The organism is Paraferrimonas sp. SM1919 (genome assembly GCF_010993985.1).
GTDB lineage: Bacteria > Pseudomonadota > Gammaproteobacteria > Enterobacterales > Shewanellaceae > SM1919.
Genome location: NZ_WINH01000002.1, coordinates 1 through 230,686, shown reverse-complemented (window position 1 = coordinate 230,686; position 230,686 = coordinate 1). Strand labels below are relative to the sequence as shown.

The 230,686-nt window shown below is 42.5% G+C and carries 187 protein-coding genes, 12 tRNA genes, 1 other RNA gene and 2 riboswitches (1 of these 202 cut by a window edge); of the genes, 75 read left to right on the top strand and 125 right to left on the bottom strand.

Annotation, left to right across the window (positions count from 1 at the left end; genetic code table 11):
- Together GFB48_RS02155 and GFB48_RS02150 are read left to right on the top strand one after the other, a co-directional pair.
- Positions 1-382, top strand: the 3' portion of a protein-coding gene (locus tag GFB48_RS02155; protein ID WP_163930681.1) for a peptidylprolyl isomerase. 209 nt of this gene lie to the left of the window's left edge; the window shows 382 of its 591 coding nt (coding positions 210-591); its start codon lies off the left edge, out of view; it ends in the stop codon at positions 380-382.
- On the top strand, positions 379-1,662 hold the full coding sequence (locus GFB48_RS02150) for an MFS transporter (RefSeq protein WP_163930678.1): 1,284 nt from the start codon (positions 379-381) through the stop codon (positions 1,660-1,662). The genes GFB48_RS02155 and GFB48_RS02150 overlap by 4 nt, the downstream gene beginning before the upstream one ends.
- Before the next feature lie 32 nt (positions 1,663-1,694).
- On the opposite strand, the gene GFB48_RS02145 is transcribed toward GFB48_RS02150, so the two are convergent.
- The 3 genes from GFB48_RS02145 to GFB48_RS02135 form a co-directional block, all read right to left on the bottom strand.
- Positions 1,695-2,525, bottom strand: coding sequence for a DUF2797 domain-containing protein (locus tag GFB48_RS02145; protein ID WP_163930677.1), 831 nt, complete (start codon positions 2,523-2,525; stop codon positions 1,695-1,697).
- A 195-nt stretch (positions 2,526-2,720) separates the two neighbouring features.
- The gene (locus tag GFB48_RS02140) at positions 2,721-4,031 is read right to left on the bottom strand and encodes an NCS2 family permease (protein WP_163930675.1); all 1,311 of its coding nucleotides are present in this window, start codon (positions 4,029-4,031) and stop codon (positions 2,721-2,723) included.
- A 292-nt stretch (positions 4,032-4,323) separates the two neighbouring features.
- Positions 4,324-4,770: a hypothetical protein gene (locus GFB48_RS02135; protein ID WP_163930673.1), complete on the bottom strand. Its 447-nt coding sequence runs from the start codon at positions 4,768-4,770 to the stop codon at positions 4,324-4,326.
- Positions 4,771-4,922: 152 nt separating this feature from the next.
- On the opposite strand from GFB48_RS02135, the gene GFB48_RS02130 reads away from it, so the two are divergent.
- The 3 genes from GFB48_RS02130 to GFB48_RS02120 are packed head-to-tail and all read left to right on the top strand — an operon-like array spanning position 4,923 to position 8,536.
- Positions 4,923-5,384 (top strand): nuclear transport factor 2 family protein, encoded by a 462-nt coding sequence (locus tag GFB48_RS02130; RefSeq protein ID WP_163930671.1) that lies wholly within the window; start codon positions 4,923-4,925, stop codon positions 5,382-5,384.
- A gap of 5 nt (positions 5,385-5,389) precedes the next feature.
- The gene (locus GFB48_RS02125; RefSeq protein WP_163930669.1) at positions 5,390-6,637 is read left to right on the top strand and encodes a valine--pyruvate transaminase; all 1,248 of its coding nucleotides are present in this window, start codon (positions 5,390-5,392) and stop codon (positions 6,635-6,637) included.
- Positions 6,638-6,682: 45 nt separating this feature from the next.
- Positions 6,683-8,536, top strand: coding sequence for a glycoside hydrolase family 13 protein (locus tag GFB48_RS02120; protein ID WP_163930667.1), 1,854 nt, complete (start codon positions 6,683-6,685; stop codon positions 8,534-8,536).
- Positions 8,537-8,563: 27 nt separating this feature from the next.
- Here GFB48_RS02120 and GFB48_RS02115 read toward each other — a convergent pair whose 3' ends face one another.
- Complete coding sequence (locus tag GFB48_RS02115) at positions 8,564-9,445, bottom strand: LysR family transcriptional regulator (protein WP_163930665.1); 882 nt, start codon at positions 9,443-9,445, stop codon at positions 8,564-8,566.
- Between the two features lie 135 nt (positions 9,446-9,580).
- On the opposite strand from GFB48_RS02115, the gene GFB48_RS02110 reads away from it, so the two are divergent.
- The 3 genes from GFB48_RS02110 to GFB48_RS02100 are packed head-to-tail and all read left to right on the top strand — an operon-like array spanning position 9,581 to position 11,781.
- A complete protein-coding gene (locus GFB48_RS02110) occupies positions 9,581-9,961 on the top strand; it encodes a DoxX family protein (RefSeq protein ID WP_163930663.1) in 381 nt (126 codons plus the stop codon).
- A gap of 34 nt (positions 9,962-9,995) precedes the next feature.
- On the top strand, positions 9,996-10,814 hold the full coding sequence (locus GFB48_RS02105; RefSeq protein WP_163930662.1) for a pirin family protein: 819 nt from the start codon (positions 9,996-9,998) through the stop codon (positions 10,812-10,814).
- A gap of 10 nt (positions 10,815-10,824) precedes the next feature.
- A complete protein-coding gene (locus tag GFB48_RS02100; protein WP_163930660.1) occupies positions 10,825-11,781 on the top strand; it encodes a glutathione S-transferase family protein in 957 nt (318 codons plus the stop codon).
- A 187-nt stretch (positions 11,782-11,968) separates the two neighbouring features.
- On the opposite strand, the gene GFB48_RS02095 is transcribed toward GFB48_RS02100, so the two are convergent.
- Genes GFB48_RS02095 through GFB48_RS02075 form a run of 5 tightly spaced genes read right to left on the bottom strand, consistent with a single transcriptional unit; the run spans position 11,969 to position 18,546 of the window.
- Complete coding sequence (locus tag GFB48_RS02095; RefSeq protein ID WP_163930658.1) at positions 11,969-13,120, bottom strand: CaiB/BaiF CoA-transferase family protein; 1,152 nt, start codon at positions 13,118-13,120, stop codon at positions 11,969-11,971.
- A 10-nt stretch (positions 13,121-13,130) separates the two neighbouring features.
- Positions 13,131-14,426 carry an amidase gene (locus GFB48_RS02090; RefSeq protein WP_163930656.1) on the bottom strand — a complete coding sequence of 432 codons (1,296 nt, stop codon included), beginning with the start codon at positions 14,424-14,426 and terminating at the stop codon, positions 13,131-13,133.
- The gene (locus GFB48_RS02085; protein ID WP_163930654.1) at positions 14,426-15,817 is read right to left on the bottom strand and encodes a phenylacetate--CoA ligase family protein; all 1,392 of its coding nucleotides are present in this window, start codon (positions 15,815-15,817) and stop codon (positions 14,426-14,428) included. The genes GFB48_RS02090 and GFB48_RS02085 overlap by 1 nt, the downstream gene beginning before the upstream one ends.
- A 3-nt stretch (positions 15,818-15,820) precedes the next feature.
- Positions 15,821-17,191, bottom strand: a complete 1,371-nt coding sequence (locus GFB48_RS02080) for an MmgE/PrpD family protein (RefSeq protein ID WP_163930652.1) — start codon at positions 17,189-17,191, stop codon at positions 15,821-15,823.
- The gene (locus GFB48_RS02075; RefSeq protein WP_163930650.1) at positions 17,191-18,546 is read right to left on the bottom strand and encodes an MmgE/PrpD family protein; all 1,356 of its coding nucleotides are present in this window, start codon (positions 18,544-18,546) and stop codon (positions 17,191-17,193) included. The genes GFB48_RS02080 and GFB48_RS02075 overlap by 1 nt, the downstream gene beginning before the upstream one ends.
- Before the next feature lie 136 nt (positions 18,547-18,682).
- Here GFB48_RS02075 and GFB48_RS02070 point away from each other — a divergent pair, with 136 nt between their 5' ends.
- A complete protein-coding gene (locus tag GFB48_RS02070) occupies positions 18,683-19,384 on the top strand; it encodes a Crp/Fnr family transcriptional regulator (RefSeq protein ID WP_163930648.1) in 702 nt (233 codons plus the stop codon).
- 61 nt (positions 19,385-19,445) lie between these two features.
- Here GFB48_RS02070 and ribA read toward each other — a convergent pair whose 3' ends face one another.
- The gene (gene ribA, locus GFB48_RS02065; RefSeq protein ID WP_163930645.1) at positions 19,446-20,066 is read right to left on the bottom strand and encodes a GTP cyclohydrolase II; all 621 of its coding nucleotides are present in this window, start codon (positions 20,064-20,066) and stop codon (positions 19,446-19,448) included.
- A 136-nt stretch (positions 20,067-20,202) separates the two neighbouring features.
- The gene (locus GFB48_RS02060; protein WP_163930643.1) at positions 20,203-22,122 is read right to left on the bottom strand and encodes a TonB-dependent receptor; all 1,920 of its coding nucleotides are present in this window, start codon (positions 22,120-22,122) and stop codon (positions 20,203-20,205) included.
- A 72-nt stretch (positions 22,123-22,194) separates the two neighbouring features.
- Positions 22,195-22,385: riboswitch (cobalamin riboswitch) on the bottom strand.
- Positions 22,386-22,512: 127 nt separating this feature from the next.
- Between GFB48_RS02060 and rluA the strand changes: the two genes are divergently transcribed.
- On the top strand, positions 22,513-23,190 hold the full coding sequence (rluA, locus tag GFB48_RS02055; RefSeq protein ID WP_163930641.1) for a bifunctional tRNA pseudouridine(32) synthase/23S rRNA pseudouridine(746) synthase RluA: 678 nt from the start codon (positions 22,513-22,515) through the stop codon (positions 23,188-23,190).
- 3 nt (positions 23,191-23,193) lie between these two features.
- Here the strand turns inward: rluA and lysC are convergent, their stop codons facing one another.
- Positions 23,194-24,543 (bottom strand): lysine-sensitive aspartokinase 3, encoded by a 1,350-nt coding sequence (gene lysC, locus GFB48_RS02050; RefSeq protein ID WP_163930639.1) that lies wholly within the window; start codon positions 24,541-24,543, stop codon positions 23,194-23,196.
- A gap of 51 nt (positions 24,544-24,594) precedes the next feature.
- A riboswitch (Lysine riboswitch) is annotated at positions 24,595-24,791 on the bottom strand.
- Positions 24,792-25,303: 512 nt separating this feature from the next.
- On the opposite strand from lysC, the gene arcA reads away from it, so the two are divergent.
- On the top strand, positions 25,304-26,026 hold the full coding sequence (arcA, locus tag GFB48_RS02045; protein WP_163930638.1) for a two-component system response regulator ArcA: 723 nt from the start codon (positions 25,304-25,306) through the stop codon (positions 26,024-26,026).
- An 82-nt stretch (positions 26,027-26,108) separates the two neighbouring features.
- Here the strand turns inward: arcA and GFB48_RS02040 are convergent, their stop codons facing one another.
- The 5 genes from GFB48_RS02040 to nagK all read right to left on the bottom strand — a co-directional run bounded on the left by GFB48_RS02040 (position 26,109) and on the right by nagK (position 31,987).
- On the bottom strand, positions 26,109-27,056 hold the full coding sequence (locus tag GFB48_RS02040; protein WP_163930636.1) for a porin: 948 nt from the start codon (positions 27,054-27,056) through the stop codon (positions 26,109-26,111).
- A 237-nt stretch (positions 27,057-27,293) separates the two neighbouring features.
- Entirely contained in the window at positions 27,294-28,277 is a 984-nt protein-coding gene (locus GFB48_RS02035) for a porin (RefSeq protein WP_163930634.1), read from the bottom strand.
- A 216-nt stretch (positions 28,278-28,493) separates the two neighbouring features.
- Positions 28,494-29,804, bottom strand: coding sequence for a sugar MFS transporter (locus GFB48_RS02030; protein ID WP_163930632.1), 1,311 nt, complete (start codon positions 29,802-29,804; stop codon positions 28,494-28,496).
- Positions 29,805-29,971: 167 nt separating this feature from the next.
- Positions 29,972-31,087 (bottom strand): N-acetylglucosamine-6-phosphate deacetylase, encoded by a 1,116-nt coding sequence (gene nagA / locus GFB48_RS02025; RefSeq protein ID WP_163930630.1) that lies wholly within the window; start codon positions 31,085-31,087, stop codon positions 29,972-29,974.
- Positions 31,088-31,099: 12 nt separating this feature from the next.
- Entirely contained in the window at positions 31,100-31,987 is an 888-nt protein-coding gene (gene nagK, locus GFB48_RS02020) for an N-acetylglucosamine kinase (protein ID WP_163930628.1), read from the bottom strand.
- A gap of 238 nt (positions 31,988-32,225) precedes the next feature.
- Here nagK and GFB48_RS02015 point away from each other — a divergent pair, with 238 nt between their 5' ends.
- Positions 32,226-33,242 carry a LacI family DNA-binding transcriptional regulator gene (locus tag GFB48_RS02015; RefSeq protein ID WP_163930626.1) on the top strand — a complete coding sequence of 339 codons (1,017 nt, stop codon included), beginning with the start codon at positions 32,226-32,228 and terminating at the stop codon, positions 33,240-33,242.
- Positions 33,243-33,265: 23 nt separating this feature from the next.
- On the top strand, positions 33,266-34,048 hold the full coding sequence (gene nagB, locus GFB48_RS02010; protein ID WP_163930624.1) for a glucosamine-6-phosphate deaminase: 783 nt from the start codon (positions 33,266-33,268) through the stop codon (positions 34,046-34,048).
- Between the two features lie 202 nt (positions 34,049-34,250).
- Here the strand turns inward: nagB and secF are convergent, their stop codons facing one another.
- The 5 genes from secF to queA form a co-directional block, all read right to left on the bottom strand.
- The gene (secF, locus tag GFB48_RS02005) at positions 34,251-35,198 is read right to left on the bottom strand and encodes a protein translocase subunit SecF (RefSeq protein WP_163930622.1); all 948 of its coding nucleotides are present in this window, start codon (positions 35,196-35,198) and stop codon (positions 34,251-34,253) included.
- A gap of 9 nt (positions 35,199-35,207) precedes the next feature.
- Positions 35,208-37,052 carry a protein translocase subunit SecD gene (gene secD / locus GFB48_RS02000; protein ID WP_163930620.1) on the bottom strand — a complete coding sequence of 615 codons (1,845 nt, stop codon included), beginning with the start codon at positions 37,050-37,052 and terminating at the stop codon, positions 35,208-35,210.
- A 17-nt stretch (positions 37,053-37,069) separates the two neighbouring features.
- The gene (yajC, locus tag GFB48_RS01995) at positions 37,070-37,402 is read right to left on the bottom strand and encodes a preprotein translocase subunit YajC (protein ID WP_163930618.1); all 333 of its coding nucleotides are present in this window, start codon (positions 37,400-37,402) and stop codon (positions 37,070-37,072) included.
- 146 nt (positions 37,403-37,548) lie between these two features.
- Positions 37,549-38,673 (bottom strand): tRNA guanosine(34) transglycosylase Tgt, encoded by a 1,125-nt coding sequence (gene tgt, locus GFB48_RS01990; RefSeq protein WP_163930616.1) that lies wholly within the window; start codon positions 38,671-38,673, stop codon positions 37,549-37,551.
- A gap of 87 nt (positions 38,674-38,760) precedes the next feature.
- Positions 38,761-39,801 (bottom strand): tRNA preQ1(34) S-adenosylmethionine ribosyltransferase-isomerase QueA, encoded by a 1,041-nt coding sequence (gene queA / locus GFB48_RS01985; RefSeq protein ID WP_163930613.1) that lies wholly within the window; start codon positions 39,799-39,801, stop codon positions 38,761-38,763.
- A gap of 139 nt (positions 39,802-39,940) precedes the next feature.
- Here queA and GFB48_RS01980 point away from each other — a divergent pair, with 139 nt between their 5' ends.
- Entirely contained in the window at positions 39,941-40,519 is a 579-nt protein-coding gene (locus GFB48_RS01980; protein WP_163930611.1) for an ACP phosphodiesterase, read from the top strand.
- Positions 40,520-40,565: 46 nt separating this feature from the next.
- Here GFB48_RS01980 and GFB48_RS01975 read toward each other — a convergent pair whose 3' ends face one another.
- Positions 40,566-41,252 (bottom strand): hypothetical protein, encoded by a 687-nt coding sequence (locus GFB48_RS01975; RefSeq protein WP_163930609.1) that lies wholly within the window; start codon positions 41,250-41,252, stop codon positions 40,566-40,568.
- Between the two features lie 156 nt (positions 41,253-41,408).
- Between GFB48_RS01975 and GFB48_RS01970 the strand changes: the two genes are divergently transcribed.
- On the top strand, positions 41,409-42,518 hold the full coding sequence (locus GFB48_RS01970; protein WP_163930607.1) for an alpha/beta hydrolase: 1,110 nt from the start codon (positions 41,409-41,411) through the stop codon (positions 42,516-42,518).
- 88 nt (positions 42,519-42,606) lie between these two features.
- Here the strand turns inward: GFB48_RS01970 and GFB48_RS01965 are convergent, their stop codons facing one another.
- The 3 genes from GFB48_RS01965 to GFB48_RS01955 all read right to left on the bottom strand — a co-directional run bounded on the left by GFB48_RS01965 (position 42,607) and on the right by GFB48_RS01955 (position 45,217).
- Positions 42,607-43,038 (bottom strand): hypothetical protein, encoded by a 432-nt coding sequence (locus GFB48_RS01965; protein WP_163930605.1) that lies wholly within the window; start codon positions 43,036-43,038, stop codon positions 42,607-42,609.
- A 71-nt stretch (positions 43,039-43,109) separates the two neighbouring features.
- A complete protein-coding gene (locus GFB48_RS01960) occupies positions 43,110-44,177 on the bottom strand; it encodes an NHL repeat-containing protein (protein WP_163930604.1) in 1,068 nt (355 codons plus the stop codon).
- A gap of 110 nt (positions 44,178-44,287) precedes the next feature.
- On the bottom strand, positions 44,288-45,217 hold the full coding sequence (locus GFB48_RS01955; protein WP_163930602.1) for a hypothetical protein: 930 nt from the start codon (positions 45,215-45,217) through the stop codon (positions 44,288-44,290).
- A gap of 105 nt (positions 45,218-45,322) precedes the next feature.
- On the opposite strand from GFB48_RS01955, the gene GFB48_RS01950 reads away from it, so the two are divergent.
- A complete protein-coding gene (locus GFB48_RS01950) occupies positions 45,323-46,219 on the top strand; it encodes a LysR family transcriptional regulator (RefSeq protein ID WP_163930600.1) in 897 nt (298 codons plus the stop codon).
- Between the two features lie 12 nt (positions 46,220-46,231).
- Here the strand turns inward: GFB48_RS01950 and GFB48_RS01945 are convergent, their stop codons facing one another.
- From GFB48_RS01945 to GFB48_RS01875, 15 genes are all read right to left on the bottom strand, one after another.
- Entirely contained in the window at positions 46,232-46,732 is a 501-nt protein-coding gene (locus GFB48_RS01945; protein WP_163930598.1) for a hypothetical protein, read from the bottom strand.
- A 172-nt stretch (positions 46,733-46,904) separates the two neighbouring features.
- On the bottom strand, positions 46,905-47,522 hold the full coding sequence (locus tag GFB48_RS01940) for a porin family protein (protein WP_163930596.1): 618 nt from the start codon (positions 47,520-47,522) through the stop codon (positions 46,905-46,907).
- A gap of 85 nt (positions 47,523-47,607) precedes the next feature.
- Entirely contained in the window at positions 47,608-50,253 is a 2,646-nt protein-coding gene (locus tag GFB48_RS01935) for an Ig-like domain-containing protein (RefSeq protein ID WP_163930594.1), read from the bottom strand.
- 610 nt (positions 50,254-50,863) lie between these two features.
- A complete protein-coding gene (locus tag GFB48_RS01930) occupies positions 50,864-52,039 on the bottom strand; it encodes an acyl-CoA dehydrogenase family protein (protein ID WP_163930592.1) in 1,176 nt (391 codons plus the stop codon).
- A 30-nt stretch (positions 52,040-52,069) separates the two neighbouring features.
- Complete coding sequence (locus GFB48_RS01925) at positions 52,070-52,588, bottom strand: MaoC family dehydratase (RefSeq protein WP_163930590.1); 519 nt, start codon at positions 52,586-52,588, stop codon at positions 52,070-52,072.
- Positions 52,589-52,593: 5 nt separating this feature from the next.
- Positions 52,594-53,430 carry a CoA ester lyase gene (locus tag GFB48_RS01920; RefSeq protein ID WP_163930588.1) on the bottom strand — a complete coding sequence of 279 codons (837 nt, stop codon included), beginning with the start codon at positions 53,428-53,430 and terminating at the stop codon, positions 52,594-52,596.
- A 1-nt stretch (position 53,431) separates the two neighbouring features.
- Complete coding sequence (locus tag GFB48_RS01915; RefSeq protein ID WP_163930586.1) at positions 53,432-54,295, bottom strand: polysaccharide deacetylase family protein; 864 nt, start codon at positions 54,293-54,295, stop codon at positions 53,432-53,434.
- Positions 54,296-54,584: 289 nt separating this feature from the next.
- A complete protein-coding gene (gene ung, locus GFB48_RS01910) occupies positions 54,585-55,247 on the bottom strand; it encodes a uracil-DNA glycosylase (RefSeq protein ID WP_163930584.1) in 663 nt (220 codons plus the stop codon).
- The gene (locus GFB48_RS01905; RefSeq protein WP_163930582.1) at positions 55,240-55,851 is read right to left on the bottom strand and encodes an FKBP-type peptidyl-prolyl cis-trans isomerase N-terminal domain-containing protein; all 612 of its coding nucleotides are present in this window, start codon (positions 55,849-55,851) and stop codon (positions 55,240-55,242) included. The genes ung and GFB48_RS01905 overlap by 8 nt, the downstream gene beginning before the upstream one ends.
- A gap of 189 nt (positions 55,852-56,040) precedes the next feature.
- Positions 56,041-57,300 carry a dicarboxylate/amino acid:cation symporter gene (locus tag GFB48_RS01900; RefSeq protein ID WP_163930580.1) on the bottom strand — a complete coding sequence of 420 codons (1,260 nt, stop codon included), beginning with the start codon at positions 57,298-57,300 and terminating at the stop codon, positions 56,041-56,043.
- Between the two features lie 312 nt (positions 57,301-57,612).
- Entirely contained in the window at positions 57,613-58,455 is an 843-nt protein-coding gene (locus GFB48_RS01895; protein ID WP_163930578.1) for an SDR family NAD(P)-dependent oxidoreductase, read from the bottom strand.
- A 9-nt stretch (positions 58,456-58,464) separates the two neighbouring features.
- Positions 58,465-58,773 carry an REDY-like protein HapK gene (locus tag GFB48_RS01890; protein WP_163930576.1) on the bottom strand — a complete coding sequence of 103 codons (309 nt, stop codon included), beginning with the start codon at positions 58,771-58,773 and terminating at the stop codon, positions 58,465-58,467.
- Positions 58,774-58,847: 74 nt separating this feature from the next.
- Positions 58,848-59,519 carry a hypothetical protein gene (locus GFB48_RS01885; RefSeq protein ID WP_163930574.1) on the bottom strand — a complete coding sequence of 224 codons (672 nt, stop codon included), beginning with the start codon at positions 59,517-59,519 and terminating at the stop codon, positions 58,848-58,850.
- Positions 59,506-59,973, bottom strand: a complete 468-nt coding sequence (locus tag GFB48_RS01880; protein ID WP_163930573.1) for a VOC family protein — start codon at positions 59,971-59,973, stop codon at positions 59,506-59,508. The genes GFB48_RS01885 and GFB48_RS01880 overlap by 14 nt, the downstream gene beginning before the upstream one ends.
- Entirely contained in the window at positions 59,970-61,610 is a 1,641-nt protein-coding gene (locus GFB48_RS01875) for a nitrilase-related carbon-nitrogen hydrolase (protein ID WP_163930570.1), read from the bottom strand. Before GFB48_RS01875 ends, GFB48_RS01880 begins: the two co-directional genes overlap by 4 nt.
- A 114-nt stretch (positions 61,611-61,724) precedes the next feature.
- Here GFB48_RS01875 and GFB48_RS01870 point away from each other — a divergent pair, with 114 nt between their 5' ends.
- From GFB48_RS01870 to GFB48_RS01850, 5 genes are read left to right on the top strand one after another with little or no spacing between them, the layout of a single operon-like run.
- Positions 61,725-62,585: an NAD-dependent epimerase/dehydratase family protein gene (locus GFB48_RS01870; RefSeq protein ID WP_163930568.1), complete on the top strand. Its 861-nt coding sequence runs from the start codon at positions 61,725-61,727 to the stop codon at positions 62,583-62,585.
- Entirely contained in the window at positions 62,582-63,373 is a 792-nt protein-coding gene (locus tag GFB48_RS01865) for an SDR family oxidoreductase (RefSeq protein WP_163930566.1), read from the top strand. The genes GFB48_RS01870 and GFB48_RS01865 overlap by 4 nt, the downstream gene beginning before the upstream one ends.
- A 15-nt stretch (positions 63,374-63,388) precedes the next feature.
- Complete coding sequence (locus GFB48_RS01860) at positions 63,389-64,204, top strand: hypothetical protein (RefSeq protein WP_163930565.1); 816 nt, start codon at positions 63,389-63,391, stop codon at positions 64,202-64,204.
- 10 nt (positions 64,205-64,214) lie between these two features.
- A complete protein-coding gene (locus GFB48_RS01855; protein WP_205597660.1) occupies positions 64,215-65,504 on the top strand; it encodes an MFS transporter in 1,290 nt (429 codons plus the stop codon).
- The gene (locus GFB48_RS01850) at positions 65,497-66,216 is read left to right on the top strand and encodes an alpha/beta hydrolase (RefSeq protein ID WP_163930563.1); all 720 of its coding nucleotides are present in this window, start codon (positions 65,497-65,499) and stop codon (positions 66,214-66,216) included. The genes GFB48_RS01855 and GFB48_RS01850 overlap by 8 nt, the downstream gene beginning before the upstream one ends.
- A 69-nt stretch (positions 66,217-66,285) precedes the next feature.
- Here the strand turns inward: GFB48_RS01850 and phoU are convergent, their stop codons facing one another.
- The 4 genes from phoU to GFB48_RS01830 all read right to left on the bottom strand — a co-directional run bounded on the left by phoU (position 66,286) and on the right by GFB48_RS01830 (position 71,839).
- Positions 66,286-66,996 (bottom strand): phosphate signaling complex protein PhoU, encoded by a 711-nt coding sequence (gene phoU, locus GFB48_RS01845; RefSeq protein ID WP_163930561.1) that lies wholly within the window; start codon positions 66,994-66,996, stop codon positions 66,286-66,288.
- A 12-nt stretch (positions 66,997-67,008) separates the two neighbouring features.
- A complete protein-coding gene (pstB, locus tag GFB48_RS01840; protein ID WP_163930559.1) occupies positions 67,009-67,827 on the bottom strand; it encodes a phosphate ABC transporter ATP-binding protein PstB in 819 nt (272 codons plus the stop codon).
- 71 nt (positions 67,828-67,898) lie between these two features.
- A complete protein-coding gene (gene pstA, locus GFB48_RS01835) occupies positions 67,899-69,551 on the bottom strand; it encodes a phosphate ABC transporter permease PstA (RefSeq protein WP_163930557.1) in 1,653 nt (550 codons plus the stop codon).
- A 20-nt stretch (positions 69,552-69,571) separates the two neighbouring features.
- Positions 69,572-71,839, bottom strand: a complete 2,268-nt coding sequence (locus GFB48_RS01830; protein ID WP_163930555.1) for an ABC transporter permease subunit — start codon at positions 71,837-71,839, stop codon at positions 69,572-69,574.
- A gap of 92 nt (positions 71,840-71,931) precedes the next feature.
- Between GFB48_RS01830 and GFB48_RS01825 the strand changes: the two genes are divergently transcribed.
- Positions 71,932-72,420 (top strand): glycine cleavage system protein R, encoded by a 489-nt coding sequence (locus tag GFB48_RS01825; RefSeq protein ID WP_163930553.1) that lies wholly within the window; start codon positions 71,932-71,934, stop codon positions 72,418-72,420.
- Positions 72,421-72,498: 78 nt separating this feature from the next.
- On the opposite strand, the gene GFB48_RS01820 is transcribed toward GFB48_RS01825, so the two are convergent.
- The 12 genes from GFB48_RS01820 to GFB48_RS01765 form a co-directional block, all read right to left on the bottom strand.
- Positions 72,499-73,470 (bottom strand): PstS family phosphate ABC transporter substrate-binding protein, encoded by a 972-nt coding sequence (locus tag GFB48_RS01820; RefSeq protein WP_163930551.1) that lies wholly within the window; start codon positions 73,468-73,470, stop codon positions 72,499-72,501.
- Between the two features lie 375 nt (positions 73,471-73,845).
- Positions 73,846-75,126 carry a phosphate regulon sensor histidine kinase PhoR gene (gene phoR, locus GFB48_RS01815; RefSeq protein WP_163930549.1) on the bottom strand — a complete coding sequence of 427 codons (1,281 nt, stop codon included), beginning with the start codon at positions 75,124-75,126 and terminating at the stop codon, positions 73,846-73,848.
- 5 nt (positions 75,127-75,131) lie between these two features.
- Complete coding sequence (phoB, locus tag GFB48_RS01810) at positions 75,132-75,821, bottom strand: phosphate regulon transcriptional regulator PhoB (RefSeq protein WP_163930547.1); 690 nt, start codon at positions 75,819-75,821, stop codon at positions 75,132-75,134.
- A 201-nt stretch (positions 75,822-76,022) separates the two neighbouring features.
- Positions 76,023-76,099: transfer RNA gene (locus tag GFB48_RS01805), tRNA-Arg, on the bottom strand.
- A gap of 44 nt (positions 76,100-76,143) precedes the next feature.
- Positions 76,144-76,220: transfer RNA gene (locus tag GFB48_RS01800), tRNA-Arg, on the bottom strand.
- Between the two features lie 88 nt (positions 76,221-76,308).
- Positions 76,309-76,385 (bottom strand) — tRNA-Arg (locus tag GFB48_RS01795).
- A 21-nt stretch (positions 76,386-76,406) separates the two neighbouring features.
- Positions 76,407-76,499, bottom strand: a tRNA-Ser gene (locus GFB48_RS01790).
- A 156-nt stretch (positions 76,500-76,655) separates the two neighbouring features.
- Complete coding sequence (csrA, locus tag GFB48_RS01785) at positions 76,656-76,853, bottom strand: carbon storage regulator CsrA (protein WP_163930545.1); 198 nt, start codon at positions 76,851-76,853, stop codon at positions 76,656-76,658.
- A 257-nt stretch (positions 76,854-77,110) separates the two neighbouring features.
- On the bottom strand, positions 77,111-79,729 hold the full coding sequence (gene alaS, locus GFB48_RS01780; RefSeq protein ID WP_205597662.1) for an alanine--tRNA ligase: 2,619 nt from the start codon (positions 79,727-79,729) through the stop codon (positions 77,111-77,113).
- A 157-nt stretch (positions 79,730-79,886) separates the two neighbouring features.
- Positions 79,887-80,870: a glycoside hydrolase family 5 protein gene (locus tag GFB48_RS01775; protein ID WP_163930541.1), complete on the bottom strand. Its 984-nt coding sequence runs from the start codon at positions 80,868-80,870 to the stop codon at positions 79,887-79,889.
- Between the two features lie 37 nt (positions 80,871-80,907).
- On the bottom strand, positions 80,908-81,396 hold the full coding sequence (locus tag GFB48_RS01770; RefSeq protein WP_163930700.1) for a M48 family metallopeptidase: 489 nt from the start codon (positions 81,394-81,396) through the stop codon (positions 80,908-80,910).
- Between the two features lie 62 nt (positions 81,397-81,458).
- Positions 81,459-81,905: a DUF3010 family protein gene (locus GFB48_RS01765; RefSeq protein WP_163930539.1), complete on the bottom strand. Its 447-nt coding sequence runs from the start codon at positions 81,903-81,905 to the stop codon at positions 81,459-81,461.
- Between the two features lie 118 nt (positions 81,906-82,023).
- Between GFB48_RS01765 and GFB48_RS01760 the strand changes: the two genes are divergently transcribed.
- Positions 82,024-82,581, top strand: a complete 558-nt coding sequence (locus GFB48_RS01760) for a chalcone isomerase family protein (RefSeq protein WP_163930537.1) — start codon at positions 82,024-82,026, stop codon at positions 82,579-82,581.
- 47 nt (positions 82,582-82,628) lie between these two features.
- On the opposite strand, the gene GFB48_RS01755 is transcribed toward GFB48_RS01760, so the two are convergent.
- The 5 genes from GFB48_RS01755 to GFB48_RS01735 form a co-directional block, all read right to left on the bottom strand.
- Positions 82,629-83,519 carry a DUF6268 family outer membrane beta-barrel protein gene (locus tag GFB48_RS01755; protein ID WP_163930535.1) on the bottom strand — a complete coding sequence of 297 codons (891 nt, stop codon included), beginning with the start codon at positions 83,517-83,519 and terminating at the stop codon, positions 82,629-82,631.
- Positions 83,520-83,792: 273 nt separating this feature from the next.
- Positions 83,793-86,480, bottom strand: a complete 2,688-nt coding sequence (locus GFB48_RS01750) for a DUF4962 domain-containing protein (RefSeq protein ID WP_163930533.1) — start codon at positions 86,478-86,480, stop codon at positions 83,793-83,795.
- Positions 86,481-86,540: 60 nt separating this feature from the next.
- Positions 86,541-89,717: a hypothetical protein gene (locus GFB48_RS01745; protein ID WP_163930531.1), complete on the bottom strand. Its 3,177-nt coding sequence runs from the start codon at positions 89,715-89,717 to the stop codon at positions 86,541-86,543.
- Positions 89,718-89,910: 193 nt separating this feature from the next.
- A complete protein-coding gene (locus GFB48_RS01740) occupies positions 89,911-93,222 on the bottom strand; it encodes a TonB-dependent receptor (RefSeq protein ID WP_163930529.1) in 3,312 nt (1,103 codons plus the stop codon).
- A 17-nt stretch (positions 93,223-93,239) separates the two neighbouring features.
- A complete protein-coding gene (locus GFB48_RS01735) occupies positions 93,240-96,233 on the bottom strand; it encodes a hypothetical protein (protein ID WP_163930527.1) in 2,994 nt (997 codons plus the stop codon).
- Positions 96,234-96,770: 537 nt separating this feature from the next.
- Here GFB48_RS01735 and GFB48_RS01730 point away from each other — a divergent pair.
- Together GFB48_RS01730 and GFB48_RS01725 are read left to right on the top strand one after the other, a co-directional pair.
- Entirely contained in the window at positions 96,771-99,845 is a 3,075-nt protein-coding gene (locus GFB48_RS01730) for a hypothetical protein (RefSeq protein ID WP_163930525.1), read from the top strand.
- A gap of 125 nt (positions 99,846-99,970) precedes the next feature.
- Positions 99,971-102,163 carry a BNR-4 repeat-containing protein gene (locus tag GFB48_RS01725; protein ID WP_163930523.1) on the top strand — a complete coding sequence of 731 codons (2,193 nt, stop codon included), beginning with the start codon at positions 99,971-99,973 and terminating at the stop codon, positions 102,161-102,163.
- 65 nt (positions 102,164-102,228) lie between these two features.
- Here GFB48_RS01725 and GFB48_RS01720 read toward each other — a convergent pair whose 3' ends face one another.
- Positions 102,229-102,471, bottom strand: a complete 243-nt coding sequence (locus GFB48_RS01720) for a YdcH family protein (RefSeq protein ID WP_240464811.1) — start codon at positions 102,469-102,471, stop codon at positions 102,229-102,231.
- Positions 102,472-102,655: 184 nt separating this feature from the next.
- On the opposite strand from GFB48_RS01720, the gene asd reads away from it, so the two are divergent.
- Complete coding sequence (asd, locus tag GFB48_RS01715) at positions 102,656-103,762, top strand: aspartate-semialdehyde dehydrogenase (RefSeq protein WP_163930521.1); 1,107 nt, start codon at positions 102,656-102,658, stop codon at positions 103,760-103,762.
- A gap of 502 nt (positions 103,763-104,264) precedes the next feature.
- Here the strand turns inward: asd and GFB48_RS01710 are convergent.
- From GFB48_RS01710 to GFB48_RS01700, 3 genes are all read right to left on the bottom strand, one after another.
- The gene (locus tag GFB48_RS01710; protein WP_163930519.1) at positions 104,265-104,717 is read right to left on the bottom strand and encodes a nuclear transport factor 2 family protein; all 453 of its coding nucleotides are present in this window, start codon (positions 104,715-104,717) and stop codon (positions 104,265-104,267) included.
- Between the two features lie 260 nt (positions 104,718-104,977).
- Complete coding sequence (locus tag GFB48_RS01705; RefSeq protein ID WP_163930517.1) at positions 104,978-107,185, bottom strand: carbohydrate binding family 9 domain-containing protein; 2,208 nt, start codon at positions 107,183-107,185, stop codon at positions 104,978-104,980.
- 109 nt (positions 107,186-107,294) lie between these two features.
- The gene (locus GFB48_RS01700) at positions 107,295-108,500 is read right to left on the bottom strand and encodes an NAD/NADP octopine/nopaline dehydrogenase family protein (protein WP_163930515.1); all 1,206 of its coding nucleotides are present in this window, start codon (positions 108,498-108,500) and stop codon (positions 107,295-107,297) included.
- Between the two features lie 174 nt (positions 108,501-108,674).
- Here GFB48_RS01700 and GFB48_RS01695 point away from each other — a divergent pair, with 174 nt between their 5' ends.
- The 5 genes from GFB48_RS01695 to GFB48_RS01675 all read left to right on the top strand — a co-directional run bounded on the left by GFB48_RS01695 (position 108,675) and on the right by GFB48_RS01675 (position 113,475).
- Positions 108,675-109,019, top strand: coding sequence for a metalloregulator ArsR/SmtB family transcription factor (locus GFB48_RS01695; protein ID WP_163930513.1), 345 nt, complete (start codon positions 108,675-108,677; stop codon positions 109,017-109,019).
- 10 nt (positions 109,020-109,029) lie between these two features.
- Positions 109,030-110,040, top strand: a complete 1,011-nt coding sequence (locus tag GFB48_RS01690) for an ArsJ-associated glyceraldehyde-3-phosphate dehydrogenase (protein WP_163930511.1) — start codon at positions 109,030-109,032, stop codon at positions 110,038-110,040.
- 5 nt (positions 110,041-110,045) lie between these two features.
- Entirely contained in the window at positions 110,046-111,248 is a 1,203-nt protein-coding gene (arsJ, locus tag GFB48_RS01685; protein ID WP_163930509.1) for an organoarsenical effux MFS transporter ArsJ, read from the top strand.
- A gap of 135 nt (positions 111,249-111,383) precedes the next feature.
- Positions 111,384-111,932: a PH domain-containing protein gene (locus tag GFB48_RS01680; protein ID WP_163930508.1), complete on the top strand. Its 549-nt coding sequence runs from the start codon at positions 111,384-111,386 to the stop codon at positions 111,930-111,932.
- Positions 111,925-113,475, top strand: a complete 1,551-nt coding sequence (locus GFB48_RS01675; RefSeq protein WP_163930506.1) for a PH domain-containing protein — start codon at positions 111,925-111,927, stop codon at positions 113,473-113,475. The genes GFB48_RS01680 and GFB48_RS01675 overlap by 8 nt, the downstream gene beginning before the upstream one ends.
- Positions 113,476-113,539: 64 nt before the next feature.
- On the opposite strand, the gene GFB48_RS01670 is transcribed toward GFB48_RS01675, so the two are convergent.
- From GFB48_RS01670 to GFB48_RS01645, 6 genes are all read right to left on the bottom strand, one after another.
- The gene (locus GFB48_RS01670) at positions 113,540-113,947 is read right to left on the bottom strand and encodes a DUF1761 domain-containing protein (RefSeq protein ID WP_163930504.1); all 408 of its coding nucleotides are present in this window, start codon (positions 113,945-113,947) and stop codon (positions 113,540-113,542) included.
- Positions 113,948-114,029: 82 nt separating this feature from the next.
- On the bottom strand, positions 114,030-114,302 hold the full coding sequence (locus tag GFB48_RS01665) for a nitrogen fixation protein NifW (RefSeq protein WP_163930502.1): 273 nt from the start codon (positions 114,300-114,302) through the stop codon (positions 114,030-114,032).
- A gap of 69 nt (positions 114,303-114,371) precedes the next feature.
- Positions 114,372-114,797 (bottom strand): hypothetical protein, encoded by a 426-nt coding sequence (locus tag GFB48_RS01660; protein WP_163930500.1) that lies wholly within the window; start codon positions 114,795-114,797, stop codon positions 114,372-114,374.
- 1 nt (position 114,798) lies between these two features.
- Positions 114,799-115,215: an MAPEG family protein gene (locus GFB48_RS01655; RefSeq protein ID WP_163930498.1), complete on the bottom strand. Its 417-nt coding sequence runs from the start codon at positions 115,213-115,215 to the stop codon at positions 114,799-114,801.
- 84 nt (positions 115,216-115,299) lie between these two features.
- Positions 115,300-117,066 carry an ABC transporter ATP-binding protein/permease gene (locus GFB48_RS01650; RefSeq protein WP_163930496.1) on the bottom strand — a complete coding sequence of 589 codons (1,767 nt, stop codon included), beginning with the start codon at positions 117,064-117,066 and terminating at the stop codon, positions 115,300-115,302.
- A gap of 69 nt (positions 117,067-117,135) precedes the next feature.
- Positions 117,136-118,284: an acyl-CoA dehydrogenase family protein gene (locus GFB48_RS01645; RefSeq protein WP_163930494.1), complete on the bottom strand. Its 1,149-nt coding sequence runs from the start codon at positions 118,282-118,284 to the stop codon at positions 117,136-117,138.
- Between the two features lie 168 nt (positions 118,285-118,452).
- On the opposite strand from GFB48_RS01645, the gene GFB48_RS01640 reads away from it, so the two are divergent.
- The 6 genes from GFB48_RS01640 to GFB48_RS01615 all read left to right on the top strand — a co-directional run bounded on the left by GFB48_RS01640 (position 118,453) and on the right by GFB48_RS01615 (position 123,580).
- Positions 118,453-118,950, top strand: a complete 498-nt coding sequence (locus GFB48_RS01640) for an Lrp/AsnC family transcriptional regulator (RefSeq protein WP_163930492.1) — start codon at positions 118,453-118,455, stop codon at positions 118,948-118,950.
- A gap of 128 nt (positions 118,951-119,078) precedes the next feature.
- Positions 119,079-120,317, top strand: coding sequence for a thiamine pyrophosphate-dependent enzyme (locus GFB48_RS01635; protein ID WP_163930490.1), 1,239 nt, complete (start codon positions 119,079-119,081; stop codon positions 120,315-120,317).
- The gene (locus tag GFB48_RS01630; protein ID WP_205597659.1) at positions 120,317-121,357 is read left to right on the top strand and encodes an alpha-ketoacid dehydrogenase subunit beta; all 1,041 of its coding nucleotides are present in this window, start codon (positions 120,317-120,319) and stop codon (positions 121,355-121,357) included. Before GFB48_RS01635 ends, GFB48_RS01630 begins: the two co-directional genes overlap by 1 nt.
- The gene (locus GFB48_RS01625; RefSeq protein ID WP_163930488.1) at positions 121,350-122,576 is read left to right on the top strand and encodes a dihydrolipoamide acetyltransferase family protein; all 1,227 of its coding nucleotides are present in this window, start codon (positions 121,350-121,352) and stop codon (positions 122,574-122,576) included. Before GFB48_RS01630 ends, GFB48_RS01625 begins: the two co-directional genes overlap by 8 nt.
- A 125-nt stretch (positions 122,577-122,701) precedes the next feature.
- A complete protein-coding gene (locus tag GFB48_RS01620; protein WP_163930486.1) occupies positions 122,702-123,187 on the top strand; it encodes a GNAT family N-acetyltransferase in 486 nt (161 codons plus the stop codon).
- Between the two features lie 114 nt (positions 123,188-123,301).
- Positions 123,302-123,580 (top strand): putative quinol monooxygenase, encoded by a 279-nt coding sequence (locus tag GFB48_RS01615; protein WP_163930484.1) that lies wholly within the window; start codon positions 123,302-123,304, stop codon positions 123,578-123,580.
- A 171-nt stretch (positions 123,581-123,751) separates the two neighbouring features.
- Here the strand turns inward: GFB48_RS01615 and ltaE are convergent, their stop codons facing one another.
- Genes ltaE through GFB48_RS01595 form a run of 4 tightly spaced genes read right to left on the bottom strand, consistent with a single transcriptional unit; the run spans position 123,752 to position 126,617 of the window.
- Positions 123,752-124,765 carry a low-specificity L-threonine aldolase gene (gene ltaE / locus GFB48_RS01610; protein ID WP_163930482.1) on the bottom strand — a complete coding sequence of 338 codons (1,014 nt, stop codon included), beginning with the start codon at positions 124,763-124,765 and terminating at the stop codon, positions 123,752-123,754.
- An 8-nt stretch (positions 124,766-124,773) separates the two neighbouring features.
- Entirely contained in the window at positions 124,774-125,850 is a 1,077-nt protein-coding gene (locus tag GFB48_RS01605) for a phosphotransferase enzyme family protein (RefSeq protein WP_163930480.1), read from the bottom strand.
- A 16-nt stretch (positions 125,851-125,866) separates the two neighbouring features.
- Positions 125,867-126,193, bottom strand: coding sequence for an RnfH family protein (locus tag GFB48_RS01600; protein ID WP_163930478.1), 327 nt, complete (start codon positions 126,191-126,193; stop codon positions 125,867-125,869).
- On the bottom strand, positions 126,183-126,617 hold the full coding sequence (locus GFB48_RS01595) for a type II toxin-antitoxin system RatA family toxin (RefSeq protein WP_163930476.1): 435 nt from the start codon (positions 126,615-126,617) through the stop codon (positions 126,183-126,185). The genes GFB48_RS01600 and GFB48_RS01595 overlap by 11 nt, the downstream gene beginning before the upstream one ends.
- A 111-nt stretch (positions 126,618-126,728) precedes the next feature.
- Here GFB48_RS01595 and smpB point away from each other — a divergent pair, with 111 nt between their 5' ends.
- Together smpB and ssrA are read left to right on the top strand one after the other, a co-directional pair.
- The gene (gene smpB, locus GFB48_RS01590) at positions 126,729-127,217 is read left to right on the top strand and encodes an SsrA-binding protein SmpB (RefSeq protein WP_163930474.1); all 489 of its coding nucleotides are present in this window, start codon (positions 126,729-126,731) and stop codon (positions 127,215-127,217) included.
- A gap of 87 nt (positions 127,218-127,304) precedes the next feature.
- Positions 127,305-127,659, top strand: a transfer-messenger RNA (tmRNA) gene (gene ssrA, locus GFB48_RS01585).
- Between the two features lie 49 nt (positions 127,660-127,708).
- On the opposite strand, the gene GFB48_RS01580 is transcribed toward ssrA, so the two are convergent.
- Both GFB48_RS01580 and GFB48_RS17655 read right to left on the bottom strand, forming a co-directional pair.
- A complete protein-coding gene (locus GFB48_RS01580) occupies positions 127,709-132,634 on the bottom strand; it encodes a tandem-95 repeat protein (RefSeq protein ID WP_240464812.1) in 4,926 nt (1,641 codons plus the stop codon).
- Positions 132,594-133,853: a cadherin-like domain-containing protein gene (locus tag GFB48_RS17655; protein ID WP_240464810.1), complete on the bottom strand. Its 1,260-nt coding sequence runs from the start codon at positions 133,851-133,853 to the stop codon at positions 132,594-132,596. The genes GFB48_RS01580 and GFB48_RS17655 overlap by 41 nt, the downstream gene beginning before the upstream one ends.
- Positions 133,854-134,189: 336 nt before the next feature.
- Here GFB48_RS17655 and GFB48_RS01575 point away from each other — a divergent pair, with 336 nt between their 5' ends.
- From GFB48_RS01575 to GFB48_RS01535, 9 genes are all read left to right on the top strand, one after another.
- Complete coding sequence (locus GFB48_RS01575; RefSeq protein ID WP_163930472.1) at positions 134,190-135,536, top strand: HlyD family type I secretion periplasmic adaptor subunit; 1,347 nt, start codon at positions 134,190-134,192, stop codon at positions 135,534-135,536.
- Positions 135,537-135,539: 3 nt separating this feature from the next.
- A complete protein-coding gene (locus GFB48_RS01570) occupies positions 135,540-137,756 on the top strand; it encodes a response regulator (protein ID WP_163930470.1) in 2,217 nt (738 codons plus the stop codon).
- Positions 137,731-139,095 carry a TolC family protein gene (locus GFB48_RS01565; RefSeq protein WP_163930468.1) on the top strand — a complete coding sequence of 455 codons (1,365 nt, stop codon included), beginning with the start codon at positions 137,731-137,733 and terminating at the stop codon, positions 139,093-139,095. Before GFB48_RS01570 ends, GFB48_RS01565 begins: the two co-directional genes overlap by 26 nt.
- On the top strand, positions 139,095-140,711 hold the full coding sequence (locus GFB48_RS01560; protein ID WP_163930466.1) for an ABC transporter transmembrane domain-containing protein: 1,617 nt from the start codon (positions 139,095-139,097) through the stop codon (positions 140,709-140,711). Before GFB48_RS01565 ends, GFB48_RS01560 begins: the two co-directional genes overlap by 1 nt.
- A complete protein-coding gene (locus tag GFB48_RS01555; protein ID WP_163930464.1) occupies positions 140,708-142,852 on the top strand; it encodes an ATP-binding cassette domain-containing protein in 2,145 nt (714 codons plus the stop codon). Before GFB48_RS01560 ends, GFB48_RS01555 begins: the two co-directional genes overlap by 4 nt.
- A 97-nt stretch (positions 142,853-142,949) precedes the next feature.
- Positions 142,950-143,489 carry a heme NO-binding domain-containing protein gene (locus tag GFB48_RS01550; RefSeq protein WP_163930463.1) on the top strand — a complete coding sequence of 180 codons (540 nt, stop codon included), beginning with the start codon at positions 142,950-142,952 and terminating at the stop codon, positions 143,487-143,489.
- An 8-nt stretch (positions 143,490-143,497) separates the two neighbouring features.
- Positions 143,498-145,180, top strand: a complete 1,683-nt coding sequence (locus GFB48_RS01545; protein ID WP_163930461.1) for an ATP-binding protein — start codon at positions 143,498-143,500, stop codon at positions 145,178-145,180.
- Between the two features lie 48 nt (positions 145,181-145,228).
- The gene (locus GFB48_RS01540) at positions 145,229-145,555 is read left to right on the top strand and encodes an Hpt domain-containing protein (RefSeq protein ID WP_163930459.1); all 327 of its coding nucleotides are present in this window, start codon (positions 145,229-145,231) and stop codon (positions 145,553-145,555) included.
- 325 nt (positions 145,556-145,880) lie between these two features.
- Positions 145,881-146,216 carry a DUF3718 domain-containing protein gene (locus GFB48_RS01535; protein ID WP_163930457.1) on the top strand — a complete coding sequence of 112 codons (336 nt, stop codon included), beginning with the start codon at positions 145,881-145,883 and terminating at the stop codon, positions 146,214-146,216.
- Positions 146,217-146,391: 175 nt separating this feature from the next.
- On the opposite strand, the gene GFB48_RS01530 is transcribed toward GFB48_RS01535, so the two are convergent.
- The 3 genes from GFB48_RS01530 to GFB48_RS01520 all read right to left on the bottom strand — a co-directional run bounded on the left by GFB48_RS01530 (position 146,392) and on the right by GFB48_RS01520 (position 149,352).
- Positions 146,392-147,774 carry a sodium/proline symporter gene (locus GFB48_RS01530; RefSeq protein ID WP_163930455.1) on the bottom strand — a complete coding sequence of 461 codons (1,383 nt, stop codon included), beginning with the start codon at positions 147,772-147,774 and terminating at the stop codon, positions 146,392-146,394.
- Complete coding sequence (locus GFB48_RS01525; RefSeq protein ID WP_163930453.1) at positions 147,767-148,942, bottom strand: CaiB/BaiF CoA-transferase family protein; 1,176 nt, start codon at positions 148,940-148,942, stop codon at positions 147,767-147,769. Before GFB48_RS01525 ends, GFB48_RS01530 begins: the two co-directional genes overlap by 8 nt.
- A 128-nt stretch (positions 148,943-149,070) precedes the next feature.
- A complete protein-coding gene (locus GFB48_RS01520; RefSeq protein WP_163930451.1) occupies positions 149,071-149,352 on the bottom strand; it encodes a hypothetical protein in 282 nt (93 codons plus the stop codon).
- A gap of 216 nt (positions 149,353-149,568) precedes the next feature.
- Here GFB48_RS01520 and GFB48_RS01515 point away from each other — a divergent pair, with 216 nt between their 5' ends.
- Positions 149,569-149,964: a hypothetical protein gene (locus tag GFB48_RS01515; RefSeq protein ID WP_163930450.1), complete on the top strand. Its 396-nt coding sequence runs from the start codon at positions 149,569-149,571 to the stop codon at positions 149,962-149,964.
- Positions 149,965-150,010: 46 nt separating this feature from the next.
- Here the strand turns inward: GFB48_RS01515 and der are convergent, their stop codons facing one another.
- From der to GFB48_RS01475, 8 genes are all read right to left on the bottom strand, one after another.
- The gene (gene der / locus GFB48_RS01510) at positions 150,011-151,471 is read right to left on the bottom strand and encodes a ribosome biogenesis GTPase Der (protein WP_163930448.1); all 1,461 of its coding nucleotides are present in this window, start codon (positions 151,469-151,471) and stop codon (positions 150,011-150,013) included.
- Positions 151,472-151,565: 94 nt separating this feature from the next.
- Positions 151,566-152,762, bottom strand: a complete 1,197-nt coding sequence (gene bamB, locus GFB48_RS01505) for an outer membrane protein assembly factor BamB (RefSeq protein WP_163930446.1) — start codon at positions 152,760-152,762, stop codon at positions 151,566-151,568.
- 9 nt (positions 152,763-152,771) lie between these two features.
- On the bottom strand, positions 152,772-153,386 hold the full coding sequence (locus GFB48_RS01500) for a tetratricopeptide repeat protein (protein WP_163930444.1): 615 nt from the start codon (positions 153,384-153,386) through the stop codon (positions 152,772-152,774).
- 17 nt (positions 153,387-153,403) lie between these two features.
- Positions 153,404-154,678, bottom strand: coding sequence for a histidine--tRNA ligase (gene hisS / locus GFB48_RS01495; protein WP_163930442.1), 1,275 nt, complete (start codon positions 154,676-154,678; stop codon positions 153,404-153,406).
- A gap of 23 nt (positions 154,679-154,701) precedes the next feature.
- Entirely contained in the window at positions 154,702-155,817 is a 1,116-nt protein-coding gene (gene ispG / locus GFB48_RS01490; RefSeq protein ID WP_163930440.1) for a flavodoxin-dependent (E)-4-hydroxy-3-methylbut-2-enyl-diphosphate synthase, read from the bottom strand.
- A gap of 8 nt (positions 155,818-155,825) precedes the next feature.
- Positions 155,826-156,761: a RodZ domain-containing protein gene (locus tag GFB48_RS01485; protein WP_163930438.1), complete on the bottom strand. Its 936-nt coding sequence runs from the start codon at positions 156,759-156,761 to the stop codon at positions 155,826-155,828.
- The gene (pilW, locus tag GFB48_RS01480; RefSeq protein WP_163930437.1) at positions 156,758-157,534 is read right to left on the bottom strand and encodes a type IV pilus biogenesis/stability protein PilW; all 777 of its coding nucleotides are present in this window, start codon (positions 157,532-157,534) and stop codon (positions 156,758-156,760) included. The genes GFB48_RS01485 and pilW overlap by 4 nt, the downstream gene beginning before the upstream one ends.
- A 21-nt stretch (positions 157,535-157,555) precedes the next feature.
- On the bottom strand, positions 157,556-158,677 hold the full coding sequence (locus tag GFB48_RS01475; protein ID WP_163930435.1) for a bifunctional tRNA (adenosine(37)-C2)-methyltransferase TrmG/ribosomal RNA large subunit methyltransferase RlmN: 1,122 nt from the start codon (positions 158,675-158,677) through the stop codon (positions 157,556-157,558).
- A 138-nt stretch (positions 158,678-158,815) separates the two neighbouring features.
- Between GFB48_RS01475 and GFB48_RS01470 the strand changes: the two genes are divergently transcribed.
- From GFB48_RS01470 to GFB48_RS01460, 3 genes are read left to right on the top strand one after another with little or no spacing between them, the layout of a single operon-like run.
- Entirely contained in the window at positions 158,816-159,904 is a 1,089-nt protein-coding gene (locus tag GFB48_RS01470; RefSeq protein ID WP_163930433.1) for a CNNM domain-containing protein, read from the top strand.
- Positions 159,888-160,595 carry a DUF3108 domain-containing protein gene (locus GFB48_RS01465; RefSeq protein ID WP_163930431.1) on the top strand — a complete coding sequence of 236 codons (708 nt, stop codon included), beginning with the start codon at positions 159,888-159,890 and terminating at the stop codon, positions 160,593-160,595. Before GFB48_RS01470 ends, GFB48_RS01465 begins: the two co-directional genes overlap by 17 nt.
- Positions 160,596-160,646: 51 nt before the next feature.
- On the top strand, positions 160,647-160,901 hold the full coding sequence (locus tag GFB48_RS01460) for a DUF2999 family protein (protein ID WP_163930429.1): 255 nt from the start codon (positions 160,647-160,649) through the stop codon (positions 160,899-160,901).
- A 28-nt stretch (positions 160,902-160,929) separates the two neighbouring features.
- Here GFB48_RS01460 and GFB48_RS01455 read toward each other — a convergent pair whose 3' ends face one another.
- Both GFB48_RS01455 and gshB read right to left on the bottom strand, forming a co-directional pair.
- Complete coding sequence (locus GFB48_RS01455; RefSeq protein WP_240464809.1) at positions 160,930-162,942, bottom strand: flavohemoglobin expression-modulating QEGLA motif protein; 2,013 nt, start codon at positions 162,940-162,942, stop codon at positions 160,930-160,932.
- Positions 162,902-163,948: a glutathione synthase gene (gene gshB, locus GFB48_RS01450; RefSeq protein ID WP_163930425.1), complete on the bottom strand. Its 1,047-nt coding sequence runs from the start codon at positions 163,946-163,948 to the stop codon at positions 162,902-162,904. The genes GFB48_RS01455 and gshB overlap by 41 nt, the downstream gene beginning before the upstream one ends.
- Before the next feature lie 182 nt (positions 163,949-164,130).
- On the opposite strand from gshB, the gene GFB48_RS01445 reads away from it, so the two are divergent.
- Positions 164,131-164,961, top strand: coding sequence for a LysR family transcriptional regulator (locus GFB48_RS01445; RefSeq protein WP_163930424.1), 831 nt, complete (start codon positions 164,131-164,133; stop codon positions 164,959-164,961).
- A 1-nt stretch (position 164,962) separates the two neighbouring features.
- Here the strand turns inward: GFB48_RS01445 and GFB48_RS01440 are convergent, their stop codons facing one another.
- From GFB48_RS01440 to GFB48_RS01430, 3 genes are read right to left on the bottom strand one after another with little or no spacing between them, the layout of a single operon-like run.
- Positions 164,963-165,181 (bottom strand): TIGR02450 family Trp-rich protein, encoded by a 219-nt coding sequence (locus GFB48_RS01440; RefSeq protein WP_163930423.1) that lies wholly within the window; start codon positions 165,179-165,181, stop codon positions 164,963-164,965.
- Between the two features lie 50 nt (positions 165,182-165,231).
- Positions 165,232-165,540, bottom strand: a complete 309-nt coding sequence (locus tag GFB48_RS01435; protein WP_163930422.1) for a hypothetical protein — start codon at positions 165,538-165,540, stop codon at positions 165,232-165,234.
- Between the two features lie 12 nt (positions 165,541-165,552).
- Entirely contained in the window at positions 165,553-169,293 is a 3,741-nt protein-coding gene (locus GFB48_RS01430; RefSeq protein WP_163930421.1) for a polysaccharide lyase family 8 super-sandwich domain-containing protein, read from the bottom strand.
- Between the two features lie 281 nt (positions 169,294-169,574).
- On the opposite strand from GFB48_RS01430, the gene GFB48_RS01425 reads away from it, so the two are divergent.
- Entirely contained in the window at positions 169,575-169,877 is a 303-nt protein-coding gene (locus GFB48_RS01425; protein WP_163930420.1) for a DsbA family protein, read from the top strand.
- Positions 169,878-169,917: 40 nt separating this feature from the next.
- On the opposite strand, the gene GFB48_RS01420 is transcribed toward GFB48_RS01425, so the two are convergent.
- Both GFB48_RS01420 and GFB48_RS01415 read right to left on the bottom strand, forming a co-directional pair.
- Positions 169,918-170,841: a sugar kinase gene (locus GFB48_RS01420; RefSeq protein ID WP_163930419.1), complete on the bottom strand. Its 924-nt coding sequence runs from the start codon at positions 170,839-170,841 to the stop codon at positions 169,918-169,920.
- Positions 170,842-170,850: 9 nt separating this feature from the next.
- On the bottom strand, positions 170,851-171,855 hold the full coding sequence (locus tag GFB48_RS01415) for an SPFH domain-containing protein (RefSeq protein WP_163930418.1): 1,005 nt from the start codon (positions 171,853-171,855) through the stop codon (positions 170,851-170,853).
- Positions 171,856-171,989: 134 nt separating this feature from the next.
- Between GFB48_RS01415 and GFB48_RS01410 the strand changes: the two genes are divergently transcribed.
- Complete coding sequence (locus GFB48_RS01410; protein ID WP_163930417.1) at positions 171,990-172,670, top strand: NUDIX domain-containing protein; 681 nt, start codon at positions 171,990-171,992, stop codon at positions 172,668-172,670.
- A gap of 4 nt (positions 172,671-172,674) precedes the next feature.
- Here GFB48_RS01410 and GFB48_RS01405 read toward each other — a convergent pair whose 3' ends face one another.
- The 3 genes from GFB48_RS01405 to purL form a co-directional block, all read right to left on the bottom strand.
- Positions 172,675-173,418: an SDR family oxidoreductase gene (locus tag GFB48_RS01405; RefSeq protein WP_163930416.1), complete on the bottom strand. Its 744-nt coding sequence runs from the start codon at positions 173,416-173,418 to the stop codon at positions 172,675-172,677.
- 36 nt (positions 173,419-173,454) lie between these two features.
- Entirely contained in the window at positions 173,455-174,984 is a 1,530-nt protein-coding gene (locus GFB48_RS01400) for a hypothetical protein (RefSeq protein ID WP_163930415.1), read from the bottom strand.
- A 353-nt stretch (positions 174,985-175,337) separates the two neighbouring features.
- Entirely contained in the window at positions 175,338-179,219 is a 3,882-nt protein-coding gene (gene purL / locus GFB48_RS01395) for a phosphoribosylformylglycinamidine synthase (RefSeq protein ID WP_163930414.1), read from the bottom strand.
- Between the two features lie 278 nt (positions 179,220-179,497).
- On the opposite strand from purL, the gene mltF reads away from it, so the two are divergent.
- Positions 179,498-180,883 (top strand): membrane-bound lytic murein transglycosylase MltF, encoded by a 1,386-nt coding sequence (gene mltF, locus GFB48_RS01390; protein ID WP_163930412.1) that lies wholly within the window; start codon positions 179,498-179,500, stop codon positions 180,881-180,883.
- Between the two features lie 152 nt (positions 180,884-181,035).
- Here mltF and tadA read toward each other — a convergent pair whose 3' ends face one another.
- Positions 181,036-181,539: a tRNA adenosine(34) deaminase TadA gene (tadA, locus tag GFB48_RS01385; RefSeq protein ID WP_163930410.1), complete on the bottom strand. Its 504-nt coding sequence runs from the start codon at positions 181,537-181,539 to the stop codon at positions 181,036-181,038.
- 111 nt (positions 181,540-181,650) lie between these two features.
- On the opposite strand from tadA, the gene GFB48_RS01380 reads away from it, so the two are divergent.
- Positions 181,651-182,754, top strand: a complete 1,104-nt coding sequence (locus GFB48_RS01380; RefSeq protein ID WP_163930408.1) for a PQQ-dependent sugar dehydrogenase — start codon at positions 181,651-181,653, stop codon at positions 182,752-182,754.
- Positions 182,755-182,819: 65 nt separating this feature from the next.
- Here GFB48_RS01380 and GFB48_RS01375 read toward each other — a convergent pair whose 3' ends face one another.
- Positions 182,820-184,151, bottom strand: a complete 1,332-nt coding sequence (locus tag GFB48_RS01375) for an MATE family efflux transporter (protein ID WP_163930406.1) — start codon at positions 184,149-184,151, stop codon at positions 182,820-182,822.
- 125 nt (positions 184,152-184,276) lie between these two features.
- Between GFB48_RS01375 and GFB48_RS01370 the strand changes: the two genes are divergently transcribed.
- The gene (locus GFB48_RS01370; RefSeq protein ID WP_163930405.1) at positions 184,277-185,344 is read left to right on the top strand and encodes an MBL fold metallo-hydrolase; all 1,068 of its coding nucleotides are present in this window, start codon (positions 184,277-184,279) and stop codon (positions 185,342-185,344) included.
- 68 nt (positions 185,345-185,412) lie between these two features.
- Here GFB48_RS01370 and GFB48_RS01365 read toward each other — a convergent pair whose 3' ends face one another.
- The 6 genes from GFB48_RS01365 to gltX form a co-directional block, all read right to left on the bottom strand.
- Positions 185,413-185,847 (bottom strand): acyltransferase, encoded by a 435-nt coding sequence (locus tag GFB48_RS01365; protein WP_163930403.1) that lies wholly within the window; start codon positions 185,845-185,847, stop codon positions 185,413-185,415.
- A 676-nt stretch (positions 185,848-186,523) separates the two neighbouring features.
- A tRNA-Ala gene (locus GFB48_RS01360) sits at positions 186,524-186,599 on the bottom strand.
- 25 nt (positions 186,600-186,624) lie between these two features.
- A tRNA-Glu gene (locus GFB48_RS01355) sits at positions 186,625-186,700 on the bottom strand.
- A gap of 50 nt (positions 186,701-186,750) precedes the next feature.
- Positions 186,751-186,826 (bottom strand) — tRNA-Glu (locus GFB48_RS01350).
- 23 nt (positions 186,827-186,849) lie between these two features.
- A tRNA-Ala gene (locus GFB48_RS01345) sits at positions 186,850-186,925 on the bottom strand.
- A 97-nt stretch (positions 186,926-187,022) separates the two neighbouring features.
- On the bottom strand, positions 187,023-188,432 hold the full coding sequence (gltX, locus tag GFB48_RS01340) for a glutamate--tRNA ligase (RefSeq protein ID WP_163930401.1): 1,410 nt from the start codon (positions 188,430-188,432) through the stop codon (positions 187,023-187,025).
- Between the two features lie 377 nt (positions 188,433-188,809).
- Here gltX and GFB48_RS01335 point away from each other — a divergent pair.
- The 4 genes from GFB48_RS01335 (at position 188,810) to GFB48_RS01320 (ending at position 189,196) form a co-directional block, all read left to right on the top strand.
- Positions 188,810-188,885, top strand: a tRNA-Val gene (locus GFB48_RS01335).
- 20 nt (positions 188,886-188,905) lie between these two features.
- Positions 188,906-188,981, top strand: a tRNA-Val gene (locus GFB48_RS01330).
- A gap of 43 nt (positions 188,982-189,024) precedes the next feature.
- Positions 189,025-189,100, top strand: a tRNA-Val gene (locus tag GFB48_RS01325).
- A gap of 20 nt (positions 189,101-189,120) precedes the next feature.
- Positions 189,121-189,196 (top strand) — tRNA-Val (locus GFB48_RS01320).
- 218 nt (positions 189,197-189,414) lie between these two features.
- On the opposite strand, the gene GFB48_RS01315 is transcribed toward GFB48_RS01320, so the two are convergent.
- Genes GFB48_RS01315 through pspA form a run of 5 tightly spaced genes read right to left on the bottom strand, consistent with a single transcriptional unit; the run spans position 189,415 to position 193,140 of the window.
- Positions 189,415-190,392, bottom strand: a complete 978-nt coding sequence (locus GFB48_RS01315) for a YcjF family protein (RefSeq protein ID WP_163930399.1) — start codon at positions 190,390-190,392, stop codon at positions 189,415-189,417.
- Entirely contained in the window at positions 190,389-191,828 is a 1,440-nt protein-coding gene (locus tag GFB48_RS01310; protein WP_163930397.1) for a YcjX family protein, read from the bottom strand. Before GFB48_RS01310 ends, GFB48_RS01315 begins: the two co-directional genes overlap by 4 nt.
- Before the next feature lie 9 nt (positions 191,829-191,837).
- Positions 191,838-192,227, bottom strand: coding sequence for an envelope stress response membrane protein PspC (pspC, locus tag GFB48_RS01305; RefSeq protein WP_163930395.1), 390 nt, complete (start codon positions 192,225-192,227; stop codon positions 191,838-191,840).
- The gene (gene pspB, locus GFB48_RS01300; protein ID WP_163930393.1) at positions 192,217-192,453 is read right to left on the bottom strand and encodes an envelope stress response membrane protein PspB; all 237 of its coding nucleotides are present in this window, start codon (positions 192,451-192,453) and stop codon (positions 192,217-192,219) included. The genes pspC and pspB overlap by 11 nt, the downstream gene beginning before the upstream one ends.
- Before the next feature lie 18 nt (positions 192,454-192,471).
- Positions 192,472-193,140: a phage shock protein PspA gene (pspA, locus tag GFB48_RS01295; protein ID WP_163930391.1), complete on the bottom strand. Its 669-nt coding sequence runs from the start codon at positions 193,138-193,140 to the stop codon at positions 192,472-192,474.
- Positions 193,141-193,311: 171 nt separating this feature from the next.
- Between pspA and pspF the strand changes: the two genes are divergently transcribed.
- From pspF to fabV, 7 genes are all read left to right on the top strand, one after another.
- A complete protein-coding gene (pspF, locus tag GFB48_RS01290; protein ID WP_163930389.1) occupies positions 193,312-194,385 on the top strand; it encodes a phage shock protein operon transcriptional activator in 1,074 nt (357 codons plus the stop codon).
- A 108-nt stretch (positions 194,386-194,493) separates the two neighbouring features.
- On the top strand, positions 194,494-196,098 hold the full coding sequence (locus tag GFB48_RS01285) for an ABC transporter substrate-binding protein (RefSeq protein ID WP_163930387.1): 1,605 nt from the start codon (positions 194,494-194,496) through the stop codon (positions 196,096-196,098).
- 3 nt (positions 196,099-196,101) lie between these two features.
- Positions 196,102-197,133: an ABC transporter permease gene (locus GFB48_RS01280; protein WP_163930385.1), complete on the top strand. Its 1,032-nt coding sequence runs from the start codon at positions 196,102-196,104 to the stop codon at positions 197,131-197,133.
- Positions 197,120-198,013, top strand: a complete 894-nt coding sequence (locus GFB48_RS01275; protein ID WP_163930383.1) for an ABC transporter permease subunit — start codon at positions 197,120-197,122, stop codon at positions 198,011-198,013. Before GFB48_RS01280 ends, GFB48_RS01275 begins: the two co-directional genes overlap by 14 nt.
- Entirely contained in the window at positions 198,013-199,002 is a 990-nt protein-coding gene (locus GFB48_RS01270; RefSeq protein ID WP_163930381.1) for an oligopeptide/dipeptide ABC transporter ATP-binding protein, read from the top strand. Before GFB48_RS01275 ends, GFB48_RS01270 begins: the two co-directional genes overlap by 1 nt.
- Positions 199,002-199,790, top strand: a complete 789-nt coding sequence (locus tag GFB48_RS01265; protein WP_163930379.1) for an ATP-binding cassette domain-containing protein — start codon at positions 199,002-199,004, stop codon at positions 199,788-199,790. The genes GFB48_RS01270 and GFB48_RS01265 overlap by 1 nt, the downstream gene beginning before the upstream one ends.
- 111 nt (positions 199,791-199,901) lie before the next feature.
- Positions 199,902-201,104, top strand: coding sequence for an enoyl-ACP reductase FabV (fabV, locus tag GFB48_RS01260; protein ID WP_163930377.1), 1,203 nt, complete (start codon positions 199,902-199,904; stop codon positions 201,102-201,104).
- A 107-nt stretch (positions 201,105-201,211) separates the two neighbouring features.
- Here fabV and cysK read toward each other — a convergent pair whose 3' ends face one another.
- Positions 201,212-202,189, bottom strand: coding sequence for a cysteine synthase A (gene cysK, locus GFB48_RS01255; RefSeq protein ID WP_163930376.1), 978 nt, complete (start codon positions 202,187-202,189; stop codon positions 201,212-201,214).
- A 171-nt stretch (positions 202,190-202,360) separates the two neighbouring features.
- On the opposite strand from cysK, the gene GFB48_RS01250 reads away from it, so the two are divergent.
- A complete protein-coding gene (locus GFB48_RS01250; RefSeq protein ID WP_163930374.1) occupies positions 202,361-202,819 on the top strand; it encodes an Lrp/AsnC family transcriptional regulator in 459 nt (152 codons plus the stop codon).
- A 17-nt stretch (positions 202,820-202,836) separates the two neighbouring features.
- Here GFB48_RS01250 and GFB48_RS01245 read toward each other — a convergent pair whose 3' ends face one another.
- From GFB48_RS01245 to GFB48_RS01220, 6 genes are all read right to left on the bottom strand, one after another.
- Positions 202,837-203,364: a VF530 family DNA-binding protein gene (locus tag GFB48_RS01245; protein ID WP_163930372.1), complete on the bottom strand. Its 528-nt coding sequence runs from the start codon at positions 203,362-203,364 to the stop codon at positions 202,837-202,839.
- A gap of 75 nt (positions 203,365-203,439) precedes the next feature.
- The gene (locus GFB48_RS01240; RefSeq protein ID WP_163930370.1) at positions 203,440-203,985 is read right to left on the bottom strand and encodes an NADPH-dependent FMN reductase; all 546 of its coding nucleotides are present in this window, start codon (positions 203,983-203,985) and stop codon (positions 203,440-203,442) included.
- Between the two features lie 143 nt (positions 203,986-204,128).
- Positions 204,129-207,701, bottom strand: a complete 3,573-nt coding sequence (locus GFB48_RS01235; protein WP_163930368.1) for a cellulose synthase subunit BcsC-related outer membrane protein — start codon at positions 207,699-207,701, stop codon at positions 204,129-204,131.
- A gap of 67 nt (positions 207,702-207,768) precedes the next feature.
- Complete coding sequence (locus tag GFB48_RS01230) at positions 207,769-209,925, bottom strand: cellulose biosynthesis cyclic di-GMP-binding regulatory protein BcsB (protein ID WP_163930367.1); 2,157 nt, start codon at positions 209,923-209,925, stop codon at positions 207,769-207,771.
- Positions 209,926-209,933: 8 nt separating this feature from the next.
- Positions 209,934-212,477 carry a UDP-forming cellulose synthase catalytic subunit gene (gene bcsA, locus GFB48_RS01225; protein ID WP_163930365.1) on the bottom strand — a complete coding sequence of 848 codons (2,544 nt, stop codon included), beginning with the start codon at positions 212,475-212,477 and terminating at the stop codon, positions 209,934-209,936.
- Positions 212,474-213,205 (bottom strand): cellulose synthase operon protein YhjQ/BcsQ, encoded by a 732-nt coding sequence (locus GFB48_RS01220; protein WP_163930363.1) that lies wholly within the window; start codon positions 213,203-213,205, stop codon positions 212,474-212,476. The genes bcsA and GFB48_RS01220 overlap by 4 nt, the downstream gene beginning before the upstream one ends.
- A 284-nt stretch (positions 213,206-213,489) precedes the next feature.
- Here GFB48_RS01220 and GFB48_RS01215 point away from each other — a divergent pair, with 284 nt between their 5' ends.
- The 3 genes from GFB48_RS01215 (at position 213,490) to GFB48_RS01205 (ending at position 219,325) form a co-directional block, all read left to right on the top strand.
- Positions 213,490-214,896, top strand: coding sequence for a BcsE family c-di-GMP-binding protein (locus tag GFB48_RS01215; RefSeq protein WP_163930361.1), 1,407 nt, complete (start codon positions 213,490-213,492; stop codon positions 214,894-214,896).
- A gap of 151 nt (positions 214,897-215,047) precedes the next feature.
- The gene (gene bcsG, locus GFB48_RS01210; RefSeq protein WP_163930359.1) at positions 215,048-216,679 is read left to right on the top strand and encodes a cellulose biosynthesis protein BcsG; all 1,632 of its coding nucleotides are present in this window, start codon (positions 215,048-215,050) and stop codon (positions 216,677-216,679) included.
- 420 nt (positions 216,680-217,099) lie between these two features.
- A complete protein-coding gene (locus tag GFB48_RS01205; RefSeq protein WP_163930357.1) occupies positions 217,100-219,325 on the top strand; it encodes a TonB-dependent receptor in 2,226 nt (741 codons plus the stop codon).
- 325 nt (positions 219,326-219,650) lie between these two features.
- Here GFB48_RS01205 and GFB48_RS01200 read toward each other — a convergent pair whose 3' ends face one another.
- From GFB48_RS01200 to GFB48_RS01190, 3 genes are all read right to left on the bottom strand, one after another.
- Positions 219,651-220,271 (bottom strand): uracil-DNA glycosylase, encoded by a 621-nt coding sequence (locus GFB48_RS01200; RefSeq protein ID WP_163930355.1) that lies wholly within the window; start codon positions 220,269-220,271, stop codon positions 219,651-219,653.
- 293 nt (positions 220,272-220,564) lie between these two features.
- Positions 220,565-222,382: a DUF3413 domain-containing protein gene (locus tag GFB48_RS01195; RefSeq protein ID WP_163930353.1), complete on the bottom strand. Its 1,818-nt coding sequence runs from the start codon at positions 222,380-222,382 to the stop codon at positions 220,565-220,567.
- Between the two features lie 391 nt (positions 222,383-222,773).
- Entirely contained in the window at positions 222,774-223,361 is a 588-nt protein-coding gene (locus GFB48_RS01190) for a TetR/AcrR family transcriptional regulator (protein WP_163930351.1), read from the bottom strand.
- A 132-nt stretch (positions 223,362-223,493) separates the two neighbouring features.
- On the opposite strand from GFB48_RS01190, the gene GFB48_RS01185 reads away from it, so the two are divergent.
- Entirely contained in the window at positions 223,494-224,534 is a 1,041-nt protein-coding gene (locus tag GFB48_RS01185; RefSeq protein ID WP_163930349.1) for an alkene reductase, read from the top strand.
- 286 nt (positions 224,535-224,820) lie between these two features.
- On the opposite strand, the gene GFB48_RS01180 is transcribed toward GFB48_RS01185, so the two are convergent.
- The 3 genes from GFB48_RS01180 to GFB48_RS01170 all read right to left on the bottom strand — a co-directional run bounded on the left by GFB48_RS01180 (position 224,821) and on the right by GFB48_RS01170 (position 229,456).
- Positions 224,821-226,998 carry a S46 family peptidase gene (locus GFB48_RS01180; RefSeq protein WP_163930347.1) on the bottom strand — a complete coding sequence of 726 codons (2,178 nt, stop codon included), beginning with the start codon at positions 226,996-226,998 and terminating at the stop codon, positions 224,821-224,823.
- 351 nt (positions 226,999-227,349) lie between these two features.
- Positions 227,350-228,585: a hypothetical protein gene (locus tag GFB48_RS01175; protein ID WP_163930345.1), complete on the bottom strand. Its 1,236-nt coding sequence runs from the start codon at positions 228,583-228,585 to the stop codon at positions 227,350-227,352.
- A 58-nt stretch (positions 228,586-228,643) separates the two neighbouring features.
- Entirely contained in the window at positions 228,644-229,456 is an 813-nt protein-coding gene (locus tag GFB48_RS01170) for a lipase family protein (protein ID WP_163930343.1), read from the bottom strand.
- 455 nt (positions 229,457-229,911) lie between these two features.
- Here GFB48_RS01170 and GFB48_RS01165 point away from each other — a divergent pair, with 455 nt between their 5' ends.
- Entirely contained in the window at positions 229,912-230,625 is a 714-nt protein-coding gene (locus tag GFB48_RS01165; protein ID WP_163930341.1) for a hypothetical protein, read from the top strand.
- The last annotated feature ends 61 nt before the right edge of the window (positions 230,626-230,686 follow it).

Sequence of the window (230,686 nt, the reverse complement as noted above, 5' to 3'; positions counted from 1 at the left end):
CACCATGTTCCACAGAATCATTGCAGGATTTGTAGTGCAAGGTGGTGGCATGGATGTCAACTTCCAAGAACGCCCAATTAAAGGCACTATTGCCAACGAATCAGGTAATGGCTTAAGCAATAAAGCCTATACTATTGCGATGGCAAGGGACAACGATCCCCACAGTGCGACCCGCCAATTTTATTTCAATGTCGCTGACAATCAGGGGTTAGACCCTAGCCCAAAACGCTGGGGCTATGCCGTATTTGGTGAGGTAGTGGAAGGCCAAGAAGTATTATTAAAAATGTCGCAAGTAGCAACAGGTATCGATAGCCGCACCAAATGGGACGATGTACCGATGCAACCAGTAACCTTAATTAAAGCGACATTATTAAAAATATGAGTGCTTTATCGGGATTTAAAGTATACGGACATAGAAAAGTCATCAGTTTATTACTGTTAGGCTTTGCCGCTGGTTTGCCACTAATGCTGGTATTTTCCACCCTATCTTTTTGGTTAAGAGAGGCAGGAGTCAGTCGTAGTGAGATTGGCTATTTCAGTTGGATTGCTGCCATTTATGGCTTTAAATTTCTATGGGCTCCCTTAGTTGACCGCATTAAACTGCCTATCCTAAATCGTTTATTAGGGCAAAGGCGAAGCTGGATGTTGCTTGCGCAACTTGTGGTTATTATCGCCATTTTAATTATGAGCCAGCAAGATCCCCAATTGCAATTGCAGACAATGGCATTGGCAGCATTGTTGTTAGCGTTTGCTTCGGCCACCCAAGATATTGTCATTGACGGTTTTAGAATCGAATCCGCTGAGAACAAATTACAAGGTGCCATGGCAGCCGCCTACCAAGCGGGTTATCGTACCGCGATGATCATAGCCACCGCTGGTGCCCTGACCTTTGCTGCCTGGGTTAGCCCTGACAATGATGACTATAACTTAATTGCTTGGCAACAAAGCTATATTGGTATGGCCGCATTAATGTTGATTGGCATTATAACAACGCTGTTTGTTAGTGAGCCGAAACATAAAAATGTAGTTAGCCGTTCTGATTTACCATGGCTAGTGCGCATATTTGTCGAGCCCTTCCAATTATTTTGGCAACGCTTTGGTAAGCAGGCGCTATGGATCCTATTGCTGATTTGTACTTACCGTATTTCTGACATTGTGATGGGCATTATGGCCAATGTATTTTACGTTGACATGGGCTTTAGCAAGCAGGAAATTGCTACCTTATCTAAAGTCTTTGGGGTAATCATGACCCTAGTCGGTGGTGCTGCTGGCGGAGTATTAGTATTAAGGTATGGCACTCACAAGATTTTATATTTAGGGGCATTATTAGTTGCCATTACTAATCTATTATTTGCGCTGCAGGCCCATGTTGGCTATCAAATGCAGTTATTAGCACTGATCATCAGTGTTGATAACTTTTCGGCAGGGGTCGCCACCGCTGCTTTTATTGCCTATTTATCTAGCTTAACCTCTGAGGGCTACAGTGCCAGTCAGTACGCCATCTTGTCGTCTATCATGTTGCTGTTTCCTAAATTTGTCGCCGGTTTCTCGGGGGAGTTTGTCGATGCTTACGGTTACATTTGGTTCTTTAGTGGCGCGGCCATAATTGGCTTTCCTGTACTCTGGTTTGTCAGCAAAGCTAATCAGCAATCTACTCAGTAATAAAAAAGGAGGCTTCGCCTCCTTTTTAGTCGTTAAATCAAGCTCGCCTCTGGCTCAGAAACAGTAATCTCATACGAACCAAACTTACGAATATTAATCACCCCAGTATCAAAGATAAGGTATTGACCTTTAATGCCTAGCAACGTCCCTGTGACTTCAGGGTTCTTATCAAAGTTGTGCGAAGCAATCTTAGTCGGCCACTGCAGTACCGGGTAGTCAATGGTTTGAATGTCACTGTCTAGCACCTCGTAAGCATCTTCCCCATGGGTCAGCTTAAGGTGGCTGAGCGTCTGCTCAATCTTAGGTAATAATTCAGCAGCGATGGCTTTGAGATCCATGTCTTGGTTATTACCCTTTAACATGGCACGCCAATTGGTTTTGTCATTAATGTATTCCCCTAGGGCGACTTCTACCAAGCCTGAAATTAGCCGGCTTTTAACTTTAATTATGGTCAAACCTTGGGTCGCCCCTTGGTCAATCCAGCGGGTTGGAATTTGGGTCGCGCGGGTAATGCCCACTTTCAAACCAGAGGTATTAGAAAGATAGACATAATGGGGCACCATACAGTGACTTTCACCCCACTGCGGCTCTCGACAGGTGCCTTTATCATAATGACAAGTTTCAGGCTTCATAATGCACATGTCGCACTGGGCGAGCTTCTGCATACAAGGATAACAGAAACCTTGGGAATAACTTTTCTTGGTCTTTTTACCACAGTTACAGCAGTTAATATTGCCCGTATGGGTTAGGGTAATTTGTTTGCCAATATATGGATTTAAGTCGATAACTTGATCGCCCACAGGCAATTGATATTGCACCTGCTCAGCCAGCTGAGCGCGCATTTTAGACAGATGTCCCTGCATTATAATTCTCTGAAATGGTTTTACTGCAGTGTAACTGAAATGAAGGAAGGTCGGAAGTTTAAGGTCGAAAATCGAACGATAATAAAAAGGGCTGCTATGAAGCAACCCTTAAATTAGAAAACAGAGCACAGATTGTAGATTACAGATCTTCCGTACACGGTAGTAGGTATTCTGTATTCCGTATTTCGCTAGCGATTAGCCCCAGATAAATTTAGCAGCAAATGCCAGCGCAATGACAACGACACCTAAATTTAGATCTTTAGTTTTACCGCTTAGTAGTTTAATCATAGCGTAAGCAATAAAGCCAAGGCCAATACCGCTAGCGATAGAGAAAGTAAAGGGAGTTAATAAACAAACTACACCAACTGGTGCCGCTTCAGTTATATCTTTCCAATCTACATCTTTTAGGCTGCTCATCATTAAAATAGCAACGTAGAAGAGTGCACCTGCTGTTGCATAGGCTGGAATAGTACCGGCCAGTGGAGCAAAGAATAAAGCGACTAAAAACAACACACCAACCGTTACCGCAGTTAGACCAGTACGACCACCCTCGGCAACACCAGCACCACTTTCAATGTATGAAGTGGTAGTAGATGTACCTAGCATAGACCCAGCAACTGTTGCTGTAGAGTCAGCCATAAGCGCTTTTTTGATGCGAGGCAGTTTACCGTCTTTATCAAGCAGGTTACCACGTTGTGCAACCGCAACTAGGGTGCCAGAGGTGTCAAATAGATCCACAAATAAGAAAGCAAACACCACACTGATCATACTTACTTCTAGCGCTGCAGCAAAATCCAATTGCATAAAGGTCGGTGCAATTGATGGTGGCATAGAAACCATACCGCCATAGTTTTGCTGACCCGCAATCACTGAAATTGCAGTTACCGCTAGAATTGAAATAATTACCGCGCCTTTAATACCACGGTTAACCAAGCCTATAATTAGGAAGAACCCTAAAGCCGCCATCACCACTGGCCATGAAGTTAGATCGCCCATGCCAACAATAGTTGCCGGGTTAGAAACCAAAAGGCCCGAATTTTTAAGACCGATAACCGCTAGGAATAAACCAATACCTGCGCCAATACCTAGGCGTAGTGACATCGGAATCGAGTTAACAATCCACTCACGAATTTTAACCAGCGATAAAATCATAAAAGCGATACCCGATAGGAATACCGCAGCCAATGCTGTTTGCCAATCATAGCCCATGCTGCCAACAACCACATAAGCAAAGAAGGCATTTAGACCCATGCCTGGTGCCATCGCAATTGGGTAATTCGCAACAAAACCCATAATAAAACAGCCAATTGCTGCAGCAAGACAGGTCGCAACAAATACTGCACCTTGATCCATACCGGCGTCGGCCAGCATCGCTGGGTTAACAAAAATAATGTAGGCCATGGTTAGGAAGGTAGTGATACCTGCCATCACTTCTTGACGAATTGACGAACCATGTTCAGACAGTTTAAAAAGGCGCTCGAAAGCTGAAGGTGTCGTGTTAGACATTTAATTTACCTTGTTTGATCTCTTAATTTGGAAGGCTGCAGTAGATGAGAGCCCCGCATCTTGCGAGTGAGAGATCCACGCTGTCATCAACCTGTTGATTAACGTGATCTACTAATTCATTACTGGGTAAAAAATTAACGGACGACCTATAGTCGTAGCGATACAGCCCAAGTCGCAGCAATCGTACATGAGTAAAATTTGAGATACCAGTCACAATTAGCACATAACACTACAAACCACACCAACTGTTCAAAAAACACACTAAAGGTTGCTAGATTATTCTAAAAAAAAGCTAAATGTTGAAGTTTTGTATCATTTTTCTAGCGATTTCAATATCTTTATTTGGGAACTGTCGGTAATCTAGATAAGGCAACACGATCACATTCGCTAAATAGTGTACTTTCGGGCTTGAAGTCTTGTTAGGGGTTTGCCTTATATTTAATTTTTGATAACTCTGTTGCCCACAAACGAAGTGCAAACTTGCAGCATTAGTTAACTTTTCTGAAGCAAATCGCATTTGCTCATTGCTCGTGAACAAAAAGTTATCTCTGTAATCTTTCCAGTTTTCATTGGGAGCACACAACTTAGCCGCTATGGTTAAAATTTTACGCCAGTGATTACCACCATTTTGAATTAATTGCTCAGACAATAAAGGCTGTGATAATCCCTCATAATGGCCAATCGGTTTGCTAGGTAAATAAAAGCAAATAGGGGCATGAACTGGACCTAGTTGTGACATTTTTAACTCTTTTAAATATTTATTGTTCAACTTAGCTTCATCTTCAATAAGTTCTAATAGCGGCTCATAAATCGTTTTTATACTTTACAAGTTAGCCATCATGTTCACATAATAAGTAAAAATAAAAACTATAATTATCAAGGATTAAGACTATGAAACTGTTAACGAATAAAGCAATCTTTTTGCTGATGTTATTGTATAGTACATTGACTCAAGCTGATACTCCTGAGCAAATTCTAGACCAGCTCCACATCAGTGCTGCCAATGCCCAATGGAACAGCTATTTTAATTTGTTCGATAAAGACGGCATATTTTTAGGTACTGATGCGACAGAACATTGGACTAAACAGGAGTTTGAAGTTTTCTCACGAAAGACTCAAGGTTGGAAATATCGCGTGTTAGACCGAACTCTTAATCGCTTTAATGACACCATCACCTTTGATGAATTACTTGAGAACGATACCTATGGCCTCAGCCGTGGCACAGGAACCATAATTAAAACAACAAAAGGTTGGAAGATCGCCCAATACCATTTAAGCTTCCCTATACCCAATAAGATTGCCAAAAATATTACCGAGCAAATCAAGCAACACCGAGTCAAAAAGGACAAGTAGTTACCATGCAGTTTTCTAGCTTTGGAGAAAAATTTAACCGTTATTCGGGAATAACCCAATTAATGGACGATCTAAATGATGGCCTACAAACCCCTGGCGCCATCATGTTAGGTGGTGGTAACCCTGCCCCAATTCCAGCCATGCTGGATTATTTTTCCGAGGCCAGCCAACAATTGCTGAAAAATGGTGAGTTAGTTAAGGCGATGGCCAATTATGACTCGCCCCAGGGTAAAGATGCGTTTATTAGTGCTTTAGCCACTTTACTTAAAGACACTTATGGCTGGGATATCAGCGAAAAGAATATCTCGCTAACCAATGGCAGCCAAAGTGGTTTTTTCTATCTGTTTAACCTCTTAGCAGGTAAACAACCCGATGGCAGCCATAAAAAAATTCTATTGCCATTAGCTCCAGAGTACATAGGTTATGGTGATGCTGGGCTAGATGATGATATTTTTAAATCCTACCCTGCAGAAATTGAACTACTAGACAACCGTCAATTTAAATATCATGTCGATTTTTCCAAGCTAGAAATTGATGAGTCTATTGGCGCGATTTGTGTCTCCAGACCGACCAATCCAACCGGCAATGTGTTAACCGATGAAGAGATTCAAAAGTTAGATAAGCTAGCTAAAGAGAACAACATCCCGCTGATCATTGATAATGCCTACGGCACGCCGTTCCCAAATATTATTTTTGAAGAAGTACAGCCCCACTTTAATGACAACACTATTTTATGTATGAGTCTGTCGAAACTGGGTTTGCCAGGCCTGCGCTGCGGCATTGTGGTTGCCAATGAAGCCATTACCTCGGCGTTGACGAATTTAAATGGTATTATCTCTTTAGCGCCAAGCGGTGTCGGCCCAACCATGGCAAAATACATGATTGAACAGGGTGATCTATTGCGTCTAAGTAACGATGTAATCAAGCCTTTTTATCAGCAAAAATCCCAGCGAGCCATGGAGCTATTGTTTGCCGCCATTGACGATCCTCGCTTTAGGGTACATAAGCCTGAGGGAGCCATGTTCCTGTGGTTATGGTTTGATGAACTACCAATTAGCACCGAAACCCTGTATCAAAGGCTAAAACAGCGCGGCGTATTAATTGTCCCCGGAGAATATTTCTTTATTGGCCAGCAAAATACTCGCCACTCGCACCAGTGTTTACGCATGAACTATGTGCAAGACGATGACATGATGCAAAAAGGCATTCAAATCATCAGTGAGGAAGTCGCCAAGGCTTATCAACAAAATTAACCACTAGCCCAGTCAATTGACTGGGCTTTTTACAAAGGAATGAATATGCGTTTTATTACCATTATCTTAGCCCTTTTCAGCATTAACTTATGGGCTGGTAGTGATGGCCTTAGAGTAGAGCCTCAATACTGGTGGGTGGGTATGCAAAGCCCTAAACTGCAACTTATGATTCACGGCGATAATATTGGCCAATATCAGGTTAAAGTTGAGCAGAGTAAGCTTGAATTAGTCGCGGTTCATCGGGTCGACAACCCCAACTATTTATTCTTAGATTTACTGATAAAGCCAGATGCTGACACCGGCGAATCTACGATGTATTTTAGCCACGATACTCTTCCAGATAAACATTACCGTTACCATTTGCGAAAGCGACAACCAGATTCTGCCAAGCGGGTTGGTTTTAATAACAGCGATGTCATTTACCTTATCACTCCAGATAGATTTGCCAATGGTGATGCCAGTAATGATCATATCGAAGGGATGCACCCAGATACCGATATTACTGAGCTAGGCATGCGCCACGGTGGCGATATTCAAGGGATCATCGATAACTTAGATTACATCAAAAAGATGGGCTTTAGCGCTATCTGGATTTGCCCAATGCTTGAGAGTAATCAGGTTAACTACTCCTACCACGGTTACGCCATTACCGATTATTACAAAATCGATCCCCGCTATGGCCATAATCGTGATTATCACTCGCTAGTCTGGCACGCCAAACAAAAAGGCATCAAAGTGATTATGGATCAGGTGGCCAACCATGCCGGTAAAAACCATTGGTGGAGCAACGATTTACCTAGCCCAGATTGGTATCACCATAGTGATAAAGCCAATAAACCCATTACTAACCATAAACGCACCGTACTGGCTGATCCTTACACCACAGCGTCAGAGAAGCGCGCCTTTAGTGACGGCTGGTTTGTTGAACGCATGCCAGACCTTAATCAACAGAATCCATTTTTAGCCAATTACCTCATTCAAAATTCCATCTGGTGGATTGAATACTCAGGCATTCAAGGTATTCGTCAAGACACCCTATCCTACCCAGATCCTAAGTTTATGAATGAATGGTCGAAACGCATTATGGCCGAGTACCCTAATTTTAATCTGGTAGGGGAAGAGTGGTCAGTAAATCCTGCGATTACCTCGCGCTGGCAAAGGGGCAAACATAATCTAGATGGTTTTGAATCTCACTTTCCCTCAGTAATGGATTTCCCCAACCAGCAAGCCTTTATTGAGGCGTTAAATAAGCCAAAACCGGCTTGGGGCTCAAGCTTTGATGGCAGCTATGAAATGCTGGCCAATGATTTTCTGTATCCTGATCCCTTTAATTTGGTTACCTTTATGGATAACCATGATATGCCAAGAATTTATGATCAGCTAAAGGGCGATGATGGCCTGTTTAAAATGGCCATGGTTTACCTGTATACCCTAAGGGGGATCCCACAGGTCTACTATGGTACTGAGATCAATTTAGCTTACCCAGAGAATCCCCATGACCATGGCGGCCTTCGAATTGATATGCCAGGGGGGTGGCCTGAGCATAAACAAAATGCTTTTACTGGCGAGGGGTTAACAGCTAAGCAAAATCAAGCCAAAACCCTGATTAAAACCTTAAACCACTATCGCACCAGCACTCCTGCACTGCAAAACGGTAAGCTTTACCATTTTGCTCCGCAGAACGAAATCTATGTAATGTTCAGGCAAGATCAACACACCACAGTGATGTCGATATTCAATAAAAATGAGCAAGCAACCGAACTGGATTTAAGCCGTTTCTATGAAATTATTGGCGATAAGCAAAGCGCTATAGATATTATCAGCGCTAAGCCGTTTGATTTCACTAAGGGCAAACTAACCTTACCGGCCAAGGATGCTTTGATGCTGGAAATAAACTAATTAAAGCAGTGCGCGCTTAGATTGACTTTATTGGTAATTATCAACCATATAATCAATAAAGGCGCGTAATCGTTTCGAGGTAAATTTTTGGTCAGGGTAAACGACATAGATATCACTAACAGCACAAGGGTAATCAGGCAGCAACTGGACTAACTCGCCTGATTCAATGCCTTTATCGGCAATAAAATCCGGTAAGCGACTTATGCCCTTGCCCCTTTTGCACATTTCCACTAAAAAATCGCCGTTGTTCGCCTGTAAACTAGGGCTGTAATGCAGCTCTACCTGTTGTTTGTCAGGGGTTTGCAAAACATGCTTAGTGAATGCTTGGTTAGAATAGTGGATAAACTGCTTATTCTGCATATCCTTATGGGTCTTAATCGGCCCGACTTGCTCTAGATAACTTGGCGCACAACAAAATACTGAACGGGCCACCCCAAGCTTGCGCGCCCTTAAATTGGAGTCAGTTAATGTCCCAATACGAATGGCTGCATCTAATCCCTCTTCAATTAATTGCTGGCGGGAATCTGAAAAACTAAGATTCAGCTTTAATTGTGGGTTGGCCTCAGTAAAGCCATCAATAACATCCACCAACTTAGTCATACCATAGGAAATGGGCGCAGCAATATTGAGGGTGCCTTTTAATTGCTGGGCATTACCCGACACGCTCGATTCTAACTCATCCAGTTCTGCCAAAATGCCGCTCGAGCGTTGGTAAAACTCTTTACCCGCTTCCGTCAGTTTCATACTGCGGGTGGTGCGGGTTAATAAACTCACCCCTAGCCTTTGTTCTAGGCCACTTAAACGGCGACTGACAAGTGATTTCATCACCCCCAGTTGTTTCGCCGCTTCTGAAATACTGCCCGCTTCTACAATTCTGATAAACACCTGCATTTGTTCTAACTGTGACATTCACTTAAACCTTTGTTCACTTTAATAGGACAATTATTTGCATTATTGCGGGTTTATTGCAAGTAATTACTAAGATATTATCAACTCAAGTTAAACCAAACACTGATTTCAATCATTTACTTTGAGGATAAGACAATGAACAAACTACAACAATTAGCCAGCCCACTAGCCCGTTTCCTACTAGGTTCAATCTTCTTAATGGCCGGTCTCTCTAAGATTGGTAACTACGAAGGCACCGCCGGTTATATGGAGGCCATGGGCGTACCAGGTGGACTGTTACCCCTAGTTATTTTGGTAGAAGCACTATCGGGTTTATTGGTGATTATCGGCTTTAAAACCCGTATCAATGCTTTCTTATTAGGTGGCTTTTCAGCACTATCTGGCTTGCTATTTCACTTCGATCCTAGCAATCAAATGGAAATGACCATGTTAATGAAAAACTTTGCTATTGCCGGTGGTATGTTATTACTAGTGATTAATGGCGGTGGTCATTATTCACTAGACAACCGTAAATAGGCTAAAAGTCGAAACAATTAAAGAGGATAATGCGATGCGTAGTATAGATAAAATTGCCGCGGGTCGCCCCACATCAGATGGGGCGGGCGTAAAACTCACCCGAATTATTGGCACCCCAGAATTAGATGTGGTTAACCCATTTTTAATGTTGGACTGCTTTGAAACCACTAACCCTGATGACTATATTGGCGGTTTTCCATCGCACCCACACAGGGGCTTTCAAACAGTAACCTATATGTTGGCAGGACGTATGCGCCACCAAGATAACCAAGGTAACGAAGGCCTAATTGAAGCGGGCGATGTGCAGTGGATGAACGCCGGTCGTGGCATCATTCACTCGGAAATGCCTGAGCAACGTGATGGCCTAATGAAAGGCTTCCAGCTTTGGCTAAACTTACCTAGTCATTTAAAAATGAGTACACCTGGCTACCAAGAAGTGAAGAGTGCCGATTTTCCAGTAATCGAAGATGACAGTGGCAATACCATTAAGCTAATCGCCGGTAAGCAAAATGGTTACACAGGTAAAATCAGCGGCTACCAAGATCCACACTTTATGGACATCAGTATTAAAGGCGCTAGCAGCATCAATATTGATTTACCCGACAGTCATGGTGGCTTTGTTTACGTAATAGAAGGCGAAGCCAATATTGCAGGCGCTGTGGTACGCCCCTATCAGTTAGGGCGACTGCAGGGTACAGGTGAATTAGCAATTACCGCAGCAACTGATACTCAGCTATTAGTGGTTAGCGCTGAAGCCATTAATGAACCGATTGCTCGTCATGGCCCATTTGTGATGAACACCAAGCAAGAGCTATATCAAGCATTTGAAGACTATCAAAACGGTAAATTTTAAGGAATAAGGTATGGGATTATTAGTAGAAGGCAATTGGGTCGATAAGTGGTACGACACCAAAGCGAGTAAAGGGCGCTTTGTAAGAAGCGAAGCCCAGCTACGCAACTGGATCACTAAAGATGGCACTGCCGGACCTTCAGGCAAAGCGGGTTTTCAGGCGGAAAAAGGCCGCTATCATCTGTATATATCCCATGCCTGCCCTTGGGCCAACCGTACCATGATTATGCGCAGTCTGAAGGGCTTAGAAGATTATATTAGTGTCTCGGTGGTGCACTGGTTAATGCAGGAAAATGGCTGGACGTTCGCCGAGGGTGAAGGTGTGATTGGCGACCCCATCCATAACGCTAAATTTATGCACCAGATCTATACCGCCCATGATAATCAGTATTCTGGGCGAGTGACGGTGCCGGTATTGTGGGATAAGCACACTGGGCAAATTGTCTCTAATGAGTCTTCTGAAATCATCCGAATGCTCAACACCGCCTTTGATGATATTGGTGCTAAAGCAGGGAATTATTACCCCCAAGCGCTGCAAACGGAGATCGATGCCATTAACGAACGCGTGTATAACACGGTCAATAACGGTGTCTATCGTTGTGGCTTTGCCACCAGCCAAGGGGCCTATGAAGAAGCTCTTAAACCACTATTTGCATCTTTAGATTGGTTAGAGGGCATATTGGCTAATCAGGACTATCTAGTAGGCAACCAGTTAACCGAGGCCGATATCAGATTGTTTACCACCTTGGTTCGCTTTGATGCCGTGTATGTGGGCCACTTTAAGTGTAATTTAAAGCGCATTGCCGATTACCCAGGGCTATCGGCCTTTGTAAAACGCTTATACGCTATGCCAGAGATAGCCCGCACCATTAATATGGAACATATTAAGAAGCACTACTACCAATCCCACACCATGATCAACCCAACCGGTGTGGTGCCAGTAGGGCCGGAATTGGATTTTCTTAGCTAGAGCAAAGCTCTAGAGGGCGATTCGTTTCGAGGGCGGCTGCGCCTTCGAGAATGCAGGAAAAAAGAATGAAGAAAGTCGAACGTACAAAGTCGAAAGCTTATATGCGTTCGACTTTAGGCGTTTGACCTTCGCCTTCAGCTGTAGCCACAAAGTGGCGTTCTGTGAGCAGTAGGTGTCAAGTATCGTGCTAATTGCTAATTAGCCCGTTATCTTCCCCAAGCATTGGCGGGGCTTTAGGGTACTCAAGTGGTGTGCCCGAAAATTTAACTGGGTTGGCCACTAATGGCACCTTACCTAGCTCGGCATGCTCAAGTTCTAACAGCATACTGCGCGACTGCAATTGCTTATCACTAAACACCCTATCAAGGGTATTAATGGGGCCGCAAGGCACATCGTTCTGGCTTAAATCCGTTAACCATTGATCTAAGTTTTTGCTTAAAAACTGTGGCTGCATAATGGCGATTAAGCGGTCGCGATTCGCCACCCGCTTATCGTTAGTCACATAATCTGGGTGCTGGGCCAGACTGTCTAAGCCCATGACCTCACAACAGCGGCCAAACTGAGCGTCATTGCCTACGGCTAACAGAATATGGCCATTTTTCACCGCAAAGCTTTGATAAGGCACAATATTGGGGTGACTATTGCCCATAGGTTTAGGGGCATTCCCAGAGACCAAATAGTTAGATCCTTGGTTAGCTAACATTGCCGCCTGACAATCTAACAATGCTAAATCAATTTGCTGGCCTTGGCCGGTTTGGGTTTTATGGTGCAGCGCCGCTATAATGGCTGTCGCGGCGTACATGCCGGTCATTAAATCGGTCACCGCCACCCCTACCTTTTGTGGGCCGGTTTGTGGACTGCCAGTAATACTCATTAAGCCACCACGGGCTTGGATCATGGCATCATACCCTGCCTGCGCAGCATCAGGACCAGTTTGTCCAAAACCGGTAATAGAACAATAAATTAAACTTGGGAATTGTTGCTTTAATGAGTCGTAATCAAGGCCGTATTTTTTTAGCCCACCTACTTTATAGTTTTCTACTAAAATGTCGGCACCGTTCAGTAACTCAAACAACACTTGTTTACCTGCATCGTTGGTAAAGTCAAGCTCTACCGAGGACTTACCACGGTTAGCCGCTAAAAAGTAAGCCGAAATCTCAGCCCCCGTTTGCTCATTTTTAAAGTACGGTGGCCCCCAGCGGCGAGTATCATCCCCCAGCTGTGGTCGCTCAATTTTAATTACTTCAGCGCCAAAATCCGCTAACACCTGGGTAGCCCAAGGGCCCGCTAAAATGCGGCTTAAATCAACGACTTTTATCCCTGTTAATGGCCCTGCCATAATGTTTTCCTTATAATGTTGGCGGCTTAAATGTAAAACCCGATTGCTGCTGCCACTGCTCGGTTAAGGTTAATAATTGGCGATCACTGCCGATACGGCCAATTAACTGCATACCCACAGGTAGATGCTCGGTTATCATCGGCATGGATACCGCAGGTAAGCCACAAATATTGGCCATTGAGGTCAGATCCGCTTGCCCTGCGGGTACCTCACCATCAAGACTGAACGCCCTTTGCGGGGTGGTCGGCAGCAATAACATATCAGCGCCCTCTAACCACTGATTTACATGCACATTAACCTGCTCAAGTTGACGCATGGCTTTGACAGCTGAAACCCCATTTTTAGTTTCGCCAAACTCAAGTAATGCGCGCAAATCATCGGAAAAGCTGGCTTTGTTGTTTTGCCATAAGGCTTGGTGGGTTAGTAGCATATTAAACTCACACAGAATTAACCCTGCACGGCGGTTGGCACCAAAGTTTACCCCTGAAAAGTCTTTATAAATCAGATCACAACCCAGTTCTTTGAACACTTTAATATTGGCATTAAAGTCTTCAATAATGGTTTTATCATCGACCAGTTGTTCTAGGTTACTTGGCACCACTAACTTGGCACCACGATAAAGATTAGGCCTTAAAGGTAGGTTAACACTGTCCCCTTGGTTCTTATCGAAGCCCCACATACTGCTTGCCAATAACGTAAGATCTCGGGCGCTTTTAGTGATAGGACCTATGCTATCAAGCTCAGGTAAACACGGTACACTGCCGCCATTTGATATAAGCCCACGACTTGGCTTGTAACCGAATAAACCACAATAACTGGCCGGAATACGCACCGAGCCCATGGTGTCAGAGCCCAATGCCGCCGGGGCCATTTGCGCCGCAACGGCCGCAGCGCTGCCACCGGATGAGCCACCTGGGGTAAAGCCAAGCTGCCAGGGGTTGTGACAATGGCCATAATGAACATTATGGTTGGACGCCCCCAAGGCACCCTCATGCATATTAAGCTTGGCATTAACACCAATGCCCTTAGCCTTTAGTTGCTTGATCACAAAGGCATCATCGCTGACAAGGTTATCCCGATAACCCGCCATACCAACGGTAGTAACTGCTCCTGCGACATTGATATTATCTTTAATGCCAATACCAATATGCTGTTCATCCTCAACTTGGCTTAATACGGCGTTAACACTCGGGTTTACAGCAGTAATACGCTCACGAAAAGCGTGATTTACCTGCGAGGTAGTCAGTTGTTTCGATTCAACCAAACTAAGCAGCTCGGTTAAATCTTTGGCAATGATGTTTTGCATTAACGCTCATCCAATAAACGAATCGGTTTTTGACGAACATCCACCTGTGTCAGCGGTGTAAGCTCGCCCTCAGATACCAGCTCTACCCCCACATTAATACCAATTTTACGGCTTAAGATATCGGCGAATGCGGTTTGTCTTGCTGCGGTTTTCGACGCTTCTGCCACTTCTAGGTAAACCGTCATTTCATCACGGCCGTTGGCGTCACGTACTGCTTTACAAATAAACTCACCTAAAAAGTCGCTTTCTTCTTCAACCATAGGGCCAACACCCTGCGGATAAATATTAATACCACGCAGTTTCACCATGTTATCAGAGCGTCCCATAAAGCCGCGAATACGCTTAAATGGCAAACCAAGCTGGTTTTCACCAGTCACTTCTTGGGTAATATCATGGGTGTTAAAACGAATAAGCGGGTAAACATCGTCCTTATAAATACAGGTCACTACCATATTGCCGGTTTCACCTTGGGCCACAGGTTCATTGGTGTCGACATCTAATAGCTCTAGAATATGGGCATCTTCCCAAACGTGCATGCCGTCATGATCTGGCCCTTCTGCGGCAATGGCACCCGTGTCCCCTACGCCATACCAGTCAAATAGCTCTTTTGCCCCCCAAGCCTGTGCAATGGTTTCTCGACTTTCCATTCCAAAGTGACCAATAATCCTATCAATGTTAATGTCTTTACCCGGTTCTAAGCCTTCTGCTCGCGCGACATCCGCCAATCGCTTAATATAATCAACAAACCCTACTAACACATTGGTGCCAAAGGCCTTCATTAAACCGACCTGTTTGACCGATGGGGTTTCCACCCCGGTACCCGCCGACAAAAACATGGCATTGGTGTAATGAGTAAAGGCCTCACGGATATAATGACCACCATTAATCATGCCATGGCCATAGCATGACTGAACCACTGATGCTGGTTTTAGCCCCATCAATCTAAAGCCACGGGCAGCTAATATCGCTTGCACTTCTCGGCTTTTAGGGCCAAAAATCAATGGTTGTGGTGTGCCGGTAGTGCCCGATGTGGTATGGAAAATAATCGGGCTGCGGTTTGCTGGATCGTTCTCTTCTAAACCATGAAAATCACCAATTGGCGGAAAACGCTCAACACTGTCCATAATGTCTGATTTTGAAATAATAGGCAGTTTTTCAATATCCGCGAGCGACTGAATATCTGCAGCTGTTACCCCGGCCTCGCCCCAAATCCGTTGATAAAAAGGAATTTGCCAAGCACGTTTAACCACTGTCATAAAGCGTTGGTTCTGTAGTCGCTTTAGTTCATCCCTCGACATGCCTACAAACGTCCTCAGAAGATCATCACCTAACGGGTAGTCGGCCATTAATGCTTTCGGGTCAACACGATCATAATAGCTAGGCTGGTTCATTTTCTATCCTTGAGTATGGGTCATCAACGCTAGCATTGGCGCTAGGCTGGGTTGCTGTTCTAGTTGTAAAATGAGTTGTGCTAATTCATCTGACTGTTGTTTATTCAGCGGCTTGCTGGCACTGGCACAGGCACGGCTAAATTTATCCAGTTGAGCCGGCAAATCTAAGGGTGATTCAGGATGCCCTAAAACCTTGGTCAGATGCTGCACTAGGGTGTCGCCATTAGTCAGCGTCACAGTTACCGTAACCGGTGCAAGGGCATTAACATCATCGCAGTCATTTAATGAGGTGGTCACTTTTCGGCCTAATGCCAAACGAGTTTTACAAGATAGTTTATCTTGGTCGAAATCACTCACATCCACATTGCCATTAAGCAAAGTACAGGCGGCAATATAGCCATTACACAGTTTGGCATACCCCACATCCATATTATCCTTAATGGGGCGCCCCACTAAACGGTTGATCAGTGGCGTACCTTGTACATGAATATGTTCAACCTCATCAGCACTAAACCCATGTTGTTGCTGCAATCTTTGCAAAGCATCAACCGTACCATGACTCGCGCGGCCACTGGGAAAAGGTTTATGGCTAACCAATGGCATTTGATATTCTTTGCCAAGCTGGGATAACGGCGCTAAGTCATGCCCCTCTTCAAACAGTCGAAAAAAACCAAATTCCCCCGTTAAAATATCATGAGGTCCACTAATTCCAGCTTTAACCATATCTATCGCCACAACAGCTGAGCGGGCATTAGTGGCGATTTGCAAAGCCAGCATCATTGAACCTTCCACATGGGCTTGCATGGTGCCGCTTATTTGCGAATACACCACCCCAAGAGCATCTTTTATTTGCTCACGGTTAAAACCTGCCATTTTAGCGATCCCCGCAGTTGCCCCAAGAGCACCACATACCGATGGCCTGAAAAAGGTCAACCCCGAGGTAGCACAACGGCCAATTAAGGTGGCAATATCGACGGCAATGCTTAATCCCAGCATTAACGGTTTGGGCTCTACTTGATGGGCTTGAGCATAACTAAGTAGTGCCGCTAAAATAGTTGCCATAGGATGCACCACTGCAGGTTCGTGAACGCAGTCCCATTCTTGATTATGAATTTGATAAGCATTGATAAAAGCAGCGGATGGCACCGGTAACCATTGACCTGAGCCCCAAACTTGAGCTTGATCTTCACTGTTACCGCCCCAACTCAAAGTAACCTCAGTTACCGCTGCTAGCATCGCCATTCTTGAGCCACTCAGACCTACTCCGACGCTATCAAGAGTAAACGCCTTAATGGCGCTGACACACTCTGGAGTTAAGGTCTCAAAGCTTTGTTGCTCGATATAGTCAACCAGCTGCTCAGTGGTCTGCATCATTACTTCCTTGTTGAAATTTGATTGATTAATTCAACCCAAGTGGTAACGGTTTCATTTAAGTCAAAATCCACTAATGGCTTAATGCCTTGCCAACCCGCTGCTGCGGTTAAGTGGCCAACCTTATGTTGTATTTGAGTCATCGTCATCGGTTTTTGAGGATCACCCAAAGTATCAACAATGTCTAATTGAGCAATGACATGCTGTTGTTTATATAAACTGATTTTGGCACCGTAATGTTGTGGGTATCTAGCTTGTTGAGACTTACCTAAACGGATACTTATGCTATTCATTAGTGGTTGCAGTTGCTTAGATTCAATCATAGCTGACTCAAAATGTTGCAGCTTTAGCTCTCCCCATGTCATTAACGCCGCTAAGCAGTATTGAATAGAGAATTTAGCCTCAAAGGTAGTTGTCACTATGGGCCGGTCACAGAAAGTTAGCGCGTCCTGATAGGTTTCAACTTCAATACGATCAAAATCATAATGGTGATGATGCAACTGCATAAAAGCGTCAATGGCAGGATGACAATGGCGACATGACGGCCATGGTTTAAAGCTGCAATCGTGCAGTTTCCAATTGCTATCAATCGCCAAAATATTTTCAATTTGGCTGTCCGAAGAGGTTGCCGCAAATAAGCCTTGGGGGCCCTCTAAAATAGTGCTCACCCCTGTCACTCCGGTCTTGGCAAGTTGAGCACATAGCTGACCATTTAGTGCCGCTTGAGCATTATGCCATTGTTTAGTCATTACATTTTCATGACGCATTTGCCACAATCCCCCTGTACTACTAGCGGCATTAGCAATAGCACTTAGCAACTGCTGCTGATCTAAGTCTAACAACTTTCCGCAGGCTGCGGCGGCCCCTAAAACGCCACAAGTAGAGGTATTATGGTATTTTTGATAATGACTTACGCCAATAGCCATACCTACCCTGATGGTGATTTCATAGCCATAAACAATCGCTTCAAGTAAAGACTGCAAACTATGCTTTTTTGCCATAGCCAAAGAAAATGCACTCGCAATAATGACTGGACCGGGATGTAAAATGGAACTTCGATGAATATCATCCATCTCCAAAATATTTCCTAGAGCCCCATTATATAAAGTCGCTTGGGCCAAAGCATAATTACCCTTGGCAATCGCATAGCTGTCACCGTCATCGGTTAAAATTCCACCAAACGCCCTTGCTGGCTCAGAATCTGCGGCAACAGCAACACATGCTAACCAATCTAATAGGTGCAAATAAGCACGCTGCCTATCCGTTGCCTTTATTGTTTTGGTCTCACAATATTGGACCAATTGTGCCAGCCTAGCAGTCATGATTTTCTCTTTTAATAACATAGCGAATATCATCATGGAATTTCTGCCTGCAGATACAAATGATCAAAATCAAAAGGTATTTGCCAGCATGGTGATAAATAGGTAAAGTGGTTAAATAAATGTTAAAAATTATAACCAAAGAAAAATTATAATTTGCGGTAGGACAACGGATATGACCTTAGATATTACCAAAGTATCAACCAAAACTTCTTTAAACCACTGTTTTGCTAATCATAATAGTGAACTTGAAGGGTTAGACGAGTTTTTTAATGAATTAGGTGAGCATGCAGAAGAAGTCAGTATCAATGCGAATCAATACTTGTTTCGTGAAAATGATAAGAGTGATTATGTTTACATCCTGATTTCAGGGGCAGCCATGCTAGAACGCTCGACGACGGCGGGCTCGCGCCAAGTATTTGCCTTTTTATACACAGGTAACCTTTTAGGTCTCTCAGAACACTCAAATTATAGTTTTAGTGCTAAAGCGTTAACCAACAGCACAGCGATTAAAATTAATCATAAAACCATGCAGTCAATCTTCGATAAATTTCCAGCGGTAGCTCAAAAATATCATCAAAAAACTGGACGTATTTTGTCTCTAATCTTAGATCAATTGTTTATCATGGGGCAGAAGAGTGCCCATCAGCGATTGGCTCACTTCCTGTTAGATATGATCAATAAACTTGGCCGTGGTACGACTAAATTCATGTTACCGATGAGCCGTCAAGACATCGCCGATTACCTTGGTATGTCTTTAGAAACCGCCAGTCGCGGTTTCAGCCGACTAAAAGCAGAGGGCCATATAGAAATAGAAAGTAATTATCAGATTACTATCATTAACAAAGAAGCACTTGAAGCTTTTATTGCTGAATAATTTATTATCGATTAAATAAAAAAGGTCAGCGATTGCTGACCTTTTTGAGTTTCCTAGCAAGTTAGTCTTTAATTTCAATTTTATGACTGCCTTTAAGAACCTTGGTTCTGAGGTAATAATGGTTATCAATTTTCTGGTAAACGCCGGTACTCTGAGTTTCGGGCACCTTAATACCATGGAGTTCAAGGGCTGCTTTTTTCTTAGGATTATTACTTAACAACTTTAGTTGAGAGACATTAAGGGCTTTAAGCATTAAGGCTGCTTCTTCAAAGTCTCTCAAATCATCAGCAAAACCCAATTGGTTATTTGCTGAATAGGTATCGATGCCTTTGATCTGTAATTCATAGGCATCAAGCTTGTTGTATAGGCCTATACCACGTCCTTCTTGGCGCATATATAAAATAATACCGCCATTTTTTCCCATATCTTCGATAGCTTCGTTTAACTGCTCTCCACAGTCACAACGAGAGGATCCGAATACGTCTCCCGTTAAACATTCAGAATGTATACGCACCAGAGGTGTCACCTGCTTACGATCCGCATGACCAAAAATTACTGCCACATGTTCATCACCCGAATTTAAGCCACTGAAAGACACCATCTCAGCGGGTATATCGCTGCGACGGCCAACATTGAATGGGACTCGAGTACGAACCTTTACATCTAGGGCAGAATGACTCATGAATAACCTTAAAAACTACTGGGCCTAAAGCCGAAGTGTATTAATTCGGCTTATTAATTGCAATCATTATACGATTAAGCCCATAACATTGCTCAATTTCTTTGAAATAAAGCAATGTAGCTTACAAGCTGTAGATCTAAAAGCGATAGCTCGCCTCAACCCATAAGCTGCTGCCCACGCCTGGATAGTAACCATTACCCCAAGGGCTGTAAGTGGCAAATGACACATATTGAGTATCAAACAGGTTTTCTACTCTAGCGGTAAGTTTTAATGCATCTAGCTTATAACTAAGGGCCAAGTTAGTTAGCTGATAACTTGCCAATGTTTCCCCCACATTAGCAAAATCACTTTCTAGGCGACGTTCCCCCGTGTATAGGTGTTCAGCAAATAAAGTTATATCATCATTAATGAACCAATTCAGTGACGCTTTAGCCGTATGTGGACTTACCCAAGGCAATTTCTTGTCGGTATTAGCTCCCTTAGTGAACTTGGCATCTACATAACTGTAATTGGCATTAAAGTTAACGGTATCACTTAGCTGGTATTGCCAGCTGGCGGCAATGCCTAAGCGAGTTGAGCTTTCAGCATTAACATTGGCGCCATTAAACTGGCCACCATCGGGCTTAGGGGCATTCGAGTCATAAATGATCTCGTTTTCTAAATCCAGCTTATAAGCATTGATGCTCAATTGCTGCGACTGTGTATTAAGATCCCAGCCTGCCTCATAGGAAATACCGGTTTGTGGCTTTAATCCCACCACACCAGGGGAGGTATAAGCTTGTTCATCCAATTTAGCAAAGCGATAGTTAGACTCGATTCGAGCATACAGTCTTTGGGCTTTACTTGGGCGATAGTTTAACCCAAGCTCGAAGGCGTTAGCAGTATTGCTAATGGTTTTACCCTCAGGATAAGTATTGGCATCGGTTAAATCATCGCTAACCGAGGCAAAACGGCCACCCAAGTTAAGATCTAAGGTGTCAATTAATGGCTGCTTAAAATGCACAAACGGCGCGATTTTGGTTTGCTTATTACGGCGACTAAGCCCCTTGAAGTGATAATCTCCATAACTCACATCAATACCGGTAATGAGTTCTGCCGAGCTAAAGCTGGCAATAAACTTAGGCGCAAGCTCTAGCAGGTTTCTATCAGTAGTTTGCTCGGCTCCACCCCAGGCCACCGATTTCCCTTGATTAATACGGTAATTACCCTGTACATCCCAACGCCAAACTTTAGAGATTTCAGTGCCGCCACCAAAGCGAAGGTTAGTCTCTACCGTGTTAAGGTAATCATTCACGAAACTGGGGTTGACCTGAGTAGGATCTTGTTCGAGCTCGGTTTTAGTCAGCTTGCCTGGCGTCTGTTTATCAAACTTTTGCTGATTAATTCCGAAATAGCCATGGGCTGCTGCCGAATCATAATTGACACTGGCATCAAGCTGCCGGCGCTTATGCTTGTTATGGGCACGGTAGTTATCGCTTTGATCATGCAACAATGAAACACTCACACTCAGGTTATTAGACACCTTCTTAGTGCCATCCAGGCCGTATTTTTGTGAGTTAAAACTGCCACCGCCTAACTTCACTTCTAGGTGATCATCCCAGCCATCAACCGTGATAATATTGATCACCCCCGCTACCGCCTGATCGCCATATAGCACCCCCGCTGACCCTGATAATATTTCTATTCGCTCAACATTATCTAGGGTTATCAGGTTAAGATTGGGGGCTGAAATATCTTGGTTATTTAAACGTCTACCATCAACCAATATTAACGTATTATTTGCTGCTGAATCGGCCCCAAAACCACGCATACTGATACTTGCTGAGGTGTTATTATCGTTAATTTGAATGCCCGCTTGGTTTGCCACTAGGCTCACCACATCGGTGGCACCGCTGTTTTGGATCAGCTGCTTATCAATGATTTGAATATTAGATGGAATATCTAGAACGGATTTATCACTGCGCCCCACCACAGTAATGGTTTCAATATCAGCACTGAATGCGCTTTGGGATAAAATAATGGCAGTGGCTGCCGCTAATTGAGTTTTAGTACCCATTTTCCTTTTCTCCTTGAAGGAATAATGGAGCAATAGTCGTGCCCATATGCACCATTGAGTCTTGCCCTCGAAACACTCAATACTCAAACTGGCCGGTCTCCGGACTTAGGCTGTAAGCGCTGCTTACTGTTCATCCCTTCCCAGCTTAATGCCAGTGGCATACATGAACATTCAACCATTACCGTTGCGGGGGCAGTGCTTGATTCTCACAAGCTTCCCGATTATCAACTTCAACAAGTCGCACCAATTTAATGACAGCGCAATTGTAGACGTATAGATGGCTAAAAATCAATCGGTTATTAATTTAATTTAACTTTTTCAAACAAAGCGATTGCCCTCAGCAATGCTAATCTTTATGGTACTCTCCATTTATTACAACCTACTAGCACTATGACAGAGTTTATCTATAACCCACCCACCGAGCCTTGGCTTGATCAAATGTATATTGATAAAGACATCATAGTGTTAAATAAGCCTTCAGGGATTTTATCTATTCCAGGGCGGGATCCTGCCCATCATGATTCTATTTATGCGCGGGTATTAGCCAAGCATGCCAATGCCCAAATCGTGCACCGCTTAGATAGGGCTACTTCTGGAGTCATGGTATTGGCATTAAGGCGTAAAGCTGAAGCGGAATTAAAGCGACAGTTTAGGGAACGTGAGACGAAAAAAGTGTATTACGCAAGAGTCTATGGCCACCTAGAGCACAAACAAGGCAGTATCGATTTGCCGCTGATTTGTGACTGGCCTAATCGCCCTAAACAAATGGTATGCCATGAAACCGGCAAACCTTCATTAACCCACTATGAGGTAATAAGCGAAGCTGAGCACTCCTCTTTGGTAAAGCTTACCCCGATTAGCGGTCGCTCCCATCAGTTGAGGGTGCATATGCTGGCCTTAGGCCACCCTATATTAGGGGACGACTTTTATGCCCATAAAAAAGCCCTGGAGATGTCCCCAAGGCTATTATTACATGCTGCCGAGTTAACCATTAAACAGCCCTACTCAGGGGAACCACTGACCTTTACCGCAGAGATCCCATTTCTAGAGCCACAAGCGGGTCAGTAGCGGTTACTCAAATAAGTTGTGATGCAGTTTTTGAATAACGGTTTGGGCGTGCTGCTCTTCCACTAAAAAGCATATATTATGTGGGCTCGCACCTTGGCATACTAGGCGAATATTAAATTCTTCTAGTAAACCAAACACGCGCGCAATCAGTCCTGGGGTCGTGGCAATATCATTACCAATTAATGCCACCAGCGCTAATTCTTGCTCAACAGTAACTTCACACACCTGACCCAGTTCAGCTAACAAATCTGGTGTTAACAACGAGCGACCGCCCGCATCAGAGCCGGTTTGGTCTAGGGTTAGGGCAACGTTCACTTCTGATGTGGTGATCAAATCTACCGAAATTTTATGTCGGGCAAGGGTCGCAAACACTTCCGCTAAGAAACCCTGGGCATGCAACATTTTTAAAGAGTGCAGATTTAATAGGGTTTGTTGCTTGCGTAACGCTAGCGCTCTAAACGTTGGCGTAGATTCAACATTAGCACGGATCCAAGTCCCACCTTGTTCTGGCGCTTTAGAACTGCCAACAAACACATCTGTCCCACTACGAACAGCTGGTAAAATTGTGGCGGGGTGTAATACTTTTGCTCCGAAAGTGGCCATTTCCGCCGCTTCATTAAAGCTGATTTCGCTAATTGGATGCGCTTTTGCTGCGATACGCGGATCGGTTGTATATATTCCTGCCACATCGGTCCAAATATACAATTTGTTAGCCTCTGCAGCTTCTGCAAATAATGCCGCACTAAAATCACTACCGCCCCGCCCTAAGGTGGTAATTTGTCCCTGCTGATCAGCACCAATAAACCCTTGAGTAACAATAATTTGTTGCCCCTTATAGGCCCCCCACTTGTGGGTGAAATTTTGTTTTATAGCGCTAATTTCAACATTCGCATTACCATGATTGGAATCGGTAGCGATCACTTCACAAGCATTAAATGCATTGGCATTATTACCTCTTTGCCTTAATAGCTCAGCAAAGAGTATTGTCGAACACTGTTCACCACAAGCAAGAATTTTATCTGTAAGATCTGGGGCTGCATGAGTGGCAGCTCGTAACGACAATTCGGCAATATCATCGAGCTTAGTTTGGATCTGTTGCTGTAATTGTGGATTCGCTTTAAGATTATTGTAGATTTGCCACTGGATAGTGGCGATGGTTTGTATTTGCTGCTCGCGTAATTGCTGGCTTGCAATTCCTTGAGCAAGGCTAACTAATAGATTAGTCACCCCTGAGGAGGCGCTTAGAACAACAATGCCAACTTGAGGGTTCGCCTCAATAATTGCAGCACAACGACACATAGATTGGAAATCAGCAACTGATGTCCCACCAAATTTAGCAACAGAAAATTCCATGAAAACTCCATAAATGATTATCGGAGTCAAATGTGGCGCTCCAACAGCACCACAGACGAAAGCGCTTCAACAAAAATTGCTGACAGTTGCTAGGAATCAACCTACAGTCCATCTAAAAAGATTAACCTCTACAACCGATAATAGTATCTGCCATTAACACTACTACCTCGGCAATACTTCCCTGATTCAGTTTCATTGAAAATGGCTTCTCAACTGAACTACCTAAGTATTGCGCCTCTTCCGATAAGTGATTTTGTATATTTAAGATAATTATTCATGCTTAGCTCACAAAATCAAACATTTCTTTGCGCTTCATCAAAAATACTAAAGTTCTAAGCTCTAACAAAAAATAACAATAATAAAAAAAAGTAAACTTTAATTCCTTTCTCTATCTATTGATAACACTTAAAACTGAGCATTTTTTACACTCAGGTCAATTGGGTAACAAAAAACAAACAGTTTTGTTGTCAAAAATAGATCTATCTCACAGTTGAGATTTGTTAAATACAATTTCTATCAGTTACAATTCCCTTAACTTTTGAAGTTTGTGTGTTTTTTTACTGATTCCGGCGAATATTTACTTCGGAGCCCCAATAATTGACTATAAATAATAGTTAATTGTGGATTAGGCCATTTGCCTAGGTGTCAGGAACGGTTTAAAACACGGCAACCAGACTTTTTTATATACTATACTGTTGCTCGTATATAAAAAGATAATCAAACTTCTTATTAATCACATAGGTTTTTATCAGGTAATCACATGCACAATCAGCACATTTTAATCGTTGAAGATGAAGCAGTAACTCGTAACACACTACGCAGTATTTTTGAGGCTGAAGGATATCAAGTTTCTGAAGCTAGTGACGGTGAAGAGATGCATCGTATACTTTCTGAAAGTAAAGTTAATCTAGTCGTTATGGATATTAACTTACCTGGTAAAAATGGTCTTTTATTAGCGCGTGAGCTGCGCGAAAACAATAATATGGGCCTTATCTTCCTAACAGGTCGTGATAACGAAGTCGATAAAATCCTAGGTCTTGAAATTGGTGCGGATGACTACATCACTAAGCCATTCAACCCTCGTGAATTAACGATTCGTGCACGTAACTTACTACAGCGTGTGAATACTTCTGCAGTAAGTGAAGAAGATAAAAGCAACATTGAATACTACCGTTTCAATGGCTGGTCATTAGAGATTAACTCTCGTTCACTGATCAATCCACAGGGTGAAGTATTCAAGCTGCCTCGTTCAGAGTTCCGCGCGATGCTGCACTTCGTTGAGAACCCAGGTAAAATCCTTGGCCGTGCTGATCTGCTAATGAAGATGACAGGACGTGAGCTTAAGCCACACGACCGTACGGTAGATGTCACGATTCGTCGCATTCGTAAGCACTTTGAAATGTCAGCAGATACCCCTGAAATCATCGCGACCATTCATGGTGAAGGTTACCGCTTCTGTGGTACTTTAGAAGATCAAGAATAATCAAAATTATTTGATTATTATCGAATACCAAAAAGGGCGCTCAATGAGCGCCCTTTTTATTGGCTATTGCCATAATAGTTTATTAGAACTTGTGCTCTAGACCTAATCCAAACCATTTGTCTTCAAAAGATACATCAACCGTATCAACTTCGTGGGTGCGATCGCCCATAGTGTAGAAAGCAAACGCCTTAGTTGCAGACCCTAGCTTGTAATCAGCTCCAACGGATAATGATTTCTTATCATCTTTGTTGTCTTCAGTGGTTAACTGGTATTGGGTTTTTAGCGCCACAGCTTTAGTAATTGAGTAGCTACCAGAAACTAAGTAAGCCATCTGCTCGGTATCACTCGCTATTTTAGTTTGCTTCTGCACTAGAGCGCCTAATTTAGCGTCACCTAATTTCACATGGCCTGTGGCACGAATTGCATCGTAGCCTTTTACTTTTGAATCCATTGCCAGGGCTGCATAGAACGCTGATTTTTTAAGATTCTTATCCCCAAACATTGCCGCTGCGGAAACACCATCTTCAAGGGTATCACCATTATCAGCTTTAGCTACGTATGTTAAACCAAGAGTAGCGACATCAGCAATTTTAGGAGACAAATAAGCAGCGGTCTGACCCATACGGTTCTCACCTTTTAGAAGGTTCTTGATATCGCCTTCTAAGTCATTAAATAGGTCTACTTTTCCTTGTGAGATTTTCAGCATGGTGTCTTGACGACCAACTGTCACTTGACCAAAGCCACCTTTTAAACCAACGAACTGATTACGAGCTTTAAATTCACCTGAATCCGTTTTTACCTCATATTCAATAGTGTAAATAGCTTGTAAGTTATTGCCTAGGTCTAAATCACCTTTTACACCTAAGCGAGAAGCATTACTTTTTACTTCAGAAGTGCTTTCGCCAGCTTCTTCAGATGCTTGTAAAGTGACATTTAGTTTACCGTAAACCGTTACTGCCTCAGCTTGTGCTACAGAAGAGAATAGACCCGCCGCCGCAAGAGCGATTAATGACTTTTTTAACGTTTTCATTTGATTGTCCTGAATTTTTGCCAATATGGCGTCTCAAAAGTTGTGACAATTATCACAACCTTATATTTCAATTTTATTACGAGTAGAAATAAAAATTAACCATCACCAAAACCTTTCAGAAACATTAACCACAATGGCGTTACCTGCTATAGCCCATGGCGTAAATTTTTTGGTCACCATTAATGAATTTTAGAGACAAAAAAAGCGCCCTCAGGCGCTTTAGTTTGAAAGTTAATTTTAGAACTTTTGCTCAATACCCAAGCCAAATACATTGTCGTTTTTAGCCGCAACATTGTCGCGCTTGGTGTAAAAGCCATAAAGCTTAGTTGTTTTGGCTAGCTGGTAATCGGCACCAAATGACAGCGCCTCTAAATCCGCTAAGTTGCCATTTTGCATATTCTGGTATTGGGTTTTCACAGCTAAGGCTTCAGTAATTGAGTAAGCCGCACTCACTAAATAACCGCTTTGCTTGTCGGTTGCTGGCACCTTGATTGAATCGCTGAAAGTTTCATGCTTGTTCTGTTGCTGCACCATAGCGCCTAGCTTTAAAGCACCTACTTTTACATGACCAGTAGCACGGATAATATCGTAAGCTTTTACCGTTGAATCATAGGCAACTGAGGCGTAGTAACTTTTCTTTTTAAGGCCTGCATCACCAAACATCAGGGTTGAAGATAAACCACCAACTTTCTCATTCATGCCGTTTACTTTCTGATCGGCATCGCCATCGGCCACATAAGTCACACCCACTTGAGCGATATCTGCAAATTTTGGAGAAACATAATTTAGGGTTTGGTTAAGACGGTTTTCGCCTTTAAATAGGGTCTTTAAATCCCCCGCTAAGTCATTGAATTGGTCGACTTTACCTTGGGACACTTTTAGCATGGTGTCTTGACGACCGACAGTCACTTGACCAAAGTTACCCGTTAAGCCTACAAACTGATTACGAGCCTTAAAGTTTTCTTTTGATTCTGAGCCGGTATCCACTTCGTACTCAATTTGGTAAATCGCAGTTAAGCCGTTACCTAAATCGAAGTTTCCCTTTACCCCTAGACGTGAAGCATTTGACTGGATGGCGGTTTGATCACTAGCCGCAGCATCCTGTGACTGCACAGATACGTTTAATTTACCGTAAACTTTAACCGACTCAGCTTGCACACCCGCTGAAAGAAATGTTGTTGCTAGCGCTGCAGACACCGCCGTTTTAGTAAATAGGTTCATTTTTCAATCCTAAACAAAATCAATAAAGCCCCTTGGCTTGGTTGATTTGAAGTTTGCAGATTGAATATGACAATTATGTTTCAATTCACAGTTTTAGTAAGCTCCCCCAAAAGATCACAGCAAAACCTTAACAGGCAAGCTGCAAATAACCCACAAAAAACAAAAGCCACAGCAACAAAAAAGGCCCCCTAAGGAGCCTTTTTCATGACTTAAATCTTACCAGCTGCGCATCTTGTGGCCCTTTAGGGCATAAAACAAGATAAAGCCATAACAAGGTAAACCAATAATATATGCAAGTTGCATAGAGCTATAGGCTTCAACAAGAAAACCGAACACCAATGGTAAGATAGCGCCACCGGCAATACCCATAATTAATAACGCCGAGCCTTTCGCGGTTAGCTTGCCTAGGCCGTCTAAAGCCAATGGCCATACTGAAGGCCATACTAAGGCATGGGCCAAGCCCATTAATGCCACAAACGTCACCGAGTTAGGAATGGTCGCCACCCCAGTCCAGCCCCATAGTACTTGGGAAATACCATGGCTTTGCTCTGAAGCTAAAATAATGCCCACAATACACAGCAAGCCCGCAATAGCAGAGCCTAACAGTGCTTGCTGCTGGCTAATAAACTTAGGAATACAGGTCACACCAATCACATAACCTATCATCATAAAGGCCATAGTGTATGAGGTTAAAGAAGCAAAGTTAGACAGCCCAAGTTTAGAGCCATAAAGGCCAATAGTGTCGCCAGCAATCACCTCAACGCCGACATAACAAAACAGTGCAAATGCCCCTAAGATGGCTTGCGGGTGAGCTAAAATAGAGTCACTGCTTTTATCACTACCCTCTTCTTCAATCTCAATTTCAGGTAACCCAGAGAACTTTATCACCAATACCAGTACCGCTAAAATAGCGGCAAGGTATAGATAAGGAGCAACTAAGCGCTGGGATAACTCTTCCACTTTAGCTTGCTTGGCTTCACCGGTTAGCGCGCTTACCGTTTCAACGGTTATGCCACCAAGGTCAGCCATCACAATCATGGTAAACACCACAGGAACAATCACACCAGCAAACTTATTCAAAAGCCCCATAATGCTAATACGCATCGCCGCGCGCTCTTTCGAGCCCATATGCACAAGGTATGGGTTTGATGCCGTTTGAATAATGGTTAAGCCTGAACCCACGACAAATAGCGCCATTAAGAACACCCAGTACTGTGCTGATAATGCTGCTGGAATAAAGGCTAAGGTTCCCACCGCCATAATCGCCATACCTAAGGCCATACCGTTTTTGTAGCCGGTACGCTTAAGCACCATAGACATAGGCAGCGCCATCACAGTGTAAGCAAAGTAAAAGGCAAAAGTAACAAACAAAGACTGTAACTCTGATAGCTCACAAATAATCTGCAGATAAGGAATTAACGCCCCGTTTAACCAGGTAATAAATCCAAAAATAAAAAATAGCAGGCCGATAATCGCCAGCGGCGCGTAACGCTGGCCGAACGATAATTGTTGACTCGCAACCGTCATAAGATATCCCTTTAAAATTTAATAAATATATTTTTCTTATAAAGCAGGTACAAGAATACCCATTGAACAAACACTAAAGCAACCACTTGCATTAGCGCTTGACTATTTGCTCCAAATATAAAATAACTGCCACCAAATAAAAGGTTATTCAGAGCCCAGATTTGCCTTTAAACCCAATCGCTATGGGTATGGTTAGCGATCACTTGATAATTATTATCTAGTACGACAAAGTCAGCATCTGCTCCGACTTTTAGATGGCCTTTCGTATCCAATCCTAAAAACTGAGCAGGGTACAAACTTGCCATGCGTAGGGCCTCCACTTCTGTTAAACCCACATCTTTAATGGTATTACGCACGGCACTGGCCATATCCAGTACACAGCCGGCGAGCTCACCTGTTGGAGCAGTAAGCTTATCCCCTTGCCTAATGACTTGGCGGCCAAATAATTCAAAGCTGGCGTTATCATCCTGCCCAACTGGCGGCATAGCATCGGTCACTAGCATCATTTTACCCTTGGCTTTAGCGGCAATCGCTACCTTAGCGGTGATAGGGTGGACATGGTGATTATCAATAATAATGCCACACCAAGAATCAGGACACTCAAGGGCGGCACCTACCACACCTGGTGCTCGAGAATCCATCGCCGACATCGCATTAAATAGATGGGTAAAGCCACTGGCTCCCGCCTCTAGCGCGGCTTTGGTAGTTTGATAGTCAGCATTAGAGTGACCAATACATACCTTCACATCTGCATCCACAAGTTGCTTAATAGCATCGGCAGAAACGTTTTCAGGGGCAAGGGTGACCATTTTCACCCCAAGATCGCGACGACTAAATACCGCCAGCTCTCGACTGGATAATGGCCGGATATACTGCTCACTGTGTACGCCCTTTTTAGGCACAGATAAATGCGGTCCTTCAAAATGAATACCCACAACACCCAGTACTCGCTCTTTAATAGCCTTCGCAATCAAATCTGCAGCTTGCTCCATTACTTCAATGTCATCGGTGATAAGTGTTGGCATCAGTGCAGTGGTTCCAAATTGCTGGTGGGCGGCAATCATAATTTGCAGCTGCTCGATACTAGAACAAGTATTGAGTAGTACCCCACCACCACCATTGACTTGCACATCGATAAAGCCAGGTACCACTAAGCCTGCGATTTTTTTTGCCTCAGAGTCAACCTCTATCGTGGCAGCGATTTTTCCGCCTATAACGGAAAATGGATAATCAGTAAAATATTGTTCGCCATCAAAAAAACGTTCGGCGATATAATTAGCCATGAAAATCATCCTTTAACAAAGTTTTGCTCTACGCTGAGCATAGAAAATCGCCCCCATTTCAGGGGGAGAAAGACAAGGTTGCAACTGTTTTTTAATATCGTCACCCAACCAAGGAGTAATGGGCTCACTGACCCCACCTATCATTGAAAAACGTGATGGATTAAGTTCAAACAATTTACGGGCAAGATTGGATAAGTAATCCGCTCCCTGCTGCACAATAGCATCAGCAACCGCATCACCTGCGCGCGCCTGCTCAATCACTACCTTGGATAATTTAGCCACTTCACTAGATGGGGCATTTGCCAGTAACTCAACAATAGCGATTTGATCAGCAAGGTTAAGTTCCGTCAACACCGCTTGGGTTAAGGATGTTTTCGGGCCTAAACCATCGAGATCTAACAGCACCTGGGTCAATCCTTGCTTGCCCAACCAAGCGCCACTGCCTTGATCACCAAGGGCATAGCCGTGGCCACCAAGTAACAACGATTGCTCCCCAACCTTGGCATAACCACAGGAGCCAGTGCCGCTAATGATCACCGCACCATCCGCGCCATTATGGGCCCCTAAACATGCAGTATCTAAGTCGGTAGTAAGGTAAAAGGCATTAAAGTCATGCTTCCAATCGCTAATCGCTTGATAATAATTAGGCACATTAACTCCAGCCAGACCCATACCGACAACCGCTTGTTTAGTTTGTTCCCTTGACAAATCCGCTTGTTTAATCGCTGCAAAAATAGAACTATTTATAGAATCAAAGGCTTGTTCTAATCCATAGAGGGGATTAGCGCGCCCCGCTAGACCTTCGCCTACTATGCCAGTTTGCTTGGAATAGACAACAGCTTTGCATTTACTGCCGCCGCCATCAACACCAATAAACCATTGGTTTGCTGTTTTATTCATATTTTAAACTTTTATTACCTTGATGATAAGCAGCCGCCCAATAGCAATGACAGCGCTGTCATGTTAATATAACACTAACATGTCAATTAATTATAAATCTATAAATTTATGCCACCGTTGACAAAAATGCTCTACGCAATCACATTAATGTTTCCCAACTTGAAGTCATTACCTGTAATTAAGACAACAAAAACAGGGCTTACAGACTTAAGTTTTACAACGAATTACTGTTTTATTCATGAGAAAAGTAACCATTAAAGATGTCGCCAAAGAAGCAGGAGTATCTTTTAAAACTGTTTCTAGAGTGATTAATAAAGAAGGTTCGGTTAAAGCCGCTACCTTAGAAAAGGTTACTGCTGCCATAAAAACCTTAAACTACCAACCCAATGCCGCAGCTCGCTCTCTCGCCGGTACTAAATCTTATGTAATTGGTTTTGTCTACGATAACCCCAATGCCTATTATGTTGTCGATATGCAAAAGGGTATTTTAGCCGAGTGCCAAGCGCAGGGGTATGAACTGCTGATCCACCCTTGTCAATTTAGCTCGCCGAATATTAAAACTGAGCTGGTAGAGTTAGTGACCAAGTCGAAACTCTCTGGGCTTATTTTGGCGCCGCCAATTTCTGAGAGTTCGGAAATACTGCAAGCCTTAGATGAAGCCAATATCCCCTATTCACGGATCATTGCTGGCAATACCATGAGTGACTCTAAGCAAGTCACCATCATGGTGGACGATTATCACAGTGCGCAAACTCTTACCGAACATTTGATTGAGCTCGGTCATAAAGACATTGCCTTTTTCTGTGGTGAGTTCCATCACCAATCCACCCCAGAGCGCCTCAATGGTTACCGTCATGCGCTTAAAAGCTCTGGATTAGCTATTAATGAAAACAATATTTTTGAGGGTAAATATTCGTTTAATTCTGGTGCAGAAAATGCCCGCAAATTATTGAAGCTAAAGCAAAGGCCAACCGCTATTGTGGCTTGTAACGATGAAATTGCCGCTGGTGCATTATTCGCTTTAAGGTTGGAAGGGGTCAATATTCCCGATGACATTTCCATAGTTGGCTTTGAGAATTCACCGTTCTCACAGCAAACCTGGCCAGAATTGACCACTATGGATCAGCCCACTGCGCAAATCGCACAAACATCAACCCAATTATTAATTGAAAACTTAAAGGGTAACGGCACTACACTTACTAAAGTGTTTGAGCCAATGCCCATCTATCGAGGCTCAAGTGCAAAAGCCAGTTAGCCCACAATCATTAGGAAATAGTCATGCGCGTTGTAATTTTGAAAGATGCTCAAGCCGTTGCCCACTACGGAGCTCAGCTTTTTGTGAAACAAATTGCCCAAAAGCCCGCTTCTGTGCTTGGACTGGCAACTGGCTCGACTCCAGTAAACCTTTATAAAGAACTCATCAAAGCCAACAAGGCAGGTCAGGTATCTTTTAAACAAACAACCAGTTTTAACCTTGATGAATACCTTGGGTTAGCAGCAAGCCATAACCAAAGCTACCGTTACTTTATGAATGAACAGTTGTTTAATCACATTGATATCAATATTAAAAACACCCATGTACCCAACGGTATGCACCCTAATCCCAAGCAAGCTGGCAGCGACTACGAACAAGCCATAACCCACGCCGGTGGCATTGATCTACAGCTACTAGGTATTGGCCGAAATGGCCATATTGGTTTTAACGAGCCCAGCTCTTCACTGGCATCTCGAACGCGAGTAAAAACCCTTACTCAAGCCACGATTGATGATAATGCTCGCTTTTTTGCAGAAAATGAATACCAGCCTGAGCTATCGATCACAATGGGCATAGGTACCATAATGGAATCGAAACAGGTGTTATTACTGGCAACTGGTGAAAGCAAAGCCGATGCCATTGCGGCGACAGTCGAGGGACCAATTTCAGCCATGTGCCCAGCCTCAGCACTGCAAATGCACCAAGATGCCATTATTGTGATTGATGAGGCAGCCGCCACTAAGCTAACCAATAAAGACTTTTATCAGTTCATTGAGAAACAACAACGAAAATTAGAAACCGATTAATGGTACTGATTTAGCACGCCACTGTGTTGCTAAAGTGAAAAGTCGAAAAGCCTGTTATAAAAAAGGTTGCTAACAAGCAACCTTTTTTATATTCGAATACTGCGTTCGCAATACAGAATACGGAATGTATTTGTCCGTAATCGGTCATCTCGAAGCGCAGCGACCTCACTGGACCAAGTCCGCCCTTTCGTACAAAGTGCGATTAAGGCATTAACGCGTCTTGGTCTGCGCCTTCTTTTTCAATCTCTACCGGCAGCATATGCTCACGGTCGATACCGAGTTTAATTGCTAGGTAAGAAGCCACGTAAATTGACGAGTAAGTACCCACTAAAATACCCATTAACAATGCCGTAGCAAAGCCGTGGATCATCGCACCGCCTTTTAGGAAAAGCGCGGTCACAACAAATAGCGTGGTTAATGTAGTAATAATGGTACGGCTCATCGTCTGGGTAATCGAAGTGTTTACTACATCCGTAGAACTGCCCTTACGCATTTTTAAGAAGTTCTCACGGATACGGTCATAGACAACGATGGTATCGTTTAATGAGTAACCCACAACCGTTAGTACCCCTGCTAATACGGTTAAATCGAACTCGATTTGGAATAGCGAGAAAATACCCAAAGTAACAATAACGTCGTGCGCCAATGCTGCCACAGAACCCATAGCTAAACGCCACTCAAAGCGCATAGATACGTACATCAAAATACATAAAAGCGCCACTAGTACCGCAAGACCACCTTGCTCGGCTAGCTCACGGCCAACCTGTGGGCCCACAAACTCAACACGCTTAATCACCGCGGCTGAATCAATGCTCATTACGGTAGCTTTAGTGGCTGCAACTTGCACATCAGACTTAAATTCTTCACGAACCGGTAGGCGTACGACCACATCCTTAGAAGAACCAAAATTCTGTACTACGGCGCCATTAACCTCTGGCGCCGTTAACGATTCACGCAATAGTTTAAGATCGGCTTTTTCGCTAAACTCAACTTCTACGACGGTACCACCGGTAAAATCTAATCCCCAGTTAATACCTTTAGTCGCTAAAGAACCGATAGATCCTAGGATTAGCAGTAGCGATAGTAAGCTGATTACCTTGGCATGCTTAAGAAAGTTAACCGTCTCTTTTAACTTCAAAATTTGAAACATGATTAACCCCTAAATTGAAAGCTTGTTAGTATTCTTGCCACCCCAAATAATGTTTACTAGGGCACGAGAAGCCACAATTGCAGTAAACATAGAGGTTGCAATGCCTATCATAAGGGTAACCGCAAAGCCTTTTACGGCACCAGTTCCCACAGCAAATAGGATTAAAGAAGTAATAAAGGTGGTGATGTTGGCATCAGCAATGGTTGATAGGGCGTTACCGTAACCTTCACTAATGGCACGTTGCACACTGCGACCTGCTTGTAATTCTTCACGAATACGCTCGAAAATAAGCACGTTACCATCCACCGCCATACCAACGGTCAATACGATACCGGCAATACCTGGCAAGGTTAACGTTGCCCCAGGGATCATCGACATTACGCCCACAATCAGCAGCAGGTTAACCACCAATGCTAGGTTAGCAATCAGACCAAAGCTACGGTAGTAAATAGCCATAAAGATAACCACCACTATCATGCCCCAAATCATGGCCGATAGACCATTTTCAATGTTTTGGGCACCTAGGCTTGGACCAATGGTACGTTCTTCAACAATTTGTACTGGCGCCTTTAGGGCACCGGCACGTAATAATAGTGCTAAGTTTTGCGCTTCAGCGTGGCCTAAACCAGTAATTCGGAAACTGCGTCCTAAACGGGATTGAATAGTCGCAACGGACACTACTTCTTCAATTTTTTGCAGCTTAGAACGGCCATTTTCGTCTTTTTCACCAGTAGGCTTATATTCAGTGAATAGGGTCGCCATAGGCTTACCAATGGCAGTTTTAGTCGCACCTGCCATTTTAGTGCCGCCCTCAGCATCTAAATCAATGCTAACTTGCGGCTGACCATTTTCATCAAAGGCTGCCCGAGCACCAGTGATATGATCACCGGTTAAAATCACTGATTTTTTTAGAACAACTGGACCACCTTCACGGCGCTGATGCAATTCAGAACTCGCTGGAATACGTCCAACCAAAGCGTCACGGGGGTCGGTATCCGTGTCAACTAAACGAAACTCAAGAGTAGCGGTAGCACCTAAAATTTCTTTAGCGCGAGTTGGGTCTTGCACACCAGGAAGTTGCACCACAATGCGTTCAGCACCTTGGCGTTGAACCACAGGCTCAGCCACACCTAACTCGTTCACACGATTACGAATAATAGTAATATTTTGCGAAATCGCTTCGTCACGAATTTGCTTTAGGTAATCATCGGTCATTACCACTAGCAATGCCGTTTCATCTTTAGCTTCGCTAACTTGGTATTGATTGTAACGATTCTTAATAAAGAACTCAGCTTTATCCATCTGCGCTTCATCACGGAATTTGATGATAATGCCTTCACCAAAACTGCTCACGCCTGAATAACGAATTCGCTCTTGACGTAAGTCACTTGGGAAAGAGGTAATCATCCCCTTCTTGGCTTTAGATACCGCTTCATCCATATCCACTTCCATTAGGAAATGAATACCACCGCGCAGATCAAGACCCAATTTCATTGGGCCACCACCAATGGCTTCTAGCCATTCTGGCGTCGTTGGTGCAAGATTCAGGGCAACAACATATTGGCGACCAAGTGCCGCTGCCAATGCTTCCCTAGCTTGCAGTTGGGTATCTCCGTCAAGTACGCGCACTTCAATCGTGCCGTCTTCCATTTTGACGCTTTTAATGTCGATACCGGCTTTGGCTAACTCGTTGTTAACATTAGCCAGAGTATCTGTGGTCACTTCGCTGGTACGGGTTGCAGAAACTTGAACGGCAAAGTCTTCACCGTAAATGTTTGGCAATGCGTACAGCGCCCCCATGGCGATGATGAACACCACCATAAGGTTTTTCCATAAAGGATATTTATTTAACACGCTGTTGCCCTCAAGGCTTATAGAGACTGGATAGAGCCTTTAGGTAAAATAGCCACTACATAATCTTTTTTGATGGTGACTTGGTTATTTTCGTTTAGAGTCAATACCAAGTAATCGTTGTCAGTAGAAATTTTAGCAATCTTACCAACGATACCGCCGTTAGTTAGCACCTCATCACCTTTGGACATTGATTCCATTAGGCTTTTTTGCTCTTTAACACGTTTAGCTTGTGGACGGTAGATCATGAAATAAAAGATCAAACCAAAAATCGCTAGCATCATCACTAGCTCCATTGTGCCGCCACCTTGTGGTGCGCCAGCTGCGTTTGCATAAGCATTAGAAATAAACATAGTAACCTCTTTATTAAGTTATCGTTCGTCGACTATTGACCGTGATGTTTTGTATATGGGGACAGCTGCCCCAAAATAAAAGTCAAAACATACAAAAAGAGTCACATTCTACTAATGAATGTGACTCTTTTAAAGCGAATAGCTTATTAATCTTTTAGTGGCGGTACTTCTCGACCTTGTTTTGTATAAAACTCAGTCACAAATTCATCCAACTTGCCGGCTTCAATGGCATCGCGTAAGCCTTTCATTACAATTTGGTAATAACGCAGATTGTGAATGGTATTTAAGCGGGCACCTAAAATTTCACCACATTTATCTAAGTGGTACAGGTAGGCACGACTGTAGTTCTTACAGGTGTAACAATCACACTCAGGATCCAGTGGTGAAGTATCCGTTTTATGCTTAGCATTACGAATTTTAACCACTCCTTCATGGGTAAATAAATGACCGTTACGGGCATTACGGGTTGGCATTACACAGTCAAACATGTCCACACCACGGCGCACACCTTCAACTAAGTCCTCAGGTTTACCCACACCCATTAGGTAGCGCGGCTTGTCTTCTGGGATCTTAGGGCAAGTGTGCTCAAGGATGCGGTGCATGTCTTCTTTTGGCTCACCAACTGCTAGGCCGCCAATGGCGTAACCGTCAAAGCCAATGCTGGTTAGCACTTCTAGTGACTCATCACGCAGGTGCTCGTAGACACCACCTTGAATAATACCGAATAGCGAGTTTTTGTTACCTAAACGGTCAAACTCGTCGCGAGAACGCTGGGCCCAGCGCGCAGACATGCGCATCGACTTGGCCGCTTCTTCTTCAGTTGCAGGGTAAGGCGTACACTCGTCAAAAATCATCACCACATCAGAACCTAGGTGGTACTGAATTTCCATTGATTTTTCAGGATCTAGGAAAATCTTCTCGCCGTTGATAGGTGAACGGAAATGCACACCCTCTTCGGTGATCTTACGGATATGGCCTAAAGAGAATACTTGGAAACCGCCTGAATCGGTAAGAATAGGACGCTGCCAGTTCATAAAGTCATGCAAGTCACCATGTTGCTGCATGATTTCAGTGCCTGGACGTAACCAAAGGTGGAAAGTGTTACCAAGAAGAATGTCAGCACCGGTTTGGCGCACTTCTTCAGGGGTCATACCTTTAACCGTACCGTAGGTACCAACAGGCATAAACGCAGGGGTTTCAACTTCGCCACGTTCGAACGTTAAACGACCACGGCGGGCGCGACCATCTTTGGCTAGTAATTCAAATTTCATAAAATTTCCTCGTCAGAAAAACAGTCCAACTTTGAGTAGGGCTGATACTATTGCCCAAGAGAGGCAATAGTATCGAAAAATTATCGTTTATAACGGCTTCTTGGTCACAAACATGGCATCGCCATAGCTAAAGAAGCGATATTTATCATTAACCGCATGCTTATAGGCGTTCATGGTATTGTCAAAGCCAGCAAAAGCGCTCACTAACATAATTAGGGTTGATTCAGGTAAGTGGAAGTTAGTTACCATGGCATCCACCACGCCAAACTCGTAACCTGGGAAGATAAAGATATCGGTATCGCCATGGAAAGGCTGTAGTTCGCCACCGTTTGAAGCCTTAGCGGCAGACTCTAATGAACGCACCGAAGTAGTGCCTACCGCAATCACACGCTTACCCGCCGCTTTAGTCGCGTTAACCTTATCTACCACTTGCTGCGGCACAATGGCTTGTTCGCTGTGCATCACGTGATCGTCAATGCTGTCTACCTTTACCGGCTGAAACGTCCCGGCGCCCACATGCAAAGTCACGTACTCAATTTGTACGCCCTTAGCTTCAAGCGCAGCCATCATCTCTTCATCAAAATGCAGACCTGCGGTTGGCGCCGCCACCGCACCTGGAGTTTTGTTGTAAACCGTTTGGTAACGCTCCCAGTCGGCGTCTTCGTCTGGGCGGTCGATATAAGGCGGTAATGGCATGTGACCAATTTTATCAAGGGCTTCTAAAATGCCCTCTTCACCGTGCAGTTCAAGCTCGAATAAAGCCCCATGGCGAGATACCATAGTCATCTGGTAACCACCCGGTAAAATCACTTTAGAGCCTGGCTTTGGCGACTTGCTAGAACGTACGTGAGCTAAAATGCGTTGGTGCTCTAATACACGCTCAACCAAGATTTCAATTTTACCGCCGGTTTCTTTTTGGGCGAACACACGGGCCGGGATCACACGGGTATTGTTAAATACCATCAGATCGCCCGCTTCCACGCAATCAAGAATGTCAGCAAATTGCTTATCGGTCAGCTCGCCTGTGGCACCTGTTAATTGTAAAAGGCGCGAACCACGGCGCTCGGCCATTGGGTAACGGGCAATCAATTCATCAGGAAGGTCAAAACTAAAATCTGAAACTTGCATGGGCTTTCTCTTTACAATTAATAGCTTTAAAACTAGACGGTCTAGCAAAGGGTCGCTAGTCTAGCAGTAAAAGTATTAAGATCAAGACTTAGCCTCACTCTTAGGGCCTGTTAGTAATAGTATTAAGGTAAATGATTGCATGAACTTTCTCGCCCATTGCCATTTGGCTTGGCACACCAATACCGACATTACCAGCAACCTTGCCGGTGACTTTGTCCGTGGCAGTATTGAATCCCTGCCAACCTCGTTGCAACAAGGGGTATTGCTGCACCGCCAAATTGATAAATTTACCGATGCTCACCCACTGTTTAAACAGGCCTGCAATCAACTTAGCCTAAATAACCCGCGCATTGCCCCCATTGTGATTGATCTGTTGTTTGATCACTGCCTCGCCAAACACTGGCAGCACTACCACCACCAAACTCTGCCCCAGTTTAGCGCGCAGGTGTATAACAATGCCCTGAATCACCCTGATGTGCCTGAGCGACTGGCCAATATTCTGCCCAATATGCAGCGCTACGACTGGTTTAATAGCTACCGCGAAATGGAAGGCATATTAAAAGCCATGAATGGCGTATCAAGACGTTTTTCTAAACCGAATTACTTTAGCGACGTGGCCGATAAAGTGATGACCCATCAAAGTGAAATTGAGGGAATGTTTTTTGAGTTTTATAAGGAATTAATGGGGTTTAGTTTGGCGTGTCTTACAGACGGTTAATTATCCTATATTTTCTTTTAGCTAAGCGCAGCTTAAAAATATATCCCTACCTTTTCATACTTCTTAACCAAGGCAGCAACAACCAAACACCAGAAAAACTAAACAGTAATGCTAGGGCGGCGAAGCTGATCAGTAGTGGATTATTAAAGTCTTCCCTATGTTCATAGTCCATGATGTGCAGCATCCACACAAAGTCGAAAATGCGCCATAGGTCTGAGCGGACTCGAAGTAGTTGACCGTTTTCTTGGGCAAGGTAGAAACTGGTATTCATCCAGTCATCAAAGTCGATGCGCCAAATGGTGCCTTTTAAACCGATCGCTTCAGCAGTGGCTGGGACTGGGTAGGCTGCTTTAATTTGGCCCGACTTTTGATACAACCTAGTGGCGATAGCCGTTAACTGCGCTTGGTTTACACCATTGAATGGCTCAGTGGTGATCGCATTATAAAAGTGGCGTTGTTTGCCATTAGCAATCTCATACACAGGGGTATTTTCAACTTGATAGACTTGTACCGAATTAGCACTGTGTTTTGCCAATAATGGCTGCACTTCTGCCAACTGACTGTGATCCGTTACCCTTGCTAACGATTTATCCCCGTGCAGGTGCTTACCATGCACCATTTCAAGTGGAATGGACGACATAATCAGTCCACCACCCACCCAAAAAATCACTTGTAAGCCAAGCAGTAACCCTAGCCATTTATGCACTTTTCTAATCAACGGCATCACTTTCATTATCCCATACTCCCTGTATTTAACACTTACAAAATTCAGTTCTAAATGCCTCGTATCTCGAAGGGCGCAGCCCGCTCTCGAAACTTGATACTTAAATCATTGTTTTTATTTTGATAGCAGCTTATATTGAATATAAAACAGACTCAAGGAAGCGTTATGAAACAACTGATTGCATTTATGCTAATAATGGTCACTTTGCCAAGTTATGGTTTAGATAATCTGGTCCAGTTTGAAGTCAAATCCAAACATTTAAAAGAAACGATCCAATTAATAGCAGCCCTACCCCAAGGGTATGAGAACAGCGATAAACGCTACCCAATGCTGTTTGATTTCCACCCACGCTCAATCAATTACCTTAATGGTATGCAAGATTGGATGAGCCATAACGGTGACTGGCCTTGGTTAAAAACGATAGTTATTACCAGCCGCACAGAATCTAGAGAACTAGGTGACCTAAAAAGCAGCTTCTGGGATGACGGCAATACCGACGCCTTTTATGACATGGTCGAAAACGAGCTATTAGTCGAGATTGATAAACGCTTTAGAACCAATGGTTATCGTATTCTGAATGGCTTTACTGGCAATGCCACCTTTAGCCTGTATACCCTATTGAATAAGCCTCACCTGTTTAATGCTTATTTTGCCGCGAGCCCAATTTTGAGCCAGGATGCGGGTAATATTATTAAAGATATTAATCAGTTAGAAAAATTGCCTGAGGGTAAATTTTTATTTATTTCTCGCGGTAATAGCGATTATGAGCAAAGACAAATCACCAGCCATGATCAACTTTTAGAAAAGTTGGCCACCCTTGACACCAAGCTGCAATGGCACAGTGAGTTATTTGAAAAGAATTACTATATGAGTATGCCAGTGCTCGCCACAGCCAACGCTATTGAGCGCTTATTTGATGATATCCATATTCCACTGGCGGCCGATTCTGACATTTCCAAGCAAGGGCCACAGGCCATTGTGAATCATTATAAAAAGTTAAGCGCGGTCAAATATGGCTTTGAGGTAAAACCTGTTACCTCACTAATTACCTTAGCTAAATCACAAGAGTATCCACAGGCAGTGAACACTCTTAACTTCACCACTAAGCTCTACCCTAAAGCCTTTATGGCTTTTAATAGCTTGGCGGACTTGCATAAAGCCAATAACCAAATAGATAAAGCCATTGCTGCACAAAAAAGTGCTATAGCCGGTACCGACCATCCATTTTGGCAAAAACGATTTTCAGATAAGTTAGCCCTATTGCAGAAGCTTTAAGAGCAAAAGCTATAAAGATAAAACTTTAAGTGTCCTTTACAGGTAACTCTATGCGGCTGCAATTAAGCCACATAGAGTGACCTAGCAATTAGTTAGTCTTATCTTGCGCTCTCACTATTTTAAGCACAGTAATAAACGCCCAAAGCTCGATCGCCACAATAACAAGGTGTGCAACAAAGTCACCGCTAGGGGACATCGGCGCATTTAACAATGGAAACAGTGGATCTATGATGGTTTCCTGCCCTTCACGAAACAGGTTCATTAGTAAAATAACAACAAAATACCTCGGGTTTTGAGATAGTAATACTATCAGCGAGACTATTGCCATGGTTGCCGTTCTGGCAGCAAATTCATAAAGTAAATTTAAATCTGCACTACTGCTCCCTATCGAAATCCCTGAATCAACAATCGCTTGATGATCAAAATAAAACACATATGCTTGCCCAAACATAATGGCAATAAGTAATGCTTGAAACAGATTTACCCAAAGTGGGATTTTGCTATTAAAGTGCTTGGTCATTAGAACTCGTTTTATTATCTATATTCTGTTTCTCTATCAAATAGGGCAATCATTGCCCTATTTATTTATGACTAATCAGCTTCTTTAAAGATTCTCACTAGACTGTTGCCAGTATCGGTTAGGTACAGCAAACCCTCAGCATCAAATGCTAAGCCATGGGGATTATCAAGTTCACCGGGAGCTACCTCACCCAGTAACTCTCCCATTTCATTAAAGCCTTGAACCCGCGAGTTACCCACCTCTGCAATGTAAAAATTGCCATTGGCATCAAAGTTAATACTGGTTGGGGTCAGTAATTGCCCCACGGCAGAGCCGGACTGGCCGAACTGCTCGATAAACGTCCCATCTAAGCTGAACTTCATAATGCGATCATTACCACGATCGACCACCCACAGAACGTCATTGACATCAATTTTAATGCCCGTAGGGTTAGTCAGTTGGCCATCACCTGTGCCTTGGGTAGCAATACTTCTTTGATATACACCATTGGCATCAAACACTTGCACTCTGCCATTGCCCCAATCGGTGACATACAAATTATCAAGGTGATCGATCGCTAAGACCATGGCCGATAAAAATTGACCATCGCCACTGCCTTGCTGCCCAATAGTGGCTAACCATTGTCCATCTGCGGTAAACTTTTGCAGCCTGTGATTACCACTTTCAGATACCCACACATTGCCTTGGCTATCGATCGCGATACCGGTTGGGTTAGACAGCTCGCCATTGGCAGACCCCGCTCCCCCCCATTTGGCTAGCCTTTCTCCTTGGGCATTAAACTTAGAAACCTTGTTACCCGCAAACTCGGTAATATAGATATTGCCATCATCATCAATCGCCACACCATTGGGGCTATTAAAAGTTAAAGCGTCACTACTCGATCCAGTATCAGTGCCGCCGCTGCCATAGCCACCATCCGAGCCATAACCGCCACCTGAACCATAGCCACCACCACTTGAGTCACTGCCAGCATCAGATTGCTCGCCCCAACTGCCAACTTGCTCAAATAGAGCTCCACTGTTATTGCCAATTGGATCTATATTTGAGTATCCATCATCTTGGTAGGTTTCATCTGTGCTACCACCACACCCAGTTAAACCTATTAACAACAGCATTAGTACGCTGATTTTAGTATTCATAACCTTTTCCTTGTATTGCTGATTAACGAGCGCTGTAACCCTAATATTTACAGGCAGGCCAAATCATTGACCTACCTGATTTTCAATCCTGTAGTACTTAGTTAAACGGACTAATAACCTGAATCCGATAACGCCTGAATATGCATATCGACATCCCCTAAGCCACCCGATGGTAAAAATCCGCTACCAGAAAAACCGGTGAATCGAGTCATGGTTGAGCCCATAATTTCGCTTAATTTGCTGCCTGCAACACTGCTGACAAACACGTTTGCACCAGCTGTTTCGGTGTAAGTTTGGTCATTAACTAAATTGCTCATCACCGCGACTTTGGCATCTTGTTTTGACCACCAGTTACCAATGAAATTAACCCCGCCCACATGACACTGCTCAGTCGCCTCAACCACTTCGCCGCTAATGGTTAAGCCATAATCACCGCTATCAGGCACATTCACTGATAAATAAGCATTGCTGCATTGCTCTTGATCTAAATCCACCAATTGATTTGTAATACTGGTATTAAGCGAAGCATTTTTAAAACCGGCACGCTCTAATGCGCCAAAGTACGCTGGTGAAGAGGTGGTGTAGTTAAGGGTATAAATATTAAAATCTGCACCATTGTGGCCGTCATAGTTAAAATGCGTAGCCGGTAAGTTACTGGTATCGATTGGTGCGCCAACTTGAACAATAGTAATATTTTCATCCAAGTTTTGGTTACCTTCGCTGTCGGTCACTTGCACCGCTTCACAACTAAGTGAGCGTACAATTAGCATCCCTAAGTCGTCTGAACCATCAAACACAAACCCCATATCAGTCAAACTGAATACTGGCACATCACTTGGGATGTTTGCTGTTAAAGCAGATTTGGCCACAGTGATGCCACCAGCGATTTCACGGCAATTAGCAAAGTCGACTTCTGAACTTGTTAAATATGCTTCTGGGATGGTTTCCACCTCAGTTTGGTTATCATCACTATTACAACCAGCCAATAAAGTGGCCGTTAGAGATACTGCTAGTAGCGACATTTTATGATTAACTTTCACGACTTATTCCTTCTTATGCGTTCAATTTTTACAAATTGTACAAAGGGTATTAGTCACGATAAACTAGCCAATAATAAAATCACTGTTTACAAAACATTACTAATCATGCAAAAAATAGACGACTTGTTGGTATTTATACTGGTGGTAGATTGCCAAAGTTTTACCAGGGCGGCAGATGAGCTCAAGCTTTCGCGGTCTTTAGTGAGTAAAAAGATCACTGAATTAGAAGCACGATTGGGTATGCAGCTGTTATTAAGAAGTACCCGCAGCCTAAGCTTAACAGAGGCAGGCAGAAGCCTATACCAGCACTGTTGCACACTTAAAAACACACTTTTAGAAATAGAAAACGATCTCGACAAATTACGCGGACAACCCCAAGGTAGCCTCAAAGTTATTGCGCCATTTACTTTTGGCCAGATGTACTTAACCAAACATATCCAAGGGTTCTTAAAGCGCTATCCAGATATTAATATGCAACTTAATTTCTCTGATTCGCAAACCAATTTAATTGAAGAAGGCTACGATCTGGCGATTCGTATCGGCACTTTAAAGGATTCCAATTACCGTTCCAGAGTACTAGGCACAACTAAGCTACTCACCGTTGCCTCTCCCCAATATTTAAACAATGCCCCAAGTCTGCAGCACCCCTCAGACCTTGAGCAGCACAACTGTTTGCTTTACACCAATACCGTTAAAAGGGATTGTTTTTGGTATTTTGAAGATCAAGGTAAAGAGTTAGCAATAAGAGTGACTGGTAATTATCGCAGCAACAATGGCTTGCCTCTATTAGAAGCCGCCGCCAGCGGCTTAGGTATTGCCTGCGTACCCGACTTTATGGTTACTCAAGAGATGCGCCAGCAACTGACAACAGTATTAAGCCCCTTTAGCAAGGTTCAGCACAACATTAATGCGCTTTACCCTGCCAACAGCAAGATTTCGTTAAATACTCGATTGTTTATTGATTACTTGGTCGAGCATTTAACTGCAGAGCTAAGCGCTTAATGACTGTTTACTTCAGTGCGTTGATGTTTTGCTAACCTTAGAGGGCATGAATCTACTGGCAAAATAATCAATCGCTTGTTGCTGATTTACTGCTCCATAAATCTCGATAGCAATAGACCAAGGTTTTATTGATGATTGCCCAGGAGCAGATGCTAATAAAATATGCCACTGATGCATTCTTATGGTGTTATAAGCCCCAGGATCTATCTCTACTCGCACCGAACCGTTAGCATCGGTGTAACTGCGCCACCTTGGGGTGCTAACATCACTTGACCGATCTGTCACAGTAACCGCCACCCGCTGAACTTGACTGTCTGCTGCAGAGGCCTTACGAAACCCCAGTTGCGCCAATGATTGATGAAGCTTAGTTAATTGCTCAGGCTCTTTAATGTCAGTCACTAAACGATAAGGCAGTGCCTGACTACCCTTATATAAATTTAATTTTGGCTCGCCAGAAATCGGCACCGCACAAGCACTAACAAACAACAAAATAAATAATATTATCAAACGCATAGAATTATCCCTCCGCAATTCAAATTAAACAAAAACATGAAGAAATGCAAAAACTGTTTTCACCAGTTCAATCGCAAAAGATTCATAACTCCAAAACGAAAAAATCCGACTTAAAATCGGATTTAATTTCAAAACCTTATCAAAACTTCTTAGTAAATCTTGAGCTCGCTATTTAAAACTTGATGCTCGCCACGAAAGATAACCCAGAGGCTCTAAGTTCTTCAATATTAAAGTACTTTGTATATTCAACCCCTAATCTAAGGTGTTTATTTACATTTAAATTAACACCGGCACCATAGCTTGTTGATGATTCTGGCTCTTTTTCCGTTACATGGTTGTTATAGCCTGGATAAGTAAAAGATAACTCACCTGAAGTTCTGCCCACGATCGCATACGGTGTTATTTTTTCATTGATAGGCCACGACAGTTTAGCGTATACACCTTTCACGTTATCAACTTTCATTTTTGCGGGGTAATATGTAATCCACCAGCCTTCACTATCTTCTGGTACATCTCCGTCACTAACTGACCCACCATAACGACCTTCCACGGCAAAATATTTGTTAAATTCATAACCAACAACACCTGTTAGAACGGTAGGATCGCCTTCGCGATATAGCTTACTTGATGCTTTAAACTCGATTGTCGCAGTAGTTAACATTGCACCGATATAGAAGCCTCCCTCAGCGCCTTTATTTTCTACTTCAGTAGCTTTAACTTTATCAGTTTTAGCCATTACGTGCGTGGACAGAGTAGTTAATGCGGCAAGTAAGATAAGATATTTTTTCATTCTAAAGATCCTTATAGAATAATTATTTTATTTATTTTTAAAAAGCCCTGATAATCAGGGCTCAAATTTTGATTTATAAATAAGACTACTGGTTATTCAACCAATTCGAGTAAGAGTCATCCCAAACATCCCCATAGTTAGATAGGTCTATTTGTCTAAGCTTATTTATTCGATAAGGGAAATATACTTTCACTTCATCTGGGCTTACCACCCCGTCACCATTACCATAATAATCATCATCTCCGCGAAGGTGCTGCTCTAATACATACACAGATCCATCTTCTTCGATAGCAATCGGCAACCAAGTTCTATAGTCTTCTTTACGCTCACGAATGGATTGAGTAGCAATTACACCATCAACTAATTCCCAAGTATAATTACTGTCACCCATAAGTATGGAATAACCATACTCCCACAAATTACCACTAATCCCTCTATTCATGGTGCCATCACTATTAAATTGATAAGCCCATAACCCCTCTAAATCTGGCATGTCACCACTTTGTGATAGAGGTCCTATGCCAAATAAGTCTGCGGCCCATACATAAGGGAATTCAGTGACTAAATTAGACTCAAATGCCACCGCTGATTCATCAAATTTAATTAAATCGACAGCACCAAAACGAACACCAGCATCATCAGTGACTATGAATTTCGCTTTATAGTACTTGCCATTTTGTTTGTAGGGTACAAAATCATAACGGACACTATCATTCGTTAAAGATAATACGCCATTAATTAGACTCACCTCGTAACTATCACCAAATTGCTGACTGGTGACTTGGTTAGATTCCGTTGAAATGATGAATACATCAGCGACAGCTGCGTTATATACACTGTTAAAATAGAATTCAGTATCCTGCAGGGTATTAAGTACCCATTTCCCCGCTAGTTCGCTGAGGTCTTTATCTGCAAACAGTGACTCAACATCGAATTCCATTACATAGTAATCAACCCATTTTTCAACAGCTTCTTTACCAAATGAGTCCGTAGAAACGCCATCAATTACTAAGAACACCTCTCTTTCTGAATATTGAACCTCAGCAATTTCATAATTAGAGATATCAGTATCAATGATATGTAATTTAGTCTCACCTGCATGCTGAGCAAGATCAAGAGACACAGTATTACCTAAGTCAAACTGTTCCTGAGCAACTGCTGCTACGGTATCAATATAGGATTTTGAAAAACCATATTCTAATAATTCACGTCGTAAATAATCAACACTGTAAATATTAAAACCAGTATTCCAGCTATTAAAGCCCTCTAGAGGATTACCCAACACCAATGCATCGTTATCAGTAACGCTATATTCACCTGTTATCGTCTGAGAGTACAAGCCAACCAAGCTATTACTGAACACACCATCGGCAAATGTTAACCCTGAACCATCAGCCGAAAATAAGCCTTCTCTAGCGACATCTGAAAGAATGAACTCCTTATTCGCGACCATTGCACTAGTGAGTAATTGCGGCGATTCTCTCTCAACAATTGCAGCTAAGGCAAAACGGTGCATGCTCTTAAACATAGGGAAGTCCCAACCCCAACCATTACTCTGGAAAAGGTACGATCCCTCGCTTAAGAATTTATCCCAAATTTCTTTGGTTGATGCAGTATCGTCAGCCAATTCAAACATCTTAGATAATGAAGAAAATCCAAATGGTAGCGGGGGCGCTGTATCTAATGTGGCTTCGTTAAGTAACTTAATCCAAGCTGCATATTGGTAGGTAAGTTGTTCTGCAACACTTTCTGTTGCAATAGTATAATCATTTAAGTGGGCATACTGGCTTAACCCTGACTTACCCAAGCCTGCTGTGGCAAACAAATAACTCGACATAGTGGTGTATGATAAGTCTGCATTAGCCACGACTCTTTCATCATTTAAGCCAGTAATGATTTCTTGTGCAGTCCCAAGGTAGGTTGCCACATCAATGTAATCAATATTTTTCCCATCTGCCGCTATAGTGTTTAAAACTATTGGGCTGTCTGGTGAGCTCACAACAACATCAAGAGTGTAACTACCATCTTGTTGAATCGTTGAATCAAAAGTTGTTCCTGGCACTTCTAGAGATACTTTATCCCCTACATAAGGGGTTTCTATAACTTGACCATTAATTGTAAAGCTTTGCTGTAAATCAATGGTGATCGTCGCTTCTGTAGTCAACAAGCCATCAGAAACTACATAGGTAAGTATTTCTTTGCCCAAGGCTGTTGCGTTGGGCGAGTACTGAATTGTGTTATCTACAACCGAAGCTTGGCCATGGATACCATCAGAAATGCTGATTATTGATAACGCATCACCATCTAAATCGCTATCATTTGCGATGGCATCGATGGTGATAACTTGCCCATTTAATACCGTTCCCATATCATCCATTGCAATTGGGGATGATGTGTAGACAACAGTCACTGTTGCTGAGCTAGTTTGCTCACCGTCGGTGATCTGATATTCAAAGGAGTCTTTACCTGTCGCATCTGCATTAGGGGTAATACTTATCGCATCGCCAACAATGGCGACTTCAGATTGACTTGGAGTAGTTAAGATTTTATCAAGTTCAATTGCAGAACTGTCACCTCGGCTATCATTCGCCAAAACCTGAGCCAAAATAGGTTGATTATCCGTCAATGTTAGATGATCGGCATTGGCCATTGGTAAATTAACTTCATCTTCCCCGCCACATGCCACAAGCATGGACACCAAAGATAACGCTAAATAGTGCTTTTTTGTCATTATTCAATCCTTAGCTATTAACAACTCAGGAACAATACGACCTAAAGATACAATAACTTTAAAAAATGGATAGAAATTTGTTAAAAATCAAGTACATATAACCGTATACAGTCAAAAAGTGGTTCGCTATCTATAAATTACAAATATAATTTGAGGCTATAAGCTAATTCCTGAAATGCATTCATAAAAATGATCAGCACCGAATACTCCCTCCTGTTAGTCAAGAAGTACTCCAGGAGTCATGTATGATTAAACCGAATTAAACCTCAGCTTTTTTAAGGTTCTGCACAGTCAGGGAAATTTAGGCAAGGCCGCAATAACTTTCAGCCCTAGCCCCTCTTTATTTATTAATTGGGCTTGCCTAAATGACTAGGGTGAAAGTTAGCAGCAACGTAGCATAAATGGTGCTGACGAAGCAGAACGTAATTACAAGCATTGCGAAGTGATAACAAGGCATCACCAAGCTTTCAGGAAAAGCTTTAGCTGCCCGCAGGGAAAAAGACAGGACGCCTTTTATGATTAAAGGCGAGCCCGGGGAGTTTAGCTTGCCTAAATGACTCGGGTCGGCTTTTGCAGTCAACGCTGCATAAATGATGCTGACGAAGCAGAGCTAGATTGGGTTCTTTGCTATGTACTGTTTCGAGATAATAATCCTCTGCATCTCATTCGTCCCCTCACCAATACACATTAACAGTGCATCGCGATAGTAACGCTCGATGTCATACTCTTTCGAGTAACAGTAACCACCAAAAATACGCATGGCTTCGTTAGAGCAGTACATACCTGCTTCTGATGCGAAGTATTTCGCCATGCCCGCTTCCATGTCACAACGCTCATGGGCATCGTACTTGGCCGCAGCTTGCTCAATCAGCAGACGTGAAGCTTCTACTTTTGCCGCCATCTCACCAATTTTTAGCTGAATGGCTTGGTGCTCACAAATCGGTTTACCCATGGTGTGACGCTCTTGGGCATAACGGGCTGCCAGCTCTAGTGAACCTTGGGCAACACCCGCACCACGGGCCGCCACGTTAATACGGCCAAGCTCTAGACCACCTACCGCTTGCTTAAAGCCTTTACCTTCTTCAAGACCAATCAGGTTAGCGGCTGGTACACGGAAGTCTTCAAATACCACTTCACAAGAGTCAATTGCGCGGTAGCCCATTTTCTCAAGCTTAGACACCTTCACACCTGCTAAGTAATTACCATCAGCATCTTTGGTTTCAACGATAAACATTGACGTCCCTTTATGTCGCGGCTGAATCTGAGTATCGGTTTTTACCAACACCGCTAACGAATTACCATGCAGTGAATTAGTGATCCAAGTTTTGGTACCATTGATAATGTAATCATCACCATCACGCACCGCAGTCGTGGTAATCGCCTGTAAGTCAGAACCACAGTTGGGCTCAGTTAGGGCAATACCCCCGCGCATTTCACCGCTGGCCATGCGGGGTAAGAACTTATCTTTTTGCCCTTGGGTACCACAACGCTCAATCGCAGAGGCTTGAATAAGGTGCGAATTAAAGATGCCACCCGGCGCCATCCAAGCACTGGCCACTTTCATGACAATTTTGGCGTAAATAGATGCGGGTAAACCTAAACCGCCCCACTCTTGGCCTATGGTCGCGCCAAATAATCCCAAATCTTTCATTTGCTCAACGAGGGCGTGGGGGTAAATATCACCGTGATCGTGCTCTTTAGCAATGGGTCGAACTTCATTTTCAACCCATTTATTAATCATGTCTAAGATGGCAATTTCATCTTCTTTTGACCATGTTTCGCTCATGATGCTTTCCTTATTTTGAAACTGCACAGATTAATAGTTAACACGTTCTTCAACGCTATGACCTTCTTTAGCAATAAGCATTTTCCTAACAAAGGTACATACCACTTGACCATCTTGATTAAAGCCCGTGGTCTTGACTGTAACTATCCCCGCTCCTGGACGAGACTTAGATTCTCGCTTATCTAACACTTCAGATTCAGCCGTTAGGGTGTCACCTTCAAATAATGGATGAGTCAGCTTAATGTCATCCCAACCTAGGTTAGCAATGGCTTTTTGGCTTACATCAGTAACCGACATTCCAACCATTAATGCCACCGTAAAGGGAGAACAAACGATACAGCGCTCGAATTCAGAGGCTTTGGCGTACTCATCATCGAAGTGCATTGGGTGAGTATTCATGGTTAGCAGAGTAAACCAAGTATTATCGGTTTTAGTGATCGTTCGGCCCGGACGGTGCTCGTAAATATCACCAATATGGAATTCTTCATAGCTGCGACCAAATGTTTCGCGGTAACGATTTTCACCGACTTTTTTTACTTTTTGTACCATTTTTATTATTCCTTCAATTGGCCGATGCCGTCTTTTGCTGCTGCCTGAGCAAGCGCCAAATGACGCTGACAAGCTTCAATAATAGGTTTGTCGATCATCTTGCCATCTATCACTAACACCGAGCTTTGACTCTTCTCAAACGCCGCAATCACCTCATTAGCAAACTCAAGCTGTTTGACACTTGGCAAAAAACCCTGGTGAATGCCCGCCAGCTGCTTAGGGTGGATGGCCGCTTTGCCGGTAAAACCAAGGGCGCGAACTTTGCGGGTTTCTTCAAGCAAGCCCTGTTCATCTTTAACATCTATAAATGGCACATCAATCAAATCAATATTATATTTAGCCGCCGCCAGTACTAATTGACTGCGAACCATTAATAACGGCTCATAGCTAAAGGCACACCTCAGCTCTGATGCCATATCGGCACCGCCAAACATCATCGCTTTTAGGTTGTCACAGCTGGCAATGTCTTTAGCGTTTTCAAGGCCGGCAATAGATTCTATCAAAGGGATAATTTGGCAATCGGTGGCCGCCAAAGCGCGGTTGGCTTGCTCTACTTGCTGGGCCGATTGACACTTGGCCAGCATGATCACAGTTGGCGGTGCTTTGGCTAGGGCTTCAAGGTCCCTGAGTCCCTCTTCACTATCAAGGGGGTTAATACGCACACAAATATCACGCTGGTTTTCAATATAAGCCTGTACCTGTTCACGGGCCTGATTTTTATCAGCAAGGGGGACGGCGTCCTCAAGGTCGATACAAATCAGATCACTACCGGCGTTATAGGCTTTGGCAAAACGTTGCGGGCGGTTACCCGGAACAAATAATAACGAACGTATAAGCGCCATATTATTGCGCCTCTACGTTGGATGCGAAGTGATCGCGGATTTGCTCACGGGTAGCAAACCAAACATCAGAATGACTTGATACATAGGCTAAGAATTCTTTTAACGCCCAAATACGACCCGGTCGGCCAATAATGCGTAAGTGCAAGCCTAAGCTCATCATGCGGGTTTGTTCTGCACCTTCTTCGTACAAGGTATCAAAGCTATCTTTAGCGTATTTCAGCCAAGCTTCAGGGGTATATGAAGGCGATGTCCACATCTTCATATCATTAGAATCAAGGGCGTAGGGCACGATCACCATAGGTTCATCTGAACCATTTACCCCATCCCAAAATGGCGCATCACAGGAATAATCATCCATGTGATAGGTATAGCCTTCCTCTTGCAGTAAGCGGCGAGTGTTCTCAGTCAGTAAATAACGGCTCAACCAGCCCTTAGGGCGGCTACCTGTGGTACGCTCAATCGAATCTGCGGCATCTCGAATAAATTGACGTTCGGTCTCTTCGTCCATACGGAACTGGTGGATCCAGCGATAACCATGGGAACACACTTCATCGCCACGGCAGCTAATGGCATCGGCCAACCAAGGAGCCCGTTCCAGGGAAACCGCTGCCGCGGTCCAAGTGGCACGGATTTTATAGGTTTCTAATAGCTTTAAGACCCTGGCGGCACCCTCTTTAATGCCGTATTGGTAGTTAGATTCGTTACCATAGTTACGAATAGGCTTTTTCAGACTCACCCCCAGCTCATCCACCGGCTCCATGCCTTTATCGCCATCTTTAACGGTATATTCTGAACCTTCTTCCACGTTGACAACAATGGACATGGCTAGGCGGGCATCATTCGGCCAAGGGTATTGCTTCGGCATCTTGTTATCCTTAATTAACGGTTAAGGATAAAAATACTCCTAAAACACTATTGTTCAATTGAGATCAGTCAATAATTAAAGAGTAAAGCAATAGGGTTTGTCGAACTTTAAGGTTTACTTTAGATCAGCCATTGCAACTGTACTTACGTTTGTTGGCTGCAACCACCACCGCTCAATTGCTGCGCTTTTTCTGTGGTAAGCAACGAACACACCTATTGGCTCCATCACTGCAAAGCTTACAGAACCTAATGACAAAAACAGCAGCTAAATCGCTGCTGTTTACAGGTTATTAATTTTGCCAATCGACAATAGGCTGATTATGCTCTGCTAAGTAGTCATTAATTTTTGAAAAATGCTGACAACCAAAAAAGCCACGGTAAGCTGATAATGGTGAGGGATGAGGTCCAGTAAGTACTAGATGCTTGCTGGCATCTATCAGCTTGGCTTTTTTCTTGGCGAATCCGCCCCAAAGCACAAATACCACATTATGCTGACTGTCTGAAATGGCTTTAATGACACTGTCAGTAAACTGGCTCCAACCAATGTCTTTATGGCTATTGGGTGAGGCTTTTTCTACCGTGAGTACCGAATTTAACAACAACACTCCCTGCTCTGCCCAAGCCTGCAAGTTACCATGGTTAGGGATGCTAAAGTCGCTGATATCTGTCGCCAATTCCTTATACATATTAACCAGTGACGGCGGCGTCTTAACCCCAGCTTGTACCGAAAAGCTTAAGCCATGGGCCTGGCCCTCTCCGTGGTATGGATCCTGCCCTAGGATCACTACTTTGAGCTTATCCAACGGACAAGCATCAAAGGCATTTAATATTTGTGACTCTGGCGGGTAGACCTCAACGCCAGCAGCTCGGCGCTGCTGCGAATAAGCCAAGGCCCGTTGATAAGGTTGCAGCGCCATTAATGGTGCCAGCAATGACTCCCAGTGCTTATCCATTTATGACATCAATTAACTGGATTTCACACACTACTGGCGAATTACCAGGAATGGTTTGAGTACCTTCTTCACCATAAGCCAGATGACTTGGAATAAATACGCGCCACTTTGATCCTTTTTGCATATCCTTTAATGCCACCATCCAACCTAGCGGCATCTGAGTAGGTAACCATTGGTTAGGTTCATCTAAGTGTAAAGAACTATCAACTAAACGACCATCTAACAAAAATGTTTGGTGATGAATAATAAATTTGGCATTAGGACTAAATGCAATAGCATCACTGCCCGGCTCGACGATTTCATATTGAACACCAGTACTATGGCTGAACACTTCAGCACGCTTTGCATTATCTGCAAAAAACCTTTGACTCAATGCTTCAAGTTCAGCGGCACCTTGCTCTTGCTGCTGTCGCTGTTGGTTAATAAACAATTCTTTAAGGTCTTCAACTTGGCTTTCATCAAATGGCCATGGTTGTCGGCTAAAGGTGTCCATAATAGCCTGCTGCACAATTTTAATATTCATTCCCTTAAAGGCTTGCGGTAGTAGTTGTTCAGCCAATTCTCTTCCCATAATATAACTGATTTTTTTTTCTAAGGTGTCCATAAGCTGCTCTCCCAAATGATTGCTAGAGTTTTAGTCTACCTAATTAAGATTAACATAATAGTGACTCAGCTCTCTAATCATAACAATCGAAAAATCATGCTAAAAACTTCACCAATCAAAGTGCTTATTTTTGCCTTAAAAACAAAAAAGGAGCCGAAGCTCCCTTTATAATTAATTGCTCATTTTATTTTATGCTTGAGCGGTTTTTTGTTCAGCTTGAAGTGCTTCTTCACCTTTCTCTGATGCATCCACCAAAGTAATCACCGCTGAGTCTCCCACTACGTTAGTCGCGGTGGCAAACATATCTTTAATGCGGTCAATGGCAGCAATAATGGCTATTGATTCTACTGGTAAACCCATTTGGTGAATCAGTACGCCCACCATGACCACACCGCCACCAGGTACTGCGCCAGCGCCAACACTCAATAAAAACACACTCACACCTAAGGTGAGTAATTGATCAGAGGTAATAGGTTGTCCGAATGCGTTGCCAATAAAGAATGCTGCCATACCAATGTAAATGGCCGCACCACTCATATTCATGGTTGCCCCCATTGGCACACCAAAACCGGCTATAGACTTCTTAACCTTTAGGCCATCGGTCAGAGTGCGCATGGTTACTGGCATCGTCGCAGAAGAACTTGAAGTTGATACGGCAAAAATAAACTGTTCACGAGTTTTACGGCGGAATTCAGACGCTGAAATATCCGTTGTTAGACTGATGATAAACGGGTAAAACACCATAGACCAAAACACCATCAAACCAACTGCCATAGCAATATAGCCTGCAACATCAATCATCATTGACGCCGACAAGGTTGCGCCTAATTTAATCATCAGAACAAATACACCCAGTGGCGCTAGGGTCATTACCATGTTGATCATCTTCAGCATAATGGTGTTGCCCATTTTGAAGAACTTTTCAGCTGGTTTTGCCACTTCCCCTAGAGACTTAATCGCCGCCCCAGTCAGGATTGCCATAAAGATGATTTGTAACATATCACCTTCAACAAAAGCACGCGCAGGGTTAGAAGGGATGATGTTTACAATCATATCTAAGAAGCTTGGTAGGCTTGTGCTACCTAAGGTTGCTTGCTTGTCACCAGCTAGCGTCAAACCTAACCCAGGCTCAAAAGCAAGTGCAATTGCCATCGTAGCCAAGATGGCTAATACGGTATTAACTAGATATAGAAAGAAGGTTTTACCACCTAGGCGGCCAAATGACTTGATGTCTTGTAATTCGACAATGCCGGCAACAATAGAGAAGAACACTAGAGGCACAACCAGCAGCATAATTAGGTGGACAAACATGCTGCCCAGACCAGATATTACCTCAAGGAAGGTGGTATGTAAGAATTCCACGCGAGGGAAATCATATTGAATTATGCTACCAATCAATAGGCCCGCAAACAGGCCTAAAAAGATTCTAGAGGTTTGAGTTTTAAACATTGTTGCACCCATGCCTTAGTCAGTTATTTTTGAGTTAATGTGTATCTGACTAGAATCCTACGAGGGGCATATTTGACTCTCAAGGGGGGAATATCCAAAAAGTGTGATTACCTGCAAATCAACACCGGAACCTTAACACCAGTTAACATCGAAGCAATAATTGCAATAGCATAAAATTAACATACAGCTCTGATTTTTGAGAGGTCGGACAAGTTATCCTAAATTGACTGGAACTTTAAATCCTGATGCATTAGGGCATTACTCCCCCTAATGGATGATAGGCTGCACCAGCAGCCATTTTATCTACAGCGATTAATGATATTCTTCGCCACCGGATACATTCAGCGCTTCCGCAGTAATATATTGTGCTTGCTCAGAACATAAAAAAGCACAGGCCTTGGCAATATCCTGTTGTAATCCTGGGCGGCCTAGTGGAATGCGATCACGCATATCTTGCATATATTTGTCATGGCCCTTACCTGTCACCTCAGAGAAGTGTTGATTCTGCCACTTGCCTAAGCCGGTGGTAACATGGTTAGGGCATATCTGGTTAACGTTTATACCATGGGGGCCTAGTTCCATGGCAGCAACACGGGTTAACCCTGTCATACCATGCTTTGAAGTGGTGTAGGCACTGGCATGGGCAAAACCTGATTTGGATGCCTGTGAACCAATATTAATAATCTTACCGCCTTTACCCTGTTTTACCATTTGCTCAGCAGCAAACTTAATGCCGTAGAATGTGCCTCTGAGATTGACGTCTAACACTTTATCCCAGTCGCCGACATCCATTTCGAGAATTGGCTTCATGATAAAACCGACACCAGCATTATTTATCCAGATGTCCAGAGCGCCAAGGGTATCAACTGCATACTGTGCGGTTGCTGCTACCTCATCGGCATTGGTAACATCACAAAAATAACCATAAGCTTCACCACCTGAGTCATTAATGTCGTTAACTATCTGCTCTAACTCTCCACCGGTTCCCAAGTGGCTATCAAAGTCCGAATCTTGGCCTTTGGGACGAATATCAGTAAGGATAACCTTCACGCCCTCCTCGGCCAGACGCTTAGCCATGGCTTCTCCTAAGCCTAACTTACGCCCCGCACCTGTGATCACTGCCACCTTGCCAGCTAAATCTTGATATTGTGCCATGCTGCCCCCTTAGATATGTTCACAAAGGATAAACAAGGGGTTATCGGCAAAACTTTGGAATTGGGCTGCCACTTGTTGCATGCTCTCACTGGCGACATCAGTAGCAAATTGTTCCATGTCATTAATCTTTAGAATCTCGATATATTGATAGGGTGGTTTGTCATCGCTCATCAGCACCCCCTTGGTTTTCAATACTTCAAACAGCTCTACAGATGCTAAACCACCAGCTGTAGGTAAATCAGTATCAATCGCCCAACGTTCATATTTTGCAACATCCGCATCGGTTTTAAGGTTAAACAGCACTACAATCGAAGTCATGGTCATATTCCTTATGTGAGTGTATTGCTAGCATCCCAAAAGTTATTGAAACTGCTAATGATTTTTATCAAGGTCTAAAGCTTTTTCCAATCTAGGCTCACCTGCCAAGTCCCCATGGATTGGGTTTGCCACTGATAAAACTGTAATAAATGATCCCTCACCACAAAATAGGCATTATCAGCATCATATTCACCGCCAATAAAGCGAAAATGCGCACCTTGGTGCTTTGATAGTGGTGCGACTTCAAAGCTATGACGAGTTTCACTGTATAGGGACAGTTTTTGAGAAGGTTTGGCACTGAGTCGAATATCAGGCAGGATCAATGTCGCTGGAGACTGCTTTAGTGCTTCTATGATGGCACCTTCAAAAATCCTTAACAATGGAAAAAATATTCCTTGTTGAAATTCACCACTCTCCAAAACCGCACCAGTTGCGTCCGTTTTTTGCCAGATCCAGCGTTCAGCGCTACCCTGCACATGGGTAATAATTTTATCTAAATCACCACATTCAAATTCTATGATGATCTTACTGGCACCCTGTCTATCGACACAGCTTTGTACTTTGAGCATTGAACTGGCCATCGCGGAATAGCGAAAGCTTTGAATATAAGTCTCACCTTTAAAGTTGACGCCTTGACGCCATCGCTCACAAATATCAAACTTATTGCCGTTATGAACATAGCCATAATTCCCCTGAGTTAACCAACGGACCCCCTTTGGCGAGTTAAAAACCTCACTCAGTTGCATCTCCAACCTCCTGTAATTCGATCAGCTCAATCAAATGCCCCCCACAACTGCTAGGATCTAAATAAACGATTTTCTTATTTTGTAGCTTTATTGGCCCAGATTGAGTGACATAACCTGCTGTTACATTATTTTTTTTCAAACAGCACAGCGCCTTATCAATACTTTTGACATACCAAGCTAGGTGATTAAGACCACCACCAGCCCTCAGGCTTTTAGTTACCAACTCTTTAAATGGGCCTACTGCTGAGTTAATAAACTCAAAGGTTTGGCCGGCAAAACAGATAAAGGCAAAATATTTTTCCGATTCCAGCTCTAGCCACTGTACCGTATCTTGGTCGATGCCATATAATTGGCAAAATTGTTGTACTTCATTAACAATATCATCGCAAGTGATCCCGATATGAGCTAAACCAACAATATGCTGCTGTAAAATGTCCTCTGTCTGCGCCCTCACTCACTGACTCCACTATTAATTTGCGATAGTAAAGCACTTCGATCCCATGGCCTATCTGCTAATAAATGGGTGTTGGCCGACATCAACTTATTCCGGCTATTGGCGAGATTTATTTCTTGCTTTAAAAGTTGGTTTGGCTTTTGAAGCACTATAATTGGCTGATTAATATAGCCATCATACTGCCGCTGTTGCCACTGACTGAGTAACGTAAAGTCTGACTGCAAATAGTAAACGCCCCCCGCTAAGTCGGTGTTAGGATCTGAACAAACTGCAATAGCGACACGATTCTCAGCGGCTCTAGAAGCAAAACCATGGCTATTAAGCCAAGGCTCTTTCACCGCTGCAGGTGATAAAATCAAATCAACCCCAGCAAGCGCCGCTAACTTGGCAGCTTCAGGGTGACGCCAATCTGAGCTTAATAAGATCCCTAAGCGGCCAAACTTGCTATCATAGTATTCAACTTTATCTGCTAACAATTGGCATGTCTGAGATTGATAATCTTCATGCAACGGCCTTTGCCTAATCAATACACCACTGCCACTAATTAGCAAACCAAGCTCGCCATGTTCTGCTGAGGTACTAAAACATAAATATTGTTGCGGTAAAATTCTATCGACCAAACGATCAATTTGAGAACGTGATAATTGCCCAAATACATTACTTGGCAGCACTAAAATGTCGAAGCTATTTTCTTCAATGAAGTTAACCAGCTCATTATAGCTATTGGCAGATGAGTCAGGTGTCCATAACACTACCTCTGCCGCCAAAGCTTGAGGCTGGTCTTTAGGTGCATAAGCACAACTTAAACTATTGTAAATTTGTGGGCGCCTAAGTTGTTGTAATTGAGTTTTAAAATTACCTAACTCAATATCGGCATAAATATATTGTTGTTTATCTTTACTGGCCTTCGCTAACACTTGACCATTGCCATCAATAATTTGACTTTCCCCTGCTCCATAGAGCAAGTTTTTAGCTATCCCAGTAGCTTTAGAGACTTCATCTAATAATTCCTCTGGAATTAATGGTCCAACCTTATTACTTGAAATCAATGGAATACCATTTTCAATGGCTCGGGCTGGCACATGCAAACTGGCCTCGTCAAAAGCGAAAGAATTAAGCGAATCACATAATAATTGCGCTCCCTGTAAGCCCAGTATTTTAGCGACTTCAAAGGTCACACCATCACGACAAGGAAAGATCCCAAGCTTCCCTAATTGAGTCTCAGCCACTTTGGCAGGGTATTTAGCCTTAATAAAAAAATCATTCTCATGGCCCATTAATGATTGTTTATCTGCGATATGAACTAATTCACCATTAGCGTCAAACAAACAAGAGCTAACACTAATAGCATTAATATCTGTTTCACTTCTTCTTAGGGTGACATTAACGATAATATGACAGTTATGTTGCTTTGCTTTACTGGCAATTTGACTCAAAAAGTCAGAGTCTAAAGTAAGGGCTAACTCAAAAGCATGGTGCTGATCTTGATACCAAGATAAGGCATTGCAAAACTCTGGCAACAGCATCAACTGCGGCGAACACTTAGCCGCCTCATCAATCATCTTTAAGCAAGTGGCTAGGTTTTCTGCTAAATCTAATCCTGTTTTAAATTGTAATGCAGCTACTCTAGTGGTCATCCCTTACCCCTTTTGACATTTGTTATATAGTTAATACATTATTACCACTATTATAACAACTTGATAACAATATTTCAGCGCCAACTTAGCTTATTAACGATAAAGGTTTAAATTATGAACATATTGATCATTGGTATGGGTCATATTGGTAAAGCATTAGCCAGCCAATTACAGCAGTTAGGACATAAAGTCAGTGGCACCACAACCACTGCAGCTAAAATAGAAGAGTTACAACCTCTCGTTGAAAAAGTCTATTTACTTAAAGGCAATGAAGCCGAAAAAGTGGCCCAAGCGGGTGCCGATAAAGACTTAATTATTGTCACTGTAGCACCTAATGTAAAACAGACTCGTACCCTTGAAGAGCGTGAAATACACTACCATGAAGTTTTAGAACTTAGCTGCCAAAATGCCGCTAAAGCTTGCCCCAGAGTCATATTTTTATCCTCTTTTTCAGTCTATGGCGATGGTGGCGAAGGTATTGAAGCAATTAATGAAAGCACCCCAACTTCGAATCACCAAGAGCCATCATCAAAATATTATCAAGCCGCCGAAAATCATATTTTAGCTAACCCACAAGGGTGTGTTTTACGTTATCCCGATATGTATGGAGCGCCAGGGGATATGGACTTCCCGTCACGGGTTAAATTAGCCATTGATTACTTTGGTGGTAAAGCTATTTTTGGTGCCCATGCACCATTATATGCCATCCATTTTGAGGATGTGGTCAACTCCGTCATCCACGCAATCACTCATGATTTAACTGGCATCTATAATGTTTGTGACAATACCCGTATCCCCGCCACCAATAAACAAGTATTTGACGCGATATGCGACAGCCATGATTGGCCTAGGCTGGAATTTTTAAATCAGATAAAAGCGCCCAATCGTGCTATTTCGTCAACCAAAATTTACCAAACTGGCTATCAAGTTAACCATGGGGATCCAAATTCTCAGTGGCTTGGTGACAACATATGAATATCGTCATCACTGGTGGTTCAAAGGGGATTGGCAAGGGCTTAGCAATTGAGTTTAGCCGTCTTGGCCATCAGGTAATGATTTCTGGTCGAGATCAAATAGCTTTAGATGAAGTGACTAAAAACCATCCCCGGATCAGCAGTTCAATATGTGATAGCACCAGCAAACCGCAATTACAACATCTATGGGATGAGGCGCAAAGCCAGTTTGGACGTGTGGACATTTGGATTAACAATGCCGCCCTTGCAAGAACCGTTTGGTCATTTTTAGACACCCCTGATGCTGAAATAGAAACCATGGTTCAAACCAATATACTCGGCACTATTAATGCCTCCAAAATTGCAGCTAATGGCATGCTAAAACAGGCAAAAGATCCATATAGAGGAAAAATTGTCACTGTTTTAGGCGGCGGCAGTGATGGGGAATACTTTCCTGGTATGGCGGTATATGGCACCACTAAACGTGCATTAAATTATTTTACTGATGCTCTAGTGCATGAACTTAAAGATGAAATCTGTGTTTTAAAAGTCCGTCCTGGGATGGTGATCACTGAAGGGGTGATTCGTGAAGCAAAAGCTAACTATAAGCATTTTCAGCTTACTAGAAATCTGGCCAATGTGCTTTGCGATACCGTTGCTGATGTGAGCCCTTTTTTGGCAAACAAAATCATCTCAACTCAGCACAGCGGCAGTAAAATTGCTTGGTTAACGCCATGGAAAATCAAGCAAAGAATATTTAAAGCTAAATTTATAACGCCACCAGACAAATTCATTAAATTCGGTCTGTAACCAAGGAGAATTACTATGACAACTGCAACCGCGACCAAGACTCTCGATGAGTTTTTAGCTGAAAATCCAGATGTTGATGTGAGCCATTATTGGCAACGCTCTTGGAATATTTTACAAGGCCTAAAGGACAAAATTGCCCAGCGTTTCCCACACTTAAAACAACACCCATCCACCTTCGACAGGGAATACTACACCTCACCAAATGGCGAGTTTGAGGGTTCATTTAAAGCATGGACCGGCCCTGGAGTAGAGTGGTTAGTTAACTCTTGGCTAGGTAACCGCAAAGCCAGCATTTTAGATATGAATACTACGGTATTTTTAGGTCAAGAAACCGATGTTCCCCATCTAGTTATCGTTATTGGTACCGTACCAAAGCTGTTTTGTTACTGTGACTACACCCCCCGCCGTAACCTTCTAACCGATGTCGATTACCTAGATAAGTACTATGGCGGTGAAACTAACGATGAGTACTTAAAATTCCGTGGTAACCCTAACTTTAGCTGGTCAGTTAGCCATGGCACCTATATGCGTGCCATTACCAACCCATCGACCATTTCATTGATTGGTGACCTCAACGATGAAAACCTAGATGTGTATGAAGCATACCTCAATAAGAAGGTTGACCGTTGGCTTAAATGGCTCGATGAAGCCGAGCCAGTGCCGCCACTTAAGCGTCCAGAATTGCAAAAGGATGACCATATTATTCGTGAGATGGGTTATGCCCGCGATCCGATGAATAAATTGGCAGCGCAGGTATTTGGTGAAGACCAAGTACAGAATATGATTGATTTACGCATGGGTCGTGCACAGATGCGCGACATCACCAAATAAAGGGAAGATTATGGCGCAAACTCTCGGAGTAAAACTCAGCTCTGGGATCACCAAAGGTAACTTTTATAGTTACCTTTTTGTGGTTCTAATATCCTCTGCCTATGCCGGAGCCTTATCTATTTTACAACCTGGTTTATTGCAAACCATAGGTGTCGAGCAATCCCACCAAGGTGCCGTAACCGGTATGCTAGGGGCGATTCAAGAGGCGGTATTTATTATTATGATGGCCCTTTATGGCAGTTATTCTGATAAATGTGGTCGCCGTAGAATGTATCTGTTTGGGTTGTTTTTTACCGCCCTAGGCTTCGCGCTGTATGGCACCGCCAGCAGCATTAACGAACTCATCATCTACCGCCTAATTATCGCTTTTGGCAGTGCTGCTATGGTGACCATGATGGTGACCGTAGTGGCAGATTACACCCTCAATGAAAGCCGTGGTCGCGCCAATGGTTTCCAAGGTTTAGTGGCAACTCTGGGGGCCTTTATCCCACCTATTTTGGCTGGTCTGCCACAAAAGTTTGTCGAAGACGGTATGACCCAAGTGGCTGCACAGCAAGCGACTTGGGCGGTAGCGGGTGCTATGGGTGTATTTGCCATTGCCGCCGCGTTATTTGGTATGGCTAAAAAAGACATCACAGCCAAGCCTGAACCTTTCTGGTTAAACCTGAAAAAAGGGGCGGCTGTGGGTAAACAACCTAAAATCGCTCTTTCCTATGGCGCGGCGTTTATTTCCCGTGGAGACTTAGCGGTAACCGGTGCCTTTATGGGATTATGGTTAACCCAGCATGGTATTAACAACTTGAATTTAACCGTCAGTGAAGCCATGGCACAGTTGGTGATGCCAAGCGTGATCATGGTGGTCTTGGGGGCGGCTGTAGGCGCCATTTTAATGGGACTGCTGGCAGATAAAATCAACCGCGTTACCGCCGTCAGCATTGCCTCAGGTTTAGCCGGAGTCATCTATACCTCCATGTTTTTTGTCAGCGATCCCAGTGCCGATTGGGTAAAGGCGTTGCTATTTGTTATGGGTATCGCTGAGATTTCAGCGTTTGTTTCTTCCCAAGCGTTAGCCGGTGAACAAGCTCCAGAGGCCCAGCGTGGTGCCATTTTTGGCTTTTTTGGGGTTGCGGGTGCCATTGGTATTTTAGTAGGTACAGCTGGCGGCGGTTACCTATTTAGTCACATCGGTCAAAGCGCACCATTTGTATTATTTGGCATTTTAAACCTAAGTGTATGGGTCTGGTCATTATGGGTCAGAGCTAAGGATCAGCAAGTCTTACAAGGAGTCACCAATGTTTAAAAAAATTCTTTTAAGTCTCATTGGGTTAGTGGTGTTAATGGTGGCTGCGGTTGCGGCTTATATGTCCGTGCCCTTCCCTTACCAAGAACAAGTTGGCCACAGTGCCTATCAAAGCAGTGACCGCGTGCAAGTCATCCATAACGACTTCATTAGCTTTATTCCTGATGACCAAACCAGCACAGGGGTAATTTTCTACCCTGGTGGCAAAACCCATGTGGATACTTTTGCCCCTGTGATGCGTCAGCTTACTGAATCGGATGTCGCCACATTTATGGTGCCTATGCCACTTAATACTGCTTTCCTTGGCATTAATAAAGCTGATGAGGTCATGGCCGCCAATCCGCAAATTAGTCGTTGGTATCTTATCGGTCACTCCCTCGGAGGCGTAGCTGCTGCTCAATATGCTAAAGAGAACAGTCACAAACTGGTTGGCTTAATTCTTTGGGCTGCTTATCCTGCAAGCGATATTTCTTATATTGATTTGCCGGTACTTTCTATCGCCGCTAGCCATGACCTACAATCGACTCAAGCCAAAGTCGCTAACAATATGAAATATTTACCCGATAACAGTCATTTTAGCGAAATACAAAGGGGGAATCATTGGCAGTATGGCTATTTTGATGACAGTCAGAACCAGCAGCAAGATCTGATTTCTCGCCAAGAGCAGATCCGCCAAGTAGTTGAGCTTACTTCACAATTTATACGCCAGTAATTATCCTTAGCGACTTAAACAAACCACAAAGCCAGCTTTACGCTGGCTTTGTGGTAGACAAGCTATGCATTACAAATCTACATGGCGCTCAATATCTTCATAACTGGCGTGACGCACGTCCTTACCTTTTACAAAGTAGATAATATTTTCAGTAATGTTCTGACAACGGTCACCGACTCGTTCTAGAGCGCGGGCCGCCCAAAGCACTTCGAGTACGTTCGGAATTGAGCGTGGATCTTCCATCATAAAGGTCATTAATTGTCGCACCATGGCTTCATATTCTAGATCGATAGCATTGTCTTGCTTATGGATCGCCAACGCTGCTTCAGCATCCATACGCGCCAATGCATCTAGGGTCTGGTTTAGCATTTTTAATGACTGACGACCCATGTTATCCAGGCTGACAATCATGCCACGCTGGGCACGGGCATCTTTATTCAGTGCGGTTTTGGCAATGCGCTCGGCACTGTCCGCAATACGCTCAAGCTCAGTCACACTTTTCATAATAGACAGAATTAAGCGTAAATCACTGGCCGCTGGCTGACGCTTAGCAATGATCCGAGAACAATCTTCATCAATGGTCACTTCCATGCCATTGACGACTCTCTCATTGTCAATTACTTTTTCGGCAAGTTCTGGATCATTATTTACCAGGGCATTCAAAGAGTATTCGAGCTGTTGCTCTACTAAACCGCCCATCGTCATCATACGATTGCGCACATCTTCTAAATCAGCGTTAAACTGGCCAGAAATATGTTTGGTTAAATTAATATTGTCCATCATTGTTTCCTATTAACCGTAACGACCAGTAATGTAGTCTTCCGTTTTCTTCTTACTTGGAGTCGTAAATAAAGTATTAGTATCGCTGTATTCGATCAATTCTCCCATATACATAAAGGCGGTTTGATCAGACACACGCGCCGCTTGCTGCATGTTGTGAGTTACAATGATCACAGTATAATTCTTCTTAAGTTCAGTGATCAGCTCTTCAATGACCAAAGTAGAAATTGGATCCAGAGCAGAAGTAGGTTCATCAAGTAGCAGTACTTCTGGTTCAATCGCAATCGCACGAGCAATCACTAGACGCTGCTGCTGACCGCCAGATAAGCCAAAGGCGCTATCATATAAACGATCTTTTACTTCATCCCATAATGCCGCACCTCGAAGTGCTTTTTCTACCGCTTCATCAAGGGTACGCTTATCTTTGATGCCCTGTAGACGTAACCCGTAAATCACGTTCTCGTAAATTGATTTAGGAAACGGGTTTGGACGCTGAAATACCATACCGACATTACGACGTAAGGTTGCTACATCTACGGCTTTGTCGTAGATATTTTGGTCATGAAGGTTAATTGCACCCTCAATACGGCAGATCTCGACTAAGTCATTCATACGATTTATACAACGCAGCAGCGTTGATTTACCGCAGCCCGATGGCCCAATAAATGCCGTTACACGGTTTTTAGGAATCTTCATCGAGATTTTAGACAGAGCTTGCTTGTCACCGTAAAAAAGATCTAAATCTTTTATTTCTACAGCAGTTTGCTCTTTAGTTAGGTTTTGTAAGTCTAGCACTTGGTGGTCAGAGTTATTTGTCTCAATAGTAATCATGTTAATTTACCTGCTCTTTAACAGCAGCCCATATCCGTGTTGTTTGCCATATGGGCGTTATTAATTTTTTATTAGTGCTCTAAAGAGCGATACTTTTCACGTAAACGGTTACGCACACTAATGGCGGTCAAGTTCAACGCCACAATCACACTCACTAGTAGAAATGAAGTGGCATATACCAGTGGTCGCGCCGCTTCTACGTTCGGGCTTTGAAAGCCTACATCGTAAATATGGAAGCCTAAGTGCATAAATTTACGCTCTAAGTGTATATAAGGAAAGTTGCCATCCAAAGGTAGATTAGGCGCTAGCTTAACCACCCCCACTAACATCAAAGGTGCGACCTCACCCGCAGCACGGGCGACCGCTAAAATAAGTCCTGTCATAATGGCTGGGCTTGCCATAGGGATCACAATACGCAGCAGGGTTTCTGCCTTCGTTGCCCCAAGGGCTAACGAGCCTTGGCGCACAGAGCTAGGAATACGTGATAAACCTTCCTCGGTTGATACAATCACCACCGGCAGCGTTAAAATCGCTAGGGTGAGTGCTGACCATAATACCCCTGGGCTACCAAACATTGGCGCTGGTGCGGCTTCTGGGTAGAACAGATCATCAATCGAGCCACCTACCATATAAACAAAAAAGCCTAAGCCAAATACGCCGTATACAATTGAAGGTACACCGGCTAGGTTAATTACCGCGATGCGAATCATCTTGGTAACGGCCCCCTTTTTAGCGTATTCGTGCAGGTAAATAGCAGCCACCACACCAAATGGAGTTACGATAACCGCCATTAGCAGCACCATGAAAATGGTACCGAAAATTGCTGGGAACACACCGCCCTCTGTGTTAGCTTCACGTGGGTCTGAGGTTATAAAATTGCTTACCCCGTGTAACCATGCGCCCATTTTATCTAGCACGGATAAACGGTTGGAGTACATCACACCTAAGATAGAATCCATCTTCAGGGTAATGTCGTTACCTTCCATGTCTACTACGATAACTTTGTCCCGAGCCGCTTCATCACGAAGGGCAAACAGTTCTTTTTCAAGCACCGCATAATCGGCATTTAACTGCTGACGCTTGGCTTCAAACTCAGCCACTTTAGCTGGAGTAAGCTTGCCTTCTAACTCTAGGCCACGTTCCTCTAAACGAAGTTGCTCTAACTCCCAGTTTACCGCACCAATTTCAGATTTCTGCAGACTGTTAGCTCGGTCAGAAATTTCTAGTACACGTTCGATCCGAGCTTGTAGCTCTTGCTCAAAGTTGTCAGTCACTACTGGCTGACCGTTTTCTAAAAGCGCTTTGGGGTAACCGTAAAAATTACCATTTTTAATACGCTCGAATACCGCAATGCCTTCTGGAGCCGTGCGTGAAATAATGTCGCTTTGCAGTTCCCAACGGAAGTCTAAGCTTACTAACTCACGGTTACCGGTTTTAATGAGGTAACGCTCTAGGGTTTCGTCATTAATCCCTTCCAGGTTAAGACCTGATTCACGCAGACGTGTAACAGGGACTTCTTCGGTATCATACAATTCACCAATCACGCGGTGAACTTCACCGCCCTCATGTTGGATTTCCCATTGGAAAACTGTGCCTGGCCAAAAGTATGTTAGACCACGCCAGGCGATTAATAATAGTAATCCTAATACTGCTATCAAAGATAAGCTGACTGCACCGCCCGTCATCCAAATCCATGGCGAGCCTGATTTAAACCACTTATTCATGGGTTTTTATTACCTCTAAATTACAGTGAACTGTAACGTTCACGCAGTCGCTGGCGAACAAACTCAGCAATAGTGTTAAAGCAGAATGTGAAGATAAATAACACAAACGCCGCTAAGAAAAGCACTCGGTAGTGGGTTGAGCCAATGGCTGACTCAGGCATTTCTACTGCAATGTTCGCCGCTAAGGTGCGCATCCCCTCAAAGAAACTCCACTCCATAATTGGGGTGTTACCCGTTGCCATTAATACAATCATGGTTTCGCCAACTGCGCGACCTAGCCCCATCATTACCGCAGAGAAAATACCTGGGCTAGCGGTCAGTAACACTACGCGAGTTAGGGTTTGCCACTGGGTTGCACCTAGGGCTAATGAACCATTAGATAAATGCTTAGGCACACTAAACACCGCATCTTCAGCAATCGAGAAAATGGTTGGAATGACCGCGAAGCCCATGGCCACACCAACAACCAAAGCATTACGCTGGTCAAAGGTAATGCCTAGCTCATTAGTAATGTAGGCACGTGAATCGCCATCGAATAACCACATCTCAACCATAGGGCTCATTGCAAATGCCGCCCAACCAACGAATAACAGAATGGGTAATAAGATAAGTTCACGGTAATCTTCAGAAATATACACTTTCCAAGATTTTGGCATCTTATGGTAAGCAAACGCGGTCACAATCATAGTTACAGGTAATAGCACTATGGTCATTACCAAGCCAGGTAAATTTTCCTCCACTAAAGGCGCTAACCATAAACCCGCCAAGAAACCTAGAATTACCGTTGGCAGAGCTTCCATCAACTCAACCGTTGGCTTAACAAAGCCGCGGATTTTTGGTGACATAAAGTAGGCTGTGTAAACCGCACCAGCAATAGCAATTGGCACCGCAAACAGCATGGCGTAAAACGCTGCCTTCATGGTACCGAATACCAGTGGGGTTAAACTTAATTTGGCTTCAAAGTCTTCGGTTGCCGAAGTCGATTGCCAGATGTATTGGGCCTCTGGGTAACCTTCATACCACACTTTTTGCCATAAACCAGACCAAGAAATCTCTGGATGTGGGTTATCAACAATAAAGAATGTGGCACCATTAGTGGTATCAAGCATTAACGAGTTAGCACGGACGTTAAAGCCAGCTTTGGTGACTTGGTTTAGTTCAAACTTGATGTTTAATACTTCACGGTGGGAAGTGGTGTAGAAGATTGCCTGCTCACCATTTTCACCGATGGCGGCAAAACTCTTACGGAAGAACTCAGTAGATAACTGCTTAACCGCAAAGCCTGCGTCAAAATCACGGATACGCTGGTATGAACGACCACGTTCGTCTTTAACTTCAAACCATTGTGAAATCAGGCCATTATCAGAACTTACGAGCAAAGAGCTGGCGCCGGCTAATAGCGTAATATCGCTAATGCCTGCTTTACCTTCTGCAACTTCTAGCACTTGCTTTAGACGCACATCATCGGCATCTTCAATATCAAACAGGTAAACTTGGCGTTGGTCATCAAGAATAAATAATTCGGCTTGGTTAGGGGTCACTAGCATTTTTACAATGCCCTTTGGTGCCTCTGAAACCTCGGCAAAGCTGCTCGACCATTCCACTTCTTCGGTAATAAAGTTAACCTCACCCTCTACCTTAGTCAGCTGCAAATCTCCCGCTTGGTCAACAAATGCAAAGGTCATGGCATCATCGTCGTAACCAAAGGTCAGCTTAGCGATGTCCCCCCCCTCTTCAGAAATCTCAATCCCCTCTGGAGCAAGGTCGAAATCTAACTTAGGGGTGATTGTACGCACATCATTTGGGTAGCTTACCGAAAACTTTGGTTTAACGAGGTAGACGTAACCATCATCGGTTGCCGCAGCAAAGGTTTCCTGATGGGTCATAGCATGGGCTGTTGCCACGACCTTACCGCCCTGGGCAATGCTGTCACTTTGGATCAGAGCACCCGGCACACCTTGCTTACCGACAAGATCATAAAAATTCAGTTTACCCTCTGAGGTAAAGCGGTAAGCGATTTCGTTTTGCTCGTCAGAACCGATGTAGACGGTCTGTACATTATCATTATAAGAAATCGAAATTCCTTGGCTGACTTGTGCAGAGTCAAAAACTGGCTTGACTACGTACAGTAAGTAGAAGAATATCAATAAAAGTGCCACAAGCACCATGGTGCCACCAAAGGTAACGCCATAACCAACAAACTTATCTTTAAATTGACGCCAGCCCGATTGGGAACCCGTTAGATTTAGTTTGTCTTGTGTCACAGGTTGAGCACCCCGTTGTTCCATTTAAACCTCAAAAATTTAGCTTTCGCAACTTAACTGCTGCCAAGTATATTTCAACTATGTGACAGCAATATTACAAGGATAAGGACTGTTTTATGCCACGCTATTTAATCAACCTACAAGCGCCCGATGAGCAAGGCTTAGTCGAAAAAATCTCCAATATAATCAAGGACAACCACGGTAATTGGCTGGAATCTGAATTGTCCCACCAATATCATATTTTTGCGGCTATTATTGTACTGGATGCCGGTGCCGATAACATTGCAACGATTACTGAAAAATTACAGCAAATTGACAAACTGTCTTTGCTAGTAAGCCCAATCGATAATCAGCATAAAGCCACCGAATTAACCACCTTTACCACTGTGGGTTATGACCGTATCGGATTCGTTCAGGCCATTTCAAAAATCATCTCTGGACAGGGCTTAAACATTGAAAAGATGACCAGTTACCGCAGCAGTGCCAGCCACTCAGGAATTGCGCTATTTCACGCTGAGATCACGGTAGATAGCAGCAATCGCGACACCATAGAACAACTGAAAGACGCACTATATGAGCTTGGTGACGATATTCAAATTGATTAGGGGCAACAAACGCTTATTGTAAAAACACAAAAAGCCACTCAACAAACTGAGTGGCTTCTGTGTAGGTTGGATTATTGATTAAAGCTCGATACCCGCCTTTTTAAGATCTGCTTGAACGACCCCTGCAGGTAATGCTACGTAACCATCTTTGACTACGATTTGCTGACCTTCTTGAGAAAGAATGAACTTAATAAATTCACGCTCCATTGGTGCCAGCGGCTTGTTAGGGTGCTTGTTCACGTAAACGTAGAGGAATCGAGATAGTGGGTACTTACCATTTGCGGCATTCTCTTTAGTTGCAGCAACGTATTTAGTACCTTTCTTAGCAATCGCTACCGCTTTAACCCCAGCCGTTTGGTAACCAATACCTGAGTAGCCAATCGCATTTAAAGAGCCAGTAATTGAAGATACTACCGATGCTGAGCCTGGTTGCTCATTTACGTTCGCTTTGAAGTCCCCTTTACAAAGGGCTTTTTTCTTGAAGTAACCGTAAGTTCCAGATACCGAGTTACGACCGTAGAGCTGTATGTCACGGTTGGCCCATGCACCTGTTAGGCCCGCTTCCCCCCAACGCTCAATGTTTTCGCCACGACACTTATTGGTCGCCGAGAAAATACCGTCTACTTGAGCAATTGACAGACCTTCAATTGGGTTATCTTTGTGTACAAACACCGCTAGAGCATCAATTGCCACTCTGATTGCGGTAGGCTTGTAACCGTAATGTTTTTCAAACGCTTCAATTTCGCTTGATTTCATTGCGCGGCTCATCGGGCCAAACTGAGACGTACCTTCAGTTAGTGCCGGTGGCGCCGTTGAAGAACCCGCGGCTTGAATTTGTACGTTTACGTTAGGATAAATATGTTTAAATTCTTCAGCCCATAGGGTCATCATGTTCGCTAGGGTATCCGAACCCACAGAAGAAAGGTTACCTGAAACGCCGCTAGTTTTTTGGTAAACTGGAATGCCTTTTTCAACTGCGGCAATTGAGTTTGCAGAAAAGGCTGCAGCTGCAGTTAAAGCCAAAGCGCTAGCAATCTGTTTAAGTTTCATTGTTGTGCTCCATTTAATAAGCGTGTTAATTTTCAACGTGGTCAGTATCCTAACTTCCGATGACAATTATATGACCTAAAGGTGACACTTATGTTACAGCGAAAAAAATAGTACGGCCTTCGGCCTTTAGCACGGGCTGCGCCCTACAGAACGCAACTTCGTTGCTACAGAGCACAGAAGCGAGAAACGAGAGCGGCTTCGCCTTCGAGAACCGAGGGATTACGGATTACGGACTTCAGTACATCCGTACTCTGTACTCAAGTTTTTTCTCGCAGTCACGAAGTGACGCCCTCGAAGGGCGGAGCCCGATCTCGGAGCGAAGTGCTCTCGTAGCGTAGCGACCTAAATAAAAAAGGCGCTTACGCGCCTTTTTTATTACTTAATCAGAGTCGGTGGGATAGTAAAACTGAAACGACTCCCTTTACCCACTTCAGAATAAATGCTTAATTTTGTATGGTGGTGACTCAAAGCGTGTTTAACAATTGCTAACCCTAAACCTGTTCCTCCATTTGCAGAGGAGCGGCCCTTGTCAATACGATAAAATCTTTCGGTTAATCTGGGGATATGTCTGGCATCGATGCCTTTGCCGTTGTCATGCACGCTAAATTCAGCTCCCAGAGAGGTTCTTTGCCAGTTGATCACTATTTTTGTTGCTTCACTGTAACGAATCGCATTCGAAATCAAGTTAGAACAAGCGCTATAAATTAATGAATATTCACCAGCTATCTGAATACTAGAATCAATATTAAACTCAAGTTTATGCTCCCCTTTTGCCAAAGCCTCAGCTTCTTCTTGAAGGGTTTTAAATAGACCATGGATATCGACTTTGCTATTGAGATCAATGCCCTCGCCGACTTCAATTTTTGACAGGGTCAACAGCTGTTCAACCATATCTCGCATACGCTCAGTTTGCTGCTGCATTGGCTTCACTGGAATAGGTAAACCATCATTGTCCATACCTTCAAGTAATTCGACATAACCTTGCAATACTGTTAGTGGCGTTTTTAGTTCATGAGACACATTAGCGACAAATTCTTTGCGCATTTTTTCAAGTTGCCTCAAGCGAGTCATATCACGCGCGACCATCAAATACTGATTATCACCATATGGCATCACTCGAAATTCTATAGTTCTAGCCTCAGCTAGGTGGGATGGCAACTCTAAGGGCTCATCAAAATTTTTCCTGCGCAAATAGCGCACAAATTCTGGTTGACGGATAAGGTTATCTATTCGTTGATGACTGTCTTGAGGCCAACGTAACCCCAAGATTAAACAAGCAAGTTTATTGCACCATAAAATAGCGAAATCAGAATCTAATACTATCGCAGCGTCAGGTAATGCTTCTGCACCTTCACGAAAACGAGCTAATAATTTTGCTAACTGATTACTGCGTTTACGCTGTTTTCCTTGTAGACGATAAATACCATTAAACACAATTTCCCAACTGCCTCGGCCAGTAGGTGGGGTAAATTTCCTATCTTCCCAAAGCCAATGACTTAAACGAAAAATTTGACGGTAATGCCAGATAAGTAAAATGATGCAAATGATCAGAGAAGATAAGAGGATTTGATCCGTTATTAAACCGATCAGTAAAGCTAGAGAAAAATAGCCACTTATTCTGGTGGCTAACTTTAGGCGAGTAAAAGTTTTAAACATCTACACTATACTCTAGTGGAAAATCGATAACCCGAACCACGAACAGTTTGAATAAATTTATCATGACCAGTATTTTCCATTGCTTTACGAAGACGACGAATATGCACATCGACAGTACGGTCTTCAACATAAACATTTGTTCCCCATACATGATCGAGTAATTGTTCACGGGAATACACACGCTCTAGGTGCGTCATAAAAAAGTGCAACAATTTAAATTCTGTCGGCCCCATCTCTATGGCCTGCTCGTTTGCCATTACTCGATGACTGACAGGATCTAAACTTAAGCCACCAATCTCTATGGCCTCTTCTAAACGGGTAGGTGCAGCGCGCCTTAACACCGCTTTAATTCTTGCGATTAATTCTTTAGGTGAGAAAGGCTTAGTGACGTAATCATCAGCACCAACCTCTAAACCTTTTACTTTATCTTCTTCTTCACCACGGGCAGTCAACATAATAATCGGGATCTGACGGGTGAATTCATCAGATTTTATCTGTTTAGCAAACTGGATCCCACCACCGCCAGGAAACATCCAATCAAGTAAAATAAGATCTGGATAAGGTTCAACCAGCCTAGCTTCAGCACTGTCAAAATCTTCTGCCGAAACGATATTAAATCCATGTTGTTCCAACACAAAAGTGAGCATTTCACGGATAGCTGATTCATCCTCTACAACTAAAATTCTCGCCGCCATTGTTTTTACCATAGCCATTAAATCAATTTAATATGATTATGAGAAGTTTATATTACAGTATTATGTCACTTCTAATACTAATGACAAATAAAACCTTGATATGTTTGATAATGAACATAAATTTCACTGAAGTGCCAAATAGGCAGCAACATAGCGACATTTTAATCATTTTGAGGGATGGTTTCGAAAACCAATGAATGATGGCGCGTCCGGGAGGATTCGAACCTCCGACCGCCTGGTTCGTAGCCAGGTACTCTATCCAGCTGAGCTACGGACGCGCAATAGGCAGTAGTTGATAATCTGTGTCACCATTCAAGTTGAATGGCGCGTCCGGGAGGATTCGAACCTCCGACCGCCTGGTTCGTAGCCAGGTACTCTATCCAGCTGAGCTACGGACGCAACAGATTTTTGACAAAGAAAAATAAAAAAACTGCCTTAAGGGCAGTTTCATTCATCATCCATGGTGAAAGTTAACTAGATAAGTTAATGGCGCGTCCGGGAGGATTCGAACCTCCGACCGCCTGGTTCGTAGCCAGGTACTCTATCCAGCTGAGCTACGGACGCATTCTAAAGTTGTTGTCGAAATGGCGGTGAGGGAGGGATTCGAACCCTCGATAGGGCTACAAACCCTATACTCCCTTAGCAGGGGAGCGCCTTCAGCCACTCGGCCACCTCACCGTTTCAACAGAGGCTATTTTGCCTTTTTGAATGGATAAGTCAAACCATTTTTAGAAAAACACAATCAAGCGAACAGCTTTTAATCAAAGCTAACATTTTTAAGGTATGAAATTGTAAATTCGGGCATAAAAAAACCAGCTAATGCTGGTTTTTTATTTAGAAATTACCATCTGGTGAGGTATTACCACTCTTCTCTGATTGGATCCTTTGGTATATTTCTTCACGATGCACTGAAACTTCTTTGGGTGCATTTACACCAATTCTTACTTGATTACCTTTAACACCCAAAACTGTAACTGTTACTTCATCACCTATCATTAGGGTTTCACCTACGCGGCGAGTCAAAATTAGCATTAGTTAGCTCCTCTATTACTAATGTTATATTCATTAAATGCATCGAATTTTAATTCACTCTATTATAAGACTAGCTTAGTACAAAAACACAATATTAATTGCACAATACTTAATTTTAGCTAAAAAAATAATAATTTAGAGTTCAATATCACAACTTACTGCAACACCAAGGCAACACTTTATTTGCATTTAATTAAGTCTTGGCTTCTGTAGTAGGATATTAGATTCCTATCACAAAAGCCATAGTCTCAATGTTTTTAGAGTTGAGCAGTAACCAGTTCATTGGCTTTATCTAAAGCTGCCGCTAACTGACTGGCATCATTACCACCTGCTTGAGCCATATCAGGGCGACCACCACCTTTACCACCAACAATTTGAGCGATCTCACCAATAAGTGGGCCAGCTTTAACCTTAGCGGTCAGATCTTTAGTAACACCAGCAATTAAACTTACTTTGTCACCATTGGCAGTACCCAGTACTACGACACCTGAACCTAGCTTTTGTTTCAACTCGTCGACCATTCCTCGTAAAGATTTAGGATCCGCACTGTCCAGTAATTTTATCAAGACTTTCGCACCATTGATTTCAATTGCGGAACCGGCCATATCTGCGCTGGCAGCTGCGTTTAACTTGTCTTTAAGTTGGCTTAATTCTTTTTCAAGCGCTTTAGTTTTATCTAGAGCTGCTTGCAATTTGTCAGTAGAGCTAGCAACGTCAGATTTCAGTAGGCTTGCAATTTGACCTAACTGACTTTGCTGAGCATGAATATGGTTTAGAGCCTTACGACCTGTTACCGCCTCAATACGACGCACACCTGCAGCAATACCACCTTCAGAAATAATACTAAATAGACCAATATCACCGGTACGCTTAACGTGGGTACCACCGCAAAGCTCAATTGAGAAGTCGCCCATGGTCACAACTCGCACAGTACCTTCGTACTTTTCACCAAACAGTGCCATGGCACCTTTTTCTTTAGCTTGTTCAAGTGACATCTCAGCCGTTAATACTTCGTGGTTGGCACGAATTTGACTGTTTACTAGGGCTTCCACTTCGACTAGTTGTGCGTGAGTCACACCTTCAAAGTGTGAGAAGTCAAAACGAAGGTAGTCAGCTTTAACTAGAGAACCTTTTTGAGTAACGTGTTCACCAAGAACCTGACGCAGAGCGGCATGCAATAAGTGAGTAACCGAGTGGTTTAGACCTGATTCAATGCGGTTGTCGCTATCCACAACAGCCGCCAGGGTATCACCCACTTTAATCGAACCAGCGCTTAGCTTACCAATATGGCCAATGGCTTTGTCGTATTTTTGGGTGTCCATTACCACAAACTCTGCGGCTGCGGCTTGCAGCACACCAAGGTCGCCGGCTTGACCACCAGATTCGCCATAAAATGGCGTGTGGCTAAGTACGATAACGGCATCGGTATCAGCGGCTAAAGACTCAACGGATTCGCCTTGGGCATAAATAGCAACAACTTTAGCTTCATCTTGCAGTTTGTTGTAACCAGTAAACTCTGATTCTTCTACAATCTTCAGGGCTTGGTTGTAATCGGTACCAAAGTTTGACGCCTCTTGAGCACGTTTCTTTTGCTCTGCCATTGCGGCTTCAAAGCCAGCTTGGTCAATCTCAATATCACGCTCACGACATACATCAGCCGTTAAATCCGCAGGGAAACCATAGGTATCGTAAAGTTTAAATACGGTTTCGCCATCCAACTCTTTACCCTCAAGGTTGGTTAGTGCGTCAGCCAATAAATCCATACCACGGCTTAAGGTGCGAGCAAATTGCTCTTCTTCGGCTTTTAGGGCACGTTCAACAATTTCTTGTTTCGCTTTTAACTCACCCGCCACATCTGACATCACTTCAATCAGTTTAGCTACTAGCTTATAGAAGAAAGTATCTTTGGCACCAAGCTTGTAACCATGACGTACCGCACGACGAATAATACGGCGCACTACATAACCACGGCTTTCATTCGATGGCATCGCGCCATCAGCAATTAAGAAGGCACATGAACGAATGTGATCGGCAATGACACGTAAAGATTTATTCTCAAGATCCGTTACACCTAATAGCTCTGCGGTTTGTTTGATCAGTGCTTGGAAAACATCGATTTCATAGTTTGAGTGAACGCCCTGTAAAATCGCAGAGATACGCTCAAGACCCATACCGGTATCTACCGATGGTTTAGGTAGCGGTAGCATTTCACCGTCGGCTTGACGGTTAAATTGCATAAATACTAGGTTCCAAATCTCGATGAAACGGTCGCCATCTTCTTCTGGGCTGCCAGGTACGCCACCCCAAATGTGCTCGCCGTGATCGTAGAAAATTTCAGAACATGGACCACAAGGACCGGTATCACCCATCGCCCAAAAGTTATCTGATTCAAATTTCTTTTCAGGAGACTTATCACCAATACGGATGATCTTTTCTTCAGGAAGGCCCATCTCATCTTTCCAGATGTTGTAAGCTTCATCATCGGTTTCGTAAACAGTAACCAGTAACTTTTCAGTTGGCAATTGCAACACTTCGGTTAGGAATTTCCAAGCATACTTAATCGCATCGCGCTTGAAATAGTCACCAAAGCTGAAGTTACCTAACATTTCAAAGAAAGTATGGTGACGAGCCGTGTAACCTACGTTATCTAAATCATTATGCTTACCACCAGCACGAACGCAACGTTGTGAACTCACGGCACGGCTGTAGTCGCGGGTTTCCAGACCTAGAAACAAGTCTTTAAATTGGTTCATCCCTGCGTTTGTAAATAGCAGAGTTGGGTCATTATGAGGTACCAGCGAGCTAGAGCTCACTACTTGGTGGCCGTTTTGCGCGAAGAAATCAAAAAATGCATTTCTTAATTCGGCAGTAGTCATATGCTGCATGAAGTCATCCTGAGCGATTATTCAATCTAAATAAGTTAGTAAATGCAGTTACTACTTATTTAGACTGAGTTTAGTAAAAATAAATGCTGGCATTATAAGCTAGAGTACTGTGAACGACTAGGGGCAAAGTATCATCCATACAAGTTTTTTATTTGCCATCCAAGATCGACTTAAAATATCTACCATTTTTAGTAAGCATTTTGCTATCTAAAGGCTGTTGAGGGTTAACCTCTGGCTTAAAAAATGAAGCTGCTTCTAATTTATTGGATATCGACCAACCACAATGAGATAGTTGATGTTCATCGATAAATGCTAGCCACTGCTCTGTACTATCATAGTCGATCTCACCGTCACCACTGGCATCGATAGTTCCCCATTCGGTAATAAATAACGCCAGCCCAGCATTAATGGCTAGTTTGGCTTTTTGGCGTAACGGTTCACCATGACTCGCAGCATAAAAGTGTAAACTATAAGCGATATTATCTGCGCTGGTGATCGGTGCTTGAGCAACCTGGTCAACATCCTGTGACCAAGTTGGGCTGCCCACTATGATGATATTATCAGGATCGATCTGTCGTATCGCCGCTATGACTTGCTCGGCATAAGGTTTTACATCCCGCTGCCATGATGCGTCATCTAAAGGCTCATTATAGATTTCATACAACACGTTAGGCTTGTCGCCATAGAGACGGGCAACCTTTTGAAAAAAATCAACAGCAAGTTCTGGTTCCAGATGTGCGTGATGGGAGTGCCAATCAATTATTACATAGATACCTTGCTCAATTGCGGCATCAACCACAGCTTGTAAACGGCTAAAGTTATCTTCGGGAAGTGCTTTATAGCCACCATAGTGCTCGACTCCAATGGCCGCTCGAATCACGTTAATTTTCCATTGATTGCTAAAATACGCCACCGTTTCTGCAGTGTAAAAGTCAGCACCAGACCAACCCGTGTTACTCCAGAAGAAACTTGGCCCAACCAGTTGTACCACCTCCGCGTCTGCTGTGACTAATTTACCATCGGAGATGCTCAGTTGGCCAAATTGTTCAACTGCCGTTCTGCTGAACCATGAGTAAATAGCACTCAAAAGTAGCATTAATAATGAACTTGTAATTAGAAATTTTATTTTCATCTTGCTCCCTTTTGATGCTAATCCTGTAACCGATAACTCAACTCGATTGCATCGCAATCAACAACAATCTTAAGTCAAATTCACGCTGCAAGTAATCTGGCATCATATGCTGGCATAATCGATAAAACGCCTTATCATGCTGTTTTTCTTTTAAGTGCGCCAACTCATGGACTAACACTGCCATTAATAATGATCTAGGTACTTGTTTCAAACTACTGCTAATCCGTATTTCATTTTTCGCTTTCAGCTTGCCACCATGATTTCTACTGGCATAAGTATGTAAACCTAAGGCCTGATGTTGCAACGATATTTTGTCGTCAAATAGCACCTTAGCAATTGCCCCTGATTTCTTCAAATAACGGTTTTTATAATCCATAGCTTGTTGATAAAGCTCATTATTAGTGGTTAAAGCAGGTTCTTGATAACGAGCTAATACCGCTTGCTTTAACTTACCGAGCTTATGCAAACTTACTACTTTATCAACGACATCAGCAGGGTAACCTTGTAGAAATTCTCGAATATCCATCATCGCTCTTTATTCTAAAAAAAAGCCTCAGCTATGCTGAGGCCTTTATTACCAATAGAGTACTACTCGCTCTCAGGCACACCATATATTTTTTGGTTCTGGTAAGCATAGGCCGCTTCAAAAGCACCCTTTTGTAATCTTTTCAATCCCATACTTTCAAAATCAGCATTGACAGGATTTCTTTTTAATTGCTCTTTAATCTGACTGGTGGTAATTGAGAATACTGGCACATCAGATAGCTGAATCGCGGTTTCAATTTTAAAACTTGCAGCACTGCCTGCATGCTTGCCTTTTTGATGGCGCTCAATAAAAACCACTTCATCCACTTTATAATCTTCCATTAGCTTACTGAAATTCTTATGGAATTTACGGATTGTGCCAGTATACTGACTTTTAGATACCGGAAAAACGCGAGTGCGGCAATCTGGAATATTGAAGGTATCTCCTTCATAGGTTAATAAACAAATAATAGCTTCACTGCCGACAATATCGACGCCACAAACTCTCATAATTATCCTCGTTATAACAACTGATCCGACCAATAATTGCTTGAACAATCATTCCGAACAGCATATTGTGCCGCCCAAACTATACTTCAATAGACAAATATACTATAGGCAGTAGAAAATGATTCGATTAATCACATTAATGACTTTAGCTCTAACTTCACACTTTAGCCATGCTATAACTGTATCTGATGTTGAGCTAAAAGATAATATTACCATTGAAAACCAGTCTCTTGCACTAAATGGTGCTGGGATTCGTGAAAAATTATGGATTGATCTCTATGTGGGCAGTCTATATACAGCACAAAAAACTGATAGTGCCCAGGCTGTTATAGCAGGTCAACAACTCAGTGCCATTCGCTTAAATATTGTTTCAGGCATGATCACCTCAGAGAAAATGAGCAATGCCGTGATCGAAGGTTTCGAAAATGCGATGGCTGGCGATTACAGCAGCATTAACACTCAAGTAGAGCAATTCCTTGGTTTATTTAGCGAAGAGATTGTTGAGGGTGACCAGTTTACCTTTATCTCTAAACCAGGTGTAGGCATTACTTCACTTAAAAATGGCAAGGAATTAGCAACCATTGAAGGTGAAGATTTTCGTCAAGCAGTGCTTAAAATATGGTTAGGTGATGAGCCAGCTCAAGAAAGCCTAAAAGAAGCGATGCTAGGCCAGTAACTCAAGCCAGAAAGAAAAAGGTTGGAGAAAATTCCAACCTTTTTTAACTAAAATTTGTAGTTAAATGAAACAGCGCCTGCACCATGGGGATCTAACTGCTCAGTGATACCCGAATCATTTAGTTCTAATTCACTCGCGACTTTATATCCCAAGTATGCACTGACTGAAGTTTCTTTACTAAAGAAATAGCTACCACGAAGGAAGTTAACCACTTCTGATACTTCTATTGTATTTTTAGCTTGATCAGCCAAAAAACGTTCCACTCTGTAGGCAGAACCAAAGCCAAATTGCCAATTCTGAATGCCACTGTACCCAATCTCTAATCCCGCACGACCAGTAAAGCCTGCTTCAAAGGGATTTGTTAGCTTCCACTCATCGTTGATCTGCCAAGTGATTACCGGATAAGGCATCACTCGAACATCATTAATATCATTTAAGTAGGCCAGACCCAAGCCAAATGCATTACCCGATTTAAAGGTTTTAAATGCCATCGCCACCACCCCCCAACTACTGGCATCTGCCGCATTCGCTTGCTGTGAGTATGCATATTGAAAACTCGGTGACAACATATACATCCAGCTATCATCACTTCGATAACCTAATGTCAAAGAACCGCCGTAACGTTTTACGTCTTCAAACCGGGCAATGTTATTTCTAAATAAAGTATCTGAGCTGAAATCAAAATTTAATATGTCATATCGAGCAGACAGCGATGTGAACCAATGACGACTGATCGGCTGCCGGTAATTTAAACTGAGCCCATAACTATCACGCTTTATCGAATCACCAGCTGCCAGTTCACTGTCTGCATTCATTACTGAATAGCCTGAGACTGTTACTGCGGGATAAGACCAACTTGGACGGCCCGATTTCTTTTCCTCTGCTATTGCTGGCAATGTGGTAAGTGTTACCAAAATCACTAATTTAAGTAGGTTCATCCCTGACTCCCTCGGATTGATTTGTCATTATTACTGCAAGACTTGATAGATGGATCATTGCCGACAACCGAATGCATAAAAAACGACCAACACTAAATATCATAGTCATTGATTGCAGTTAATGCCTCTTGAATTAAGTTGGCCCCCCTAACTGATGACCCGTAATTCCACTCATTGCATTACTTGTCGACAATTCGGCGCTATCAAACAACAAAGAACCTATAGTAGACGAACTAAAATAGGTTCATGCACAATTATGTTGAAGTTAACGATTTATTGATACCTTACTAAATTAGGTAAACTGTCCACTGCATATCGCGCCTGCCCATCTTCAACTAAGATAGTACTTCCCTTAGGAGCACTAAAGTTTGTTGGACTAAGTGTAAACTCACTATCAGCTTGGTGATAACTCAGGCCTGTCTTTTCGTTCACATGGGTAATGCTTAAAAACGCCGGCTCAGTGGTGTCCATACCTGCTTTCAGTTGCCAATCTGCTATTCGAATTTCAATATCTTGGGCAGGAGATAATAGCTGGATCGGAATAAGCTGCGACAGTTGCTCGTTGATATTGATGACTGTTAAGAACCGATTCGCTGTTACTTTTTCGGAATTAAAACTTCCGTGCCACTGAGCTGGAGGGGTGTTGATCCTACTATGCTGTCCGCGCCAATACTTAGTTAAATTACCTTTCCAATCTGTCGGTGGATTTACCCAGTTATTATGGACCTTCACATCGGCAGAATGACTACTAAAGTTATAGGCAACGGCGGCTCCCTCTGGAGTTTTCAGAATAATACTGTTATCTGCAGCAGTCATTTCCCCCTCAGGGGCATTCAATAACAAAGACCATTGCACTGGCTCTTTAGCTTCAAGCTCATCGTATATAATCAAGGTATGGGGGGGTAAAAATACAAGATGGCGACGGAACCGGGTTACCGCTGAAGGCTTATCAAAACCTGCCGTACTTAAGCCTATTTTCTCCATTTCATTACGATAAGCTTGTGCCAGCATCTGACCATTGTATGCATTAGAAGCATCCCCTAAGGCATAGCTAATTTTTTCACCATCCAAATACCTTGCCTGCCAACCATAGCCGCTTGAAGACATAGCTTGACCTTTACCATCCACTAAGATTGTATTATGTGCCCGAGAGTGAACATAATCGGCTAAACTATGGGGATCGGCCCAGCTGGTATAATAGCCCGTTCTATAAAATAAAGGCTTACCATTAAGACTCAGATTAAATGCATTTTGACTTGCTTGAGCATGGCCAATATCCCCATAAGGGCTGGATTTCATTGAAACCATAGTATTGTTACTAGGATCAGCTAAATTAGAGTGCATCACCACCACACCTGTATCTTCAAACAACGCTGACTTAGGCCACTGTAACTGCTGTTGATTAAACCTTGCACTTTGTTTTTGTAAATAGGGCAAAACAAACCAATCCAGCTGCTTACGAGCCTCATATTGAGCAGATAACGGTTTATTATTAATTCCCGCCCATACTGAACTGTGTAACAACTGGTAGTATGGATCGTCAATCAACCACTGCAAAGCTTTGGCCAATGGCCGCATTGCGTTGCCGCTTCGCATATTACCCGCATCTCCATAAGGACCGTTTGCATGGTGTTTAACAGGGCTTGTTGTAACGAGATATTTACCTAGGTTGCGATACCAAGGCAGTTTGAAAAAATCATAGCCGGTTAACTTAGTTAACCAAGCTGGCATCAAAAATAATGTATCAGTGTTCGCACCAAAATAAGTATTGCCAGGTACCCAGCCACCATCATAGTTACGGGTATTTGCCGGCCAACCTTGTATCATCAATTGATAACTATATTGCAGCCATTGTTCAGCTTCTTCTACTTCCCCATACAAAATCAAAGCGGTGGCAAAGAAATTCCTGAAGTGATGTTGCCAAAAATGACTACTACCAACTTGATATTCTGAGCTGCCCAGCATGTGCTGAAACTCTTGTTGCTGGTTTTTCACCAACATCCCTTCTAAAAAGCGCCTAGCTGGCGGCTTTAAATAGTGATACAAGGTGTCATATGCTTGGGCTAATAAAAAGTAATAGCTGCCACTAAAAAAGTCATTGGTAATACCGGCTTTTTTAGCTTTATTCATGCCCACCATAATATCTTGCAATTGTTGTAAAGCGTGAGCGGCATAGGCTTGATCGCCTGTCATAATATAGGCTTTCAAAATATTAACGTAATTGGTCGCAATCTTAGAAAACTTTTCTTTGCTTTTTTTACCTAAATACAAACTAAATTGGCGCTCTGTTAAATTGTTCTTACGCTTGGCCAACTCAACTTCATCATCAAAATAGATGTTTTCTGGCAAGGGATCTAAATTAACATTTTTGCGTAAGAATGTGCGGTAGTTATAATCTATTTTGTTGATATGAGACTTAAGATCAAAGTCATCGATAAGATATCTAGGTCTCAAATTCGATAATTTACCTTTCCACTGAGAGAAAGCTGGCGCGACAAAATCATATTCATTGCCATCTATGGTAAAATCATAGACCTCAAGCCAGTGTATTGTTGCTGATTGTGGGCTACTGTGGCCGTATTGCCAGTACCATTTACCTTGCCTAAGAGCTTGATGTGGATTAAACATGGCCCACTTTAATGGACCTGACTCGATAGCCGAACTAAAGTCTGGACTTTTACTAAGTCTAAAGTAGTGATCCTTACTAGCCTTTCCTCGGTGAGGATCAAAATACCTGAGTGTGGGAGACTTTAATTGGACCTTATGCCCAACAGGAAAAGCTAAAGTCGATTTCTCTTCAATTAGCACTTCTTTATTTATTTGTAGTTCTGATTCAGATAGCTGTGAGACGTTCGCCTTATTTTTTAACCATGAGAGTTCCTCTTTAGAATACTGCAGCCCCGAAACAGGTAAACTGCACAATAGAATCAGAAAAATACTTGGGGTTTTATATAGATTCATTTTTTACCTCATAAAAAAAGCAGCGACATCAAATGCCGCTGCTTTTATCGTTGCCCTAGACTAATTGCTTGGACGCACCCAATAAGCAGGTTTACCATCAATCGTTAAACGCATGCCATCTGGTGCTTGTGCTTCAGTTGGCAAAGTAAAACTGTCATCTAACTTATGCATATTAGAGTACTCGTTGAACGGCTGTGAGCCCGCTACATTTAGTTCATACGCATCAGTTAAGCCATCACCATCACTATCGGCTTTGCCAGTTAACAAACATGGGATGCCACCTGTGATAGCATACGTGTCGCCCGCTGCAATATCTAAAGCAGGGCATAAAGCACGTTTGTCGCCATTGGTCATTCCTGAACGAGACGTATCAACATCATCAAGAAGTGCCATATCGGAGCCCTGCACATAGTTTTGAGCATCAGTCCAACTCGCTGGTATTGCCGTGACATCGGTAGCGATATGGAAAGCAATACCATCACGGGTCAAGCCTACTGCAGCACTAAGGGCTCCTGAAGTCTGCTTGCCAACCTGAATATCAGTGACCTGCTTTGCCGTTAACTCAGCTGGGATAACCCAAGGACCGCCTTGTGCCTCACCGACTTGGTACTTATCATTTACCAGTTCACCACTCTTAGGAAGCAGGATAGCCCCTTTGTAAACCCCTTTATAGAAATTATTATTCCAGTAAGCACGACTGTGACCACGCCCTTGACGGATCACCACCCCACCAGAGAATAATGCCGCCGAAGCTTCAGACTGAGTGCCTTCGTTCTCAAATAAGGTTAAAGCAATTTGCCCCTCACCTTGAACACCTGTGGTTTTATCATAGGTTGCAATACCACCACCGTTGGCGTTACCCCAAGATGAGAGAGTACCATCCTCTTTAATCGCCACAGCTGAAGCATGGTTCCCTTGTAAAACTAAATGCTTACCCGCCGCAGGCGTCGCTACAGAGCCAACACCACTAATGGTACCATCTGCCAGTAGCGCCACAGCCCCAACATTAACAAGGTCGACATGAATTGCAGGGTTAGCACTGGTAGTGGTCAGTGTATATGTGTGAGCATCAACCCCCCAAGATACTGTAGTGCCATCTTCTTTAAGAGCAATGAACCCCTGACGCATACTGCTCCACTGACTTAATGAGCTATACAGAGCCTTAACACCAGTCTCATTAGTGATGACTCCGGCATGCCAGCTATCGACTACCCCATCCGATTGCAATGCAGCATAACCTTGTCTAGTTAAACGGACTTCAGCAAAATAAGTAGACGCTGCAGGAGTAAGGGCAAGTATATTGGCGCCATTATCAGGGATATTATCCCCCTTATAAGCCACAATAGTTGCGCTGCCATCTTTGTGGTATGCAACAAAACCTTCAATTGATTCAAAGGTTTGTATCTTCTGAACATTAACTAAAGTTGCGGCTTCATCGGAGAATGAGCCCCATGCTTTCACTGTGCCGTCTTCCTTAAGCGCAACAATTTGACTGCTAGTTGCGTTTAATGAAATCACCGGAGATGTTTCTGCGCCATAGGGCGCATAACGTTCTGCCGTGGACATGCCCTCTTGCCAGACTGTAACCGAACCATCTTCATGCAGCGCACCGCTCAGACCCAAAGAGTGAGTGGTCACTACCGCACCTACCGCTGCACGTTGAGGGTTTACAGTAACATTTTTTACAATGGTATCAACGCCATCACTGACGGTTAACTCAAATTCATAGTCAGTGTCAACATTGGCCAACGTAATAGGCAGTGGGTATGTGGCATCAGTGCCAACTTCAACCCCATTGGCATCTTTCCAAGAGTAACTAATCGTACCTTGGGGGACAACTTGTGAAACTTTGGAATCGATGACAAAGTCAACGTTATCGACAAGTGCCCCATCTTTGCCATCAAGCAGACTAGGAGTACGGACGATTAAATTAGAGGCAACCACACTAACAACGACATCTTCAGTTGCACTTTTTCCTCGGCCATCATCAACGGTATATCTAAATACAAAGTCCTGAGACTTAAATATCGCCGCAGAATCAAAAGTCAGCGTAAGTTCTTCTTCGACTTGATTAACCTGAACGACTGAAGCATCACCAAATGCTAACGCCCAAGTATGAGTAAGTGCATCACCGTTAGCATCTGAAGTTACCGCTCTAAGAACAACATCATTGTCTAAATCACCATCTACCTTAACGAGGTCTGCTGCTGGTGCTGAGATTGATTCAATAACAGGCGCTTGGTTTTGCTCAGTAACGGTAATGACCGATTTATCTGAAGCCGATTTGCCATTAGTGTCCGTGACGGTTAATTGCAATACGATTGTATCTGAGCCTTGAGGAGTAGTGATAACCTGTTGCTGAGCACTGGCTTGCTCGGCGGTCAAAGTGAAATTACCTGCAACCACTTCCCAAGTGTAAGTGAGTCCACCTTCAGCAAAGTGTTTGCTCAATACCGTTGGAGCAATCACCACTTCCGTATTATCCAATACATCAAAGTCTTCCAAGCTCACAATATTAGCATTATCACTAACAACCGTGACATTGAACTCTTGGCTTACTGAGTCATGGCCGTGGATATCCGCCACTGTTACAGATAAGGTAGTGCTTTCAAAAGCACTGTCAATAACTGGCGCAGTTAATGCCAATGATCCCGTGGCTGCGGCTAACAAAGTTTCATCAAATAATGCCGAAGTTTGCTGCCAAGTGAAATTCAATTCACTATTATCGGCGATATCGAAATAGCTGGTGATAGCATCAATTGATAAAGATGCGCCTTCCATTAATTCAATATCCGTTGCCAGTGATTGGCCTAGAGCATCCACCAGCCCAAGCTCAGCTTCCACATTTTTAACGGTATAAGTAAGCTCAAGCTCACTTGAATTACCATCGACATCAACCACCACTAAGGAAATTGCTCGTTGTTCATCCTCAAGGACACTGCCCGTTGCTAAGGTCACTTGTGAATCTTGATTGGCAATTTCTTGACCATCAACATACCAAGCGATAGAAGCTAAATTAGCATCGGTTTGAGTAATAAAGAAATCATAATCAGGTGACATACCTGCTGTTAATACTAAGTCTGTATTCTCATTAACTTCAATAGGTGTATCTGAGACTTTAATTATTGGTGCTCTTACAAATTTAATTTCATTATCTGTAATTGGCTGCGAATCGTCATCATGAGAACAAGCAGCTAAACTAGTAAGAAGCGCTAGGGTCAAAATATTCTTTTTCATTGCATCTCTACTTTTTATTCTATTAGTGATTTAAACGCATAAATGCGTATCAAGCAGATAAAGCTATCTTTGGTCATAAAATAGAAAATAAAACTCTGTTTAACTGACCAAAATAAATTCTAAAACTATCTACTTCACCATTTTTCCTAAGCAGTAATAAAGAGTTTCAGCTGAGCTGAAACTCTTTTACTATTTAAAACTCATAATTTAGTTGCACTGAATACATGCGTTCATGGTCATAAGGTAATGAACCATTAACACCAGGCATCCAAGATGCATTCTGAGTTCTTAAGTTGCTGAAATACAAGGTATCAAGGACGTTTTTAATCCTTAAGCTAGCGCTCCAGCGTTGCTTCGTATGGCGAATAGAAGCTCCCAAATCTAAAATACCGTAACTAGGATGTAAGGTATCCGGGCTCTGCTTAAGGTCATATTGAACTTCATCTTGCCAGCGCCAGAAACTATTTAGATTGAGTCGATAGTGATTGCCAAAGCTAGTGTCATAACGAGCAGAGATATTGTACTGCCACTTTGGTGTACCACGCATTTGACGGCCTTTCAACGGTACAGCATTCAGGGCTCTACCATTACCATCAAGATCGTATAAACCATCATTATTGAGGTCTAAATGATGACAACCACTCTTTTCCATTGCTTGTTCAAGGCTTAGGCCACCCCCAGATAAGGTCTGATACCAATCACGCATCGCCTCTTGACCACGAGAATCAGAACAACCGGTATACACTTCAGAGTTATAGAAGGCATCAACATAAGCTGCTGAACCTGCTATTTCGAAGTTATCCATAACTGAGACAGCCCATTGCAGCTCGGCACCACGGGAAATAACGCTTGGAATGTTGAATAAGCGACTGCCCGTTAAGCCCGTACTAGAATCAGGATCTGGGAAGCGGGTCATTTCCTGGAAGTTTTCAAAATCAGTATGGAACAGGTTAAAGTTAAACAAAACATGGTTTTCGAATAACATTGTTTTAATACCGATTTCAGATGCTTTTGACTTTTCAGGTAAAGCATAAAGTGCTTCACGGATGACGCCATTAGCAATATTCTTTTCTGGTGTATTGAATACTTCATAAGGGGCAATAGAACCTGATGCTCCCCATGCATAACCTTTATAACCAGTTGAATAAGCGACATAAAGCATCTTATTTTCGGCAAAATCCCAAGTTAAACCAGTTTTGTACATGAAATGGGTATCGCTTAACGTCGGAGAGATATATTCAACCCCTCGATCCATTAAATGCTGCGACACATGAACCCCGTCCATGGTTTGTGGCTGCTTAAATTGCTCTAAATACCTTTGCCATTCTTCTCGATTAACACTGGCATTTGGATTGCCTTGCGGCAGCAAGGGATCAAACACATCAATATTGCGTCCATCAATCACATACAGAGAATCTAAGTGGAAACCCGTCATGGTATCAGCACTACTTGCTTTGGAGCCTCCCTCTGGAGCAATATAGCGCGAATCATAATCGTACAGCTCACCTTGGATTTCAAACCCCGGTCTGAGATTATCCGGAAGATCAGGGTTCTCCTTGATAGAGTTTTGATAAGCCAAATGTTGTTCTAGATACCAATCAGAGAACACCTTAGAATTGAGCTGTTCACCATTTTGTAGGTTTCCTAGATAAGAATTACCCGCAGACTTAGTGTACATATTGGTTGAGTCTTTCAGTAATCGACCACCAAAGTAGAAAGTTAAGTCTTCCGTAGGATGAAAGTTAAATTGACCATACAGCGCCATATTTTCACTTTCTACCTGATACTTAGTTTCTCGAGCAGCATAGAAATCTTTGCCGATAAACTCCGTAGACGGGCTAGTCGGATCAAAATAAAGCACATCAGGAGCTGAAGCTTGGTCTAATGCCACGGCAACATTTTCATTTACCAGTGGATTAGCAAACCAATTTCTGTGGTTCCAAATTGGCTGAGTCCCTGCATTCATCGCGGTATTATTCGATTCATGAGTATGAGCACAATCGGTCACGGTAAAGTTATTATCAATACCAGGTGTCCATAAAGGCACATCATCGAGACTGTCTATGTTTGTACCAAACTCTTCGTTATACATCTCGTATTCATTTGCATACTTTGAGTCATGGTAAAAGGCCTTGCCGCCAACCCTTTCTAAGTTGTTGGTACACATATTTAAACGAGCTTCTTGATCGTTTAAGTTATGGTAATAGAACGCCCCTGCAACATAGTCATAGTTATCAAACTCAGGTGAAACAACTCTTAAATCAAATTGTTTAGTCGTCGTTTGTACTAATGAGTAATATTGATCAGTACCGGTAGCAAAAGGAGAGTTATCGTAATCTTTGTTACCTTCCGATTGCCAATCGCGGTACGCAGCTAAAGCAACCAATTCATACTCACCCATTGAACGGGTGTACTCTAAATTAACCCCAAAAGTATCAATGTTTGATTCTAATGAACCATCAAAGGCTGCAGCAACGTTGTCCTTCATGGTTTCATTGTAAGCTTTACGACTGTATGAATCTGCTACCCCATCTCTTGCTTCGCCTGTGCGATATAACCTCAGACGCTGACCATATTCATTTTGCTTGTAATTATCGACATCAAATGCAGCGCCTTTAAGTTGCATATATGAGTCTAATCCACCAAACATGTGGCGCATATATTCGATATTACCATCGGATTTCTGCTGGTGCTGTTGATAGCGCTCATCCCACCAAGGCTGGGATTGAGTACCATCACCTGGCAAAGCGATCGGTGGCGAACCATTAGAAGTCTTGGTTTGCTTAGTTAGCCTCAATAGTAGATCTGAATTATCATCAACAAACCACTGGAGCTGACCGCCCACACCAAAACGCTGATTCCAACGTCCATTTTTACCATTCTCTGGTTGCAGGTTTTCAATATAGCCATCATTTTCCGCTCCCATTAGATTGAAGCGATAAGCGAAGTCTTCATTTATTGGCCCGGTATGGCCGAAGCGCAGCATTTTTTGACCCTGGGAGTCAAAATCGGCTTTTATATAACCTTTATAATTTTCAGAATCAGGTCTTTTAGTAATAATGTGCACAACACCTGAAGCTGAGTTTTTCCCTAATAAGGTTCCCTGAGGCCCCCTTAAGATTTCAACTCGCGCTACATCCACCAATGATGAATAGACCGCATCGGTTTTAGCCAGAGTTTCACCATCAATCATTACTGAGGTGGAAGGCTCAATACCAACGTTAGATTGATTAGAACCAATACCACGGATCCTGATTTCAGATTCACCATCGGTTTGAGCTTGGTTTGCATTAAAACCTGGAACCATTTTTGTTAAATCAAACGCATCGGTTAAACCTAAACGTTCAATTTGTTCATCGGTAACTACCGATATTGAAATAGGCACTTCTTGTTCGGCCTGAGCTCGTTTTGTCGCGGTAACAGTAATTTTCTCAATTTCTGCATAGGCATTGCCGATTACACCAAGAGAAATACAAGCTGCTAGATAACTTTTAACTTTAAGCATCTACTCTATCCTTATTTTTATTCTGTAGGCTCAATCCATGAGTATGGGTAAGCTATTGAATTTTCATCAACTTCCGGCATTAACATACGGTCAAATAATGCAACACCATTAAGCCTGTCTGGACGTAAGCCGACAAAGTTTCTAGAAGATTGGAAATGCAATGACATATTGCTTTTAACCGCTCTTGCTTCTAAACCTGCGGTATTTTGCTCGACCATATCACTGATACCATCACCATCGGTGTCACTTCGACCAGCACTCAAACAAGGTTTACCGTATGTAAAAGTATAATTACCTGGCTTACAGCTATTACGCTCTTGGAAGTTAGTAAGACCGTCATTATCAGTATCAATATCGTCATACTGAACATAGAATTGGGAAACCAGGATATTAAAGGCCCCCTTCTGTGACGTTTCATTACCTTCAGGATTACCATTCCAGCCTAAAGATGGGCTAATCTCCTCATTAGCAATCTCTTGGTCATTGAAGACCACACCACCATCGGCGCGCAAAGCCAGCCATGAGCGATAGCCTTGAGAGATAGAGATAATAGGAACATCACCATTGACCATTTGCGCAACGGTTTTCGCATTTTCATCTGTCGCAGCACTTGGGTATTTAGTTGCCATCATGCCCTGAATGTCTTTACCTGTTCGGGATATAACCTTCCCTTTTGAGGTTAAGAACAAACCACCATACATACCCAAATCAGCATGGACAGGAAAACCATATTCAGCGGTCGAGAATACGACATCATTAAGCTGACCGGTGATATTATCAAACTTACCCCAAATGTGGAGATTGCCGTTAATCCCTAATGCAGAGCCCCAACGACCGCCATACCACATTGTTTGGACGAAGCCATCTTGTTCCGCAGCGGTGAAATTCAAATCGACATCATCATCAATGACAATTTGGTTAGCATCAAAACTAGGGTCAGTTGGAGAGCCCGCTGAAGATGCTTGACCAGCAAAGTAGTTCTTACCGTCTTGAGTCAAAATTGCGCCGGTGAAATCCCAAGTATTAGATGGCAATACATCAACAATATCATTCTTAGATGAACTAATATTGAAAGAGCGGAAATTGTTAGCAACCAAGAGTTTCTGTCTGCCAAACTCATCATCTGTGACTAACACGTGACCTTTTGCCATCGGAAAAACTGAAGCAACTTTACGACCTTCGCTGTTGGTAATGTTGGTCGCTTTTAATGCTGGCTTATTGGCATCTCGAGCCCCCGTTCCCCAGTGAACAAAGCTACCGTCTTCCCTTAAGGCAATGTAGCGCATGATATGTAAATCATCCCATGAAATTGAAGATGACACATCAATCACACCTGGTAATGTTGGGTCTTGTAACTCTTGAGGGACGTCAGCAATCCATTCAACAGGATCGCCATCTTTGTCAAATTGCGTGACTGGGTTACCATTAAATGTAGCCCCCCACTTGGCTCCCCATGCGGTAATGGTTTTATCTTTATGAATAGCGATAAAACCATGATGTGCTGGCACAATCTGCATTACTGGATTGCTAGTATCGGTGATCCTTGCGGTCACATCAGAACTGTCGCCACCATATTCAACGCGTCCCCAAGTCACTACCGTTCCATTTGCTTTCAAAGCAGCAAAAGCGCGGCCTTCATGATGGGTAAATACTTTAACAATATTGGTCAGATCAGGATTGGTGACAGAGCCTTCAATTAAGTCGCCGTTGGTCACGCCACCTTCAGAGCTACTTCCTACCGTAGTGACAGTGCCGTCCATATGAAGCGCAGCCACCGCACCTCGACTGATGGTGACATCAACCACATTCTTATTCGGACCTTCAGCTAATTTATCAATTTCCCAAGTGCTGCTATTACTCCAAGCGACGACGGTACCATCTTCTCTTAGTGCTGCATTTATGCTGCCACTGGCACTGAAAATTGCAGCGGTTGCAACACGACCCACTTTCACCGTTGTTAGGCGCTCTTCTGCACCATTAACAAGTTTAAGTTCGATACTTTTATCAAGCAGGGCATCAACTGAGCCATCTTTTGCACTAAGATCAAAATTAATTGAGCTTAAATCGGTCGAACTGGCTGTCGCCAATAAAGCTATCGCATCTGGATCGTTTTCCACCGCAGGCTGCCAAGACCAAGTACCAGCCGCAATGGCATTATTGACACTTGCGGTAATGGTATTTTCAGCCCCGTTTTTACCTAATGCAATAACTTGCTCTTGAGGTAATTTAAAGCGGAATTCAGCGCTATCATAAGTCAAAATATCGAATACTTTGTTGACCGAGTCAGTACCAGTGGTAATGGTCAAAGTAATTTGAATTCCCTGATCATTAGTGGTATCTGGAGCGACAAAACTGAATGAGGCGAGATCATTAGCACTTGGATTTTTAATCAAATTTTCAGCATTGGTTTGTGACCAGCTGTATTGAATTTCACTTGGCGGTGCATCAAATCCATCGACTTCAACAGCGAGTTGGATTTTTTCATTGGCTAAGGCTTCAACGGCATCTTTAGTTACATCAATAATTGCTGGTGTATCTAAGATGGTGACATTAAAGCTTTCGGACCAACTATCACCTTCATTATCGGTAACTTCTAGACGATAATTCCTAGTTTCGTCAGTAGGCACATATTCTGCTGAGAAAATTAAGTTAGCAGAGGTACTTAGAACTTCTTCTACACCATCGCCTTTGTCCCAAATCCATCGATATGAATCAATTCGACCATCTGGATCGATGACTTCAGAGTTAATGGTCAACGCACCAACATCACCGGCTAACAACCCCTCTTGAATGCTGAATGTACTCGCATATTGATGTTCTTGATAGGTTACTTGTCCATTTTCAGTTTGCTCAAATCTTGGATCTACCTTCTCCACAGAAAAAGCAGGATTATAAAAATTGATTGCTGGAGATAAGTTTTGCGATTCATCAGGCATTCTTGATTCGAAACCACCGTCTCCACAGCCACTAATCGTTACTGCTAGAACAGTAATGAGTAACTTTCCTTTCATATTGTTAAACCTATATAATAGTTTAATTTATAGTTATAATTTTTAAATATTTATAACTAATACTTATTATCAATCTGCCACAATAGAACATAAGCTATTTTTTTCTATCATAACTACAAGCATTAAATCAAACACACTAACCAAATAACCAACAACCAAACAAAAACCAATTTAATCAAACACTTACATTGTAAATCATTGTAAAAAGTGTCAACTAAAAACGATAAAACCATTAATTTGAGCTTAATTATCTATTATTTAATTTCATATATGGTTCACTTCCTTAATTTGAAACAAATATTAAAACCAAACAAAAAAATACAAAACCAATAAAAGCCAATACTATCAACACTTATAGCCAAACAACCAAAAAAAGCAGCGACACAAAACAACAAAAAAAGTTCAATAGTAAACTTTTAATAAAACACAACCACAATAAAGTATTATTTAATATTTTTTTTATATATATTTTTTAATTGCCACATATGTAGAAGTAAGAACTAAGCATTAATCAAATAGTTATATAAAGGAATAACAATGAAAAAGTGCTATTTAGTTTCAGCATTAGCATTATTCTTGTCAGCTTGCGGTGGTGATCAAGCTGGCGAAGACTATAAGCCACTCGAGGCGAATAATGCTCCAACCATTGATAGCCACTCTCCCTCAAGCGGTGAGTTATCAAATGGGATTAACGAAAACACGTCACAAATTTTTGCTGTGACTTACTCAGATAAAGATGCCACCGTCGCTGGATATTCTGCTGATGGTATTGACTGCTCTTCAACACCGAATAACTGTCCAGCGATAACCGACACTAAAATTCGACGTGTATTTTGGACCGATCAAAATGGTTTCATCATTGCCGGCGATGGCCAAAGGATTGACCCTGAATATAATGCTGAGTTTGATGCAATAAATGTTCACTATGATCAAAATGGAAATCCACTGGATACTAGGGGCAACATTTATATTGCAAATAGTGGTAGTACGATCAAAACCTCTGATCCAGAAATTTTTACTGCGAGTATTAATTTTACTGCACGCCTAGTTGAACAGGACACCCCGACAACGATTTTTGCAACGGTTGTGGATGACCGAGGTGATATTGCCGTTCATAACTTTGATTTTGTGATTAAACAAGTCGATGGCAGCGTTTCCCTAGAAGCAAGTACCATTGAGGTAGGTAATGGTCATACTTTTGAAGCTATCGTTGTCGGCAATTCATTCGATAGCAACAATCTGACTTATCAATGGTACAAAAATGGCACCCTTATCGAAGCGGAATCAGCCTCAAGTCTCATTTTAGCAACACAAGATACCCCTTCTGTTGATGAGTATAAGGTTGTTGTTAGTGATGACTTAGGTGAAACCGGATCGGCAACGACGACATTAACGGTGTTGGGTGAAAACTTTGCTCCTGAAGTTGAAAACTTAGATATTGTTAGCCAAGATCTAACTGCCGGTTTTGGTCAAACTGCTACGTTACAAGACACTCTTACCATTTCTCCTGTAACCACAGATCTCAATGCTCCGGAGATCCCATTACTTGTCCACAGTTGGAATCTAATTGAAGGTAATGCCGATCTCATCAATCTAAGCAACAGCAGCGATAATGCTGAACTGCAAATTAGCTTTAATGACATCGTTTCATCGCAAAAATTCATCTTAGAATATCAAGTCATGGACCCTCGTGGTGCGAAAACGTCTTTCCAGACCTCTGTATATGCCTTTACCAACAACTTAGCGGTATTTGTCCCTGAGGTGTACACTGGAGCAAATGCTCTAATGGATTCAACCGTTGTCGTTAAGCCTGAAGTCGTCGTCCAAGATGGCAGTGCGGTAAGCTATAGTTGGAGTAACTGTGATACTTTGGATTATGGTAGTGCAGATTCAGTTTCTTTAGGTGTAACCCTAGCTAATTTAGAGCAAGAACTAAGCTACTGTGTTGATGTGACGGCTGGCACTGAAACTGAAAGTCGCAGTATCACAGTTAAACCGCAGAATGCAGCTGTAGGTGACATTGCATCAACTTATGCGGCGAGTGCTTTTGGCGCTTTACATGAAGATGGTTCGGTAACGGTTTATCGAAAAGACGGCCCAAGCGCAATAAGAATTAGTCCATATAAAGACGGTAAAAAAGCCATTGCTTTAGCCGCAACTCAATTTGAACCCGTCATTCTTTTTGAAGATGGCACGGTTAAGAGTTTTGGTGACTTTGAGGCTGATTCTGCAGCGCTGACTAACGTACAAAAAATCGAGACCTTCAAAACCATTCCTGGTTATGTTGCTTACCATAAAGATGGCAGTGCCACCGTGGTATTCAACAGCGGCACCACTGCAATTCCAACGAAAGCGCAAGCAACCGTTGCCCAAGTTTCGCTGAACACTGCCAATTATGCTGCACTCTATACTGATGGTACGGTGGTCACCGATTTGGTTGCTCCTGTTGCCCCTGTTGCTATGGAAAATGTGATCAAGCTATACGCTAACCATAATGCTTATGGTGGTGTTAAGGATAGTTTTGCCGCTATAACTTCTGAGGGTAACCTCTATCAATGGGGTGACGCTTCCGTCCTTGATATTCCTGCCGACCGTAAAGTTATCCATGTTGATATTGATATGACCAATGGTGCACTCGCGTTACTCGATGATGGCTCAATTGTTACCGCTGGTAACAAAGCCCAGCCTCGAAGTGCTGGTGGTCATATTGTAATTCGTGGTGGCCAGGAAGCAGGAGCAGCGATTAAAGCAGATGGCACCATGACCTCTTGGGGAAGTAAAGGTGCTAATATTGCAACGATTCAACCTGTTGGTACTAAAGCATTATCCATTTACCGTTCAGCATATAACCAATCTCGTGGTATCTCGGTGCAGCTTGATAATGGTATGTTGCTACGTGATGGCCAATCTAATAGACCCCCAGAGAATGCAGAATCTAAAGGCTTCGCAGAAGATGGCATGGAGGTATTCTGGTCACCTATTTATAATGGTGGTGCTTGGATCTCTGCTAAAGGTGAAATCGTTGGTAACCGTAACAAAGCTGGCAGTTGGGGCTCACTATGGTTAGATTCAGTGACTGCGGCCAACGCTTCTGGTCAACAGTTTATCTATCTTGAAACGCCAAAAGATCTCAATCTAGACTATGCTCACGCACTAACTCGCGATGGCCAAGTTTTCTTGATTGGCCACATTATCGAGGCAAATATTGGTTATGCTAACTCATGGGCTGATGCGATTAATTATGTACAAGGTGATATGGCATTACTTGATGCCGTTGACACCACAGGTACCGGTATGACCAACGGTCAAAAACGTGCTTTGTGTCCTAAATTAGATTTAGCCGCGTCTGAAACCTACCCGATTACTGGTGGTATGCCTTGCTTACTCACAGCTCGAGTAGACAGTGATGCCGATGGTATTTCTGATGCTTTAGAGATTGAATTGGGTTTGCAGCCTCTAAATGAGTACAGCAAGATGCATCATACTGGCGCCGAAGACTTTGAATTGCCTTCAAGTCCTCAGACTCCAGATGCCATCACAAAGCTAGATTCCCAAGGGAAGCCGGTATTTTGGTTTAAACCACAAATGCCAGTTATGGCCACTCCTGAGTAAACCTGTTGATATTAGGTGCCAGCCTCTGGCACCTAATTATTCTCTACCCTTTTTAGACAACCAGTTATGGGTCGTTTTTATGTTAGTACCCTTTTTCTAAATAATTACCAAGAATGAGTTATGTAATGAAGCACTCTATTATTATATTTATATTGTTTATTTTGACCGCCTGTGGTGGCTCAGATAACGACTCACAAACTTCTACCGACCTTACCCTAACAGCGGTTAAGGTCACAGCGTTAAGTAATACCCTTGAAGTTAGTCAACAAATACAACTGAGCTTGAGGGCGGATTATTCAGATGGTTCATTTAAAGATCAAACGAGTAATGCTCAATGGCAAGTCAGTGATGCTTCATTAGCCTCTATTGATAGCAATGGAATGCTAACTGCACTCATGTCTGGTGCTGTTGAAGTCACCGCCAGCTTTGAAGGTAAAACCAGTGCCGCTTTTATCGTCACTATTGCCTCAGATGAAGTTGTACTCGATACCATTAGCCTAGCAAGCTCGACTCCCGCTCCATATCAAATTTATATTGACCAGACTATTTCACTACAAGCCATTGGCCACTTTTCGGATAATTCTCAAGTAGATTTAGATAGCGATGTCATTTGGAACAGTTCAGTTGCTAATGTAGCCTCAATTGATGCAGAAGGGATAGTAACAGCGTTAAGCACTGGCAGTACTTCAATTACCGCAACTAAAGATGGCGTGACCAGCTCTGCTGTGACCATTCAGGTGATAATCCCAAGCGCACCTACTTTGGCTAAAATTGAGTTATCACTTGACCAAAATGAGCTTACTATTGGCCAATCTACAACAGCTCAAGTTATTGCTACATACAGTGACGCTTCAACTATTGATATTACTACTGAGGTATCAATTGATTCATTTAATGACCATATTGTTGCAGTCGATCAGCAAGCAAACATCACAGCTAATCAAGTTGGAAAAACGATTATTAGTGCCAATTATCTTGGACTAAATACTAGCGCAGTGATCACTGTACCATCAGCACTGGTAAATCACTCCGACGTCAACATTAATACCGTTCGCTATACTGACAGTTCTTTAGGTAGAACGGATGTCGCTGTATACAATAACTTTGCTTATGTTCTGTATGCTGATGCCGCTATCAATGATGATAACAATGGTCGCCTTGCTAAAATCAACCTTGCAGATAATTCAATACAGTACAGCAATCAAAGATTCCTAACTATTGGCAACGGTGATGCTTCACATAACGGTGCAGCGATTGCGGTTGATGGTGATGGTTATATTCATGCATGGATCGGTATGCATAACCATCAAATGCGTTATTACCGTTCTACCACTCCTGAGAGCATTGAATCATTTGACAATTTAAGTAACCAAGAGACGTTCGCAAGTTACGATCCAAGTTATGATGATTGGAGTAACCTGCCCACACCAGAAGATAACAACGCCACTTATTATGGCTTTATTAACCAGCATCCAAGTACAAATTTAAATTTACGCTTATATTCTTACCCAGAAGCGGCATCACTATCAAATGGTGACGTGGTATTTATTGCTCGAAGGACATCGCTAAGACTTAAAGATGGCACCATCGCCGGTAGCCAAACAGGTGAAAAACAAGACTTCTATCACTATGACTTTAAGACTAAAAAGTGGACTGAATATCTCTTAAAGTCCACACCGAATAAAAATGCATACATGTCAAAACTGTTTGCCGATAAAAATAACAATGTCCATATCGTAACGGCTTGGTCTCAACTTCACTCTGGTGACAATACCTTCCAGCGTGGCACTTATGTCAAGTTTAACAATGAAACCAAAACCTTCCACAAAGCAGATGAAACTGCGGTAGCCTTACCTATTTCTGTGGATGGCAATAACAGTGACCATTTCTATCCATTTAGAAAGCCTTGGGGAGATACAACAGTAGAAATACAAACACCACAGATCACCCTAAATGCTAAAGGCACACCTGTGATAAGTTATCCTTTCAACATTGATCCTAGCTTTCACCGCGATAGCCCTGATTATCAGCTACGCATAGCAACTTGGACCGGAAGCCAGTGGTTTCAAACGGATGTTAATACCAATGTCGGCAATCATGAAAGACCACCGTTAAGTTATACTAATAATCAAATTCAAATACATACACGTGCCACATCGACGTATTCTTATTTATATAGCTCCAATGATAACGGCCTAAGCTTTAATCGTTTACATACTTATGGTCACGATAAGTCTCCGATTAAAGCCATTAACTTAGACGCACAAAAAGATCTGCTGCTTAATTCACGAAGCATCAAATTGTTCACCCATAATTAAGCCTATTAGATGATGCCCTAACGACTTAATCTGCATTAATTCGTTGGGGCATTAGGCCTTATTATTTAATGCCTCGCTCGGTATTGAATCTGTTCAAATAACCAATCTTTAAGGTGAACTCGACGAGATTTTAACGCCATAAATAATGCATCACTGATGGGAACGTCCCGCTCTTCTAAAGCCACAATTTTGTGGTCCAATTGATGGTACTCTTTGGCTTTTTCAGCAAACCACATATCAGAGCGACGTAATTCATTGATCACTTCGATATACTCCGGGAATTCAACCACTAAAGCATGTGTTTTCACACTACACTCCGATTAAATATCATTAATATTAAGTGTAGTCACTTTCATATATGACACAAAAATTCATTAACTAATTGTTTAGCCTGAGAGTTACTAAAGTAACCACAAGGGTTGGTAGTCAAGTATTGTTTGTGGTGCTATTGTGTCGCACAATTATGAAAAAATTAAAGTTAGGAAACTCACAATGAAAGTTGGATTTATTGGCTGGCGAGGCATGGTTGGTTCAGTATTAATGGAGCGTATGCAACAAGAAAACGATTTTGCGAAAATTGATGCCCATTTTTTCTCAACCTCACAAGTTGGAATCCCTGGACCTGAATTTGCTGGTAACAATACTTTATTAGATGCTAATGATATTGATGCTCTCGCGAAAATGGATGTGATCATTACTTGTCAGGGTGGTGATTACACCAAGTCGGTATATCCAAATTTACGAGGCAATGGTTGGGATGGTTATTGGATTGATGCGGCTTCTGCACTGCGCATGCAAGAAGAGGCCGTCATTGTCCTTGATCCTGTAAACCGTGATGTTATCGATTCTGCCCTAGTTAATGGCACCAAAACCTTTGTTGGTGGTAACTGTACCGTGTCGCTACTATTAATGGCTATCGGTGGCCTGTTCGAGCAAGATCTGATTGAATGGGTAAGCCCAATGACTTACCAAGCAGCTTCTGGTGCAGGAGCTCGCAATATGAAAGAGCTTATCGCGCAGATGGGTGATCTATGTGCGACAGTTAGCCCTGAAGTGCACGATCCTGCTTCTGCCATTTTAGATATTGATAAAAAGATCAGCGAGCGCATGTGCGCCAATGATTTTCCAGCCGATCAGTTCGGCGTTCCTCTTGCGGGCAGCCTTATTCCATGGATTGATGTGCCTATGGCCTCTGGTCAATCAAAAGAAGAATGGAAAGCGGAAGTGGAAGCCAATAAAATTTTAGGCCAAGCTGACGCGCCTGTGGCAATTGATGGATTATGTGTACGCATTGGTGCCATGCGTTGCCACAGCCAAGCGCTGACCATCAAACTGAAAAAAGACATCAGCGTCAGTGAAATTGAAAGCATTATTGCCAGCCACAACGAGTGGGTGAAAGTGATCCCTAACGATCGCGAGCAAACAGCCAATGAATTAACGCCAACCAAGGTAACCGGTACTCTATCTGTTCCTATCGGCCGTATTCGTAAACTGTCTATGGGGCCTGAGTATATCTCAGCCTTTACCGTGGGTGATCAGCTACTTTGGGGCGCAGCAGAGCCACTAAGAAGAATGTTGAATATTTTAGTTAATAAATAGATCGAAACTCGATTTGTCAATGGTCAGCCTTTGCTGGCCATTTTTATTTGCGGTGGTTCACACTTTTAAACACTCACTTACAAGCAACTTGCAACAAAACAAGCCAAAAACCCATATAAACCTCAATAAAATTCAAAAAGCATTAGTTTTTAACAACAACAAAACCACTATACCATTAAAAAACAAACACTTAAAAAAACAAACCAAAATAAAGCATTAGATATACTAATGATTAATTTTAATTTTTTAAGGTTGTCGATATTTCACTGTTTACCTACAATGCGCGCTTCAAATTAAGTGCCCAAGCCAATGGTTGGATTTTGGCTCAAGCACGCTATTAATCCAAACCGAGGAAACGGCCATGAAAAATCTAATTGAGCGTTTATTAGCTAAGTATCAACGCGCTATTGTGCCATCACCAATTAGCATAAAATAAATTAATCATCTCCCTGTGATTAATAAAAAAGGCAGTCACTGGACTGCCTTTTTGTTTATCGCAAAACTAGTCATTGAACAGTTGTCTGCTGCCACTCTCTCCGGCGACATCCAGCACAATGTGGCTGATCACAAAATCATCGCCTACTTTATCAAGAGTAAAACGGTAGGTCCCAGTAATGGCCCACAGTGCATGGCCTTGCCAATGTGTCGCTCGCACCTGAGTGACCATATGGGCGATGTGGTTCTCCACTTTAATGTTATAGCCACTGAGTTCATGTGTGACTTGATCAAAATGGGATAAGAACTTTTGGTATTTCTTAATTAACCCTGACTTCGAGTGGGTGACATCTTCAACGCCAAATAAAGAGGAGTAGTCCGCCGTGAGCTTGTCGGCAAGCACTGCCGCACCAAGTTCAAAGTTCCCCATGTCAATGCCTGAGAGAAAGCTCTTTACCGTGTTAAGTGCACCTTGCTCATCTTTACAAGGTACCGATTGTAGATTGATTGCAACTTGCATAATTACCTCCGCGTGTTTAACAGAGGTAATTACGTAGTTACAACCCATTCGGATTAAAAAATAAACAATTAAGGGCGGATTGTCCTTTCATGTTTACTTTATGTAAACCTGCGGGCAGGGTTTGCTAGCCATTTCTACTGCGTTGGCACTCGTTGGTATGAAATACCACACCTCAATCGCACCGCCTTATTCTTTTTAAATAAAGAGTAAAGGCTAACAAACTGCTTTCGATCCCAACAGCCAAGGTCAACACGCCCTAATTAGAATAATGACAAAGCGTAGCTTACTTTGGCAAAATAACTGCGCTCGGTTTCTTGTAAACCACTAGTATCATTAGGTTTAACCATGCCGTTAGAGGTACCTAAATAAAATACTGAAAATGGATTTAACTGATAACCATATAAAAACTGCGAGGCCAGTGATTCACTTTTCTCGGCAACATTACCCAAAAACATATTAGGATTACGCTCTACATTTTGGTAAATGCTCGATAAACGAATAAATTGGTTTAGATCAAAATACCATTGAAAACGGACATCGGTAAGATTGGCGGTGAACAAATGCTTATCTTCAACGGTCATTTTTTGGTAGCCATGATCAATAAACAATGAAGCCCCCTGCCAAAACTCAAAGCCAAGCTCGGGACTTAGATATAAATTTTTTGCCGCACGTACTTGGGAATAATCAACTGCATCGCCATATTCGCCGTATAACTCTAAAGTCAGCGCAGTCGTTGGTTTAAATTTACCAAAAGCAGAGATTCGTTGCTGGTCGAACATTGGTGCATCTTCAGCATTATTAATGCTACCGAACCTTGCCGCCCTTTGCTCTCGAGTTAAGTAACCTAACTCAAAATATGACTGCATCGCACCACTGGCTTCAATATAAGCCTCAGCCTCTTGTTCTAGTTTCACGCCGCTAGTGTCATGGGTAATATCCCAATCACCACTTAACGACACTTCACTAAAAAAGTGATCATCTAAATACCACACATAGCCACCAGCAAGGGTCCACTTCTGGTAATCTACCATAGACACCCAACCTAAGCCTGCAAGGTAATCAGGGTCGATACGCTCATAACGGGCACTTAATGAGTAATCACGGGTATTTTGTGACAGTTTTGCATAGTACTGACCGCCTGTGGTGACTTCTGACTCGTTATCAGTTTGTGAACCACTAAATTGAGTCACCAGCTGCAGCTGATCATTAAAGCTCACTTTGGAATCAAGGCTTAATAATGCATTATGAAAATCTCGACCTTGTTTATAGGTAACACTGCCACCGACAAAAGTGCCATTGCTAATATCGTAACGGTATCGGCCCGCAAAGTTTTGTGACTTTTCTGCTAGGGTACGAACCCTTGAACCAAAGTTACTTGGGTCTAGTAGCTGAGTAAATTCATCCTCTACCGCCAATACACCTAGGGTATGGGCACCCTGCTGGGTGGTAAACTTAGCGCCATATTCAGGGGAAATAAGATTACGGGTATGCAATAGGTTTAGCGGCGTATCAAAGTAGTCACGGTTATCTAAAAAGAAAGCGCGCTTTTCGTTTAGGAAAATCGCATTATTGTTATTCACCGTAATTTGCCCGGCATCGGCTTCGATTTGTGAATAATCAGGGTTAACCGTCATATTCAACACTGAACTGGCACTGATCGGAATCCGCAAATCCAACCCTGCTTCGGTATCGTTTTGGGCAGTGTTATTAAGCTTATCCTCGGCACGCCCCACTACTAAAGATGGCGTGACCTGCCATGGCAGTGAATTAGTTTGTGGGTTAATGCCCGACATCACACCCATTTGACATAATAAACAACGATTATTTCGATCAATCTTATTGGTAGATGTGCGACGACGCATATCGGTTAATGAAAGACGAATAAACTCTACCGCCCATTCCTGATCAGCCTTAGCCATATCAAAGTTCATGATTTCCAGTGGGATTTTAAACTCAACCGTATAGCCGCTGGCGGTAAGTTTGCCTTTGGTATACCAGATCGCATCCCAGTCACCACTCTCGCGCTTGGTTAATTCATTCTCAATACCATCAAACTGTACGCCTAGTGGGTTAGCAAAAAATTCATAGGCTAACGCGGCATTGTTAAAGGTATCAATTTTGAAACCCACCACTTCATCACGCCAAATATCATCACGACGGTTAAAGTGGGCCAATAGCTTTTGCTTATCATTTACTTCGGCAATCATGGCCACATAAAAGTACTGATTATCGGAGAAAGCTTTAACCTGTGTGTGCTCTATCGGTGCTAAGTTTTCCCTTGGGGAGGTTTCATAACGTAACGAGAACTCAGCGGCTTGTTGCCACTGGGGTTCGTTCAGTTCGCCATCAAGGCTAAAAACTTGATTAGGGGAAACAATAGGAACTTGTAAATTAAAATTAGATTTATCACCGGCGTAAGCAAATGAAGAAGCCGCTAAGCTGCTTACTAAGAAGAATTTTTTGAACATGTTAGTGCCATCCTTGAAAGATGGCGAAAGTGTAACAATTTGGTTATCTAGCACAAGTCTGAGCAGTATTTTGTTACAAAAAAGGCAGCCTTGGCTGCCTTTTTATTTCTTATGCAATCTTTAACAGTGCAGATAAAGTATCAATCGCAAAACGCTGGGGAGCGTGGGTCTCGATAACATCTTTACCCACCAGCTTGTTATCAACTAAATATTCTTTGCCCATATGAGCCTGAGCCCAATTAATAATTTCATCAATGTTAGGCGTAGCTACCCCTGCCAGCTCAGCCACCCCCTTGTATAAACAAAGGCCCAGTGGAATATCTTCGGTGAAGTAGCGGTTAGCAAAGTCTGGTTTAAAACCACCTTCAATGGCAGCAAACGGGCAGCGGAAGCCTTTATAAGCGGGATTACCAGTAAAGAAGTCTTCCAGTTTTTCAGAAGGATCTGAGTACACATACCTAGTTAAAAAATCAAAAATATGTGGCACATCAGTATTGGCACCTGCCGCTTTTAAGGCATCTCCAATGGCTAATAAATCTTGGTTAACGGCATTCATAATAGCGGCAGTTTCAGCATCCATTTGTTCGTAAAACAATGGGTTTTCTGGTAGCACATCGCCTTCTTTATAGTCTTTCGCTAGCTGGTACAAACGCGCTGGATGAATAATGGCGTTAATAGGGTAAAGCGCAGCAGATAAAATAGAGCCGCAAGATTCAGTCTTACCAAACAGGTGCTCGTTTAACGCTACAACTGCTGCTTCTGAACTTGCTGGAATACAGGCTACTTTATAAGCGCGTTTCACTTCTTGCACTTCTACACGAACACCAAACTCGCTAATACGGCAGTTAAACGGCATCGGCATAATCGCAAAAATAGTCAGTTCATCCACCAGATCACCGAGTACTTGGCGAGCAACCCAATCCACGCCACCTTGACCAGGGGTAATACCAATGGCCATGCCTGGTTTTAAATAAGGCTTAAGTTGCTCAAATACATTCCAATAAGCGAACGATGGCAGTGGCAGCAGCAGTACATCAGAACCAGGAATCACCTCAGCGGCCTCTGCTGAAATCACCTCTGGAGTACCAATGATTGAACCATTGATTAAGTTATGCGACGCAAATTCGGCGTGAATATGACCGGCTTTAGCAATACCCTGTTGCAGGCGCTCGGCTTCATCACTAAAGGGGGCCCACATCCGGGTGCTAATGCCTTTGTGGGGCAATAATGCCGCTAAGGCGTGGGCAGCGTTGCCACCACCAACAATAGTAACCACTAACTCGTCAATGTTTTTCTGTGTAAAACCTACAGACATTGGAACTCCAAAAATAATTTAATGCTTTCACTATAATAAGAAAAAGCTGCGACTAATGGTACATCACCAGAGTGAAGTTACCCCTATAAAGTCAACTTTTTTGTTGGCCAAGCTTGTATATATGAAAAATCATATATATGATTATCCAAATATTAAATCAACTTAGATTTTACTATGCAAGCCATCGACTTTTATAAAGCCCTCAGCGATGACACTCGCCTACGCTGCCTGTTGTTATTACAACAACAGGGTGAACTATGCGTGTGTGAATTTATTGAGGCACTAGAGTTAAGTCAGCCTAAGATATCTAGGCACCTGGCCCTACTGAAAAAACAGAATTTAGTAGTGACTCGTAAACAAGGGCAATGGGTTTTCTATTCCATTAATAACGAACTACCACTGTGGTGCCTGAGCACCATAAAGCTGACCCTAGAGAATCAACTAGACTACATACAAAACAACGTAACCCTATTAGAGGCTATGGGCGACCGCCCTAGCCGTAAACAACTTTGCTGTTAGAGAGTGTATTATGACAATTAAAATTGGTATTAACGGTTTTGGCCGTATGGGCCGTTTAACCATGCGCGTTTTATTTGATTGGCCAGAAATTGAAGTGGTGCAGATTAACGATGTCGCCGGTGATGCCAAAACCCATGCACATCTACTTACCTTTGATTCTGTCCATGGCAAGTGGCACCACGAAGCAGACGCGACTGACACGCAAATGCTGATAGACGGTAAAGCCGTTGATGTGACCAATAACAAAGCCATTAATGATACCGATTGGTCGCGCTGTGATTTAGTGATTGAAGCCACCGGTAAACACAAAACTAATGATCTGTTGCACCAATACCTAGACCAAGGTGTCAAACGCGTACTTGTCACCTGCCCAATTAAAGAGCCCGATGCCCACAACTGTGTGATGGGTATTAACCATAAGGATTACGACAGCGCTAAGCATCAAATCATTACAGCCGCCTCTTGTACCACCAACTGCTTAGCCCCTGTGGTAAAAGTGATTAATGAAAAGCTGGGCATTAAGCATGGATCGATGACTACTATTCATGACATTACCAATACCCAAACCATTATTGATGCGCCGCACAAAGACTTACGTCGTGCCCGCAGCTGTGGTACCAGCTTAATTCCAACCACCACAGGATCTGCTAAAGCCATTACCCAGATTTTCCCTGAGCTTACGGGCAAATTAAATGGCCATGCGGTACGCATTCCATTGACCAATGCTTCTTTAACTGACTGTGTGTTTGAGCTTAACCAAGCCACCACCATTGCAGAGGTGAATGCCCTCCTAAAAGATGCCGCTGACAATGAGCTAAAAGGTATTTTAGGTTATGAAGAGCGCCCGCTGGTATCGATTGATTACAAAACCGATCCGCGCTCATCCATTATTGATGCACCATCGACCATGGTAATTAATGGCACCCAGTTAAAACTGTACGTGTGGTATGACAACGAGTGGGGTTACGTCAACCGAACCGCTGAATTGGCGCGCTTTATTGGTTTGCAAGATAAGGAATAATCTAGGTGCTTGCTAAGCTGTCACAAGATGTGCGCCAGTACTTATTGGTTACCGCCAATTACTGGTGCTTTACCCTGACCGATGGTGCCCTGCGCATGTTGATTGTGCTGCACTTTCATAATCTTGGTTTTAATGCGCTGACCATTGCCGGCCTATTTGTGTTTTACGAGCTATTTGGCATGGTGACCAATTTATTCGGCGGTTATTTAGGGGCGCGCATTGGCTTGAACCGCACCATGAATATGGGGCTATTACTGCAAATTGTGGCCTTGCTTAGCTTGATGGCGCCCACAGAGCTGTTGAGTGTCACTTGGGTCATGGCCGCGGGGGCTTCGTCTGGCATTGCCAAAGACTTAAATAAAATGAGCGCCAAAAGTTCGATTAAGGCCTTAGTCAGTGATGATAACAGCAATGGCCAAGGTGGTCTTTATAAGTGGATTGCTTGGCTCACCGGTTCTAAAAATGCCCTCAAAGGGGTTGGCTTTTTTATGGGGGGAGCGCTGCTTACCCTAGTCGGCTTTAGTTATGCCATGGGCATAATGGCGGCCATGCTCAGCCTGATGCTATTACTGAGCTTGTTTAAACTAAAAGGCGATTTAGGTAAGGCCAAAACTAAGCCTAAGTTTACCGAACTGTTTTCAAAAAGTCGTAATATCAACTACCTAGCTGGAGCCAGAGTGTTCCTATTTGGTGCCCGTGATATTTGGTTTGTGGTGGCCTTACCCCTGTATTTAGCCAGTGTACTGGATTGGGCTTCCCACCAAGTATCAATGTTTTTAGCCCTGTGGGTAATTGGCTATGGCATTGTGCAGGCCAGTGCCCCTAAAATCACTAAAGGTCATGACTCTGAACAAGCCTTGCTTAAATGGGGGCTGTTACTGGGATTAACGCCATTAGTAATGGTGGCCGCCCTTTATGCAGATCTACCTGCAGCCTGGGTATTGATGATAGGTTTGGGCATATTCGGGGCTATTTTCGCCCTCAATTCATCCCTGCACAGTTACCTGATTGTCAGCTATGCCTGCAACGATGGTGTATCTAAAGATGTTGGCTTTTACTATATGGCCAATGCCTTCGGTCGCTTAATCGGTACTTTGTTATCGGGTTGGGTTTATATGGAATATGGCATCGAAGTCACTCTACTAGTATCCGCAGCCATGTTACTGCTTGCCAACGGCATTAGCCGTAAGCAAATGGCAAAGCCTTAACCTTTAACGTTAAAAGAGCGCGTAGATTTCGCGCTCTTTTTATTTACTAGGGCCTTACCTTGTGGCTTTGTGTGGTGACGTCTGCTTAATTAATGGTTAAGCTTAATAGATAAATAACTAAAGGAATAATCGTTTATGAATGTGGAACAGCAGGGTTTTAGTAATCAGGTATTGGAGTCTGCTGAGTTACCGCAACTGCAGCAGATTGGCTTTGAAAAGTTAGATGCTCGCTATATGCCAATGCGTAAAGTGGCCCATGTTCTTTTTTGGGCCGTTGTTGTAGGGCTGATACTTGCTGCTAAGTTTCAACCCTTTTATGAATTGCCACAGCCAGTCCAGAGTAATCTGAATTACGTTATTTTGATTATTGTTGGCATCTTTTTAGTGACCTTGGCCTATATCCATTTTGCCGATAAAAACAAGAAATTCGCCCTACGCCAACAGGACATCAACTATCATTGTGGGCTATTCTTCTACCGCACCATCAGCCAACCCATTTTAAGAATTCAACATGTTGAACTTAAGCAAGGGCCTATCGAGCGCCGCTACAACCTAGCCCGCTTACAGGTATTTAGTGCCGGTGGCGAGTTCCATACCTTCGAAATACCCGGTCTTGATTTAGCAAAAGCAGAACAAATGCGTCAATTCATCCTTGCCCATAAGGATACCCAACTCAATGGCTGATACTAACCAAAATCAAGCTGCCGCGAATTGGCAAAGGGTATCACCGGTAGGCTTAATCTATTTTGTTATTCAAGTGCTGAAAGGCTTTGTCGGCAACGTGATTTACTTGATCCCTATGGTGTATTTACTGTCGGATCTTTATGCCAAAAAGCCGGAGACCGCCCAGTTAATGCTGCTAGGCGCGGCTATTATCATTAGCTTGTTTGCGGGACTTAATTATTATTTTTTCCAATACCGATTAACCAAAGCGCGAGTTGAAATACGCTCTGGGGTGTTCAGCAAAAAACGCATCGACCTGCCCTTTTCTCGTATTCAAAATATCGAAGTCTCTGAACCTTTATATTACCGACCAATCGGTTTCTGCTACCTACAATTTGATACCGCTGGGTCATCAACCCAAGAAGCTAAAATTGTTGCCATTAATCTAGACAAAGCTAAAGCGCTGAAGTCGCAAATATTGGCCCACAATCAAGCCCAAGCAGATACCGCAGAGGCTGCAGATGTAGAAATGGGTACGCCCAATACACCCATCCAAAGCGATGAAAAGCCAATTAACTATAGAAATATTGATGATCTGGTTCTGCACGGACTCACCAGTAACCGGGCCTGGATATTATTAGCTGGCCTATCGCCATTTATTGATGAGTTTACTGAAAAGCTCAGTAGCTGGTTATTACGCTACGGCATTAATGTGGAGCAGTACTTTGCCTTTGAGGGCATGACCTGGTGGCAAATTGGCTTAACCTTGATCACTGTTACCGTCACTACAATTATTATAATGAGCCTTATCTCAGTGATTGGCTCAATCATTGTTTATTATAATTTTGAACTGGCGAAACAGGGTGACCGCTACATCAGGCGTTGCGGTTTATTTACCGTTACCGAAGTAAGTATGCGCTTGTCACGCTTACAAGTTATCGTCCGTCAGCAAGATTGGTTAGATACCTTATTTCGCCGCAGCAACCTTAAATACGAGCAGTCGAATGCCAATGCTAAGGGTAAACATGGCGCAGCATTGACGAACAAAATTCTCGTGCCTTCGGTCACCCACTCAGAAGTCGAGTTTCTCATTAATGATGCCTATCCAGATAATCAACTGTTAACCATCAAGCTTAATAAAATTAGCCCACGTTATTTACTTCGTAATATCGGCGCATTGCTGGTACCGCCGTTTATCGTGATTTCAGCCTTCTTGGGTTACCACAATAATTATGAAGCGATGGCCTACGCCTTTGGTCTATTTGCTCTATTGTCTGGATTAATGGTGATGCGCTATCTGCGCTGGGGCTACGCCATGGATGATAACTTCGTTTATATTCGTAAGGGCTGCTTAGGGGTTGACCATTACTGCTTCCCACGCCATAAGGTGCAGCAAATCAGTGTCAGTCAAAACCCGATTATCGCAAAGCATCAATTGTGCTCACTGCACTTTGTACTCGCTTCTGGCAGTTACACCATTCCCTATATGGATGAGCAACAGGCCTATCAGATGTTAAATTCAACCTTGTACGAAGTTGAATATTATAAGAAAAGTTGGATGTAGCAGCGCTATTGAATAAAACCATGAAGCCACACTAAGTGGCTTCTTTTTTATCTGATGGCTTTCATTAACTCCAGGGCCAGCCGCCAAGGATTAAACCAAATAGAGCAAACTGAGCAGTATGGTAACCGCCATCAATGGCGATTAAGCGCATGGGCCGATTGGCAAATTGATAATTAATGCCGAAGCTACAAAGCACAAAACCAAAGCCAACCTGCAAGCCTAATAGCAGACCATCCACCGCACCTGAGCCGGTGACGATAAAGTTTGAAAATACTATACAGCTTATCAAGCTAAACAGCGCCGCGAAGCCAAATACCTTAGCAGGGTGAGGTTGTTTATCAGCGTCAGTCTCTACCCCAGCATCTTGCTGCCAAGCTTTCATAAACAGCAGAGGTGAATACCATAATCCACCCACCAAAAACGCAGACAATGCTGCTACCACTACCGCAATTAAATTAAATGAGCCATCCATAAGGTTTGTACTCCAAGCGATTGTATTTTATACACTATAGCTATTATTAATCATGAAAGATAGCGGCTAAAGGCCAAATTACTTAACGTCTTTGGCAAGTCGTACAACCACGGCAGGCTTGGCGGGTTTGTTTAGAAAGGCGCCCGCGCTGGATTCGACAATAGGCATTTTTAAGGGCGCGCCGGCCAGCAAACCAATCATCGGGCTTTGCAATTAATACATTGCCAGCAAAGCGCTTAGTTAGCGGTTGTCGATACTCATCAATAAAACTCTGGGCATAGTCTATTTCAAAGTAGTCCAACGCCTGCTCAATGCTGTTGAAGCTGGCAATAATTTCTAATGTGGATTGGGTCATAGGCACTCACGATTCCGTGCCCGCATTGTAATTATTTTAATGTACTTTTTCTTTGATGGAGGTTTGAATTTATGAAGATAAAAAATACGACTTGTGAATATATAATAGCTGTAACACTACAATGCATGGTAACAAAACACCTAAACTGGCCAGCAAAGTATTCTCTACCATTATTGGGATAAAAATTAAGCTTAAGCTACCCAACACTATATAAACCAAAAGCCTGCTTGGGTCAGCAATCATCATCTGAGGATACAAAGATTTTAACAGTAATTGGGAAGCTCCCCACAACCCTAATCCACCGGCAATAGTAGGGAGTATCAATAAAACACTACTTAATTCACCTGAGGCTAATCCCCATAGTCCTAAGGGAATACCTAACACAATTCCTAGGCACAACCACAAAAATGGCAGCCAAAAAGCTAAGCTAAACTGCAAAAGCAAAAATGCTTTGTACAGACTTGATACTTCTACATTAGTGCTACCTTTTTCCATCCTAAGCAAGCACCCCATAAAGCTGATAGCACCAATAAATTGCAATGCCTAGCTGTATCGCAAAAAAGCTAAAGCGTAGGGTTACCGCAATTGCGCTTAGGGAAGATAAGTGAATGATTGATTGAATAACTCGCGCCCCTAAAAACACCAGAGCCAGTGGGTCGGTGACCCAAGTTTTCTGGGTCACTATCGCGATGAGCAATAACCCACCAAAGATAGGCAGCCCTTCCAGGCAGTTAGCGTGTGCTCGGGCTAAGCGCTGCATAAAAGGGGAAAGATTAGAGTTTTCAGGGTTAAAACCGTTGGCTACTACTTCTTTGGTTAACACCAACTTAGAACGGATCCCCTCCATCCACAACAGCAGTAACAAAGTCCAACCAATAAAGCCCAACAAAGCCAACACAGTTGCAGAAGCCATTTACCCTCTCCTTAGAGTTTATCCTTTGTAAAAGTTACCTTGTACAAAACATAAACGCAAGAAAAGGGCTAGGGGCTAGCAACCCTAACCTTCCTGCTGAGCCCAGAGTTCGAAATATTTTCCCTTATTGGCCAGTAACTGTTGGTGGTTACCCTGCTCGATTATCTGCCCCTGCTCCATCACAAAAATATTGTCGCTGTCTTTAATCGTGGAAAGCCGGTGGGCAATGGTAATTGATGTACGCCCACGCTGCAGATCTTGCATGGCGGTTAATATTTGTGATTCAGAATGACTGTCTAATGCTGAGGTGGCTTCATCAAAAATTAAAATGGCGGGATCTTTTAATAACGCCCGGGCAATAGCCACCCGCTGACGCTCACCACCACTTAACTTCATGCCACGCTCACCCACTTGGGTTTCTAATCCTTCTGGCAAGCGTTCTAGCAAAGGCTGTAAATAGGCATGACCGATGGCTTGCTGTAGCTCTTGCTCGGTTGCACTGGGACGACCATATAAAATGTTATCCCTAAGTGTCGCATTAAACAAAGCAATGTCTTGGGGCACTATCGCCATCGACTGACGCAGATGTTCCAAATCAATGGATTTTGAGTTGATGCCAGCAAAGCTAATCTGACCCGTCTGGTTATCATAAAAGCGGAATAACAACTTAGCTAAAGTTGACTTACCTGAACCACTGCTGCCAACAATCGCGACTTTACTTCCACCCCCGATCGTCATAGTTAAGTCAGTAAATAGCGCGGGTTTATTCGGATAATGAAAACCAACACCTTCAAATATGATATCGCTATTAGCCGATATTTTAGGTTTCGCTTCACCGCCATTAATGGTCACTTTGGTCGCTAATACCCCAAACATATGTTCAATATTGGCTAATGCGCCACGTATTTCACGGTACACGAAACCTAAAAAGTTCAGCGGCGCAAACAGCTGCATTAAAAAGGCATTAATTAACACAAAGTCACCAATCGTCATCACCCCGTTAGTGACATCATTGGCTGCCATCAACAGCATCAAACCGGAAGTCGCCGCAATAATAAAACTCTGCCCCACATTTAGGCCAAATAGGGTTAAGCGGTTTTTCGCTTTGGCTTTTTCTAATTTTGCTTGGGCAGCGTCTAAACGCTGTGATTCATAACCCTCATTATTAAAATACTTCACCGTTTCGTAATTCAATAGCGCATCAATGGCGATGCCATTGGACTTAGAGTCTGCCTGGGCTGTTTCCCTAACAAAGCGGGTTCGCAAACTGGTTGCCTTAACCGAATAGCCTCCATATGCAGTGACAGCTGCAAGCACCACCAGTGCATATTGCCAACCATAGTTAATCAATAAAATGCCCGCCATAAACAGGATTTCAATCAGGGTAGGCACTATATTGAACACCATAAAGCGCATTAAAAAGCTCACCCCAGAGGTGCCCCGCTCTATATCCCTAGATAAAGAACCGGTTTTGCGGTTGAGGTGGTAATTCAGTTCCAACTGGTGCAGGTGATTAAACACTTTGAGGCTTAGGCGCCTGACTGCCCGCTCAGTCACCCGGCCAAATAGGGTATCGCGTATTTCCCCAAGCAAGGTATTACTAAATCTAAATAACGCATATGCCACTAACAAGGCCACTGGCACTGCCAGCAGTTGCTCTGTACCGCTTAAACTATCGACCGCATCTTTTAGGAAAAACGGCGCAGTTAAGTTAGCCCCCTTAGCGGCGACTAAACACAACAGCGCAATCGCTACCCGCCATTTAAACTCGAGTAAATAGGGAATAACTTGCTTGACGACCTGAAAACTCACAGGGGTATTGGCGTGATCATTGAAACGGGATGGGCGCAAAATAGCTCACCTTGCATTAAACTGAAAAGATTAGTGTAACTCTACGCCCACAAAAAGATATTGAAAGATTTAACCTTCAATAAACCTTCGACTGATGACTTCTTGCATAATTTCGCTGGTGCCACCATAAATACGCTGCACTCTGGCATCGACAAAATAGCGAGAAATCGGGTACTCCTTCATATAACCATAGCCACCAAATATCTGCAAACAGCCATCAATGACCCTATCAGCCATTTCGGTTGAGGTAAGTTTAGCGACACTGGCATCAACCGTATCTAATTGTTTAGCGAGCAATTTAACCTTATAAGACTCGATAAGCGCGCGATTACTTTGTAGCTGAGCATACATATTGGCCAGTTTAAAACGAACATCCTGAATTTCCGCCAGCTTGGAACCAAAGGCGCTGCGTTCATTGGCGTATTGTAGCGCCAAATCAAACGCCCCTTCTGCGTGAGCCAATGAACAGCAAGCAATCACCAAGCGCTCACGGGGTAACTCTTGCATTAATCCTGCAAAGCCTTGATTAACTTCACCCAATATTTTGTCATTTGAAAGCAATATATCTTCAAAGAAAATTTCAGAGGTATCGCCACAGTGCTGGCCCATTTTATCTAGATTTTGGCCAACGCTAAATCCAGCAGCCTCCCTATCCACCAGCAGTAAACTTGTGCCTTTAGAGCCCTTAGCATTCACATCTGTTTTCGCTGCCACAATATACAATGAAGCATTCTGGCCATTGGTAATGAATATTTTGGAGCCATTAAGTTGCAGATGTTCACCCTGAGGGAGTGCCTTTGATTTAATGCCCTGTAAGTCACTGCCTGCCGCAGGCTCTGTCATGCATACCGCCGCAATACATTCACCCCTTAGCATCTTTGGCAAGTATTGTTGCTTTTGCTGTTCGGTTCCTAGGTTATGCAAATAATGACAGCAGATATCTGCATGTACCATGATATTAATCGCCAGTGCTAAATAGCCCGCTTTGGATATTTCTTCTAGTAGCAGCATATTAAAGCGAAAATCAACACCTAAACCACCATATTGCTGTGGAATATCAGGCGCCAAAAAGCCATTTTCACCCAACTTTACCCACAGTGATTTAGGGATCTTTTTGTTGTGTTCCCAACTTTCATAAAATGGCGCCACTTCCACTTCTAAAAAACTTTGTATGGCTCTTTTAAATAACGCTAAATCTTGTTCCATCTGCTCTGTCATTACAGTTCCTTGGTTTAAGTAGGTTAATTCAATACTAATAGAAGTTACTGACACATACAGAGCAAAGCTCGCTAGCATAGTCGCCATAATTAGCTTAGTAAGCTAATAAAACTTGAATTGTTAACACTATGTGTCAGGATTGAAAGGTTATTCAATAAGGAGATAACCATGAAAGGGCAACAATTAGATAAAATTGATAAACAAATTTTACGTTTGCTACAAAAAAACGCCGAGCTGTCTTCAAATGAAATTGCAGAGCAAGTATGCCTTTCGCCCTCCCCTTGTGCCCGCAGAATTAGAAATCTATATCAATCGGGAGTAATCAAAAATAAAGTCGCCCTGTTAGATCCCCTAGAGCTTGGATTGGCAGTAACCGCCTTTATTCAAGTCACCTTAAAAAGGCAGGCTTCCGAGCAACTACAAAGCTTCGAAGATGTATTAGAAAATATGCCGGAAGTCATGGATTGCTATCTGGTGGCGGGTGAATACGACTACTTGCTTAAAGTGTTAGTGAAGGATCTAAACGCCTATAAAGATTTCCTAGAAAACAAACTCACTCCACTTAATTTTATTGACCATATTAAAACCAGTTTTTCCTTAAAAGTGCTGCGCAGTAAAACTGAACTCCCGTTGGAGCACTTAAACCAACAAAAAAGGAACTATTAGCCCTAGCGGTTACAACATTAACAATGATTAGCTTATACAGCTAATCATTGTGCTTTTTTGCGTCATTTTTGCACGATACGCCCTCAACTCTCCATATAGACTAATGAATAACTAATGGAGAAGTGACAATGAAACGTTCTAAGCCACTGAGTTTACACGTTCCTGAGCCCTCAACACGGCCAGGGGACAAACCAGATTTTAGTCATATTTCGATCTCACAGGCAGGGAATGCCAACAAGCCAAGCATTGATGTTTGTGCCTCCAGCATTCGCCAACTCGCGTTTGATTTGGTACGGGTGTTAGACGATGACGCAAATGCCGTAGGTGACTGGCAGCCTAATTTATCAAAACAGGAATTAACCAAAGGCCTAACTGCCATGGTTAAAACCCGTATTTTCGATGAACGCTTACAGATGGCGCAACGCCAAGGAAAAACCTCTATTTATGTACAATGCCGTGGCGAAGAAGCCATTGCCTGTGCACAAAAACTGGCCCTTAGCAAACACGATATGTTTTTCCCCACCTACCGCCAACAGGGCTTATTAATTGCCGATGATTTTCCTGTGGTGGATATGATTAACCAAATTTATAGTAACTCAAAGGATAAGCTTGGTGGTCGCTCGTTACCCTTTTTCTACTCTGAGAAAGACCATGGTTTTTTTTCTATTTCAGGTAACTTAGGCACTCAATTTTCCCAGGCTGTAGGCTGGGCAATGGCATCAGCCATTAAAGGTGATAATCGCATTGCTTCTGCTTTTATTGGCGATGGCTCTACCGCAGAAAGTGACTTCCATGCGGCCTTAGTATTTGCCTCGGTCTATAAGCCCCCCGTGTTATTAAACGTGGTTAACAACCAATGGGCCATCTCTAGCTATCAAGGCATTGCCGGCGGTGAAGCCGCTAATTTTGCCTGCCGTGGTCATGGGTTTAACATTCCCTCTTTCAGGGTCGATGGCAATGATTATTTAGCCGTGTATGCGGTATCAAAATGGGCCGAACAGCGTGCCCGCAATAACCTAGGTCCAACCCTGATTGAATGGGTGACCTATCGAGCCGCAGCCCATTCCACCTCTGATGACCCTAGCCGTTACCGACCGATTGATGATTATCAGTCATGGCCATTGGGTGATCCTATTGAACGTTTAAAAGCCCATATGATTAAGCTTGGCATTTGGTCTGAACAACAGCATCAACAACTCGAACAACAACTTACCCAAGAAATTAAAGCTGCCGCCAAACAGGCCGAAGCTAACGGCACCTTGAAAAGCGGCCCCCATCCTGCTGCAGAGGAGTTATTCGAACATGTATTTAAAGAGTTGCCCGAGCACATTTTAAAACAAAGGCAACAAATGCAGGAGCAACAGTAATGGCCGAATCGAAATTACAAACCATGAATATGATTGAAGCCATAAAGGACGCCCTAGATATCATGTTGGCAAAGGACGATAACGTTGTAGTATTCGGTGAGGATGTCGGCTATTTTGGGGGCGTATTTAGAGCCACCGATGGCCTACAACAAAAGTATGGCAAGTCTAGAGTATTTGATACCCCGATCAGCGAGCTCGGTATCGTCGGCACTGCCATTGGCATGGGCGCCTATGGACTGCGGCCAGTGCCTGAAATTCAATTTGCCGATTATATCTTGCCCGCCTATGACCAAATTGCCTCGGAGGCGGCAAGGCTAAGGTATCGCTCTTCGGGAGAGTTTAATGCCCCCTTGACGATTCGCACTCCCTGCGGCGGTGGTATTTTTGGTGGCCAAACCCATTCCCAAAGCCCAGAAGCCCTATTTACCCATGTGGCTGGCATTAAAACCGTCATGCCTTCTAACCCCTATGATGCCAAAGGCTTGTTAATTCAAGCCATTGAAGATGACGATCCAGTAATCTTTTTTGAGCCCAAACGTATTTATAATGGCCCCTTTGATGGTTACCACGATAAGCCTGTACAGCCCTGGTCAACCCACCCTAAAAGCCAAGTTCCAGAAGGCTATTACAAAGTCCCCATTGGCAAGGCGGCTGTAGTACAAGAAGGCAGCGATGTTACCGTATTGGCCTATGGCACCATGGTGCATGTTAGCCTAGCGGCAGCAAAGTTAAGCGGTGTAAGCTGTGAAGTGGTCGATCTGCGCACTTTATTACCCTTAGATAGCCAAACCATCGTCGACTCGGTGAAGAAAACCGGCCGCTGTGTCATCGTGCATGAAGCCACTAAAACCAGTGGTTTTGGGGCCGAGCTATTATCAGTCGTGCAAGAAAACTGTTTTTATTACCTAGAAGCGCCAATTGAGCGGGTTTGTGGCTGGGATACCCCTTATCCCCACGCCCAAGAATGGGATTACTTCCCCAGCCCGAAACGTATAGCCAGTGCCATCGTTCGCAGTGTAAAGGAGCTCGATTATGAGTAATCAATACAAACTTACCATGCCGGATATTGGCGAGGGCATTGCGGAAGTTGAAGTACTGGAATGGAATGTAAAAGTAGGCGACCACGTCAATGAAGATGATGCCATTTGCTGCGTCTCAACTGACAAAGCCAATGTCGAGATCCCTAGCCCTGTTGACGGTATCGTGAGCTGGATTGGCTGTGAAGCAGGCACAGTAATGCAAGTCGGTGCTGAGTTAATCCACTTTGCAGTGACTGAAAATGTTGCTGCCCAAGAAAATAATCCACGAACTGAGCCAACACCTGAATTAGTCGCAGAATTAACGACAGCCTCGGCCCTACAAACTAGTGGGTCGTCCCATAGCAATCACATTACCTCTAGTAATAAAGTGATAGCTTCCCCTGCGGTCAGGCGCAGAGCGCATTTACAGGGCATAGATTTAAACCAGATCACAGGCACTGGCCCCAAAGGGAGAATCATTCATGCTGATTTAGATAAGCAAAATAAATTAGTCACCCCTGAACAAGCACTAAACCAGCCAGAAGTGGAAGCCATAAAAGTAACGGGAATACGCAAGCACATTGGCATGCGTATGCAAGATACCGTGTCACGCATTCCCCACTTTAGTTATGTGGAAGCCATTGATGTCACCGAGCTGGAAAAGTTAAGGACGCAATTAAATGCGCAGCGAGACGCTGACCAGCCAAAGTTAACCCTACTGCCATTTATTATTAAAGCCCTAGCCAAAGCGGTGCAGCACTACCCACAAATGAATGCCAATTATGATGATGTAGAGCAGGTATTTTATCAATACAGGCCAGTTCACGTTGGTGTAGCTACCCAAACCGAGCAAGGCTTATTAGTGCCTGTATTACAAAACGCACATCAGCTTTCATTGTGGCAAAGTGCTGAACAAATTAAACAATTAAGTGATAATGCCAAAGCCAAAAAGTTACTCCCTAAGCAACTGAGAGGCTCAACCATTACCATCAGCAGCTTAGGTCCCTACGGCGGCATCGCCACCACCCCCATTATCAACTCACCTGAAGTCTGTATTTTAGGCATTAACAAAATACAAACCCAAGGGGTGTGGCAGCACAATCAATTTGTGCCAAGACAAATGATGAACATATCAGCCTCATTTGACCATCGCATGATTGATGGTTGGGAAGCCACCCAATTTATACATAAAATCAAAGATTTACTTGAACGGCCAGCGATGTTATTTATAGAACAGTAGCACGCTACGCTTTAGCACGGCCTGCGGCCTTTAGGACTATCAACACTGAATACGGATTACAGACTATCAGTGTTCAGTAATCTGTGAGTTGCAAAGCATCCTCCTTTCAAAGACACGGAGTAAATATGTCAGTGACCATTCGTCATAGTGAGCAGCAGGATATTGCTGCGATTAAAGCGATTTATGAGCAACCTCAAAATTACAGTGCAACGTTACAGTTGCCGTTTCCATCGCTCGACAAATGGCAACAAAATCTCGGAACACCTAGCAATAACTTTTACTCATTAGTGGCAGAGCTCAATGGTGAAATAGTCGGACAAATTGGTATTGACCATTTCGCCAATCCAAGACGTCGCCATGTGGCCAATATCGGCATGGCCGTATTAGCTAATCATCAAGGTAAAGGTGTCGGTAGCGCTCTACTTAAAGGCGCTATCGAGCTATGTAATAACTGGTTAGCGGTCAGCCGTATTGAACTTGAGGTCTATACCGACAATACCGCTGCCATTAATCTCTATAAAAAATTCGGCTTTAATACTGAGGGCACAGCGAAAAACTACGCCTTTAGACATGGCGAATATGTGGATGTATTGTTGATGGCTAAGGCATAGCACGCTGCGCTTTAGCACGGCCTCCGGCCTTTAGGACGGGCTTTGCCCTACAGCACGTAAACTACGTTTACTACAGCTAAAGGATTACAGACTATCGGTAATCAAATAAAAACCATGACTCAAGTGAAATTATCTGGGCATATTATTGTGCCCCAACAACAGTTAGCATTAATCAAAGAAGCACTGGTTGAACATACTCAACTCACACTTGCAGAAGTTGGCTGTATCAAGTTTGAAGTAAAGCAGTGTGAATTAGATAACTGCAAATTTTATGTGGATGAACTTTTTACGGATGAAAGTGCCTTTAACTACCATCAACAAAGGGTACAAAACTCTGCTTGGGGAGCTGTAACTAAAGATGTGCAAAGGTTTTATAAGGTCAAGAAGATCTAGCACGCTGCGCTTTAGCACGGCCTTCGGCCTTTAGAACGGGCTTCGCCCTACAGCACGTAAACTGCGTTTACTACAGCTAAAAGCTGTAACGAAGTGTGCAGTAGCCACGAAGTGGCGTCCGGTAGTAGCGAAGCAACGTCCTGTAGCTTCGCGAGCAAAAAGCGAAGCTTTTTAAATATCCAGAATCTGGCTGAGTTCTTTAATAAAGCTATCAATGTCTTGTTTGCTGATGTCTTTGTGCAGTACTAAGCGCATTGGGTTGCCGCTTAACACTTTAATATCGCGTTCAAGCAAAGCTGCGGTAATGATATCTGGGTTAATGCGTGGGCCAAATTCAGCAAATACCATATTGGTTTCAATGTCATCCAAATTACAGCTGACTTCCTCTAGGGTGTTCAGTTGTTCCCCTAAATATTTGGCATTGGCATGATCATCAGCTAAACGCTCAATCATGCTCTCTAATGCGACTTGACCGGCTGCTGCTAAAGAACCCGCTTGGCGCATTCCACCGCCCACCATTTTACGAAGACGACGGGCACGGGCTATAAAGGCAGAATCACCTAATAATAATGAACCCACAGGTGCTGCAAGCCCCTTAGATAAACAAATAGAAACCGAGTCAAAAAACTGGGTAATTTGCTCAGGCTTAACGGCTAAAGCCACCGCCGCATTCATCATACGGGCACCGTCTAGGTGGATTTTAAGGTTATTGTTAAAGGCAAACGCTTGCGCTTTGGCCATGTAATCCATGGATAACACCTTGCCACCTATGGTGTTCTCAATCGACAACAAGCGGGTGCGGGCAAAGTGATAATCGTCGGGCTTAATGTATTTTTTAGCCAGTTCTAAATCGATAGAGCCATCGGCGGCATTGGCAATTGGCTGGGGTTGAACACTGCCTAATACCGCAGCGCCACCTGCCTCATACTTATAGTTATGGGCATCTTGACCACACAGGTATTCATCACCACGGCCACAGTGACCTAGAATTGCCAGCAAATTAGCTTGAGTGCCTGAGCTAGTAAATAAAGCTTCATCAAAACCGAAACGCTCCGCAGCATATTGCTCAAGCTTATTGATACTTGGGTCATCACCAAATACATCATCCCCTACTGGCGCACTATTCATCGCCTCTAGCATTTGTGGCGTTGGCAGGGTAACGGTATCGCTTCGTAAATCAATCATGAAAAACCTTAATTAAATAGATATTTATGGGATAGTTCAGTTAGTTGTGTTTCGTTTTCTAAAATACTATCAAGTAATGCAAACTGATTTCTTGCTCGCACTAAATTATGTTCTGGGTAATTGGCACCAAAATAGGTGTCTCCCCTCAAGTAATCAGCCAAAAAGCGCATCCCAAGTACGAATGGCAATAGCTTTACCCCAAGTAATAAAGAGCTTTTTTCTAAGCCTGTCATCGTCTGTTTTAATGCTTTTGAGTAGCCCTTTAATAAAGCTTCATAAACATCTAAACGAACATGAACATTATCCAAGTTTGCAGAGTCTTCCGCTTCTGGAGAAACCAATGCACGAACCATATCGCCAAAGTCATACATTAAATAGCCTGGCATAACAGTATCTAGATCTATCACACACTTTGCTAAACTAGCATCCTGGCTAAGCAATACATTATTTACCTTGGTATCATTATGGGTAACACGTTTCTGCAGTCCTGCCCGTTCAAACTCCAAAAATTCATCAACTAGGATTTCATAGCCTTTTACTTTAGCAAGTTCAGTTTGGGCCGATTGCTCCCTACTACTGCCCATTTCTGCTTCGTGTAATTGCTGTAAGCGGGAGCTTGGACAATGAAAACTTGGGATCACCTCTTTAAGTTCATCTGCTGCTAAGTCTGATAAAGCCATGGTAAATTCGCCAAAGCCTTCAGCAACCACCTGGGCTTGTTGGTTATTCGCGACTGCCTGTAACGTCAGGCTATCAGGTACAAACTTGATTGCTCGCCACAACCCATGCTCTTCATCCTGCCAATAATTTTGACCATCGGCAGTCAGTAATAAAGACATGACGTCTAAAGAATACAGTCCCTGTTCCTTTTTTAGGGTCAAATGATCGCTGACCTTGCGAAGGTTATCCATTAACAGCTTAGGGCGATTAAATACATAAGTATTTAATCTTTGCAGTACCACTTGCCCTTGGGGTGATTTAACCAACCAAGTCTGATTTATATGGCCTTCACCTAATGGCTGAAAGTCTTGCCCTTTAAGCAACCCAAAAATGTTGATTAGCTTGTCTTTTAAGATAAGGTCCATCTACTTTTATCCCTTGTTATTTTATTTTGGCACCAGTCGTCGCATTAATTCGACCCTGCTCTTTTGCTCGCTCAGCACGTTGCCGACGCATATCCTTAGGATCGGCAATTAACGGGCGATAAATTTCGACACGCTGACCTTCTTGCAACACTTCATGTAGCTTTACCATACGAGAAAATATGCCGATTTTATTCTTTTCTAAATCTATTTCAGGGTAATAGTCCATCACCCCAGAGGCTAAAATTGCGTGCTCTGCAGTGCTGCCCACTGCCACTTGCAACTTAAACACTTTTTGCTCAGTTGGCAGTGGATAAGTCACTTCTACATTTATTTTATCGACCATAAATCACCTTAGCTCGTTCACAAAAAGCGGTCACCATCGAGTTTGCCAGTTCATTAAATATTTTGCCAAATGCCAGCTCAACTAATTTTGAGCTAAATTCAAAATCTAGATTCAGTTCCACTTTACAGGCATTTTCACTAAGGGGAGTAAACTTCCACTCACCCTTTAAATGTTTAAATGGCCCCTCTATTAGGCTCATTTCTATTGATTGATGACTGTTTAACTTATTTTCGGTTTTAAAAGTATGTTTAATGCCAGCTTTAGATACTTCGACACTTGCTAACATCATAGTTTCATTATGTTGATGAACGGTGGTAGCACTGCAGCCAGGCAGGAATTGTGGATAGCTAGCCACATCATTAACTAGGTTATACATTCTTGTAGCGCTTTGTGCGACTAATGCATTACGATTAACTGTTGCCATCTAGGCTTCTCAAATTACTTATTTAAAAACTTTTGAAATATTACCACGACATGAAAAAATAGGGCAGCAAGCAATACCAAAATCTTACAGCTTGGGTATAATGACAAAACTATGGCAAAGAAAAATTCGAAAAAGAAAGGCACAAGTTCCAACCAGATTGCTTATAACAAACGCGCCAAGTTTGAATATAAGATAGAGGAGAACTTTGAAGCCGGCCTCGCCCTGCAAGGGTGGGAAGTAAAAGCGATCCGAGTAGGTAAAGTAAACCTATCGGAATCTTATGTATTTATTCGAGGTGGAGAAGCATGGTTGTTTGGTTGTACTATCAATCCTTTAAATACCGCTTCAACACACGTCGTGGCCGATCCTTTACGGTCGCGAAAATTACTATTAAAGCGCCGCGAAATCGACCGCTTAGAGGGTTTAATTGAGCGCCAAGGTTATACCTTAATTCCAATTTCAATGTATTGGAAAAAGTCATTCGTAAAAATTGATGTTGGCTTAGGTAAGGGTAAACAAGCCCACGATAAACGTGCTGACATCAAAGACAGAGAGTGGCAGGTTGAAAAAGGTCGCCTAATGAAGCACTCAGTACGTTAATGACTTAAAATTCGACATTTACCGAATATTTCTTAGTTAAAGCTTGTTGCTATGTGAATATTTGAGGTAGACTGTGGAAACTCTTTTGGGGGCGATTCTGGATTCGACGAGATTCACGAAACCCTGGGAGCATGCCGAGGGGCGGTTGGCCTCGTAAAAAGCCGCACTGTTATAGTTGCAAACGACGATAACTACGCTCTAGCAGCTTAAGTCTGCTAGCCATCTACCACAGGTCTCGCACATGGGCAGTGGATTTGATGGTCACCCTACATCGTGCTAGCGAGGGAACCTTGTTTGGGGGTGAACCGCGAAACAGTACCAAACTCGCCTGAAGAAATCCTGTCTTTCGGAGTTCTGATGGTTAACCAATAGAAAGACTAAGCATGTAGCGCCTTGGATGTAGGTTTTTCGGACGCGGGTTCGAGCCCCGCCGCCTCCACCAAATAAAAAAGGCCCCAATCGCAAGATTGGGGCCTTTTTGTTCAACTTCGCTAAATCAAAGGATCATCTAAATCATTCGGAGTCTGAGTGTCGGTGTTGGCATTATCGAAGCTTCCTGAATCATCATTAATATCAACTTCTTGTTGAGTTTCATCTGCTTGAGTCCAATCACCATTTTCCGAGCTAGGTTCAAATTGTTCGTGGTTTTGCTGGCTACGCCCAGTTGTTTGCATACTGTACTGCTCATCAATACTCAAGGTCTGTGATGCATTTGCCTGATCCACCTGCAACCCTAAATTGTCCATACCCTGGAAGTTAAGCTCAACCTCTCCTTCAAAATTGTCCCCAAGGTTCATCACCACAGCTTGAGAAAGATCACCACTTATTAAGTAATTTCCATCCCCCATATCTAAAGCTGAAGGTATGTCTGCCCCTTCTGGAACGCCTGCAAGCATAATCTCGACCACGCCTTCAGCGTCTGCAACCTCATTGGGGAGATTGATTTCAACTTCAGCCCCCGGTGCTGCCGTGTAATCAGCGTCATCATTTGAACTTGCCTCGTGTGCCGTGTCTGCAGCTTGAGTTGGTAGTTCTGGGGTATTGCCTCGTTCGGCCGAAGATCCAGCTAATTCGACACTTACTGTGGTATCAAGTTGCTGATTGGTTTGGTCATCAGCTATTGTGACTGATAACTGTAAATCACCATTGAATTCTGCATCAGGCCACAAAATCCACAAGTCGTCATCATAGGGCATAAATAAGCCACTTTCGAAGTTGTAATCTACTTCTACTATATCTGCCTGCTCCATTCCAAGGCTGCCTAATATATCGGACTTAGTGATAATAATTGAACCATTTTCTTGCAATCCTGATTCTGTTACTGCACTGGTCATATTGACATTGAAATAACTCTCTACATTTTGATAACCATCACTGGCGACAAAGCCAACTTGAGCTTGACCATGCTGACCTTGAGCGGGGGTAAATTGATACCCGCCGTTACCATTGGATTCGATAACACCTTGACCTTGGGTCAAATATACTGATTCGATTGTCATCTGCACATCAGTATCTTGAGTTAAGGTCGATAATAACTGTTCATCTGTAAAACTCAGGGGTTGCTCTGAGCTGATATTATCTGCATTTAATGTGCTGGCTTCATTCGGGGTGACTACATCTGCCTCGGATTCAAATACTGCAATCGAGCTTTGCTCGTCATATAAAATCCCATCGCGCTCTACCACATATGCAAAATCAACTTCCCCACTAAACCCTTCTGCGGGAGTAAATAACCAGCTTCCATCTGCTTGTTGCAGCAATTCCCCTTGATTTTGGTCGATAAGATGCACCATTTTTATGGCATCACCATCATCCGCATCAATATTTTGAGCTAAAGCAATCAAATCGGCTTCAGTGAAGCTAATTGGCTCACCTAAAGTAGTGGTAAAATCACCTGCAATTGGAGCTAAACCAGAGGCATCAATTGTTTCATCACCATAATCAACAGTTGTTGCGCTTATGGTTACAAAGAAATTACCACTGTAATCAGCAGGTGGGGTTAGTTGTAAATCATCAAGATTCCAGTCGGTTACATTTACTACCTGGTTGGGCTCAGTAATAGTCATAGTATGCACACCATCACTGACCACAAATCCAACAGGATAGCCTGTCATTTCAACATTACTTACAAATTCGGACTCATCAACCAAGGCAATATTAACCCCAAGGTGCCCGGTAGTATCTTCCGCAAATACAAGTGGCCCTTGGTGATCGGTGCTAATGACCGCTCCGTCCGCCACCGGTCGAATATATACTGGCACATCAAGTGCCGTTTCGAACTCACCATCTGAGGCAATTATTTGTAGACCACCTGTACCCGCGAAATGAGCAGATGGACTAAAACTCCAACTGCCATCTCCATTATCGGTTAAGTCTCCGGCTTGCTCACCATCAGCTAACAACACACGAGAAATGATTAACGTATCGGTATCAATATCACCAAACAGATTCAATAAATCACTTGCATCAAAGGTAAATACTCCGTCTTCATTGGTAGTTAATACCGCATTACCATTATTGAATGGAGCGTCATTAACTGGAATAACATCAATGTTTAGATCGCCTTCAACCGTTTCTAGACCATCCGTTACCTGATAACCTAATTCTATAATTCCGTTAAAATCCTGAGAGGTAACAAGGTGATACAACCCATCCGGTTGCTGCTGTAATTGAGCATTTTGTGGTGCTTTAACTGTTAAACTTCGTAAATCTAGCTGATCTCCATCTAGATCGCTTGCTTGACTAATAATGTAAGCAGGATCAATGACCATCACTTGGTCTTCCTCTCCCTGCATTTCAATATTAGGCGCGATTGGAGCATCATTCACTGGAGTCACATTGACTTGGCCCTGTACCTGAGTTAACTCAGTGCCATCATCAATGCTAAAGCTAAGGGGTACTTCACCTGTAAAGTTTTCTGTAGGAGTAAAAGACCAACTGCCATCTCCATTTTCAACAAGCGCTCCAAATGCTTCATCGATGGCTAAATTACGGGCAACTAAATCGTCACCATCAATATCATGAGCTTGTCTGAGTAAATCTTGCTGAGTAATAACTAAAGTATTGTCTTCTTCGCTCTGCAAAGTAACGTTGGTCGATGTTGCCCCATCGTTGACTGGATTGACAGTAAGTGCAGCATTAGCGACGATACTGTCACTGCCATCAGAGATATCGAAACTCAGAGCAATATCGCCATTAAAGTTGGCGTCTGGCGTAATGGTAAATGAACCGTCTGGATTCGCCGTCACTGTGGCATTATCACCGGCACTGAGGTTAGCAGCGGTGAGTTCATCTCCTTCGATATCAGACGCTTGTGCTAGCAACTGTTCTTGAGTCAGTATGATAGAACCGTCTTCATCCACCGAGTAAGCCAGCTGACCGGAAACGGGGGCATCGTTTACTGCGGCGACTTCTATCGTGATGTCACCAGATACAATCCCTTGACCATCGCTAACGTCATAACTGAGATTAATGTTGCCATTAAAGTTTTCATTAGGTGCAAAACTATAGCTGCCATCGCCATGATTGGTAAATATACCATCATTACCCGAGTAATTTACCGATGCAACGCTTAAGTCATCGCCATCAATGTCAATTGCGCCTTCAAGCAGCTGTTCATCGGTAAAACTCAAACTGCCATCTTCATTAACGGTATAAATATGATCATAAATAATGGAATCATCATTTATGGCAGTTACAGTGACATCTAATTGCGCTGGAGTGATGCCACCATGACCATCATTAACGGTGTAATTAATTGAGAACTCGCCATTAAAGTTTTCAGCAGGGGTAATGGTATATGTGCCATCACCATTATCAGTAATAGTGGCGTTGGCAATGGCAATATCCGCCACGCTCGCATTTTCAGTTCCAGTTTGGGCGGTTTCAGTAGCTTGAATTTCACTCTGTTGATTATCACTGTTGTCAACATCGGTGTCCTCTGCTGCGACACCAATCAATGCAGAACTGATATCAATTGCACCCTCAGTATTTGCTGCCACATCACTGCTTGGTAAATCAAAATTACGTTCCGAATTAACATCTTGACTGGGAACAATCACGCCATCGATAACATCAAATACATGCCAGTGTTCACCTTCAGGGTTTTCTGGTAAGTCAGGTGTGAAGGTTTGCACCAGAGTATCACCAACAAAAATCTGTACTTGAACATTTTCTACACCTTCTACATCCCAACTTCGGCCGCTGTAATTGTGAATGGAGTAGTGCATGTTCATATCTTGATAATTCGGGATGGTAATGGTTTCTGGACCATGGCCGTTGATATCATCCACATCCTGTTCAACTCGCTGACCATCACCAAGGTTATAACGCATGTCCGCATAAAAAATATGGTCTAACTGCTCACCTGTCTCTTGATCATATAACCATAAATGATTATCCAGATCGGTTGGCTCTGCCCCCCAGGTGACCACCACTCGCATTTCTGTATCTTCGAGAATATCAGAAATAGCCGTTACCCCTGCATCGCCAACATCTCCGCTAGCCACAACGTAACTGGAATTGATTGAACCATCATTAGTGATCTCGACACTGGCCTGTTCAACGACACTACCTTCTACTTGATATTGACCATTCGCATTAGTGTTGGTTTCATAAGTGTTACCCACGACATCAGTCATGGTGACCAAGGCCCCTTCGATCGGTGACCCAGTTGCAGCATCTAGCACAGTACCGGATATGGAAGTCAGCTCTCCTTGATCACCGATAGTCGCAGTCATGGGATCAAGTTCGACATCCGAAGCAAACTGCAACAGTTGCTCTTGAGTGATGGTATAAGAACCATCCTCAGCTATGGTAATAGCAACATCTGCTGATACAATTGGCGCATCATTAACAGGATCAACCGTTAACGCAAGATTAGCTGCAATAGGGGTATCGCCATCACTGATGTTGTAACTCACATTGATCAGGCCATTAAAATTAGCATCAGGAGTGATAGCAAAAGTACCATCACCGTTATCAATAATCTCAGCCCCTTCAGCCATCAGATCAGCTGCCACTAACTGATCACCATCAATATCAGCAGCATTCGCAAGTAACTGCTGTTGCGTGATTATAATGGTGTGATCTTCTGCTACATTCGCTTCTACTTGCGAGGAAGTCGGTAAATCGTTCTGAGGGTTCACCGTCAGTGCCCCGTTGGCAACGATGGTGTCAGTGCCATCGGAGATATCGAAGCTTAAGTCAATGTCGCCATTAAAATCGGCATCCGGGGTAATGGTAAATGAACCGTCTTCATTGGCAATAACGCTGGCGTTATCCCCGGCGCTGAGGTTGGCGGCGGTGAGTGCATCCCCTTCGATATCGCTCGCTTGAGACAGCAACTGTTCTTGAGTCAGAGTAATGGCGCCATCTTCANTTAACTGAGTAAGCCAAATCCCCCGACACCGGCGCATCATTAACTGCAATAACATCAATGCCGGCGGTGGTCTGTGCGGTTGCCCCGTCTTCATCGACGACGGTGAAATCAAGGGAGACATTGCCATTAAAGTTATCATTAGGGGCGAAGCTGTAACTGCCGTCGCCGTTATCGGTGAAAATACCATCGGTGCCCGAGTAAGCCACCCCACTGACACTGACCTCCCCTTCAACGTCTGAGCTGTTTGCTAAAAGTTGCGCATCACTAAGGGTAATAATGCCATCTTCATTGACGGAGTAAGTGGTGGAACCCGCCACTGGAATGTCATTAACGGACTCAACGCTGACATCAATGTTGGCCGCAGTCGTGGTGGTGCCATCGCTCACGGCGAAGCTTAACGCTACGTCACCATTGAAGTTCTCATTGGGTGAGAAGGTATAACTGCCGTCACCATTATTGGTGAACACGCCATCGCTGCCTGAGTAGCTGACATCAGCAACGGATAAATCGTCACCATCAATGTCTGACGCCCCCGCTAGGAGCTGGGCATCGGTAAAGGTCAGTGAGCCATCTTCTTCGATGCTGTAGCTGGCATCTTCGACAACCGCGGCGTCGTTGACATTCTCGACATTTATCTCAATTGTCTGAGATGACGTTTCTGTATCAAAATCATCCGCTAAGGCTGTAGCAGGAGAGCTTTGTACTCCAGCACCTTCCACACCTACTTCGACAGTACTAGTTTGTGTAAGAGTATCAAACTCTGTATTAACAGCCGTATCTTGATTGATATTCGTCGAGGATCCACTTGCTCCACTGGCTGCATTGGTTTCACCGGAATTACCTTCAACGCTTTGACCTTCACCTCCACGACTTTCGCTATCACTACCGCCAACGGATTGAACTCCAGTGTCTTCGCTGTTTGCAGAAGGTAAAGGTTGATTATCTTCATCTAAAGTTATTTCACTCTCAATGACTCTTGAATTGGCACCGCTGTTTTGGTCCTGAACTTCTTCTGCGACTTCAGCTCCGCCATCAGAGACTTCTTCAGCCGAATCAGAGTCATTAGTATTTGTTTTTGCAGCCTCTGTAGTTTGTTCAGCTGTCTCACTTTGTTCTAGTGTGTCTCCACCTGTCGCAACAGTGGAAGTAACCGTTGATTGCTGTGACTGACTTGTCGATTGATCATTAGAAGTTTGTACTTGTTCTTCCGCCTCGTTAAGAGGATTGTTTTCATCATTGACATTGTTATTAGGCATATTCCAAATCCACCAAATTGCACACTAAAGCAGTTAATTAGAATAGTTCAACTGGACAAAAATGGGGCAAATAATAACCAACAAAGGGGCTTGTAAGCATTCAAGCTCACTCTGCCCCAAATACTAGCGCCTATCTAAAGCATAGCAACGGCCCCAACTAAGGCACACTAACTCATATCTAAAATATCAGAATTAAAATCCATTAGTAGCACCCGCCTATCTAGAATAGCCATCTAAGTAAATGATTTAATGTTTTTTTTGGTTTTGTGAAACTGTGTCTATACTTAAAAATGCTACTTATATTAAGAGTGACAAAATAGAGCTCAAGGAATATTAATGGCTGGTAACGCTTTAGAAGAACACATAAAAAATGCTCTTGTCGGTAGTAACTACCAAGACCCTATCCATAACACAGACTACCTTTCCTTAAGTAGCGAATTAACATTCGTACATAAGGCCTTGCTTGTTTTTCTAGCGATTTTAACGGCATTAACTTTTGTCTCTTCTCAAGCTCAATTAGATATTATCGTTTCTGCGAGGGGAGAGTTACTACTTGAGAGCGACATAGAAAAAGTCCAACACTTAGAAGGTGGCATTCTAGATGAACTATTAATTAAAAATGGAGATGTGGTTTATCAAGGGCAAGCTATAGCCAGATTAAAGTCTTCCGATCGCCACACAATTTTAAACACTAAAAATCTAGAAATTGTTCAGTTAAAAATGGATTTGATTAGATATCAGTCTCTAATCAATGGCTTGGAACCCAATTATTCTGAGTATTCTGCTTTTCCTGAGCTGATTTCACAGAACTTAACTAGCTGGAAAGAGGAAAATTCCAAAAACCAATCCGGCGATCAACTGCTGCTGCATGATATCGAACATAAAACCCAACTGTTAAGTTCCATGCAAAATCGGATGTTAAGTTCCAACAATCAACTTAAGCTCATCGAATCTCAATTAGCTATTAAGCAAACCTTACATGAAGAAGAAATGGCTTCTTATATAGAAGTGCTAAATATGCAAGTACAACGCTCAAACATGCAAAGAGAAATTGAAAACCTGCAAGAGGCGATACTTAATGAGCAATTCCAGATGGAAAGAACCAAAAAACAACTTATCGATCTGCAAAACAATAGAAACTCCGAATATCAAGCAAAAATAACTGAAATCAAAAAAGAGATATCCATTAAAGAAACAGATAAAACTCAGCATAGCGACAAAGTGGCGCGACTAACCATTTACTCACCTGTTGATGGCGTAGTAGACAAAATTCACTACAATTACCAATCTGCGGTTATTGGACCAGGTGAGAGCATAGTAGATATAGCACCTTTAAATGACAAAATTCATGGAGAAGCCAAAATAAGTCGAAGTGAAATTGGTTTTGTCGAAGTAGGTCAGCAAGTACGGTTAAAATTTGACAGCTACCACTTCACTAAATACGGCCACATAGAAGGAAAAATAGAATCTATCAGTCGTTCCTCATACAAAGAAGAAGAAATGGAGTACTACATAGCCAAAATCAGCCTGCAAAAATCATTTCTAGAGAAATCAGGTATCGAATACAAATTATCTCCATACTTAGAATTTACTGTAGATATCAAAACTGGAGAAAGAACCATATTAGAGTATGCCATAAAACCCGTCATTTCTGCTTTAGAAGAAGCTTTTGATGAAAGGTAGAGCATGAAAAAACAAAACTATCAAATTAACATCCACAATTTGGCGGTATTGATTATCTTATCTACAGCTTTAATTATTATAGGGATATTCTATAAAGCAAGCAGGGTTATCGAAGTCGAAAATGGACAAGACAGAAATGTAATCATCAGCATTGAAAATTTAATTTCCTCCATGGAAAGTATCAATCAATCTGTTTATGAATGTAAAACCAACAACAACTGCCAAGGCATTAAAGCTTCTTATCAAAGCTACTTTACATACATAAAAGCACTTGAGAAAGCAGTTTCGTCTGAAAAAAAACTGGTTAACCTTAACGGCAAAACCGACTATAAAATAATTGCAGCAAAGCTTAAAAAAATATCAAACCAAACAACGCTTGATATGCAACAACTTTCAGAATTAAACCATTTACTCTCATTGGGGATTCAAAGTTTGAATAACCAAAAAAACAGCATAATCAGCAATTCATATAAATCTTTAAAAGCGACAACTGAGCAAACATTATCAACATCATTTTTCTTAATAATATTAATTGTAGTCATTAGCATTTCAATCATAATCAGAACAAACAAAAGCAACAAACAATTCAAAGCAACTATTCAAGCAAAACATAATGAGCTACTGGGACTCGCTAAAAAAGTTGATAACCTTGAGTTAATTGAGATTAACAAACATCTTGAAAACACACAAATATCAAGCTTAGAGAGGAACATTTTAACCAAAGTGAAAGGTGTCGTTGAGTCATATAACAGGATCAAAGAAGAAATGGACAACACCCAGCACCTTTATAGTTTAATTGGTTATGAGATACGAGATTTATCTAATAATTTAACTGCTGGAATGACCGTTTTAACTGATGAAGATGATGACAAAATAAAAGAACTTAACAAGGGGATAACTAATACTGCTAACACATTATCAGAGTTAGCTGATAACTATAACACCTTACTCTCCAAGGGTAGAATTTCAAAAAGGACAAACTTCTCTTTTACAGAGTTAATCCTAGAAATATCACTTCAACTCAAAGACAAGTTAAACACGCAACAGAAAAAATTAGAAATCAGCTTTCACAATGACACTCCTAACCTTGTTCAAGGACAAAAATCAAACCTATTTTGGGTGTTATTTCTAGTCTCATCTAATGCAATAAAGGCAGAAAAAGACAAGAACTTATTATTCAGCTTCAGCTCTAGCCCAGCGCAAACTATTGACAAGGTGAAAGTTTCCTGCAGCCTTACTTTTTTAAATGAATTTAGTATACCTATTGAAAAGCTAAGCAAATTACATTGGTCGGAGTACGCCAGCTCAACATCCTCAAAAGACAACTGGGTCAAATCGATTCTTAAAAATATTGAGAATTTTAACTCTAACTGGTATATCTCCGGAAAGCAGAAACAATATAGAATTAGTTTTGAGATTGAGTGTTTAGATTATATTGAGAGCCATACATCTAACTTAAAAGGTAAGCGTTTTTTGATTTACTGCTTATCACCTTTATCTCTTAGCATAACCAGCCAGATACTTTACAACAATGGAGCAAACACTGTCACCTTTTCAGACACCAACAAGCTCTTAAACCACTTGACCACTAACAATAATTTTGACTCGTTGATAATCAATGATCAAGATCTAGACATACCTTTAGAAAGTTTGGTTAGAGCCATCAAAAAAACAACTAAAAACAAAATTCACCTGATAAATAACAACCAAAAAAATGAAAATATTTTCGATAGTTTTACTAAAGTTTTTATTGCTCCCTTTTCACCTAACGAATTCACCACCGAGCTGGCGAGCTCACTTTATGAAAAAGAGCAAAGCCAAAACAAGCAAGATTGTAATATCCTAATAGTTGAAGATGACAAAGCTCAACAATTCCTGTTGAAACGTATTTTAATGAAGCTAGAGTATTTACCCCATACGGTAAATGATGGCAAACAAGCCCTAGATTGGATAGAAAAAAATGAGGTAGATGTCATATTCATGGATTGCATAATGCCTGGTATGGGAGGCATAGAAGCGACGACAATAATAAGAAACAATGAAATAAATCAGCGCAACAAAAAGCCGGTAACTATAATAGGTGCGACCGCCCTTACCAGCGAAGAGGAGCAAAAATCCTGTATCGCGGCTGGTATGGACCATGTCATCAGCAAGCCCTACAAAACGGATGAAATCATAAAGGCAATAAAGAAATATGCAGCGTTTCAAAAAAATAATTAGTTTATTTTTAACAGCTTCATTATCGACTTCTGTTTTGGGTAATTCTTTATCGGAGGTTGTCGAGAAGGGTTTAAATAACAACCTAACATTGGCCGCAAGTCAAGCTGGAGTTGAGGAGTTTGAGTATAATTTAAAAATAAGCCAATCTAACTTTTTACCAAGCATAAATGGTTCCGCCTTAAAAAGTTGGAACAGGGATAATACACAGCAGCATGAAGCTACAGACATTAATAAAAAATATACCGATGAGAGCCTCAGTTTATCATTCAAACAAAAAATAATTAACCTAGAAGACATCTACAAATACCAGTCCACCAAAGAAGGGGTAACTATTGAAAAGCTAAGAAATCAAAACAAAATACAGGCGACCATTGAGGATATCGCTATCCAGTATATAGAGCTTATGAAAAAAGCCACGATAATTTCAGCTACCAAGAAAGAACTCATGTCATCAAACTCTAGGCTTAAGCAAATGAGCAGAAACATAGAGGTTGGCAACTCTCCAAAGAATGACATATATGAAGTTATATCTAAGAATGAATCGATAAAACAAAAAATAGCCACTCTTGAAAAAGAGTACTTAGTCACAAAAAGTAATATTGAAAATCTTATACAATATCCAATAGATGCAAACTTTACTCTTAAGGAAAACGTAAGCTTTAGTAATATAAATGAAAAAAATATTGAAAAGTACACCAACTTAGCAATGGCTAACAATAAAGAAATTGCTATTGCATTAAAGTCTTACCAAAAAGCCATGGCAGATATAAAAACTGCAGCATCAAAGTTTAGCCCCACCCTTACGTTAAACGGAAGTATTAGCAAGGATTATACAAGTGATTTCGACCTGCTCAATAACCCTAGCAGTACCGGTAAAAGTCAATCCAAAAGTATTGATTTACAATTAAATATTCCAATCACCTCTGGTGGTTCTGATTTTTATGAATATAAAAAGAACAAACAAAAAATAAAAAAGCTACAACTCGAATTACAAAGCACACGAAGTAGCATCAAAAATTCAATAAAAGTCTCGATTTTAAACATTAACAACCTTGCTCAAAGCATTAGTTCCCTAAGGCTAATCGTTGAAGCTAACCGCTCCTCTTTTAATGGCTTGAAAAAAGCCTACGAACTTGGCACTCGCACCTTAACAGATTTACTTCTATCTGAAACGAAATTGTTTAACAGCTATCGTGACTACAATAGTGCTCGGTATGATTACACTCAGGAGCTAATAATGCTTGAGAGAATGACAGGCTCATTATCGATAGATTCCATCAACAAAATGGATAACTTCTTCATCGCCAGTGAGCTCACTGAACAGAATGAGAGTTTTTAATGAGTGACAAAATTGGAAAAGTAAAAATTGGGTTCATTGATAATGCTTACATTTTAATGTCTAGCATTGTAACGACTTTTTTATCTCTGGTTTTACCTTTCTCAATTTTAATTATTTTTGATAGAGTCTTGCCTAATCAGGCAAAAGACACGTTAACGCTGATTTTTGCTATTATTATTGTTGCCATCATCCTCGATTATTTTCTTAAAAAACAGGAAGAAAAGTTAACTTCCAACTTAATGAAGCAGTTCGAAACCAAAATCATAAACCGTACCTTCCATGCGATCTGCCTCGCTGACATCTATCAGTTCAGTAAGATTGAAAGTGGTGTTTTTCTTGAGAGAATTTCAAAAATACCTGAGATAAAATCTTTTCTAACTGGCGAAATGATTAAGGCTAAAATCCACTTTTTAACGAGCATACTCACCATTACAATCATCGCCATAATTCATCCTGTCGCGGGGCTAATATTAGCAATTTCTTCTATTTTCTTATGGCTAGTAGCACACAACATTTCTAATAGAAAAATTGTCAGCCTCGAGAAAAGCACACAATTAGAAGGGGAAACAAGCTCTAAAATTATCGAAGTCGTATCCAACCCGCTTGACAACAAAAGTCGGGCTATGGAGTATCGCCTAGAAAGTATAATGAATGAACTCATCAAGATCCGAGAAGCCAGTAGCATCGGCTATGAAAAACTGGAGTCTAACTATAATATTATCCTTTCCCTTTTCCAAAATTTAACCGTAACCTTTGTGGTGCTAATGCTTGCACAGTCGGTCATTGATGCCAATTCAACACAAGGGATAATGGCTGCAGTGATTATGTTAACTAATCGCTACTTTGGTCCTTATCAACAAATGATGCGTACACTCAGCAGACTTAAAATCAATCGCTTACAGGTTAACAATATTTCCAAAATACTGGATTTAGAAATTCATAACAGCCACAAACAACTACCCAAAGCAGATAATGATACGGATACCTTGTTAGTCCAAGATAGCCTTACCATTTATCTAGATAGCCACAAGAAGATTATCATAGATGCGAATAGACCTGTTATCCTGTCAGGTGATTCGGGAACTGGAAAAACCAGCATCGGCAGAAGATTAATTTTAGACATTGATAAAAAAGAATTACCTATTTTACTTAATGGCATCGACATAAACAGTCTCGATTACCATGAATGGCGAAAGCAAACCTTTTTAATTAATGAGAGAAGCCAATTCATTGATGGCACTATCATTGATAACTTAACTTGTTATCGCCCTTTTTATAATAGTTCTGCTTTTTCTTTATGTAAAAACCTAGGTATCCATGACATCATCAATTCACTTCCTAATGGTTTTTATACCAATCTTTCAAGTAATAAACCCACGCCATTCTCGCGACAAGTAAAATATGCATTATTTATTATTCGAGCGATGATAAGTAATAATAAGATTTTATTTCTTGATGACTTTGACACCATTTTTGATAGCAACTTTGCTAGCAAGGTAATCATGACTTTCAAACCTAAGCTCAATAACCAATTCCTTATTATTGTTAGCAATAATATTCAAGCGAGTGATTTCGGATTACCAGCTATCAAACTTGGTAATAAGGGGGAGAAATGAGCTCGCTAATTGATTTCAGCGATGTCAAACAAAGGCTCTCTGATTTTGAAAATGAAACCTTTGAAATTAGGTATAAAAATACTCCTTTACTTAGAGCTTTAGCTTATATCTTAATCGCTTTTGAATGGGAAGGTACGCCGGAGATCCTTTCTGATGCCTTCGTAGTCGAAAGTAGCGACATTCTCTCTTTTGAGGCGACCCTGACCAAACTAGGTTACCAATGCCGAACAACTCAGTATAAAGTAAACTCTATAGACGAATCGGTCACTTCAAGATTGCCCTGTTTTATAGAATCTGAACAATTTTCTGGCCTGTTACTTTCTTTATCAGAAGGACAAGGAGTAGCCTTTGATTATGTGAATAATAATATCATCAACATCAACCTAAATGCTGAGCCATTCAGATTAACTTATATAACACAATACTCGCGATTTTTTAGAGAGCCGCCACCTGAAACATCCGATAAGAGTAATTGGATTAAATATACTTTTTATCGTTTTAATGACGAAATTAAAAGCCTGTTACTGTTCTCTTTTATTAGCAACCTTCTTGGAGCTTTACAGCCATTTTATATTATGGCTGTTTATACCTATGCTCTAAACTCTGGATCGTTAAAGACCTTATACTGGCTAACCTTTTTAGCACTTGTGTTGGCTTTTTCAGATTTTGCGGTCAAGAGTTTAAGAATGAAAGTGCTTAATACTTCCGGTCAAGATTTAGCTATACACATCTCTAAAAATGTAATTTCAAAGTTATTGTGGCTGCCCTACAGCATGACGTCTTCGGCCGATATTTCAGCGCAATTGGCTCGACTTAATGATATCAATCAATTCAGAAAATTAGTCACCGCAGAAGCGACGTTAAGCTACTTTGATCTACCATTTGTCATCATATTCATCATCGCCATTACTTTTTTATCTGGGTATGCTGCACTGGTAGTGCTGGTTGGTATTTTGCTGATGATCGTATTTTGTTTGTACGCACGCTACATCTACACTCAAGCTATTGCGAAAAGCTCTCGCGCTAACGCTATGATTTCGTATCAATGGAACCAATTATTAAGAAGCATCGCGACTATTCAAAACTTACCATTAATGCCCGTTTTAAAATCTCGATTTAAAGCCTCCCATCAACAAAGCTCAGATGAAGCCGACCATGTGGAAAAGGTCAATTCTCGTATCCAGGCCATTGGTAATACAATCATCCAAATTATTGGTACTACAGCAATTATTACTGCTGTTTATACTACGATGGAAGGTATCAGCGATGCTGGAGCTATGATCGCCACGGTCATTTTAGTTTGGAAAGCTTTAAGCCCGATAATGGGTATCTATAACTCACTAATTAAGTTTAACGCGATTAAGAAGTCAGCAAATCAAATTAATGCACTTATGTCACTAAATGATGACAAAGTTTCCCTAGAAAAAAGCCCACCAATTAGAAAATTCAGCGGTGAAGTCAGTCTCAATAATATTAGCCATCGTTACCCATCTGCCACCAGCGGATTAACCAATCTCAACCTAACTATACCGGCAGGTACCAAAGTGGCAATTTCTGGCCCCGCTGGATGTGGTAAAACCACGCTATTAATGATTCTGGCTGCTCTTGAACACAGATATCAGGGTTTCATACTCGTTGATGGCTACAATTTAAAACAATTTAACAATTATCGCTATCGTCGCTCCATAAACTATATCCCATTTAATTTGCATCTTTATGACGGCAGCATTTATTCCAACTTTGTCATTCATAATGGCATGATTTCTGAGGCAGAGATTAACCATACGATGAGACTCCTAGGCCTAGATGAGGATTTTCCTGATGGCCTACACCAACAATTAGATAAGCAAACTATTTTAGATTTACCAAGTGCTACCCTTCAAAAATTACGCCTTGCAATTGGCTTAGGTAATATGAATGAAGAGCTGATCCTCATTGATGAGCCCCTGGTGGGCTCCGAGCTAGAAAATAAAAAATACCTAGATCAACTATTCTCAGGCCCTCTAAAGCAGCATACTGTTGTCTTTACTACCGTTTCTCCACACCTACTTGCGACCAGTAGTCATTGTTTACTGTTAGAGCAAAATGGTAGCCAAAAATACTTTGGTTCACCAGATAAAGTCCTAAATAAAAGTCGTTAAAAAGTTGAATTAATAAGGATTTGTCTTATAACTAATAGAGTGGTTTTCACAGCACGGTCACATTAGCGCGTCATCATGCCGCGACATAAGGAACACCATGAAAGGCATTATATTTACACAATTTTTAGAGTTGGTTGAAGATAAGTTTGGTTTAGAAGTATTAGATACAGTTTTGGACATGTCAGAAGACGAAGGCATCTACACATCCGTAGGCAGTTATGACCATAAAGACCTAGTCAAATTAATTATTAATTTGAGTAAGGTAACCAATATCGAACCAACTGAGCTACAAAGAGTTTTTGGCCAAGTTATTTTTTTAACCTTGCTTGGCTCACTTCCTGATACCGCTAGCATTGGACATAGTACTTCTACTTTTCAGTTCATTCGACATGTACAAGATGTCATTCATATTGAGGTTAAAAAATTATATCCAGATGCTAATCCTCCTATTTTCGAATTCATTAGTGAAACTAAAACCAATATGGTAATGGATTATAAGAGTGCTCGTTGTATGTCGCATGTATGTTTAGGCTTATTAGAAGGCTGTGCCGAACATTTCAATGAGCAGCTAAACGTTGATATGCAGCCTCAAACGGAAGATGGCAGTAGCGTCCGCTTCAACATTACTATCAATTAAAGCGGCCTATGGAAAGCAGCTTAGAGCGTAAACTAAAGCGAGTGACTGCGGCAAAAATTGCTGCTGAAAAACTATTAGAACAAAAAAGCCTTGAACTTTACAACGCTAATAAAAAGCTCGAGTTAGCTCTTCATCATGTCGAGCAAAGATCAGCGGTTAATCAGATTAAATTTGAAATTCAACAAAATATTGAAAAGCAACTGCTTTACTTTAGTCGAATTTTCATGCGCTCCCAGCTAGATGATGTACTCCTCAACGAGTTAATTAACCACCTCAATGATATTTCTGACAAGTTTTCCTGTGTTTTAGTATTGAACTGCAAAGTCCTGCCAACCTTAACCCAGAAGCGATACGGCACAGAGTCACATTCTCAACATGATTTCTCACCTTTGCCTATCATCGTTGAGCAAAAAGAGATTGGTCAACTTAGATTACTTGTGCATGACTCAGAAATTGATATGGGTTTTGTCTCTAGCCAAATATCCCTGATCTGTGAGCTATTATCGAATTCGATTTTAAGGCAAAGAGTTAACCTCAAGTTGGTCCAATCAAAAGAAAGGGCTGAAGCATCTGAACGCTCGACCAGAGATTTTTTAGCGATGATTAATCATGAGTTAAGGACGCCGCTAAATGGTTTATTAGGCAGTGTCGAACTACTCGCAGATACCAGCTTAAGCCCAACCCAAAAAGATTTACACGATAACTTGATCCAATCAGGTCAACTTCTTCGAGCCATCATCAATGACCTGCTCGATTTTAGTAAAATTAATGCTAACATGCTCGAACTGATCCCTTCAGAATTCCAGTGGCAAACATTGGAAACAATGCTGAAAAGTATTTTCTTACCGAAAGCCAAAGAAAAAGGTATTGAATTATTAATAAAAGCAGATGGACTCGATAACATTTGGTTCAAAGGTGATCAAGAAAGGATCACACAAATTTTTGTCAACCTGATGGGTAATGCTATTAAGTTTACCAACCATGGACAAGTGCAAGTTATCGTTAACTTTGACAAGCAAAGCTCTCGTTTTCATTTCAGCATTACCGATACTGGTATCGGTATTAGCCAGCAAGCCCAGCAGAATCTTTTCCAACCATTTACTCAAGCTGACATCTCTACCACCCGAAATTATGAAGGCACAGGGTTAGGCTTAGCGATTTGTAAAAAGCTGATCGAATTAATGTCTGGAAGCATAACACTGAGCAGCATACTGGGCAAAGGCACCACATTCAAAGTGGAGTTGCCTTTGCCAATATTAGAGTCTGCAGAGTCGTTAAACAAATCACAAGTATCTAATCAACAAGCGACATCTTTTGAGCACTTAAGAATATTAGTTGTAGACGATATTAAAATGAACTTGATGATAATCACTAAGATGCTGGAAAAATTAAATATCACCCCAATACAAGCGTGCAATGGTGCTGAAGCAATAGAAATGATAAATCAACATGACTTCGATTTGGTATTAATGGATTGCCGTATGCCCATTTTAGATGGTTATCAGGCAACGATAAAATTAATAGAACAAGGTTATACCACTCCGATAATCGCCCTCACCGCTGGCACCACCAAAGAAGAGAGACAAAAATGCTTAGATTCAGGTATGGTTGATATTCTATCCAAGCCATACACTAAAACCGATTTAGTTCATATGATGGATAAGTGGGCGGTTCGCAACCAGACTTCATAATAAGCTAATCTATAATTAGAGTTTTAAATTTATATAAAGGGGCTAATAATGATTAATTTCGATGTGCTTAACGAATTTATGGATAATGACCAAGAGCTGATTAATGATATTTTAGAGATATTTATGGCAGAGCACAGTAATGCTCATACGGAGATTACAACTCTTTATCAGCAACAAGATTGGGATGAATTGTTTATCAAGCTCCACTCTCTAAAAGGTATATTGGCAAGTTTTGGTGAAGAACAAGCCGTTGAATTACTCCAAAAACTTGAACAGCAAGTTCATAACAAAATTGAGCCCGCTGACACTGATATCGAGCAACTTGGTGGGCAAATCGAAACCATCATTAAACAAATAACGGACTACATTAACTAGCCTAAAATCATCAAGTCACACAGTAAACGACTCTGTTAAGCATTTCGTTACTCATTAATATGCCATAAGCAAAACGGCCCCTTAAGTGATTAACCAGTTGATAAAACCAATGGTAACTGAGTTATTATTATTCCTAAGGATGTAACATTAATTACTATTGAACTGTTACCACCGTTAATTTTTTTCCACAAAATCAATCGAATAAAAAATAAACAAGATTACTGAGAAAACATCTTGTAACACTACGCAGCAATTTAGAGACACATTTAACAATTATCTGTGCCAAATTTGAGTTGTTCCACCCAACAACCAAAAGGACAGAACAATGTTAAAAGTGATTTTAGCGGTATCAACAACTCTAGTAGCAACGACTGCTTTAGCAGATGCAAAAAAAGATTTTGTAGCAACTGATAACTCTATTGAGACTCGGATTTGTGTCACTGCGGCAAATGGGACAGTGCCCCAAATGAATAAAGCAGTGCGCTCTATTCGCCCCAGAGCTGCGACTTCTACACTATATAGACTGGTCGCCAATAAACTGAGTTGCAATGGTTACAATGTCGGTGATTGGGCCATGCAAGCGGGCAACCTGCCCGTCGCCAACAAAATTAATAGTTACCGCAATACTCGAGTAGAGATTATCGATATAGCAGCAAGATAGTCTTTAAAGATGGTTGTGTTATGCATTTACTTAAAGCCTTGGTGATCTTTAATACTGCACTGATTACCAAGGTTACTCCTGCAAATCCTAGCAAGAACCCATAACTCAGTTTTACCATCCCAAAAAATCCGCCGAGAACACATTAGCAAGCCGCACTATTGTTGCGGTGCTGTCATCATTTCAACTTATTACTGCCTGCAATCACAATCAATAATGCACACAAAAAAGGGATTATTCGTTCCAACCAATCCCCTGGAGTGTTATCCATTAAACTAAATACAACAGTTAACCCAAAGCCACAACTAATCGCAGAAAATCTTGCACGATAGCTGACCTGATAGCCCAGCAGTAGCACTAAAATTAATGGTCCAAAGGCACTTCCTAATGCGTTCCATGCAAACAAGACTCGAGAAAAAATATCTTGTGGGGCATATAATGCTATCAAGCCTGAAATCAAACACATTACGACTAAAGTAAGACGACTAAAGAGCAGGCTATTGTGTCCTTTTAGCATGCCCAAGTCATGGGCAAAACTGGCCGCAGCCACCAGTAGCTGACTATCTGCGGTAGACATCACAGCAGACAGTACCGCAGCGATAATAATACCTGCCACGACCGGATGAAATAACAGCTCGGTAATTTGAAACAGCAACTTTTCACTGTCTTCAATCCCAGGGAGTAATAAACGTCCACACCAGCCTAAAATCAGCATGCCGCCAAATACAATGGTTGGCCAAAGTATTCCTATTAGCTTCGCTTGAGACATAGACTTTTTATCTTTAATCGCCATAAAACGATTGAGTACATGTGGCTGCCCTAAATTCCCCCAACCTATACCAAACAAGCCAATAACAAAAGCTACAGCATAGATCCCTGAATGACTGCCAGCAAGCCCACCACTGTCATAAACAATATGCCAATAAAGCTCATTAACACCAACCGACGCGAGTGCAGCAAAAGGCAACATAAAAGCCACCACTGCCATTAAAAGTCCCTGTAACGTGTCAGTTAAACTTACCGCCCAAAAGCCCCCCAGCAAGGTATAAAGTAAAATAATAATAGCGCCGAGGATGATAGCACTATCACCATTGATGCCAAAGCTACTGGCAAAGCTAGTCCCTGCTCCTTGAAATTGAGCAGCAATGTAAAACGAAAAAGAGAAAATAATCGTCACCGAAGCCATTAATTTAATGGCAAAGCTGCCACGACCATGACCCGCGACGAACTCGGTTAAGGTTATCGCTCTTTGCTTATTAGCCGCTCTTCTGAGCCTTGGTGCTAGCCATAACCAATTAAAAATATATCCCAAAATGACTGATGGAAATAACCAAATAGCCGAAAGCCCCATAAGATAAGCAGCACTGCTCATCCCCAATAAACTCCACGCACTAGAAGCTGAAGCACTCGCACTAATGGCAGCCACCCATGGCCCTAAACGCTTACCACCAATAAAAAAGTCCGCACTCGATTGGGTTCGTTTTTGCGCCCATAAACCAAACCCGACAAGGACTAATTTATAGCCAATTAGAGTCATAAGAATGATCGATGCTTTATCCATTTTTCACCTGCTTATTTATGGTACCTTGCTCGGCCATTTGGGTTAATTGTTCAGCACTTATCCCCGCTTTATTGAGTACTTCATGGGTATGTTCGCCAATCTTAGCGAGAGTAAATTGTGGTTTTGCAGGTTGCTCGCTGTACTTAATTGGCACCCCTAAATGCTGATTCCCTTGTTCATCTTTAATGAGCATTTGCCGCTGCAGTAAATGTGGCTCTTGCATTGCATCGTATAGGCTGCGCACCGGTGCCCAGCAAATATCAATCTTATCTAGGAATTCTTGCCAGTAACGATAAGGTTGCTGTGAAAAAGTTTCAGTAAAGAAATCGATAACCTGTTGCTGCTGCCCGGGTGGCTGTTGGCATATCGCTAATAAATCTTCGCGCCCTAATGCTTGTAATAGGTTTTTAGCAAATTTAAGTTCACTGCCGCCTAGAGTAATCGATTTACCATCTGCGGTTTGATAAATACGATACATTGCTGAACCGCCCCAACTGCGCTCTTGCTTAACCTCTGGGGAACGCGCCTGGGCAAAAACAGGGCCCATTATATTGGGATACCATGCCACTAATGCGTCTTGCATTGAGATATCAACATAATCACCTTTGCCAGTTTGTTGTTTAGCAATTAAAGCCATCAGCACCCCAGCAAATCCCATTAAACTGCCAGCCATATCAGCAACAGGCATACCAACTTGAGCGGCTAAACCGTCTTGCCCCTCATTAATAAATACCGCGCCTGAATCGGCTTGTACAGATAGATCATGAGCCGCCTGTAAACGTTTTTCACCGGTTTGCCCATAAGCAGATATCGAGCAGTAGACGATACCAGGATTAATCTTTTTTAAGGTGTCATAATCAATACCCAGGCGAGCAACCACCCCAGGTCTAAAGCCCTCTACGATCACATCCACAGTTTTTATTAATTCATAAAATGTCTGCAAGCCTAATTCTGATTTTAGGTTAATCTGGATTGATTTTTTGCCACGAAAGACATTATTAAACCAAATCGAGTGTCCATTTTGTTTTAACCCTATTTCTCTTGTTGGCTCACCACTGGGGCCTTCTAATGCAATCACCTCAGCGCCATGGTCGGCCATCATCATAGTAAAGTGTGGACCAGGTAGAAAACTCGATAAATCCAAAACTCTAATACCATTTAGTTTCATAATGTCAGTCCCAAGCTAAAAACTTTATTACTTCTATGAAACCAAATTTATTGATTCTATGTGGTGATAAAAAGCAAAAAGCCAGCGTTATGCCGGCTTCTTGCTCTATCAGTTCTTTTTTTAAGTGTTTAGTCCTTTTGGACTAATATCACTGTTTTGCTTTTTTTGGCCTTTCTATCTAGTCTACGTTCGATTCTATCCCCCCTTAAGTCGGCTTTGATTGCCGCCGCATACTTCCCTTGGGCTAAAAGCCCCGCAGCTTTTAAATCCAGTAAAGCATCAATTCTATCGCCTTTTGCTTGTAACTGTGATGATTGATTTTGCTTCTTCACAACCACTACTTCTACCGCATGAAGGGTTGAACTAAGCATAAGCACTACTAACATTGTAACCATAGAAATTGTTTTCATTTTTATTCCTTTTCCTTGGAGGTTATAAGTTAAAACGCTACAGACGTGATTTGGTTGACAAATTTTTTAATTTAATTTTGATTAAGCAACTAAACAGCATTTACTTGCTAGCATAAAGACAGGCTAAGTTGCCAGTTACAACCAATGCCATCGGTTACATCACAACTCTATTTATTTGTAATAACTCGATATCGCAAGCAATTCAGTAGGTTCTAAATGTTCAAAAAATTTATTTTCGCCGCTATCACATTATGTTTAATCGCTTGTAGTGATTCCCCTTCTGAGCAACAAGTATTAGAGCAGATCAAACAAAGTGTTAACGTCAGTGAAGTACTTGAAGTTGCTAACATTGACAAACTTAACGGCTGGATGGACAAGCAACATTATGTCGCTCAAGTGAGCTACGAGATTATTTTTATTAGAGACCCTAAAGACGCTGCCCATCAACTAAGCAAAGCTAATAAGGACAATCCATTTGCAGGAATATTTGGAGAGATGGCACTAAAGATGGAATATGGTAATTTTAAAGCTGGTGATACTCAGCAATTTACCAAAGATTTTCGCTTTAGAAAAACGGAGCAAGGCTGGCGCCTAATTGAAGCTCAACAGTAACTCTATTTAAAGGGCTGGTATTTACTATACCAGCCCTTTTTAATGATTATTTTTTCAAATGTTTCTTAATTTGACGACGACGTTTATGCTGCTGAGCTAAGCTCAAGTTCTCTCGCTTACCTTCAAACGGGTTAGCCCCTTCGGAGAATTGAATCTTAATCGGTGTCCCCACAACTTTTAAAGAACGACGGTAATAGTTCATTAAGTAGCGTTTATAGCTATCCGGTAGCGACTGCACCTGATTACCGTGAATAATAACGATAGGAGGGTTGTAACCACCGGCGTGCGCGTATTTAAGCTTCACACGGCGCCCGTTTACTAGCGGCGGCTGGTGATCGTCTTGAGCCATATTCAAGATACGGGTTAGCATTGACGTAGACACACGCTGCGTCGCACTGTCATAAGCCTCATCGACGGACTCAAATAAATGGCCAACACCGGTACCATGCAGCGCAGAAATAAAGTGCAGTTTGGCAAAGTCAATAAAACCAAGGCGACGGTCAAGCTCTGTTTTGATGCGATCTTTAACATCATTATCAAGACCATCCCACTTATTCACGGCTAATACTACCGCGCGGCCAGCGTTTAGGGTGTAGCCCAATAGTGATAAATCTTGATCAGCAATACCTTCGCGAGCATCGACCACAAGTAATACTACGTTAGCATCTTCAATCGCTTTTAAGGTCTTAATTACTGAGAACTTTTCTACGGTTTCATGCACCTTACCACGGCGACGAATACCCGCTGTATCAATCAGTACATATTCCTTATCATCACGGGTCATGGGAATATAAATACTGTCACGAGTGGTACCCGGCATATCGTAAACCACGACGCGGTCTTCACCTAAAATTCGGTTAGTCAGCGTTGACTTACCAACATTAGGCTTACCAATAATGGCAAGTTTAACCGGTTGATTGCGCAGGCGCTCGACTTCACTTTGCGCCTCTTCGTCAGTCATCGCTTCTACTTCTTCGGCTTCTTTGGCCGCGAATGGATCTTCAACCTTATTGGCTTCAAAAAATGGCTCTAAAGTAGAGTGCAGAAGTTTGGTAACGCCACGGTTATGGGCTGCAGCAATCTGTACAACATCCCCAAGACCTAGGCCCCAGAACTCAGCACAGGCTGCGTCAGCGTCAATACCATCACATTTATTTGCCACTAAGAAAGTATTTTTGTCACGAACTCGTAAATGCTGTGCAATCGCTTCATCCGCAACGGTTAAACCTGCTCGGGCATCAACTAGAAACAGCACCACATCGGCTTCTTCAATGGCGGCTAATGACTGCTCAGCCATTTTGGTTTCGATGCCTTCTTCTGTTCCATCAATACCGCCAGTATCAATAACAATATATTCGTTTTCTTCTAGGGTTGCTTGACCGTATTTACGATCTCTTGTTAACCCTGGAAAGTCCGCAACTAATGCGTCTCTAGTTCGAGTTAAACGATTAAATAGCGTGGATTTGCCAACATTTGGACGGCCCACTAATGCCACCACTGGGATCATTTTTTTGCCTCTTTTGAAGCCGGTGTAGTTAAACTGGCTTGCTAATAAAAAACCCCCAGACTTGGCCGGGGGTTTTGCAAAATTACTTACTGAGTTATTTTTCAATACTCACGAGAGCAATTTTACCCGCACGGGTTTGAATTAATAATTGGTCATCCATCACAACTGGATGACTAAATATTCCTGAGCCATCAATCCGTAAACGGCCAACATTGCTACCATCCGTAGTTGCTAGTACATGTAGGTAACCTTCTAAGTCGCCCACTAGTAGATATTCACCAACTCTAACAGCCGCCGTCAATTGACGGTTTTTGAAGTCACTGTTGCTCCAGACCTCTAAACCATTTTCGCTGTCAATAGCATGTATTGTATCACTATCATCGACTAAAAAGATTCGGTTATAGCTACTTTCTAAGTTATGGAAGCTGGAATACTGGCGCTGCCATTTCACTCTACCTGAGCGAATCTCAAGTGCTGTTAGATTTCCATTATAGCCAATGGTGTACAAAGTATCCCTTATTATTAAAGGTTTACTGTCAATATCAGCCATTCTCTCAAGGTCATTTGAGCCTTTTACTTCTAATGTAGATTGCTCCCAAGCTGGCTGACCATTAGCCGCCACCAAGACAGATACTTTACCATCAGCCCCGCCAACAAAAACACCGCCGGCTTCAAAAATTGGCTCTGAAGTTCCCCTTAAGGTTAGCGCTGGTAATTGAGCTTCAAAACGCCATAATTCTTCGCCATTATCAACATTTAAGGCATAAACTGTACCGCTACCAGCATGCACGATTACTGTATTGTCAGCAACAACAGGTGGCGATAATAACTCCCCTTTAAGAAGTTGCTCCCAGGCCAGTTCACCAGTTTTCGCCTCTAATGCTACTAACAAGCCACGTTCAGAACCTACAAAAACTTTATTTCGGGCAACCGTTAAGCCAGCCGAGATCCTCGCACCTTTATTTTTAGCAAGGGCATGTTCTCTAAACACTTCAGAAAAGTCTTGTTGCCAGACGATATCTTTGCTTTTCTTATCAAATGCAATAATACTGCCGTAGCGATCTGCGACATAAATTTTGCCGTAATTGACTGCCGGCCGTAAGCGGGAAAAATAATTTTCGACTCCATCACCTACAGAAGCAGACCAAACCTCTTTTAACTCAACTCGTTGCTCTATTTTCTTTAATGGTGCAACTGCTGTTTTTTGCTCTTCATCGTCAGTAGATGAACAGGCAGCCAACATCGTCAAACCAGCTACAAGTGCTACACGGCTGAAATACCTGAATTTCATTGCCAATCCTTAGCTGATAGAATTTAAATTATCTAACTTAAGCTGAACCGCAGAGGCAGCATTTATATCCTGCACAGCTAAAGCCGCTTGATAAGCTTCTCGTGCTTCGGAATACTGCTTAAGATCCACATAAATATCACCTTTCAGCTCATTTTTCTGTGCCGCAAAAGACTCACTGCTCACTTTTTCTAATTCTGCTAAAGCGTCATCATATTTTGCTTGGTGCTTTTGCACGCGAGCTAAACGAAGAGCTGCAATCTGGCCACTGAATCCACCCTCAGCAACTACCGCTGCTAACAATGTTTCTGCTTTTGAAAAGTCCTTCGCTTCAACCGCTACTTTAGCTGCTGATAAATTTAGAAGAGCTTGGTATCCCTGTTGAGAATGGTTTGTTGCATACACTTGTGCAGCCTCAACAAGTTCAGTACCTTCTTTATTTTCTAGAATATTTTGAAATTCTTGAGATGCAGCCTGAGTCTTTTGCACTTGAATGTCGGAGTAATAATTCCAACCACCTAGCCCCGCAAGACCCAATGCAATGCCCGATACTACTGATACGCCATACTCTTGCCAAAGTTGCTTTAGCTTTTCTTCTTGTTGTTGCTCTGTTGAATGAATATCCATTGCCTTCTTCCCTCTTATTATTGGCAGTATTGGCTCAAATATTGAGCAAGCTCATCCATAGGGATGGTTTGCTGCGGTTGTTCATTTCTTAATGGCTTTATGACCACTTGCTTAGCTGCAAGTTCATCTTCACCTAAAATTAATGCCACTTGCGCACCTGATTTGTCCGCACGTTTCATTTGTTTTTTAAAGTTCCCACCACCACAATGAGTCATTACCTTAAGTTGTGGCAGTTGCTCACGGATATTTTCCGCAATTAAACTTGCTTGAATTGCTGCTGGCTCGCCCATGGCGGCGACATACACGTCAACCGCTGCTGAAGTTTGTGCTTGTTGTAATTCTTCAAGGAGTAATACCAAGCGCTCCATACCTGAAGCAAAGCCCACTGCAGGGGTCGGTTTGCCGCCTAATTGGGCCACCAGACCATCATAACGTCCACCCGCAAGTACGGTACCTTGGGCGCCTAATGAATGGGTGACCCACTCAAATACGGTACGGTTATAGTAATCAAGACCACGAACCAGCTTAGGGTTAATCTTGTACTGGATACCAGCGGCATCGAGACGAGCACACACACCTTCGAAGTGAGCTTTAGTCTCTTCACCTAGGAAATCAATAAGCTTAGGGGCGTTATCCACTACCGCTTGGGTAGACTCACTCTTAGAATCTAACACACGCAATGGGTTCGAGTGTAACCGACGCTTAGAGTCGTCATCTAGGGCATCAATGTGCTGCTCTAGGTAGGCGACTAACGCTTCACGGTAGGTAGCACGTTCTTCACTGTCACCTAAGGTATTAATTTCTAGGTTAACGTATTCGGTTAATCCCATTTTTTGCCACAGGCGGGCAGACATCAATAACACTTCTGCATCAATATCTGGCGTCGCAATGCCATAAACTTCTACACCAAACTGGTGAAATTGACGGTAACGGCCTTTTTGTGGACGTTCATGGCGGAACATCTGGCCCATGTACCATAGGCGTTGTTCTTGGTTGTACAGTAAACCGTGTTGGTTGCCCGCGCGAACCGTCGATGCCGTTCCCTCTGGGCGCAGTGTTAGGCTGTCACCATTTCTGTCGTCAAAGGTATACATTTCTTTTTCAACAATATCGGTCACTTCACCAATTGAACGCTTGAAAAGATCGGTACTTTCAACGATTGGAGTGCGAATTTCACTGTAACCATAACTGGCAGTTAATTCACGGATGCTGTTTTCTAACTGCTGCCATAACGGCGTTTGGCTAGGAAGGATATCGTTCATGCCACGGATGGCTTGAATTTGTTTGGCCACGATTTACTCTCAACTAAATTTAGTTATTCGACTTCTTTAACGTCGATACGATCAACTAGTAACGCTGCTTTGGCGCGAATTTGCTCTTCTAGTTGCTCAACAATATTGTCATTATCAATGCGTTGCTTTTGACGAGCGCCGTCAACATAAAGCCCCGACTTACGCATGCTGCCAGTTAAACCTACATCTGACACCAAGGCTTCACCTGGACCATTCACCACACAGCCAATGATAGACACATCCATAGGGATCAGCACGTCTTCTAGACGCTGTTCTAGCTGATTTACGGTATTGATCACATCGAATTCCTGACGGGAACAGCTTGGGCAAGCAATAAAGTTAATGCCACGGCTGCGAATACGCAGGGATTTGAGGATATCAAAGCCGACTTTTATTTCTTCAACCGGATCGGCCGCTAAAGAAATACGTAAAGTATCACCGATACCTTCGGCTAATAACATACCCAGTCCCACAGACGATTTAACCGCTCCAGCACGAATACCACCGGCTTCGGTAATTCCAAGATGTAATGGCTGTTCAATCTCTTTCGATAACAATCGGTAAGACTCAACGGCTAAAAACACATCTGAAGCTTTGACACTGACTTTAAAATTATCAAAATCCAGATCACGTAAAATGTTGACGTGACGCATAGCGGACTCAACCAATGCTTCAGCTGTAGGTTCATTGTTGTATTTTTCCATGATGTCTTTTTCTAAAGAGCCACCATTGACACCAATGCGAATCGGAATATTTTTTTCACGCGCCTTATCAACTACCGCTTTAACACGTTCTTCATTACCAATATTACCAGGATTAATACGAAGACAGTCAGCCCCATAATCAGCCACTTTTAGGGCAATGCGATAATCAAAGTGAATGTCTGCAACTAGGGGGATACTCACCTGCTGCTTAATTTCTTTAAAGGCTTCTGCGGCATCCATAGTCGGCACAGAAACACGCACAATGTCCGCACCTACAGCTTCTAACGACTTGATTTGGGCAACGGTAGCTTCCACATCTGTGGTAAGGGTGTTCGTCATAGACTGAACGGCAATAGGCGCACCATCACCAATAGGCACGTTGCCAACGTAAATTCTTTTGGTTTTACGTCGAACAATCGGGTTTTCGCTATACATCTTAAATTTTACTCTGCTTTTGGCCAGCTAAATCGTGCTACTTTGCCTTCAGGGAAAGCACTTAAATCTATTTGCTCGCCATTATAAATAATATTTACAACTTTTGGAGCGCCAATTACAAAAGAAAATGGCTGTTGACCACTTACATTAATTGTATGACCCGCAAGCTTTAGTCCGTCGACTAAAAATTCTCCATCCGCATCAGTAACTTGAATCCAACAATCATCATTAAAAATGATTTCAATCTCGGACATTGCCGCTGCGGCTAAGGTGACAGCCTGAGTTTGCTGCTTTTGCTCCGCCAGCGCATTAGCCTGTGGAGTTTGCTCTGATATGGCAACTGATTCAGACTCACTGGCGGTTATCATTGGCTGTAAGGGTGTACTCAAAACTTCAGACTGTTGATCGGTCTTTTCCGCCGTGCTTGCAACTTGTTGTTGAGATTCTCTATCCAACTGCCTAATGATTGCTTGCTCTTCAATACTAGGTTCAGACAGTTCAATCACATCATCAGAGCTATTTTGCTGCATCCAATACAAAGCAAATAACATCCCTAAGCTAATGGCGATAAAGTAACTCACATACTTGAGCCAACGAGCCTGCGATTGGGCGGTTGTCTTTCGCGAAAAACTTTGCATATCAGGCTCATCTGCAAACGAGTTTTGGGCAAAATTATCTAACTTATTCAGCAGTACCTGAGCATCTATCTGCACCAACTTAGCATAGTTACGAAGATAACCTTTAGTATAGGTTAAAGCATCTATATCAAAGTTATCTCGCTCTAATTCCTGCACTACCGCCACTCTTAAATTGAGTCGCTGTGCGACATCGTTGGTCGTAAGATCCATGTCCAACCTTGCCTGAACTAACTGCTCTCCAATGGTCAGTTCTTGGCTTTGTTGAGGGCTATGATTTTCTTGTAATTCTATGTTTTTTTCAGTCATTGGCCATTCATCAATTGATATTGTTGTGCTTGTTGTGACAATGGAAACAACCTTAGCAAATTCATTCCATAATCATTTGCTGCTTGCACATTCCCTAATTTAGATTCAATTTGGAATCCTAAAAATAATGTTTCCGCAGATGGTTTGTTGTGTTGCTGCAACCAATTCAATTGTTGCTGAGCATTAAACCATTGTTCTAATCTAACAGCTATATTCATCAACTCCAACCTAACAAGTGGTTGATTTTGATTATATTTCAGCGTTTGTTCAAAAAACTGTTGAGCATCGTGATAACGCTGGTTGGCTAATGCGCATAATCCTAGGTTTTCATAGCTCGATGCCATTCTAGTGTACCCCTTAGTAGCGATCGCCTCTAGGAATAATTTTTGAGCTTGCTGATAATTTTGCTGCTGGCACAAATATACCCCAAAATTATTCAATGTGTCACCGTTTTGGGGGTTGATTTGCAAAGCCTTCTTATAAGATTCGATGGCTTTTTGCTGCTCGCCGACCCGTTGATAATAGTAAGCCGCAGCAGAATGAACCTCTTCCATTTCAGGTCCATGTTCAAGTGCTTTGTTAAGGTTAAACTGAGCTTGAGCTGTACGCCCTTTAGCTAAATAGCTCAAGGCTAACTGAACTCGATCAAGAGCAGCGGCCTTGGCATTATAATTGAGCTCAGTAACGGGAATATCGCTACCACTATAAGTGCGTTCGGTAACACAGGCAGACAGGGAAAACAGACTTATTAATATTAACCAGAGTTTTCCCATCTTGATGCTCCTAAGCTAGATTTATTCTACCGCAACGGATATTTGATTTTCTTGCTGTAAACGCTTTTTAATAACACGTTTAGTGCGGTCACGAACATCTCCAACGAGTTGACCACAAGCGGCATCGATATCATCGCCACGAGTTTTACGCACTGTCACGGTCATTCCATACTCCATTAACACTTTAGAGAAACGGTCAATACGAGAATTCGATGAACGACCATAATCATTTCCAGGGAATGGATTAAATGGAATCAAGTTCATTTTACACGGTGTATCTTTTAACAGCTTGGCTAATTCGTGTGCTTGCTCAGTGCTGTCATTTACATGATCTAGCATGACGTATTCCATGGTGACACGACCACGGTTAGCATTCGACTTTTCGATGTAACGGGCAATACCAGCAAGTAACTCTTTAATTGGATACTTTTTATTTACTGGCACTAGTACATCACGCAGTTCATCATTTGGAGCGTGCAAAGAAATCGCTAAGGCTACATCAATTTGGTCACCTAACTTATCTAAAGCTGGCACAACCCCAGAGGTAGACAAGGTTACCCGACGCTTAGACAAAGCAAATCCCAAATCATCTAACATCAATTCCATGGCGGGAACGACATTATTTAAATTTAGTAGTGGCTCACCCATCCCCATCATCACTACGTTGGTAATTGGACGCCTTCCGGTATGTTTTTGTAAACCAATAAATTGCGATACTCGCCAAACCTGACCAATGATTTCCGAAACTTTAAGGTTACGGTTAAAACCCTGTTGTGCCGTTGAGCAAAATGAGCATTCTAGCGCACAGCCAACTTGTGAAGATACACATAATGTGGCACGGTCTTCTTCAGGAATATAGACAGTTTCAACTTCTTGACCATTAACATCAATTGCAAATTTAATGGTGCCATCCGCTGATTCTTGATAATGGGCAATCTCTGGTGCAACAATTTCAGCTCTGTGTTTGAGTTTTTCACGCAGCTTTTTATTGATATTATTCATATCATCAAAATTATCGACACCAAAATGGTACATCCACTTCATGACCTGATCGGCACGGAATGCTTTTTCACCCATTTCAGTGAAAAATGTGCGCATACCTTCGCGATTTAGGTCCAATAAGTTAATTTTGCTGTCAGCCATACGTTGAAAAACCTCTACCTAGAGTTACAAGCCATCTAAAAGGGCGCAAATTGTACAGATTTACACTAACATTTACCAGCATTTACCTCTCAAGACGTGTATGCTATCAATTTTAGACCAGTAATCTCAGGGCGTTTCATGCTATTACTATTAATTTATATTTTTGTTGCCATTGCTGTTTCCTTTATATGCAGTGTTTTTGAAGCTGTCTTACTCTCCGTTTCTCCAAGTTACATACAAGGTTTGAAAAAAGATAACCCTAAAGCCGCTAAGCGCCTACAACAACAAAAAGACAAAGTAGATATGCCTCTGTCTTCCATCTTGACCCTTAACACTATTGCTCATACTGTCGGTGCGGCTGGCGCCGGAGCACAGGCGGCGGTGGTATTCGGTGACCATATGTTAGGCGTATTCTCTGCCGTTTTAACCTTGTTAATTTTATTTTTCTCAGAAATTATTCCAAAAACTATAGGTGCCAGCTATTGGCGCGCCTTAGCGCCAAGTGTCTCTTTAGGGCTCGTTTGGATGCAAACCATGACTTACCCATTAGTTTGGCTTTCTGTGAAGGTTACTAATTTAATCGGAAGTGGCCACCCTACCCCTTATATTCGCCAAGAATTATCCGCAATGACTGAATTAGGTAAGAACTCTGGTGAATTAACCGAGCAAGAAGCCACCATTTTATCCAAAATGCTTGAAGCTAAAGATGTCCCTGTACAAGCTATCATGACCCCTCGTACAGTGATGTTTACCCTTGATGATCAAATTACTTTAGAAGAATATTTAGCAAAGTTTGCTAACAAGCCTTTCAGTCGCATTCCGATCTATGAACAAGATTCTGATAACCTTCACAGCTATGTTCAACGAGCAGATATTCTTTTAGCCGAAAAGAAAAATCCCCAGGTGACACTTGGCTCGGTGAAAAAAAGTTTATTGGTAATACCAGAAACAGTAAAAATATTAGTCGCATTTGAGCTTATGATTAAGCGTAATACTCAAATCGCCCTTATTGTTGATGAATATGGTTCTACTCTTGGTATTATTACTCTTGAAGATATTATTGAGTCTATGATGGGCCTTGAAATCATTGATGTAAATGACCCCGTTTCTGACATGCAAAAACTTGCTCGACGCCTGTGGAAACAACGTATGAAAGCCAAAGGCATTCGCCTGTCCGACGAAGATAAACAACAAATAGTAAAACAACACAGTGAAAAAGAAGATTAATCTCCTTCTAACACTAGGCCTTAGCGGCCTAGTGTTTACCTTTCCCATCAGTGCCAAGCAAGCAAAACAATGTCAGGTCAATAACCACTATCGGAGCTACCTAGGCGGCATTGAAGTGGGTGATTTTCAAAGGCAGGTGAATTATAACGGTAAGCAACTGCTCTTAAGCTCGAGCAGTAAGATTACGATACTTGGCCTTGCGACTGACTTTAAACAAACCACTCAAGCGCTGCATAATCCCCAACAGGGCATTATTACTGAATCGTTCAATCAAGAAATTACTGGCTTTAAGGCCAGGAAACTGAAGGTAAAGATCAACAACCAAGACTTTAGTTCACTGTTAAGCAACGATAATGAATCGATTAACTATCAACATAGCGCTCCCATCCGCGATGCCGACACCATAGTGTTGGAAGTCGCACGCTTAGTAAAACAAGGCATGAGTGAATTTGAGCTTACCCGCCAAGCCTCTGACGGCATTGAAACCTATCACTATCAAGTACAAGGCCGAGAAGTTTTAAACATTAATGATCAGCGCTTTGAGGCCATTAAAGTTAAACAGCAGGGCAAAGAGCAAGTCAGCTTTTGGTTTGAGCCCAGTCACCATTACCGCATGCTAAAGGCCAGATACCACCATTGGCTGCTTGATGGCACGATTGAGTTACAAACCTTTACATCAAACTGTCACTAGCGCCAAAATTATTATACTCTCTCGCTGAAGATAATCATTTGCGAGGTGGGCATGAACCCTATTCTAGAAATTTTAAAAAAGCACAACATTTCAGATGACAAGATTAAAGAGCTATTTGACACCCTGACGTCCAACCCGATGGCCGCTATGGGCATCATCAGTCAACTGGGGATTGAGCCTGCAGGGTTGCAGCAATTAATGGGCTTAGTCATGCAAAACCCCAGCCTGCTCAAAGAAGCAGTTGAAGAACTAGGATTAGACTTCGCTAAAGTTGAAGCAGCGAAACAACAACTTAGCCAACACTAATAAAAAGGTCGCCTACGCGACCTTTTTATTATTTAAGTGAGTTAACCACAAAATCCAATATAGCATCTCCACTGGATTTGTAAGTGAGATCGAACAAAGGATTCGGTGGCATAATTAGCTCCCTATCCACTAATTCATTGGTTATATCAAAATCCAGTAAGCCGACTTTACCTACCAGCAAATTATCAATACTACCTTGCTTAGCTAACTGTAAAATATCTCTAAAGCCTTTCAAATAAAGGTGATCTTTGGTAAAGCCACCGCCTCGATATACCCTTGTCGTTAGCGTAAATGCATGCTCATCAGTTAAATTAAACTCGTTTAATAAAGCATGATAAGTTCTAACAAAATCATTGTGTTCTAGCATGTATGACACAGCTATTACTCTTAAAGCGATGATTTGTAGGCGCTCAAGGGTTAAGCTTCCTGAACAAAACTCACTGTAAATAGCTAAGCCCTCTTGGGTATAGGTATTGCCACTTAAGCCAATACTAAACACCCTTAGTGGGTGCTTTTTGGCATTAATGGTGGTCAGCATATGAATGCCAAGCTCATGAAAAGCAAACGCCTTTATTTCTTTGTGATTGAAATGGGCATCTTTGTTAATAAGCAATAATGTCTTTTCATTGTTGACCATTGCTTTAGCCACTAATTTAGCAGACTTTTCTATTCGGCACTTTAAGCCCCAAACTGCCGCCTGCTCTTTAAAATAAGTAATTGCTTGATCTGCACTTAGAAGCTCACCATCTTGCGCAGATTCACTTTTTAAGTGCAGTAAAAAGCGAGCATTAGCAATATCTGTTTGGGATGGCTCACCGTAGTAGCGCAGTGAGTTATAAATAAACTCATTGGTACCGATAGAAGCAATAAGATCAACTTTACTCGTCAGATTAGAAATCACATGGCGATACAATTGGGCAATGCCAGCATCGTCGATTTCATCTACCGGTAATTTATACAACTGCTCTTTAAACTTAAAAGGATTTATATTTATTTGTTGATAACAAAATTCAGGAGATTGCTGGCCTTTGCCCTTTAAAAACTTGCTTCGCTCCCTAGCAATATTAACAGGATTAATAAAGTTCAATGTCTCAATATTACGACACAAACTGTATAGTTTTCTGTCTAAAGCTATTGTTTCTTTACTTAAGCTTGATGACAGTACATCTGCTTTTTGAGTCTGCTTCTTCTTACCGTAGCGGCGCACAAAATATGCCGCAGTTTGCGATAACGCCTCTTTAAAGCTTGCTTTAAGTTCTTCAAGCACTAAAGGATATGGTTCACCTGTGATTTCGTTCATAAACACTTTTTTTACTTCGGTCGGCAGCACCAAGGTATTATCAAAGTGAGCATTAACATGGCTGATCAAGTAGCCACGACCTTGAAACACTTCATCAATGGCGCTTCGAGCACTAATATTAGGCAGTTCAATTCTATTGAGCTGTTTATTAAAGTGTTTAACTACTGCTCCCCAGCGTTCCACATCTATCTGACCAGTGCCAATATTGAAAGTGGGGGTGTCTTTTTCAATACGCTGATAATTATAAGAATGAATATCGAAAACAATAGCACTGCCAAAGTACTTTTCTGTGGTCGCAACAATCGCTTCCAATACATTATAAAATGATTGATGCTTTTGTTGTGACACGGCCCTCTGCTTTGCACTCAAGGGCTTTTGCCACACTTGCTTAGCCCACGCTGTTTTAAAGTAGGTACTGAGGGTCTTGGCACGATTGAGATCATATTCAAAGCGTGAATCATTGCCAATAATTTGTATTGGAAACGAAGAAATAAGCTCATCTGTGTATGGATCTTCTTCATAAAAACGTTCTTCTTTAGAGAGTAAGAAGTTTTTTTGGAGCTCATTTCTAAGATTGTGGCCATTATGAATAGCAGCACAAATCACTGGCGAATAATCATCAATTTTTACAATAAAGGCACCGTTGTTGACGCTTGCGTGAAAACACTGCCTTTTCTTGATCAGTGCAATGCACTCTTGCTCAGACAGCGTTAGCATCTTCAATAGCCTTTCTAAATTCATTCTTACGACTTAAGACTAATTCTTTAGCATGAACAACACTCTCAACGAAGTCGATCACATCAACCTGAAGTTTGACACGATTAAGCTTGTTGATTCGCATAATACCCCCAGGGCTGAGAACATTAACCTCAATCAATTTACCGCCAATCACATCAATACCGGTAAAATACAAACCATCACGAACAAGTTTAGGCCCAATGTATTTACATAACCTTTTCTCTTGGGCGGTGAGTTTGTGTTTTACCACTCGACCACCAGCATGCACATTGGAACGGACATCCCCCGAATCCGGAATACGTTTCATGGCGCCAATAGGCTCACCATTAAGCATTAGAATACGAACATCGCCTTCTTCCGCACCTTCTACATAATCTTGTAAAATCACATAGTTACTACCTTTACCATGTTCATCACCACCAATATAAAAATCGAGTAGCGAACGGAAGCTTTGCTGAGCAGATTTTTCAATTACGATCACACCTCTGCCACCAAAGCCATCGAGAGGTTTTAGGATCATCTTATCGCTTTGAGAATCTTGGAATATCCTTTCCAAATAATCACGGCTTTTGGATACATGAGTTGCAGGAATAAACTCACTGGCTGTATCCTGAAAAGAGGCGGTATAGATTTTATTGTTAGCAATACGCAAGCCATCAAGATCATTCATAATAAAAGTGCCTGAACGAACTGAATCTAAAAAATTAAGTGCTAAAGCGTCAAGAGGTGGATTAGCCCTCATGATAATGGCATCAAATCCACCTAGGGGAAGCTGAGCTTTTTTGAAATCCGCAGCCTTGTAGAAGGCCACTATGTTATCTGAACACTTATTCTTTTTAGTGAAAACATCGCAAAAAGCGCTGGCGACGCTATCACGTATGGTTAAATTATTCACCGTTGAAAGTGCCACCGTATGACCACGTTTGACACATTCGTGAATAAGACGCAGAGTTGAGTCAGCCTCAGGATCGATTGCAGACCAAGGGTACATAATAAAACAAATTTTCATGGCGATACTCTAAAAAAATAAACCATATTAAGGGTGGTGGAGCTTAAACAAATGTGCATAACAATTCTTTAAAAAAATTTTTGTCGATAAGCAAAAAAATATCTTTGCTCCTTAAAAATGACTATCCTAAATCCAAATTCAAGGCTAACTTATACAAACCAAAAATCACTTCTCAAACATAGATGGATATTCGTCTTTTTAAAACTTTTATTGCTGTTGCAGATAACAAACATTTTGGTCGAGCTGCAGAAACTCTGTATATCACCCAGGCAGCGGTTAGTGCTCGGATTAAACAACTGGAGGATTTTTACAATAGCTTGTTATTTATCCGCGATAAAAATAACCTCAGATTAACGCCAGCCGGTGAAGCACTACTTTCACATGCCCATCTGATTGTCAGTCAACTTGAGCAATCCAAGCTTGCAGCATCAATCGCTAGCGAGCAAAAACTCACCTTTAATATTGCCGCTACTCCCAATGTTTGGGATGCTTTTTTAAGCTCAAGAATACATGATGCTCTCGATTTATTTGATCATTTGGTTTTAAACACCGAAATTTCTGTTAGAGAAGCGATACAAAGAAAAATCGATGATCGCACCTTAGATGTTGGCTTGCTAACCGATCCCATAAAAGAAGATGGTTTTTCAAATGAGCTTTTAGGTTACTTCAATCTCGCCTTGGTCGGTTCTCGACCGCAATTCACATCTGAAGTTAATGATTATGTGCTTGTCGATTGGGGGCTGACCTTTAATAGAGAGCATGCTTTACATCATAAAGTCACCCCCAGCTTTAAAACTTCCACGGCAATCGTTGCCTTAGAAGTTATCCTATCAAAGGGAGGATTTGCTTACTTAGCCAGTAGCCAAGTAAAGGAACTCATTGCGGCTAAAAAGCTTTATGATATTAACACCCCTGTACAAATCAAACGTCCAATATACTTGGTATACAAGAAAAATAATCCAAACTATCAGCTGATTGAAGAGTTAAAAAATTTGTTTGCCCATCTGCAGTAACTTATTTCCAACCCAACTGCCACTGTTTAGAATTTTTAAGAGCGCGCCAGTCAATTGGGCACTGGCGTTTAGTTAACACCGCCTCTATGACACAACTTAGCAACTCTGATGTCTGCTCGTCGTAGTCAACCTCAACCACTACGAAATGTTTTTCTTTATTCTGGGGGGTGACGGCTGTCCACTTGCTGTTAAGCAACTTTTGGGGATTGAATCGATTCATCTTGACCTCGTATCTATTTGTCATAGATACGAGGATATTAACTCTCTAGCTTAGTTTTTCTTCTTTAGGATATTAATTTTAGTCGCTTTATTAGACTCATCAAAATGCACCGCAAGACGGGCTTCTAAAAAGCCTGCTAAATCTTCAGGTTTAAATTGCTGCCATTTACCATTCACTTTTTGACGAATTTGAGTTGTATCATCAAAAGTAAGACTTTTCTGTTCTAAAGTCCCCTTTTTCTTATTACCATCTTGTAGCGTGATAGCGTTGCCCTCAACAACTTTTAAGCGACCTTTAAACACTTCAGCCATCGATGAAAGTGGTAGCAACATTAACGTTATCAATATAATTCTTAACATAATAAACTCCTTTTAGTTTTTAGAGATAGAAACCACAGCACTCATACCAGAGTATGCTTGCTCGGCATAGTTATAAGTTTGTTGGTCGGTATCATCAGGCAGATTGACTTCAATTAAAGTTCCGCTGTGATTATTAGTTACTTCAACATCTTGCTTGGCAAAATATATGCGCTCATAACCCTGTGTATCATAATTATAAGTGCCCGTTTGTAAAGATTGGTTAATTTGCAGCTGGATCCGATTTTCCCCCACTTTTAAAGGAGCATCAAAGTTACTGCGGCTATCAGGGTCTACTGCTTGACTATGGTGAGTAGGGTCGCTTATCGCTAACAACCAACTGTCCCCTTGATCTGTCAACTGTACCAACGCTGGTTTATCTACCGTCAGTGTGACACCATCAGCAAAATTTATTGTTCCAGCTTGATAGAACACTCCTTGATATAACTGTTGGTCTTGCCAATACACGCCATACATACCATCAGCAATTTGCACATCTTGGTTAATTGCTTGAGCCATAATTTGTGGCATTTCAGCAGCCGTCACATTGGGGAAAATCATATATTGATAGCCCTTGGCAAGGGTATTTAAACCATGATCCAGAACAAATGCCACTGCTTTGGTGGCGTTACCGGCTCCCTTAGAAAGGTTTAAACTGTCACCACCAACAATTGTCAGTTGGCTAACATCACGGTTAGGCCATACAACATAACCTTTTTTCCCCTGATGTAACCAAATAGGATCGCTAAAACTAATTTGCTGATTAATACTTGTTAATGAGCCACTAATCACTGCGGCTTGAGTCGATAGACTAATGTCTGTAGACCACTTTGTTTGATCAACACTAGTAACAATCGGATACTGACCTGTGGATTGATATTTGGTTTTGGTTTTATTCAAATCCCTTTGTACATTGTCTCCTACCGCTAAAACGCCACTATCACTAAAGAAAGCCATTTTATCCGCTTTTGCAGAAGCGTAATCCGCTTTAGTGGAATAACTCATCGCCGCAATGCCGTTTCGTAAATCTGAAACAGTCCCAGCAAAAACCTCGGTGCTTAATCCTATATTCTCACCAACATAAAATGATTGCATAGGTAAAATATCACTGCGCCACTCTTCGGTAATGCCTGGTTGAATATGCCAATCAAAATTGAACCTTGCAGCGGAGTATTCATCTCCTTCAACTTTAACTTGCAAAACACCACTGCCGTTATGAAAGCCCGGATCACCGCCAAAGCTTTCAGCGCCGCGATTACGCAAAGATTGCTGAGAGAAAGAAGCATACCAGGGTTGCTCTGAGCCGCCACCGCGCCTATGGGCCATGAAGCTACTAAACCAGTAAGCAAAGTTACCGCTATTTTGATAACTGCCGTCCTTTAGGCTTTGTTGGAAATCTATCAATGGCTGTTCACTTGCCAACTCGGTACTCTCTTCTTTCACCGCGAGGATATGATCAATGCTCGGAATGATTTTATCTTGGGCAAAAATATCCACATTAGTACTAAAGTGGCTGCGACCAGTGGTTTGATAATCATGACCACCTGCATAAATTAACGGTGCCACAGCCTTAAGCATGAACTCACTACTGAACTCTAAAGTGTCACTGTTCATCGCCCATGGCGTCCCTTTTAACAACTCAGCCACTTCTATTGGGGTTGTTGCCATCCACTCATAGCCATAGGCAAACATCGCCAGATCTTGACGAGTGCCGGTATGATGCGAAATCGTGCCATCGGGGAAAATCCCACCATTCGCAAAAGTTTTGCCCTTAACGGTGTTGGTATTTAACCAAGTCTGTAAGTCTTTAAATGCTCCAGAGGGCTGCCATTGATTAAAGATAGTGGTCGCTTCGGCAGCCATTGGCTCATAATCACTGTACCACCACTGCTTATCGGTAAGCGGTCGGTTATAATCGTGCCAAATCCCGGTCATAGTAGCCCAAGCTCGAATCCGATGATGGCGGTTAGCGTCAGACCAAGCTCCAGAAGATTGACTTAAAGCGTCCTCTAAATAATAACGCCTTTTTAAATCTATTCCTGGCTGATAAATAATGTCATATCGATCGGCATAGGGAAGAGCAAAATTAATTTGAGAAAAAACATATAAATGTTGCTGGAATGCTTGAGCGTGCGCCTTTAATGCTGAATTGCCTGTTGCCAACTCCATAGCATAGGGCTGAGCATAAATAACAGCTAATGAAATCGGATCGCTGAAACGCCATTGATGGGTGCGATCGCTATGATCCAACCCTCCAAAACCGTCACCGATATCATCCCATCTATCAACAGGAATCAATTTTGCGTAAGCATTAAACGCAAGAATTATCCCTTCAAGAATACGTTTACCGCTGGCCGCATCGGCTTTTTGTGACTCAGATAGTTCCCGAAACGCATAAGCCAAACCACCAATCCTTTTCGCAGCTTCTTGTAAATCATCAGAGTTTAGCTTGTCTTCTCGGCCAAGAAATTGCTGTGCAGAAGTGATTTGATAAACCCCGAGATCGTCAAATACACCATTATTGGTTTCGATCTGGGTTAACACTTGCTCAAGCTCAGGGCTTCCCCAAGTGGTCTCGCGACGTCCCCACATTCTGCTTTCGCCCTCAGCAAAAAGGGTCAACTTTTGCATATACTGTTGTTGTTGAGTTTGAGCGACAACAGCAATGTCAATTTCAAAACGGCTGATTAACTGGGAAGCTTGGTATAATTCGATTGTTAAGCCCGCGACATCATCATTCAAGGTTAAACTTTCACCAGCCTTAACCCTTAACACCCCCTCTAGCCTTTGATTATCATAACTATTCACTAATTCAAACTTATTGGGATTTTGTCCATCCACAATTTTAAATAAATAATCCGTATGGGAAAAGTTCTCACAATCAGGGGAGCTACGATAGTAACTATTAGCAAAAGTGCTGCATCGGTTTAAAGCCAATTGTAACTTTCCGGTCACTTGTGAATCAGCTGGAGTAATATCAAAGTAATCAGCAAACACATGCTGTAAACCAAAGTTTTCGGTTGCTTCTGGCTCGGTATCAGTACCTGTATCAGTACCACCATCTACACCGCCGCCAGTGCCGGTGTCTGTGCCGCCGTCCGTGCCGGTGTCTGTGCCGCCGTCCGTGCCGGTGTCAGTACCGCCGTCCATGCCGCTGTCCGTGCCGCCGTCAGTACCGCCGTCAGTGCCGGTGTCAGCACCGCCGTCAGTGCCGGTGTCAGCACCGCCGTCCGTGCCGGTGTCAGTACCGCCGTCCGTGCCGGTGTCAGTACCGCCGTCCATGCCGGTGTCAGTACCACCGTCCGTGCCAGAAGCGGGCACTTCCTCAACGATGGCTTGCTCTTTAACTAAAACGTTAATTTGTTGTGGCTCAGAATCCACTTGGCCATCATTGACAATAAGTTGCAGTACATATTCACCACTTACGTCAAAGTGAACACTAATACTATCAAGACTATCTTGAAGCACTAACTCTGATGAGCTTGGCTTTGCTAACAGTGTCCAACGATAAGTTAAGCTATCACCGTCAGTATCCGTGCTCGTTGCCGCTGACAAATCTAAGCTTTGTCCCAATTCAATTAAATCGAGGCTATCAACTTGATAACTAATTACCGCAACTGGAGCAACATTATTTGTACCAGTAATAGGTGGGTTTGTGGTATCAATTTTGCTGCTATTAGTATCGACTTCAGAACAGGCAATCAAATTAACTGAAATTAAGCCGATTAAGCTCAAGTCACGCATTTTAACAAACATGAATCACCTTAAATTATTATTATTTTTGGTAATTCATCTTATAGAAGGTGAACTTCACTTGACCAAAGGCTTTACAAATCTTTAATAAACTTATCCAAATTTGGAAAATGTGCCCGCAGTGACACCATCACTTTAAGGTTGCAATAGGATTAGTGGTTGTTAGTGCCAACCTTTCAACAATTAAACCACGACACGCACACTTGAAAATCAACATTCAAGCCTAATAAATTAGGCAGAGTTTCCCTTCCATACTTACTCTATATGTTAAATAGACAGCATCAATGCCCGCAATAATCTTGCCCAAGCTGGCATTGATAAGCGCTAACTTTAGCAACCTGCAAGACCTCTCCAACCTTGATACTCTGGCAAACATCGCCCAAGATTTGGACTTACCTGCCGAAGTCGCCCTAACCTTTATCAATTGTGATGATGCCAAATCAGAGTTTAATGCTGAAGAAGCCAAGTGGAAAAACCTCGGGGTCAACTCGCTACCCACCCTAGCGTTCAATATGAAACAAGACCTACCCGGCGCCCAAAGCGTGGATGTGTATAAACAACTACTGAAGCAGTATTTAGGGTTATAAAACACGAAGCCGAGCTAGGACACGCTCGGCTCAATTAGTTTTAACCTGTAACCAGTAAACCAACTTTTGAACTTACTTTAATAATTGCCGTTGTTCCTGCATTAAACTCAATACTGTCAGACTCAATACCATCAGAGAAAATAACCCCATTTTCTGCCATTCTTGAAGTTAAAATAAGTTCTTTGCCTTTATTCACTTTTCCAAAAATTTTTTTGCATGAAGTCACTGAAGATGGAAAGGGCTCTCTTACTGAGTAATACAGATATGGGCTATTCCATTTGAATCCATTGCTTAATTTTGAGCGCACTTGCCTTCCAGCAATACCGCTCGCACCCGCCAAGATACTTTTAAACCAGCCAGTCGAACCTAATCCGGTAGAGACTATAATCCCTGAGGAACTTTGCTCCTCACTGCTATTATCAATCGCTATTTTATATCTAGCCGAAGTATGACTTTTGGGCCCGATAAAAATATCATTAACTGATAATAATGATTGACCAAGATTAGTATTCACCTCTGCTAAAGTTATGTCACTCAACTTAACTGTGCTCATCAGCAATTCCATCAAAATTGAATTAGCATCAGAAGCCAAAAATGGAAGCAAAACGCCATCAAATAAGTCAGGCAAAGGATTAACTGCGACAATTGCCTGGCCATTTAGATACTTCATGGTATTGGCAACTAAACCATCCTGACCAACCACAACCACTAAGTCATCATGACTAAACTTGTAAGTTGGTAAAAAACTGCGCTCTAATAATTGCACCCTTGCGAGCTTGCTAAAATCATTGCTCAATTTTTTTAATACCGCTTCAAATCGATCATGCTCGTCTTGGTAGGACTCGATTGATTCACCTAAATGTTCTAAATAAAATTTAGCCTGCCCTAAAGTACAATATTTCTCTTTAAGTTCTACCAGCCGAGTTTTCCTATAGATAAGTACTATTTTTCGATCTGTAATCATGACCAGGCCCTATTTCATTAAGGATTGCAATAAATCAGGTGATAGATTCAAGTTTCCAATTTTGTTTTCCCCTTGAGTTAAATTCTCAATAGCCTGAGCAATCAGTAATTCTGGTTTTGCCCCCCCCATCGACATCACTTTTAAGCGATCTGAATCGATAGTATTAAATGCGGCTAACTGTGTTTCAATTTCATAAGCCTTAGTGTCAGCTTTAGCCTTATTATTAATATTCTCTAGATCCACTAACTTGGCTCTTAAACGCTCATTTTCTGTGCTGGCTTCCAGTTTTTCTTGGTCCATTTCATATTGCTGTTGCATCTTTTCACGCTTAGCTTGCAGAACCTGCTTTTCAAGATCTTGTTGTTTTTTAGCAATGGCTTTTTCTGTTTCTAACTCCTCTTCTCGAACTTGTTTTTCTTGTTCGATACTTGATAAACGTCTGGCATAAATTGCATTATCAGCATCTTTAAGTAATGATTCCCTCACTTCTGCTTCAAGCGCTTTTGCGGTTTCAGGAGTAGGCGTAATTGCTGTTAGGGAAATTTCTGTAATTTCAATTCCTAACTGCTTCAAAGAAGACTGATTAGGTAACTCATTTTTGAGTGTTTGAGTTAAAATTTTGGCACTATTCAATGCTGCCCCTAAAGCCATTTCCTCTATGGAATTTCGAACAACCACTTGAACGTTACGCATGATTCGATCTTCCAGTTTTTCTGGCTCTTCCGACAGGTAATGACCAGCGTCATCCAATGTAAAATTGATCATTTGCGAGGCAAGTTCTGGATTTTCAATTCGAAATGTAATCTGCCCTTGAACCGTTACATCTTGGTAATCGTTGGTTTTCATTCTAAATACGAAAGGCTTTTCCTTGGAACTTAACGGTATCGCAACTAAAGATGAACTTGGAGCGAAGTAGTAAAAACTGGTTCCTCTTCCTTGCAATTTAACTTCGCCATTTTTAAACAACATTACATAAGTGGATGGGTCTGCTTTGTAGAATTTAATACCTAACATTTATTTCTCCTTTAATAAAATGTCTCAGTGACACTTTTAAAATATGTCACAAAGACACTTTTGTAAAGTATTTTTTTGATCTTTTTTTGCGGTTAGGTAAAATAATTGTCCTAAAGACATAAATAGAAGATCCCATGCCAGAATATATTCAGCCCTTAGTAACCGTAGACAGCGTACTGTTTACGGTAGTAGAAGATAATTTGAAGGTGTTACTGGTACAGCGATCGATTGAGCCATTTATTGATAGCTGGTCTTTGCCCGGGGGCTTTGTTGATCCAGCCATCGATAGCACCACTGAAGATACGGCCTCTAGAAAACTTGCGGCCAAGGCGGGTATTCACCCTAATTACTTAGAGCAGCTACAAACATTTTCAGGCGCCAATAGAGATCCAAGGGGCTTTGCTATCACTGTTGCTTATTTTGCACTGATTGCCCATCAGCAAACCTCAACCCATGTGGAAACCGTTCATGATGCCGAATGGATTGATTATGACGATATTGAACATTTAGATATGGCCTTTGATCATAAACTGATTATAAAAACCGCTTATGAAAGACTGCAACAGAAAGCCCTCTATTCCATGTTACCTGTTTTCTGCTTGCCTGAACTTTTCACTATATCGCAATTAAAACAAGTGATTGAAGCAATTATCGGTAAAGAAGTTCAGCGCAAGTCATTGATACGAAGAATTGAAAAAAGTGAAATGTTTACGGAGACTGACAGCAAAGTAGCCACGGGAAAGCGCCAAGCACAATTGTACACGCTAAAACCTGATGCTAACATTTTCCACTTTGAAAGAAATATGAGCCTATAGACTGTTACTTACCACCAGCAACATCTATAAAGCTACCAGTAGTAAAAGAGGCTTTACCGCTAAGTAACCAAGCGATGGCCTCTGCCACCTCTAAAGCTTCACCACCGCGCTTAAGCGGGATGGAGTCCGCGAGCCTTGCGACTCTATCCGGCTCACCACCATCACTGTGCATATCGGTATCAATAAAACCAGGACGCACGCCGTTAACTCTAATGCCCTGCTCAGCCAACTCCAACGCTAAACCACGGGTTAAAGTATCAATTGCCCCTTTAGAAGCAGCATAATCCACATATTCAAAGGGCGAACCACTTTTCGCTGCGGCAGATGACACATTTACAATTGCGCCACCATTTAAGCTCAAAGTTTCAGCTTGATTAAGATAAGCTCGGCAACAAAGAAATGCGCTATTAATATTGGTGGAAACGACTCGATTAAAGCGTTCAAAAGACATGTCTTTTAGCGGCATTTGCTCCGCCAACACCCCTGCGTTATTAACTAAATGGGTCACCAGCCCAAACTCAGCTTGCACCGCTGTAAATAACCCAGCAACCTGCTGCTCATCAGCCACATCCGCCTGAAATGCCTTGGCAACGCCACCCGCTGCAACTATCGCAGCAACCACACCCTCAGCCGAAGCCCTATCACGCACAAAGTTGACCGCCACAGTATACCCCTCTGCCGCCAACAACATAGCCGTCGCCGCACCAATCCCACGACCACCACCTGTCACCAAAACTACCTTGTTCATCGAGATTCCTTCTCTGCCTGCCTAGTAAGAGCCAACTTACTTTGATGAAACCTTTAGAGCTTTGACAACATCATTAACCATTGCAACTGCTTCTTTAGTTGGTTTTACAGTTTCATTGTTCGAGTCTTTTTTAGAGAGTGTTTCTGCTGCATTCTTAGAAATAGCATCTATCGTAACACTCATTAGCTTGTTCCTAAGCTCACTGTTAAGGTCTGTCATTTCAGATATTTCTTTCATGAAGCCTACATATGACTGTGCTACAGCCCTTTTATGAGCATACTCTTGATTTAATCTGAAGTTTTCTGCTCTCCTTTTCAAAGAGAAAAGTAAAAGCAAAAATGCTGGGACTGATAAAGGTAATCTTTGAAATATAGTTCCCAATAACGCTGATGGAGATTCAAAACTAATTAAACTACGACCAGTAAGTTCAACCAAAATATCTTTTTTGCTATTACTTTCTAACTGACTGCTGACATTATCAATGGCATGAACAGGAACTTCTGTCACAGTCAGAAAGCCAGAAATTGACAGTAAAGTAATGCCTATAAAAACCACAAAATTATAAAACACAACTTGCCTTGAAGTTTTATTTTGCAATCTTTCATAGGCCTGACTTAATCCTGCTGCTGTGCCTCTAGGAAGAACATCATTAATTTTAGATTCTACTTCTGCAAAGTACTGCTCATGTTCATTCTTTTTTAACTCTAGTTCATTTTTAGCGCTAATTAATTCAGCTTTTAAGCCTAATATACCTTCCTCATCTACTACCTCGCTATCTTCCTCCACACTACCCATAATAGTGTTGTAAAGTACTTCTAACTCACCAACTTTTTCATCAATACTCTTCAGAGTTTTATCAATTGTTGAGCTAACCTCTTTAATACTGTCAACGTACTGCTCGACATCACTTTCAATAGAGTCACTACTATTATATTTAATCAACAACTTAGCTGAGTAATCTTCTAATTCTTCAACCAATGATTCTGACTTCAGCTTCAAGTCATCGATTTGCTCTTCAAGCGCAGGCTCTTCGTCGGTTCCCTCAAATGCCTTGTCATAATAAACTTCAAGAGCATTATATTTAGCTTCAGCGTTAGACTTGAAGACTTCCAATTCTGACTCTAAATTACTAACGGCTTCCGAGTATTTCGTAACTTTTGGAATCAACTTGTCAACAGCTTCCCTATAATGCCTAAAGCTTGCCGCTGCAGCCGTTGCTTGAGTTCCTTTATACATTACAGATGGTTTAAAGTAGTTTAATAAAATATCTAAATGATTATTTGCAGTAACTAAATAGCGCTCATCACCCTGACTTATATAAGCATTTAGGTTATTTATGCATGGGTTGCACTGTTTTTCAGCATTCCCCCATACATCTTTATTCATCAACTCAGGATCGCAGCTATCAATTATTGCATCAAGGTAAGCAACCACTTTTTTACAGCGAAGAACATAACTAACTTCACTAACATTCATTGAATCTTCTTCAAGATTAGAAACAATAGTTTTTAATTCATTCCAGTATCCATCGAAGCTATTAGACTTAGCATCTAACCAAGCGCTCATAATTAAAATCCTTTTAAAAAATGTACTAACTACATAAACTTAACATTTAAATATAAAAAAGCCGAGTTAGAAAACTAACTCGGCTTATAACTTAACGCATTTTTACAAGGCTTGCGAAGTGAGAACAAGGCGCTTTCAAAATCGAGCCCGGGGAGTTTAGCTTGCCTAAATGACTCGGGTCGATTTTTAAAGCAACGCAGTTATCACGATGCAAACGCAGTAAAACTAAAAGCATTCTAAAAAGCCTAGGCAGGCATAACAAGGCAACAAAAAAGCCGAGCCCGGGGAGCTTAGTTTACTAAGTGACTCGAGTCGGCTTTTGCAGTTAACGCAGTTAGGTCAAACTAGGCGCATTAGAATTTGGTTCGGGCGTTTCTGAACATCCTCATCCAAGGACTATCTTCACCCCAATCCTCCGGATGCCACGAGTTCGCCACTGTCCTAAACACACGCTCTGGATGCGGCATCATAATAGTCGCACGACCATCTAATGAACTAATGGCAGTAATACCATTTGGCGAACCATTTGGGTTAGCCGGGTATTGTGACTGGACTTCACCTTGGGCATTCACATAACGCAGACCAATGGTGCCTGAGGCTTCTGCGGTTTGCAGCGCAGCATCATTAGCAAATTCGGCGCGGCCTTCACCATGGGATACGGCAATCGCCATTTTCGAACCAGCCATGCCTTCGAAGAACGCCGAGTTAGACTTTTGTACTTCCACCAAGCTAAAGCGTGCTTCAAAACGCTCAGAATGGTTACGTACAAAGTGCGGCCAGTGCTCAGTACCTGGGATCAGACTTTTCAGATTCGACATCATCTGACAACCGTTACACACACCTAATGACAGGGTGTTGTCACGCTCAAAGAACTGGGCAAATTGCTCTTTAGCACGCTCGTTAAATAGGATTGATTTCGCCCAACCCTCACCTGCGCCTAATACGTCACCGTAAGAGAAGCCACCACAAGCCACAAGCGCTTGCATTTCTTCTAGGGTTAGACGACCTGCTAAGATGTCAGACATATGCACATCGATGGCGTCGAAGCCGGCACGACTGAATGCTGCGGCCATTTCTACATGGGAGTTCACACCCTGCTCACGTAAAATAGCAATCTTAGGAGCTGCACCTTTAGCAATGTATGGTGCTGCCACATCTTCATGGACGTCAAAGCTTAACTCTGCTACTAGACCTTTATCGTCTGACAGCTTGTTGGCAAGCTCTTGCTTGGCACATTCTGGGTTATCACGCAGTGACTGAATTTGGTGGGTGGTCTCAGCCCAAATACCACGCAGACGGGTGCGAGATTCGGTTGATACTGCACGCTCACCATCAACGATGGCGATAGTGTCTGAATCATTAACGCTACCAATATCGGTCAAGCAATGGCCAATGCCGGCACTGTTAAACGCCGCTTTAACAGCTTCAACATCGCTGCTTTTAACCTGGATCACGCCACCTAACTCTTCGTTAAATAGACGCTCGATATCGCTCCCTTGTAAACCCGCTAAATCAATGTTTAAGCCAGCTTTAGCACAGAATGCCATTTCCACTAGCGTGGTGTATAAACCACCGTCAGAGCGGTCGTGGTAAGCCAATAGGGTTTTGCTTGCCACTAGCTGCTGCATGGCATTGAAGAAGCCTGATAGTAGTTCGGGACGGTCAAGATCAGCCGGCGTTTGACCTAGTTCGTTATAAACCTGAGCCAGTGCCGATGCGCCCATACGGTTTTGGTTTTCACCAAGGTCGATAGCAAAAAGACGGGTCTCGCCCTTGTCCAGCTTTAACTCTGGGGTGACGGTGTCGCGCACATCTTCTACGCGGGCAAACGCCGTGATCACCAGTGATAGTGGTGAGGTCACGGTTTTATCTTCACCGTCATTCCATGCCGTCTTCATCGACATCGAATCTTTACCCACTGGAATAGTGATATCCAGTGCAGGACACAGCTCTTCACCCACGGCTTTCACCGCTTCGTAAAGACCAGCATCTTCACCTGGGTGACCCGATGCGGCCATCCAGTTCGCCGATAGTTTAACGCGTTTTAACTCACCAATATGGGTACCAGCGATGTTAGTTAACGATTCGGCCACCGCCATACGGGCAGAAGCACCATGGTTAAGCAGTGCCGATGGCGTACGCTCACCCATCGACATGGCTTCACCGTGGTAAGTATCAAAACTTGCTGCGGTTACCGCACAATCCGCCACAGGAATTTGCCAAGGGCCAACCATTTGGTCGCGCGCCACTAGGCCGGTTACCGAACGGTCGCCAATGGTCACTAGGAAGGTTTTTTCAGCGACCGCTGGCAGACGTAAAATGCGCTCAATGGCATCTTTTAGGTCAACCTTGCTGGTATCAAAATTGGAACCTGCAGCCGTTAACGTGGTTGCCTCTTTGTGCATTTTAGGGGCTTTACCCAGTAACACATCCATCGGCATATCGATTGGCTTATTATCAAAATGCTTATCGGTTAGGGTTAGATGACGCTCTTCAATAGCTTCACCCACTACCGCAAATGGTGCACGCTCACGCTCACAAATCGCCGCAAAGGTCTCTAGGTTTTCCGGTGATACCGCCATAACATAACGTTCTTGGGATTCGTTACACCACACCTCTAATGGGCTCATTGACAGCTCATCGTTTGGCACTTGGCGTAGCTCAAAGTTACCACCACGGCCACCGTCATCCACTAACTCTGGGAAGGCGTTAGATAAACCGCCTGCGCCGACATCGTGAATAAAGGCAATAGGGTTATTTTCACCAAGCTGCCAACAACGGTCGATCACTTCCTGACAACGACGCTCGATTTCAGGGTTTTCACGCTGCACAGAGGCAAAATCTAAGTTTTCAGAAGACTCACCAGAGGCAACTGATGACGCGGCACCGCCACCAAGGCCAATATTCATAGCAGGGCCACCAAGTACGATGAGCTTAGCGCCAACCACAATTTCGCCCTTTTGTACGTGCTCAGCGCGGATATTACCTAAGCCGCCAGCCAACATAATTGGTTTGTGGTAACCACGGACTTCAGTGCCATTAAAGCTGTTCACTTCTTGCTCGTAAGTACGGAAGTAACCTAACAGTGCCGGACGACCAAATTCATTGTTAAATGCTGCACCGCCCAGAGGGCCTTCAAGCATAATTTCTAACGGGGTAACAATGCGGTCAGGCTTACCATAGGCTTTTTCCCATGGTTGCTCGAACCCTGGAATATTTAAGTTAGACACGGTGAAGCCGGTTAGGCCTGCCTTTGGCTTAGAACCACGACCAGTAGCACCTTCATCACGAATTTCACCACCACTGCCGGTGGCCGCGCCTGGGTATGGACTAATCGCGGTTGGGTGGTTATGGGTTTCTACTTTAATCAGTACGTGAATGTCTTCGTTGTGGTAACGGTATTGACCGTCATGGCTGTCCGCGAAGAAACGACCGGCTTTTGAACCTTCAAATACTGCTGCATTATCTTTATACGCTGATAATACGTGATCTGGGGTATGTTCGAAGGTGTTCTTAATCATTTTAAATAATGATTTAGGCTGCTTCTCACCATCGATGGTCCAGTCAGCGTTAAAAATCTTATGACGACAATGCTCAGAGTTCGCTTGAGCAAACATCATTAATTCAATGTCGTTGGGGTTACGACCTAAGCGCGTGAAGTTCTCTACTAAGTAATCAATCTCATCATTAGCAAGGGCTAAACCTAATTCAGTGTTTGCCACTTCTAATGCGCTGCGGCCCTGACCAAGGATATCGACACTGGTCAGTGCTTTAGGCTCACTCGAAGCAAATAACGCCTCAGCTTGGCTCATATCTTCAAGCACCACTTCCATCATGCGATCATGAATAAGTGCAGTTAACGCTTGTACTTGTGCAGCGGTTAGTTCGCCTTCTACGTAGTAAGCAATACCACGCTCTAAACGATTAACTTTGTTTAAGCCACAATTATGGGCAATATCGCTGGCCTTAGAAGACCATGGCGAAATGGTGCCAAATCTAGGGGTTACCAGCAGTAATTTGCCACTAGGTTGCTGCTGATTAAGGGCAGGACCATAGGTTAATAGTTTTTCTAATTTTGCTAGTTCATCATCGTTCAAACTGTCGCTCAAATGGGCGAAGTGAACATATTCAGCATAAATTGAAGTTGCAGGGATCGCTGCCGATTGGCATTGAGATTGTAGCTTTGCTAGGCGGAATTCAGACAAAGCAGGGGCGCCGCGAAGGATTTCAAACACGTTGAGTAGCCTTTTATATTAATAGTGTCACGGGTTGTAGAATTCGCGCATATTATAGTTTTAATTGAAATGAACTTCACCTACACCTTAATCAGTAGGTTTTCCCAAATTATCATTAACCAACTGATTTAAAAGAGCATTAATATCAAAGCAGTTTCTTGTTAAGGTGAATATTTTTCAATCTGGCTATTTTTTAAGCTGTGATCTATTGCACGGTAATATTTTTAATAGTGTCTATACTTTAAGCATATTTATTTCTTAATGTATAAGGTGGACACTTGAAAAGCTCAATATATGCAGTCACCTTGTATTTTTTTAGCACCTTACTTATCAGTATTAGCCCTGCCGAGCCTTCTAAAGCTAGCACTCTCAAAATTGGCACTCTGATTAGCCCAAGTTCTTATTATCCATCAGAAAACCGTATTATTGGCTTTGATTATGAGTTAGCAACCCAATTTGCCAACTTTCTTGATCAGCACATAGAGTTTATTACATTTCCTAACACCGATTCGCTATTAACGGCCGCTCGCAATGGCAGTGTAGATATCATTGCTGCAAATATACCAAAAAGCTTGGCTAACACCCCGAATTTAATTTCTGGTCCAACTTTGTACCAAAGTGACCATGTTGTGGTTTACAATCGTCAATTTAAAAAGCCTGCCAACCTAAATCAGCTTGATGATAAATTAACCATAGCGAAATCGTCTTTCTATGGAGAACTTCTTAGCTCACAAACTCAAAAGGTAACTTGGAATACGGTCAATTCAACCCCGGCAGCATTATTAGTGAAAGTGGCAAAGGGCGAAATTAGCTATACCATAACCGACAGCGCTAACCTTGCGCTAATGCAAAGATATTTACCCACATTAAGAGCAGCATTTACGCTTAAAAAACAACAAAGTATTGGTTGGATGCTAGCTGACAATAGTGATCCAAATCTGTTGAGTCACCTACTGGACTTTTTTAATCACGCGCACCAAACTGGTCAAATGGAGCATCTACAAGAAAAATATTTTGGCCATACCAGTAGCTTTGATTACGTTGATACTCGAGCATTTATTCGTGCTGCAAATACTAAATTAGCTAAATATCAACCATGGTTTAAAAAATATTCCGCTAATATTGACTGGAAAATGTTGGCGGCGATCAGCTATCAAGAATCCCATTGGAACCCCAAAGCACGCTCATATACGGGTGTGCGTGGTATGATGATGCTAACCCGCCCAACGGCAAAACAACTCGGCGTTGACAACCGCCTTGATGCGGAGCAATCGATTCGAGGTGGCGCTCAATACATCAATCACCTCGTTGCTAATTTGCCTAAATCTATCCCATCCCATGAAAGGCTCTGGTTTGCGCTTGCCTCTTATAATATTGGTTATGGCCATGTGGAAGACGCCCGTAAAATTGCGCAATCTAAAGGCTTAGATCCCAGTGCTTGGAAAGACGTAAAAACGGTCTTGCCACTGCTTCATCAACCTGGATATTATGACTATACACGTCATGGTTTTGCTAGAGGTAAAGAGGCTGTTCATTATGTAGAAAACATACGCCGCTATTACGATACCCTTAGCTTGTTAACAGATGAACCTTTAAAAGACTTGTATGCTTCTGATAATGTAATAATTATGTCACCTAAAACTGTTGTACTTAGCCCTGAATAAGGAAATCAAAAATGAAAAGAAGAACATTAAGGCAACAAGCGATGAGCCGAAGACGCACACACCGAAAAGTCACCCACAAAAGAGTTCTGCACAGACAAAAAATGTTCAGACAATTCCAGCACATAGGCATTGCCCATAGTGAGCTTTAGTCGTTATTGCTGATTGGCTTTTTGCGCCAACTTTAATGCCTTCTTTTCGGCACGGCGGCGCTTAAAAAAATTGCTGATCTGCTCGGCGCATTCATCCGCGAGCACCCCCTGCTCGACCGCTAATTGATGATTCAAATTAGGATGTTGTAATAGATTCATCACCGAACCGGCAGCACCTGTTTTCAAATCTTTAGCGCCAAAAACCACCTTTTCAACTCTTGCATGAACCAGTGCTCCAGCACACATTGGGCATGGCTCTAAGGTCACATACAAGGTGCCCCCTATACGGTAATTCTGAATTTTTTCACCAGCACTTTGTATGCAACGAATTTCAGCATGCCCACAAGCATCATGGGCAGCAATCGATAAGTTATGAGCTGAAGCAATAATTTGATTATCTTTTACTAATACAGCACCAACCGGAACCTCCCCTAAAGCTTCTGCCTTGGCAGCCTCTTCGATGGCATATTGCATCCAATATTGGTGATTATTAGGCTCGTTTGTCATTGAATATATTCGCGATAAAAAATAATTTTTAATTTTAACAAATTAAATTATAGAGTTTTGTATTATCTTAGTATCAAGTTTAAATCAGCTATTTTTTAATGGAACTAAATTATGAAATACTTCAAAGTATTCGCCGCATCAGCAATTATTTCTGGCTGTGCTAGCCAAGCCGGAACCGAGTTACCACAAATTGCTACGAGTAAATACCAAGTCATTACTCTAGCCACTGATCTTGATAGACCCTGGGCCGTAGCCGAACTGAGCCCTGAACAATACATCATTACTGAAAGAAGCGGCCAAATCAGACTATTTAATGATGGTAAATTATCCGCACCTATCGTTTTCCCTGTAAGCGTCTTTGATCAGGGGCAAGGTGGTCTGCTTGATGTCAGCTTAGATCCCAATTACGCGGACAATGGCTGGCTATATTTTAGCTTTGCTGCGGGCAATCAAGACAACAATGGCACCCAACTTATTCGAGCCCAGCTAAATAAACAGCAAACCGCACTGATTAACGTTGAAAAACTGTTTAAGGCCATGCCCCTTAAAAAAGGCAGCTACCATTATGGCGGTCGCATTGAGTTTTTAAATAACGACACCCTAGTGATGCCAGTAGGCGATGCTTATCTCCATATGGAAGATGCCCAACAACTTGATAGTCATTTAGGAAAAATCATCCGCATTAAGAGCGACGGTAGCATCCCTAAAGACAACCCTTTTATTGGCAAGACACCATTTAGTGATGCTATTTACAGCTATGGGCATCGCAACCCTCAAGGCTTAATCTTTGATAAACAAACCAATACCCTTTATGCCAATGAGCATGGCCCAAGGGGTGGCGATGAACTAAACATTATTGAAGCGGGTAACAACTATGGTTGGCCAAAAGCGACCTATGGGGTGAATTATAACTTCACCACCATTACCGATGACACCAGTTTGCCGGGTATGATTGACCCTAAGATAAACTGGACACCATCCATTGCGCCATCGTCACTGGCCCACTATAGCGCCAAGGATGACAGCCCTTGGAGTCAATCACTGCTCACTACTACACTGAAATTTAAACAATTACGGGTGATTTCTAGCGACGGCAATTACCATCAACAAATCGCCCTAAAAGAGCTGGACGATCGTCTGCGTGATGTCTTAGTCGATAGTAGCAATAACCTTATCTTTGTGACCGACAGCGGTAAACTGATTCAGGTTAAGTAGCCCTTATTTAACAAGCACTAACATTATCTAAAACAAAAACGGCCAGTCAATCGACTGGCCGTTTTTTATTTCTGCATAATCTTGCTTGGTGAAAACTTTAAGGTCAACCAAATCGCGACGACAAAGGTTAACAACTCGGTGATGGCTAGCACCATAAAAATGCCCGTGTTGCCGAACAATAATGGCAAGGTAATCAACAAACTGGCCGGTAAAATAAAGCTACGAAGCAATGAAATAGCGGCTGAAGGAATGGGCTGGTGCATCGCCGTTAAATAGCCTGACAACACAATATTGATGCCATTAAACAAAAATGCCGGCCAAATATACCCTGCAAACTGATTAGCAATACTGATTGACTGGGCACTGGCCTCATCTAAAAACAATTCAATTAACGTCTGCGGGAAGAAGGTTAACGCCACGCTCACCCCTAAACCAATGCTAAATGCACTAATACAAGCGACCTTAATAAAGCTGGTGACCCTATCGGCATAGCCTGCGCCATAGTTTTTAGAAATAATCGGCTGCAGTGAGTCACTAATCCCAAAGCTCAGCACAATACCAATGAAACATAAATAGTTAATCACCGCATAGGCCGCAACGCCATCCACGCCAATACGAGTCATCAGTACCCAGTTAAAAATTAATGCGGTAATACCAGCCGAGACTTCATTGCCGAATTCAGACACGCCATTAAAGCAAGACGCTTTTAAGGTGTGCCACACCTTAACAGGGCGCACAAACGCTAACACCCTTTGCTTACGATTAAAGTGCACCAATAGGATTAGCAATGCTATTACTTGGCTAATACCGGTTGCCAATGCCGCACCAAACATGCCCTGCTCTAACAGCACTATCAACACATAATCTAAGCCAATATTGGTAAAGGCACTGGCTACCGTGGCCAGCCCCATTAAATTGGGATTATTATCTACCCGCACGAAGTACATCAACACGGTGGAAAGCCCAATAACAGGGCTAAACAACAGTACAATATCTAAATATTGGCCAAGTAAATCAGCGCTGTTATCCTTAGCACCCAGCATAGTCACCAAGCCATCCATAAAGATCAGGCTTAGGGTGCCTAATCCCAAAGTCAGCATTAGGGTTGAAACCACAATCGCCATAAAGGTTTGGGTGGCCGCCTTAGGATTGCCCTCGCCAATTTGTTTGCCCGCAATCACCGAGCCGCCAACTGAAATCATCAAGCTAAGGCCGAAAATAAAGGTAAACACTGGCATGGAAAAATTCGCCGCCGCTAAGGCATCAGAACCTATGTAATTGCCGACAAAAATGCCATCAACAATCGCAGAAGAGGATACCGCCAACATACCCAACGCAGAGGGCAAGGCATAACGTATGAAAATAGAAAAGATGGAACCTTTTAAGGGATCGGCCATGATTACTGCTCAGCAAACAAAAAAGCGATTTTAGCATAAGCTTAAAGATCCTAAACTAACCAAGGACATATAATTCTTATAAAGATTTATTTATACTGAAGCTATAAAAGTTTATGGACAAACCTATGCGTATTATTATTCTACTGCTGTGCGTAATGCTAAGTGCCTGCAGTAGCAATCAAGTCACTGTGATTAATTCTAAAGTACTGCCAGCGTCACCTAAAACTGATGATAAGCAACGCTATAAAAACTTATTCTCAGGTGACCAACAATACCCCAAAAACTGCACTGACAACTGCTATCCAAACACGCCAGCAATTAAATGCCGTGCTAAGCAAGAAAATTGTCGGTTTGTGGCTCAGCAGACAATGCCGCAGCTTGATACTCCCTTTAGTGTGCGTTGGTTAGGCCACGCCAGCTTTTATATTAAAGCGGGTCAACAGAGTTTCTTATTTGATCCGGTAAAAGAACAGTTTGATTGGCCAGTAAACTGGGCATTCAAACTCACCGAGGGCTTTAACCGTCAGCCTGGCAATTGGCCCAGCCAAGCTGAGATAGATGCTTTAGATGGCGTAATGTATTCCCACCTGCATTACGACCACTTTCACAAGGGGGATATCAACGACATTGGCAACCAAGCCCGCTACTTTGTGCCTATGGGCACCAGCGAGCATTTTGATAATGGTGGCTACCAAATTTTTGATATGAGCTGGTACAGTCATTATCAGATTGCAGATACCAAGATACATTTTGTGCCCGCCCATCACTTTAACTCACGGATTGAAGTGCCCTACCTATATGAGGATCATAATAAGGTGCTATGGGGAGGCTGGATCATAGAGCAGCAAGGCAAAAAATTATTCTTTGCCGGTGATACTGGCTACTCGCCGCATTTTAAAAACATCCATAAACGCTATGGCGATATGGATATCTGTTTAATCCCTATCGCTTCTTATCACCACGAGCAATATTCTAAATGGTACCGCTATGTGCACTTAACACCAGAGGATTCGCTGCAAGCGGCTACCGAACTTAACTGTAAAGTCATGATCCCCTTTGGCTATGGTAACAACAGTTGGAAAATGGGCGATCACAGCAGTCATTCTGCGTTGTTTAGATTAATGCATACCAAAACCATGTACCCAAATGTACCTTTGTATATTTTAAATGAAGGCGAACAGGTTAAGTTTTAAGGCTGTATGGCACTTTCAGATTACGGATCATCAAGATAACTGTTATTTTTTCCTGATAATCCGTCTATTTATATACGCTGGAGTTGGGCTGAAATAAAATAGCACAACGCAATAAAACCAAAGTTAATACAGGCTCTTATAGGGAAGTTATAGCTTAGGTAGCTTACCTTGCTGGTTAAAAGCACCGTAATTCCCATCAGTGTAAACCAAGGGGTGCAAACAAAAATTAGCTGCCATTTTATCAAAGACACCGCAACATCGTGCAATGCCCCACTGACCATAAAAGTAACCAGAATCGCTAAGCTATTTGGCAGCACAACCGCCAGCGGCCGCATAACAAACCTAGACAGGTAATAACTCCACACCGGGTTCCAAAACCGCCAAAAGCCCCCGAAATTACCAGCCCCCATAGATCGCTTAAGCATGGCAGACAAGGCGCCTTTACCACCTAGCGCCACCCCACTCCGTCGCTTCACATATTCAGATAAAGTCGTATTTTTCATTGTATTAAGCTTGCAAGCTATTCCAGTAAGATCTCCATCCCCTTGAAACTAACAATTCAGAATGTAGAAGACAAGCTATCTATAGATGTTAAAGAAATACGAATTACGTCCTGCTACTCAGAATTCCCCTTTCACTTTGCGAAGAATTTGATTGAGGAATAGCTGTAAAAGTCATGGATGACTTTTAAGGTTAGTTTGAGCCATGGACAAATAGGCATGGATAGCCTATTTGCACAGCGAAGCTGCCCGTAGGGTGAGGTACAAGGATGTATCGAATGAAGGCGAAACATTTGTTTGGAACAAATTTTAACAGCTTTAGCTGGCCCGAAGGGTGGAAGGCAGGATGCCTGGAATAATCCGCCGTCAGCGTAGTGACGATTGAAAATTCTGGTTAAGCAAAGTTAAGGGCGGCTCAGGGGGTGCGGGGACAAAGCTGTCTGGAACAACTTTGAGCTGCTTTAGCAGACCCGAAGGGCGTAAGGCATGGATGCCTGAAGTAACAAGCTGTTGGCTTCCCCTGACCTGCTGCCGGCAGCCCTGCAAGTACGTGACAGGAACAAAACAGCTAAAAACGGTTAAACCTAAAGAGCAGAATGGAAAAAAGATCAGATCATAGGATGAAATCCTATAAAACGAAAAAAGCCGCTAACAAACGTTAGCGGCTTTTCCGAAGTATTGGTGGAGCTACACGGGATCGAACCGTGGACCTCTTCGCTGCCAGCGAAGCGCTCTCCCAGCTGAGCTATAGCCCCAAAACTTTATAATTTTAGTTAGTAGTGGCGTCCCCTAGGGGATTCGAACCCCTGTTACCGCCGTGAAAGGGCGGTGTCCTAGGCCTCTAGACGAAGGGGACCCATGGACTAAGTTGATACTGTTTAGACTCGGTATCACGAGTTGAATTAGTGGCGTCCCCTAGGGGATTCGAACCCCTGTTACCGCCGTGAAAGGGCGGTGTCCTAGGCCTCTAGACGAAGGGGACGCAAAGACGAAAAAAACAGAAAGTGGTGGAGCTACACGGGATCGAACCGTGGACCTCTTCGCTGCCAGCGAAGCGCTCTCCCAGCTGAGCTATAGCCCCCTTTCTGTTCCTTCATACTCAAGTCAACCTATTTAAAAGTTGTCCTTGAGTGCGGAGCGCATTCTAGGGGGCAGTGCCCAAAGAGTCAACCCGTTTTTTAAGAATTTTCTCTATCTGCTATAAAATTAACCGCTTTGTTGATCCTTTCTACACTTCTTGATTGTCCAATGTGGAGCAAGGTCACATCTAGCGATGGTGACTGGCCTGCACCAGTGGCTGCAACACGCAATGGCATACCCACCTTACCCATGCCTAGTTCAAGTTCTTCTGCCGTTGCAGCAATAGCGGCTTGAATATTTTCAGCGGTCCAATCCGTGATGGCTGCAAGTTTACTTTGTACCAGTTCAAGTGGTGCTTTTGCCACTGGACGTAGGTGCTTTTTAGCTGCAGCAGCATCAAACTCTTGGTAATCTTCATAGAAGTAACGGCTGCTAGCGGCTAATTCTTTTAGGGTTTGTGCACGCTCTGATAGTGCCACAACGATATCTTCTAAGGCTGGGCCGTTAGTGGTATCGATATTTTGATCCTGCATGTGCCACTCAAGGTGCTTAGCCACATATTTAGGGTCAGAGTTTTTGATGTAGTGTTGGTTCAACCAAAGTAGCTTTTCAGTATTAAATGCTGAAGCGGCTTTGTTGATGTCACCTAACTTAAATAGCTCAATCATTTCTTCAATAGAGAAGATCTCTTGATCGCCGTGGGACCAACCTAAACGCACAAGGTAGTTAAGTAGTGCTTCTGGTAAGTAGCCATCATCACGGTACTGCATAACCCCTACTGCACCATGACGCTTTGAAAGCTTGGCACCGTCGTCACCTAAAATCATCGCAACGTGAGCGTACTCTGGTACTGGTGCGCCAAGTGCTTTTAGGATGTTAATTTGGCGAGGCGTATTGTTGACATGGTCTTCACCACGAACCACCTGGGTAATACCCATATCCCAATCGTCGACTACTACACAGAAGTTATAAGTAGGTGAACCGTCTGAACGCAGGATAATAAGATCATCAAGCTCGGTGTTTTGGAATTCAATACGACCACGAACATAGTCGTCAAATACTACTGAACCTTCCGTTGGGTTTCGAAAACGTACTACATAATCGCCTTCGATATCTTGTAAATTAAGATCGCGACATTTACCATCGTATTGAGGTTTTTCACCGTTTGCCATCTGCTCTTCACGAAGGGCATCTAAGCGCTCACGGGAACAAGTACACTTATAGGCTTTGCCTTCGTCTTCTAACTTAGCAATTAACTCTTTATAACGATCAAAACGTTTAGTCTGATAGTAAGGGCCTTCATCCCAAGTTAGACCTAACCATTCCATACCTTCCATAATCGCATCAATCGCTTCTTGAGTTGAGCGTTCTAGGTCAGTGTCTTCAATTCGTAATACGAATTCACCTTTTGCATGACGTGCATGTAACCAAGAATATAGAGCTGTACGGGCACCACCAACGTGTAGGAAACCGGTTGGGCTAGGTGCAAAACGAGTCTTAACTGTCATTTGGACAAATACCTTAAATTTTGTGCCTAAAAAGGCTATTTCAATTTTGCCGCGTAGTGTAGCAATCTATTGCTTAATCAAAAAGCACAAAATCCACACTACCCCCATCTTTTCTGAGTTTTCATTTCCATATAAATAGTAGACAAGAATTTAAAGCGAAAGCCCTTTAGTTGGCGTAGTAATATTGACTAAAACAATAAGAGTAGATCGATCCGACAAAAACGCCCCAAAGTTTTAACTCGATCTTAGTGCTTGTTGGTTTTATAATCATGCAGTAATTTTAATTAAATTAATCGTTGACACATTTGGGCGCATGCCTATAATACGACTCCGCAATGAAGCACAGGGTTACCGAATTTCATTGCTCCTAGTGAAGAGGGCGATTAGCTCAGCTGGGAGAGCACATCCCTTACAAGGATGGGGTCACTGGTTCGAGCCCAGTATCGCCCACCACTCCTAGTACAACAGTCAGCGGGCGATTAGCTCAGCTGGGAGAGCACATCCCTTACAAGGATGGGGTCACTGGTTCGAGCCCAGTATCGCCCACCACGCTGCTGTTTTACTAAAGTGTCGAACATTCTCCCTTAGGATTGGGCGATTAGCTCAGCTGGGAGAGCACATCCCTTACAAGGATGGGGTCACTGGTTCGAGCCCAGTATCGCCCACCAATCCTAACAAAACAGCCAGCGGGCGATTAGCTCAGCTGGGAGAGCACATCCCTTACAAGGATGGGGTCACTGGTTCGAGCCCAGTATCGCCCACCACCGCTGCTGTTTTATTTACCCTTCTAAAAATCCTAATTGACTTCTAGAGCACATCAAAATATTTGGTGATTTTTTGCTATCTCAGATTTAGCATAATCCCTTGCAGACATCCCATTACACCATCACAAAACTATTGGCTGCTCCAACCTTGATGCACCTTAGATAGTGGCTATGTGTTAAGTTGCCATAAATTACATGATGTCAAATCAAGTGCTGGCTTACTCTTGGTCTTGGGCTGCCATATTTTTTTGAGATTTCGGCATTAATATTTTTTGCTTCAATTGCGTCAACAAATTCGAATGCACTTGAGTTAATGATGGGGTGGTTTGCTTGCTAAATGGCAGAGGTCTCAATTGTTGCATACAAGCTAAACCTAGCTTAGCGGTAAGTAAACCCGCACCAACGCCCTGAGCAAACCTTAAAGATAATTTAGAAGTGAGCTCCATGGATATGGTTTGTGACGCCACATCGAGCATTAATTCAGTACTAGCGCCATAAATGGCATTATTTAGCAATTGCCTTAATAACTTTACTCGACTCCAATAACCTAGCTGTAAACCATAACAATCAGCCAATTGCGAAATCATTTTATGATTACGCCAAATAATACTTAGGCCATCAATAAAGGCGATAGGGCTTAAACCAACTAAAGTCGCCGTGGCTAAAGACTGCTCAGACACTATTTTTAAGGCCTTGTTATCGATCGTTTGGTTGATGTATCTATCTATCAGTGCAAACTTGCCAGCGATCTGTGCGTGTTGCTGAATATTGGCTTTTAAATGAGCAAATTCACCCTTATCAATCCCGGGTATTATGGCCAATTGTTTTACTACACCAGCAGGATCATTAGCACTAGCTTGTTGTTGCTTTAAGGCCTTTAATGCCTTTGCTTCTCGCCAAAAAATTTTTGCCACTAACAGACAAAAACTTGCGACAACCGTGACCAGTAAAGTGAAGTAAAGCGGATTTTGCCAAGCCAATATTAATGATTCTGTTAGCTGCCAAATGGTTAACATCAAAGTAGAACCAACAAAAAGGCGCCATAACTTTCTAGGTTTTGTTTGTTTATTTATCGTTTGAGCTTGAGTGGCTATTATTTGTTGTTGTAATTGCTGAGCATTATCAAATTCAAGTGCTGTGGTTTTAGGTATTTGCTTGTCAGTATTAGTATCAAACTCCAACGGCCCCTGCTTCATAATTTATCTCCAATTAAACTTTGTAAAAGGGCATCTAAGCCGATATGCCCTAAACAAGTTTGTTCACTTTTAGCAGGCGCTAATGGGTACATTTTAAAACTTGGGCTTTGCCAGTAATCATCATCCGGTAAGCCATCGGGTAATTGCCCTGGATTAAAGTGTTTCTGCTCTGCATTAAGGGTTTTTGCGGTTAAGCTTGGATAAGATTTTCCCTGATAATTAGCAGTGCCGTCAGTACTTGCGCGTACCGAGGCGATCGCCTGTAACTCTACTTTAGCACCAGTAAGCTTGCTTTGTTCAATTTGGCTGTATAGCATTTTTTCTAGCAATAAAACCAACTTATCTCTTTGTTCTGCATCAATATGATCGGCTTTCGTCGCCACTAAATTAAGCTGTTCATATTGAGAGGAAAACCAGCGACTTAACCAAGACTGTTTGCCATATTGGAAATGTTGAAAAATGCCCGTCAAAGCCTGTAACTGTTGATTAAACTGCATTTTTCCAGCAGCAAGTGGGGTTAAGCAATCAACTAAAATCAGTTGCCTATCAAAGCGTTCAAAATAATCTCTGTAAAAAGGCAGTATCACCGTTTGTTTATACTGTTCAAAGCGATCACTAAGCATTAATTTGATGCTTTGATCAGCATCAGGGCTAACTGGGAAAAAACTGATTACTGGAGAATCTAATAACTGATGGGGCACCAATGCCCTCCCCGGCTGCAAGTAACACAGACCTTGGCTTTTTAGCGCCATTAATAACTGCTGATAGATTTTGGCAACCCGTAAAACAGCCTCATCAGTGCCTTCTACGAGTGCAGCTCTGGCATCATAAAATGAGTTAATTAAATGACCAATTGCGTCTGGTTTGCGATTAAACCTAGCCTGTTCAAGTTGCTTAAGATTACTGTCTATGTAGTCGCACCAAGTATCAAAATCTTGATCCAACATAGCAAGATCTAATAACCACTCTCCTGGATAGTCGCAAATATCGAGCATCAGTGACTGGCTAGAAAAAATCCTAAGCCTGCTATTGGGTTGGTAGTCAATTTGCAGTCTCAACTGGCTAGTGCCTGCGGTGGCTTGTGGCCACTTTGGGGATGCTGCCATCAAAGACTCAATAGCACTTGAATAATTAAAACTGGCAATACAAGGATCAGCCTGAGGGCTTCTTTTCACCGCCAAAATTCTGCCATCAAGTGCTGCTTCAAATAAAGGCAGTATAGCCTTATCAAAGTTTAATAATTGGTGCACTAGGGCGGTAATAAAGGTGGTTTTACCCGCGCCAGAGAGGCCAGTTACGGCAATGGCCAAGTGTCCATTCAGGCTTTGTTGAAGTTTGGCTTGGCCTTTGGCTAAGGTCTGCTGGCCCTGCTCTTTTGCAGCAGCGCCAAGCTGTTTACCTTTAGCCAATATTGCATCAAGTTTACTGCTTTTCAATTAAGCTCCTTAAAGCTTATTAATCTCTTGTCTTAGCTGATAAGAGTCATCAATGACATGGCGTTCAATTGAGCGTAAGCGTAATTCAAGCGATCGAAAGCGACCATTAATGTCTCTTAGCGCCTTTAGTGGCGGCTCGCCCGCTTGCCAAAACTTAGTTTTAACTTCTATCGATTGGTTAAGCTCTGGTGCTGATAATGGTTTTTTATCCAACACCATCCACAGCACTAAGTAAGCTAAGAATGGTAAGCCTGAAAACCAGCCAAGTAACACAGCCGAAGCCCAAATTACACGTACTAACCAGACTTCCCAGCCAAAGTAGTGAGCGATACCAGAACACACACCCGCGACTTTGGAATTCACACTGTCACGGTATAAATGTCCGCCTTTAATTTTCATGCTTCGTCCTCCATTGTGGAGAGTTTGCATCCAAAATGGCTTCTAAGGTTTCAATTCTTTCAGCCATTTTTTCTGCTCGGCTCGCAAGTTCATTAAGCTGTTGGTACTCTTCATCTGAGAAGCCCTTGCCGACCTGTTTTTTTGATCTATAGTGCAGTATTAGCCATAAAGGAGCGACAATCACCATAAACACAATTAATGGTACTATTAACACATCCATATTCATCACCTCCTCCTATTCTGGTTAAGCTTGTTTATCTTTTGCTAATTTTTGCTTTAATGCCTCAAGCTCAGAATTAATACTTTCTTGGGCTTCTAGCTCGGCAAATTCATCGGCTAAAGTCTTGTTGCCCATTTCGTATGACTCAACTTGAGCTTCAATGCCTTCAATACGGCTTTCATATTGGTCAAAGCGATTCATTGCTTTATCAATTTTAGATGGATCCAGCGTACGCTTAACATCTAAACGCGAAGTCGCGGTTTGCTGACGCATAATGATCGACTTTTGACGTGCCTTGGCATCCGCCAACTTGTCTTGAAGGGTGGATACCTCTTCTTTAAGCTTAGCTAATTGCTGATCGATCACTTCTAACTCATGAGTCAGCATTTCAGCGTTGTCTGACAGCTTTTGCTTTTCAATGAGCGCGCTGCGGGCTAGGTCTTCACGATCTTTTGAAAGTGCTAGCTCTGCTTTTGCCTGCCAATCGTTGGCTTGCTCGTTTAGACGCTCAATGCGGCGTGCCACTTCTTTCTTTTCTGCTAATACTTTAGCTGAAGTTGAGCGAACTTCTACTAAGGTGTCTTCCATCTCTTGGATGATCAGACGAACCATTTTTGCAGGATCTTCTGCTTTATCTAAAATTGAAGTGATATTGGAATTAACAATATCTGCAAAACGAGAAAAAATACCCATAATAAAATTCCTTCAGTTAGTTGAATTCACACTTATCCTTCAGATTTCATGCCAACTTTACACAAAACCACAACCCATTGATTTTATTAAAATTTAAAATTTTGTTTACAATGGGTGGTAAATTTCACTACTATAAATCTCACTAATTATTAGTCACATAGACCACCAACAATGCCAATAAATAAAAAACAAGATAATTTACTAGGTGAATCCAATGCCTTTTTAGAAGTCCTTGAGCAAGTCTCACAAATAGCACCTTTAAATAAACCTGTATTAATTATTGGCGAACGCGGAACCGGCAAAGAGCTTATTGCTGCACGTTTACATTATTTATCAGAACGTTGGGATCAAAACTATATTACTTTAAACTGCGCAGCGCTAAATGAAAACCTATTAGAGAGTGAATTATTTGGTCATGAAAGTGGCGCCTTCACGGGCGCTGGCAAACGCCATGAGGGTCGCTTTGAGAGGGCAAACCATGGCACACTGTTTTTAGATGAATTGGCCAACACCTCGGGTTTAGTCCAAGAAAAACTATTGCGCGTCATTGAATATGGTGAATTCGAGCGGGTGGGTGGCGCTAAAACCGTTAAAACCGATGTCCGCTTAGTCTGTGCTACCAACGAAGACTTGCCTTCTTTAGCGGAGGCTGGGGAATTTAGGGCTGATTTACTCGATAGGCTTGCTTTCGATGTGATCAACTTACCACCATTACGAGAAAGACAAGAAGACATTCTGTTACTGGCAGAACACTTTGCTATGAACATGACCCAGCAGCTGCAATTGGAAATGTTTTCGGGCTTTAGTAAAACCGCCAAACAAAGCTTACTCAGTTATCATTGGCCAGGAAACATCAGGGAATTAAAAAATGTGGTTGAACGAAGCGTGTACCGCCATGGTAATGCTTACACGCCAGTGCACAATATTATATTAGATCCTTTTGAAAGCCCTTTTCGCCCTCAGGCTCGAGTAAAAACCCAAGATAGGCAAATTCAAGTAGCCACAAATGCACAACCGCTAACAACTGAAGAGATGCAGCAAACGCCCCCTAGTCAAACGCCAACTCACGACATGACTTTACCCATGGATATCAAACAGCACCTGCAAGACTATGAAGTACAAATACTTAAACAGGCCTTAGAGCAAAGTCAATTTAATCAAAAGAAATGCGCCCAATCTTTGGGGCTTACTTATCACCAGTTGCGTGGCATCCTAAAAAAATACAATCTTTTTGACAATATTTAACTGAATTGGTGGTTAACTTGGGTAATTTTGCTGAAATTTTATTGTCCAACTTAACCCATACAGATACACTTAAGTATTATTCATGACATTCAATTAGATATGTTAGCAATGCGCCAGCTGCTGGTTTCTTCTTTACTCATAATTTTAGCTGCCTGTAGCCCTCAATCCGGGCAGTCACCAAGTGGTCTTGTGTATTGCCTTGAAGGGAATCCTGAGGCCTTTAATCCTCAACAAACCACCTCTGGCACAACCCTTGATGCCACAGCATTACATTTATATAACTCATTATTGAGTTACTCCCCTAAAGAAGCTGCTTTTGTTCCTGAACTCGCAACCCACTGGCAAATAAACGCCTCATTAACCGAGTATGTCTTTCACCTTAGAGATGATGTTAAGTTTCATCATAACGAACTATTTACCCCCAGCCGCACCGTCAATGCTGATGATGTTGTATTTAGTTTTCAAAGAATGATAGACAACAATCATCCTTTTTATAATGAGGGTTTAGGTCAATACCCTTTCTTCCAAGGTCTCGGTATTTTACAAAATTTAATAGATGTTGAGGCACTTTCACCACAGCAAGTAAAATTCACCTTAGCCCAACCCGATGTCACTTTTTTAAGTAACCTAGCGAGTGCTTTTGCAGTGATCCTTTCCAAGGAATATGCTGATTTATTGCAGCAGCAAAACAATATTATGGCTTTTTCACAAATGCCTATAGGTACTGGTCCATACCGCTTTATCGAATATAATAAAAATCAATTTATCCGCTATCAACGCCATGATAACTATTTCAAAACTGTCGCCAGCACCAAACACTTAGTATTTGATATCACTCCTAATTCAACCAGACGTCTGGCCAAATTAGTCAGTGGCGATTGTGACCTATCAGCGCTGCCACAAGCAAGGGAAGCAAAACTATTAGAGACATCAAAAAAGGTCAAAACCGTCAATCGACCTGATTTAAATGTGGCTTTTTGGAGTTTCAATACTGAGCGCCCACCATTGGATAACCCTAAGGTAAGACAGGCACTAGACCTAGCAATTAACAAAAAAGCGATTATTGACAGTGTCTATGGAAAAACTGGGCAAATTGCCTACAGTTTGTTACCTCCATTATCCTGGGCACATCCTAAGACCGCGCCCACCCAGAGCTTTGATCCGATAACCGCGAAAGCGTTATTAACCGAGGCCGGTATCGATAACCTAAATATTAATATTTGGGTTCCTAACGTTGCTAGAGCTTATAATCCTAATGCCTACCGCACAGCTGAGTTAATTACTCAAGATTTAGCTAAAATCGGCATCCAAGCTCAAATCGTAAGTTACGACTGGAGTGTCTTTCTAGGAAAACTGAACGAAGGAAATTACGATACCGCACTGTTAGGTTGGAGCGCGGATAATGCCGACCCTGATAATTTTTTCAGCTCAACCCTGAGTTGCGCCGCAATTGCATCAGGTAATAACCGTTCTAAATGGTGTCACCTAGCTTTTGAAAAGTTATTGCAACAGGCTGCCAAGAGCAATGATAAACAACTAAGATACCAACTTTACTTACAAGCGCATCAAATTTTAGAACAACAAAAGCCAATGTCTTATATCGGCCATGGTGAACGTTTGTTGCTTTCCCATAAAAATGTACATGGCCTTGAAATCGATTCTTTTAGTGGGATCAGTTTAGACAAGGTATTTAAAACCAGGGATCAGGATTAAACTTTGTTAGTATATTTACTTAAAAGACTTAACTTGTTAATTGCTACAACGCTGGCGCTTTTTTTAGTGTTATTTATTACCACTAAATCCTTGCCGACAAGTCCTCAAGAAGCGCTAACCGGCAAACTCAATCCTAGCGCCGAGCATCTCCAGCAAGTGCAGCTCGACTATGGTCTAGAAAAATCGAATCTAGAACAGTTCTATTTCTATATCAAGCAAAGATTAAGTGGTGATTTTGGCTTATCTATCACCACCCAAATTGAAATTTCTTCCGAATTACAGCAAGTGCTACCGGCGTCGTTAGAGCTAGGGTTTTACTCACTATTTTTAGCCACCTTGTTAGGGATCCCGATAGGGGTGTTCGCTGCCATGATCCATTCTAAATTCTGGCAAGATGCGATCTTATCCGCCACTATCACGGCTTATTCAGTGCCCGTTTTTTGGCTAGGCATTAGTTTGAGCTTATGGTTTGGAATTGAACTTGATTGGTTTCCCGTGTCTGAGCGGCAAAACTTACTCTATCAAATTGAGCCGGTCACCGGCTTTCTAGTGATCGACTGCATACTCTCCGACAGTGAGCTAAAATGGTTTGCTTTAAACGATGCTCTACGACACTTGGTACTGCCTACCCTTACTCTTGCATTACTGCCCCTTGCCATCATTACTCGTGCAACGTTCAATGCCATGATCGAGGTAATGTCACAAAATTATATTCGTGCCGCTAAAGCTCGGGGGCTCAATTCCTTGCAAGTCGTTATTAAGCATGCATTGCCCAACGCGCTACTGCCAGTTTTAAGGCAATTTGGTAATTCACTTGGAATGATTGCCAGTTATGCCATTATTACTGAAGTCATATTTTCATGGCCGGGAATAGGCAGTTGGCTGTTAGCAGCGATTAATCAGAGGGACTACACCGCGATTCAGGGTGGGGTGTTAATTGTATCGTTATTTATCATTGTGAGTACCATTTTAATCGATATTATTCACACTTGGTTTAATCCACTAAGCAGGAAAGAATTGTATGGCAAGGGGTGATATTTATCTGGATGAAGCCATTGCAACGCCATTGCAATTAGCTTGGGCAAGGTTCATTAAAAACCCCCTTGCGATTGCTGGCTTATGGGTGCTTATTATCCTGGCTTTAGTCATGGTTTTTGCCCCCTGGATCAGCCCCTACCCGCCTGAGCAACAACATTTACATGCTCAATTGCTGCCACCATCTTGGAACACCAATGGTCAAGTTGATTTCTTTTTAGGAACAGATGAACTTGGTAGGGATATTTTATCAAGACTCATACATGGTAGCTCACAAACCTTTGGCAATGCTTTACTGGTTGTCAATATTGCTTTATTTGTGGGGTTTATAACCGGTTCAATTTCAGGCATGACTCGCGGTGTAAAATCTTCAATTTTGTCTCATTTACTTGATGCCTTACTATCCATCCCCACGTTATTGTTGGCTATCTTAATCGTCGCTGTCACAGGCCCTGGCATAGAAAATACTCTATGGGCGGTTTGTCTTACGTTAATTCCCCAGTTTGTTCGTAACATTCACAACACCATTCATACTGAGATGCAAAAAGAGTATGTGACTGCAGCTCGCTTAGATGGTGCCAATCGACAACAAATTTACTGGTATGTCGTTATGCCAAATGTTTGGGACAGCTTAATTTTACAAATTACCTTAGCGCTCTCAACAGCCATTCTAGATATCGCTGCCCTTGGATTCTTAGGCTTGGGTGCACAAAGCCCCTCGGTGGAGTGGGGGGCAATGGTATCCCAAGGTGCAGCCAACTTACTTTATGCACCTTGGACTGTGACCATTCCTGGATTAGCCATTTTATTTAGCGTATTGGCCACCAATTTTGTCGGTGATGGCTTGCGCCGAGCCTTCAATAAAGCTGGAGGTAAATAATGCCATTATTAGATATTCGTAATTTAACCGTAGAAATTCACACCGATCAGGGGATCATTACCGCTTTAGACAAGGTCAATCTGACTTTAACCGAAGGGCAAATTCATGGGCTTGTGGGTGAGTCAGGTTCATGTAAAAGCATTCTTGCTAGAACAATACTTGGTATTTACGAAAAAAACTGGGTTGTCAGCGCGGATCGTATGACCTTTAAATATCAAGAAAATGACATTGAGCTACAAGAGTTATCATCCAGTCAAAGGCGCAGTCTGATGGGGCGTGAGATCGCCATGATTTTTCAAGAACCCTCTACTTTTCTCGATCCCGCTCTTCCCATAGGAAAGCAATTACAAGAATGTTTGCCAAAATCAGACAAAAAACGGTGGTTTTGGCAAAAGCCTAAAAAAGATCAAGCCAGACAATGGCTGCATAAGGTCGGCATTAAAAAACACGACAAGGTAATGAAAAGCTACTCCTGGGAGTTGTCCGAGGGTGAATGCCAAAAAATCATGATCGCTATGGCGCTTGCAAATAAACCAAAACTATTGATTGCAGATGAACCAACTAGTGCTATGGAAAGTAGCACCCAGGCACAAATTATTCGGTTGCTTTCGAAACTCAATCAGACGCAAAATATTTCTATCCTATTAGTGAGCCATGATATTGCTTCATTGAGCCGTTACTGTGACCGGTTAACGGTACTTTATTGTGGCCAAGTAATGGAAAGTGGCAGTGCCGAAGACTTAAAACAAACGGCTAAGCACCCTTATACCCAAGCATTACTCAACACCATGGCGATGTTGGAAAACAACATTACTCAAGCCAGTAATACCCTCACTGGTAATATCCCTACCATTGATAATTTGCCTAAAGGCTGCCGCCTAGGGCCGCGCTGCCCTAGAGCTCAAAAACAATGCATTAATGCACCGAGTCCAAGAAGCAAAAAAGGCCGATTACTCAGTTGCCATTTCCCAATTAAGGAACAAGCATAATGGCCAAAGCCATCTTACAGGTTAACAATTTAAGCAAAAGATTTGTTAAAGGGTTCAGTGGCTTTAAACGGCATTATCTGCAAGCCCTAAAACCCACCTCTTTTGAATTATTTGAAGGTGAAACCTTAGCCATTGTTGGAGAAACGGGCTCAGGAAAGTCCACTCTAGCAAAAATTTTAGCTGGGGCAGAGTCACGCAGCTCAGGAGAGATCTTGTTTGATGGCCAACCCCTAGAACGTCGTAATAACAAACAGCGATGTCAGCTCATCAGGATGATTTTTCAAGATCCTAATACTTCTTTGAACCCTAAACTGACTATTGGTGAATTATTAGAAGAACCCCTTAGGTTCAATACTGATTTAAATGAAGAACAGCGCGCAAGTTTAGTGGCACAAAACTTACGCAAAGTTGATCTATTGCCCGATTATGCCAATTACTACCCTAATATGCTCAGTGGTGGCCAACGCCAAAGGGTTGCGGTTGCTCGAGCACTAATGCTTGACCCAAAGGTTATTATTGCCGATGAAGCGTTAAGTGAGCTCGACATGTCAGTACGAGCACAAATTATTGCATTATTGCTCGAACTTCAGAAACAAAATGGCCTGTCATTTATTATTGTCAGCCACGATCTCAATATCATTAAGCACATTAGTGATCGCACTATGGTAATGCTAGATGGAGAAATCGTCGATATCGGTATTACCGCCGAACTTTTCGAGCAACCTAACCATGAATACTCACGACGTTTGATTGAAGAGCAACAAGCACTAGAGAAAGCACGTCTATAATCTTTGAGTCCTCTTACCACTAGCGACAATTGACCTAATATCACGGAAAATAGGTGCGTTTTCCCACAGAAACTCTTATGCTAACCACAATTTTTTATATGGAATTAACTCATGATCATCAAACCTAAGATCCGTGGCTTTATTTGTACCACGACTCACCCAAAAGGCTGTGAAAATAAAGTAGCCGAGCAAATTGCATACGTTAAATCTCAAGGCGAGATCACTAACGCTCCTAAACGTGTTTTGGTGGTTGGTTCTTCGAGTGGTTATGGTTTAGCAAGTCGTATCACTGCTGCCTTTGGTGGCGGTGCTGCAACCATTGGTGTTTTCTTTGAAAAACAAGGTACCGAGAAAAAGCCTGGTACTGCCGGCTGGTACAACAGTGCAGCATTTGACAAATTTGCTAAAGAAGAAGGCTTATACTCAAAAAGCTTTAATGGTGATGCGTTCTCCCACGAAGCTAAAGCTAAAGTCATTGAAACCATCAAGGCTGACCTAGGCCAAATTGACATGGTGGTTTACTCACTGGCTTCACCCGTTCGTAAAATGCCAGACAGTGGCGAAGTGATCCGCTCGGCACTTAAACCAATTGGTGACACTTACACTGCAACCGCAGTAGACACTAACAAAGACATCATCATTGAAGCGTCTGTAGAGCCTGCTACCGAGCAAGAAATTGCTGATACTGTGACTGTAATGGGTGGTCAAGACTGGGAACTGTGGATGTCTGCACTTAAAGATGCTGGTGTTCTTGCTGATGGTTGTAAGACTGTCGCTTACAGCTACATTGGTACCGAGCTCACTTGGCCAATCTACTGGGAAGGTGCCCTAGGTGAAGCGAAGAAAGATTTAGACCGTGCGGCTCAAGCTATCGATAATGAGATGCAGCAAATCGGTGGTTCAGCCAACGTTGCTGTACTTAAGTCGGTAGTGACTCAAGCCTCTTCTGCTATTCCAGTAATGCCTCTGTACATTGCTATGGTATTTAAGAAAATGCGTGAAGAAGGTCTACACGAAGGCTGCATCGAGCAAATTAACCGTATGTTCCACCAGCGTTTATACAAGGCTGACGGCAGCGCGGCAGAAGTCGACAGCGAAAACCGCCTACGCCTTGATGACTGGGAGCTAAAAGCGCACATTCAACAGCACTGTGTTGCGCTATGGCCAACAGTGACCACTGAAAACCTTAGCGAAGTGACTGATTACATTCAGTACAAAGAAGAATTCCTAAGCCTGTTTGGTTTTGGCGTTGCTGGCGTAGATTACGAAGCAGACGTTAACCCTGTAGTTGAATTCGACGTAGCCGACATCTAATTAGTCTGCTATTGCAACATCACAAAAGGCCAGCTTACTCAATAAGCTGGCCTTTTTAATAAATGCGAATTAAATCCTTTTAATACGCTAAAACTGCAGAAGCTATGCTAGTTAAATAATTCAGTACTAATGTAGCGCTCGGCGTTATCCGCTAATATTGTCACTACATTTTTACCAGTAAACTCAGCGCGCTTACCTAGCTCACAACAAGCCTTTAATGCCGCACCAGAGGAAATACCAACCGGCAAACCTTCGCTGATAGCAATGTCTTGGGCGTACATAATGGCGTCTTCATTTTCTACGGTAATAATCTCATCAATTAAATCAAGACGCAGAATGTCAGGCACATGGCCCGAGCTTAACCCTTGAATTTTATGTACCCCCGAACGGCCTTCAGATAATACTGGGCATGAAGCAGGCTCAACGGCGATGACTTTAAGGTTTGGGTTCTTATCTTTAAGTGTTTGGGCAATCCCAGATAGCGTTCCGCCGGTACCAATACCCGCGACTAACACATCCACCTTCCCCTGAGTGTCTCGCCAAATTTCTTCAGCAGTAGTGCTGGCATGCATGGCTAAGTTTGCAGGGTTAGCAAACTGATCCAGCATAATGGCATGCTCGTTTTCTTCGATCATTGCCTTAGCTTTATCAATGGCGCCTTTGGTGCCGAGCGCTTTTGGGGTAAGCACTAGGTTAGCACCATAATGCTTAATCAGTTTACGACGCTCAATCGACATATGTTCTGGCATAACAATGGTTAGAGGGATTTTCTTGATGGCGCAAACCCAAGCACAAGCCACACCATTATTACCAGATGTCGCTTCTACAATTTCGGTTTGTGCATTGATTCGGCCTTTGTGAATGGCATCTTCAATCATAGCCAGAGCTGGCCTATCCTTGATCGAGCCAGCTGGATTAAAGGATTCTATCTTGGCTAAAATATTAGCCCCTAACTCATTAATTTGAGCAAAGTTACTTAAACGAACGAGCGGGGTATTACCTATGGTTTCTAAAATATTGTTGTATACCACACCGCGACCGATATCTGCCGCTACTGGTTGAATGAGATTTGCTACCTTGCCCATAAATGTGTTCCCCTAAAAATTGATGTATTTAGTATTAATCATTCCGAGGAGATAAACTTTGCTATTTCATGCGCGATACGGTACACATTAAGAATAATTTTTCAATTTACTCATAAAAAGAAAATCTAATTCTACCAATGGGTAAATTACTAGATAAACACTTGGTAATCCATGGACAAATTTGATAAACAAATATTAAAACTACTGCAGGCAGACAGCACTTTATCCATTAACCAAATTGCAGAAAGTGTCGGCCTTTCCCCTACCCCCTGTTGGCGCAGAATTCAAAAGCTCGAACAACAAGGAGTGATCACAGATCGTGTGGTATTAGCGGATGCCGAAAAACTAAACGTAGGATTGACGGTATTTGTGATGGTGAAAACCAGCTCCCATGAACAGGGCTGGTTAGATAACTTTTCTAAGTTCGCCGATGACATTGATGAAGTCGTCGAGTTTTACCGTTTAAGCGGTGAACAAGACTATTTATTAAGAGTTGTTGTGCCAGATATGAAGGCCTATGACGCCTTTTACAAGAAGATGATTCAAAAGGTAAAGCTGACCGATGTCAGTTCCAGTTTTGCCATGGAAAAAATTAAGTACACCACCGCTCTACCCGTTGAATATGTATAAACAGTGCCAACTTGCCGTTAAGAGTGATTACCCCAAGGGTTATGTTTTTCGCCTGGTTTAGGCTCTGGTTTACGTTGGCTATGACCACTACTACGGCTGCTATTGTTACGGTAGCCGCCACCATGATTCCTAGCTGCACCCTGGGGCTTTTGCTGTCGCCTTAGCTCGGATTGTCTTTCATGATCTTCAGCGGCTTTTTGCTGCATCTGCTCAATAATTTCAAAGGTTAATTTCATCGGCGCCTTTGGCTCTAGCCCCTCAGCAAAGCCACGTTCGCGCGGCTTTAATTGGAACTGCTGAGCACTCGGCCTTGGCATACGCTTAAAACGATATAAGTAGAAGTTTTCCACTTTTTCACGAGCCCAATCCGTCTTTTTTAAAAACTTAGCCGCAGACGCCACCGAAGGTTTTTCTTTAAAGCAGTTCATGCGCAGTGCCGCATGCAAAATTTCCCAACCATAATGGTCGGATATTTCTTTGATCAGTGCCTCTAGCCCTAAGCCGTGTAAAGGGTTATTTTGTTGCTCGAGAATGGTTTGGTTCATTGTGTTTGACCTACTCATGGTATCTGCCATGAGTATAGGTCATTTAAGCTATTGGCTATAGGGGGTTAATCACAATTAGTTAACTGCTGCAGTGTGTTCAAGCTGTGCTGTTAAACCAGTAAGCTGGCTGGCTAAGCCGCTATCTTTTAGCTCACCGGCCTCCATATCAAACACATCGTAAAAACTCGCTACAGACAAGCTACCCTTTAAATCGATACCAAAATAACCCGCAGAATTGACCGCACCGGTTAATACTGATTGAGCCCCACCAGGGCCTGGGCTGGTTGCCAGCATAAGCACAGGCTTGTCTTGGTACACTTTCATATTAATGCGCGAAGTCCAGTCAAAAATGTTTTTATAAGCCGCAGTATAGGAGCCATTATGCTCCGCAAAGGACACAATCACCGCATCGGCACCGCCAATTTTATCGTAAAACTGTTGGGCTAATGGGTGCACGCCACCGAGCTCTGCTTCGCGCTCTTGGGAATAAATAGGCATCTCGTAATCATTCAGATCAATCAGTTCGATCTGCGCACCGGTAACTTGCTTGGCGGCGTAATGCGCTAACTGTTGGTTAATGGAATTTTTCGAGTTAGTGGCAGCAAAGGCTAATATTTTCATAAATGATCCCTTCAACTTTGGGGTGAGTTCAATTAGGGAACATTATATTTGTACCAATATATTATACTAGACAACAAAAAAAGGAATCTTTGTTCCAAAAATCGCAACAATTAACTCGGCTGCCTGTGGTTACCTCAGGATAATCAAGGGTAATCGGCGTAGACCTCCAAAGGCTCAGGCTGCAGGCTAGCGTTAAGACGATAGGGTTGAAAATGATATCTAAATTGTAGATTAAACAAGCTCGGTTGGTAATCTGATAAGAATTGTCGCGAAAAGTAACCCACTACGCTCCAATGATTACTAATTTTATATTCACTGAACAGCTGGAGCCGTGCATTGAAGCCTTGGCTGTTATCAGGTTGTGCTTGGTCCAATAAATAAGGGGCATCAAAACTTGCGCTGGCATAGGAAGGAGTCGCTCGTATGCCATAGGTCCAATCGTAATTGTGACGTCGATAATACGAAATTGGAACCGCAACTGAAACATAAGAACGGGGGCTATAATAATCACCATGCCCCACCACCAGCCGATTTAAATTTCGATCGTACCCCATATAAAACAATGAGCTACCAACTGATAAAGCATGTTGTCCATCATTAATGAAATTATAATAAGCGCCTGCCATGGCGGCTTTACGATTATTGTCATAGACGTTTGTACCACTGAGTTTGTGATATTGAATATTGCTCCAAAACCCAAACGGACGGCCATCATTCCATGATGCAGAAACGGCACCACCTGTTTTTAATACCCCGCCAAATTCTGGTACTTGTTGCACAATATCATTAACGTTAATGCCTGAATAAGAAGTATAACTAGACGTTATTGCTCGCCTAGAAATATTGGCCCTTAATAACAGATTGCCTATTTCTGTTTGCCCTTCAAGGCCCCCTACCCAATTATGAAAGCGAAATCCAAAAGGTGTCGTGCCTATATCAATTTGCCATTGTCTACTTTGCCAAGCTACTGATAAATTTTGACCCACCCGATGACGTTGAAATTCGATACTGGTGTCATAATAAGTCAATGGTCTACTCTCAAGATAAACGCTTTCAGTGCGCAGTTTTAGGCGCCCCTGCAAAGATTGCATCGCGACATCTAATTCCATCGGCAGAGTCAGGTATTGACTGCCATTTGGATATTGATCATATTGAATCCCCACCATAAAATGCGAGCGTAGAGGCTGATCAAGCTGTTCTATCGTGCGGATTAAGTCATTACTCAACCATTGCCCAGATTGATCGCGATAGACGCTATTGATATCCCTCGGTTGTGGTAAACCAAGTCTCTGCTGATCCTCCAATTGCAACCCTTGAGTTGCATAGCTTCGGGCCATTTTCAAAGATGATTGCTCAAGAGCCGCTTCTTTTAAGCGCCAGTAATCATAGGCCGTTAATTCCCGGGTGCGTAAACGCTCGTTAAACACTTGAATGTAGGTTTGATTATTGGTTTTTAGGGCTATCTCTAAATTAGCAATCAAAGACTCATTACTAAGGGTGTCAATATTCTCTAAACTTGAAGACAATAGCTGCTCGCTTGCATTTCCAAGCAAGAAGTTCATTCTGTTGCTACCTAATTGTAAGCCTTCAGAATAAGCTTTTAGATAACGCTTTATCGCTAATGAGAACTGCTCATTCTGGACGGCTTTATCTCCTGCAAAAACGCCCTCACGTAAGCCCACTACGTCTGTCGAGCGTTGTTTACTCTGTAATGTTTTAGCAATTTTTTTATGACTCTCAGCGTCATTAACCTGATAAGCCGTTTCAGATAGATACTGCAATTGAGTGGCACTCAAAGTAGCATAATTTAATTGCGCTAAGTGAGTTCTCGCCTGTTCGATAGCGCCATTATCAGCCCATAAAATAATAGCCAAACCCAGATCCCTCGGGGCAATATCAGCAATATACATTTTTATCTGCGCATCATTTAAGCCCCGTCTTTTTATATCTTGGCGATAATAATCTCGTTTAATTCGAGTATAACTACTTGACTGCGCAACGGTAGTGAACAGATGTTGATATTGCTCCAAGGCTATACTAATTTCGTTCCACCTTTGCAATTTAGCCAAATACAATAAATAGGAGTGGGCATGGTCACCATCTTGGTAACGCTTAAGGGATTGTTTAAGCATAAAGTCAGCTAACTTGGTCTGTTTAAGCCTAACTAATTGCTCAGCGATATCTTTACGCAGCCATGGGTTATTCAAATTGCTTGATATTACTTTTTTTAATCTTGGCAACCCATCCACTTCATCCCCTGCACTGACAGACATTAACTCCAATTGCTGATAAACCAACCTGTGCTCAATCTCTTTGATATCCTCGCTGATCAACGCTTGCTGTTGTGGGCTTAATTTTGAAATCCCCTGTAATTGCCCTTTAAAATTAGGATCACGGTACTCGCTAGTGAGCCAAGAACGAATAGCGCTAGCAGACAAAGGATCTCGCTGTAGGGCCTTTTTTGCCAAGATATTCGCTTGAGTATAATTTTTTCTAAGCCCCTCTATTTGTGCTTTTAGGGCATAACCTGCAGCTATGGTGTCATCTAACTTGATGGCTTTATTGATACTTCGCATTGCCGCTTGATAATCATTAGTCGCGATGGCTTGCTCAGCTTTTGCATACTGCTGCCAATAACTCACTGATATGATCATACTCTTATAAAAGTTAGTCATATCTGGGTCATTATCGAGTTCTTGAGCTTTTTTAAAGTTTTTTATCGCTTGAGGATAATTCTGGTTATGGTAGTTATGCCTAGCCAGCGCGACTAAGATTTGTGGTTGCTGCGGCCACTTGCTGTCGGCAATTAATAAAGCCTTAAAATCTTGCGCTAAATAGATTTGTTGTTCTGTGTTGGCTAATGCTGTTAATTTATTAATATAATCTGCATCAGCTCTTAACTTAGCCTCTTGCTCCCAGGCTGTTTTCGCTGTTTCAAATTGCTGCTTAATATTAAGATCATCACTATGGACTTGAGCGATAAAGCGATAACTTGCTAGCCATTGCTCACTCATGGTTTGCTTTTTCAGTTCATAAAGCCATAATTTTGCCGCTAAATTACCTACTTTCTTGTCTCGAATGACTTCTCGATAAATCGCTATCGCTGCCTGAGGATCATTGTAACGTGCTAAGTGGCGTGCCAAGCCAACTCTTATGACTGCAACCCCAGGAAATTTTTTATCCCAATAACGGTATAAGGATAACGTTTCCCCAGCAGCCTCTGAGAGTCGAGACTTTATTTCCAGGTAAGCTAATTCTGTGATGATATCTGGTCTAAATGTCCCATATATTTCATCAAGCAAAGTTAACGCTTGGCGAAAGTCTCCCCCTTTTTCAAATAATAGCGCCTGACTGTAGGTGTTACTCTGTGGTGGAGTCACCTGTGAAAACGCTGTCATACTTTGCTGCAACTGCGGATCGGCTATTTTTAATAATTTAGCTTTAACCCTTTGAGCTTTCGCTGATTGCTGCTGTCTCACCAACCAACGCCATTGTGCATAAAGCGCCGCTGGATCATTTGGGCTAATGGCTAACCAACGCTCAACTGCGGAAGCTACCAATGTGGGATCTTGATTTAACTCTCCTAATACAAGCCTTTTTGCTAAAGGCTCTGGAGCATCAAGATAATATTTTGCTACTAAAGGCTCACTTAACAACTCACTACTTAATGAAATAATACTTAGCAACAGAATTACTCTGAGTATGTAATTTTTCAAAAGCCACCCACTGTTAATCTAAGGAAGAATGTTTACATCGCTAATCGTTTTTTTGCACGCCCAACCCCTAACTCAATCTTTTCTGAGCGACTTTAGATAAGATTAGCCAAAGTAATATCGTTACACTCAAAATTAATAAAAAAGTTATTAATAAAAAGAACATAGGCTGTTCATTAAAATGGTATTTAACTAATTTAAACCAAGATAATTGCCCCAAATAATAAGAATCGGGACTTAAAAAGGAAGTCACTTGATAGGGTGTGATCGCAACAGCTGCGCCATCTACAGTCATCGAACGCTCATTCAAAGCTTGATTGAGCAACTCGATCGAATCATTGTCGATTGCCGATAACAGCACCACTGTTCTCATTGGGCTACGGGTTGATTCAACACTACTAATAGCGGCAAATAATCCCTGGGTGAGCTGTGATGCCGTTATGGGTAACGATTCATTAAGAGGTGCTTGCAGTTTGTGGACCTGATCAGTGAAAAAGCCTTGTTCATCAATATGACTTATGGACAAAGCTTGTTTGTATACTGATGCTGCCCCAATTCCTAGAGCAATCACATCTTTATCTTGTAATAAAACATTTTGCCAATCATTCACAAGCGTAAATCGATAAGTTGCTAAGCCAGTCTTCTTAGATAACAAGGCAATGGTATTAAGTAATAGCTCGATCTCTTTGTTGGTGGGTTGTGGATTGATCACTAACGCCGTTTCAGACAAGTCAGCCATTTTGCTATAAGGGAATCCTGACTCTACAAATACCTTTAAATTTGGCATTTCAATATAGTGAGGTAAATCAGGAAACTTCAAACTGGAAATAGGATCGATAGCCGCATGCAGATCCAAAGCATCGGCCCCTGTGCAAACACCCGTTGAAGTAGAGGCGATATTAAAGTCAAACTTCAAACGATTATTGACCCTTAACCTAGAGGTGTTGATTAAGCTTTGGCTGATGGCTTGTTGCTCGGTGACTAATGGTAATTCAAAGAACTTCCTAGCCACTGTCTGTTCTGTTTCTAATATGGTGCTATCAACAAACTTATCATTAACAAAGACATTCAACCTCGAATTGTTTTTTTCAGTGATGAGTGAATGGCGGTAATGCAGATCTACAGTGATTTCATCACCTGTCGACACCAGCAAATCCGGTGGTAAATCAAAATCTAACTCAATAGCGGGTAAAAATACCCCTTTCGCCTTTAATTGGTAGTCTCCTTGAATCATCTCAGAGAGTAAGACTTCTTTGTTGGTTGGCATCCAATTAGGAGCATCATAAGCTTGCCTAGGGGGCAACTCTTGCAAAGAATTAATTAATGCAACATCCCCAGTCATTAATCGCTTTGCGACAATTAAAGCCTTAGCCGCTTGCTGTAGCTGAGCCTCATCTTTACCTAATACCAAAAGTATTTTACGACTCGGTGCAAATGGATGAGAAATCATTTTTACTGTCGGCAAGGTTACATCTGGCCAACTTATGGGGATGTCTGGACGCTGGCTATTAGTCGCTAAAATGATGGCGTGACTATCAGGTAATTGCTGCCTGTACACTTTGTATGTCAACTTACGCCAATCAGCAAAGCTTGCAAAATAGGAGGCGACTACCGCGCTCGAATGAAGATTTGGCAAGCTAAAGTTTTCCGCAAAAACCATCGCTATCTCACTGCTTTGAAAGTCTCTTTCATCAAAAAATGGCGCTGGTAGTAGGCTTAATTCATTCGCTACAGTCAAGGGTTGAACGGTAAGCTCTAAAGAGCTGCGAGGGCTGATTTGCCACCACATAGCGGGATCAGTTGCAACGCTACACGCCTCTCCTAGTCGACCGACCAATTCGAACTTTAACTGATTATAATTTTTGAAATAACTGCCATCTAAATTGATTTTAAACGATTGAGCTTGGCCGATTAATGAGGCATCCGGGTTAATCACCCCCATTAACTCATCATTGAGGTAAACCCTTAAATGGGTAGTAGAATATTTTAAACTTGGAGAGGGGATAAAACTCAAATTGAGTTCACCTTGCAACACCACCTGATCTAATCTGGATCCAAACCCCACTAAGATAGCGCTGCTATTTCCTCTAAGTAGTAACGAGTCCGCCGCAGCCATTTGTGAAAACTCGAAACTGACCTTTTGTGCTGGTAAAGTTGCGTTAACTTGTGCTTGAACAACGCCAATCACTAAAGAATAAAAAAATATAACAATACCGAAGCGTCTCATAAACCTACTTACACCACCCACTTGGGCCCGAATGACCCTATCTGATGCGCCAACTTTGCCAGCAGCTTTAATCCAGCCCTTATTGTTGCAGGACTGTGTTGCATGGTTCTTTTGAACCCTTTAATACTCTCTAATACTACTCCATGAAAGCTTTGCAAAATCTTTTCTTGTTTGAAATCTAGATTCCACTCAGGCCAAATATCGGAACGGGCAAAAGTTGATTGCACAAATTTTTTCTCTTTCTCAATCGTCATTGGCATTAGTTTTAGACCAAGGGTGCCGTTCTTACAAAATCTAATTTCCGCCGCAAATGATTCGATCACCCCATATCGCTCTAACGCCACTCGGATCTGATCCCCCAATTCCAACCTAATTCTGGGGTCTAACTTTAAGCGCATACCAGTAAAAGAAAACTCTTCCAGAGTGGCTGGGTAATGCCGCTCCTCTTTAGTCAGTACTGACGCACTCATTTTCACTTTTACTCTATGGGCATGTCGCTGCTGTTTTTTTTCTGCGGCAACCGCCAGTACTACGCCCAATAACAAAATGTTATAGCAAGTCCACAAAATATTAATTAGGTTAACTCCTATTGTAGTTGATTGCTCAAATAGCATCAGCTTCAGCCCCAAAATCAACCCTGCCAGATTCAAAAAAAGTAGCAACAACGCTGGCATGCTTATTTTCCAATCGAACTGAGATTGGTCATTTACCCCACCTTTAGGAGTGACATTAAATTTCCCTTTGTGGGGGAAAAATAAGGCTATGGTTGTCGGTACTGCGATATACCATGCCAGTGCGGTTTCATAAATTTCCCCCCAAAAAGACCGTCTGAAAGTGCCTTGAATCGCTGAGTTAGTGATATATGCCATCCATAAATGGGGCAGGACATAAAGCAGCACCATCAGCGCTGGCGCCCAAATTAAATACACTTCAAAATAAAGATGCACTAACGGTGCAAGCATGAATATGATCCTTGGAATGCCACTAAAAAAATACAACATGGCATTCAAGTAACAAAGCCTTTGCTGCCAACTCAGGCCTTTTTTCAATATCGGATTATCAATCCGAAAAATCTGCGCCATGCCCCTAGCCCAACGGATCCTTTGGCCAATATGAGCAGAAAAACTATCGGTTGCTAAACCCGCGGCTAAAGGTAATCTTAAGTACCGACTTCGATAGCCAAGACGGTGCAATTTCAAGGCTGTATGGGCATCTTCTGTTACGGTTTCGGTTGCGATCCCTCCTATTTCTTGCAAAGGCTGACGCCTTAAAACCGCACAAGAACCACAAAAAAAAGTAGCATTCCAAAGGTCGTTGCCATCTTGAATTAATCCATGAAATAACTGGCCCTCATTTGGCTTCTCTCTAAATAATTCTAAATTTCGTTCAAAAGGATCGGCCGAAAAAAAGTGATGGGGCGTTTGTACCAAGGCTAATTTGGGATCCACCAAAAAGGCGCCAACGGTAATTTGTAAAAAAGCTCGAGTAGGAATATGGTCACAATCAAAAATAGCAATCAAGTCGCCAGCGGTTTGCGCTAATGCATAATTGAGGTTGCCGGCTTTTGCATGTTCATTAGTGGGTCTTCTGATATAGCCGATTTGCAGTTGCTCAGCGAAAGCGGCAAAATCATCTCTTTTACCATCATCCAATAGATAAATATTTAACTTTTCTTTTGGCCAATCTAACGCCGCCGCCGCCATTACTGTTGGCCTTACAATACCGATTGGTTCATCATAAGTAGGAATAAATATATCTATAGATGGCCATTTATCCAGATCACTGGGAAGTGGCGTTGGTGCCCGGTTCAGGGGCCACACCTTTTGAAAATAGCTTAAAAATAGCACCACCCAGGTAAAGGCTTCAGCCAACAACAACACCAAACCTAATGTTGCATCAATATCCCTTTCCCAATACACAGAAGAAGTACTGCGCCACCATATATATCGCAGGCTAACCGCTACCGATAACACGATTAACAACAACCGTGGTAAGCGTCCTTGGCAATGTCTGACGCTTAGCGCTAGCAGCACCACAATAATAATTAATGCCGCTTGAGCCATCACTGAGTAAGGAATGACAACACAAATCCATGCTAGAAAAGTTAACATCATGCTGATAATAATGAACGGTTTATTATCGCTTTGCTGCTGGCCAGACAAGTACGCCTCTAAAGCTACTTCAGAAGAAGAGAAAATATTTTGTATTAACCCTCTTTGCCAATTAAAAAACAAAGTGACTTGTTTTTTAAACGCGCCAACATGTTTTAGTAGTGTCCAATTTTCAATACTAAAATTTTGTTTAAATATTAATAACCATAAACTTTGGATAACTATTCTAATATTGTCTGAAACTTTAAAGTCGCTAAAGTCTATTTGTGGAAAATAACGCTGCCAGTCTTCCTTGGTAAACTGTTTTAATAGCAATAATTTCATGACAAGGTAGCCAATAAAGACAATACAATGGCGATTTTTCAAACTTGATACCGACCATTCCAAAGTTGCACAGAATTCTATGACTAAACGGTTACTGAAGAAATGGCGAATGATCATAAGCCCTTAACCCTCTTAACTATTGGGCTCAGTTGGCAGTGCTGTAAGCATTCTTGGGCTAATTGGCTAAATTCGATTTTGGCATGGGATAGTGGCGCGCCAGTCACTAAGTTTTGCATCTGTGCAAAAGCTTCTTGCAATGCAATATCATAATATATTGCTGAGTTTAATAACTTTTTATCAAGTATCTGCTGGATTAACAAGGTCATATCTCGGTTGAGTGCGATGTCATGGCGACATTGATTCAACACATATAAATACTGATTGGGGTAGTTTTCGCGAATCAAAAATTGATTTAATAGCAGCACCGATGCTGGAGTTGGCATCAGAACTTTTAAATGAAGATCAAAATCCAGCTGCTGCGCCCTTGCAAGCTCACAATCTAAATTCACAATGATAATATCAAACTTTAATTTGAGCTCACTAAGCATCAAAGTTAATGCATTTTTGATAGCGTCTTGGGATTGGGCTTTGTTGCCGTAGGGGATATAAAAAGTGCCTTGATTATCCTTGAAAATGACTTGCTGCCATGCTGACTGCAGATCCATTTTCTCGCTCCATCCTTGCTGATCATGGCGCAAACCAAACCAATGGCCCACTAAATTTTTTAAGCTAGCATCGACCACAATGGTTTTATGACCAAGTTCACAAAAAGTGGCAGCCAAATTCGCAGCAATAGTATTACCACCAACACCTGATTGAACACCACTAACGGATAGGATTGCCATAATAGCTAAAGCTCGTTTTCACATAAATTATCGGCCCAAAATCCGATCTAGAGTGTTTTACTTGGGCAATAAACCGCCACCTTTGTGCAAGGTCTTTTATTTCAGTTTGTTTTACTAAGTCCTTATATTGTAACTCTACATCGCCAAAGCCTCGCAGTAATTGGCTTATCTCTTCTGAGTTATCTCGCATAGTCGGTGAGGTATCATTATTACCATATCATCCTCAAATAATAGACTATTCTAAATAAAGTGGACTGACACATAGCTGGTATTCTTTTCATACAATGACACATCAAGTAATTCATTTTGACAATTGGCAGGTACTGACTCATTTAATTGACAAGCAACTTACGATTCCGTTAGCAAAAGTTCAATTTGATAGGTTAATCTGCCACTTAAGTAGCCGCTCTTTAAGGTCAGCGGCACAACTCGGTGACCACGCAGCTGATACCTTAAACAAATGGTTTAAAGAAATACTTGTTCCTAATGACGATCTTGAGCTTACAGAATTCATTGCAGACATTAAAAGGATCCCATTATCACAAACGCAGCATAGCTATTTAATTATTGATTCACAGAAGCTAGCTATTGAGCAATTAAACTTAGCTTGCATTGAGATCTTGCAGCATTTTAACAGCATCAGCCTAGTGTTAATTGGTCCTATTACCCCCATTAACCTAGAGAAAATAGAAGCTTATCTTACGCAATCATATTACCTGATAACGACAATTAGATATGTAGAGGGCAGATTATTCAGTAAAGTCATCACTTATAAAGCGCATTTAGCTCAATTACGCAACAAACTATTCTTGCTTGATAATCACGTTCAAACGCAACAATCCATCCAAGTCTGTCCGGTATTCATCAGTGACTATGTGGCTTCTGCCGATTTCATTGAAGGTCATGGTTATCAAACATTTCAAGGTTTGCAGATCCCCGTAGATGAGCTCGATCAAAGTCAAAACTGTGTCATCGTCTTACCATGTCAACGCTTCGATAAAATCGCAACTCTAGCTCAATCTATTGTAAAGCTTAAAAACAAGTTCGGTGAAAGCCTAAAAATTCTAGTCAAAGAGCTTACTCCTTGTATTCGCTATAGTGATTTCCATATGCTTATCACGGCTGGGGCTCAATGTATTTTGAAGCATAACTACAGTGAAGCCATCTTAAATGACCAAATACAACTTAATCGCTTGTTATCAATGCCGGCCAGTTATCTCCAAGCAAATGAGTTATTAAAACTCTATCAAGGCCCTATACAACAAATGGGGTTTATTGACTTTGATAAGTTTAAGTCGTCCGTCGCCAAAGCCCTTGAGACCTATCAAAATTCACATATAGAATTTGCCTTAGTTGTACTCACGCCCTTTTCCAGCGTTCCTATACAAAAAGCCTGTTCATACCTAAAGTTTCAAAGAAAAGGCGACATAGCCTGTCAACATGACGGGAAAATTCTAATATTTTTCAGCATATTAAGAGTTTCAGAAATACCCACCGCATTAACCAATGTTTCCATAATAGAAGCTTCATCGCTGTTTTATAGCCAGCACTTTTATACTACAGCAGCGCAGATCCACCCCTTTATTGAACAGCAGCAAAATGTCAAAGACAATCATGTCAGCCCACCACTGATGCAAACCACTCCATTTTCTAAATCGAGTCCACAACAGGTTAACTGGGATGACATATGAACATTAATGACTTTATGAGTACCGCTGCTATTTTTTTAATTATTGGATTTTTCTTAGGAATAGCCTGTTCAATGCTGTTGCGAATACTTAAAGCCGTTTTGAAAAAACTAAATAATCGACCAAAGCTATTAAAATCGACTAAGTTATAAACATGAAAGTAAACCCTACTCTTACAAAATTTTCGATAGGTTGGTGGACCACCTACTTCACCTTTAAGCTGGTACTTTTTAACCTTCAAGCAATTGATTTTAGCCCGCTTTATAATTTTGGATTATTGTGCCTCGTTGCTATCCCCAGCTATTACTATTGGCTCAACATACTAAAACAATCGATAGCAATACCCTTAGCCATAGCATTGCTTTATTATGATTCTTACTTCCCTCCCATAATAACGCTGATCAATCAATGGGCACAGGTTAAGCAAATGGATGACAGCTATATCATGCAATTATTGCTTGATAGCTTAAATTGGGATTACTTGCTCATTGTCTTCGTTATTATTTGTGGCTACTTATACTTGAGGCAAATACTTAGGTTATCGTTACTGCTTATTACTGCCATGGCCATCGTTTCCATCAGTCGCACTGGATTACATTGGCAGAACGTTGCATCATCTACTCAGCCATTAACCACCTCAACTCCCTCTCATACCCAGCCATCTGTTGTTGCTGAACAATATCCGGCCAATAGCAACTTTACCTCCGAGCAAATCAATAATTATCTGAGTCAGTTTTTCTATGAACAATCCACGCTATCTTCACCATTAAATCAAGTGGACAAACCAAATTTACCCCCTAATTTTGATATTTTACTGTTAAATATCTGCTCCATTTCTTGGGAAGATTTGGCTCATAGCGGCAATTTATCCCACCCTCTTTTAAAACAATTCGACATTTTATTCTCGAATTTTAATTCCGCCACCAGTTACAGTGGCCCTGCCGTTATTAGGCTATTAAGGGCAAACTGTGGCCAACAACCTCACAACGATCTTTTTCAACAAGCGTACGAGCAATGCTCTTTATTTAAGCAACTTGAGCTATTGGGGTTTAAAAGTGAAATTTTTATGAATCATAATGGTGAGTTTGATGGCTTTAACAAACATATTGCCAACAACATAGGCCCTTTAAGCACGAGTGTTACCACTGCCGACCTTCCAGCTTTTCAGTACTCATTTGATGGCAGTCTTGTGTATGATGATCAAGTCGTACTCGATAGATGGCTTAAGTTGGAGCCTCAATCTCCGAAGGTTAGCTTATACAATAGCATTAGTATTCACGATGGTAATCGATTGCAAAGCAAAACCGATGATAGAGCCTTAAGCTATAGACAACAGCAAGCTCGGTTACTGGACAATCTCGAACAATTTTTTATCAATCTTGAAAAAAGTAATCGAAATGTCATGGTGATTTTTGTGCCAGAACATGGCTCCGCTATTCAAGCAAACAAATTTCAACTTTCCGGTGTGCGAGAGGTTCCTACCAAAGGGATCACCCATGTTCCTGTTGGTATAAAATTTTTTGGTGATTTTCAATTAGCGTCACGCTCACAAATAACACTAACCCAAAGCACCAGCTATTTAGCAATCAGTCAAATCATTGCTAACGTGATCAGCTCTGAACTGTATCACAATAGGCCAACAACCTTAGAACTCTTAACCGCTAATACCCCGACCACACCTCATGTATCACAAACTCAATCAACCACAATAGTACAACTAAATGGTCGGCAATATTACAGCTTTGATAATCAATCCTGGCAAATGTACCCTGAAAACAATAAGTAGCTGTTAACCCCTGTAAAGTATCCGATGGGCTTAAATTCAATTACTGCCTATCTTTCAAGGCTTTTAATTTGCCACGATTTAAGATTATTCATCTGTAATGAGCTCAACTAGATAGTTGATTATAAAAAATCATAAAACAATTTGTATTGATGATCGCTACTCAACAGAACCGCCAACAAAACTGCTTTTTTGTTATTTTTCACCCCCCATAAAACAGCCATAAAAACCTCACTCTAAGCAAATATCAGCACTAAACACTGAGGTCTAACCTCCTGTTTTTACGGTTATTAATCATTGTTTAGGGCTATTGCCCGTGCTAATTTTTTTACTTCTGGGTCAAAGAATGCTCAGAAATATCTAGGCAATTAAGGAGTATGCCTAGAAACATAATTACAAAAAATGATAAAAATAAGGAAGTTTATGAGATTCCCAGCGCGAAAGACATTACTCAGTACTTCAGTAGCGATCGCAATCACTAGTATTGGCTCTAGCCAGTTAGCGATTGCAGCTGAACAACCAACCAAAAAAGCGAAAGGCTCGGCAGCCTTAATGGAAGTGATCGAAGTTAAGTCTCGCAAAAAGTTAAAAGCAGAGCCAGTACAAGATACCCCGTTATCGGTCACCGTTATGGGTGAAGATCAACTTGATGCCCTTAATGTGACTGATCTAAGTGACCTATCCTACTCAAGCCCTGGTGTCCAATTTGAAGAAGTGGGTACTTTCCCTGGGGTGCAAAACTTCTCATTCCGTGGTCAAGGCATTAACTCATCCATCCCATCGGTGGACCCGACAGTAGGGACCTTTGTCGATGGTATGTTTTTAGGGGTCAGTTATGGCGTAGTCATGGATATGTTCGATGTGGAATCGGTAGAAGTACTGCGTGGTCCCCAAGGCCTATTATTCGGCCGTAACGTAACCGGTGGTGCGGTATCTATTCGTACTAAGCGCCCTACGGGTGATTTTGGTGGTAAGTTACGCATTCAAGCAACCGACCATCAAGAATATACCTATGCGGGTACTTTGGAAGGTAGCCTAATTGATAACAAACTTTACGGTAAAGTTGTGGCCTACCATAACAATGATAATGGCTACTTCACTAATAACGGAACTGGCCACTTAGAGGGCGTAGAATACCTAACCCCTAACAACAAAACCGTAGGTGCCTTAGATACCACCTTTATGCGCGGCACCTTAGTTTATGATGCCACAGAAGACCTACAATTTACCCTAATTGGCGAGTCTGGCTCAGTAAAAGGTGATGGCGGTGTTTGGCAAACCCTTACTACCGTAATTGATCCCGCCAAAGGCGAATACCTAGACCAGCAAACCGGTAAATTTACCACCTCACCAGACGGTGGTTCATTTACCGATGGCAAGTGGCAGCATGCTATTTTTGAAACCAACTTCAACCTGTCAGATACCAGCAGCATTACCAATATTTTTGCCTACCGTGATATCGACTTTGCCAGTGCCACCGACCTTGATGGCTCTAGCACCCCTATTTTTGAAGTGGGCGGTACTACAGTACAAGACCAAATCAGTAACGAATTAAGATACGCGACCAGCTACCTAGATGGCGACCTTGATTTAACCGTAGGTCACTACTACTTCAAACAAAACATTAAATACCTTGAAGACCGTTTTGTGGCCGGTGGCGCCCTTAAATTTGTTCTGGGTGGTACCATGGAGCATGTGTCTCAAGGGGCGTTTGTTAGTGCCGATTATCAGCTAACCGAAAAGCTGTCGGTATCCGGTGGGGCGCGTTATACCTATGAAGATAAGCAAGCGCAAATCATTGATTCGAGTAACGGCTTTTGTCAGGACGTAGGCACTTATACCTGTGAAGGCAAGTGGCAAAACTTAGCAAGGGACTGGAACAGTGTGACGCCGAAACTAGGCGTAGACTATAAGTACAATGATGATGTGTTGCTGTACAGCTTTTGGACCAAGGGCTTTAGAAGTGGTGGGGTTAACTTCCGTAACGCTAAGCCAAACCTATACTCGCCTGGACCAACTAATGCGGAAGGCCAAGACACCTATGAGTTTGGTTTTAAGTCTGACCTGTTAGATAACAAATTACGTTGGAACGCGGCTTATTTCTTTGCTGACATTAAAGACAAGCAATCAGAAATCAACGTGCCCGATCCAGATGTAGTAGTACTGCAGGCCACTCTAAATGCTGGTGATGTGGAAATCCAAGGTATTGAAACCGACTTCATTGCCAGTATTACCGATAACTTCAATATTATGGGTTCATTTACTTGGTTAAACGGTAAATATACTCGCCGTAACGAGCAGCATGCGGCTCAGTTTGGTGATGATTTACCAAGGCTTGCGCCTATCAGCTACACCTTATCAGGTGACTACACCCAAGAAATGGATAGTGCTGGCTTCATGGTGTACCGCGTAGGTTACTCATACCGTGACAAAAACGCCTACTCGGACGACAACCTGTCTTACTTCCCTGAGTCGAATGAACTTACTGCTAAAGTTGAGTGGAACAATAGCGACGGCGATATGCGCGTAGGCCTGTACGGTAAAAACCTACTAGATGAAGCCCGCTACGGTAACATTACTTCAAACAAATGGGGCCCAATGCAAAAAGGTCGCGTAATTGGCATCGAAGTGAATTACTTGTTTGAGTAATCGGTAGATTACAGAAGCGAGATTTGAGAGCGGCTTCGCCTTCGAGAACGCTACTGCGTAGCTCGAGTTGTTAGCACGGCTAAAGCCTACAGCACGCTACGCTACTGGACGTCACTTCGTGACTACGGCACGCAAACTACGTTTGCTACAGCGATAAGAACGAAGAAAGTCGAACGTATGAAGTCTAATGCTATTTACTTCGTTCGACTTTTGCCGTTTGACATTCGACTTCAACTGTAGGAACGAAGTTCCGTGCTACTTTCTCGCAGCGAAGCGATCTCGTAGGCGCAGCCGCCCTCGAGCCACGCAGTGGCGTTCTCGCTTCTCAGTATATCTTTCTCATCTGTTGTAAAAACTGGCTTTGGCCACCATAACTGGGATGTCTGACTTTGATTGGGTTTATGCCCAGTTTATTAGCGGCAATATCGGCATCATTGCCGATGGCAATAATGCGTTTTGGTTTTAATAAATCCACCAGCTCGGCTAGTACCTGTATGCCAGTATCCCGCTCATGGGCATTGTGGCTGCGGTTAGTAAAAGGCATGTCAGCAAGGTGCGGATGCAGTGGAAAGACATTCCACATAAAAATGGGCTGGTTAATGTTATCTAATAATCGCCATACATAATTGGCGGTGCGTTCGGGCACGGCACTGCCCTTAGTGGTGCGCTTAACATCAAGCCCCCAACGACTGGCGTGGTCGGCATAATGTACATCATCGGTTAATGCCAAGCCTGTGCGTCTGCCACCTAGATAACCTAAATCTCTGCCAATCCAAATCGCATCTACATCGACTTTCTGTGCCGCAATCAGCATATTTCTTAATAAGCTGCGTCTATGGGCTGCAGCATCAAAATAATCATACTGAGGGCAGCAATCTCTATAGGGATTAAAAGCATTAGCAAAGCTGATATTCGCCAGTGATTTAGTAAAACTAAAGGGCGTCAAATACCACTCCTAATAAGCAAGCTATAGGGTATTTGAATATAGTCTAAACGTTGGATTACGGAGGACAGATACGAGACGCGAGAGCGGCTTCGCCTTCGAGAACGCTACTGCGTAGCTCGAGTGACGAGCACGGCCTACAGCATAACCGAAGAAAGTCGAATGTCTAAAGTCGAAAGCTTTTTACTGCGTTCGACCTTCGCCGTTTGGCCTTCGACTTCAACTGTAGCCACGAAGTGGCGTCCTGTAGGGCAAAGCCCGTCCAGTAAGCTGTAGGTGCGCAGCAGCGTGCTGTTTTACTTCCCATTAAACCTAGATAACACTTCAATTAGGTACTTCATTTTGTCTTTATCTAGCTTTTGGGTTTGGGTGGGCTGACTTTGACTATCTAAATTCTGATACAAGCCATTGCCACCAATCACAAACACGCCATCATCACTCACTAAAGCATCCTTACGATGGTTGTCAGTCACCAATGAAAACTTACGCTCTGGTAAGGATTCAAATAAGTCCACGCCAATGGCATAACTAGCAGGATCACTAGTGACCCCAAGGTAATTTTTCAAAATGGTTACTGGTAAATCATAGTGAGTAGATAACTTGGTTAGCGCTTCATCCGATGGTGCTACCCCTGCACCAAACATTACCAAAGGCACATGCACTTGCGGATCACTAAAGCTACTACCATGCCCCCAGTAATTAAGCCCATAGTCATTAATAGAGTCACCGTGATCACTGGTGACAATAATCACTGTGTTGTCTAGCCGGCCTTGCTTATCAAGGGTCTCGGCCACTTCTGCCAGTAACGAATCCACATAATGAACACTGGTTAAATAGCGATTCAGCAAAGGCGTTGGGTCAACGTCTGGGCCGCGGCCAAAGGGAGAATTGGCCTCAACCATAGGCTGTTTCTTATGGGGGTAATCCTCGGGAAAATCGTAACCATGTACGGCATCAAAAAACAAAAATGAGAATCTTGGGTCGTCGCTTGGTTGCTGATACCAAGCTTTCCAATCATCCACCATCTGCCTATCCCTTGCTGCCGGGGTTTCGCCCTCGGTGCGGATTCGTAAATTATCAATGCTGGCAAACAAGGTACGATTAAATTCTGGAAACTCTAATTGCGCTGAAGCAAAAATGCCCATGTCATAATTCAACTCTTGCATACGCTCGACTAAAATTGGTGCCCTTTTGTTAGCTAAAAAGGTTTCCCAATAGCCACCAGGCAAACCATAAAACATACCAAACATACTCATACGAGTGGCGTTACCCGATGACCGGTGTTTTTGGAAATTCAGCCCCTGTTTGGCGGCATCATAAAGAAACGGCATCGACTCATTGGTTAGTGAGTCAAAGCGCCAAGTATCGACCACCACCAACATAATATCTTTAGGCTGGGCGATAGCTTCTGTCACTAAAGGCTGAGTGGGATAATTCTGCTTTGCGGTAAAAGCCGGCTTCTTGGCTTGATTGGCCTCTAGTTTTTTAAGGTCAATCAATCCCAAATCATTTAATAGAGTTCGAGCAGTAGAGGGATAATAAGCAGGTAAATATAAATCCACGACTTTCAAAGGTTGGAAACCAATGCCATTCGCCCAAATACTGCTGCCATGGGAATAGAGTAAGCAAACTAAAAAGCTAGACCAAAAGTACTTAGGCAGTTTACCAACGTTTTTACTAGCCAACCATTGATACGCGCGCCACAGGCCATAACTACCTAGTCCAAAACAAACGAAAAAGGCCAGCCACGCCATCCAATCAAGGGTGATCACTTCGCCCGTCATAAACATTTGTAAAATGGCTAAATTCAAATGAAAGCGATAGAACTCAAACACAGTGGTATCAATTAACAACAGCAATAAACCTAAGGTAGCCCAAATGGCTGCAATAGTTTTAAATGCACGGCTAGGCAGCCAAGTTAACACCAGCAAGGGCAAAGAAGCGAGCAAAGTCAGTAAGGTTAAATGGCTAAACAAGCTCGCAACCGTATAGCTTGTTTGCCAAAGTTCGTACGGGGTATCAGGGAAAAACAAAAAATAGCGATAGCTAATCAAGACCGCTAACACGCTGACTAAAATAATAAATTTAAATAAGGCCGTAAGATTCGCTTTCATACTCTATTCACTGTAATTTTCTGTTAAGTATAGAAAAAATTACTCTAAGAGAACAAAAACCATTCGCAAAAGTGTGAACTGAGATTATGAGCGAGAATACGGATTACGGATGATAGAAGCGAGAGCGCTAACGCTTTTAGTACGGCCTACAGCCTTTAGCACGGGCTCTGCCCTTTGGTACGCTTCGCTTTGGTTATGGACGGCTAAAGCCTACAGCACGCTTCGCTACTGGACGTCACTGCGACAAGAATGAATAAAGTCGAATGTCTAATGTCGAAAGCTATCTACTTCATTCGACTTTTGCCGTTTGACATTCGGCTTAGGTAATAGCCGCACAAACAACCAAAGCAAGTGTTGCGCTTACCTTGTATCAACGTGAGTTTTGCTAGGCTCATTGTTCACTATGACGAACGTGGCTCAATACCTGTGCACTTAGACTAGTTAATACCGCCCGGGTCGGCTTAGTGTGGGACAAGCTGCGCATGCCGTAGATGCTCATAATGATAAAGTCATTTAAGGCTTGGCAATCTGCCTTAGAACTTATCTCGCCTTGGGTTTGCGCACGTTCAAGTAACTGCAGTAAATCTTGCTGCCATTGTTTAAACATTTGGCTAATGATGGCTTCTACCTCTTCATCTTGGGCAGACACTTCAGCCATCGACTTTTGCAACAAGCAGCCTTTTATTTCTTGGCCTTCGCACTCTTTAACCACGTCATTGATATAAGCTTCTAATGCACCTAGGGCAGAGTCGTGCTGTTGGCACAATTGATTAAAACTACTGTGGCGGGCGCTAGCATAATGTTCAAGCGCCGCAATTAGTAAGCCGCGCTTGTTATCAAAGGCACAATAAATAGAGCCAGGGTGCAATCCTGTTGCCGCCTTTAAATCTTGAACACTCGTTTTGCCATAGCCTTTTTCAATAAATACAGCCATCGCCGCATTTAACACCTGTTCACGATCAAACTCAGCATTACGCATCGTACATTTACCCTCACCCTAACGTTAGAGGGTCATCATAAACTATTTTGAACAAGCATTCAAAATAGTTCTTGAACGACCGTTCAAAATCATCTATCTTGAATGGACATTCAAAAACAAATTAGATGTTGTATGGAAAATTTATTTGAAGCCGTCAGCTTAAATGACACCATTACCCTGAAAAACCGTATTGTTATGGCACCACTTACCCGCTGCATGACAGGGCCCGATTTGGTGCCGACCCAAGCCATGGCCGATTACTATGGTCGCCGCGCTGAAACCGGCTTGATCATTTCTGAAGGCGCAATCATTCGCCCCGATGGTCAAGGACTACCAAACACCCCTGGCCTATATACCCAAGCGCAAATTGAAGGTTGGAAGAAAGTGACCGCGGCGGTTCACAAGAACGGCGGTAAGATTTTTGCCCAGTTATGGCACACCGGCCGCGCAGCCCATGCACACTTTTTTGAAGAACAACATACCATTGCGCCTTCAGCGGTACAGCTAGAAGGTACAGTGCCAAGAATGCGTCACTTACAGTATGCAATGCCCAAAGCCGCGACTACAGATGATATTACCCAACTGATTAACGATTACCGCCAAGCGGCGCAAAATGCAATGGAAGCCGGTTTTGATGGGGTAGAGATCCACGGTGCCAATGGCTACTTGCTGGATCAGTTTTTACATTACTCAAGCAATATCCGCCAAGATCAATTTGGCGGCAGCCCTGAAAACATGATTCGCTTTCCGCTTGCTGTGGTGGATGCCGTCATTAAGCAGATTGGTCACCAGCGTACCGCCCTGCGCTTATCCCCTGGTGCCTACGTGAATATGGAAGGTGATGCCCGCGACAGAAACGTGTTTGATCTACTACTAAGCCAACTTGAATCACGCCAGCTTGCCTATTTACACCTAGGCATTTTTGATAACAGCCTAACCTTTGACTATCTAGGCGGCCGCGCCACTGAATACCTTCGCGCTAACTATTCACAAACGCTCATTGGTGTCGGCAGCTACAGCGCCGAAGCAGGCAGCCAAGCCATTGCCAACAATGAGTTTGACCTACTGGCTATTGGTCGCCCATTAATTGCCAACCCAGACTATGTCGCCAAATTAAAGGCCAAACAACCACTAACGCCATACTCCGACGAAATGTTGATGGAATTAGTGTAACCACCAAAGCACAAGGAAGTGCGCATTTTTCGCGTTTTTAAATCAATTTTCTCTGATCCTGCCCCCAGCTAAAGCCCACTACTCCCTTCGCTACTGCCGCTATATAGTACGGCTGCGTCCCTTTGGTACGCTTCGATTTAGTCTGCTGGGAATTCGATTACAGATAGGTCATTAATCTATAACCATCGAGCCATGCAGTGGCACCCCTTAACTGCTGGAGGCTGGGCAATGCTCTCTCCAAAAAACAATCAAGGCAGCCTAGGCTGCCTTTGGTATTTAACAAGAACTATTTAACGATAGTCATCTCTTCAATTAAGTGACCGGCATCATCCACATACTCCATTACCCATAGCATGTAACGGCTGTCCACATGGATGGTTCGAGTCGTGCGTGGGTCGAAATCCCAATCTGAATTTACAGATTCTATGGTGCCATCAAACAACAGGCCAATTAACTCGCCCTTTGCATTTAATGTCGCCGATCCCGAGTTACCGCCAGTCGAATCTAAGTCCGTTAAGAAGTTTACTGGTACAGTACCTAAGCTATCTAGGGCATAATCGCCGTAGCGCTTTTGTTTGATAAGATCTAACTGTGACTTAGGCGAGTTGAATGGCTCTATGCCAGTGTCTTTGGCTACAATGCCTTCTAAGCGGGTAAAAGGTTCGTAAATTAGGCCATCCTGTGGTGAGCCACCTAACACGTTACCATAGGTAACACGCAGGGTTGAGTTCGCATCTGGATAAGCCACCCTACCCTGGGAAGCCTGCCAATCAATAATGGCGTTCATGTATTTAGGACGCAATTTAGCGCGCTTGCCATCAAAGGCTTTATCTTTGTTTTCAACGTCTAAACCATGCTGGTAGATAGCAACCGCAAGTTTGATAAATGGATCGTCGTTTGCTTCTAGTTCTGCTTTGGTGGCATCCATTAGCGAAATACGCTTATCAACGTCAGCTAACACTGTGTTGTTATAAAATTCTGACAGGCGTTTAGCCACCGCTGACTTATCAAAAGTCTTACCTAGGGCAATGTGCTTATCAAATGCTGCTACGCGATCAGCAGAGGCTTGGGCTGCATACTTTTCAATAAACATTAGCCACAGCGCTTGTTCAACCTTGGCATCAAAACGGCGATCAATACGCTGTAGTGATTGTTTGATTCGAGCGAAATCACGCTCTTGATAACCCGGCTCACGCTTAGCGTCAGGCTTTTGTTTTTCAATGGCTAAACGATATAAGCGTTTGGCCGCAGACAGCATTTGCGAGCGGTTAGCGTTGTTGTATAGAAAATTGGCTTTCCAGAAATCGGCCATTTCTCTTTCTAGGGCATCCAACTCTTCAATTGACTGCAGAAAATCGGCACGACTCGAATCCTGTTTTACCCATGCCAATAATGCCGCTTCACGTTCACCACGGCGCTCAAGTAGGCCGACACGCTTTGCCCCTTTAATTTGGCCTTCGGTGTTCTTCATAAAGTTATTCAAACCCGCAAGGGAAGATTCGTACTTCACTCGTGCATCAGAGCCCTTAGGCGCGGTTTGCTCAATCATGGCTATCCATTCTTGAATTAACTCGACCCAAGTTGGATAAGACCAAGCAAAGGTGTGCTCGGCATTCACCAAACGCTGATAGCGCTGAGTAGAGCCAGGGTAACCGGCGGCCATCACAAAGTCGCCATCATCCAAGCCCGCAGCTGATACTTTTAAGCTGTGAACTGGTATGTATGGCACGTTATCTTCTGAATAATCCGCAGGCTTACCATCTTTACCGACATAGGCACGGTAAAAGGCAAAATCACCGGTATGGCGCGGCCACATCCAGTTATCAATATCACCGCCGTATTTACCTACCGCATCCGCCGGTGAATAAGCAATACGTACGTCTTTAATTTCAAGTTGCTTAATGAGTTTGTACTCTAAGCCTTGGTGGAAAGAAGGCACAGAACAGCGATGCCCTTCGTCTTTTTCACATTCAGCAATCAGAGCTTTTTTAGCATCGACAATGGCATCATAACGTTGACGGTCGCTAAGGGTGTCGCTTAAACCGCCAACCACTTTGTCAGTCACATCTTTAAAGTCTACTGTTACATAGATACGAGAACCTGGCGCAGCAGGCAGTTCTTCGCTGTAGCTTTTAGCTACAAACCCATTTTCTAGGTAATTATTTTCGGCGGTCGAGTTAAATTGCACGCTACCACGGGCACAGTGGTGGTTAGTCACGACTAGGCCTTGCTTTGATACAAATGAAGCTGAGCAGCCCCCTAATGAAACCACCGCGCCCATTGGGAATGCGGTTAAAGAAGAAAGAGATTTTGGGTCAATCTCCAGACCGGTTTTTACCAAATCTTTTTCAATTAGAGGTAATTGTTCAGGGGTGAACATCCCTTCTTTGGCGGTAACAGAAGTGGCCACCAGAGAGGTCAGTGCCAGCAACGATGCGGTTACTGCATTATTCCTTAATGCCATTATGAATTCCTTTGACTGTTTTTGACTTTAAAACTATGCCACAAGACCACCAGGAATCAAACCTCCTAAAGCGTCTGTTTTTCATTAAATTTTGTTATGCCAGCAATCATGTTGATCTAAGCCGGCTAAAAGGGGGCAATGGCTACAAGCCATTTGAACGACAAGAATTATTATGAAATTATTTTTTTGGTTATTTTAATCGCTTCGCTGTGATTGTTGACCGCACCTACTCCAACTTCAAAGTGAGCAGGTGTTCCTAACCAAATGATTGTTGAGTTTAATAACAGCGCAAGCAAATAAACGGGCCCTAGAAATCATTTAAAAAGGAATTATCTTAGTTTACTAAGCCAATTATTTACTAGCGGGGTTAAAGAAACCAAGTAAATCACCTACTGACTTTCTATAAACAATCAACACACCCACGTCATCAGCACCTTGGGGGCCAAGAGTGGCGTCAACACCAAGTAGTAGATCATAATCGTTCAAAGGCTTATAGCGAACATGGAGGCTTGTAACCCATTTATCCCTAACCGTTCCCCATGACTCTGTTTTTAAGCGGTAAGCACTCGCAGAAAAGATAGGAAGAAAATTTTCATTCGCGCTAATTTCTCTACCATAATACCTAAGCTCGCCACCTCCACCATAGTATCTATTTAACTGGTCTTCTGGTGTCGCATTATCTTGTGAACGAGCCCCATATAAGCCCCCGAAACTTAAGACAGTGCTGCCGTTGCCCCAATTTGTACCAGGTGAAGCTATGAATTTGACATAAGCATCAACACTGCCTGAAACGTTGTTAAATTTTGCACCTTCATGGGCTGTAGCCTCGCCTGTGGGCTTATAAGATGGGCTTTGACCAAATATCACTCCTGACCCAAAATTAAAAATAAAACCATCTAGCCAATGCGATTGATCAACACGGTCCACCATAGACCATCTACCATCGACTAATAGCGAGGCAACTAAAGTGCCTTTTGTTAGTCCTTTACTGGTATATATGGTTTTTTCTTGTCCATCGACCATTGTTTTTTCTTCGGAAAAATCATTCTGCTGTTTATAGCCGATGGTGAACTGGCTTACCCAGTGGGTTAAACCACCAAATTGAAATACCGTTTTAGCTTTTTTGGGGTCTTCAAACTTTTTTTGAAAACTTTTATCTTCGGAGGTAAGCTCCTTACCCGATGCCACTTTAATATTAATACAAGACAATAAATTGGATTCTGTTTCCTTCTTTCTTGCTACTTTAATCGCATTTTTATCATCAGCATTGGCATTTTCAATATCAGGCGTATCTTTACAATTCAGCTGATAATACTTGCCATCAGTATCAAGCTTGAGCAGGCACTGCTTATCTGTTTTGGTGGTGTCTATTTGAAAGGAAGTGGTGCCAGATATAAACACAGGTGCACCCGCATTATTCAATACTGCATTTTTAGAATCATTATAAAGCTCGTTTGCACATTGACCGATTAATGATTGAGAATGTAGGCCAACAATATATGGCTTACTCTTTCCATCATCATTTCCATAAGCACTGAAAGCAAAGTTTGCAAATAAGAGCACGATAATAAGTTTTTTATAAATCATGTTTTTTCCTTAATTTATGCACCTCCTCACTACGCATAGTAAATGTTTTAATAAATAATTAGTGTTTAAAATCCCACTCAGTTATCGCTTCTAAGTACTTATCCATTGAGTGATCTTCAATGGCATCTATGCCCTCTTCTTTTAAAGCACTAAGCGCTCCATCAAAAAAGTCCATAAATCTAAACCAGAATCCAGGCTCTTGATGTATATCTTTTTCTTCTGAAATATACAGGTAAGTGCCAACATGGCTGTAACCCATAACTCGGGCAGGTACACGGGTAACAATGTCATTATTGTTGTGAAACCTAAAAAATCGAGTGCTGCACTGTGAGTTGAAAAATTGGCTAGAGGCACGATCCATAGTGCGGGGCTGACCAAAGGTATAAACCGAGGTAAACGGTCTATCAACATGCACAAATTGAGCTGCCGCTAGGGTCGCCATTGCACCACCTAAACTGTGCCCAGTAAAAAAAATGGGGCGCTTATGAGCGCGTTGTAACAGGTCACATTTGTCTAAGATTGGTTGCCAAACATCTATTAATGACGCCCAAAAACCACGGTGGAATTCTCCAAATAATTGTGCGGTCCTAAAAGCCTTTAAGTTGTCTAACCAATCATCAATCTCATCGGTACCACGAAAAGCAACACATATGTATTCGCTATGCTCAATCACAATAGCTTGGGCTGAGTTATTGTCATAACCAAACACATTCTGAAATTTGTGATCTTTAGCCATTAAAGACTGCTTTATTACCTTTACATCAGGCTTCTTACTGTTACTGAGGCAGGTATAGACTTCTTTACTAAACAAGGCCATCCAATAGGCATTTTGTTTATTCAATTTACTGGTATAAGGCAAGACGGAGTTCATTTTTCATCCTTGAATTTTTCATTATTCAAAGACTATAGAACACCTTTACAGATAGTTCAAAAAACGAGCAATAATAACTATTTTACGTTATACGGTAGTGGCTTACAGAAAATTGCAATCTCATTGCACAAAAGGGATAAGGGTATCCTAATCTTCGAGCTGCGCAGCAGCTTTTTTGGAGGGCGTAGCCCGATCTGGTAGCGAAGTGCCCTCGAGAGTCACGAAGTGGCGTCCTTAAAGGCTGGTGGCTGGGTAACATTTGAATACCGATTACAGATAACCGAATACAGAAAAATCAGTACTCCGTTTTCAGTGACCTGTAATCGAGCTTTCGGCTGCGCAAGAATCTCTCAGCCAAAACAAACCAGGAGAAAAAGCTCCTGCAAGTCCATTGATCCTGAGCAGGCGAGCAATTATGATAGATACTCATGTGGATAGTAAAGTTATGAAATTAAATGGATTTTAAAGAATTATTTGGCTATGTTCTGAAAATAGCAATGGCAGCTTTGTTAGCTCTTAGTGCTGAACACTATGGACTATTAAATTGGGCTTACGACTATCTAACGCCATTTTGGTTTGATTATATCGTTTTAATTTTTGCGGTATTCATTTTCATCGTCGGTCTCTTAATCGAGCAATTAGTCTTACTTGGTCACTACGGTACTTTTTATAAAAGGCCGCGGATCTCGCTTGCCCATGCACCAGAAAATACCCCTTTCAAGATGAAAGGTCAGATTGAACTGATTGACTCAAGCTTTACCGCCCCTCTCGCAGATAAACCCTGTGCAATGTTCACTGTTTCAGCCTTTGCAAAGCTCGAACAAAACTTTGATAAAGAAAGTGATTGGCAAAGTAACAGTGAACTCAATAATGACCGCTGGTTTAAGGTCAATCAAGCTGCTCAACAGACCCACTTTGTTATCGAAGATGATGGCCACTTTGGCTATATAGACACCACTCACACAAAATTCTTAGTCAAACAAAATAACAAGCATAAAGAAAACGAATTTACCCGTGCCAAAGGTGGTTTTATCTCTAAACGTGAGGAAGATATTCGTCGAAGGGTACTCACTAGAATGGGTATGGAAGAATCAATAAGAACCTACACCGGAGCTTACTGGGCAGATATCGCCTTTAGGGAGGGCGCTCTGTTTGTAGTGGTCAACTAAAATTGGCCACAGTTTTATAAGTTTCTTTGTATCGCCTTTCCGATTCATTCGGAGTTAGCCC

What these genes read in the sequence shown, in the direction of transcription:
- GFB48_RS02060 (WP_163930643.1), bottom strand. Translation starts at nt 22,122, where the DNA reads ATGGGTACTAAAACTCAATTAGCGGCAGCCACTGCCATTATTTTATCC.
- GFB48_RS01170 (WP_163930343.1), bottom strand. Translation starts at nt 229,456, where the DNA reads ATGAACTCCGTCTTGCCTTATACCAGTAAATTGAATAAACAAAATGCC.
- GFB48_RS01900 (WP_163930580.1), bottom strand. Translation starts at nt 57,300, where the DNA reads ATGTTTAAAACTCAAACCTCTAGAATCTTTTTAGGCCTGTTTGCGGGC.
- GFB48_RS01700 (WP_163930515.1), bottom strand. Translation starts at nt 108,500, where the DNA reads ATGTCTGTAGGTTTTACACAGAAAAACATTGACGAGTTAGTGGTTACT.
- ung (WP_163930584.1), bottom strand. Translation starts at nt 55,247, where the DNA reads ATGGATAAGCACTGGGAGTCATTGCTGGCACCATTAATGGCGCTGCAA.
- GFB48_RS01760 (WP_163930537.1), top strand. Translation starts at nt 82,024, where the DNA reads ATGATTCGATTAATCACATTAATGACTTTAGCTCTAACTTCACACTTT.
- GFB48_RS01965 (WP_163930605.1), bottom strand. Translation starts at nt 43,038, where the DNA reads ATGACCAAGCACTTTAATAGCAAAATCCCACTTTGGGTAAATCTGTTT.
- GFB48_RS01675 (WP_163930506.1), top strand. Translation starts at nt 111,925, where the DNA reads ATGGCTGATACTAACCAAAATCAAGCTGCCGCGAATTGGCAAAGGGTA.
- GFB48_RS01825 (WP_163930553.1), top strand. Translation starts at nt 71,932, where the DNA reads ATGCCACGCTATTTAATCAACCTACAAGCGCCCGATGAGCAAGGCTTA.
- gltX (WP_163930401.1), bottom strand. Translation starts at nt 188,432, where the DNA reads ATGACAGTTAAGACTCGTTTTGCACCTAGCCCAACCGGTTTCCTACAC.
- GFB48_RS01905 (WP_163930582.1), bottom strand. Translation starts at nt 55,851, where the DNA reads ATGGACACCTTAGAAAAAAAAATCAGTTATATTATGGGAAGAGAATTG.
- GFB48_RS02090 (WP_163930656.1), bottom strand. Translation starts at nt 14,426, where the DNA reads ATGCAAAACATCATTGCCAAAGATTTAACCGAGCTGCTTAGTTTGGTT.
- pstB (WP_163930559.1), bottom strand. Translation starts at nt 67,827, where the DNA reads ATGATTACTATTGAGACAAATAACTCTGACCACCAAGTGCTAGACTTA.
- GFB48_RS01430 (WP_163930421.1), bottom strand. Translation starts at nt 169,293, where the DNA reads ATGTTTGTTAAAATGCGTGACTTGAGCTTAATCGGCTTAATTTCAGTT.
- GFB48_RS01400 (WP_163930415.1), bottom strand. Translation starts at nt 174,984, where the DNA reads ATGAGCGCTTGGTTAGATGCTAAGTCTAATAGCTTCGATGGATACTGG.
- queA (WP_163930613.1), bottom strand. Translation starts at nt 39,801, where the DNA reads ATGCAAGTTTCAGATTTTAGTTTTGACCTTCCTGATGAATTGATTGCC.
- GFB48_RS01615 (WP_163930484.1), top strand. Translation starts at nt 123,302, where the DNA reads ATGACTCAAGTGAAATTATCTGGGCATATTATTGTGCCCCAACAACAG.
- cysK (WP_163930376.1), bottom strand. Translation starts at nt 202,189, where the DNA reads ATGGGCAAGGTAGCAAATCTCATTCAACCAGTAGCGGCAGATATCGGT.
- GFB48_RS01655 (WP_163930498.1), bottom strand. Translation starts at nt 115,215, where the DNA reads ATGGCTTCTGCAACTGTGTTGGCTTTGTTGGGCTTTATTGGTTGGACT.
- GFB48_RS01620 (WP_163930486.1), top strand. Translation starts at nt 122,702, where the DNA reads ATGTCAGTGACCATTCGTCATAGTGAGCAGCAGGATATTGCTGCGATT.
- GFB48_RS01960 (WP_163930604.1), bottom strand. Translation starts at nt 44,177, where the DNA reads ATGAATACTAAAATCAGCGTACTAATGCTGTTGTTAATAGGTTTAACT.
- GFB48_RS01860 (WP_163930565.1), top strand. Translation starts at nt 63,389, where the DNA reads ATGACAACTGCAACCGCGACCAAGACTCTCGATGAGTTTTTAGCTGAA.
- ispG (WP_163930440.1), bottom strand. Translation starts at nt 155,817, where the DNA reads ATGTATAGCGAAAACCCGATTGTTCGACGTAAAACCAAAAGAATTTAC.
- GFB48_RS01275 (WP_163930383.1), top strand. Translation starts at nt 197,120, where the DNA reads ATGGCAAGGGGTGATATTTATCTGGATGAAGCCATTGCAACGCCATTG.
- fabV (WP_163930377.1), top strand. Translation starts at nt 199,902, where the DNA reads ATGATCATCAAACCTAAGATCCGTGGCTTTATTTGTACCACGACTCAC.
- tadA (WP_163930410.1), bottom strand. Translation starts at nt 181,539, where the DNA reads ATGACAAACGAGCCTAATAATCACCAATATTGGATGCAATATGCCATC.
- GFB48_RS01630 (WP_205597659.1), top strand. Translation starts at nt 120,317, where the DNA reads ATGGCCGAATCGAAATTACAAACCATGAATATGATTGAAGCCATAAAG.
- bcsA (WP_163930365.1), bottom strand. Translation starts at nt 212,477, where the DNA reads ATGATCATTCGCCATTTCTTCAGTAACCGTTTAGTCATAGAATTCTGT.
- asd (WP_163930521.1), top strand. Translation starts at nt 102,656, where the DNA reads ATGAAAGTTGGATTTATTGGCTGGCGAGGCATGGTTGGTTCAGTATTA.
- GFB48_RS01920 (WP_163930588.1), bottom strand. Translation starts at nt 53,430, where the DNA reads ATGGCGCTTATACGTTCGTTATTATTTGTTCCGGGTAACCGCCCGCAA.
- csrA (WP_163930545.1), bottom strand. Translation starts at nt 76,853, where the DNA reads ATGCTAATTTTGACTCGCCGCGTAGGTGAAACCCTAATGATAGGTGAT.
- GFB48_RS01515 (WP_163930450.1), top strand. Translation starts at nt 149,569, where the DNA reads ATGTTCAAAAAATTTATTTTCGCCGCTATCACATTATGTTTAATCGCT.
- GFB48_RS02115 (WP_163930665.1), bottom strand. Translation starts at nt 9,445, where the DNA reads ATGTCACAGTTAGAACAAATGCAGGTGTTTATCAGAATTGTAGAAGCG.
- GFB48_RS02075 (WP_163930650.1), bottom strand. Translation starts at nt 18,546, where the DNA reads ATGATGATATTCGCTATGTTATTAAAAGAGAAAATCATGACTGCTAGG.
- nagA (WP_163930630.1), bottom strand. Translation starts at nt 31,087, where the DNA reads ATGGCTAATTATATCGCCGAACGTTTTTTTGATGGCGAACAATATTTT.
- GFB48_RS01230 (WP_163930367.1), bottom strand. Translation starts at nt 209,925, where the DNA reads ATGAGACGCTTCGGTATTGTTATATTTTTTTATTCTTTAGTGATTGGC.
- GFB48_RS01245 (WP_163930372.1), bottom strand. Translation starts at nt 203,364, where the DNA reads ATGAACCAAACCATTCTCGAGCAACAAAATAACCCTTTACACGGCTTA.
- ribA (WP_163930645.1), bottom strand. Translation starts at nt 20,066, where the DNA reads ATGAGTCATTCTGCCCTAGATGTAAAGGTTCGTACTCGAGTCCCATTC.
- pspB (WP_163930393.1), bottom strand. Translation starts at nt 192,453, where the DNA reads ATGAATATGGATGTGTTAATAGTACCATTAATTGTGTTTATGGTGATT.
- GFB48_RS01445 (WP_163930424.1), top strand. Translation starts at nt 164,131, where the DNA reads ATGGATATTCGTCTTTTTAAAACTTTTATTGCTGTTGCAGATAACAAA.
- GFB48_RS01410 (WP_163930417.1), top strand. Translation starts at nt 171,990, where the DNA reads ATGCCAGAATATATTCAGCCCTTAGTAACCGTAGACAGCGTACTGTTT.
- GFB48_RS01975 (WP_163930609.1), bottom strand. Translation starts at nt 41,252, where the DNA reads ATGAAAGTGATGCCGTTGATTAGAAAAGTGCATAAATGGCTAGGGTTA.
- lysC (WP_163930639.1), bottom strand. Translation starts at nt 24,543, where the DNA reads ATGGAATTTTCTGTTGCTAAATTTGGTGGGACATCAGTTGCTGATTTC.
- phoR (WP_163930549.1), bottom strand. Translation starts at nt 75,126, where the DNA reads ATGTTTAAAACTTTTACTCGCCTAAAGTTAGCCACCAGAATAAGTGGC.
- GFB48_RS01710 (WP_163930519.1), bottom strand. Translation starts at nt 104,717, where the DNA reads ATGCAAGTTGCAATCAATCTACAATCGGTACCTTGTAAAGATGAGCAA.
- pspA (WP_163930391.1), bottom strand. Translation starts at nt 193,140, where the DNA reads ATGGGTATTTTTTCTCGTTTTGCAGATATTGTTAATTCCAATATCACT.
- GFB48_RS01750 (WP_163930533.1), bottom strand. Translation starts at nt 86,480, where the DNA reads ATGAATCTATATAAAACCCCAAGTATTTTTCTGATTCTATTGTGCAGT.
- GFB48_RS01740 (WP_163930529.1), bottom strand. Translation starts at nt 93,222, where the DNA reads ATGCTTAAAGTTAAAAGTTATCTAGCAGCTTGTATTTCTCTTGGTGTA.
- GFB48_RS01770 (WP_163930700.1), bottom strand. Translation starts at nt 81,396, where the DNA reads ATGGATATTCGAGAATTTCTACAAGGTTACCCTGCTGATGTCGTTGAT.
- bamB (WP_163930446.1), bottom strand. Translation starts at nt 152,762, where the DNA reads ATGAAATTCAGGTATTTCAGCCGTGTAGCACTTGTAGCTGGTTTGACG.
- GFB48_RS01525 (WP_163930453.1), bottom strand. Translation starts at nt 148,942, where the DNA reads ATGAAACTAAATGGTATTAGAGTTTTGGATTTATCGAGTTTTCTACCT.
- GFB48_RS01690 (WP_163930511.1), top strand. Translation starts at nt 109,030, where the DNA reads ATGACAATTAAAATTGGTATTAACGGTTTTGGCCGTATGGGCCGTTTA.
- GFB48_RS01970 (WP_163930607.1), top strand. Translation starts at nt 41,409, where the DNA reads ATGAAACAACTGATTGCATTTATGCTAATAATGGTCACTTTGCCAAGT.
- GFB48_RS01535 (WP_163930457.1), top strand. Translation starts at nt 145,881, where the DNA reads ATGTTAAAAGTGATTTTAGCGGTATCAACAACTCTAGTAGCAACGACT.
- GFB48_RS01855 (WP_205597660.1), top strand. Translation starts at nt 64,215, where the DNA reads ATGGCGCAAACTCTCGGAGTAAAACTCAGCTCTGGGATCACCAAAGGT.
- GFB48_RS01705 (WP_163930517.1), bottom strand. Translation starts at nt 107,185, where the DNA reads ATGTTCAAAAAATTCTTCTTAGTAAGCAGCTTAGCGGCTTCTTCATTT.
- GFB48_RS01870 (WP_163930568.1), top strand. Translation starts at nt 61,725, where the DNA reads ATGAACATATTGATCATTGGTATGGGTCATATTGGTAAAGCATTAGCC.
- GFB48_RS01755 (WP_163930535.1), bottom strand. Translation starts at nt 83,519, where the DNA reads ATGAACCTACTTAAATTAGTGATTTTGGTAACACTTACCACATTGCCA.
- GFB48_RS02040 (WP_163930636.1), bottom strand. Translation starts at nt 27,056, where the DNA reads ATGAAAACGTTAAAAAAGTCATTAATCGCTCTTGCGGCGGCGGGTCTA.
- GFB48_RS01695 (WP_163930513.1), top strand. Translation starts at nt 108,675, where the DNA reads ATGCAAGCCATCGACTTTTATAAAGCCCTCAGCGATGACACTCGCCTA.
- GFB48_RS01365 (WP_163930403.1), bottom strand. Translation starts at nt 185,847, where the DNA reads ATGAAAAATACGACTTTATCTGAATATGTGAAGCGACGGAGTGGGGTG.
- GFB48_RS01545 (WP_163930461.1), top strand. Translation starts at nt 143,498, where the DNA reads ATGGAAAGCAGCTTAGAGCGTAAACTAAAGCGAGTGACTGCGGCAAAA.
- GFB48_RS01730 (WP_163930525.1), top strand. Translation starts at nt 96,771, where the DNA reads ATGAAAAAGTGCTATTTAGTTTCAGCATTAGCATTATTCTTGTCAGCT.
- GFB48_RS01375 (WP_163930406.1), bottom strand. Translation starts at nt 184,151, where the DNA reads ATGGCCGATCCCTTAAAAGGTTCCATCTTTTCTATTTTCATACGTTAT.
- GFB48_RS01925 (WP_163930590.1), bottom strand. Translation starts at nt 52,588, where the DNA reads ATGGTACAAAAAGTAAAAAAAGTCGGTGAAAATCGTTACCGCGAAACA.
- GFB48_RS01205 (WP_163930357.1), top strand. Translation starts at nt 217,100, where the DNA reads ATGAGATTCCCAGCGCGAAAGACATTACTCAGTACTTCAGTAGCGATC.
- arcA (WP_163930638.1), top strand. Translation starts at nt 25,304, where the DNA reads ATGCACAATCAGCACATTTTAATCGTTGAAGATGAAGCAGTAACTCGT.
- GFB48_RS02125 (WP_163930669.1), top strand. Translation starts at nt 5,390, where the DNA reads ATGCAGTTTTCTAGCTTTGGAGAAAAATTTAACCGTTATTCGGGAATA.
- GFB48_RS02015 (WP_163930626.1), top strand. Translation starts at nt 32,226, where the DNA reads ATGAGAAAAGTAACCATTAAAGATGTCGCCAAAGAAGCAGGAGTATCT.
- GFB48_RS01665 (WP_163930502.1), bottom strand. Translation starts at nt 114,302, where the DNA reads ATGACCCAATCCACATTAGAAATTATTGCCAGCTTCAACAGCATTGAG.
- GFB48_RS02135 (WP_163930673.1), bottom strand. Translation starts at nt 4,770, where the DNA reads ATGTCACAACTAGGTCCAGTTCATGCCCCTATTTGCTTTTATTTACCT.
- GFB48_RS01605 (WP_163930480.1), bottom strand. Translation starts at nt 125,850, where the DNA reads ATGGACCTTATCTTAAAAGACAAGCTAATCAACATTTTTGGGTTGCTT.
- GFB48_RS01765 (WP_163930539.1), bottom strand. Translation starts at nt 81,905, where the DNA reads ATGAGAGTTTGTGGCGTCGATATTGTCGGCAGTGAAGCTATTATTTGT.
- GFB48_RS02120 (WP_163930667.1), top strand. Translation starts at nt 6,683, where the DNA reads ATGCGTTTTATTACCATTATCTTAGCCCTTTTCAGCATTAACTTATGG.
- phoB (WP_163930547.1), bottom strand. Translation starts at nt 75,821, where the DNA reads ATGGCGGCGAGAATTTTAGTTGTAGAGGATGAATCAGCTATCCGTGAA.
- GFB48_RS01270 (WP_163930381.1), top strand. Translation starts at nt 198,013, where the DNA reads ATGCCATTATTAGATATTCGTAATTTAACCGTAGAAATTCACACCGAT.
- alaS (WP_205597662.1), bottom strand. Translation starts at nt 79,729, where the DNA reads ATGACTACTGCCGAATTAAGAAATGCATTTTTTGATTTCTTCGCGCAA.
- GFB48_RS01670 (WP_163930504.1), bottom strand. Translation starts at nt 113,947, where the DNA reads ATGGATGGCTCATTTAATTTAATTGCGGTAGTGGTAGCAGCATTGTCT.
- GFB48_RS01850 (WP_163930563.1), top strand. Translation starts at nt 65,497, where the DNA reads ATGTTTAAAAAAATTCTTTTAAGTCTCATTGGGTTAGTGGTGTTAATG.
- GFB48_RS01640 (WP_163930492.1), top strand. Translation starts at nt 118,453, where the DNA reads ATGAAAGGGCAACAATTAGATAAAATTGATAAACAAATTTTACGTTTG.
- GFB48_RS01470 (WP_163930433.1), top strand. Translation starts at nt 158,816, where the DNA reads ATGCTATTACTATTAATTTATATTTTTGTTGCCATTGCTGTTTCCTTT.
- GFB48_RS01735 (WP_163930527.1), bottom strand. Translation starts at nt 96,233, where the DNA reads ATGAAAGGAAAGTTACTCATTACTGTTCTAGCAGTAACGATTAGTGGC.
- GFB48_RS01895 (WP_163930578.1), bottom strand. Translation starts at nt 58,455, where the DNA reads ATGGCACAATATCAAGATTTAGCTGGCAAGGTGGCAGTGATCACAGGT.
- pstA (WP_163930557.1), bottom strand. Translation starts at nt 69,551, where the DNA reads ATGAATAAGTGGTTTAAATCAGGCTCGCCATGGATTTGGATGACGGGC.
- gshB (WP_163930425.1), bottom strand. Translation starts at nt 163,948, where the DNA reads ATGAAAATTTGTTTTATTATGTACCCTTGGTCTGCAATCGATCCTGAG.
- pspF (WP_163930389.1), top strand. Translation starts at nt 193,312, where the DNA reads ATGCCAATAAATAAAAAACAAGATAATTTACTAGGTGAATCCAATGCC.
- GFB48_RS01945 (WP_163930598.1), bottom strand. Translation starts at nt 46,732, where the DNA reads ATGCGTTTGATAATATTATTTATTTTGTTGTTTGTTAGTGCTTGTGCG.
- GFB48_RS01405 (WP_163930416.1), bottom strand. Translation starts at nt 173,418, where the DNA reads ATGAACAAGGTAGTTTTGGTGACAGGTGGTGGTCGTGGGATTGGTGCG.
- GFB48_RS01625 (WP_163930488.1), top strand. Translation starts at nt 121,350, where the DNA reads ATGAGTAATCAATACAAACTTACCATGCCGGATATTGGCGAGGGCATT.
- GFB48_RS01460 (WP_163930429.1), top strand. Translation starts at nt 160,647, where the DNA reads ATGAACCCTATTCTAGAAATTTTAAAAAAGCACAACATTTCAGATGAC.
- GFB48_RS02150 (WP_163930678.1), top strand. Translation starts at nt 379, where the DNA reads ATGAGTGCTTTATCGGGATTTAAAGTATACGGACATAGAAAAGTCATC.
- GFB48_RS01265 (WP_163930379.1), top strand. Translation starts at nt 199,002, where the DNA reads ATGGCCAAAGCCATCTTACAGGTTAACAATTTAAGCAAAAGATTTGTT.
- pspC (WP_163930395.1), bottom strand. Translation starts at nt 192,227, where the DNA reads ATGAAAATTAAAGGCGGACATTTATACCGTGACAGTGTGAATTCCAAA.
- pilW (WP_163930437.1), bottom strand. Translation starts at nt 157,534, where the DNA reads ATGGGAAAACTCTGGTTAATATTAATAAGTCTGTTTTCCCTGTCTGCC.
- rluA (WP_163930641.1), top strand. Translation starts at nt 22,513, where the DNA reads ATGACAGAGTTTATCTATAACCCACCCACCGAGCCTTGGCTTGATCAA.
- GFB48_RS02035 (WP_163930634.1), bottom strand. Translation starts at nt 28,277, where the DNA reads ATGAACCTATTTACTAAAACGGCGGTGTCTGCAGCGCTAGCAACAACA.
- GFB48_RS02085 (WP_163930654.1), bottom strand. Translation starts at nt 15,817, where the DNA reads ATGAACCAGCCTAGCTATTATGATCGTGTTGACCCGAAAGCATTAATG.
- GFB48_RS01180 (WP_163930347.1), bottom strand. Translation starts at nt 226,998, where the DNA reads ATGGCATTAAGGAATAATGCAGTAACCGCATCGTTGCTGGCACTGACC.
- GFB48_RS01485 (WP_163930438.1), bottom strand. Translation starts at nt 156,761, where the DNA reads ATGACTGAAAAAAACATAGAATTACAAGAAAATCATAGCCCTCAACAA.
- phoU (WP_163930561.1), bottom strand. Translation starts at nt 66,996, where the DNA reads ATGGACAATATTAATTTAACCAAACATATTTCTGGCCAGTTTAACGCT.
- GFB48_RS01165 (WP_163930341.1), top strand. Translation starts at nt 229,912, where the DNA reads ATGGATTTTAAAGAATTATTTGGCTATGTTCTGAAAATAGCAATGGCA.
- GFB48_RS01455 (WP_240464809.1), bottom strand. Translation starts at nt 162,942, where the DNA reads ATGAATTTAGAAAGGCTATTGAAGATGCTAACGCTGTCTGAGCAAGAG.
- GFB48_RS01530 (WP_163930455.1), bottom strand. Translation starts at nt 147,774, where the DNA reads ATGGATAAAGCATCGATCATTCTTATGACTCTAATTGGCTATAAATTA.
- GFB48_RS01885 (WP_163930574.1), bottom strand. Translation starts at nt 59,519, where the DNA reads ATGCAACTGAGTGAGGTTTTTAACTCGCCAAAGGGGGTCCGTTGGTTA.
- GFB48_RS01645 (WP_163930494.1), bottom strand. Translation starts at nt 118,284, where the DNA reads ATGACAGAGCAGATGGAACAAGATTTAGCGTTATTTAAAAGAGCCATA.
- smpB (WP_163930474.1), top strand. Translation starts at nt 126,729, where the DNA reads ATGGCAAAGAAAAATTCGAAAAAGAAAGGCACAAGTTCCAACCAGATT.
- GFB48_RS02095 (WP_163930658.1), bottom strand. Translation starts at nt 13,120, where the DNA reads ATGGCAGGGCCATTAACAGGGATAAAAGTCGTTGATTTAAGCCGCATT.
- GFB48_RS02100 (WP_163930660.1), top strand. Translation starts at nt 10,825, where the DNA reads ATGGGATTATTAGTAGAAGGCAATTGGGTCGATAAGTGGTACGACACC.
- GFB48_RS01660 (WP_163930500.1), bottom strand. Translation starts at nt 114,797, where the DNA reads ATGGAAAAAGGTAGCACTAATGTAGAAGTATCAAGTCTGTACAAAGCA.
- GFB48_RS01440 (WP_163930423.1), bottom strand. Translation starts at nt 165,181, where the DNA reads ATGAATCGATTCAATCCCCAAAAGTTGCTTAACAGCAAGTGGACAGCC.
- GFB48_RS01185 (WP_163930349.1), top strand. Translation starts at nt 223,494, where the DNA reads ATGGAAAATTTATTTGAAGCCGTCAGCTTAAATGACACCATTACCCTG.
- nagB (WP_163930624.1), top strand. Translation starts at nt 33,266, where the DNA reads ATGCGCGTTGTAATTTTGAAAGATGCTCAAGCCGTTGCCCACTACGGA.
- GFB48_RS01415 (WP_163930418.1), bottom strand. Translation starts at nt 171,855, where the DNA reads ATGTTAGGTATTAAATTCTACAAAGCAGACCCATCCACTTATGTAATG.
- GFB48_RS01555 (WP_163930464.1), top strand. Translation starts at nt 140,708, where the DNA reads ATGAGCTCGCTAATTGATTTCAGCGATGTCAAACAAAGGCTCTCTGAT.
- GFB48_RS02080 (WP_163930652.1), bottom strand. Translation starts at nt 17,191, where the DNA reads ATGATGCAGACCACTGAGCAGCTGGTTGACTATATCGAGCAACAAAGC.
- GFB48_RS01745 (WP_163930531.1), bottom strand. Translation starts at nt 89,717, where the DNA reads ATGAAAAAGAATATTTTGACCCTAGCGCTTCTTACTAGTTTAGCTGCT.
- GFB48_RS01370 (WP_163930405.1), top strand. Translation starts at nt 184,277, where the DNA reads ATGCGTATTATTATTCTACTGCTGTGCGTAATGCTAAGTGCCTGCAGT.
- der (WP_163930448.1), bottom strand. Translation starts at nt 151,471, where the DNA reads ATGATCCCAGTGGTGGCATTAGTGGGCCGTCCAAATGTTGGCAAATCC.
- GFB48_RS01175 (WP_163930345.1), bottom strand. Translation starts at nt 228,585, where the DNA reads ATGATTTATAAAAAACTTATTATCGTGCTCTTATTTGCAAACTTTGCT.
- GFB48_RS02140 (WP_163930675.1), bottom strand. Translation starts at nt 4,031, where the DNA reads ATGTCTAACACGACACCTTCAGCTTTCGAGCGCCTTTTTAAACTGTCT.
- GFB48_RS02105 (WP_163930662.1), top strand. Translation starts at nt 9,996, where the DNA reads ATGCGTAGTATAGATAAAATTGCCGCGGGTCGCCCCACATCAGATGGG.
- GFB48_RS01195 (WP_163930353.1), bottom strand. Translation starts at nt 222,382, where the DNA reads ATGAAAGCGAATCTTACGGCCTTATTTAAATTTATTATTTTAGTCAGC.
- GFB48_RS01930 (WP_163930592.1), bottom strand. Translation starts at nt 52,039, where the DNA reads ATGAGCGAAACATGGTCAAAAGAAGATGAAATTGCCATCTTAGACATG.
- GFB48_RS01380 (WP_163930408.1), top strand. Translation starts at nt 181,651, where the DNA reads ATGAAATACTTCAAAGTATTCGCCGCATCAGCAATTATTTCTGGCTGT.
- GFB48_RS01595 (WP_163930476.1), bottom strand. Translation starts at nt 126,617, where the DNA reads ATGGCAACAGTTAATCGTAATGCATTAGTCGCACAAAGCGCTACAAGA.
- GFB48_RS01725 (WP_163930523.1), top strand. Translation starts at nt 99,971, where the DNA reads ATGAAGCACTCTATTATTATATTTATATTGTTTATTTTGACCGCCTGT.
- GFB48_RS01315 (WP_163930399.1), bottom strand. Translation starts at nt 190,392, where the DNA reads ATGAAGCAGGGGCCGTTGGAGTTTGATACTAATACTGACAAGCAAATA.
- GFB48_RS01570 (WP_163930470.1), top strand. Translation starts at nt 135,540, where the DNA reads ATGAAAAAACAAAACTATCAAATTAACATCCACAATTTGGCGGTATTG.
- GFB48_RS02110 (WP_163930663.1), top strand. Translation starts at nt 9,581, where the DNA reads ATGAACAAACTACAACAATTAGCCAGCCCACTAGCCCGTTTCCTACTA.
- GFB48_RS01220 (WP_163930363.1), bottom strand. Translation starts at nt 213,205, where the DNA reads ATGGCAATCCTATCCGTTAGTGGTGTTCAATCAGGTGTTGGTGGTAAT.
- GFB48_RS01980 (WP_163930611.1), top strand. Translation starts at nt 39,941, where the DNA reads ATGAACTTTCTCGCCCATTGCCATTTGGCTTGGCACACCAATACCGAC.
- GFB48_RS01940 (WP_163930596.1), bottom strand. Translation starts at nt 47,522, where the DNA reads ATGAAAAAATATCTTATCTTACTTGCCGCATTAACTACTCTGTCCACG.
- GFB48_RS01600 (WP_163930478.1), bottom strand. Translation starts at nt 126,193, where the DNA reads ATGGTCGATAAAATAAATGTAGAAGTGACTTATCCACTGCCAACTGAG.
- GFB48_RS01865 (WP_163930566.1), top strand. Translation starts at nt 62,582, where the DNA reads ATGAATATCGTCATCACTGGTGGTTCAAAGGGGATTGGCAAGGGCTTA.
- GFB48_RS01830 (WP_163930555.1), bottom strand. Translation starts at nt 71,839, where the DNA reads ATGGAACAACGGGGTGCTCAACCTGTGACACAAGACAAACTAAATCTA.
- GFB48_RS01435 (WP_163930422.1), bottom strand. Translation starts at nt 165,540, where the DNA reads ATGTTAAGAATTATATTGATAACGTTAATGTTGCTACCACTTTCATCG.
- nagK (WP_163930628.1), bottom strand. Translation starts at nt 31,987, where the DNA reads ATGAATAAAACAGCAAACCAATGGTTTATTGGTGTTGATGGCGGCGGC.
- GFB48_RS02030 (WP_163930632.1), bottom strand. Translation starts at nt 29,804, where the DNA reads ATGACGGTTGCGAGTCAACAATTATCGTTCGGCCAGCGTTACGCGCCG.
- tgt (WP_163930616.1), bottom strand. Translation starts at nt 38,673, where the DNA reads ATGAAATTTGAATTACTAGCCAAAGATGGTCGCGCCCGCCGTGGTCGT.
- GFB48_RS01215 (WP_163930361.1), top strand. Translation starts at nt 213,490, where the DNA reads ATGACACATCAAGTAATTCATTTTGACAATTGGCAGGTACTGACTCAT.
- GFB48_RS01915 (WP_163930586.1), bottom strand. Translation starts at nt 54,295, where the DNA reads ATGCCGAAGCAATACCCTTGGCCGAATGATGCCCGCCTAGCCATGTCC.
- GFB48_RS01635 (WP_163930490.1), top strand. Translation starts at nt 119,079, where the DNA reads ATGAAACGTTCTAAGCCACTGAGTTTACACGTTCCTGAGCCCTCAACA.
- GFB48_RS01565 (WP_163930468.1), top strand. Translation starts at nt 137,731, where the DNA reads ATGCAGCGTTTCAAAAAAATAATTAGTTTATTTTTAACAGCTTCATTA.
- GFB48_RS01680 (WP_163930508.1), top strand. Translation starts at nt 111,384, where the DNA reads ATGAATGTGGAACAGCAGGGTTTTAGTAATCAGGTATTGGAGTCTGCT.
- GFB48_RS01190 (WP_163930351.1), bottom strand. Translation starts at nt 223,361, where the DNA reads ATGCGTAATGCTGAGTTTGATCGTGAACAGGTGTTAAATGCGGCGATG.
- GFB48_RS01250 (WP_163930374.1), top strand. Translation starts at nt 202,361, where the DNA reads ATGGACAAATTTGATAAACAAATATTAAAACTACTGCAGGCAGACAGC.
- ltaE (WP_163930482.1), bottom strand. Translation starts at nt 124,765, where the DNA reads ATGATTGATTTACGAAGCGATACCGTTACCCTGCCAACGCCACAAATG.
- GFB48_RS01240 (WP_163930370.1), bottom strand. Translation starts at nt 203,985, where the DNA reads ATGAAAATATTAGCCTTTGCTGCCACTAACTCGAAAAATTCCATTAAC.
- secF (WP_163930622.1), bottom strand. Translation starts at nt 35,198, where the DNA reads ATGTTTCAAATTTTGAAGTTAAAAGAGACGGTTAACTTTCTTAAGCAT.
- GFB48_RS01475 (WP_163930435.1), bottom strand. Translation starts at nt 158,677, where the DNA reads ATGGCTGACAGCAAAATTAACTTATTGGACCTAAATCGCGAAGGTATG.
- GFB48_RS02145 (WP_163930677.1), bottom strand. Translation starts at nt 2,525, where the DNA reads ATGCAGGGACATCTGTCTAAAATGCGCGCTCAGCTGGCTGAGCAGGTG.
- yajC (WP_163930618.1), bottom strand. Translation starts at nt 37,402, where the DNA reads ATGTTTATTTCTAATGCTTATGCAAACGCAGCTGGCGCACCACAAGGT.
- GFB48_RS01420 (WP_163930419.1), bottom strand. Translation starts at nt 170,841, where the DNA reads ATGATTACAGATCGAAAAATAGTACTTATCTATAGGAAAACTCGGCTG.
- bcsG (WP_163930359.1), top strand. Translation starts at nt 215,048, where the DNA reads ATGAAAGTAAACCCTACTCTTACAAAATTTTCGATAGGTTGGTGGACC.
- GFB48_RS01950 (WP_163930600.1), top strand. Translation starts at nt 45,323, where the DNA reads ATGCAAAAAATAGACGACTTGTTGGTATTTATACTGGTGGTAGATTGC.
- GFB48_RS01890 (WP_163930576.1), bottom strand. Translation starts at nt 58,773, where the DNA reads ATGACTTCGATTGTAGTGCTGTTTAACCTTAAAACCGATGCGGATGTT.
- GFB48_RS01820 (WP_163930551.1), bottom strand. Translation starts at nt 73,470, where the DNA reads ATGAAACTTAAACAGATTGCTAGCGCTTTGGCTTTAACTGCAGCTGCA.
- GFB48_RS01575 (WP_163930472.1), top strand. Translation starts at nt 134,190, where the DNA reads ATGGCTGGTAACGCTTTAGAAGAACACATAAAAAATGCTCTTGTCGGT.
- GFB48_RS01550 (WP_163930463.1), top strand. Translation starts at nt 142,950, where the DNA reads ATGAAAGGCATTATATTTACACAATTTTTAGAGTTGGTTGAAGATAAG.
- GFB48_RS01520 (WP_163930451.1), bottom strand. Translation starts at nt 149,352, where the DNA reads ATGAAAACAATTTCTATGGTTACAATGTTAGTAGTGCTTATGCTTAGT.
- GFB48_RS02130 (WP_163930671.1), top strand. Translation starts at nt 4,923, where the DNA reads ATGAAACTGTTAACGAATAAAGCAATCTTTTTGCTGATGTTATTGTAT.
- GFB48_RS01285 (WP_163930387.1), top strand. Translation starts at nt 194,494, where the DNA reads ATGCGCCAGCTGCTGGTTTCTTCTTTACTCATAATTTTAGCTGCCTGT.
- GFB48_RS01500 (WP_163930444.1), bottom strand. Translation starts at nt 153,386, where the DNA reads ATGGATATTCATTCAACAGAGCAACAACAAGAAGAAAAGCTAAAGCAA.
- GFB48_RS01935 (WP_163930594.1), bottom strand. Translation starts at nt 50,253, where the DNA reads ATGACAAAAAAGCACTATTTAGCGTTATCTTTGGTGTCCATGCTTGTG.
- GFB48_RS01775 (WP_163930541.1), bottom strand. Translation starts at nt 80,870, where the DNA reads ATGAAAATAAAATTTCTAATTACAAGTTCATTATTAATGCTACTTTTG.
- GFB48_RS01875 (WP_163930570.1), bottom strand. Translation starts at nt 61,610, where the DNA reads ATGACCACTAGAGTAGCTGCATTACAATTTAAAACAGGATTAGATTTA.
- GFB48_RS01425 (WP_163930420.1), top strand. Translation starts at nt 169,575, where the DNA reads ATGCCCGCAATAATCTTGCCCAAGCTGGCATTGATAAGCGCTAACTTT.
- GFB48_RS01560 (WP_163930466.1), top strand. Translation starts at nt 139,095, where the DNA reads ATGAGTGACAAAATTGGAAAAGTAAAAATTGGGTTCATTGATAATGCT.
- GFB48_RS01540 (WP_163930459.1), top strand. Translation starts at nt 145,229, where the DNA reads ATGATTAATTTCGATGTGCTTAACGAATTTATGGATAATGACCAAGAG.
- GFB48_RS02070 (WP_163930648.1), top strand. Translation starts at nt 18,683, where the DNA reads ATGACCTTAGATATTACCAAAGTATCAACCAAAACTTCTTTAAACCAC.